The sequence below is a fragment of the Phaeacidiphilus oryzae TH49 genome, assembly GCF_000744815.1.
GTDB classification, from domain to species: Bacteria; Actinomycetota; Actinomycetes; order Streptomycetales; family Streptomycetaceae; genus Phaeacidiphilus; species Phaeacidiphilus oryzae.
This window is the reverse complement of the sequence record NZ_JQMQ01000004.1, coordinates 455380-681384: the sequence shown is the minus strand read 5'-3', so window position 1 is coordinate 681384 and position 226005 is coordinate 455380. Positions and strand designations below refer to the sequence as shown.

At 72.5% G+C, this 226005-nt stretch carries 197 protein-coding genes and 3 pseudogenes (2 of these 200 cut by a window edge); 81 read left to right on the top strand and 119 right to left on the bottom strand.

The genetic code is table 11. The features are described from left to right. Window positions 1–339: the final stretch of an amidohydrolase family protein gene (locus BS73_RS03220; RefSeq protein ID WP_051939230.1), read on the top strand. It extends 657 nt beyond the left edge of the window; 339 of the gene's 996 nt are visible here — the last part of the coding sequence; its start codon lies off the left edge, out of view; it ends in the stop codon at window positions 337–339. Here the strand turns inward: BS73_RS03220 and BS73_RS03215 are convergent. The 4 genes from BS73_RS03215 to BS73_RS03200 form a co-directional block, all read right to left on the bottom strand. Next, on the bottom strand, window positions 336–842 hold the full coding sequence (locus BS73_RS03215; protein ID WP_051939228.1) for a universal stress protein: 507 nt from the start codon (window positions 840–842) through the stop codon (window positions 336–338). The genes BS73_RS03220 and BS73_RS03215 overlap by 4 nt on opposite strands. Before the next feature lie 138 nt (window positions 843–980). Next, window positions 981–4331, bottom strand: coding sequence for a serine hydrolase (locus tag BS73_RS03210; RefSeq protein ID WP_037569001.1), 3351 nt, complete (start codon window positions 4329–4331; stop codon window positions 981–983). A gap of 324 nt (window positions 4332–4655) precedes the next feature. Beyond that, entirely contained in the window at window positions 4656–5678 is a 1023-nt protein-coding gene (locus BS73_RS03205; protein ID WP_037568999.1) for an LLM class flavin-dependent oxidoreductase, read from the bottom strand. Window positions 5679–5717: 39 nt separating this feature from the next. Then, the gene (locus BS73_RS03200; RefSeq protein WP_051939226.1) at window positions 5718–6917 is read right to left on the bottom strand and encodes an MFS transporter; all 1200 of its coding nucleotides are present in this window, start codon (window positions 6915–6917) and stop codon (window positions 5718–5720) included. Window positions 6918–7185: 268 nt separating this feature from the next. On the opposite strand from BS73_RS03200, the gene BS73_RS03195 reads away from it, so the two are divergent. Then, on the top strand, window positions 7186–7740 hold the full coding sequence (locus BS73_RS03195; protein WP_037568996.1) for a hypothetical protein: 555 nt from the start codon (window positions 7186–7188) through the stop codon (window positions 7738–7740). Between the two features lie 25 nt (window positions 7741–7765). Here BS73_RS03195 and BS73_RS03190 read toward each other — a convergent pair whose 3' ends face one another. Beyond that, window positions 7766–8485: a class I SAM-dependent methyltransferase gene (locus BS73_RS03190; protein WP_235215263.1), complete on the bottom strand. Its 720-nt coding sequence runs from the start codon at window positions 8483–8485 to the stop codon at window positions 7766–7768. 192 nt (window positions 8486–8677) lie between these two features. Between BS73_RS03190 and BS73_RS03185 the strand changes: the two genes are divergently transcribed. Further along, window positions 8678–11998, top strand: a complete 3321-nt coding sequence (locus BS73_RS03185; RefSeq protein ID WP_235215262.1) for an amidohydrolase family protein — start codon at window positions 8678–8680, stop codon at window positions 11996–11998. A gap of 62 nt (window positions 11999–12060) precedes the next feature. Here the strand turns inward: BS73_RS03185 and BS73_RS03180 are convergent, their stop codons facing one another. From BS73_RS03180 to BS73_RS03165, 4 genes are all read right to left on the bottom strand, one after another. Then, entirely contained in the window at window positions 12061–12984 is a 924-nt protein-coding gene (locus BS73_RS03180) for a patatin-like phospholipase family protein (protein ID WP_037568995.1), read from the bottom strand. Between the two features lie 218 nt (window positions 12985–13202). Further along, window positions 13203–13628 carry a VOC family protein gene (locus BS73_RS03175; RefSeq protein WP_037568993.1) on the bottom strand — a complete coding sequence of 142 codons (426 nt, stop codon included), beginning with the start codon at window positions 13626–13628 and terminating at the stop codon, window positions 13203–13205. An 11-nt stretch (window positions 13629–13639) separates the two neighbouring features. Then, on the bottom strand, window positions 13640–16384 hold the full coding sequence (locus tag BS73_RS03170; protein ID WP_037568983.1) for a cation-translocating P-type ATPase: 2745 nt from the start codon (window positions 16382–16384) through the stop codon (window positions 13640–13642). Then, window positions 16381–17481: a polyphosphate kinase 2 family protein gene (locus BS73_RS03165; protein WP_084703725.1), complete on the bottom strand. Its 1101-nt coding sequence runs from the start codon at window positions 17479–17481 to the stop codon at window positions 16381–16383. The genes BS73_RS03170 and BS73_RS03165 overlap by 4 nt, the downstream gene beginning before the upstream one ends. Window positions 17482–17708: 227 nt before the next feature. Here BS73_RS03165 and BS73_RS03160 point away from each other — a divergent pair, with 227 nt between their 5' ends. The 3 genes from BS73_RS03160 to BS73_RS03150 all read left to right on the top strand — a co-directional run bounded on the left by BS73_RS03160 (window position 17709) and on the right by BS73_RS03150 (window position 19601). Continuing rightward, the gene (locus BS73_RS03160; RefSeq protein ID WP_037569667.1) at window positions 17709–18062 is read left to right on the top strand and encodes a PRC-barrel domain-containing protein; all 354 of its coding nucleotides are present in this window, start codon (window positions 17709–17711) and stop codon (window positions 18060–18062) included. Between the two features lie 107 nt (window positions 18063–18169). Further along, the gene (locus tag BS73_RS03155) at window positions 18170–18994 is read left to right on the top strand and encodes a universal stress protein (protein WP_037568981.1); all 825 of its coding nucleotides are present in this window, start codon (window positions 18170–18172) and stop codon (window positions 18992–18994) included. Window positions 18995–19133: 139 nt separating this feature from the next. Next, the gene (locus BS73_RS03150) at window positions 19134–19601 is read left to right on the top strand and encodes a DUF7144 family membrane protein (RefSeq protein ID WP_037568980.1); all 468 of its coding nucleotides are present in this window, start codon (window positions 19134–19136) and stop codon (window positions 19599–19601) included. A 26-nt stretch (window positions 19602–19627) separates the two neighbouring features. Here the strand turns inward: BS73_RS03150 and BS73_RS03145 are convergent, their stop codons facing one another. Beyond that, window positions 19628–20596 (bottom strand): amidohydrolase family protein, encoded by a 969-nt coding sequence (locus BS73_RS03145; RefSeq protein WP_037568978.1) that lies wholly within the window; start codon window positions 20594–20596, stop codon window positions 19628–19630. Window positions 20597–20818: 222 nt separating this feature from the next. On the opposite strand from BS73_RS03145, the gene BS73_RS03140 reads away from it, so the two are divergent. Then, window positions 20819–21964 carry a PP2C family protein-serine/threonine phosphatase gene (locus BS73_RS03140; RefSeq protein WP_037569664.1) on the top strand — a complete coding sequence of 382 codons (1146 nt, stop codon included), beginning with the start codon at window positions 20819–20821 and terminating at the stop codon, window positions 21962–21964. Between the two features lie 22 nt (window positions 21965–21986). Here the strand turns inward: BS73_RS03140 and BS73_RS03135 are convergent, their stop codons facing one another. Beyond that, the gene (locus BS73_RS03135; protein WP_037568976.1) at window positions 21987–23150 is read right to left on the bottom strand and encodes an acyl-CoA dehydrogenase family protein; all 1164 of its coding nucleotides are present in this window, start codon (window positions 23148–23150) and stop codon (window positions 21987–21989) included. Between the two features lie 79 nt (window positions 23151–23229). Between BS73_RS03135 and BS73_RS03130 the strand changes: the two genes are divergently transcribed. Beyond that, a complete protein-coding gene (locus tag BS73_RS03130) occupies window positions 23230–23835 on the top strand; it encodes a TetR/AcrR family transcriptional regulator (protein WP_037568975.1) in 606 nt (201 codons plus the stop codon). 61 nt (window positions 23836–23896) lie between these two features. On the opposite strand, the gene BS73_RS03125 is transcribed toward BS73_RS03130, so the two are convergent. Next, entirely contained in the window at window positions 23897–24304 is a 408-nt protein-coding gene (locus BS73_RS03125; RefSeq protein WP_235215261.1) for a PPOX class F420-dependent oxidoreductase, read from the bottom strand. Next, window positions 24301–24708, bottom strand: coding sequence for a VOC family protein (locus BS73_RS03120; protein WP_051939220.1), 408 nt, complete (start codon window positions 24706–24708; stop codon window positions 24301–24303). The genes BS73_RS03125 and BS73_RS03120 overlap by 4 nt, the downstream gene beginning before the upstream one ends. Before the next feature lie 250 nt (window positions 24709–24958). Between BS73_RS03120 and BS73_RS03115 the strand changes: the two genes are divergently transcribed. Next, window positions 24959–26407, top strand: a complete 1449-nt coding sequence (locus tag BS73_RS03115) for an amidase (RefSeq protein WP_037568973.1) — start codon at window positions 24959–24961, stop codon at window positions 26405–26407. A gap of 57 nt (window positions 26408–26464) precedes the next feature. On the opposite strand, the gene BS73_RS03110 is transcribed toward BS73_RS03115, so the two are convergent. Further along, window positions 26465–26944 carry a MarR family winged helix-turn-helix transcriptional regulator gene (locus BS73_RS03110; RefSeq protein WP_037568971.1) on the bottom strand — a complete coding sequence of 160 codons (480 nt, stop codon included), beginning with the start codon at window positions 26942–26944 and terminating at the stop codon, window positions 26465–26467. Between the two features lie 45 nt (window positions 26945–26989). On the opposite strand from BS73_RS03110, the gene BS73_RS03105 reads away from it, so the two are divergent. After that, a complete protein-coding gene (locus tag BS73_RS03105) occupies window positions 26990–27961 on the top strand; it encodes an alpha/beta hydrolase (protein WP_084703723.1) in 972 nt (323 codons plus the stop codon). A gap of 29 nt (window positions 27962–27990) precedes the next feature. On the opposite strand, the gene BS73_RS03100 is transcribed toward BS73_RS03105, so the two are convergent. Continuing rightward, window positions 27991–28539 carry a GNAT family N-acetyltransferase gene (locus tag BS73_RS03100; RefSeq protein ID WP_322987240.1) on the bottom strand — a complete coding sequence of 183 codons (549 nt, stop codon included), beginning with the start codon at window positions 28537–28539 and terminating at the stop codon, window positions 27991–27993. 64 nt (window positions 28540–28603) lie between these two features. Next, entirely contained in the window at window positions 28604–30829 is a 2226-nt protein-coding gene (locus tag BS73_RS39115) for a WD40 repeat domain-containing serine/threonine protein kinase (protein ID WP_037568969.1), read from the bottom strand. 216 nt (window positions 30830–31045) lie between these two features. Here BS73_RS39115 and BS73_RS03090 point away from each other — a divergent pair, with 216 nt between their 5' ends. Next, window positions 31046–31333, top strand: a complete 288-nt coding sequence (locus BS73_RS03090) for a DUF5133 domain-containing protein (protein ID WP_407674953.1) — start codon at window positions 31046–31048, stop codon at window positions 31331–31333. Between the two features lie 79 nt (window positions 31334–31412). Here the strand turns inward: BS73_RS03090 and BS73_RS03085 are convergent, their stop codons facing one another. From BS73_RS03085 to BS73_RS03070, 4 genes are all read right to left on the bottom strand, one after another. Further along, complete coding sequence (locus BS73_RS03085) at window positions 31413–31721, bottom strand: hypothetical protein (RefSeq protein ID WP_152617487.1); 309 nt, start codon at window positions 31719–31721, stop codon at window positions 31413–31415. Window positions 31722–31973: 252 nt separating this feature from the next. Continuing rightward, a complete protein-coding gene (locus BS73_RS03080; protein WP_037568965.1) occupies window positions 31974–32837 on the bottom strand; it encodes an SMP-30/gluconolactonase/LRE family protein in 864 nt (287 codons plus the stop codon). Window positions 32838–32932: 95 nt separating this feature from the next. After that, window positions 32933–33358: a DUF2267 domain-containing protein gene (locus BS73_RS03075; protein WP_037568964.1), complete on the bottom strand. Its 426-nt coding sequence runs from the start codon at window positions 33356–33358 to the stop codon at window positions 32933–32935. Between the two features lie 313 nt (window positions 33359–33671). Next, the gene (locus tag BS73_RS03070; RefSeq protein WP_037568963.1) at window positions 33672–34112 is read right to left on the bottom strand and encodes an Hsp20/alpha crystallin family protein; all 441 of its coding nucleotides are present in this window, start codon (window positions 34110–34112) and stop codon (window positions 33672–33674) included. 167 nt (window positions 34113–34279) lie between these two features. Here BS73_RS03070 and BS73_RS03065 point away from each other — a divergent pair, with 167 nt between their 5' ends. After that, window positions 34280–34852 carry a type III effector protein gene (locus BS73_RS03065; protein WP_407674958.1) on the top strand — a complete coding sequence of 191 codons (573 nt, stop codon included), beginning with the start codon at window positions 34280–34282 and terminating at the stop codon, window positions 34850–34852. Here the strand turns inward: BS73_RS03065 and BS73_RS03060 are convergent. Continuing rightward, complete coding sequence (locus BS73_RS03060) at window positions 34849–35688, bottom strand: adenosylcobinamide amidohydrolase (protein ID WP_407674952.1); 840 nt, start codon at window positions 35686–35688, stop codon at window positions 34849–34851. The two genes, BS73_RS03065 and BS73_RS03060, sit on opposite strands and share 4 nt — an antisense overlap. A gap of 120 nt (window positions 35689–35808) precedes the next feature. Here BS73_RS03060 and BS73_RS03050 point away from each other — a divergent pair, with 120 nt between their 5' ends. Beyond that, window positions 35809–37857, top strand: coding sequence for a S53 family peptidase (locus tag BS73_RS03050; protein ID WP_235215259.1), 2049 nt, complete (start codon window positions 35809–35811; stop codon window positions 37855–37857). Window positions 37858–37932: 75 nt separating this feature from the next. Here BS73_RS03050 and BS73_RS03045 read toward each other — a convergent pair whose 3' ends face one another. The 4 genes from BS73_RS03045 to BS73_RS03030 all read right to left on the bottom strand — a co-directional run bounded on the left by BS73_RS03045 (window position 37933) and on the right by BS73_RS03030 (window position 41332). Beyond that, the gene (locus BS73_RS03045; protein WP_152617486.1) at window positions 37933–38586 is read right to left on the bottom strand and encodes a hypothetical protein; all 654 of its coding nucleotides are present in this window, start codon (window positions 38584–38586) and stop codon (window positions 37933–37935) included. Window positions 38587–38686: 100 nt separating this feature from the next. Beyond that, window positions 38687–40414, bottom strand: coding sequence for a hypothetical protein (locus BS73_RS03040; RefSeq protein WP_200886618.1), 1728 nt, complete (start codon window positions 40412–40414; stop codon window positions 38687–38689). A gap of 358 nt (window positions 40415–40772) precedes the next feature. Then, window positions 40773–40991 (bottom strand): hypothetical protein, encoded by a 219-nt coding sequence (locus BS73_RS03035; protein ID WP_037568960.1) that lies wholly within the window; start codon window positions 40989–40991, stop codon window positions 40773–40775. Window positions 40992–41116: 125 nt separating this feature from the next. Next, window positions 41117–41332 (bottom strand): hypothetical protein, encoded by a 216-nt coding sequence (locus BS73_RS03030; RefSeq protein WP_037568959.1) that lies wholly within the window; start codon window positions 41330–41332, stop codon window positions 41117–41119. Between the two features lie 263 nt (window positions 41333–41595). On the opposite strand from BS73_RS03030, the gene BS73_RS03025 reads away from it, so the two are divergent. Then, window positions 41596–41988 carry a helix-turn-helix domain-containing protein gene (locus tag BS73_RS03025; RefSeq protein ID WP_051939203.1) on the top strand — a complete coding sequence of 131 codons (393 nt, stop codon included), beginning with the start codon at window positions 41596–41598 and terminating at the stop codon, window positions 41986–41988. A 208-nt stretch (window positions 41989–42196) separates the two neighbouring features. Next, entirely contained in the window at window positions 42197–42451 is a 255-nt protein-coding gene (locus tag BS73_RS03020; protein WP_235215258.1) for a hypothetical protein, read from the top strand. 46 nt (window positions 42452–42497) lie between these two features. Here the strand turns inward: BS73_RS03020 and BS73_RS03015 are convergent, their stop codons facing one another. Continuing rightward, window positions 42498–43421 (bottom strand): LysR family transcriptional regulator, encoded by a 924-nt coding sequence (locus BS73_RS03015; RefSeq protein WP_037568958.1) that lies wholly within the window; start codon window positions 43419–43421, stop codon window positions 42498–42500. 125 nt (window positions 43422–43546) lie between these two features. Here BS73_RS03015 and BS73_RS03010 point away from each other — a divergent pair, with 125 nt between their 5' ends. From BS73_RS03010 to BS73_RS02995, 4 genes are all read left to right on the top strand, one after another. Then, the gene (locus BS73_RS03010) at window positions 43547–44488 is read left to right on the top strand and encodes an SDR family NAD(P)-dependent oxidoreductase (RefSeq protein WP_037568957.1); all 942 of its coding nucleotides are present in this window, start codon (window positions 43547–43549) and stop codon (window positions 44486–44488) included. 73 nt (window positions 44489–44561) lie between these two features. After that, window positions 44562–45431 carry an SDR family NAD(P)-dependent oxidoreductase gene (locus BS73_RS03005; RefSeq protein ID WP_037568955.1) on the top strand — a complete coding sequence of 290 codons (870 nt, stop codon included), beginning with the start codon at window positions 44562–44564 and terminating at the stop codon, window positions 45429–45431. An 80-nt stretch (window positions 45432–45511) separates the two neighbouring features. Next, a complete protein-coding gene (locus tag BS73_RS03000) occupies window positions 45512–46525 on the top strand; it encodes a hypothetical protein (RefSeq protein ID WP_051939200.1) in 1014 nt (337 codons plus the stop codon). Then, window positions 46513–47142 carry a TetR/AcrR family transcriptional regulator gene (locus BS73_RS02995; protein ID WP_037568953.1) on the top strand — a complete coding sequence of 210 codons (630 nt, stop codon included), beginning with the start codon at window positions 46513–46515 and terminating at the stop codon, window positions 47140–47142. The genes BS73_RS03000 and BS73_RS02995 overlap by 13 nt, the downstream gene beginning before the upstream one ends. A gap of 13 nt (window positions 47143–47155) precedes the next feature. On the opposite strand, the gene BS73_RS02990 is transcribed toward BS73_RS02995, so the two are convergent. Next, the gene (locus BS73_RS02990) at window positions 47156–47449 is read right to left on the bottom strand and encodes a hypothetical protein (RefSeq protein ID WP_037568951.1); all 294 of its coding nucleotides are present in this window, start codon (window positions 47447–47449) and stop codon (window positions 47156–47158) included. A gap of 109 nt (window positions 47450–47558) precedes the next feature. Then, on the bottom strand, window positions 47559–48452 hold the full coding sequence (locus tag BS73_RS02985; RefSeq protein WP_037568945.1) for a LysR family transcriptional regulator: 894 nt from the start codon (window positions 48450–48452) through the stop codon (window positions 47559–47561). A 114-nt stretch (window positions 48453–48566) separates the two neighbouring features. On the opposite strand from BS73_RS02985, the gene BS73_RS02980 reads away from it, so the two are divergent. Beyond that, the gene (locus tag BS73_RS02980; protein WP_037568943.1) at window positions 48567–49658 is read left to right on the top strand and encodes an alcohol dehydrogenase catalytic domain-containing protein; all 1092 of its coding nucleotides are present in this window, start codon (window positions 48567–48569) and stop codon (window positions 49656–49658) included. 15 nt (window positions 49659–49673) lie between these two features. Here the strand turns inward: BS73_RS02980 and BS73_RS02975 are convergent. The 3 genes and pseudogenes from BS73_RS02975 to BS73_RS02965 form a co-directional block, all read right to left on the bottom strand. Next, window positions 49674–50050: pseudogene (locus BS73_RS02975) on the bottom strand (hypothetical protein). A gap of 195 nt (window positions 50051–50245) precedes the next feature. Beyond that, window positions 50246–51097 carry an SAM-dependent methyltransferase gene (locus tag BS73_RS02970; protein WP_051939198.1) on the bottom strand — a complete coding sequence of 284 codons (852 nt, stop codon included), beginning with the start codon at window positions 51095–51097 and terminating at the stop codon, window positions 50246–50248. 170 nt (window positions 51098–51267) lie between these two features. Then, window positions 51268–51894 carry an endonuclease gene (locus BS73_RS02965; RefSeq protein WP_037568941.1) on the bottom strand — a complete coding sequence of 209 codons (627 nt, stop codon included), beginning with the start codon at window positions 51892–51894 and terminating at the stop codon, window positions 51268–51270. A 129-nt stretch (window positions 51895–52023) separates the two neighbouring features. Between BS73_RS02965 and BS73_RS02960 the strand changes: the two genes are divergently transcribed. Continuing rightward, on the top strand, window positions 52024–53013 hold the full coding sequence (locus BS73_RS02960) for an arylamine N-acetyltransferase family protein (protein WP_161789627.1): 990 nt from the start codon (window positions 52024–52026) through the stop codon (window positions 53011–53013). A gap of 24 nt (window positions 53014–53037) precedes the next feature. After that, window positions 53038–53874 carry a pentapeptide repeat-containing protein gene (locus tag BS73_RS02955; RefSeq protein WP_037568939.1) on the top strand — a complete coding sequence of 279 codons (837 nt, stop codon included), beginning with the start codon at window positions 53038–53040 and terminating at the stop codon, window positions 53872–53874. A gap of 72 nt (window positions 53875–53946) precedes the next feature. On the opposite strand, the gene BS73_RS02950 is transcribed toward BS73_RS02955, so the two are convergent. Beyond that, the gene (locus BS73_RS02950) at window positions 53947–54258 is read right to left on the bottom strand and encodes a hypothetical protein (RefSeq protein ID WP_037568937.1); all 312 of its coding nucleotides are present in this window, start codon (window positions 54256–54258) and stop codon (window positions 53947–53949) included. Between the two features lie 187 nt (window positions 54259–54445). Next, entirely contained in the window at window positions 54446–55678 is a 1233-nt protein-coding gene (locus BS73_RS02945; protein WP_200886617.1) for a cytochrome P450, read from the bottom strand. 230 nt (window positions 55679–55908) lie between these two features. Between BS73_RS02945 and BS73_RS02940 the strand changes: the two genes are divergently transcribed. Continuing rightward, a complete protein-coding gene (locus BS73_RS02940) occupies window positions 55909–56361 on the top strand; it encodes an OsmC family protein (RefSeq protein WP_037568935.1) in 453 nt (150 codons plus the stop codon). Between the two features lie 220 nt (window positions 56362–56581). Next, on the top strand, window positions 56582–58366 hold the full coding sequence (locus BS73_RS02935) for an FAD-dependent oxidoreductase (RefSeq protein WP_235215257.1): 1785 nt from the start codon (window positions 56582–56584) through the stop codon (window positions 58364–58366). Between the two features lie 117 nt (window positions 58367–58483). On the opposite strand, the gene BS73_RS02930 is transcribed toward BS73_RS02935, so the two are convergent. The 4 genes from BS73_RS02930 to BS73_RS02915 all read right to left on the bottom strand — a co-directional run bounded on the left by BS73_RS02930 (window position 58484) and on the right by BS73_RS02915 (window position 61970). Next, entirely contained in the window at window positions 58484–59548 is a 1065-nt protein-coding gene (locus BS73_RS02930; RefSeq protein ID WP_037568933.1) for a fatty acid desaturase family protein, read from the bottom strand. Between the two features lie 174 nt (window positions 59549–59722). Further along, window positions 59723–60076, bottom strand: a complete 354-nt coding sequence (locus BS73_RS02925) for a DoxX family protein (RefSeq protein ID WP_037568931.1) — start codon at window positions 60074–60076, stop codon at window positions 59723–59725. Window positions 60077–60087: 11 nt separating this feature from the next. After that, the gene (locus BS73_RS02920) at window positions 60088–60921 is read right to left on the bottom strand and encodes an NAD(P)H-binding protein (protein WP_037568930.1); all 834 of its coding nucleotides are present in this window, start codon (window positions 60919–60921) and stop codon (window positions 60088–60090) included. Next, window positions 60918–61970, bottom strand: coding sequence for a sigma factor-like helix-turn-helix DNA-binding protein (locus tag BS73_RS02915; protein ID WP_037568928.1), 1053 nt, complete (start codon window positions 61968–61970; stop codon window positions 60918–60920). Before BS73_RS02915 ends, BS73_RS02920 begins: the two co-directional genes overlap by 4 nt. A 162-nt stretch (window positions 61971–62132) precedes the next feature. On the opposite strand from BS73_RS02915, the gene BS73_RS02910 reads away from it, so the two are divergent. Then, window positions 62133–62744: a GNAT family N-acetyltransferase gene (locus tag BS73_RS02910; protein WP_051939194.1), complete on the top strand. Its 612-nt coding sequence runs from the start codon at window positions 62133–62135 to the stop codon at window positions 62742–62744. Between the two features lie 99 nt (window positions 62745–62843). Here the strand turns inward: BS73_RS02910 and BS73_RS02905 are convergent, their stop codons facing one another. Beyond that, complete coding sequence (locus BS73_RS02905; RefSeq protein ID WP_051939192.1) at window positions 62844–64388, bottom strand: chitinase; 1545 nt, start codon at window positions 64386–64388, stop codon at window positions 62844–62846. Window positions 64389–64628: 240 nt separating this feature from the next. Between BS73_RS02905 and BS73_RS02900 the strand changes: the two genes are divergently transcribed. The 3 genes from BS73_RS02900 (at window position 64629) to BS73_RS02890 (ending at window position 68969) form a co-directional block, all read left to right on the top strand. Further along, entirely contained in the window at window positions 64629–65828 is a 1200-nt protein-coding gene (locus BS73_RS02900; protein WP_037568926.1) for a serine hydrolase domain-containing protein, read from the top strand. 223 nt (window positions 65829–66051) lie between these two features. Further along, window positions 66052–66564, top strand: coding sequence for a universal stress protein (locus BS73_RS02895; protein WP_084703721.1), 513 nt, complete (start codon window positions 66052–66054; stop codon window positions 66562–66564). A 311-nt stretch (window positions 66565–66875) separates the two neighbouring features. Further along, window positions 66876–68969, top strand: a complete 2094-nt coding sequence (locus BS73_RS02890) for a phosphocholine-specific phospholipase C (RefSeq protein WP_037568919.1) — start codon at window positions 66876–66878, stop codon at window positions 68967–68969. 241 nt (window positions 68970–69210) lie between these two features. On the opposite strand, the gene BS73_RS02885 is transcribed toward BS73_RS02890, so the two are convergent. Together BS73_RS02885 and BS73_RS02880 are read right to left on the bottom strand one after the other, a co-directional pair. After that, window positions 69211–70035: an SDR family NAD(P)-dependent oxidoreductase gene (locus BS73_RS02885; RefSeq protein ID WP_152617484.1), complete on the bottom strand. Its 825-nt coding sequence runs from the start codon at window positions 70033–70035 to the stop codon at window positions 69211–69213. Further along, on the bottom strand, window positions 70032–70442 hold the full coding sequence (locus BS73_RS02880; RefSeq protein ID WP_051939189.1) for a nuclear transport factor 2 family protein: 411 nt from the start codon (window positions 70440–70442) through the stop codon (window positions 70032–70034). The genes BS73_RS02885 and BS73_RS02880 overlap by 4 nt, the downstream gene beginning before the upstream one ends. Before the next feature lie 124 nt (window positions 70443–70566). Between BS73_RS02880 and BS73_RS02875 the strand changes: the two genes are divergently transcribed. Next, entirely contained in the window at window positions 70567–71067 is a 501-nt protein-coding gene (locus BS73_RS02875) for a MarR family winged helix-turn-helix transcriptional regulator (RefSeq protein ID WP_051939187.1), read from the top strand. Here BS73_RS02875 and BS73_RS02870 read toward each other — a convergent pair. The 3 genes from BS73_RS02870 to BS73_RS02860 form a co-directional block, all read right to left on the bottom strand. Further along, a complete protein-coding gene (locus tag BS73_RS02870) occupies window positions 71056–71730 on the bottom strand; it encodes a GNAT family N-acetyltransferase (RefSeq protein WP_200886616.1) in 675 nt (224 codons plus the stop codon). The two genes, BS73_RS02875 and BS73_RS02870, sit on opposite strands and share 12 nt — an antisense overlap. Before the next feature lie 87 nt (window positions 71731–71817). Then, complete coding sequence (locus BS73_RS02865) at window positions 71818–72171, bottom strand: hypothetical protein (RefSeq protein WP_037568917.1); 354 nt, start codon at window positions 72169–72171, stop codon at window positions 71818–71820. A 121-nt stretch (window positions 72172–72292) separates the two neighbouring features. Then, complete coding sequence (locus BS73_RS02860) at window positions 72293–73330, bottom strand: GNAT family N-acetyltransferase (RefSeq protein ID WP_051939183.1); 1038 nt, start codon at window positions 73328–73330, stop codon at window positions 72293–72295. Between the two features lie 411 nt (window positions 73331–73741). Here BS73_RS02860 and BS73_RS02855 point away from each other — a divergent pair, with 411 nt between their 5' ends. Continuing rightward, the gene (locus tag BS73_RS02855; protein ID WP_037568915.1) at window positions 73742–74542 is read left to right on the top strand and encodes a 3-hydroxybutyrate dehydrogenase; all 801 of its coding nucleotides are present in this window, start codon (window positions 73742–73744) and stop codon (window positions 74540–74542) included. 436 nt (window positions 74543–74978) lie between these two features. On the opposite strand, the gene BS73_RS02850 is transcribed toward BS73_RS02855, so the two are convergent. From BS73_RS02850 to BS73_RS02830, 5 genes are all read right to left on the bottom strand, one after another. Next, on the bottom strand, window positions 74979–77645 hold the full coding sequence (locus BS73_RS02850; RefSeq protein WP_235215256.1) for a beta-glucosidase family protein: 2667 nt from the start codon (window positions 77643–77645) through the stop codon (window positions 74979–74981). A gap of 299 nt (window positions 77646–77944) precedes the next feature. Next, entirely contained in the window at window positions 77945–80374 is a 2430-nt protein-coding gene (locus BS73_RS02845) for a phosphoketolase family protein (protein ID WP_037568912.1), read from the bottom strand. Window positions 80375–80499: 125 nt separating this feature from the next. Next, window positions 80500–82026, bottom strand: coding sequence for an MFS transporter (locus tag BS73_RS02840; RefSeq protein WP_037568910.1), 1527 nt, complete (start codon window positions 82024–82026; stop codon window positions 80500–80502). Window positions 82027–82218: 192 nt separating this feature from the next. Then, window positions 82219–83085 (bottom strand): LLM class F420-dependent oxidoreductase, encoded by an 867-nt coding sequence (locus BS73_RS02835; RefSeq protein ID WP_037568909.1) that lies wholly within the window; start codon window positions 83083–83085, stop codon window positions 82219–82221. Between the two features lie 84 nt (window positions 83086–83169). Then, window positions 83170–83391, bottom strand: coding sequence for a DUF2277 domain-containing protein (locus BS73_RS02830; protein WP_037569613.1), 222 nt, complete (start codon window positions 83389–83391; stop codon window positions 83170–83172). A 138-nt stretch (window positions 83392–83529) separates the two neighbouring features. Between BS73_RS02830 and BS73_RS02825 the strand changes: the two genes are divergently transcribed. Next, entirely contained in the window at window positions 83530–84933 is a 1404-nt protein-coding gene (locus BS73_RS02825; RefSeq protein ID WP_037568908.1) for an MFS transporter, read from the top strand. A 132-nt stretch (window positions 84934–85065) separates the two neighbouring features. Here the strand turns inward: BS73_RS02825 and BS73_RS02820 are convergent, their stop codons facing one another. Together BS73_RS02820 and BS73_RS02815 are read right to left on the bottom strand one after the other, a co-directional pair. Beyond that, the gene (locus BS73_RS02820; protein ID WP_037568906.1) at window positions 85066–85980 is read right to left on the bottom strand and encodes a hypothetical protein; all 915 of its coding nucleotides are present in this window, start codon (window positions 85978–85980) and stop codon (window positions 85066–85068) included. Window positions 85981–85983: 3 nt separating this feature from the next. Further along, a complete protein-coding gene (locus tag BS73_RS02815; RefSeq protein WP_152617483.1) occupies window positions 85984–86415 on the bottom strand; it encodes a hypothetical protein in 432 nt (143 codons plus the stop codon). 164 nt (window positions 86416–86579) lie between these two features. Between BS73_RS02815 and BS73_RS02810 the strand changes: the two genes are divergently transcribed. Beyond that, window positions 86580–87509, top strand: a complete 930-nt coding sequence (locus BS73_RS02810) for a LysR family transcriptional regulator (RefSeq protein ID WP_037568903.1) — start codon at window positions 86580–86582, stop codon at window positions 87507–87509. A 71-nt stretch (window positions 87510–87580) separates the two neighbouring features. On the opposite strand, the gene BS73_RS02805 is transcribed toward BS73_RS02810, so the two are convergent. Continuing rightward, the gene (locus BS73_RS02805; RefSeq protein ID WP_037568901.1) at window positions 87581–88480 is read right to left on the bottom strand and encodes a trypsin-like serine peptidase; all 900 of its coding nucleotides are present in this window, start codon (window positions 88478–88480) and stop codon (window positions 87581–87583) included. 94 nt (window positions 88481–88574) lie between these two features. Between BS73_RS02805 and BS73_RS02800 the strand changes: the two genes are divergently transcribed. After that, window positions 88575–88781: a hypothetical protein gene (locus BS73_RS02800; protein WP_037568900.1), complete on the top strand. Its 207-nt coding sequence runs from the start codon at window positions 88575–88577 to the stop codon at window positions 88779–88781. 57 nt (window positions 88782–88838) lie between these two features. Then, window positions 88839–90038: an MFS transporter gene (locus BS73_RS02795; protein ID WP_051939182.1), complete on the top strand. Its 1200-nt coding sequence runs from the start codon at window positions 88839–88841 to the stop codon at window positions 90036–90038. 49 nt (window positions 90039–90087) lie between these two features. Here the strand turns inward: BS73_RS02795 and BS73_RS02790 are convergent, their stop codons facing one another. After that, entirely contained in the window at window positions 90088–91209 is a 1122-nt protein-coding gene (locus tag BS73_RS02790; RefSeq protein WP_037568898.1) for a hypothetical protein, read from the bottom strand. 577 nt (window positions 91210–91786) lie between these two features. Here BS73_RS02790 and BS73_RS35770 point away from each other — a divergent pair. Beyond that, a complete protein-coding gene (locus tag BS73_RS35770) occupies window positions 91787–92239 on the top strand; it encodes a cell division protein SepF (protein WP_161789624.1) in 453 nt (150 codons plus the stop codon). A 172-nt stretch (window positions 92240–92411) separates the two neighbouring features. Here the strand turns inward: BS73_RS35770 and BS73_RS02780 are convergent, their stop codons facing one another. Next, window positions 92412–93392: a transketolase family protein gene (locus BS73_RS02780; protein ID WP_084703718.1), complete on the bottom strand. Its 981-nt coding sequence runs from the start codon at window positions 93390–93392 to the stop codon at window positions 92412–92414. A gap of 78 nt (window positions 93393–93470) precedes the next feature. Next, window positions 93471–94202: a thiamine pyrophosphate-dependent enzyme gene (locus tag BS73_RS02775; protein ID WP_037568896.1), complete on the bottom strand. Its 732-nt coding sequence runs from the start codon at window positions 94200–94202 to the stop codon at window positions 93471–93473. A gap of 55 nt (window positions 94203–94257) precedes the next feature. Here BS73_RS02775 and soxR point away from each other — a divergent pair, with 55 nt between their 5' ends. Together soxR and BS73_RS02765 are read left to right on the top strand one after the other, a co-directional pair. Further along, entirely contained in the window at window positions 94258–94779 is a 522-nt protein-coding gene (soxR, locus tag BS73_RS02770) for a redox-sensitive transcriptional activator SoxR (protein WP_051939178.1), read from the top strand. 243 nt (window positions 94780–95022) lie between these two features. Further along, the gene (locus tag BS73_RS02765) at window positions 95023–97422 is read left to right on the top strand and encodes an alpha-L-fucosidase (protein ID WP_084703717.1); all 2400 of its coding nucleotides are present in this window, start codon (window positions 95023–95025) and stop codon (window positions 97420–97422) included. On the opposite strand, the gene BS73_RS02760 is transcribed toward BS73_RS02765, so the two are convergent. Further along, window positions 97400–98041: a DinB family protein gene (locus BS73_RS02760; RefSeq protein ID WP_037568893.1), complete on the bottom strand. Its 642-nt coding sequence runs from the start codon at window positions 98039–98041 to the stop codon at window positions 97400–97402. The genes BS73_RS02765 and BS73_RS02760 overlap by 23 nt on opposite strands. 140 nt (window positions 98042–98181) lie before the next feature. Here BS73_RS02760 and BS73_RS02755 point away from each other — a divergent pair, with 140 nt between their 5' ends. The 7 genes from BS73_RS02755 (at window position 98182) to BS73_RS02725 (ending at window position 106757) form a co-directional block, all read left to right on the top strand. Beyond that, a complete protein-coding gene (locus tag BS73_RS02755) occupies window positions 98182–98550 on the top strand; it encodes a hypothetical protein (RefSeq protein WP_152617482.1) in 369 nt (122 codons plus the stop codon). A gap of 393 nt (window positions 98551–98943) precedes the next feature. Beyond that, window positions 98944–100122: a LacI family DNA-binding transcriptional regulator gene (locus BS73_RS02750; protein ID WP_037568890.1), complete on the top strand. Its 1179-nt coding sequence runs from the start codon at window positions 98944–98946 to the stop codon at window positions 100120–100122. A 189-nt stretch (window positions 100123–100311) separates the two neighbouring features. After that, window positions 100312–101601 carry an ABC transporter substrate-binding protein gene (locus BS73_RS02745; protein WP_407674957.1) on the top strand — a complete coding sequence of 430 codons (1290 nt, stop codon included), beginning with the start codon at window positions 100312–100314 and terminating at the stop codon, window positions 101599–101601. A gap of 186 nt (window positions 101602–101787) precedes the next feature. Beyond that, entirely contained in the window at window positions 101788–102783 is a 996-nt protein-coding gene (locus tag BS73_RS02740; RefSeq protein WP_037568886.1) for a carbohydrate ABC transporter permease, read from the top strand. 77 nt (window positions 102784–102860) lie between these two features. Next, on the top strand, window positions 102861–103688 hold the full coding sequence (locus tag BS73_RS02735) for a carbohydrate ABC transporter permease (protein ID WP_037569605.1): 828 nt from the start codon (window positions 102861–102863) through the stop codon (window positions 103686–103688). Between the two features lie 34 nt (window positions 103689–103722). Beyond that, complete coding sequence (locus tag BS73_RS02730; RefSeq protein WP_051939384.1) at window positions 103723–104700, top strand: hydroxyacid dehydrogenase; 978 nt, start codon at window positions 103723–103725, stop codon at window positions 104698–104700. A 122-nt stretch (window positions 104701–104822) separates the two neighbouring features. Continuing rightward, window positions 104823–106757, top strand: a complete 1935-nt coding sequence (locus BS73_RS02725; protein ID WP_037569603.1) for a DUF2264 domain-containing protein — start codon at window positions 104823–104825, stop codon at window positions 106755–106757. On the opposite strand, the gene BS73_RS02720 is transcribed toward BS73_RS02725, so the two are convergent. From BS73_RS02720 to BS73_RS02695, 6 genes are all read right to left on the bottom strand, one after another. Next, window positions 106741–107133 (bottom strand): ketopantoate reductase C-terminal domain-containing protein, encoded by a 393-nt coding sequence (locus BS73_RS02720; RefSeq protein WP_084703714.1) that lies wholly within the window; start codon window positions 107131–107133, stop codon window positions 106741–106743. The genes BS73_RS02725 and BS73_RS02720 overlap by 17 nt on opposite strands. 168 nt (window positions 107134–107301) lie before the next feature. Further along, window positions 107302–109308: a glycoside hydrolase family 31 protein gene (locus BS73_RS02715; RefSeq protein WP_235215254.1), complete on the bottom strand. Its 2007-nt coding sequence runs from the start codon at window positions 109306–109308 to the stop codon at window positions 107302–107304. An 86-nt stretch (window positions 109309–109394) separates the two neighbouring features. Beyond that, on the bottom strand, window positions 109395–110399 hold the full coding sequence (locus BS73_RS02710) for a LacI family DNA-binding transcriptional regulator (RefSeq protein WP_037568880.1): 1005 nt from the start codon (window positions 110397–110399) through the stop codon (window positions 109395–109397). 73 nt (window positions 110400–110472) lie between these two features. Beyond that, the gene (locus BS73_RS02705) at window positions 110473–111414 is read right to left on the bottom strand and encodes a carbohydrate ABC transporter permease (RefSeq protein ID WP_037568879.1); all 942 of its coding nucleotides are present in this window, start codon (window positions 111412–111414) and stop codon (window positions 110473–110475) included. Continuing rightward, on the bottom strand, window positions 111411–112424 hold the full coding sequence (locus tag BS73_RS02700; protein WP_051939176.1) for an ABC transporter permease: 1014 nt from the start codon (window positions 112422–112424) through the stop codon (window positions 111411–111413). Before BS73_RS02700 ends, BS73_RS02705 begins: the two co-directional genes overlap by 4 nt. Continuing rightward, window positions 112421–114109 carry an ABC transporter substrate-binding protein gene (locus BS73_RS02695; RefSeq protein ID WP_037568877.1) on the bottom strand — a complete coding sequence of 563 codons (1689 nt, stop codon included), beginning with the start codon at window positions 114107–114109 and terminating at the stop codon, window positions 112421–112423. Before BS73_RS02695 ends, BS73_RS02700 begins: the two co-directional genes overlap by 4 nt. A 429-nt stretch (window positions 114110–114538) precedes the next feature. Between BS73_RS02695 and BS73_RS02690 the strand changes: the two genes are divergently transcribed. From BS73_RS02690 to BS73_RS02665, 6 genes and pseudogenes are all read left to right on the top strand, one after another. After that, a complete protein-coding gene (locus BS73_RS02690) occupies window positions 114539–117343 on the top strand; it encodes a glycoside hydrolase family 3 protein (RefSeq protein WP_235215253.1) in 2805 nt (934 codons plus the stop codon). Further along, window positions 117343–119340, top strand: a complete 1998-nt coding sequence (locus BS73_RS02685; RefSeq protein ID WP_037568874.1) for a beta-galactosidase — start codon at window positions 117343–117345, stop codon at window positions 119338–119340. Before BS73_RS02690 ends, BS73_RS02685 begins: the two co-directional genes overlap by 1 nt. Next, a pseudogene (locus BS73_RS02680) lies at window positions 119340–120806 on the top strand (alpha-L-fucosidase); the annotation flags it as partial. The gene BS73_RS02685 and the pseudogene BS73_RS02680, both read left to right, overlap by 1 nt. Window positions 120807–120950: 144 nt before the next feature. Continuing rightward, window positions 120951–123977: a glycoside hydrolase family 2 TIM barrel-domain containing protein gene (locus tag BS73_RS02675; RefSeq protein WP_037568872.1), complete on the top strand. Its 3027-nt coding sequence runs from the start codon at window positions 120951–120953 to the stop codon at window positions 123975–123977. 207 nt (window positions 123978–124184) lie between these two features. Further along, entirely contained in the window at window positions 124185–125423 is a 1239-nt protein-coding gene (fdhA, locus tag BS73_RS02670) for a formaldehyde dehydrogenase, glutathione-independent (RefSeq protein ID WP_037568870.1), read from the top strand. Window positions 125424–125607: 184 nt separating this feature from the next. Next, window positions 125608–126636 (top strand): aspartate-semialdehyde dehydrogenase, encoded by a 1029-nt coding sequence (locus tag BS73_RS02665; protein ID WP_037568868.1) that lies wholly within the window; start codon window positions 125608–125610, stop codon window positions 126634–126636. 366 nt (window positions 126637–127002) lie between these two features. Here BS73_RS02665 and BS73_RS02660 read toward each other — a convergent pair whose 3' ends face one another. From BS73_RS02660 to BS73_RS02640, 5 genes are all read right to left on the bottom strand, one after another. Continuing rightward, entirely contained in the window at window positions 127003–127665 is a 663-nt protein-coding gene (locus tag BS73_RS02660; protein WP_037568865.1) for a pyridoxamine 5'-phosphate oxidase family protein, read from the bottom strand. A 17-nt stretch (window positions 127666–127682) separates the two neighbouring features. After that, entirely contained in the window at window positions 127683–128678 is a 996-nt protein-coding gene (locus BS73_RS40260; RefSeq protein WP_037568864.1) for a hypothetical protein, read from the bottom strand. Between the two features lie 166 nt (window positions 128679–128844). Beyond that, entirely contained in the window at window positions 128845–130152 is a 1308-nt protein-coding gene (gene paaK / locus BS73_RS02650; protein ID WP_037568862.1) for a phenylacetate--CoA ligase PaaK, read from the bottom strand. Further along, complete coding sequence (gene paaI, locus BS73_RS02645; protein ID WP_051939382.1) at window positions 130149–130562, bottom strand: hydroxyphenylacetyl-CoA thioesterase PaaI; 414 nt, start codon at window positions 130560–130562, stop codon at window positions 130149–130151. Before paaI ends, paaK begins: the two co-directional genes overlap by 4 nt. 160 nt (window positions 130563–130722) lie before the next feature. Continuing rightward, on the bottom strand, window positions 130723–131439 hold the full coding sequence (locus BS73_RS02640) for a Pr6Pr family membrane protein (RefSeq protein WP_152617481.1): 717 nt from the start codon (window positions 131437–131439) through the stop codon (window positions 130723–130725). A gap of 157 nt (window positions 131440–131596) precedes the next feature. On the opposite strand from BS73_RS02640, the pseudogene BS73_RS02635 reads away from it, so the two are divergent. The 6 genes and pseudogenes from BS73_RS02635 to BS73_RS02615 form a co-directional block, all read left to right on the top strand. Further along, window positions 131597–132334, top strand: a pseudogene (locus tag BS73_RS02635) (PP2C family protein-serine/threonine phosphatase); the annotation flags it as partial. A 140-nt stretch (window positions 132335–132474) separates the two neighbouring features. Beyond that, on the top strand, window positions 132475–132933 hold the full coding sequence (locus BS73_RS40870; RefSeq protein WP_407674951.1) for a PP2C family protein-serine/threonine phosphatase: 459 nt from the start codon (window positions 132475–132477) through the stop codon (window positions 132931–132933). Between the two features lie 218 nt (window positions 132934–133151). Then, window positions 133152–133793 (top strand): DUF4232 domain-containing protein, encoded by a 642-nt coding sequence (locus BS73_RS40255; RefSeq protein WP_265736849.1) that lies wholly within the window; start codon window positions 133152–133154, stop codon window positions 133791–133793. Window positions 133794–133995: 202 nt separating this feature from the next. Further along, window positions 133996–134508, top strand: a complete 513-nt coding sequence (locus BS73_RS02625) for a sigma factor-like helix-turn-helix DNA-binding protein (protein ID WP_037568860.1) — start codon at window positions 133996–133998, stop codon at window positions 134506–134508. Window positions 134509–134668: 160 nt separating this feature from the next. Continuing rightward, window positions 134669–135499 (top strand): oxygenase MpaB family protein, encoded by an 831-nt coding sequence (locus tag BS73_RS02620; protein WP_037568859.1) that lies wholly within the window; start codon window positions 134669–134671, stop codon window positions 135497–135499. A 50-nt stretch (window positions 135500–135549) separates the two neighbouring features. Further along, window positions 135550–136212, top strand: a complete 663-nt coding sequence (locus BS73_RS02615) for a TetR/AcrR family transcriptional regulator (RefSeq protein WP_063836894.1) — start codon at window positions 135550–135552, stop codon at window positions 136210–136212. A 131-nt stretch (window positions 136213–136343) separates the two neighbouring features. Here BS73_RS02615 and BS73_RS02610 read toward each other — a convergent pair whose 3' ends face one another. The 5 genes from BS73_RS02610 to BS73_RS02590 form a co-directional block, all read right to left on the bottom strand. Continuing rightward, the gene (locus BS73_RS02610; RefSeq protein ID WP_084703773.1) at window positions 136344–139427 is read right to left on the bottom strand and encodes a TIM-barrel domain-containing protein; all 3084 of its coding nucleotides are present in this window, start codon (window positions 139425–139427) and stop codon (window positions 136344–136346) included. 251 nt (window positions 139428–139678) lie between these two features. Continuing rightward, complete coding sequence (locus tag BS73_RS02605; RefSeq protein WP_037568858.1) at window positions 139679–140311, bottom strand: flavin reductase family protein; 633 nt, start codon at window positions 140309–140311, stop codon at window positions 139679–139681. 173 nt (window positions 140312–140484) lie between these two features. Next, window positions 140485–140745, bottom strand: a complete 261-nt coding sequence (locus tag BS73_RS02600) for a non-oxidative hydroxyarylic acid decarboxylases subunit D (RefSeq protein ID WP_051939152.1) — start codon at window positions 140743–140745, stop codon at window positions 140485–140487. Between the two features lie 14 nt (window positions 140746–140759). Further along, window positions 140760–142178: a non-oxidative hydroxyarylic acid decarboxylases subunit C gene (locus tag BS73_RS02595; RefSeq protein ID WP_037568857.1), complete on the bottom strand. Its 1419-nt coding sequence runs from the start codon at window positions 142176–142178 to the stop codon at window positions 140760–140762. Window positions 142179–142203: 25 nt separating this feature from the next. Continuing rightward, window positions 142204–142779 (bottom strand): non-oxidative hydroxyarylic acid decarboxylases subunit B, encoded by a 576-nt coding sequence (locus tag BS73_RS02590; protein ID WP_037568856.1) that lies wholly within the window; start codon window positions 142777–142779, stop codon window positions 142204–142206. A 157-nt stretch (window positions 142780–142936) separates the two neighbouring features. Between BS73_RS02590 and BS73_RS02585 the strand changes: the two genes are divergently transcribed. Continuing rightward, a complete protein-coding gene (locus tag BS73_RS02585; protein WP_037568855.1) occupies window positions 142937–143824 on the top strand; it encodes a helix-turn-helix transcriptional regulator in 888 nt (295 codons plus the stop codon). A gap of 61 nt (window positions 143825–143885) precedes the next feature. Here the strand turns inward: BS73_RS02585 and BS73_RS02580 are convergent, their stop codons facing one another. From BS73_RS02580 to BS73_RS02565, 4 genes are all read right to left on the bottom strand, one after another. Further along, complete coding sequence (locus BS73_RS02580) at window positions 143886–145544, bottom strand: carboxylesterase/lipase family protein (protein WP_051939149.1); 1659 nt, start codon at window positions 145542–145544, stop codon at window positions 143886–143888. A gap of 514 nt (window positions 145545–146058) precedes the next feature. Then, the gene (locus BS73_RS02575) at window positions 146059–146721 is read right to left on the bottom strand and encodes a class I SAM-dependent methyltransferase (RefSeq protein ID WP_037568854.1); all 663 of its coding nucleotides are present in this window, start codon (window positions 146719–146721) and stop codon (window positions 146059–146061) included. 62 nt (window positions 146722–146783) lie between these two features. Continuing rightward, window positions 146784–147074 (bottom strand): hypothetical protein, encoded by a 291-nt coding sequence (locus BS73_RS02570; RefSeq protein WP_037568853.1) that lies wholly within the window; start codon window positions 147072–147074, stop codon window positions 146784–146786. A 315-nt stretch (window positions 147075–147389) separates the two neighbouring features. Then, window positions 147390–148583: an MFS transporter gene (locus BS73_RS02565; protein ID WP_037568852.1), complete on the bottom strand. Its 1194-nt coding sequence runs from the start codon at window positions 148581–148583 to the stop codon at window positions 147390–147392. A 168-nt stretch (window positions 148584–148751) separates the two neighbouring features. Between BS73_RS02565 and BS73_RS02560 the strand changes: the two genes are divergently transcribed. Beyond that, complete coding sequence (locus tag BS73_RS02560) at window positions 148752–149351, top strand: TetR/AcrR family transcriptional regulator (RefSeq protein ID WP_037568851.1); 600 nt, start codon at window positions 148752–148754, stop codon at window positions 149349–149351. Between the two features lie 55 nt (window positions 149352–149406). Here BS73_RS02560 and BS73_RS40865 read toward each other — a convergent pair whose 3' ends face one another. From BS73_RS40865 to BS73_RS02520, 8 genes are all read right to left on the bottom strand, one after another. Then, window positions 149407–149730, bottom strand: a complete 324-nt coding sequence (locus BS73_RS40865) for a type 1 glutamine amidotransferase family protein (protein ID WP_407674949.1) — start codon at window positions 149728–149730, stop codon at window positions 149407–149409. Window positions 149731–149902: 172 nt separating this feature from the next. Then, a complete protein-coding gene (locus tag BS73_RS02550) occupies window positions 149903–151177 on the bottom strand; it encodes a COG4705 family protein (RefSeq protein ID WP_037568848.1) in 1275 nt (424 codons plus the stop codon). A gap of 38 nt (window positions 151178–151215) precedes the next feature. Next, entirely contained in the window at window positions 151216–152454 is a 1239-nt protein-coding gene (locus BS73_RS02545) for a sensor histidine kinase (protein ID WP_037568846.1), read from the bottom strand. A gap of 32 nt (window positions 152455–152486) precedes the next feature. Beyond that, a complete protein-coding gene (locus BS73_RS02540; protein ID WP_037568844.1) occupies window positions 152487–153140 on the bottom strand; it encodes a response regulator transcription factor in 654 nt (217 codons plus the stop codon). A gap of 291 nt (window positions 153141–153431) precedes the next feature. Next, window positions 153432–154643 carry a M20 family metallopeptidase gene (locus BS73_RS02535; protein WP_051939141.1) on the bottom strand — a complete coding sequence of 404 codons (1212 nt, stop codon included), beginning with the start codon at window positions 154641–154643 and terminating at the stop codon, window positions 153432–153434. 14 nt (window positions 154644–154657) lie between these two features. Beyond that, window positions 154658–156070, bottom strand: a complete 1413-nt coding sequence (locus BS73_RS02530; RefSeq protein ID WP_051939139.1) for an MFS transporter — start codon at window positions 156068–156070, stop codon at window positions 154658–154660. 61 nt (window positions 156071–156131) lie between these two features. Further along, a complete protein-coding gene (locus BS73_RS02525) occupies window positions 156132–156704 on the bottom strand; it encodes a TetR/AcrR family transcriptional regulator (RefSeq protein WP_051939133.1) in 573 nt (190 codons plus the stop codon). Window positions 156705–156971: 267 nt separating this feature from the next. Continuing rightward, window positions 156972–157328, bottom strand: a complete 357-nt coding sequence (locus BS73_RS02520; RefSeq protein ID WP_037568842.1) for a hypothetical protein — start codon at window positions 157326–157328, stop codon at window positions 156972–156974. 215 nt (window positions 157329–157543) lie between these two features. Here BS73_RS02520 and BS73_RS35430 point away from each other — a divergent pair, with 215 nt between their 5' ends. Beyond that, the gene (locus tag BS73_RS35430; RefSeq protein WP_200886615.1) at window positions 157544–157960 is read left to right on the top strand and encodes a hypothetical protein; all 417 of its coding nucleotides are present in this window, start codon (window positions 157544–157546) and stop codon (window positions 157958–157960) included. Between the two features lie 103 nt (window positions 157961–158063). Here the strand turns inward: BS73_RS35430 and BS73_RS02510 are convergent, their stop codons facing one another. The 3 genes from BS73_RS02510 to BS73_RS02500 all read right to left on the bottom strand — a co-directional run bounded on the left by BS73_RS02510 (window position 158064) and on the right by BS73_RS02500 (window position 162568). Next, on the bottom strand, window positions 158064–158666 hold the full coding sequence (locus BS73_RS02510) for a hypothetical protein (protein ID WP_037568841.1): 603 nt from the start codon (window positions 158664–158666) through the stop codon (window positions 158064–158066). A gap of 246 nt (window positions 158667–158912) precedes the next feature. After that, the gene (locus BS73_RS02505; RefSeq protein ID WP_235215252.1) at window positions 158913–161195 is read right to left on the bottom strand and encodes a ricin-type beta-trefoil lectin domain protein; all 2283 of its coding nucleotides are present in this window, start codon (window positions 161193–161195) and stop codon (window positions 158913–158915) included. Beyond that, window positions 161192–162568, bottom strand: coding sequence for a ricin-type beta-trefoil lectin domain protein (locus BS73_RS02500; RefSeq protein ID WP_037568839.1), 1377 nt, complete (start codon window positions 162566–162568; stop codon window positions 161192–161194). The genes BS73_RS02505 and BS73_RS02500 overlap by 4 nt, the downstream gene beginning before the upstream one ends. A 139-nt stretch (window positions 162569–162707) precedes the next feature. Between BS73_RS02500 and BS73_RS02495 the strand changes: the two genes are divergently transcribed. Continuing rightward, window positions 162708–163766: a LacI family DNA-binding transcriptional regulator gene (locus BS73_RS02495; RefSeq protein WP_051939126.1), complete on the top strand. Its 1059-nt coding sequence runs from the start codon at window positions 162708–162710 to the stop codon at window positions 163764–163766. Here the strand turns inward: BS73_RS02495 and BS73_RS02490 are convergent. Beyond that, a complete protein-coding gene (locus BS73_RS02490; RefSeq protein WP_063836893.1) occupies window positions 163763–164482 on the bottom strand; it encodes a snapalysin family zinc-dependent metalloprotease in 720 nt (239 codons plus the stop codon). The genes BS73_RS02495 and BS73_RS02490 overlap by 4 nt on opposite strands. A 190-nt stretch (window positions 164483–164672) precedes the next feature. Here BS73_RS02490 and BS73_RS02485 point away from each other — a divergent pair, with 190 nt between their 5' ends. Together BS73_RS02485 and BS73_RS02480 are read left to right on the top strand one after the other, a co-directional pair. Beyond that, window positions 164673–166208 carry a glycoside hydrolase family 43 protein gene (locus BS73_RS02485; RefSeq protein ID WP_037568835.1) on the top strand — a complete coding sequence of 512 codons (1536 nt, stop codon included), beginning with the start codon at window positions 164673–164675 and terminating at the stop codon, window positions 166206–166208. Between the two features lie 29 nt (window positions 166209–166237). Next, the gene (locus BS73_RS02480; RefSeq protein WP_051939123.1) at window positions 166238–167296 is read left to right on the top strand and encodes a LacI family DNA-binding transcriptional regulator; all 1059 of its coding nucleotides are present in this window, start codon (window positions 166238–166240) and stop codon (window positions 167294–167296) included. A gap of 105 nt (window positions 167297–167401) precedes the next feature. On the opposite strand, the gene arfA is transcribed toward BS73_RS02480, so the two are convergent. From arfA to BS73_RS02460, 4 genes are all read right to left on the bottom strand, one after another. Next, a complete protein-coding gene (arfA, locus tag BS73_RS02475) occupies window positions 167402–168901 on the bottom strand; it encodes an arabinosylfuranosidase ArfA (RefSeq protein WP_037568833.1) in 1500 nt (499 codons plus the stop codon). A 27-nt stretch (window positions 168902–168928) separates the two neighbouring features. Beyond that, entirely contained in the window at window positions 168929–169831 is a 903-nt protein-coding gene (locus BS73_RS02470; RefSeq protein WP_037568831.1) for a carbohydrate ABC transporter permease, read from the bottom strand. Next, window positions 169828–170721 carry a carbohydrate ABC transporter permease gene (locus tag BS73_RS02465; RefSeq protein ID WP_235215251.1) on the bottom strand — a complete coding sequence of 298 codons (894 nt, stop codon included), beginning with the start codon at window positions 170719–170721 and terminating at the stop codon, window positions 169828–169830. The genes BS73_RS02470 and BS73_RS02465 overlap by 4 nt, the downstream gene beginning before the upstream one ends. A 143-nt stretch (window positions 170722–170864) precedes the next feature. Beyond that, window positions 170865–172166 carry an extracellular solute-binding protein gene (locus BS73_RS02460; RefSeq protein WP_037568827.1) on the bottom strand — a complete coding sequence of 434 codons (1302 nt, stop codon included), beginning with the start codon at window positions 172164–172166 and terminating at the stop codon, window positions 170865–170867. Between the two features lie 378 nt (window positions 172167–172544). Between BS73_RS02460 and BS73_RS02455 the strand changes: the two genes are divergently transcribed. Beyond that, window positions 172545–174065, top strand: coding sequence for a GH39 family glycosyl hydrolase (locus tag BS73_RS02455; RefSeq protein ID WP_037568825.1), 1521 nt, complete (start codon window positions 172545–172547; stop codon window positions 174063–174065). Window positions 174066–174150: 85 nt separating this feature from the next. Here BS73_RS02455 and BS73_RS02450 read toward each other — a convergent pair whose 3' ends face one another. Beyond that, a complete protein-coding gene (locus BS73_RS02450) occupies window positions 174151–175179 on the bottom strand; it encodes a glycoside hydrolase family 11 protein (RefSeq protein WP_037568823.1) in 1029 nt (342 codons plus the stop codon). 516 nt (window positions 175180–175695) lie between these two features. On the opposite strand from BS73_RS02450, the gene BS73_RS02445 reads away from it, so the two are divergent. Further along, window positions 175696–176883, top strand: a complete 1188-nt coding sequence (locus tag BS73_RS02445; protein ID WP_037568821.1) for a cytochrome P450 family protein — start codon at window positions 175696–175698, stop codon at window positions 176881–176883. Between the two features lie 19 nt (window positions 176884–176902). Here BS73_RS02445 and BS73_RS02440 read toward each other — a convergent pair whose 3' ends face one another. Next, window positions 176903–177790, bottom strand: coding sequence for a short-chain dehydrogenase/reductase (locus tag BS73_RS02440; RefSeq protein WP_037568819.1), 888 nt, complete (start codon window positions 177788–177790; stop codon window positions 176903–176905). After that, entirely contained in the window at window positions 177787–177921 is a 135-nt protein-coding gene (locus BS73_RS40250) for a hypothetical protein (protein WP_265736846.1), read from the bottom strand. Before BS73_RS40250 ends, BS73_RS02440 begins: the two co-directional genes overlap by 4 nt. A 244-nt stretch (window positions 177922–178165) precedes the next feature. On the opposite strand from BS73_RS40250, the gene BS73_RS39100 reads away from it, so the two are divergent. Both BS73_RS39100 and BS73_RS39095 read left to right on the top strand, forming a co-directional pair. Continuing rightward, window positions 178166–178390: a hypervirulence associated TUDOR domain-containing protein gene (locus tag BS73_RS39100; protein ID WP_037568818.1), complete on the top strand. Its 225-nt coding sequence runs from the start codon at window positions 178166–178168 to the stop codon at window positions 178388–178390. Then, window positions 178387–178725, top strand: coding sequence for a DUF3140 domain-containing protein (locus BS73_RS39095; RefSeq protein ID WP_037568816.1), 339 nt, complete (start codon window positions 178387–178389; stop codon window positions 178723–178725). The genes BS73_RS39100 and BS73_RS39095 overlap by 4 nt, the downstream gene beginning before the upstream one ends. Before the next feature lie 141 nt (window positions 178726–178866). Here the strand turns inward: BS73_RS39095 and BS73_RS02425 are convergent, their stop codons facing one another. Next, window positions 178867–180363: an arabinofuranosidase catalytic domain-containing protein gene (locus tag BS73_RS02425; protein WP_084703706.1), complete on the bottom strand. Its 1497-nt coding sequence runs from the start codon at window positions 180361–180363 to the stop codon at window positions 178867–178869. A gap of 505 nt (window positions 180364–180868) precedes the next feature. On the opposite strand from BS73_RS02425, the gene BS73_RS02420 reads away from it, so the two are divergent. Next, a complete protein-coding gene (locus BS73_RS02420; protein ID WP_037568814.1) occupies window positions 180869–182344 on the top strand; it encodes an endo-1,4-beta-xylanase in 1476 nt (491 codons plus the stop codon). Window positions 182345–182375: 31 nt separating this feature from the next. Then, a complete protein-coding gene (locus BS73_RS02415) occupies window positions 182376–184004 on the top strand; it encodes a glycoside hydrolase family 27 protein (RefSeq protein WP_037568812.1) in 1629 nt (542 codons plus the stop codon). Between the two features lie 102 nt (window positions 184005–184106). Here BS73_RS02415 and BS73_RS02410 read toward each other — a convergent pair whose 3' ends face one another. Beyond that, window positions 184107–185258, bottom strand: a complete 1152-nt coding sequence (locus BS73_RS02410) for a glycoside hydrolase family 3 N-terminal domain-containing protein (protein WP_235215249.1) — start codon at window positions 185256–185258, stop codon at window positions 184107–184109. Between the two features lie 248 nt (window positions 185259–185506). Between BS73_RS02410 and BS73_RS02405 the strand changes: the two genes are divergently transcribed. Beyond that, window positions 185507–185896: a helix-turn-helix domain-containing protein gene (locus tag BS73_RS02405; RefSeq protein ID WP_037568811.1), complete on the top strand. Its 390-nt coding sequence runs from the start codon at window positions 185507–185509 to the stop codon at window positions 185894–185896. Between the two features lie 12 nt (window positions 185897–185908). Here BS73_RS02405 and BS73_RS02400 read toward each other — a convergent pair whose 3' ends face one another. The 5 genes from BS73_RS02400 to BS73_RS02380 form a co-directional block, all read right to left on the bottom strand. Beyond that, window positions 185909–187021: an aminotransferase class V-fold PLP-dependent enzyme gene (locus BS73_RS02400; RefSeq protein ID WP_037568809.1), complete on the bottom strand. Its 1113-nt coding sequence runs from the start codon at window positions 187019–187021 to the stop codon at window positions 185909–185911. A 111-nt stretch (window positions 187022–187132) separates the two neighbouring features. Further along, complete coding sequence (locus tag BS73_RS02395) at window positions 187133–187528, bottom strand: SH3 domain-containing protein (RefSeq protein WP_051939120.1); 396 nt, start codon at window positions 187526–187528, stop codon at window positions 187133–187135. Window positions 187529–187683: 155 nt separating this feature from the next. Further along, complete coding sequence (locus BS73_RS02390; protein ID WP_152617480.1) at window positions 187684–189042, bottom strand: APC family permease; 1359 nt, start codon at window positions 189040–189042, stop codon at window positions 187684–187686. 212 nt (window positions 189043–189254) lie between these two features. Next, the gene (locus BS73_RS02385; protein ID WP_235215296.1) at window positions 189255–190922 is read right to left on the bottom strand and encodes an MFS transporter; all 1668 of its coding nucleotides are present in this window, start codon (window positions 190920–190922) and stop codon (window positions 189255–189257) included. A gap of 155 nt (window positions 190923–191077) precedes the next feature. After that, complete coding sequence (locus BS73_RS02380; RefSeq protein WP_235215248.1) at window positions 191078–191560, bottom strand: MarR family winged helix-turn-helix transcriptional regulator; 483 nt, start codon at window positions 191558–191560, stop codon at window positions 191078–191080. Between the two features lie 37 nt (window positions 191561–191597). Between BS73_RS02380 and BS73_RS40860 the strand changes: the two genes are divergently transcribed. Beyond that, window positions 191598–191861 carry an SDR family oxidoreductase gene (locus BS73_RS40860; RefSeq protein ID WP_037568808.1) on the top strand — a complete coding sequence of 88 codons (264 nt, stop codon included), beginning with the start codon at window positions 191598–191600 and terminating at the stop codon, window positions 191859–191861. A gap of 22 nt (window positions 191862–191883) precedes the next feature. Here the strand turns inward: BS73_RS40860 and BS73_RS02370 are convergent, their stop codons facing one another. The 3 genes from BS73_RS02370 to BS73_RS02360 form a co-directional block, all read right to left on the bottom strand. Then, window positions 191884–193506 carry a long-chain fatty acid--CoA ligase gene (locus BS73_RS02370; protein WP_235215247.1) on the bottom strand — a complete coding sequence of 541 codons (1623 nt, stop codon included), beginning with the start codon at window positions 193504–193506 and terminating at the stop codon, window positions 191884–191886. 97 nt (window positions 193507–193603) lie between these two features. After that, entirely contained in the window at window positions 193604–195307 is a 1704-nt protein-coding gene (locus BS73_RS02365; RefSeq protein ID WP_084703705.1) for a tannase/feruloyl esterase family alpha/beta hydrolase, read from the bottom strand. Between the two features lie 37 nt (window positions 195308–195344). Next, on the bottom strand, window positions 195345–196733 hold the full coding sequence (locus BS73_RS02360) for an MFS transporter (RefSeq protein WP_037568805.1): 1389 nt from the start codon (window positions 196731–196733) through the stop codon (window positions 195345–195347). Window positions 196734–196877: 144 nt separating this feature from the next. Here BS73_RS02360 and BS73_RS02355 point away from each other — a divergent pair, with 144 nt between their 5' ends. After that, the gene (locus BS73_RS02355) at window positions 196878–198710 is read left to right on the top strand and encodes a helix-turn-helix domain-containing protein (protein ID WP_037568803.1); all 1833 of its coding nucleotides are present in this window, start codon (window positions 196878–196880) and stop codon (window positions 198708–198710) included. Between the two features lie 33 nt (window positions 198711–198743). On the opposite strand, the gene BS73_RS02350 is transcribed toward BS73_RS02355, so the two are convergent. Then, on the bottom strand, window positions 198744–199697 hold the full coding sequence (locus BS73_RS02350) for a quinone oxidoreductase family protein (RefSeq protein WP_037568801.1): 954 nt from the start codon (window positions 199695–199697) through the stop codon (window positions 198744–198746). Window positions 199698–199804: 107 nt separating this feature from the next. Beyond that, window positions 199805–200056, bottom strand: coding sequence for a hypothetical protein (locus BS73_RS36985; RefSeq protein ID WP_152617479.1), 252 nt, complete (start codon window positions 200054–200056; stop codon window positions 199805–199807). Between the two features lie 319 nt (window positions 200057–200375). Between BS73_RS36985 and BS73_RS02340 the strand changes: the two genes are divergently transcribed. Further along, entirely contained in the window at window positions 200376–201872 is a 1497-nt protein-coding gene (locus BS73_RS02340; RefSeq protein WP_037568799.1) for a glycosyltransferase family 39 protein, read from the top strand. Window positions 201873–202005: 133 nt separating this feature from the next. Beyond that, a complete protein-coding gene (locus BS73_RS02335; RefSeq protein ID WP_235215246.1) occupies window positions 202006–202740 on the top strand; it encodes a TMEM175 family protein in 735 nt (244 codons plus the stop codon). 26 nt (window positions 202741–202766) lie between these two features. On the opposite strand, the gene BS73_RS02330 is transcribed toward BS73_RS02335, so the two are convergent. Next, the gene (locus BS73_RS02330) at window positions 202767–204128 is read right to left on the bottom strand and encodes a geranylgeranyl reductase family protein (protein WP_152617510.1); all 1362 of its coding nucleotides are present in this window, start codon (window positions 204126–204128) and stop codon (window positions 202767–202769) included. A 197-nt stretch (window positions 204129–204325) separates the two neighbouring features. On the opposite strand from BS73_RS02330, the gene BS73_RS02325 reads away from it, so the two are divergent. After that, window positions 204326–204811: a peroxiredoxin gene (locus BS73_RS02325; protein ID WP_037568798.1), complete on the top strand. Its 486-nt coding sequence runs from the start codon at window positions 204326–204328 to the stop codon at window positions 204809–204811. Here BS73_RS02325 and BS73_RS02320 read toward each other — a convergent pair. Beyond that, complete coding sequence (locus tag BS73_RS02320) at window positions 204808–205494, bottom strand: GNAT family N-acetyltransferase (RefSeq protein ID WP_084703701.1); 687 nt, start codon at window positions 205492–205494, stop codon at window positions 204808–204810. The genes BS73_RS02325 and BS73_RS02320 overlap by 4 nt on opposite strands. A gap of 275 nt (window positions 205495–205769) precedes the next feature. Between BS73_RS02320 and BS73_RS02315 the strand changes: the two genes are divergently transcribed. Continuing rightward, window positions 205770–206843: an NAD(+)/NADH kinase gene (locus BS73_RS02315; RefSeq protein ID WP_037569554.1), complete on the top strand. Its 1074-nt coding sequence runs from the start codon at window positions 205770–205772 to the stop codon at window positions 206841–206843. A gap of 90 nt (window positions 206844–206933) precedes the next feature. Here BS73_RS02315 and BS73_RS02310 read toward each other — a convergent pair whose 3' ends face one another. Beyond that, window positions 206934–207737 carry an enoyl-CoA hydratase/isomerase family protein gene (locus tag BS73_RS02310; protein ID WP_037568796.1) on the bottom strand — a complete coding sequence of 268 codons (804 nt, stop codon included), beginning with the start codon at window positions 207735–207737 and terminating at the stop codon, window positions 206934–206936. Window positions 207738–207856: 119 nt separating this feature from the next. Here BS73_RS02310 and BS73_RS39085 point away from each other — a divergent pair, with 119 nt between their 5' ends. From BS73_RS39085 to BS73_RS02300, 3 genes are read left to right on the top strand one after another with little or no spacing between them, the layout of a single operon-like run. Continuing rightward, entirely contained in the window at window positions 207857–208069 is a 213-nt protein-coding gene (locus BS73_RS39085) for an FAD:protein FMN transferase (RefSeq protein ID WP_235215301.1), read from the top strand. Next, window positions 208003–208836, top strand: a complete 834-nt coding sequence (locus tag BS73_RS02305; protein ID WP_235215295.1) for an FAD:protein FMN transferase — start codon at window positions 208003–208005, stop codon at window positions 208834–208836. Before BS73_RS39085 ends, BS73_RS02305 begins: the two co-directional genes overlap by 67 nt. Further along, complete coding sequence (locus tag BS73_RS02300) at window positions 208833–209135, top strand: hypothetical protein (protein WP_037568795.1); 303 nt, start codon at window positions 208833–208835, stop codon at window positions 209133–209135. The genes BS73_RS02305 and BS73_RS02300 overlap by 4 nt, the downstream gene beginning before the upstream one ends. A 115-nt stretch (window positions 209136–209250) precedes the next feature. On the opposite strand, the gene BS73_RS38055 is transcribed toward BS73_RS02300, so the two are convergent. Further along, window positions 209251–210006, bottom strand: a complete 756-nt coding sequence (locus BS73_RS38055) for a hypothetical protein (protein ID WP_051939113.1) — start codon at window positions 210004–210006, stop codon at window positions 209251–209253. Window positions 210007–210162: 156 nt separating this feature from the next. Next, window positions 210163–212343, bottom strand: coding sequence for an FUSC family protein (locus BS73_RS02290; protein ID WP_037568793.1), 2181 nt, complete (start codon window positions 212341–212343; stop codon window positions 210163–210165). Between the two features lie 194 nt (window positions 212344–212537). Between BS73_RS02290 and BS73_RS02285 the strand changes: the two genes are divergently transcribed. Next, the gene (locus BS73_RS02285; protein WP_037569551.1) at window positions 212538–212987 is read left to right on the top strand and encodes a DUF1931 family protein; all 450 of its coding nucleotides are present in this window, start codon (window positions 212538–212540) and stop codon (window positions 212985–212987) included. A 53-nt stretch (window positions 212988–213040) separates the two neighbouring features. Here BS73_RS02285 and BS73_RS02280 read toward each other — a convergent pair whose 3' ends face one another. From BS73_RS02280 to dnaK, 8 genes are read right to left on the bottom strand one after another with little or no spacing between them, the layout of a single operon-like run. Continuing rightward, complete coding sequence (locus BS73_RS02280; RefSeq protein ID WP_037568792.1) at window positions 213041–214822, bottom strand: FAD-dependent oxidoreductase; 1782 nt, start codon at window positions 214820–214822, stop codon at window positions 213041–213043. Next, complete coding sequence (locus BS73_RS02275; protein WP_037568790.1) at window positions 214822–215085, bottom strand: UBP-type zinc finger domain-containing protein; 264 nt, start codon at window positions 215083–215085, stop codon at window positions 214822–214824. The genes BS73_RS02280 and BS73_RS02275 overlap by 1 nt, the downstream gene beginning before the upstream one ends. A 5-nt stretch (window positions 215086–215090) precedes the next feature. Then, window positions 215091–215537: a thioredoxin gene (gene trxA / locus BS73_RS02270; RefSeq protein ID WP_037568789.1), complete on the bottom strand. Its 447-nt coding sequence runs from the start codon at window positions 215535–215537 to the stop codon at window positions 215091–215093. Beyond that, on the bottom strand, window positions 215534–218173 hold the full coding sequence (clpB, locus tag BS73_RS02265) for an ATP-dependent chaperone ClpB (protein ID WP_037568787.1): 2640 nt from the start codon (window positions 218171–218173) through the stop codon (window positions 215534–215536). Before clpB ends, trxA begins: the two co-directional genes overlap by 4 nt. Continuing rightward, on the bottom strand, window positions 218164–218532 hold the full coding sequence (locus tag BS73_RS02260) for a chaperone modulator CbpM (protein WP_200886614.1): 369 nt from the start codon (window positions 218530–218532) through the stop codon (window positions 218164–218166). Before BS73_RS02260 ends, clpB begins: the two co-directional genes overlap by 10 nt. Beyond that, a complete protein-coding gene (locus tag BS73_RS02255) occupies window positions 218532–219467 on the bottom strand; it encodes a DnaJ C-terminal domain-containing protein (RefSeq protein ID WP_037568781.1) in 936 nt (311 codons plus the stop codon). Before BS73_RS02255 ends, BS73_RS02260 begins: the two co-directional genes overlap by 1 nt. A gap of 6 nt (window positions 219468–219473) precedes the next feature. Beyond that, the gene (locus tag BS73_RS02250) at window positions 219474–220058 is read right to left on the bottom strand and encodes a nucleotide exchange factor GrpE (protein WP_037568780.1); all 585 of its coding nucleotides are present in this window, start codon (window positions 220056–220058) and stop codon (window positions 219474–219476) included. 10 nt (window positions 220059–220068) lie between these two features. After that, window positions 220069–221985, bottom strand: a complete 1917-nt coding sequence (gene dnaK / locus BS73_RS02245) for a molecular chaperone DnaK (protein WP_037568778.1) — start codon at window positions 221983–221985, stop codon at window positions 220069–220071. Window positions 221986–222331: 346 nt separating this feature from the next. Between dnaK and BS73_RS02240 the strand changes: the two genes are divergently transcribed. Both BS73_RS02240 and BS73_RS02235 read left to right on the top strand, forming a co-directional pair. Then, a complete protein-coding gene (locus tag BS73_RS02240; protein ID WP_084703700.1) occupies window positions 222332–224089 on the top strand; it encodes a PucR family transcriptional regulator in 1758 nt (585 codons plus the stop codon). 235 nt (window positions 224090–224324) lie between these two features. Continuing rightward, window positions 224325–226005, top strand: the beginning of a protein-coding gene (locus tag BS73_RS02235) for a glycoside hydrolase family 2 TIM barrel-domain containing protein (RefSeq protein ID WP_161789621.1). 1883 nt of this gene lie beyond the right edge of the window; 1681 of the gene's 3564 nt are visible here — the first part of the coding sequence; it begins with the start codon at window positions 224325–224327; the stop codon falls past the right edge of the window.

Here is a 226005-nt window from a genome sequence, read left to right as displayed (position 1 = left end):
CTCGGCGAGGGCATCCCGTACTGGCTGCGGCGGATCGACAACCGGCACGCGTTCGCGGCCAGGACGGCCGGGGCGGCCACACCGATGCCGAGGCTCTCGCTCACCCCGAGCGAGTACTTCCGCCGCAACTTCGTCATCACCACGAGCGGCATCGACGATCCCGACGTCCTCGCCCTCGCCCTGCGCGCCGTCGGCGAGGACAACATCATGTTCGCGATCGACTACCCGTACGAGGACCCGGCGGGAGCGCTGGCCTTCCTGCGGGACCTGCCCCTCACGGAGGCCCAGCGGACGGCCATCGGCCACCGCACCGCCGAACGGGTCTTCGGCATCGCCTAGGAGGCCGGGCGGGTCCGCGCCTCCGCGTCTGCGGGCTGTTCGCCGTGGCGGACGATCACCACGGGGCAGCCGGCGTGCTGGACGCAGTGCTGGCCCACCGAACCGAGCAGGGCGCCGGCGAAGCCGCCGTGGCCCCTGCTGCCCAGGACGAGGAGATCAGCGCCCTGGGCGGCCTTGAGGAGGACGTCCGCCGGGTGGCCCTGGACCACCCGGCGGACGATCTCCACGTCCTTCTCCGCCTCCGGCCCCAGTGCCGCGATGCTGGAATCGAGCGCGTCCCGCGCCGGGCCAGCGAAGTCGACGTCCATCAGCGCCACGCCGTAGCCGCCGTAGTCCAGTGGCCGCTCCCAGGCCGCGAGTGCCTCCACCACCGCCCCCGCCAGCCGGCCCTGCCCGACGGCCCACCGCAGTGCCTCCTGGGAGGACGCCGAGCCGTCCACTCCGACCACGATCCGCCCCGGCCGCTGCCTCCGGGACCCCTGCCGCTCCGCCGTGCCGGCCATCAGCCCACTCCTGTCCGATCGGCAACCGTCTGTCCCCCCGCTCACGGCACCAGCCTGCGATCACCGCCTCCCGGCGACCAGGGCCGACCGGCCACACCTCCTGGGACCTTCGGGGCCGGAACGGCCGAGTCTCCGTCCTCAGGACACCTTCGGGGTGGCGCGGAGGCCGAAGTGGAGGTACGGCTCGCCGCTCGGCAGCGGGTAGAAGGTGACCGGGGTCCAGGACCGGCTGCCCGGCAGGCGCACCACCCACAGGCCGTCCGCGACCGGCACCAGGTCCACCTCCTGCACCGTCTCGGGCACCATGGCGGCGAGCGGGCCGGTGACCGTGTGCCGCAGGCGCGGCCCCGCCTCGCCCCGCAGGATCTCGATCCGCGCCCCGGCCCGCTCGTAGCGGCCGAGGTGCCGCTCCAGGCCCACCGCCGGCGGCTCGGCCGGCGGTTCCAGCGGCTGCGGCATGTCGACCCCGGCCAGCTCCGCGAAGACCTCCCGGAAGAGGTCCAGGTAGAGGTCCTGGGCGCTGCCGCCGTTGCAGAGGAGGGTGACCGCGAGATCCTCTTCGGGCAGCAGGCGGAGGAAGGCGGACTGGCCGATGGTGCTGCCGTCGTGGCCGATCACCCGGTGGCCGTCCCAGCCGAAGCGGATCCAGCCCAGGCCCCAGGAGTCCCCGAGGGTGTGGGTGTCGGGCAGGTCGACCTCCTTGGCGGTCATCGCCTCCGCCGACCGCCGCGACAGTACCCGGCCCCCGTCCGCGGCCAGCCCCCCGGCCAGGTGCACCCGCGCGAAGGCCAGGACGTCCGCGGCGCTCGCGGTGATCAGCCCGGCCGGCCCGGACGAGCGCGGCAGCCCCCAGGCCGGGACCGGTCGGGGTTCCCCGTCGCCGCCGGCGTCGTGGCCGATCGCGGTGCGGAAGCGCAGCGCCTCCTCGGGCAGGGTGGTGGTGTGCCGCAGCCCGAGCGGGCCGCACAGCCGCTCCCGGACGGCCGCGTCCCAGGTCGTGCCGGTGAGCTTCTCGACGATCCGGCCGGCCAGCACGAAGCCGGAGTTGCAGTAGGAGAACGTGGCGCCCAGCGGGTGGTTCTGGGCCGCCGAGGCGAGCTGCTCCACGTAGCGTTCCAGGCAGTCGTCGCCGCGCCCGGTGTCGGTGAAGACGTCGCCGTCGATGCCGCTGGTGTGGGTGAGCAGATGACGGACCGTCACCTGCTTCCGCGCCTGCGGGTCGGACAGCCGCAGCTCGGGCAGGACGTCGGCGACGGGGGCGTCCAGGTCGAGCCTGCCCTCCTCGACCAGCTGCATGAGGAGGGTGGTGGTCCAGATCTTGGTGACGGACCCGATCTGGAAGAGCGAGTCCTCACCCACCTGGACGCCGGTCTCGGTGTTCAGCACGCCCCAGGCGGCCAGGGCGAGTTCGCCGCCCCGGGAGATCCCCAGCACCGCGCCGGGCACCCGGTGCCGGGCCGCCAGCGCCGCCAGCCGCCGGTTCCAGTGTGCGGCGTCCAGCGGCGCGCGGGCCGGGGCCTCGGCGGTGGCGCGGGCGTGGCGCTCCACCCAGTCGACGATCCGGCGGGCGTAGTCCACCCGGTGGGAGGGCGGCCCTTCGAGGAGGAACAGATGCGAGCCGCCGGGGTAGAGGACGAGCCGGCTGGGGACGCCCCGCTCGCGCAGCGCGGTGAACCACTGCTCGGCCTGCCCGACCGGGCAGCGCTCGTCGGCGGCCCCGTGGAGGAGCAGCGTCGGCGTGCGGACCTCCGCCACCCGGGAGTACGGGGAGAGTTCGGCGTAGCGCTCGCGCAGTTCCCACGGGCGGCCGCCGAGTTCGGCCACGGCCAGCAGGTGGGCCTCGTCGCTGGTGCCGCACATGCTGGCCAGGTCGCTGACCACGCCGCCGCCGACGGCCGCGGCGAAGCGCCGGTCGCGGCCGGTGAGATAGCAGGTCATGAAGCCGCCGTAGCTGTAGCCGGCCACGGCCAGCCGGCGGGCGTCCGCGATCCCCTCGGCGACCAGGGCGTCCAGGGGCTCCAGGAGGTCGGCCGCGTCGCCCGCGCCCCAGACGCCGCGGGAGGCGGTGAAGAAGGACTCGCCGTAGCCGTCGCTGCCGCGCGGGTTGAGCAGCAGCACCGACCAGCCGCGGGCCACCAGCGCCTGGTGGTAGAGGTGGAAGGGGTCGGCCGATCCGTTCCAGGCGTTGTGCGGGCCGCCGTGGATGTCCAGCAGCAGCGGGCCGGGGCCGGTGGCGGCCGGGTCGCGCAGCAGCCAGCCCTCCACGGTGCGGCCGTCGGAGACGGTGAACTCCCGCTCCCGGGCGGCGAACAGCTCCACCTCCTGGTGTCCGGCGCCGTGCCGGGTGAGCACCTCCTCGCGGCCGGTGGACAGCTGGACGGTGGCGATCTCGCCGTAGGAGGTGGGCGTGGCCAGGACGAGGGCGGCCGTGTCGCCGACGGTGGAGAGCCCGGAGACCACCCGGCCCGCGCCGGCGACCAGCGGCCGGGGCGCGCCCCCGTCGGCGTCCCGCGCGTACAGGTGGGTGCAGCCCCGGTCGCGGACGCAGAACAGCGTCCGCCCGTCCGCCGCCTCCCGGGGGGCGGCGCCCGGGTAGCCGGTGCCGCCCGGCATGACGTTGCGGTCGAGAACGGCGGTGAGGTCGGCGGGGGCGCCGCCGTCCAGCGGGACGCGCAGAACGCTCGCGTGCCCGAGCTCGGTGTCCGTACGGCCGGTGACCAGGAGCGCCTCGCCGTCGGCGGTCCAGTCGACGGCGTACGCCGTCCCCTCGCCGGTGCCGATCCGGCGCGGCCGGGCGGCCGGGTCGGCGGGGTCGAGGACATACGCGGCCGAACGCATCGTCAGGTCGGCGTCGGGGTCGGATGCCGCGCAGAAGGCGAGGCTGCGGCCGTCGGGCGACCAGGCCGGGCGGCCGGCGTGCCAGTCGCCGTCGGTGACCTGGCGGACCGCACGGCTCTCCAGGTCCAGCACGTGGAGGTGGACGCGGACGGTGCCGAACACGCCGTGCCCGTCCGCCTTATAGGAGAGCCGGTCGGCCACCACGGGCGGGGCCGGCCTCCCGGAGCCGGCCGCCGGCTCCCGGTCGCCGGTCTCCACCGGGGCGGTGAACGCGATCTCCCTCCCGTCCGGGCTCCACACCGGCTCACCGGCGCCCGCCGGGAGGCCGGTCAGCGCCTGGGGCTCACCGCCCGCCGAGGGCAGCAGCCACAGCTGAGGGGGGCACAGCGCCGGGGGGCCGTCGCCGCCGCGCAGGAAGGCAAGCGACCGGCCGTCCGGCGACCAGGCCGGCGCGGTGTCGGCGGGACCGCGGGTGAGCCGGCGCGCCGCTCCCCCACCGGTCGGCACGGTCCACAACGCCCGTTCGTCGCGGTCCTGTTCGCGCTCGGCGGTGCGCAGGACGTAGGCGATCCGCGCACCGTCCGGGGAGAGCGCCGGCTGCTCGGGCAGCGCGATGGCGTAGAGGTCGTCGATGGCCAGGCGTCGCGTCACGGTGTGCGGTCTCCTCGCGGACGGGGTGGACGGATCCGCAGGGGGGTACCCCCGGCGGAAGGGCCGGACGGGACGGCGACGTGGCAGGCCGCCCGGTGCGGCCGGCTCACGGCGAGCCTCGGCGGGAGCACCGATGCGGCGCACCTCGTGGACAGCCGGCACCCCCGGATCCCCAACTCCGAGCCGTCGAACGGATGATGCCGTAAGAAGCTAGGCCACCCGCCCTCCCGATGGCTTCGTCGCCGGCCACAAGCCGGGCCACCCCGCTTCGTCGTCCGCGACGAAACGGGGTGGCGGGGGTGTTCGGAGACGCCGGGCCGGGGGTCAGCGCCAGCCGAGCTCCGGGGCGACGTGGGTGAGGACGCCCTCGATCAGATGGGCGTTGTACTCGACGCCCAGTTGGTTGGGGACGGTGAGCAGCAGGGTGTCGGCCGCCGCGACCGCCTCGTCCGCGGCGAGCTGCTTGACCAGGACGTCGGGCTCGGCGGCGTAGGAGCGGCCGAAGACGCTGCGGGTGCGGGCGTCGATGTAGCCGATCTGGTCCTCCGAGCCGCCCCCCCGGCCGAAGTAGGCACGGTCGCGGTCGTCGAGCAGGGGGAAGACGCTGCGGCTGACCGAGACCCTCGGCTCCCGCGCGTGCCCCTCGGCGCGCCAGGCCTCCCGGTAGGCCTCGATCTGCTTGCGCTGCTGGACGTGCAGCGGTTCGCCGCTCTCGTCGTCCTTCAGCGTCGAGCTCTGCAGGTTCATCCCCAGCCTTGCGGCCCAGGCCGCGGTGGCGTTCGAGCCGGAGCCCCACCAGATGCGGTCCCGCAGCCCCTCGGAGTGCGGTTCGACGCGCAGCAGCCCGGGCGGGTTGGCGAACATCGGCCGGGGGTCGGGCTCCGCGAAGCCCTCTCCCTTGAGCACGTCGAGCAGCCGCTCGGTGTGGGCGCGGGCCATGTCGGCGTCGCTGCCGTTCTCCTCGGGGCGGTACCCGAAGTGCCGCCAGCCCTCGATCACCTGCTCCGGGGATCCCCGGCTGAGGCCGAGCTGGAGCCGGCCGCCGGAGATCAGGTCCGCCGCGCCGGCGTCCTCGGCCATGTAGAGGGGGTTCTCGTAGCGCATGTCGATGACGGCGGTGCCGATCTCGATCCGGCTGGTGCGGGCGCCGATCGCGGAGAGCAGCGGGAACGGCGAGGCGAGCTGCCGCGCGAAGTGGTGCACCCGGAAGTAGGCGCCGTCGGCGCCCAGCTCCTCGGCGGCGACCGCGAGGTCGATCGACTGGAGGAGGGCGTCTGCCCCGGACCGCGTCTGCGAGTGCGGCGCGGGCGACCAGTGCCCGAAGGACAGGAACCCGATCTTTTTCATATCGCTTTCAACAATCGGCGGCCCACTTCATTCCACCCGCTACGCGGCCCGCGCCAGTGGATGCCGCAGCAGGTAGCCGCAGACCAGAGCGGAGACGGCGGCCACGCAGGCCACGAAGATCACGCCGGCGTCGCGCAGCCCCGCGGCCAGGGCGAGGGCGCCGATCCCGACCACGGGCAGCGAGATGCCGACGTAGGCGGTGACGAAGAGGGCGGAGATGGTCGCGCCGCGCTGCTCGCCGGGTGCGGCCCGGCCGACGGCGGCGACCGAGGCGCGGAAGGCCAGACCCTGGCCGAGGCCGCTGATCACGGCTCCGACCACCAGCAGCGCCACCGACTCCGCGAGGAGGGAGCAGCCGATCCCGATCAGCCCGAGCACCAGCACCGCGGCCCCCATCGGCAGCGCCCGGGCCGCGCCCACCCGGCCGGTCAGCGACTGGCCGGCCGTGGAGGCGAGGAAGACGGACAGGACGATCGCGCCCTCGGCGGCGAGATTGTCGACCCCCAGGTACTGGGCGGCGAAGCTCGGGGCCACGGCGGTGAAGAGCCCGAGCACCGCGAAGCCGGCGAAGCAGGCCAGCGCAGCCGGCACGAAGATCCCGCGGACCTCGGGCAGCACCACCATCCCCTGCGGCCGGGGCAGCCCGCGGGCGTCGGTCCTGGGCACGGACTCCGGAAGCACCCGGACCAACCCGGCCGCGACCACCAGCAGTCCGAGGTGGACGAGGTAGGGCAGGCGCAGCGGCGCGGGGGCGTACTGGGCCAGCAGACCGGAGAGCAGCGGGCCGCAGCCCAGGCCGCCCATGTTGGCCGCGGTGGCGGTGAACGCGGCCCGTCCGCGCGATCGCTCCGGCGCCAGCTCGGTGACGGCGGCGGTGGCGGCGCCGCTGAAGAGACCGGCCGCGAAACCGGAGAGGAGGCGGCCGAGGAAGAGCAGCGGCAACCCGCCCTCGAACACGAAGCAGCAGCCACTGAGCACCGAGAGGAGGAGAGCGGCCCACAGCACCGGCCTGCGGCCCAGCACGTCCGAGAAGTTGCCGGCCACCAGCAGCGCGGTGATGACCCCGACCGCGTAGACCGCGAAGATGACCGTCACCATGAACTCCGAGAAGCCGAGCTGCTGGCGGTAGAGCCCGTACAGCGGTGTGGGCAGCGTGGTTCCGGCCATGCCGATGGCGAAGACGACGGCTGCCAGGACGTACCAGGGATGCGCCGGGCGTTCGGCTTCGACGGTGCTCATGGTCGCCAGCGTAGTGTCGGCCGCCGGGAGGACCCCGGAGGCACTCCCCGCCAGCGCCGCATCCGGTCGTATTCGGGTTCGATCACCGGACGCGGGAACGCGGACGCGGTTGGGAATTGGCGGATATCCCGAGGTGCCTTCCAGCGCCTAAGCGAGCGAGGATCTGGGTATGCCGTCTCTGCCCTGAGCGCTTCACAGGAATATGCCCGAAGCGCATTGCGCAGAATGGCCGCACCCGCTTCCCGCATCCACTTCGGGGGTCTCTTCCATGAACCGTCTTCGCACCTTACGCGGGGCCACCGCACTGTCCCTCTTCACCGCGCTCTCCGGGGTGGGCCTGCTGGCCGCCCCGGCTTCGCACGCGGCGGGGCTCGCCGACCTCACCTGCTCACTGCCGAGCAACCGGGTCACCGGCTTCGACCCGCCGCTCACCCTCGCCGCGCAGCCCACCCACGTCACCCTGGCCACGACCTACGGCCCCTGCGTCTCACTCAGCCACCCCGACATCACCTCGGGCAGCACCCGGGAGACGGTGGACACGACGATGTCCTGTCTCGACCTCCTCGCCACCGGGCCGGTGGGCTCGACGATCACCTGGAACACCGGGCAGACCACCACCTGGAGCGGCACCCGGGTGACCAGTGTGGAGGGCGCGGACATCATCACCGACCTCACCGGCACCGTGACCTCCGGCGTCTTCGAGGGCGACGTCTTCGAGCAGGTCCAGGTCGCCCCCGCGACGGCGATCCTGGCCTGCGAGGCGGGCGCCGGCACGGTCTCCAGTGTGAACGCCACGGTCACCACGGAGATCACCGCCGCCTGACCGCCCACCCGCGCGGGCGAAGCGGTCAGCGGGCGAAGCGGGCGGACAGTGCGAAGAACAGGAATTGGGCGTTGCGGGTCAGATGCCGATGGAATTCCGGGGCGCTCTCCGCCATTTCCGGCAGCGGATTCGGCTCGCGGATCTCATCGACCACGAATCCCGCTTCGGCGAACGCCGCCAGCATGTCCCGCAGCGGGCGGTGCCAGAAGCGCATGTGCATCGTCCGGCCCTCCCGCTGCCAGTCCTCCGTGAAGGCGTACCTGCCGAAGTAGTCGTCGCTTCCGCTGACGCGCATGTCCATCAACGGGTGGTGGGTGGAGAGCACCACCCGGCCGCCGGGGACCAGGAGACGGCGGAACTCGCTCAGTGTCGGCCCCCACTCCTCCAGGTAGTGGAGGACGAGCGAGCACAGCACCAACTCGAAGGCGCCGTCCGGGAACGGCAGCGGGCGGCGCAGGTCGAGCCGGTGCAACGGCACGTCGGGCCCGAGTCGCTCACGTGCGACGGCCAGCAGGTCCGCGCTCAGGTCCAGTCCGGTCACCTCGGCCCCGCCGTCGATCAACTCCGCGCTGTGGGCCCCGGGACCGCATCCCGCGTCCAGCACCCGCCGCCCGCGCACGTCGCCGGCCAGCGCCAGAATCGCCGGCCGCTCGTAGAGGGCGTTGATCGGATTCGACTCGCTGTTGCGGGCGTAGACGCGCGCGAACGCCTCGTAGTCGTTGTAGTCGATCTCCCCCGTGGTCACGGCGTCCAGCGTACCGATTACCGCGCGCGGGGGCATAGGTCGGACGGGTGATTGCGCCGGAGGCGCGAGTGGGGCGGCATTGACCGGAGGGTCGGGCGGTGCCATCGTGCACAGCTCGGAGGACATTCTCCGTTTCCGTCAGTTGCCAGACAGGCACGCCCGGTTCGATCCGGTTCGAGAAAGGCGGAGAACGTGTCGGACACCTCTATCCCGCAGGGCTCTGCCCAGAGCTCCTCCCAGCCGCCCGGCCGCCCCGGCGTCGCCCGGCGGACGGTGCTGGCCGCGTTCGGGGCGGCGCCGCTGGTCGCCGCCGGGCTCAATGGCCTCCGCACTCCGGTCGCGGAAGCCGCCGATGTCGGCACAGCCGGCACAGCCGCCACAGCCGCCGTCCGGCGCGGCCCCACCGCGGCACTCGGCTACCGGCAGGGCACCAACCTCTCGGTCACCGCCGCTCCGGGCGACGGCCCGCTGGTGGTCGAGGTGCAGGGCCTGCTGTGGTCCGTTCCGCGCGGTGGCGGCACCGCGACAGCGCTGACCCGGTGGCAGCTGGAGCCGACCCGGCCGGCCTTCTCCCCCGACGGCCGGACCCTCGCGGTCTGCGGCTACCAGGACGGCGGCTTCCACCTGTGGCTGCTGGACGCCGACGGCTCCCGCCCGCGCCGGCTGACCAGCGGCCCCTGGGACGACCGGGGCGCGGCCTGGTCCCCGGACGGCAGCCTTCTCGCCTTCTCCTCGGAGCGCGGCGGAGACCCGGCCGCCGGCAGCTCGTACACCATCTGGACGGTGGACGTGCGCAACGGCGCATTGCGGCAGATCACCGCGCCCGGCGGATACGAGGACTACGACCCGGCGTTCACGCCCGACGGCGCGCGGATCGTCTTCGTCCGGGCGGCCCACCTCGCCGCCGGCGGCAACGACGGCGGACTGACGCTGGCCTCCGTCCCCCTCGCCGCGGGGACCGGCGGCACGGTCCGCGTCGAGCGGACCGTGGCCGCCGGCAGCTCGGTGCTGTGCCCGTCCGTCTCGCCGGACGGCGGGTCCGTCGCCTGGGTGCACTACAGCGCCGCCACGGCGGCCGACCCCCTGCCGCGGTCCCGCCTGATGGTCGACGGGACACAGGTCAGCGACCCGGACGAGGACGTCTTCCCGGCGACCCCGCGCTGGCTCGACCCCTCGACCCTCCTCTACACCGCCTCGGGGGAGGTCCGGACCCGGGTCGTACCGGGTGGGAGCGGCGCCGGGACCCCCGGCGCGGCGCGAAGCATCCCGTTCGACGCGCGGCTGGAAGTGGAGCGGCCCCGGTACCGGGACAAGACCTACGACCTGGACTCCACCGCCGACCGCCCGGTGCGCGGCATCCACCTGCCGGCGCTCTCCCCCGACGGCCGCCAGGTCGCCTTCGTCGCCCTCAACGCGCTGTGGGTGATGCGGATCGGCTCCGCCCCGCGCCGCCTGGTGCAGTCCCCGCCCACGGCCTACCTCCACATGCCCTCCTGGGCGCCGGACGGCCGGTCGCTGCTGTACGTCTCCGACCGGGAGGGCCTGGCCGCCGTCTACCGCCACCGGCTCTCCGACGGCGCGGAGACCACCCTCGCCACCGGCGGCCGGCTCAACCCCGCCCTCTCCCCCGACGGCACCAGGCTGGCCTGCGAGGACAGCACCGGGAAGATCCTCGTCAAGGACCTCGCCACCGGGGCGGAGACCGTGGCGGCCACCCCGATCGGCGCCAACGGCCTGCCCGGCCGCCCGAGTTGGTCGCCCGACGGCCGCTACCTGGCCATCTGCGACCGCAACCGGCTGAACCAGAAGTACCGCGAGGGCTACAACCTCATCCGGGTGATCGACACCGCCGGCCCGGCCGGGGGCTCCGGCGGCTACCCGTCGACCTACCACCTGCCCGCCGAACACCAGTCGATCGCCGACCGCTGCGACAGCGGACCCACCTGGTCCCCCGACGGACGGCACTTCGCCCTGATCGCCGAGTCCGCCCTGTGGCTGCTGCCGGTCGGCCCCGACGGCACCCCCAACGGCCCGGCCCGCAGGCTCACCGGGGACGACGAGCCCGCCGACCACCCCTCCTGGTCGGCCGACTCGGGCACCCTCCTCTACCTCTCCAACGGCACCCTCAAGCTGATCAGCGCCGACGGCAGCGCCCGACGGTCCGTCAGCACCCCTCTCACCTACCGCCGTTCGCTCCCTGACCGGACCGGCACCACCCGCATCCACGCCGGCCGGATGTGGGACGGCCTGGGCGATGCGGCCCGCGACGACGTGGACGTGGTGCTGCGCGGCAACCGCATCCAGAGCGTCTCCGCCCACCGCGGTGACGGCGCACGCGCCGGCGAGACCTATCTCGACTGCTCGGACGGCACCCTCCTGCCGGGGCTGTGGGACTCCCACACCCACCCCTGGCAGTACACCTACGGCGGCCGGCAGACCCTGACCATGCTCGCCTACGGCATCACCACCAACGTCTCCCTGGGCAGCTTCGCCTACGAGGCGGTCCGGCTGCGCGAGTCCCTCGCCTCCGGCGCCACCCTCGGCCCGCGGCTGCTCGCCACCGGCGAGCTGATCGACGGCTCCCGGGTCGCCTACAGCATGGGCCGGGCCCACCGCACGCCCGAGGGCGTCGCCCGCACCCTGTCCCGGGCGGTGGCCCTGGACTACGACTTCGTCAAGACCTACGTCCGCGCCCCCGGATCGACGATGGCCGCGGCGGCCGCCACCGCCCACCACCGCCTCGGCGTCCGCTCCGGCAGCCACCTGTGCTTCCCCGGCCGCAACGCCGGCCAGGACCTGACGACCCATCTGCAGGCCACCCAGCGCCTGGAGTACGGCCACGCCACCTCGCCGACCGGCCACTCCTACCAGGACCTGCTGGAGGAGTACCGGGACGGCGCCTTCGCCATCGTCATCACCCCCTTCACCGCCCTGCCGCTGCTCGGCGCCGATCCCGGCCTCGCGCAGGATCCGCGGGTGACGGTGCTGATGCCGCCCTGGGACACCGCCGCCGTCCAGACCTACGCCAAGACCCCGCCCACCACCGCCCAACTGGACGCCCTGGCCACCGAGGTGGGCGTGTACCGGCGGATCGTCGCCGAGGGCGGGGTGCTGGCGCTGGGCACGGACGCCCCGCTGGTGCCGGTGGGCCTCCATGTCCACCTGGGCCTGCGCGGACTGCACCGCAACGGGTTCAGCCCGGCCCAGGCGCTGCGCACGGCGACCGTGGTGCCCGCCCGCCTCTACGGTTTGGGCGACCGGCTCGGCACGGTCGAGGCGGGCAAGGTCGCCGATCTGACGGTGGTCCACGGAGACCCGTTCACCGACTTCGACGCGCTGACGGACACCGCGTACGCCATCCGGGACGGCTTTCTCCACCGCCCCTCCGACCTGGTCGGCGCGTACGCCGGGCAGGCCGCCCCCGCCGACCGCGCCTCGGACGCGGACTGGCTGAGGGTGGCCAGGGAACTGCGCCGGGAGGGCTGCTGCGCGGACCAGCTGCCGCCGCTCTGAGGCCGCAGGCCGCAGGCCCCCGCCGGGCCCGTCGATGCCGACGGCCCGGCGGGAGGCGGGCGTCAGCTCCAGAAGGCGCCGAGCTCCTCGGCCAGCGCCCTGCCCTGCTCGCGGCCGGCCCGCGCGGCCGGCCGGCGGGCCGACAGGTCCATCAGGTTGTCGCCGAACGCCCTCCGGGCCGCCTCGTCGGGGAGGACGGTCTCCACCCGGCTGCCGCCCGCCCTCAACTCCTCGACCTGGGCGGCGAGTTGCATCCCCCACTCCAGGGGGTGCCGGGTCCTGCCGCCCAGCGGCGACAGCACCAGCACCCGCCGGTGGCCGGCCGCCAGGTCGGCGTTCTCGTTGCGCCGGTAGCCGCCGTCGATGTACCGCTCTCCGCCGATGGCGTACGGTCCGACACCGAAGCCGTTGGCGCAGCTGGCGGCGACGGCATCGGCCAGGTCGACCCCGCTGTCGCGGCCGAACACGACCGGTTCGCCGGTACGGGCGTTGACCGCCGTGATCCGCAGCGGCCGCGCCGGCCAGTCCTGGCGGGGCAGTCGGGCGGCGACCGTGGCGCGCCACCGGGCCTGTGCCGAGCCGTCGGAGCCGGCGTCCGCCTGCAGCGCCGCCGCGCCCATCCTGCGGCGCATGTCGGCCGCGTCCTCGGCGCCGGCGATGATCGCGGCGGTCACCTCCATATGGTCGGCCGCCGGCCGTACGCCGCCACCGTCGGGTCCGCCCGCGCGGGGCCGCTGCGGGGGCGTGGCGGAGAGGATGCCGGCCAGCAGTTCGGCCGGCTTTCCTCCGGTGATCTGGGCCGCCGCCGTCGATCCGGCCGAGGTGCCGACGATCAGGTCGGCCTCGGTCACGTCCAGTCCGGCCTCGGACAGCCCGGCGACGATGCCGATCGTCCAGGCGTTGCCGGCCGATCCCCCGCCGCCGAGTACCAGCGCGCGGTCGCCGAGGGGGGAGGTGGGTGCAGAAGAAGTGGGTGTCGCGTCCATGGGAGTCGCCTTTCGCGAAGTGCGGGTCGGGCGCTCCCGGCGGCGACTACCTCAGCCGCGTGATCGTGGACTGCGGGGGAGCACCCACTGCGGATACCGCGTTCATGGGGCTCACCTCCTGAAGTCGACGCACGATCGCCGGAACGCTAGCAGTCCGGCCACCCGGCGGGCAACCGGCGGGCAACCGGCGGGAAGCGCCGGCCCACCCGGCCTCCGGCTCAGCCGCGCCCCTCCTCGTGGAGGGCGGGGGCGTAGGAGATGCCGATGATCAGGCCGTCCGCGGTGAGCAGCCTGGCCACCGTCTGGCCCCACGGTTCGGTGCGGGCCTGGTGGAGGAGTTCATGGCCCGCCTCCTCCAGCTCGGCGCCGGCGGCGGCCACCGCCTCCGGGCTCGCCACCTCGAACTCGATGGAGGCCTGCGGCAGCACCTGGTCGGCGGGCCAGCGGGCGGTGCCGAAGCAGGCCTGCGCCGCCTCGGTGAGCGGCCAGAGGCCGAAGTGCCTGCTCCCGGGGATGCTGCCGCTGGAGTAGTAGCCGTCGCCCTCGCCCTCCAGGGGCAGGCCGAGCGCGTCGATGAAGAGCTCGCGGCTGCGCGGCGGGTCGGCGACGACCGCCGCCACGCTCGTGATGAAGAGAACATCCATGACCGGCCAAGCTATCCGCTCTCCCCCGGCGAGGCGGGTAGCGCGCGTCGGTGGCGGGCGAGGAGTTTGCCCAGTTCCCAGAGGGCGAGGAGGGCGACCGGCGGGATCAGGGCCCAGGAGAACTGGGTCAGGTCGAGCCGGGTCGTGCCCAGGAGGTGCCGGAAGGCGTCCATCTGGGTCGTCAGCACCGCGAGGACGAACTCGGCCAGGAGGGCCCGGTTCATCTGCTTGCCGTCGAAGGTGACGGTGGTGAGGACGGTCCCGGTCTCGCTCCGGCACTCCAGCGCGGCGACGATCAGACAGAGGGCGAACGCGGTGAACGCGATCGACCGGCCGATCGCCACCTCCCCGAAGTGCGACTCGCCGAGCTTGATCAGCAGGAGCAGACCCACCGTGATCGCCAGACCGGAGAGGCCGACGGTGAGCGCCACCGAGCCGGTCAGCACCGGCTGACCGCGCGGCCGCGGCCGCCGGGCCATCAGGCCGGGGCTCTGCCGGTCGAAGCCGAGGGCGAAGCCGAACGCGGCGTTCACCACGAAGTGGATCCACAGCACCTGGGCCGGGGTGAACGGCTCGCCGGCCGCGATGTCGAACAGGGTCGCGCCAAGGAACGTCAGCACGAAGACGACGAGGAGCACCAGCACGAAGCGGATGTACTTGGTGAGGTTGTCGTAGATCTTCCGGCCCTGCTCGACGGCGTAGACGAGGGTCGCGAAGTTGTCGTCGGTCAGCACCATCCGGCCGGCGTTCTTGGCCACCTCAGTGCCCGAGCCCATCGCCACCCCGATGTCGGCCGCCTTGATCGCCGGCGCGTCGTTGACGCCGTCGCCGGTCATCGCCACCACGTCGCCGCGCTTCTTCAGGGTGTCGGCGAGGAGCACCTTGTGCTCGGGCGCCACCCGGGCCACCACCCCGATCCGGTCGATCCGCGCCAGCCGCTCCTCCACCGGCAGCGCGGCGAAGTCCGCGCCGAGGACCGCCTCTCCCCCGATGCCGAGACGGCCGGCGATGGCGGCGCCGGTGACCACGTCGTCCCCGGTCACCATCCGCACCCGGATGTGGGCGGCCTGCGCGGCGGCCACCGCGGCCCGCGACTCGGCCCGGGGCGGGTCCACCATCCCCACCAGCGCGGTCATCTGAAGGCCCATCAGATAACCGAGGAGGTCGCCCTCGGGGTCGAACTCCGCCGGGTCGAGATCGCGCCGGGCCGCAGCCATCACCCGCAGCCCCTCGCCGCCCATCCGCTCGACGTGCTGCTGCGCGCGGGCCCGCAGCCCCTCGTCCCAGGGCAGGGACGCTCCCCTGGCCAGCGCGGTGCCGGCGCGCTCCATCACCGCGGGCACCGCCCCCTTCACGAAGCACCGCACCACCGGGCGGCCCGCCGCGTCGGTCGCCCGGCTGAAGACGGCCATCAGCTTGTAGGCGGGGTCGAAGGGCAGGGTGGCGCTGCGCGGCAGCCGCTCACGAGCGCCCTCGATGTCCAGCCCGGCCTTGTGGGCGAGGACCAGCAGAGCCCCCTCGGTGGGGTCGCCGACCACCTGGCCGTCCAGCAGCACGGCGTCGTTGGCGATGACGAAGGGCAGGATCGCCTCCGTCATGTCCGGCGCCTCGCCGACGGCGTGGTGGATCCGGCCCTCCAGCGAGTAGCCGGTGCCGGAGACGGTGTAGCGGTCGCCCGGGTCGATCACCTCCACGGCCGTCATCTGGTTCATCGTCAGGGTGCCGGTCTTGTCGGAGTTGATCGCGGAGGTGAAGCCCAGCGCCTCCACCGAGGGCAGGTCCTTGACGATGGCCTCCCGACGGGCGAGCTCCACACCGCCGATGGAGAGGATCGTCTGCGAGACCGTCGGCAGTGCCTCCGGGATGGCGGCGATGGCCAGCGACACGGCGCTGACGAAGAGGGCGTCCCACGCCGTCCCGCGGCCGCGGCCCAGTACGAACATCACGATCATCGTCAGCCCGGCCGTGCCGGTGATCCACAGCGTGAGCCGGTCCAGCTCGCGGGAGAGCGGCGAGGCCTCCCGGTGCGTCGCCGTCAGCATCGCGGAGATCCGGCCCAGTTCGGTGCCGGCGCCGGTGGCGGTGACCACCACCGTGCCACTGCCATGGGTGACCGGGGTGTTCATGAAGGCCATATTGGTGCGCTCGCCCGGCGGCAGATCCTCGCCCGCGATCAGAGTGCCGGCGTCCTTGGCCGCCGGCACGCTCTCCCCGGTCAGCGCGGACTCGTCGATCTGCAGCGCGCTCGCGGAGACGATCCGGCCGTCGGCCGGCACCTCGCCGCCCGCGGTGCAGAGCACCACGTCGCCGACGACGACCTCCTCGGCCGGGATCTCCGACTCCGTCCCGTCCCGGCGCACCCGGGCCGTCGCCTTCAGCATCGAGCGCAAGGCGTTCATGGCGCTCTCCGCCTTGCCCTCCTGGCGCATCCCGACCACCGCGTTGACGACGGTCAGCACCAGCAGCAGCACCCCGGTGCTCCACTCCTTGATCACCAGGGAGACCACGGCCGCGCTCACCAGCACCAGCTGCATATAGCTGCGGTACTGCTGAAGGTAGCGGCGCCAGCCCGGCACCGGCTTCTCCTCGGGCAGGGTGTTGGGGCCGTCGGCGGCGAGGAGCTCGGCGGCCCGCGCCCCGCTCAGGCCCTGGGCCGGGTCCACCCCGACCGCCGCGGCCACCTGCGCCGGAGACAGGGCGTGCCAGGCGCGGTCCGCTGCCGCCGGCTGGCCGGGCACGCCCGTCCGCGTGGTCATGCGGACGCCTTCTTCTCAGCGCTCCTCGCGCTCCTCGCGCCTTTCTCTGCGCTCTTCTTGGCGCCCTTCGTGCTCTTCTTGGCGCCCATCTTGCTCTTCTTCGCGCCCTTCGTGCCCTCCGCTCCCTTCCCCTTCCGCCCATCCCCGGCGCCCTGCTCCGAGGCCGACTCCAGATAGGGGTCGGCGGCCGCCCCCTTCGGAGCCTCGTGTCGCAACTCCGTCCTCACCTGCGCGAGTTCGCGCCGCGCCGCGGCGTCGATCCGCGGGTAGTGGGGGTCGATGTCGGTCAGCACATGGGCCAGCACCGCGCCCGCGCACACCCGCGCGAACCACTTGCGGTCGGCGGGGACCACGTACCACGGCGCCCACTCCGTGCTGGTCGCCGACAGCATCTGGGAGAACGCCCGCTGGTAGTCGTCCCACCGGGCCCGCTCGCGGACGTCCGAGGAGGAGAACTTCCAGTTCCGCTCGGGGACGTCGATCCGCTTGAGGAATCGGATGCGCTGCTCCTCCTTGGAGAGGTTGAGGAACAGCTTGACGATCCGGAAGCCGTTGTCGGTCAGATAGTGCTCCCAGTCGTTGATCTCCCGATAGCGCCGCTCCCAGATGTCCGGACCGCGCGCCGCGAGCGGCAGCTTCTGCCGCTCCAGGTTGACCGGGTGCACCCGCACCGCGAGGACCTCCTCGTAGTGCGAGCGGTTGAAGATCCCGATCTCCCCGCGCCGGGGGAGATGGCAGGCGTAACGCCACAGATAGTCGTGGTCCAGCTCCTCCTGCGAGGGCACCTTGAAGCCCACCACCCGCACGCCCTGCGGGTTGATGCCGCTCATCACATGCCGGATCGTGCCGTCCTTGCCGCCGGCGTCCAGCGCCTGCAGGCAGACCAGCACCCCGTAGGTGTCCTGCGCCGCCAGCCGCCGCTGGAGGTCGGCGAGCAGCTGGATCCCGCTGGTGAGGAGCTCGACGCCGTCCTTCTTCCGGCGGATGCCCGCCCGGTGGCCGGGATCGAAATCCCTGGGCAGGTCCACCTTGGTGCCGGGCACGACCCGCAGCGGCCGGACGAACTCCGCTATCCGCGCGCTTCTCTCGTCAGCCATCGCCCTCGGTCCTCTCACTCGCCCGCGCGGCGTGCCCGTGCCGGTACTCGCGCCCGACCCCGCAGGATCGGACGGCGCGAGGGCGGCGGCATCACCCTCCGGGGGTGGTTCGGCCGCTGGGGGGTCGCCCTGCGAGGAATTCACCTGTGCGGCGGCGCTCGGCCGGGGCGCACGCCGGGAAGAAGCTCAAGGCGATAACTTGGATCAACTTCGAGCTGGGAGCGTTCATGGAAAGTGCCGACATCCGCGAATGGCGTGATCACGACGTGGTCGACGAGAAAGACAAGAAGATCGGCACCCTGGAGTCGGTGTATGTGGACACAGCCACCGACCAGCCGTTCTTCATCACGGTGACGGTGGGACTGCCCGGAAAGCGCCGGCTGGTCTTCGTGCCGCTGATCGGCGCCGTGGTGGGCCCCGGCTACGTCCGGGTGCCCTACGCCAAGGGCCTGGTCAAGGACGCCCCCTCGATCGAGACCGACGGCGTGCTGAAGGCCGAGCAGGAGCCGGCGCTCTTCGCCCACTACGAACTCGCGTACACCCAGGGTGCGGGCGGCGAGCGCCGCCTGGCCCGACGCTGAGCCTCCACAGCGCCCGCAGCGAGGGACCTGAAGCCCATACCCCGCGCGGGTGACGCGGACCAGACTGGGAGGAGAAGGGATCGGCGCCGCTTGCCGGAGGTGCTGCCATGGTCCTACCCGTCGTCGCCTGCCCGGACGGCACCCCGAGCGATGCCGTCACCGCTCGCTGGGCAGCACGTGAGGCCCTGCTGCGCCGGGCGCCCCTCGTCCTCCTCGGCGTCGCCCCGGCCGGTTCCACCAGCGGCCGCGAGGACGGTCTCCCGGCCCGGCTCCGGCTGCTCGCGACGGACCTCCCCCGGTCCTTCCCCGGGGTGTCCGTCACCGTACGGACGGCGGCCGGGCCGCCGGGTCCCGTTCTGGTCGCCGCCAGCGCCGAGACGGACCTGCTTGTCCTGGCGGCCGGGCCGCCGGAGCAGCCGGCCGGCGCGGCGCCTGGGGCGGTGACGGCCGCCGCGGCCACTGTGGCGGCCCGGGCCCACTGCCCCGTCGCCTTGCTGAGAGTGCATCTGCCACAGGGCGTCGTGCCTCCGTTCGACATCGTGCTGGGTTCGGTGGACGGCCGCATCGACGCCGTCACGGCCGAGTTCGCCTTCCGGCTCGCGGACGAGCGCGGAGCGCGGCTGGCCGTCGAGAGCCCGGGCACCGCCGGCAGCGACGGCGCAGGCCCGGCGAACGGGGACGAGGACGACCTGGACGGCCTGGACGGTCTCCTCAACGGGATGCAGGAGAAGTTCCCCTCGGTGCGCGTGGCCCGCCGTCCCGGTACCGGCGACCCCGAGGAGCAGCTGCTCCGGGCCGCCCAGCAGGCATCCGTCCTGGTCCTCGGGGTGGAGCGCGGGCGGCGAGGAGCAGCCGCTCCGGCGGCGCCCGGGCTGCAGCGGATCCTGGACCTGGCCCCGGGTCCGGTGGCACTGGTCCCGCACGACGCCTGAAGTCCTCCCCGCCGGGCACCGGCACTCACCCGAATGGCCCCGCCGGATAGTCGCCCTCGCCCTCATCGCGCAGCGTCGGTGCTGATGACGCGACCCATCCCGGAGCGGGGGGAACGGTCGCAGGAGAGGAGATCCCCTCATGAGCCATTCCACAAGCCGTTCCGACGGAGCACGCAGCTCGGCCTCCTCGGCCTCGGTCCCCCCGGGCCCGGCGGATGACGGGCGGCACCGGCCGTGGGCCGAGGCCGGCGCGCTGCTGGCCGCCGTGCTCCTGCTGGTCCAGGGAGTCCTCGGCGTCCTGCAGGGCGTCGCCGCGGTGGCGAAGGACGACGTCTACGCCGTGGTGGGGCACTACGCGTTCAGGTTCGACCTCACCGCCTGGGGCTGGATCCACATCGCACTCGGCGTCCTGCTGTTCCTGACCGGCCTGGGCGTGCTGCGCGGCACGACCTGGGCGCGGGTGACCGCCATGGTGCTGGCCGGCCTCGCGGTGATCGCCAACTTCATGTGGCTGCCCTACACCCCGGTGTGGGCCGTGATCGGCGTCGGCCTCGGGCTCATGGTGATCTGGTCGCTGAGCAGGAGCACGCTGAGCTCCGCCCGCTGACCCGGAGGCCCGGACGTGCCCGGGCGTCACCCGCCGAAGAGCCGCCGGGCGTTGCGGCTGGTGAGACTGCGCCAGGTGTCGTCGGCGGACGGCGGCTCGGCCACGTCCACCGCTGCGACCTGGTCGAGCGCCATGCCGATCGGCGTCCAGCAGTAGTCGCTGCCGTAGAGCAGGCGGTCGGTGCCGAAGGCGGCGTCCAGCGCCGCGATCTGGCGCGGGAACGGCGTGCCTGCCATGTCGTACCAGAGCCGGCCGAGCTGCTCCAGGACCGTCGGGCCGCCGCCCTCCTCGGTGCCGCTCAGCGCCCGGTCGCCGACCAGGCCGCGGACCAGCTCCATCCGGTCGGCCAGCAGCGGAAGCGCCCCGCCGCCGTGGGTGAGAATCCAGCGGATGCCGCCGTACCGTGCCAGCACACCGCGGAAGAGCAGGTCCGCCGCGGTGCGGGCGGTGTCGAAGATGAACTCGATCATCGGTCGCGGCCGGCCCAGGGCCAGGTCCTCGGCGTGCGGCGGAGAGGTGGGGTGGACGAAGACCACGGCGGCCCGCCGGTCCAGGTCCGCCCAGAGCGGCTCCAGCCGCGGGTCGCCGAGGTAGACGCCGTGGTGGTTGCTCTCGACGATGACGCCGTCCGCGCCGAGGACGTCCAGCGCGTACCCGGCCTCGGCGCGCGCCCCCTCGACGTCGGGCAGCGGCAGGGAGGCGAACTGGCCGAAGCGCTCGGGCCGTTCGGCGCGCACCCCGGCGCCGAACTCGTTGACCTCGCGGGCGAGCGCGCGGGCCGCCGTGTCGTCCCCGAAGTGGACGCCCGGGGAGGAGACCGAGAGATACGACTTGCCGATGCCGCCCCGGTCCATCAGGTCGAGGTGCTGCTCCACGCTCCACTCCGGCCAGCCGGGCATCCCGTCCGGGTGCTGGACGCCGGCCGCCCGGGCGGCGGCGACGTAGCCGGCGGTGACGAAGTGGGCGTGGACGTCGGTCAGTCGGTCCGTTGTCATGCGGCCCTCCCAGGCGCAGCGGCTTACCTTGGTCACCGTAGGAGTACCAGTGCGGAGCCACCCCGCGCAGCAGCGCGCCGCGGGCCGCCGCTGCGGGCGGTCTCCCGGCGGCTGTCCGAGGACCGCGCCCGCTGGCCGCCCGCGGCTGGGGCCGATGGGGCTCGGCGGGCGCCTGGGCCGGACGGGGTGTATCCCAGAGGTATGCCGCAGGGCTCCCGGTGGATGCGTGGCAGGCGACGCGTGGTCGCGCTGCTGGGCCCGGCGCTGGCATGGATGGTGCTGATCACCCTGGTCGACGTGCTGGCGCCGCCCGACGTCCATCTGGGCCCGCTCCTGGCGGCGGCGCCGGCCTTCGTCGCCGGCTTCGCGGGGGTGCGGGCCACCGCGGTGATCGCCGCACTGGCCGTGACGGCGCTGGTCGTCATCGGGTTCGTGCGGGGGGCGCTCGGCACCGAGAACCTGATCGTCCAGCTCGCCTCGCTGGTGCTGCTGGGCGTCCTCCTCACCGCCCTCGCCATGCTGCGCGAGCGGCTCAGACAGCGCAACGAGCGGGTCAGCCGGGCCTACGCCACCACCCGGCAGACGCTCCTCCCACCGGTGCCGGACCGGGCCGGCCCACTTCGGCTCGCCTCCTGCTACCACGCCGCGGCCGGCGAGGCCGACCTCGGCGGCGACCTGTTCAGCCTGGTGCGCACGGAGACCAGCACCCGGATCATGATCGGCGACGTCCGGGGCAAGGGCATGGCGGCGCTGGACGCGCTGATCCTGCTGGTCGGCTCCTTCCGCGCGGCGGCGCATCGGAAGATGCCGCTGCCCGAGCTGGTGGCGGAGCTGGAGGAGTCCGTGCGCTGGGGCCTCAACCAGCAGAACGCCCTGTACCGCGGCGCGACGGGGATGGGCAAGCCCCTCCAGGCCGAGGAGCACTTCGTGACCGCCGCCGTCCTGGACATCCCCGACGAGCGCGACGAGATCGAGCTGATCAGCTGCGGACATCCGGCTCCGCTGCTCATCGGCGACCGGGGCGCGAGCTGGCTCCGGGTCGAACGCCCGGCCGTCCCGCTGGGGCTGGGCGAACTGGCGCGGTGCGCCTACGCGTCCACGGTCTTCCCGTTCCCCCGTGATTCCGTCCTCCTCCTCTACACCGACGGCGCGAGCGAGGCCCGCGACCGCGAGGGCCGCTTCTTTCCCCTCGCCGAATGCGCGGCCCGGTGTGCCCGCGACAGCACCTCACCCCGCCCGGAGGGCTCCGCCCGGCGGGAGCCGGAGGTTCTGCTGCGGCGCCTGTGGGCGGAACTGGTCCGGCACGGCGGCGGGGTGCCGGCCGACGACACCGTTCTCATCTGCGCCGACCGGTACCCGACCGGCTGAGCGGGCGCGCAGCAGTGCGGGCTCAGTGCCCCCGGGAGAGCTGGCGGCTGATCACCAGGCGCTGGATCTGGTTGGTCCCTTCGAAGATCTGCATGATCTTCGCCTCGCGCATATAGCGCTCGACCGGGAAGTCGCGGGTGTAGCCGTAACCGCCGAGCACCTGGACCGCGTCGGTGGTGACCTTCATCGCGGCGTCCGTCGCGATCAGCTTGGCGACGCTGGCCTGGCGGCCGAACGGGCGGCCCAGATCGCGGCGGCGGGCCGCGTCGAGGTAGGTCGCGCGGGCGGAGTCGACGGCGGCGGCCATGTCCGCCAGGAGGAAGCCGAGGCCCTGATGGTCGACGATCTTCCGGCCGAAGGTGGTGCGCTCGTTGGCGTAGTCGACCGCCACGTCCAGCGCGGCCTGGGCGAGACCGGTGGCGCAGGCCGCGATGCCGAGCCGGCCGCCGTCGAGGGCGCTGAACGCGATCTGCAGGCCCTGCCCCTCGGTGCCGATCAGGCGGTCCGCGTCGATGACCGCGCCGTCCCACATGGCCGAGGTGGTCGGCACGGCCTGCAGGCCGAGCTTCTCCTCCGGCTTGCCGAAGCTCAGCCCCTCCGCGGCACCGGGCGCCAGGAAGCAGGAGATGCCGTGGCTGCCCGGCGCGGTGCGGGCGAAGAGGGCGTAGAAGTCGGCTCGGCCGCCGTGGGTGATCCAGGCCTTGGTGCCGGTGACGCGGTACCCGGTGAGCGCGCCGTCCGCGCCCGCGACCGGCTCCGCCTTGCAGCGCAGTGCGGCCGCGTCGGAGCCGGCCTGCGGCTCGGAGAGGCTGTAGCCGCCGATCACCTCGCCGCCGAGCATGGCCGGCAGCCAGCGCTGCTTCTGCGCCTCGGTGCCGAAGGCACTGAGCGGATGGCAGGCGAGGGTGTGGACGCTGGTCGCCACCGCGACGGCGGCCCAGCGGGCGGCCAGCTCCTCCAGCACCTGCAGGTAGACCTCGTAAGGCTGGCCTCCGCCGCCGTACTCCTCCGGGTACGGGAGTCCCAGCAGGCCGGCCCGGCCCAGGGTGGCGAAGAGTCCCTCCGGATAGAGCTCGCGCCGCTCGTGCTCGGCCGCCTTGGGGGCCAGCTCCTTGTCGGCGATCTCCCTGGTCAGTGCGATGAGATCGGCTGCCTCCGGGGTGGGCAGCAGGCGGTCGACAGACATCGCGACTCCAACCGGTACTTTGAGGGGTACGTCAGTACCGGAAATCGTAGCGCTAATCGGGCCTGGGCATAATGCCCAGGTGATCGAAACTGCCGACGAGGTCGGGCCGAAGCAGACGGGACGCGGTGCCGCGCGCCGGACCGAGCTGTTCGAGGCCCTGGTCGACCTCCTCACCCAGGAGGGGTTCGCCCACCTCACCCTCGACGACCTGGCCGCGCGCCTGCGCTGCTCCAAGCGCACCCTCTACGGGCTCGCCGACAGCAAGGAGCAGCTGGTCCGTGCGGTGGTGGTGTACTTCTTCCGCAAGGCCACCGTGCGGGTGGAGTCCGACCTCGCGGCCGAGTCGGGCCCGGCCGCGGCCCGGCTGGCCGCCTACCTCCGGGCCGTCGCCTCGGAGCTCGCCCCGCTCTCGCCGCGGTTCTTCGAGGACGTGGCGGGCTTCGAACCGGCCTCCGAGGTCTACGAGCAGAACACCCGGGCCGCCGCCCGCCGGGTGGAGCAGCTGATCGAGGAGGGCGTGGCGGCCGGCGAGTTCCACGACGTCCACGTCGCCTTCGCGGCGGACGTCATCTCCTCGGTGATGGTCCGCATCCAGCAGCGCCAGGTGGCCGCGGCCACCGGCCTCGCCGACGCCGAGGCCTACGCCTGCCTGGCCGAGCTGCTGCTGCACGGGCTCCGCCGGTAGGCCCCGGGAACGCGGGCGCCATCCACCCACGTTCCGAGTGCGCGGGCGCCGGGTACGCGGGTTACTTCGCCGGGAAGGCGATCTCGAGGGCGACGACCGGATGGCGGTTCCACCGGCCCGTCAATCGCGACCAGCCATTGCCCAGCCGGGCCAGGACGTACTTGCGGGCGAGGAGGGACTGCACCCGCGCGGTGCCCTCGGCGTCCAGAATCCTGCCGCTGCCCACGGCTTCCGTCGCCCCGGGGGCGACCCGGCCGCGGACGTCGCAGACCGCCACCTTCACCGCGGGGTCGCGGCGCAGCCGCCGCACCTTCCAGGCCGCGGCTGCGGTGGTGAGGTACAGCCTTCCGTCCGCCATCACATGCCAGACCGGCGTGGCGACGGGGGTACCGTCGCGGCGGTAGGTGGTGAGGCTGACGTAGCGGGCGCGGGTGAAGGCGTCGAGGGTCGCCGAATCCAGTCCGGTCACACCGGTGAGGCTATCTCCCACACGTTGCCGTCGGGGTCGGCGAAGGCCGCTGTGCGCATCCCCCACGGGTGGTCCACCGGACCGTTGAGGAGCTCGACGCCGCGGGTCCTGAGCTCGGCGCAGGCCGCGTCGACGTCGGGGACGGTCATCGCCAGGGCGAAGCGCGAACCACCGCCCGGCGCGGCCACCACGGCCGGGGCGATGACCCCCGGGGCCGCGGACTCGTCCAGCAGGTTCACCAGGACCTCTCCGAAGCGGAAGGCCGTCGAGCGGTCGTCCTCGAACTCGACGGGCCGGCCGAAGACCCGCCGGTAGAAGGCCCGTGCGGCATCGAGGTCGGCGACGAAGAGATTGATCAGCGCCACCCCGCCGGCCCACGACGGGGCCTCGTCCTCAGCTGGCATCGCGTGCTCCCCTCCCGGTTGATACGGCGCCGGCGCGCCGCCGGCGCGCGACCGCACCATGCGGCTTCCGACTGCCCACAACCTAGCCCCCGCCACTGACAACGGGGGCGAGGCGGAAGCGACAGGGCGCCGGACCCTGGACTCCGGGCGACGGATGAGGGCAAGATCGACGCCGGGACGATTCGAGCAGCGGCGTCTCCGGGTCCGCCCGGCCCGCCTGCGTCCGCAACCAGGCCAGGAGGCACCCGACATGACGCAGTTGCACGATCTGACCGCGCTGGAGCAGGCCCGGATGATCCGGGAGGGCGACCTCTCCCCGGTCGAGCTGGCCGACCACTACCTCGCCCGGATCGAGCGGCACAGCGCCGAGCTGGGCGCGTACACCACCCCGACCCCCGAGCTCGCCCGCAAGCAGGCCGCGGACGCCGAGTCCGAGGCCACCGCGGCCCGGCGCGAGGGCCGTGCGCTCCCCCCGCTGCACGGGGTGCCCTGCCCGATCAAGGACCTCAACAACGTCGCCGGGGTGCGCACCACCTTCGGCTCGGCCGCGTTCGCCGAGTACACCGCCGAGGCCGACGACCACGTCGTCACCCGGCTCCGGGCCGCCGGCACGGTCATTCTCGGCAAGACCAACACCCCCGAGTTCGGCCTGCCCTGCCACACCGAGAACGACGTCGCTCCCCCGGCGCGCACCCCGTGGGACCTGGAGCGGTCGGCGGGCGGCTCCAGCGGTGGCGCGGGCGCCGCCGTCGCGTCCGGACTCGCGCCGCTCGCCCACGGCAGCGACGGCGGCGGGTCGGTACGCATCCCGGCCGCGGTGTGCGGGCTGTTCGGCATCAAGCCGAGCCGCGGACGGATCAGCGCCGGGCCGGTGCAGCACGACGTCACGGGCCTCTCCACCAGCGGCCCGCTGGCCCGGACGGTCGCCGACGCGGCGGCGCTGCTCGACGCGATGGCCGGCGCGATGCCGGGCGACCCCTACGCGGCCCCCTCCCCCGCCCCCGGCGACTCGTTCCTGGCCGCGGCCGACCGCGAGCCCGGACCGCTGCGGATCGCGCTCCTCACCGCACCGCTGGTACCCGGGCTGACGGTGCATCAGGACTGCCTGGCCGCCGCCCAGGAGACCGCCGAACTGCTGGGCCAGCTGGGCCACCAGGTCGAACCGCTCGAACTCCCGGCCGGGGACGACTACTTCGCCCGGATGTTCACCACGGTGTGGGAGGTCAGCGCGGCGGCGCGGCCGGTTCCCGAAGGCGGCGAGGAGTTGCTGCTCCCGCTCACCCGCAGCCTGCGCGAGCGCGGGCGCGCGGTCCCGGCGGCCCGCTACCACGAGGCGCTGTACTCCTTCCGCGCGATGGGCCAGCTGGTGGCCGGACTCCTCGCCCCCGAGGGGCCCTACGACGTCATCCTCAGCCCGACGCTGGCCCAGCCGCCCGCGCCGGTCGGCGGGCTGCGCAACGACGCCGACCCCGTCGAGGAGTTCCGCCGGATCAGCGCCTTCACCCCGTTCACCCCGGTGTACAACGCCACCGGCCTGCCCGCGGTCAACGTCCCCGTCCACTGGAACCCCGACGGCCTCCCGATCGGCACCATGCTCGGCGCCCGCTACGGCGCCGAAGCCCTCCTGATCTCCCTCTCCGCCCAACTGGAGCGCGCCCGCCCGTGGTCCGACCGCAGGCCGGAGATCTGGGCGGGCTGAGCCCCGCGGTGCCGGGTCGGCGGTTCGGCGGCCGGAATCGGGCCGCCCCGCCGCGCCTCATCCGTTCGGGAGACCCAGGCGGCGGTCCTCGAGATCGGAACGCAGGGCGCCGAGCGTTCGGCCGAGGGCGGCCAGCTCCGCGGCGGTGACCGGGGACGCGCCCAGGATCTCCTCGATCGCCGCCCGCCAGACCGACTCGGCCCGGGAGACCACCGCCTGGCCGGCCGGCGTCAGCGCCAGCAGGGAGGAGCGCCGGTTCGCCGGATTCGGCCGGCGCTCCAGCCAGCCCTCCTCCTCCACCCGGTCAACGATCTTGCTGGTCGTCCCGACCCCGATCGCGAAGACCGCGGCCAGATCCGCGACGCGGGCGTCCGGTTGCGCGTGGACGTGCCGCAGCAGCTCGAAGTGCCCGGCCGAGATGCCGGCCTCGCTCTTCAGCCGATCGGCCACCGCGTTGTAGAGGCGGGTCTCGACGCGGACGAGGTCGTCGAAGACCGTGCCGAGATCGATGTAATCTTCCCTTGCAGTATCTGCCATGGCATGTACTGTAGTAGCAACAACTCCCGGAGGGAAGGACCGACCATGTCCAGGATTCAGCGAGAGCAGCTCGACGCGCAGCTTCGGAGCGCCGGCGACGGCAGCAGTGGCGGTGGCGGCGGCAGTGCCAACGGGGCCGGAGGCGATGGTGTCGGAGGCTCCACCGGGGCAGCCGTGCAGCCGACCGTCGAGGACCTGCGTGCGGGCTTTGTGCAGCTGATGAGCACACTGCCGGTGCCCGGAGGCGTCCGGGTCGACGCGAGGCCACTGGGCGGGCGCCCCGCACTGCACATCAGTCCCGAGAGCCGGGAAGCCGCCACTGGCACCCTTCTCTACTTCCACGGCGGCTCCCATGTGGTCGGATCCCCCCACACAGCGCTGGGACTCACCGCAGAGCTGGTGCTCAGGACCGGGATTCCCGCGTATTCGCTGGACTACCGGCTGGCGCCGGAGCACCCCTTCCCCGCCGATGTGGAGGACGTGGTCGCCGCCTACCGGGAACTGCTGGACGCGGCGCATCCGCCCCAGTCGATCGCCTTCGCCGGCGACTCCGCCGGCGGCGGACTGAGCGTCACGGGCGCACTGGCGGCGCGCGATGCCGGGCTCCCGATGCCCGCCGCCCTCGTCGCCTTCTCACCGGGCCTGGACGCCACCCGAGAAGGCCGGAGCATGGTGACCAAGGCGGCCGCCGACCCACTCCTGGACCGCGCGGACATCGATCGCATGAGCCACTACTACGTCGCCGACGCGGACGGCCGCGACCCGCTGCTCAGCCCCGCCGTGAGCGGCGACCTGGCCGGCCTCCCGCCGATGCTGCTCCAGGTCGGCACCAACGAGCTGCTCCTCGACGACGCCCGCCGTCTCGCCCTCCGCGCCTCGGACGCCGAGGTGGACGTGGTCCTCGACATCACGGCGAAGGTGCCGCACGTCTTCCAGGCATTCACGGACAGCCTCGACGAGGCCGGCGAGGCCCTCGACCGAGCCGCCCTCTTCCTCCGGCAGCGCATCCGCGGCTGAGGCTTCCGCGTCGCCCCGCCACTCCCCGGTCAGAGGCGCGGGCTCCCGCCCACGGGGACCTCGAAGACGAGCTCAAGGCCGTCCTCGTCGTCCCATTGCTCCCCCACCTGGACGAAGCCGAACCCGCGGATGGTCGCCAGCGACGCCGCGTTGTCCGGGCTGATCGCCGCCCGCACGGTCGTCACCCCGCGCTCCGCAGCGGCCCTGCGCAGCAGTTCGATCAGTGCCGCCCGGCCGTAGCCCCGGCGGCGGAAGGCGGGAGCGATCGCGTAGCCGATCTCGACCATGCCGGCCTGATCGGGAGGTCCGTGGAACCCGGCATGGCCGACGACCAGTCCGTCGGCGGCGACCACGGCCTGCCGCACCATCCACCGCGCATGGCCGGGGTCCGCCGCGATCTGTTCGAGCCGCAGCCGCCAGAGCCACCGCGCCCGATCCGTCACGAAGAACTCGGTCAGCTCAACGCCGGCCCGCGCACCGGCCCGGCGGAGGTCGCCGTCGCGCAGCGCGGACATGGTGCCGGCGGACAGCTCCACCAACCGCACCCGGCACGACCGCCGGTCGTTTTCGTCTGTCACCGTGCGCATGCTTGCCCAGGGGGTGCACGCTGTCCAGCGGAGTTCGCAGTCGGCGGCCAAGGCACTAGCTTCTGAGGGTCCAGACGCTCAACCTGCTTGTGGTGGCGGCCAGGTAGCGGGCGTCCGGGCTGAAGGCGACGCTGTGCACCTTGCTGTCGCTCCGGGTGGTGAGGGTCGCCAGGGCCTTTCCGGACCGCGCGGACCACACCGTGACCGTGCCGTCGGTGAAGCCGGTCGCCAGCAGGCCGCCCGGCCCGAAGGCCACGCAGCTCGCCCCGGAGCCGGCCGGGGTCAGGACGGTCCGGGCGCTCTGGGCGGCCACGTCCCAGAGGGTGGTCTGACCGTCGCTGCGGACGTTCGCCAGGGTCTTCCCGTCCGGGCTGAACGCCAGCAGCTGCCCCTCCGGCGAATTGGTGTCGGCGAGGGTGGTGATCTTGGAGCCGGAGGTGGGGTCCCACAACTCCAGCAGGCCGTCGCCGACGCCGTTGCCCGGATTGCCGTTACCGCTCGCACTGGCCAGGAGGCCCCCGGCCGGGTGGTACGCCACCTGCGCGATCCAGTAACCGGCTCCGGTCGCCAGGTTGGCCACGGTGGTCTGGTCGCCGGTCCGCCAGATCCGCACGGCGGCCGAGTCGTAGACGGCCGCGAGGGTGCCGCCGTTCGGCGCGAAGGCGACGGAGGCGACCACGCCGTTCCACTCGGTGGGGTCGATGAAGGGCAGTACGACCTCGGTACCCTGGGCGAGATTCCACAGGCTGACCGTGCCGTCGCCGTTGGCGACCGCCAGGTCGCGCCCGTCCGGGCGGAAGTTCACGCACATCGCCGCGTTGAAGAGCGCGTTGAAGGCCGTGATCTTGGCGAGCGACAGATTCCAGGGGTTGGCGACCTTGTGGGTGAAGGTCCTCGCGGCCTGCCAGGTCGCCGTCTCGAACAGCCGCACCACGCCGTCCTCCCCCGCGCTGGCCAGATGGCCGCCGCCAGGATGGAACGCGGCCGAGCGCACGAGACCGGCACCGCCGTCGAAGACGGTCACCGGGCCCTGCGGACGGAGGTTCCCGCTCGCGGTGTCCGAGGCGGTCCTCGCCCGGCCCTGATCGCCGTTCGCGCTTCCTCGACGCGAACCGGAGCTCAGGACGAGTCCGAGGGGGACGCCGACGGCGGCGGCGACCCCCAGGCCGGCCGCCGCGAGGGCGTTGCGGCGGCTGACGGGGGGCCGCCGGGGTGCTGGGCCGCCCTCCTGGCCCGTCTGGGCCGACGGCGCGTCGACGGCGGCGTCCTGGGCGAGGGTGTCGCGGGGGCCGGCGGGGGTTCGCGGGCCGCTGGAGCCGCCGCCGTCGAGGGTGGTGCCCAGAGCCCTGATCTGGGCCGAGAGTTCGCGCTCACGCTCGTCGATCATCGTCGTCACGGCGGCCGGTACCCAGGTCTCCCCCGCCGCCGACGCGGTCGCGGTCGCGGAGGAGGACGCGGAAGTGGCCGTGGAGGAGGCCCCGGAGGGGGCCGCCAGGCGGTCCAGCACCTCTGCCACGGCGGGGCGTTCGGCAGGTTCCTTGGCCAGGCAAGCGCGCGCCAGATCCGCGATGTCCCCCGGTACGCCCTCCAGGTCCGGTTCCGCGTGGACGATCCGGTAGATGATCGCCTCGACCTGGCCCGTCCCGAACGGCCCGCGCCCGGACGCGGCGAAGGCCAGCACCGCGCCCAGCGCGAAGACGTCCCCGGCCGGGCCCGCCTCCAGGCCGCGGGCCTGCTCGGGAGACATGAAGCCGGGCGTGCCGATGACGGTCGTGGAGGCATGGCTGGCGTCCAGCGCCCGGGAGATGCCGAAGTCGATGACCCGCGGGCCGTCCCCGGCCAGGATGATATTGGCCGGTTTGAGGTCCCGGTGGACCAGGCCCGCCTGGTGGACGGCCATCAGGGCCTCGGCCAGGCCGGCCCCCAGGGCACGGACCGCCGGGCCGGCGAGGGGGCCGTGCGCCTCGACCGCCTCGTAGAGCGAGGGACCCGGCACGTACGCCGTCGCCAGCCAGGGCGTCTCGGCCTGCGGGTCCGCGTCGACCACCTGTGCGGTGTAGAACCCGCCGACCTTCCGCGCGGCGGCCACCTCCTGGGCGAACCGCCGCCGGAACTGCGGATCACCGGCGAACTCCGGGTGCACCACCTTCACCGCGACCGCCCGCCCACCACGCGAGCGACCGACGTACACCCGTCCCATCCCGCCCCGCCCGAGGCGCCAGAGGAGGCGGTAGGGGCCCACCGTCCGGGGATCGCCGGCCTGGAGCGCCTCCGTGGGCATCCCCCCACCACCTACCATCCGCCTGCTCGGAGTTCTGCTGGGACAGCCGTCGCCTGCTGCGACGATTCTTGCAGCCGCCCGGTTCCCTCCGAGGGGACATCGGCGATCTCGCCGCCCGGGCAGGTTCGCGCCGCCGGCGGAATGCCGCTGCGGTGAGTGAATGCCGGCGGCATGCGCCATTCGGATTAATACCGGAGGCGGAAGGATAGGGCCGCGGTGAACGGGCAGATGGCCGGAATCGGATTCCACCGCAACCGAATGCCGGAGGTTCTGATGGTGAGCGCGCGCAGCCTGTTCGGCCTGGCTGCCCAGTACGAGGAACTGCGACTGCAGAATGCGGTGCACGGTGGAGGCGAGGCCCGGCGCCGACTCGACGAGGCCGCCTGCAGCCTGTGCGAGGCCGCCGGCACCACCGACATCGACGTGGCCCTCGCCGCGGCGCGGCATCAGCGCGGGGCGGTGCTCCCTTGGGAGCGCAGGCGCGGGGAGGGAATCGGCCGGTAGGGGCGAACGGCTCCGGCCCCGGCCCCCGTTGTCCACGGGGGCCGGGGCCGGAGCCGCTGTCGGCGTCCTCAGCAGGCCGTCAGCGCCGGTAGCCCTCGTGCTCGCCGTATCCGAAGTGCTCGCCGTACCCGTGCTCGGAGTGGTCGGAGTGCTCGGAGTGCTCCGAGAAGGCGGGGCGCCAGCGGTCGTCGTCGTCGCGGCGGCCCTGGTACCAGCGGTGGTCGCGGAAGCCCTCGTGGTGGCGGCAGTGGTGGTGGTAGAAGCCGACCGGCCCGCCCTCGTGGGCGGGGGCGGCGGCGGAGGCGGTGCCCGCCAGGCCGAGGAGCGCGCCACCGGCCACGGCGGCGACGGCGGCAGCCCGGGCGATCCGGACCATCGAATGAGCCATGGGAATCTGGCCTTTCTGCGTGGGAGATCGGAGATCTCTTGACGTCCCGGACGTTGTCGTCCGGAACGACCACGAGCATGGATCCGCGCATGCCGCAGAAGAGGCGGAGACGCCTCTCGTTACCTAATCAGGAACAATTTCCTACCGATCAAAAATAGTCATCTTTTACCAGCGGCTCGTTCTGCACGGGGGCCGGAAGGCGCGGGAGTGGGACGGGCGGGCGTTCCGTGGCCCGCCCACGCCCAAGGCGTGTCAGGCCGCCGGCACCGCGACCTCGATGGACAGGATGGTGGCCTCGCGGGCGGCCCGGCGGGCCTCTTCGAAGAAGTCGGGGGCCGCGCAGGCGAAGAGGGTCCGGCCGTCGCTGCCGCCCAGGGCGCAGGCGTAGACGTTGGTGCCCGGGCGGATCTCCTCGGTGATCGTCCCGCCCTCGGCGATCCGGAGGAGACGCCCGCCGGTGGCGTCGGCGATCCACAGGGCGCCCTCGGCGTCCAGGCAGCAGCCGTCGGGGCTCACCACGAGTTCCGGCACCATCTTCAGGAACTCCCGCTCGACCGGGAGGTCGCCGAACCGCGCCCAGACGCGGCGGTCGCCCAACTCGCCGGCCGCGTCCACGGCGAAGGCACTGATCCGGTTGCCGAAGGTCTCGTTGACCAGAAGGGTTCCGTCCGGGGTGAGCACCATGCCGTTGGGGAACCAGAGGTCGTCGGCGACCTCGCGGACGCTCCCGTCCGGGTCGACCCGGAGGAGGCCCGAGGGGGCGAGGGGGGCTCCGCCCATCAGGTCGTAGCCGAAGCCGCCCACCCAGGCCCGGCCGGCGGCGTCGACCACCATGTCGTTGGCATAGCCGAGCATCCGGCCGGCGAGGTCGGCGTGGACGGCCAGGGTTCCGTCCGCCTCCCGGCGCAGGATCCGCTGGTCGCGCATCGACACGATGAGCAGCCGGCCGTCCGGCAGCCAGCCCAGGCCGCCGGGCTGCTCCTCGACCACCGCCTCCACCCGCAGGTCGGAGCCGTCCTCGGCGGCCGAGAAGACCCGGCCCTGGTAGAAGTCGGAGAACCAGAGGCGCCCGTCCCTCCAGCGCGGCGCCTCGGTGAAGGCGAATCCGGAGAGCAGGACGGTGGGCTGGGGCCTGGCCGCTCCTCTTCGTCGACGGCGTCCTTGTCGGCCGCTGCCCGCATGGTCACGTCACCGACGGCCCGCGTCAACCGTCACGCGGCCTGGGTGAGTTCGGCCTGGCCGAAGAGGAGGGCGTAGCCGTTGGGGAGGCGGGAGAGGACGCGGCCGAGCAGGGCGGGTCCGACGATGCGGGCGACGACGCCGAGCACCGAGCCGACCTCCCAGCGGGTGGGGGCCAGGTCGCCGCCGGTGCGCTCGGCGAGGTCCTTGACGAACTCCCAACCGGTCAGTGCCTCCGGCTCCGGGATCTGGGCGGCGAGGACGCGGGCTGCCTCGCGCGGCAGGCAGGCGGCGAGGTCGACGCGCTCCTCGCCGGAGAGGCGGCGTCCGAGGGCGCCGAGGACGTTCTCGACCGCCTGCTGGGCACGCTCCCGGGTCGGGAAGGCGCCGCGGTAGCGGATCATCTCCAGCATCTGGACGTAGTCGGTGCTGAGCGTGGGGGCAGGGGTGGCACGCATCGGTAGGGGGATGCCCTTTCTGGGGTGTCTGGCGGTAGGGGACGGTAAGGGGTCGGTGGTCCGGGTGCCGAGGGCACGGAGGGCACGGGGCGCTGCGCCGGAGGCGATCGGCCGGCAGCGGCCGATGGCGGCGGGCAGTGGCCGCCAGTGGCGGGCTCGCACGCGGTGCTCGCACGCGGTCCTCGCCCGCAGTGGCGCGAAGGCGGCATGCGGCAGGCGCGGCGGCGGATCGAGCCGGGGCGGGCCGGGCGGAGCGGACAGGGGGTCGTCTCCACCCTGCCCGGCCAGCCCCGTGACCAGGCGGCCGCGGCCCCTAGCCGGTGATCTCCCGGCGGCCGGTCTCCCCGGCGTTGATGGAGATCTTGCGCGGCTTGGCCCGCTCGGCGATGGGGATCCGCAGCGTGAGGACGCCGGCGTGGTAGTCGGCACTGATGCGCTCGGTGTCGAGGGTGTCGGCCAGCATGATCTGGCGGGAGAAGACGCCCAGTGGCCGCTCGGAGAGTTCCGGCTGCGCCTCGTCGCTCCTGGCGGTCGGCCGGCGCTCGGCCTTGACGGTGAGCATGTTGCGTTCGACGTCGATGTCGATCGCCTCGGGGTCCACCCCCGGGATGTCGCAGGCGATGACGTACTCGTCCTTCTCGCGCCACGCGTCCAGCGGCATCGCCGTCGGCCGGGACCAGGTGCCGGAGGGGCCGCCCAGCAACTGCTGGGTCAGGCGGTCGAACTCGCGGAAGGGGTCGGTGCGCATCAGCATGGTCGAACACCTCCTCTTGTTCAGGTGGCTGCTCATGCGCTGCTGTCTGCTGCTGTTGTAGCATGTCGTCGAACCGATGACAAATCTCCGGGTCATCAACCGGACGACGAGGATGCGAGGTGTGGCCTGTGACCGCGCAGCCGGAGTTCCCCACCGCCCGGGAGTCCCTGGCGGCGATCGAGGCGGCGCTCCCCGCCGGCGACTCCGCCCGGGCGCTGGACGCGCTGCAGAGCCTGCGCCGGCTGCGCGAACAGCTCACCGGGTGGGAGGCGGAGCTGATCGAGGCCGCCCGGTCGGCAGGTGCCAGTTGGGCCGACCTCGCTCCCCCACTCGGCGTCGCCAGCCGGCAGGCCGCCGAACGCCGCTACCTGCGGCTCCGGCCCGGCTCCCCCGGGACCACCCGGGAGGAGCGGGTCCGCGAGACCCGCGACCGCCGCGCCGCCGACCGCGCCGTCACCGCCTGGGCCCGGGACAACGCCGCCGATCTGCGTCAGCTCGCCGGCCAGATCACCGCGGTCTCCGAGCTCCCGCCGGCCACCCGGGACGCCCTCGCCGGGGCGCTCGGCGGCGACGACGCCGCCGACCTGATCGGCCCGATCAACAGCGCCCAGGAGCATCTGACCGCGGACGAGTCCGACCTCTCCGACCGGATCGACCGCCTCACCCGCCAGACCGACCGGCTGCGGCAGGACAGCAACGACCGGCGCCGAGGCCAGCCGGGGGTTCAGCCAGGCTCCTAGCCGGCGGGCCGGTACGCCGACAGCCGAGCGCCCACGTCGTCAAGCGCGCAGGAGGGGCCGGGCTCGGCATGGACCATGGGCGGGCCCTGGGCGCGCCGGGCGCGGTCGCGCTCGGCGCCGAGCCGGACGGCGGCGTGCACCGCCCGCGCCAGACGGGTCCCCCAGGTCGAGCGGGGGCCGCCGAAGGCGTCGGCCGGAGTACCGGGGCCGGGTTCGCGCACCGCCACGCAGACGGCGTCCGAGGGGGTCCCGGAACAGTCGTAGCCGGCGTCGAGGAGCGCCTGCACCTTGGCCTCGGTCGCCGTGGCCAGCAGGTTGACCAGGCCCGCGTCCGGGATCGCCGCCGGGACAGCGACCAGGATGTTGATCGTGCCGGGCCGGTAGGCGGGGACGGCGGCGGCGGCTTCGCGCGGGGGCGCGACCGGGCCCGCCTCCCCACCCGCGACGGCCTCCGCCGCCCAGGCCGGCACGCCGATGCCGGCCGTCACCACCGCGGTGACGCCGTGGTCCTCCGCCCAGGCCACGTCGTCCACCTGGGCCGCGGTCATCAGGCCGACGCCGGGACCGGTCAACTCCTGTGCGTCGGCGAGCTCCTGGAGATGGCGGTCCGGGTCCATCCGCGCATAGCCGGGGCGGACCTGGGCGTTCAGCACCCATCGGCGGGAGCCGATGCCGCCGCCCAGGATCGCGCTGCTGACCATCCGCCAGCCCGGCCCCGCCCGCCACACCAGCAGATGCCGGCACCCACCGTCCTCGGGCCGGGCCGCCCGGGCCACCACCAACCGATCCACGCGTTCCTCCGCCGCACGCGCCCCACCGGCGCTTTCGGCCATCATTCCAGCCGGGGAGAAAACCCTCGTGTCGCCCCCGGCGACGCGGGGACCGGACGGCATGATGGCGCTCGGCCGATGTGGGGGAAGTGTCGGCGGACGCCTTACCGGACGGGGAGTGGTCGCGTGATCGCGTCGAGGAAGTCGAGAAAGTCGGGGAAGTCGGCGAAGAGGGATCGGGGTCGCGCTCGCGACACCGTGCTGGCCTGCTGCGGGGTCTTCGCGCTGGCGCTGGGTCTGACGGGGGTCTCCGGGGCCGCTGGGAAAACGGCGACCGCCCCGGGGACGACTCCGCTGCCCGGCAGCGTCTCCCCCGCCGTGCGGTCCGCCGCCGCGACGGTCACCGGCGCCGCCCCGGCCGACCGGCCGATGACCTTCCAGGTGTGGCTGCGGCCGGACCTGGCCGGCGCGGAGGCCTTCGCCACCGCCGCGGCCACCCCGGGGACCCCGGCCTTCCACCGCTACCTCAGCCCCGCCGCCTACACCGCGCGGTTCGGCCCCTCCCTGGCCCGGGCCGCGGCGGTCGCCGACTGGCTGCGGCACAGCGGTCTCACCCAGGTGCGCACCGACCCGGGCCGTGACTACGTGTCGGCGACCGGCCCGGTGGCGACGGTGGAGGCCGCCCTGCGGGTGCGGATCGACCGGTACCGGATCAGCGGCGCCGACGGCGGGTCCCGGACGGTGTCCGCCAACGACCGCGAGGTCTCGCTGCCGACGGGGCTGCTGCCGGACGTGATCGGCGTGACCGGCCTCGGCAGCGTCCCGGCGGGCGTCCCGAAAGCGGCGATGCCCCGCGCGGCGGTCTCTCGCGCGGCGGCCCCGCACGCCCCGGCCCCGGCCGTCCGCGCCGCGCACACCGCCAAGTCGCCCGCCTGCTCCCCCTATTGGGGCCGGTACCGGCATGCCGTCCGTCCGCGCTACCGGGGGCTGGCCGAGGCCTCCCTGCCGATCTGCGGGTACTCCGCCGCACAGATCCGCGCCGCCTACGGTGCCACCCGGACGGACACCGGCCGGGGCCAGACCGTCGCGCTGATCGAGGACGAGACCCCCACCGCGATGTTCCGGACCCTGACCGAGTACGCCGCCCGCAACCACCTGCCCAGGCCGAACCCCGCCCAGCTGAGGATCGTCCAGGCCGGGGCGTGCGCCACCCCCTCCGCGCGCTCGGCCCGGACCGCCGCCTACGAGGACGAGGCGGAGATGGACTCCGAGGCCGTGTACGCGATGGCCCCGGGCGCCACGCAGCTGATGGTGGTCGGAGGCGGCTGCGACGAGAACCAGGCGCTGCTCAACGCGGCGATGCACGTCCTCACCGCGGACGGCCGCCGCCCGCTGGCCTCGATCGAGTCGAACTCCTGGCAGATCCCCGAGGGTTCGGTGCCGGCACAGACCGTCCACGCACTCGACGTGCGGGGGGCCGCGGAGGGCGTGGGGATGTACTTCGCCTCGGGCGACACCCCCGGCATCACCGCGACCTCCGCCGACCCCTACGCGGTGACCGTCGGCGGCACCAGCCTCGGCCTCGCCAGGACGGGCGGGCGGGTCTTCGAGACCGGCTGGTCCAGCGATGCGGCCACCCTCGACGCCGGCCGGTGGTCCGACCTGGGGGTCAGCGGGAGCGGCGGCGGAGCCGCGTCCGGCTATCCGCAGCCCGTCTACCAGAAGGGCGTCGTCCCCGCCTCCATGGCCCGCGCCCGGGTGGGCGGACGGACGGTGCTCCGCCGGACGGTGCCCGATCTGGCCGCCGACGCCGATCTGGACACCGGCCTGCTGACCGGCTACATCGCCACCGAGAGCCACGGCAGGCCGGGGCCGTACGCGACCATGCCGAACGCCGGCACCAGCCTGGCCTGCCCGCTGGTCGCCGGGCTGGTCGCGGACGCGCAGCAGGGCCGGCGGACGCCGTTCGGCTTCCTCGACCCGGTGCTGTACCGGCTGGCCGGAACACGGGCGCTGCACGACATCCTGCCGCTCGGTCCGCACACCCCCGCGGCGGACCGGGCCGCCTACCTCCCCGCCGACGGCTCGGGGAGCAGCCCCGGCGTGGACGTCTTCGACGTCCAGAACCGGGCGGACACCCAGCAGGTGACGGTCCGGGGCTACGACACCACGACCGGGGTCGGCACCCCGAACGGCGCGGCCTTCCTCGCCGGCCTCCGCCGCGAGGCGGGCTGAGCGCACACCGCCTCGCCGGGCCCGGCGGCGCTCCGGGCCCGGCGAAGATCAGAGGCCTGACGAGCAGGCGCGGGGTCAGCCGGCGAAGTGGTGCTGGACCGTGACGGTGGGACGGAAGGAGCCGAGCGGGTCGGTGCCCGGGCCCTGCGGGGCGTGGGCGGCGGCGGTCTGCAGCAGCGTGGTGACCTCGCCCGCCAGCACGTCGGCCTGCGCCCGCACCTCGGAGGTGGGCAGTTTCGAGTGGGTGAGGGCGTCCAACTGCCGGTGGATGGTGCCCAGTCGGGCCTGCTCGGCGGGGGTGAGCCGGAAGGCCTGCGGGGTGGAGACCACGAACTGCCAGGCCCCGGCGAAGGTCTCGCAGCCCGCACAGTGGATGTTCTCGGCCGAGCTGGTGTTGTCGGCCTGGAGGTGGATCCGGGTGCCGGCCATGGTGTCGATCTGGAAGGACAGCGCCACCGAGCGGCAGGGCCGGTCCGGGTGGCAGGCCACCGAGGCGGCCACCGCCTCGTTGTGCAGATGGGCGGCGACCAGCGGGCCGAACTGGTGGACGGTGAAGGAGTCGGTGGCGTCCACCGTGTGGGCCGCGTCGGCGCGGCTGAACACGTCGTCGGTGGCCACCCCGACGTCGTGGCCGATGCCCTCGGCGGCCTCGGCGGCCGGCGCGGCGCTGGCGAGCGCGGCCAGCCCGGCCGTGGCCAGCAGCCCGAAGCGGACGGTTCGGCGGCTCACGGTCAGCTGGTACCGGCGGTGTTTGTGTGGATTCATCGTGCGCAGCTCCTCTGCTGGGCCGCCGGCGGACACTCGTCGGCGGACGACGGAAAGTCGGGGTTCACGGCGTCGGTTTGACCGTGGGCAAGGCGGTGGCGGTACCGCTGGCGCTCACCGAGGGGGGCGGCGGCGACGGAGTCGGGGAGGACATCGGCGTCGGGGAGGCCGACGGGGTGGGCCCGCTCGCCGGCTGGGCGGCCGGCCCGCTCGGCTTCGGGGTGGCCGAGGCCGTGCCCGAGGCCGCCGAGGTGGCGCGACCGGACGCCTTGGAGGTGTGCGTGGCCGAGGGGTTGGGGCGCGGGGTGGAGCTGGGCCCGGCGTGGGCGGTGGCGCTCGGGTGCGGCCGCCGGGTGTGCGGACGGGTGGGCACCGCCGTCGGGGAGCTGCTCGGCGCTGTGGTCGGCACCCCTGGCTGGAGCACCGGGACGATCGGCGGCTGCTCCGGCAGCGGCCGCGGGGTGACGCCGACCGCCCAGGCCAGGCTGAGCGCGGCCGCGCCCCCCAGCGCGACCCCGCCGAGCGTCAGCCGCAGTCCCGGCTTGCCGCGGGTGCCGGCGACCGCCGCCCGGATCAGCCGGCCTCCCAGCCGCACGGAGAGGTAGCCCATCCCCAGCAGTGGGCAGATCAGCATCACACTGCCGACCACTCCGAGCAGCCCCTCGGCGATCCGCCCGGAGCCGAAGGCGTCGGCGGTGCCCACCAGTTGCACGGTGAGCGAGCGCACGCCGGTGGTGACGATCCTCGGCAGGTTCCACAGCGCGTAGCCGAGATCGCCGAGGAGGAGGGGGATCATCGTCAGCACCCAGACCGTGACCACGGTCCGCGCCGACCGCTTGAGGCCGGCCACCTCGGGGTGGGTGGGTCGGCCGGGCAGCGCGCTGAGGAGGATGGGGCGGATCTTCCCGTAAAGGTCGGGAACCCCGGCGAGGTCGCCGAGGATGTAGTAGCCGTCCAGCCGGACGGCCGGCATCAGCTGTTCGAGCACTTCGAAGTGGCCCAGGTAGACGGCTCCGAGCAGGAACTGCTGGCCGGTCAGGAAGAACAGCCCGGCCAGGCCGAGCATGAAGACCAGGTTGAAGTAGACCCCCCCGAGGTCGGTTCGGAGCCGGCCGCTGCGGCCGATCCGGTAGACGTCGGTGACGTCGGTGTAGAGCGAGGGCCAGACCAGGAAGATCCCGCAGCCGATGCATCCGGGGCTGGCGCCGCCGTAGCGGCAGGCCGAGGCGTGGCCGAACTCGTGGAAGACGAGCGAGGCCACGGTCAGCGCGAAGACGGCGAGGAGCAGCACCGGCTGGTCGAGGGTGTGAAGCACCGGCGTGATGGCCCCGAAGCTGCCGAACAGCCAGGCGTCCAGGCCGCCCATGCCCAGCAGGACGAGGGCGACCAGCAGCGGCCGGTGGAGCCAGCTGAGCGCGCCGGCGATCCGGGCCACCGCGGACTCGCGGAAGAGGACCTTGTGGAAGCGGAGGGCGAGCAGCAGGTCCGAGCGCGGGGCGTCGACCTGGTCGTTCTCCTGCCCGGGCGGCACCGTGACGCCGAGCGGCTCCAGCTTGCGGTCGATGAGGTAGGCGATGTTCTCGGTGCTCAGCTCGCGGCCGTACTCGGCGCTGACCCGGTGGGAGACGCCCTCCAGGTCGCGCCGGCCGTCGATGGCCCGGGTGACCAGGTACAGCAGGCGGGACAGCTGGAGCACCTGGCCGTCGCCGCGCCGGGCGATGTACCGGGGCTCGGTGAAGCCCGAGCCCCGGTACTCGCCGTGCAGCCGCAGCCCTGCCGTGAGCCGCGGCACCCCCCACGGGCGCGGTTCCTGGTACGGAGCACCCGTCTCGGACCCTGGGTCCGTGTGGACGTCGGTTCGGGTGGCGCCGTCCCAACGGCCGGCGCCAGGGGCGGGAGCGGGGACGAGGCCGGGAGGCGCGTCCCATGGCGGCTCCGGAGGCGGTGGAGTCGGTGCCGACGTCACGGGTGGAGTCGCGACCAGCCCGGAGGTCGCGTGCGCGGTGCCCTGGCCGCGCCTGCGCCCCCGCCGATGGCGGCTGTTCTCGCGATCCCCGATCGCAGTCATCTCCGGCCCTTCCCTCGTCGCCCCCGCCCCCGCGGGACCCGTGCGGCCTACGACCGACAAGCCGGCCGCACGGGTGCTCGGATCACTGGCTGATGCTGATGCCCTGCGAGGCCTCGGACTGGGCGACCGCCTCCGGCGACCACTGGTTGACCGCGGCCGACTCGTTGTGGGCGTGGACGTTGGCCACGTGCTTGGTGACGTTGGTGGTCCGGGTGAAGGTGAAGGTCAGCTTCCCCAGCGCCTCGCGGCCCGGCAGCAGGTCGGCGGACTCGGCATCCAACTCGCGGGGGTCCATGCTCATGATGGTGGCCTTTCTGTGCTTGCTGATCTGTGGTCTCTGGGACTCTGATGGGTGGAACTGCGGGGTCCAGCGCGGAGCGGCCCGCGGTCAGTGGGGAGGAGCGATGCGACCGCAGTGCCTCGCCGCTACTGGTGGATCGAGATGCTCTGGGAGGCCTCGGACTGGGCGACCGCCTCGGGCGACCACTGGTTGACCGCGGCCGACTCGTTGTGCGCGTGGACGTTGGCCACGTGCTTGGTCACGTTGGTGGTCCGGGTGAAGGTGAAGGTCAGCTTCCCCAGCGCCTCGCGGCCCGGCAGCAGGTCGGCGGACTCGGCATCCAGCTCACGGAAGTCGATCACGGTGGTTCCCCCTTCAGGGAAGAGTGGTTGCGTCCAACGGAGTGGGACGCTCTGTCCAACGAGATTGGACACTAGCCGGACGGCGAGCGGCTCCGCAAGGGGAATCCCGGCAACGCTTGGTAACGGATGGGTAACCGCCGGTGCGGGGCAGGTGGACGGCCTTGCCTTCGGCGGAGCGGGCTGATCCTCTTAGACTGAGCGGCGGCCGAGCACAGATGTCCGGCGCCGGCCGACGCCGACCGAGGCAGGGAGCGATCCGTCACGTGTCCAACGCCATGCAGCAGTTGATCAGGGAGCAGCTGGAGCTGCACGGCTGGTCGTACGGCGACGTGGCCCGCCGGGGCGGGATCCCGCGCTCGACGGTCCACCATCTGGCGACCACCGACCGGATGGTCCGGATGCCCCAGCCCGCGACGCTGGAAGGGCTGGCCAAAGGGCTGGGCCTGACTCCAGAAACGGTTCGCCGCGCCGCCGCGGAGGCCTGCGGCATCCAGGTCTACGCCGACGCGGGGCCGCCCGCGGACCCCGAGGTGAACACCCTGATCGCCAGCCTCCAGCGGCTCTCCCCCGAGGACCGCCGGCACGTCACCGCCCTGGTGGACTCGCTGCTGCGACGCGGCGACTCCGCGGGCGGCGGAGAGCCCGCGGCCGACTGACGCCCGGGCGGGGCGGGCGAGCGGATTCGAGGAACCGGGGACGCAGCCGAGCGGACGATGGTTGCGGCTTCGGCCGGTTTCCACTCGCACGGGGGATTCCGCGCGGGATGTACTCGCGGCCTGTCACTCGCACGAGGGACACCGGGCTATCGTCACCCGCAGTCCGAGGTACGTGAGGGACACGGTTCCTCTGGGCCGAGGGGGAACTGTGCTGATCGTCCAGGGAAGTCCCACCACCGCCGTGGTGCGCTCCCACTCCGGCGAGTCCGTGCTGCTGCTGTCCGGCGAGATGCCGGCGGTGCTCACCGACGAGGCGGTCCAGGAACTGCTGGACCTCGCCGCGGCCGTGCTGGACGGCGACGAATGCGCCCTCTTCCAGCGGTGCCTTGAGGCGCTGCGCAGCAACACCGCCCCCGGGCGCGCGGTGGAGATCGAGGGCGCGGTACTGACCGTCTTCGAGTGAGCCCGCCCCTCCCCCCGCAGGCAGACGTCCCCCCGGGGCACCGCTCTCACTGCAGTGCGTCCACCTCCAGGGCGGCCGCGCGCAGCGCCTCGGCCACCCGGACCACCGCCTCCTGCGGCGGCTCGGGCAGCCGGGCCAGGACGAGCCGCCGCTGCTCCTGGGGGCCGCCGCGCACCGGGCGGATCCGGACCCCCTCGGGCACGGCGTGGGTGAGCGGGGCCGGCACCGTCGTCAGGCCGCAGCCGGCGGCGACCAGTTGCAGCTTGGCCAGCCAGTCGCGGGCGGTGTGGGCGATCTCGGGCCGCTCGTCCAGGCCGGGCCAGACGCCCATCAGGCGCTCGCCGCCCGAGGGCGGGGCGGCGATCCAGCGCTGCCCGTGGAGGTCGGCGATGTCCACGTAGTCCTGGCGGGCCAGCGGATGGCTCGCGGGCAGCGCCACCCGGAGGCTGCGCTCGGCCAGCGTCTGGGTGACCAGCGGGGGCGACTCCGAGTCCGGCGGCCGGAACGGCGGGGCGGAGCCGAGCAGCGCCAGGTCGACGCTGCCCGTCCGCAGCGCCCGGACCAGTGCCGGGGTTCCGCCCTCACGGGTGGTGACGGTGATCGCGGGATGGCTGGCGCGCAGCGCGACGATGGCCCGCGGCACCACCACCGACCCGAGGCTGGGCGGCCAGCCGACCCGTACGGTGCCGCCCTGGTCCTCGATCCCGGACAGCTCGCGGGCGGTCTGCTCGATCTCGTCCAGCACCGCCGAGGCACGGCGGAGGACCAGCTGGCCCGCGGCGGTGAGCTGGACGCCGTCCCGGCGCCGGTCCAGCAGTCTGGCGTCGGCGGCCCGTTCCACGGCGGCGATCTGCCGGGACACCGCGGACTGGGTGTAGCCCAGCGCGATCGCCGCCGCGGTGAAGGTGCCCTGTTCGGCCACCGCGCGGAAGACCCGCAGGCCGGTGAGGGAGACGTCCCGGAAGTCCATGACGTCTACGCATACCACATGTGTCCAACTTTCGTTGGCGTCATGGACGCCGCCGCTCCTACGGTGGGGTGCGGAGCCGTCGCACGGCGGCTCCGCGACGAGCACCCCCGAGCGAGGAGTCCGGCATGACCCTTCTGACCACCCCCTTCGGCTTCGCCACCACCGCCGAGGAGGTGGCCGCCGAGATCGACCTGAGCGGGCGGCGCGCGGTGGTCACCGGCGCCTCCTCCGGACTGGGCGCGGAGACCGCCCGGGTGCTGGCCGCCCGCGGCGCCGAGGTCGTCCTCGCCGTCCGGGACCCGGCGGCCGGCGAGCGGACGGCCGCCGGGATCACCGCCTCCACCGGCAGCGAGGCCCTGCGGGTGGCGCCGCTGGACCTGACCGACCCCGCCTCGGTGTCCGCCTTCGCGGCCGCCTGGAACGGGCCGCTGGACATCCTGGTGAACAACGCCGGGATCATGGCCTGCGCCGAGCAGTACACCCCGCAGGGCTGGGAGCTCCAGTTCGCCACCAACCATCTGGGGCACTTCGCCCTCGCCAACGCCCTCCACAGCGCGCTCGCGGCGGCCGGCGGCGCCCGGGTGGTCGTCCTGAGCTCCACCGGCCACCAGCGTTCACCGGTGGTCTTCGACGACCCGCACTTCGCCTTCCGCAGTTACGACCCATGGGCCGCGTACGCCCAGTCCAAGACCGCGAACGTGCTCTTCGCCGTGGCCGCCGCCCGCCGCTGGGCCCGGGACGGGATCACCGCCAACGCGCTGATGCCGGGGGCCGTCAGGACCAACCTCCAGCGGCACGTCGGCGGCAGCAGCGGACGGGTCTCCCCCGACCAGATCAAGACCCTGGAGCAGGGCGCCGCCACCACCGTCCTGCTGGCGGCCTCCCCGCTGGTGGAGGGCGTCAGCGGGCGCTACTTCGAGGACTGCAACGAAGCCGAGACCGTCGACCGCCGCACCGGCACACTGCACGGCGTCGCCCGCTACGCCGTCGACCCCGACAACGCCGAGCGGCTGTGGACCCTCTCCGAGCGGCTGCTCGCCGACGGGGCCGGCACAGCCCGCCGTTGAGCCGGGGACGGCGGCCCCGGTGGCATCGGGAGAACCGCTTCCAGGAGAGAACGAGGAGAGAAGAGGAGACGGCATGACGACGAACGGACAGCGGATCGCCCTGGTCACCGGGGCCACCCAGGGCCTCGGTCTGGCCCTGGTCAAGGGACTGGCCCGGCGCCTGGGCGCCGGCGACATCGTCTACGCGACCGGCAGGGACGCCCGCAGGCTCAAGGAGATCGCCTCGGAACAGGTGGGCTCCGGCGCCGAGATTCGCGCCGAGCTCTTCGACGTGGCGGACCCCACCCGCGCGCAGGAGCTGGCGGACGCCCTGACCGAGCGGCACGGCGGAGTCGACATCGTCTTCGGCAACGCGGTGATGCGGGTGACGCCACAGGACGACCCGCGCGCGGTCGTGACCCCCTTCACCGAGGTCAACAATCTGGGCACCACCCGGCTGCTGCGGGCGTTCGCCCCGGCCCTGCGCGACCACGGGCGGCTGATCGTGGTGGCCAGCGCGCTGGGCACGCTGGCCTCCCTCGCGCCCTCGCTGCACAGCCGCTTCGACGGGCTGCCCACCCTCGACGCGGTGGACGCGGCCGTCATCGACTGGCGGGAGGCCGTCCGCGACGGCAGCGCCTTCAGCGGTCCCTGGCCGGCCTTCGTCAACATCCCCTCGAAGATCGGCCAGGTGGCGGCCGTCCGCACCCTCGCCGCCCAGCGGCGGGAGCGGGACCTGGCCCGCGGCATCCTGATCGCCTCGGTCTGCCCCGGAATGATGAACACCCCGACCTCCCAGGCGTGGTGGGACGTCAGCGCCGCGCCCACCCCGGAGCAGGCGTCCTCGGCCCTGCTGGATCTCGCACTGGGCCCGCTCGACCCGGGCCAGTACGGCGAGCTGGTGCGGGAGGGTCGGGTGGTCCCCTGGCGTCCGGCCGCCGCGGGGCCGGGGGGCAGGGCGTAGGGGGTAGGGCGTAGGGGGTGGGCCGTAGGGCGTAGGGTGGGAGCGATAGCGAACGAACGCTCTCTTTTTTTGGAGGCGAGATGGCCCTCGCTCCCCTGCCCGCGGTCACCCTCACGCCGGTGGCCCACTTCCCGGAGGGGTTCTTCCTGGAGAACCTCCTGGTACGCGCCGACGGGTCGGTGCTGATCACCGCCTTGCTGCAGAAGCAGCTGTGGTGCGTCCCCGGCCCGGCTCCGCGCGCCATGACCGAGCCGGTACTGGTGCACACCTTCGAGCATCCGGTCACCGGACTCGTGGAGCCGGAACCCGGCGTGCTGGTGCTCAGCCTCACCGAGGGCTACACCACCCACGAGTCCCAGCTGGTGCGCCTCGATCTGACGGGCTGGGCCCCGGGTCTGCCCGTCTCGCCCGAGGTGATCCTCAGCTTCGACGAGCGGGCCCGGGCCCTCAACGGCAGCTGCCTTCTCGGACCCGGGGTGCTGGCCGTCGCCGACTGCTTCGCGGGCCTGGTCTGGCGCGTCGACCTCGGCCCCGGTGCGCGCTCCGCGACCGCCCGGGTCTGGGCCGAGCACGACACCATGGCCGACGACCCGGACGGCGGGGTCCCCTGGCCGCCCCAGCCGGGCGTGAACGGCGTCCGCTACGGCCCGCGGACCGGCTACCTCTACTTCACCTCCACCGCGCAGCAGGTGTTCATGCGGGTCCCCGTCGACCCGGACACCCTCGACCCCTCCGGGCCACCGGAGTTCGTCGCGGCCATCGACAACGCCGACGACTTCTGCCTCGACGAGGCGGCCGGTTTCGCCTACGTCACCCGGCACCGGGCCAACACCCTCGACCGCGTCCCCCTCGCCCCGCGGCACGGCAGCGAGGTCCGGCACATCGCCGGCGACCCACTGGACCGGGCGCTCGTCGGGCCGTCCAGCGCCCACTGGGGCAGCGAGCCCGGCGACCACGGCCGGGTGATGTACGTGACCACGGACGGCGGGACCACCTCGGCCCCGGACGGCATCGTCCGCCACGCCGCCCTGCTGCGCGCCGAGCTCCGCCCCCGGCCGGAGCTCCGCGCCGAGGAGGACCCGTGCCGAAGGTGAGCCAGGAGTACAAGGACCGGCAGCGGGCCGAGATCCTGGACGCGGCCAGGCGCTGCTTCGTCCGCAACGGCTTCCACCGCACCTCGATGCAGGACGTCATCGCCGAGGCGGGCCGGTCGACCGGGGCCGTCTACCGCTACTTCGCCGGCAAGGACGACATGATCCTCGCCGTCGCGACGGAGAACCTGGCCGAGGTGGCCGGCGCGCTGCGAGCGGCCGTGCGCAGCAGCGGCCAGAGCGGCGGCGGTGGCGAGGGGGGCGGCGGCTCCGATCCCGCGCGGGTGATGACCGCTCTGCTGGAGGACGTCGCCTCCCGGCACGCCGACCAGCGGCTCGCCACGGTGGCGCTGATGGTCTGGGCCGAGGCACTGCGTGATCCGGCACTGGCCGAGCGGCTGCGTTCGGCCAGTGCGCAGATGGCGGGGGACCTCGCGGACGTGGTCCGCGAGGTCCAGGCGGCGGGCGGGCTGGAGGGCGCGTCCGCCGAGGCGGTGGCCCTGGCACTGCTGGCCATGCTGCCGGGGTTCCTCCTCGACCTGGCACTGCTCGAACAGGACGGCACCGGCTCCTTCCCGGACGCCCTTCGGGTGCTGCTGCCGGGGCAGCCCCGCTCCTGAGGCCCCGAGCCGGTCAGCGCGGCTGGGGCCAGGACTCCGGGGGCGGCGGGGCGTCGTCCGGCTCGCGGACCTGGGGGTGCTGCTCGTCGAACTCGCGCAGGGCGGTGCGGGCCTCGACGACATGGGCGAGCAGGCGGTCGGCCTCCTCGCTCTCGCCCCAGTCGGGGACGCCGGTGATCAGGGCCTGGCTGCAGGTGAGGGTGTAGACCTGGTTCGCGCGCTGCAGCGCCTCCAGGAGTTGCCGGCGTTCCTGCTCCAGCTTGCGCCGGGCAGGGCTGTCAGGAAGGTGGAAAGTGCGCGGGTCCACGATGTCGTCCCTGGTCGTTGCGATTCCTTCGTGACCGTAGGGCCTCTCGGGGCCGGATGACCAGCGGGTCGCCCGCAATGGCCTATGCCGATCTCCGGCGCCTCGGCGATCAGAGCGCCGCCGCCACGGTCTCGGCCACCGCGGTGACCGCGGGGGCTGCCCGGCCGGGCAGCCGGGCCACCAGGATCCGGCGGATCTCCGGAGGGGCCCCCTCGACCCGGACCAGTGCGACGCCCGGGGGGAGCACGGGCGCGAGGCGGGCGGGGACCGTGGTGACGCCGAAGCCGGCGGCGACCAGGTGGAGTTTGGTCAGCCAGTCGCGGGCCCGGTGGGCGACGGTCGGCCGGCCGGGCAGACCCGGCCAGACACCGAGGAGGGGTTCCGCGCCGGTCGAGGGGGTGTCGATCCAGTCCGCCGTGGCGAGCTCGTCGGCGTCCACGGCGGTGCGCCCCGCGAACCGGCCGGTGGCGGCCACCGCCACCTGGAGTTCCACCTCCCCCGCGACCCGCAGGTGGAGCCGCGGGGACTCCGTGTCCGGCGGGCGGTGCGGCGGCCGGGAGGAGAGGACGGCGAGATCGATCGAGCCGGCGCGGAGGGCGCGGGCGAGAGACGGCGTGGTGCCCTCCCGCGTCCGGACGGTGATCTGCGGCTGCTCCGCCGCCAACCGGGCCAGCACGGTGGGCAGGATGGCGGCCCCCGCGCTGAGGAAGACCCCGAGGCGTACCACCTGGGCGGGTGCGGCCGCGCCGGAGAGCTCACGCTCGGCTGCCGCCGCCGCGTCGAGGATGGTGCGGCCGTGCCGCAGCAGGGTCAGGCCAGCGTCGGTGAGCCGGACCCCGTCCGGACGGCGTTCGAAGAGAGCGGCGCCGGCGGCCTGCTCCAGGGCGGCGGCCTGCCGGGAGATCGCCGACTGGGTGTAGCCGAGCTGCCCCGCGGCGGCGGTGAAGCTCCCGGACTCGGCGATCTGGCGGAGCACCCGAAGGCTCCCGGTGGAGATGTCCATGCGCAGTACGCATACCAGAGATGCGAGACCTTCGCTTCCCGCATGCCCTGGCCGGTGGTTAGCGTCGAACCGCCGGCACGACGGGCCGGTGGACGCCGAACGAGGAGAAGAGCCATGCGAGCAGCGGTACTGACGGCCTTCGGAAGCCCCCTCACGGTGGGCGAGCTGGCGGACCCGGTGGCGGGCGGGGGCGAGGTGCTGGTGGGAGTGCTGGCCGCGGCCGTGCTGCCGTACACCCAGGAGGTCTTCTCGGGGGCGCGGAACTACCCCTTGGAGCCGCCGGTGGTGCCCGGGGTGGGCGCGGTGGGCCGGATCGCCGCGGTGGGTCCGGACGCGACCCGGCTGCGGGTCGGGGACCTGGTCTGGTGCGACGCCACGCTGCGCTCCCGGGACGACGCCCTGACCCCGGACATCGCGCTCCAGGGCTGGAGCTCCCGGGGGGCGGGCGGCGCCCGGCTCGCCCGCCATCTGCCCGACGGGTCCTACGCGGAGCTGATGCGCACCCTCACCGAGAACGTGTATCCGCTGCCGCCGGCGGCCGACGAGGACCCCGCCCGCTGGGCGGCAGCGCTCACCGTGTACGCCGTCCCCTACAGCGGCCTGGCGGCCGGCGGCCTGGCGGCCGGGGAGACCCTGCTGGTGAGTGGCGCCACGGGGAACTTCGGCAGCAGTGCGGTGGCGGTCGGCCTGGCGATGGGCGCGGGCCTGGTCGTCGCCCCGGGCCGGAACCGGAAGGTGCTCGCCCGGCTCGCCGAGCGGTTCGGGCCGCGGGTGCGGACCGTCCCGCTGAGCGGGGACCCGGAGACCGACACCGCGACGATGGTGGAGGCCGCGGAGGGCCCGGTCGACGTGGTGCTCGACCTGCTGCCGCCGCAGGCGCCGAGCGCGGCCGTCCGCGCCGCGGCGATGACCGTCCGCGAGTACGGGCGGGTGGTGCTGATGGGCGGGGTCGGCATGCTCGGGGGCGAGGACCTCGCGCTGCCGTACCCCTGGCTGATGCGGAACTCGGTGACCGTGCGCGGGCAGTGGATGCTTCCGCGCGCGGCGAACGCCGGGCTGATCCGGCTGGTCGGCTCGGGGCTGCTGGACCTCGGTGGCGAGCAGGTCCGGGGCTTCGCCCTGGAGGAGGTCAACGAGGCGGTGGCCTACGCGGCCGAGCACTCGGGGCCGTTCGACCGCACGGCGCTCATGCCGTCCCCGCGGTGAGCCCCGCCTCGGCTCTCAGGCGCCGGCGGTGAGGACCGAGATGCCGAGCGCCAGCAGGGCCAGCACCTTCAGGCACTCCAGGGCGACGTAGTAGAGGTGGGCCCGGGAGCGCGGAAGCTCCTCGCCGGCCAGGACGCGGTCCGAGCGGCGGTTGAGGCCGGGACGGACCAGGGCGAGCTGCGCGGCCAGCAGGACGGCCGCGACGACCGCCGGGACGACGGACGCGCTGTGGCCCCAGATCCCGCAGGCGGCCAGCGCCACCACGGCGAGGACCGCCTCGGCGGTGTTCAGCGCGCGGAAGACCATCCGGCCGATGCCCAGGCCGATCGGGATGGTGACCCCAGGGCGCGGAACTTCAGCGGCGCCTCCAGGAAGGAGATGGCCAGCACCATCCCCAGCCAGACGAAGGCGACCGCCACGGCGGTGGCGGGCGCGGCGGTGACGTGGATGATGGTCGGCTCCCCTCGGCTGGTCTCTCTCCCAGACCAGTTTCGCCGGTGCCGGGGGGTGGCGTGGACCCGGGGTGGGGTGGAGGGGGCGCGGGGGTGGAGCGGGAGCCGGGTCGGGTGGGGCCGCGCCCGGCCGGGTCAGGGTTTGCGGGCGACGGCGGCGTAGAACGGGACGCGCTCGCGGGAGAGGGCGAGGTCTTCCGGGGCGGTGGACCGCCACTCGTGGACCGGGCAGAGGCCCGGCTCGACGGGGTCCAGCCCGGACAGGAACCGCATGATCTCCTCGCCGGAGCGCAGCGCGAGGCTGGTGCCGCCGGTCGCGTACGCGTCCTCGGTGTCCTTGCGGTGGGTCAGCATCTCCGGGGCGACGAAGTCCGCGGTGCTGTGGGAGAGGACCAGCATGCTGCCCGACGGCAGCATCTCCTTCAGCCGCTGGACGGTCTGGTGGGGGCGGTCGGAGTCCGGGACGAAGTGGAGGACGGCCATCAGGAACAGCGCGATCGGCCGCTTCGGGTCGATCGTGCGGGTCAGCTGCGGGGAGGAGAGGATCGTCTCCGGATCGCGGAGGTCCGCGTCGATATAGGTGGTGCGGCCCTGCGGGGTGCTGGTGAGGAGGGCGCGGGCGTGGGCGAGGACGATCGGGTCGTTGTCCACGTAGACGATCCGGGCGGCGGGGTGGATCCCCTGCGCCACCTCGTGGAGGTTGGGACTGGTGGGGATGCCGGTGCCGATGTCCAGGAACTGCGTGATGCCCTCCTCGGCGGCGTAGCGGGCGGCGCGGACCATGAACCGGCGGTTGGCCCGGGCGGCGGTGAAGGTGTCCGGGAAGAGCGCGCGGATCTTCTCCGCGGCCGCCCGGTCGGCGGGGAAGTTGTCCTTGCCGCCCAGGTAGTAGTCGTACATCCGGGCGGTGTGCGGCAGGTCGGTGCGCAGGTCCCGGCCGACCGGGGCCCACTCCTCGGCGCCGTCGGCCCCTCGCGTGCTCGCCATGCCCAAAGCGGTTCCCCTCCGGCATAGTTGACGCCCGGTCATCAACTGTGGCGAACCACTCTAGAAGACTCCGCCCCCACGGCTGAAGCCCTTAATCGGCCGCCTCGCCGGCCTCGTTGCGCCAGGCACGCACCGCAGCTCCGCACTCCCGTACCGCCCCGGCCCGTCCGTCAGGAGTGGCGGGCGTCCAGGGCCGCCTGGACCAGGCCCGCGGCGAATCGGGGCAGGTCACGGCCGTCCACCAGACCGGCCAGCTTCCCGGGGTCCCGGCCCAGGCCGAGGGCGTCGGCGCCCTCCCGGGCGCGGCGGTCGAAGGTCGGGCGCAGTTCCGGCCACAGGCCCTGGGCCTCGCGGCAGAAGATGTCCGCGCCGGTCGGGCCGATCCGCGGCACCTCGCGCAGCAGCTCCCGCACCCGCTTGGGGTCGCCGTCCGCCTCCGCGCGGAGGCGGCGCAGATCGCCGTGCCAGCGGTCGAGGACGAGCTCCGCCCCCTCCCCCAGCGCGGTCGCGGTGCTCTCGTCGTAGCGGCGGTAGTGGGCGCGCCCCAGCGCGTCCACCCGCTGCTGCCAGGTCGCGTCGGCCATCGCGCGGGGGGTGCGCATCCCCGCGCGGAACAGCTCCCGGGCGGCATGCGCGGCCATCTCGGCGCGGATCGGCGCCGACGCCAGCACGCAGACCACCAGCAGCTGGTAGAGCGGGGCGGGCTTGTCGGCCAATGTGATGCCGGCGTCCTCCGCGTACGCGCCCGGGTGCTCGCGCAGCAGGCGGGCGACGGTCTCCTTCCGGCTCGGGCTCACGGCTGCTCCTTTCACTGGCTGCGACCTCTTTCGGGGGCCTCTTTCGTGGGGCCTCTTTCGTGGGGCCTCTTTCACGGGTCGCGTACCCGGGGAAGGGCGGGGCGAAAGATCCGTTTTGTTCTCCCGGGCGTGGACGGCCCGGCGGCCCCGGCGGCGGGGAGGACTAGGCTTCGGGGGTCGATTCCGCGGAGCCTCTCCGCGGCAGCCGAACGGCCTGGGAGGCCCCGAATAGACCCCACTCACCTCGCCGGCTACCTCGACAGGCTCGGCTTCGCGGAGCGATCGCTTCCGCCCACGTCGGAGACCCTGACCGCGCTCCATCGGGCGCATGTCGAGCGCATCGCCTACGAGTGCATCGACCACCACGTCCCGCGTCGCACCCCGCTGGCCGCCGCCGACTCGGTGGGCCGGCTCGCCGGCGGCCGCGGCGGGTACTGCTTCCACCTCAACGGCGCGTTCGGCGCACTCCTGCGCCACCTCGGCTTCGGCGTCACCCTCCACCGCGCCGATGTGCAGCACACCGCCGGCGGCCCGGTCGAGGAGGGACACCACCTCGCCCTCACCGTGACGGCCGGGGGCCGGGCTTACCTGGCCGACGTGGGGCTGGGCGACGGGCTCCACGATCCCCTGCCGCTGCGGCCCGGCCGGTACACCCAGGGCTCCTTCACCTTCGTGCTGGAGCGGACGCCAGGCGGGTGGCGGTTCACCAACCACGAGCGCGGCTCCTTCCGGTTCTTCGAGTTCGACGAGGCCCCGGCACGCCTGCCGGAGGACTTCGCCGAGATCCACGAGTGGTTCGCCACCTCGCCGGAGTCCGGTTTCGTCCGCACGCTGACTGCTCAGCGGCGCGACGCCGAGGGGTTCGACGTGCTGCGCGGCTGCGTGCTGCGCCGCCTGGACGCGTCCGGCCAGCGCGAGCGGGAGATCGTGAGCGCCGAGGAGTGGTACGCGATCCTCACCGGTCTCTTCGGCCTCGACCTCTCCGATCTGGACGCCGCCACCCGCCGCCGGCTGTGGGCGAGGACCTGGGCCGCGCATGAGCGCCGGCGCGCGGCGCGGGCGGCGGCGGGGCAGGCGGCTGGTGGTGGGATGATGGCGGATCCGTCCGGCGAGAGTTGAGAGTACGGCAGGAGACCTGGCGCCTTGTCCGAGCAGAACGACGACCGTCCGACCGAGGCCGCCCTGCGGCTGGCCCTGAAGGCCGACTGCACGGCCTGCTTCGGGCTGTGCTGCGTCGCCCTGGCCTTCGCCCGCTCCGCGGACTTCGCGGTGAACAAGGCCGCCGGGCAGCCCTGCGAGAACCTGCGGAAGGACTTCAGCTGCGGCATTCACGCCCGGCTGCGGGAGAGCGGCTTCCCCGGCTGCACCGTCTTCGACTGCTTCGGGGCCGGGCAGCAGGTCTCCCAGGTCACCTTCGGCGGCCGGGACTGGCGCGCGGAGCCCGGGCGGGCGGCGCTGATGTTCGAGGTCTTCCCGGTCATGCGGCAGCTCCACGAGCTGCTGTGGTACCTCACCGAGGCCCTGGCGCTGCCGGCCGCCGGGCCCGTCCACGAGGAGCTGCGGCGGGCGCGTGCGGACGTCGACCGGCATACCCGGCTGGGCGCGGAGGAACTGGCCGGGCTCGATGTGGCGGCGGTCCGGGACGGGGTCAACCCGCTGCTGCTGCGCGCCAGCGAACTGGTGCGCGCCGGGGTGCGGGGACGGAAGCGCGACCACCGAGGGGCCGATCTGGTCGGCGCACGGCTGGCCGGCGCGGACCTTCGGGGTGCGAGCCTGCGCGGGGCGCTGCTGATCGCGGCCGATCTGCGCGGGGCCGACCTGCGGACGGCGGACCTGATCGGCGCCGACCTGCGCGACGCCGATCTGCGGGGCGCCGACCTGACCGGGAGCATCTTCCTGACGCAGGCTCAGCTGAACTCGGCGAGGGGCGACGGGGCGACCCGGCTGCCCGCCGGCCTGGTGCGGCCGGGCCATTGGTGAGTCGGTGAGTCGGTCACGCGATGCCTCGATGAGCCGGTGACTCGACGACTGACCGGCCGCCCCCCGGCCGGTTCAGTCCCGGGCGCTCCACTCGTAGGTGCGGGGCACGGAGCTCTCGTCCTGCTCCGGCCGGGTGAGGGTGTAGTGCGGGGCGTCCGCGTCCGGATGACCGGCGAGGTCCTCGGCTCGGGCGATGGTGCGGACGGTGAACACCTCCAGCGGAAGGCGGTGGTCCTTCGGGAAGGGCAGTTCCTCGCCGTCGCGGGGGCCGCCGACGAAGCGGACGGTGAGATTCTCCGTCTCGGACGGCCGGGATATGGCTTCCAGCGGGCCGCCCTCGCGGTACTGGATCGCCCACTGCGCGGGCCTGGTGAAAGTCCCCACGATTCCTCCGCTGATGCTGGGGCCGGCGTGGAGGCCGGCGCTTTCCCGGACCGCCGGGGAGTGCGGGCCGGATGGGTGCTCCGCGCGCCTACCCCAGGACCGCGGGGGACACACGCTGCGCGGAGCGTCGCGGGGGCGGCACCGCGCGCTGCGGGCGGTGCGCTCGGTTCGGGCTTCATCCGGCGGGCTACAGCTTGGCGCCGACCGGCGCGGTCGGGGTGAACTCGACGGCGAGGTTCTCGTATCCGCTGACGAAGGCGGCGGGCCGCAGCGGTGGCTCCTCCGCGGAGGCGAGGCGGATGTCCGGCAGCCGATCGAGGAGCACGGTGAAGACGGTGTCCAGTTCGAGCCGGGCCAGCGAGCTGCCCAGGCAGAAGTGCGAGCCGAGGCCGAAGGCCAGATGGTCGTTGGGGCTGCGGGTGATGTCGAATCGGAACGGGTGGGGGAAGACCTCCTCGTCGCGGTTGGCGGAGGGGTAGAGCAGCAGCACCTTCTGGCCCTCCGCCAGCCGCCTGCCGCGGACGGTGGCATCCCGGGTGAGGGTGCGCGCCATGTTCTTGATCGGCGTGACCCAGCGCAGCATCTCCTCGATCGCCGAGGGCAGCAGGGCGCGCTCGGCGCCCAGCCGCGCCCAGTTCTCCCGGTCGGCCAGCAGTCGGTAGAGGCCGCCGCTGATGACGTGCCGGGTGGTCTCGTCCCCGCCGATCAGCAGGAGCAGCGTCTCGTGCAGCAGCGAGTCGTCGTCCAGCCGGTCCCCGTCGACCTCGGCCCGCAGGAGCACGCTGACCAGGTCGTCCCGGGCCGGGCCGGCCCGGCGGTCGGCGAGGACGGAGCCGAAGTACTCGCTGTAGCCGGCGAAGGCGCAGGCCGACCGCTCCATCACCCCCGGGTCGCCGAGCTGCCCCTGAGCCCGCATCAGGTCGTCCGACCAGCGGAGGAGATCCCCGTACCGGTCGGGTACGACGCCGATCAGGTCGCCGATGACGATGAGCGGCAGCCAGGCTGCGATCTCCGTGACGAAGTCGCAGGAGCCGCGTTCGCAGACCCGGTCCACCAGGGCGTGGCAGACGGTCTCTATGCGCGGGCGCAGTTCGCGTACCCGGCGCGGGGTGAAGCCCTTGTTGAGCAGGCGGCGACGGCGCAGGTGCTGCGGGTCGTCCATGTCGATCATCATCGGCAGGGCGCCGGTCTCCGGGCGGATGCCGCCGGCGTTGGAGAAGACCTCCGGGTGGAGCGAGGCCTCGCGGACGTCCTGGTACTTGGTGAAGGCCCAGACGCCGCCCTCGGCGTCCCAGTGCACGGGGTCGTTGGCACGCAGCCAGGTCAGGCCGGTGTGGGGATCGCCGCCCCAGAACTCACCGCTGGTCAGTGCGGTCCGAGGGGCGTCGGCCCGGGTCCCGCTCATGGTTGCCTCGGCCATCCGGAGTGCCTCCGACCGGTTGACGGTGCTCGGGTGGTTACACTCGGCGCCGGAAGTGTAAGGACGGGATCTTGGATCCTCAACCCTCGTGCGGGGTGGGCGGATCGGCCGTGCGGGCGGCGCCACCGCGAGCGCGCCGGTCCCGGGCCGACACCGCGCCGGTACCGTGCCGGTCCCGTGCCGGTCCGGCCTCGCGCGGGTGAAGTCGCTGGTGGCGGTAGGGTCGGGGGATGACAGACGACTCTCTGCGCTCGGTCGGTGTCGAGCGGACCGGTCCCGGAAGCTTCACCGCCACCAACGCCCGGGGCGGTACCGTACGCTTCGGCACCGGCTCCGGGCCGGACGGCGGCACCGAGTTCACTCCGGTCGAGCTCCTGCTGGCCGCGATCGGCGGCTGCACCGCGGCCGACGTCGACGTCGCCACCGGCCGCCATGCGGAGCCCACCGAGTTCACCCTCTCCGTCACCGGGAACAAGGTCAGCGACGAGCTGGGCAACCGGATGACGGACCTCCAGGTCACCTTCCACGTGTCCTTCCCGCCCGGGGACGGCGGCGACCGCGCCCGCACCATCCTGCCGCGGGCGGTCAAGACCTCCCACGAACGCCTGTGCACGGTCAGCCGCACCATCGAGACCGGCACGCCGGTGCAGACGGTGGTGGCGGACGGCGCCGCGTCCGACTGACGGCGCCCGATCGAGGGCGCAGCCGGGGCCGGCCACGGCCGGCCATGGCCGCCCAGGTTGAGGCCGAGGTTCCGCTTGTTCCGCGGAGCCTCTATCCTCGTCGATCATGCGCGGCCGGGCCGGTCGTCGTCGTCTCGATCAGCCTCCGGCGTACGGGAGTTGACGTCCCGTTCCGGTCAGGCGCGCGCGCCGCTCCCGACGCCCGCGGACAAGGACCTCAGTGACCGCCTCCCCCTCACCGTCCATACCCCTCCTCGAAACCGATGTGCTCGTCGTCGGCTCCGGCCCGGCCGGCGGCGCGGCCGCGCTGCTGCTGGCGACCTACGGCATCCGCGTCCAGCTGATCACCAAGTACGGCGCGCTCGCGGACACCCCCCGCGCCCACATCACCAACCAGCGCACCGTGGAGGTGCTGCGCGACCTCGGGCTCGAAGAGCGCCTGATGCGCGAGGCCACCCCGTGGGAGCTGATGAGCAACACCACCTTCTGCACCAGCCTGGTCGGCGAGGAGCTCGGCCGGATCCCCTCCTGGGGCACCGACCCCGTCAAGCACGCCGCCTACCAGCTGGCCAGCCCCTGCTCGATGGTGGACGCCCCGCAGACCATCACCGAGCCGATCCTGGTCGGCGAGGCGCAGAAGCGGGGTGCGAAGATCCGCTTCGACAGCGAGTACCTCGGTCACGAGCAGGACGCCGACGGCGTCACCTCCCTGGTCCGCGACCGGCTCACCGGCCAGGAGTACCAGGTCCGTTCGCGGTATCTGATCGGCGCGGACGGCGCCCGCAGCACGGTCGCCGAGCATGCCGGACTGCCCTATGAGGGCCCCGGTCCGGTCTCCGGCGCGATGAACATCATCATCGAGGCCGATCTGACCCGCTTCGTCGCCCACCGGCCGTCCGTCCTGTACTGGATGCTGCAGCCCGGCGCCGACAAGGACGGCATCGGCCTCGGCGTGCTGCGGATGATCAAGCCGTGGACCGAGTGGATGCTGATGTGGGGCTACGACCCCGCGGTCGGGCCCCCCGAGCTGACCGACGGGTTCATCCGCAAGCTCGCCGTCCAGCTGGTCGGCACCGAGGACTTCGAGATGCGGATCAAGTCCTCCGCCCCCTGGACGGTCAACCACCACTACGCCACCGCCCTCTCCCAGGGCCGGGTCTTCTGCGTCGGCGACGCCGTCCACCGGCACCCCCCGACCAACGGCCTCGGCTCCAACACCTCGGTCCAGGACTCCTACAACCTGTGCTGGAAGCTCGCCCACGTGCTGCGCGGCACGGCCTCGCCCGCGCTGCTGGACAGCTACGACGCCGAGCGGGCGCCGATCGCCCGGCAGATCGTGGAGCGCGCCAACCAGTCCATCGCGGACACCGGCCGGATCGTGCAGGCGCTCGAGCTCAGCGACACCTCGGACGCCGAGGCCCTGGCCGAGCATCTCGCCGCCCGCCGCGAGCCCGGTCCGCGCGGGGAGAAGATCCGGCAGGCGCTGCGCGAGGCGATCGCCTACAAGTCCTACGAGTTCAACGCGCACGGCGTCGAGCACAACCAGCGGTACTCCTCCCGGGCCGTGGTCCCCGACGGCTCCCCGCGCGAGGAGTTCCGCCGCGACCCCGAGCTGTACGCGCAGCCGACCAGCCGCCCCGGCGCCAAGCTGCCGCACGCCTGGGTCACCCGGGAGGGCCGCCGGCTCTCCACGCTGGACCTGGGCGGCAAGGGCGAGTTCAGCGTGCTGACCGGAATCGGCGGCGAGGCCTGGCTGCGGGCCGCGGCCGAGCTGGCCGACGAGCGCGGCCTGCTTCTCCGCCCGGTGTGCGTCGGCCCCGGCCAGGAGTACGAGGACCCCTACGGCACCTGGGCCGAGGCCCGCGAGATCGAGGACTCCGGGGTGCTGCTGGTCCGGCCCGACCTGTACGTGGCCTTCCGGCAGCGGGTGGCCCCGGCCGACCCGGCGGAGGCTCGGCGGCTGCTCGCGGGGGCGCTGGACGCGGTGCTCGGCACGGCGGGCTGACCGAACCGCCAGGGGCCGCCGGCCGCACGGACGCGGGCCCGTCGCCGACGGCGGCGGGCCCGTCGGGCGGCACGGCGGCCGCCGCCTCCGCGGAGGCGGCGGCCGGGAGCCGCAGGTTCAGCGCTCCCGCAGTGGAGCGCCCACAGCGTGCATATGGCGCAGCGCCTGGGCGTAGGAGTCGAGCAGCCCGGTCTCGGTGTAGGGCACGTCGAGTGCCTCGCAGTGCGCGCGCACCAGCGGCTGGATGCGGCGCAGGTGCGGGCGCGGGGCGCTGGGGAACAGATGGTGCTCGACCTGGTAGTTCAGCCCGCCGAGGAACCAGTCGACGAGCGCCGTCCCGCGGACGTTCCGCGAGGTCAGCACCTGTCGGCGGAGATGCCCCCAGCGCTCGCCGTCGCCCTCCTCCGGCATCTCCATGCCCTTGTGGTTCGGGGCGAAAGAGCAGCCGAGGTGCAGTCCGAAGAGCGCGTGGTGGAGCAGTGCGAAGACGACGGCGACCTGCGGCGGCAGGGCGATCAGCAGCAGTGCCGCGTACCCGGCCAGGTGGACGGCGAGCAGCGAGCCCTCCAGTGCCCGGGCCCGTGGGGTCTGGCGGCGGAGGTCCCGCACACTGGCGACCTTCAGGGCCAAGCCCTCCAGCAGCAGCATCGGGAAGAACAGCCAGGCCTGGTACTTCGTCAGGAAGCCGGCGAACCCGGCCCGCTCCACGGCCTGCGCCCGGGTCCAGACCAGTGCCCCGACCTCGACGTCCGGGTCCTTGCCGACGTGGTTGGGATTGGCGTGGTGCCGGTTGTGCTTGTCGTTCCACCAGCCGTAGCCCATACCGAGGAAGAGGTCGCCGTGGATCAGGCCGAGGGCGCGGTTCACCCGCCGGGTGCGGGCGATCTGCTGGTGACCGGCGTCGTGCCCGATGAAGGCCGAGCGCGCGCTGAAGACCGCCATCGGCAGGGCCAGTGCCAGCACCCACCACCCTCCCCCACTGAGGAGCACCCCCGCCCAGGTGGCGGCGAGGGCGAGGAGGTTCAGCGTGATGACGCGGGCGTAGTAGCCACGCCGGCGCCGCAGCAGCCCGGCCTCCTTGACCTGCCTGAGGAGGGGCGAGAAATCGCTCTCGGCGCGACCGCGCACGGGGGTGCCGGCGCGGCTGCGCACGGGTGTGGAGAGCGTGCTGATGGGCGGCATGCGGGCTCCTGCCTGGTCAGGGTGTGAAGCAACGAACGATCGTCTCCACGACCCTAGGAAACGGCCCGCCACCGGCCCATACGGCCGGCACCCGGATCTCGGCGGGGGCCACCACCCAAGCTCTGAGGGGGGCGCCCCGGTACGCCGGACCGGGGGAATACCCCCGGCTCGGCCTCAGCGTAGCAGTCCGAGTACCAGGACGGACGCGGCCAGAAGTAAGAACGGATACTGCAGTCCGAAGGAGTAGTCCCGGACCCTCAGGTGGACCCCGACGGCGGCGGTGAAGAACACGACCAGGCCGGCCGCGGCCGCCGTGCCGAGCACCGGCCACCAGAACCCGGCCACCAGGCCCAACGCCGCCGCGGCCTTGGGCACGCCGAGGGCCGGCATCCACGACCTGGGCACTCCCGCCTTGTCCATCCCCACCGCCACCTGCTCGAAGCGGACGAAGTCGCAGCCCGCGGAGAAGGCGCTGTAGGCGATCGTCAGCACGGTCACGACGACATACGCCGGTTGCACGGCATCCATCGCGCGCCCCCTCAGTCCGCGAACGCTTCGGCGCGGGCGGCGGCCCACTGCGCGAAGGTACGGGCGGGGCGGCCGAGGATGTCCGCCGTCTCGGTGGTGACCCGCGCCGGGCGGCCGACCGTGCGCGCCAGATAGCCGAGCATCGAGTCCACGGCGGCCTCCTGGGCCCACGGGGCCATCGCGAGCAACGCGCGCCTGGCCGACCGGGGATCCAGCTCCTCGTACCGGAGCGACCGGCCGAGGACGCGGCCCAGTATCTCCACCTGCCGGGCGGTGGTGAGGTCCTCCGGGCCGGTGAGCACCGGTGCCCGGCCCAGCAGGCCGTCCTCCAGCAGCGCCCGTACGGCCACGGCCGCCAGGTCCGACTCGTCCAGGGGGGCGGTGCGGGCCTCGGCGTAGGGGCCGCGCACCACGTCCCCGGAGCGGAGTTGCGGCCTCCACTGCAGGGCGTTGGAGGCGAAGGCGCCCGCACGCAGGTGCGTCCACTGCGGGACGGCCGCCTCCACCGCCCGCTCCAGGCCGCGGTGGAGTGCGGCCGTGCTCCCCGGCGCGGCGTCCGGCTCCTCCGCCACCAGCAGCGTGGAGAGGGTGACGATCCGCGGCACACCGGCCGCCCGGGCCGCGTCGAGGAACGCGTCCAGCGTCTCGGCGACCCCGGCGATGTTGAGGAGGACCGCGTCCACGCCGGCGAAGTCCGGCCGGGCGGTCGGGCAGGCCTCCACGCCCTCGGGGAGGGCCGCGCGCCCGGGGTCGCGGGTGAGGGCGCGCACCTTGGCTCCTTCGGCGGCGAGTCGGGCGATCAGGGGGCGGCCGAGGTTCCCGGTCGCTCCGGTGACCATGATCATGGGGTGCTCCTTCCCGGTGCTGTGTCCTTCTTCCCCGGCGGGTGGAGCTTGTCGGGGTTGGTGACCGTGTAGATCTCCGACACCTGCTGCTCGTCGGAGGTGAGTTCGAGGACCATGACGGCGAACGGGGCCCCGTCCGCGACGAGCATGGCGGCCGGGTCGCCGTTCACCACTGGGTAGCGCAGCTCGACCCCGCGCGGGGCGCGCTCGGTGACGCCGGCGATGAAGCGGGCCACCTTCTCCCGGCCGTTCAGCGGGCGCATGACGGTCTGCCGCACGCGGCCGCCGCCGTCGGTCCACATGGTGACGTCCGGGGCGAGGAGGTCCATCAGCGCGCCCAGGTCGCCGCCGAGGGCGGCGGCCAGGAAGCGCTCGGTGACCTCGCGGCGTACCCGCGGCGGCGTCCGGCGGTGCGCGGGGCGGCGCTCGCGCACCTGCTCCCGGGCGCGGCGGGCGAGCTGGCGGACCGCCGCGGGCGTGCGGTCGAGGTAGTCGGCGATCTCGGTGTGCCGGTAGCCGAAGACGTCGTGGAGGACGAACACCGCGCGTTGCAGCGGGGTGAGCGTCTCCAGGACGACCAGCAGGGCCATCGACACCGCCTCGGCCCGCTCGACCGCCTCGGCGCCGTCGCCCGCGGCCGGTCCCGTGACCGGGGCCGGCTCCAGGGCGCCCGGGGCAGCGCTGACCAGCGGCTCGGGCAGCCAGGGGCCGACGTAGCGCTCGCGGCGGCGGGCCGCGCTCGACTGCCGGGAGAGCGCCAGGTTGACCGCGATCCGGACCAGGTAGGCGCGCGGGTTGGCGATGCGCGCGCCGGGGGCGCGGGGGTCCCCGGCCGCCCGGGGCTCTCGGCGTTCTCCGGCCTCTCCGTCCTCCTGGGTGAAGGCTCCTCGGCGGGCCGACCAGGCCAGCCAGGCGTCCTGGAGGACGTCCTCGGTGTCCGCCACGCTGCCCAGCATGTTGTAGACGAGGGAGAAGAGGAGCTCCCGATGGGCGAGGAACACATCGGTCGCCTCGTCCAGGGCGTCGCCCGGCCGGGGGGTATCGGTCATGGCGGCTCCTTCCGGCTCTGCCGCTGCCCTTCTCCGCGCGGTCACCATCCAAGAGCTTCCGGGGCGCCAAAGCGTGACGTCCCGCCCGCTGATGTGACGGGGCTCACTCCGCGAACGGACCGGGCTCGACCGGGCGGCCGCGGGGCCGGTAGCTTCACGGGGATGGAGAAGATCACGAGCGATGCGGGGGCGGCCGGCGGCCGGCCGATCCTGCTGGACGCCGGCCGGCTCTCCGAGACACCGGGACAGTCGGCCGAGTTCGCCGCGTCGGCGCATCGGCTGCTGGCCGAACTGGTGCGCGGTGGCGCGGCCCTGGGCTGGGTGGATCCGCCCTCCCCCGCCGAGGTGGCCGAGCTGCTGACGGAGGTCGTGCGGGCCGCCGATGCGGGCGACGGCGCCCTCCGCGCGGCCTATCTGGACGGCAGGCTGGTCGGCCTCGGCTACTGGCTTCGCTATCAGCGCCCGACCCACCGGCCGCACGCGGACCTGGAGAAGCTGGCCGTGGACGCGGCCGCGCACGGCCGGGGCATCGGGCGCGCGCTGACCCGGGCGCTGATCGAGGACGCCCGCCGGGCGGGCGTCGAGGTGCTCACCCTGGACGCCCGCGGCGACAACCACAACGCGCTGGCGCTGTACCGCTCCCTCGGCTTCACCGAGTACGGCCGCCTGCCGGACTTCGTCGCCGTCGGCGAGCGCCGCTACGACAAGGTCTTCTGCATGATCGACCTGCGCCGGGAGATCGGTCCTGCGGACGGCGGCCCGGTCGGCGCATGACCGCTCGGAGCGCGTAAGAGGGAGGCCGGGAGGTCGGCCGCGAGGAATGGAGCCACCGCCCGAGCGCAGCGGCTCGGGCGGGGGCGAGGCCCGTAGGCGTCAGCTCATCGCGTGGACGTGGCCGCCGACCTGGGTGGCGAACTGGTTGCCGTTGCTGGCGTCCCAGTTGATCGACCAGGTCATCGCGCCGCCGATGGCCGGCCAGGTGGTGCTGGGCTTGAAGCTGCCGCAGCCGGTGCCCTTGGCCAGGCAGTCCAGGGCGTTGTCGACGACGGTCGGTGAGACATACCCGCTGCCGGCCGCGCTGCTGGAGGCCGGGACGCCGATGCCGACCTGACTGGGGCTCAGCCCGGCCTGGATCGCCGTGCAGGCGAGCGAGGTGATGAAGTCCACGGTGCCCTCGGAGTAGACGTTCCCGTCGCAGCCGTTCATCGAGCCGGAGTTGTAGTACTGCGTATTGACCATGGTCAGGTACGACTTGGTGTTGAGCGCCACGGCCAGGTAGTCCGAGGAGGCGCTCAGCATGTCGATCGTCTGCGGCGCCATGGTCAGCACGAAGCCGGAGCCGGCCAGGCTGTGCAGCTGGTTGAGGGCCTGCGTCATATAGGTGACGTTGAGGCCGTTCTCCAGGTCGATGTCCACCCCGTCGAACCCGTACTGCTTCATCAGCGCGTAGGCGCTGTTGGCGAAGTCGGTCGCGGCGGTGGAGTCGGCGACCGAGATCGTGCCGTTCTGGCCGCCGACCGAGAGGACCACCTTGCGGCCCTGGCTGTGCAGGGTGGCGATGTCCGCCTTGAACTGGGCGTCCGTGTAGCCGCCGAGCTTGGATGCCAGGGTGGGGTCGAGGGAGAAGGTGATGCCGCCGGGGTTGGCGGCGTCCGCGTTGGCGAAGGCGACCGCGACGATGTCGTACGCCGGGTCGACCTGGGAGAGCTTGAGGTCGGTGGCGCCGTTGTCGAAGTCCTGCCAGTAGCCGGTGACCAGGTGCGCGCCGGTGCCCGTGCCAGGGGTGGGGGTGGGGGTCGGCGTGGGCGTCGGGGTCGGGGTTGGGGTGGGGGTGGGGGTCGGCGTGGGCGTCGGGGTCGGGGTGGAGCCGGAGCCGGCCGGGCCGCTGAGGGAGAGGTCGTCGGCGCCGTAGGTGCCCTGGCCGTACCAGCCGTGGAGGTAGACGGTGACAGTGGTGGTGTTGGCGCCGGTGGTGAAGGACGTGGTCAGCTGGTTCCAGCCGGACTGGCTGGACCAGGTGGAGACGTCGGAGGTGCCGGTCCCGCTCGCCCCCAGGTACACGTAGGAGCCCTCCACCCACGAGCTCAGCGTGTAGCTGGAGTTCGGCTGCACGCTCACCTTCTGCGTACATTGCGCGTCGTCGGAGGAGGTCGGTGTGGCGGACAGCGCGTAGGAGCCGGAGTGCACCGGGCTGCCGACGATCTGGCCGGTGCCGGCGTCGCAGGTCCAGCCGCTCAGCGAGCCGGTCTCGAAGCCGTAGTTGGCGATCAGGTTGGTGGTGGTGTCCGCGCTGGCGCCGCCGGGGAGGAGGGCGAGCGCTCCGGCGCCGAGCGCCAGGGCGGTCACGCCCGCGCCCAGCGCCGTACGGGTCCGGCCGCCGAACCGGCCGCCGGGACCTCGGGTGGTGTGTCTGGCCATAGGGAACTCTCTCCGTTCATGGGGGAGTTGGGAGAGCTGTCCGGCCCTGGGGGTGAGGGGGACCGCCGGGCCTTGGCCGCCAAGATGGACTAGACCAATGGTGGTGTCAAGGGGAAGGCCGCAATCCGCACGCCGCCCCCGCTTTCCCGGCACGGCGGGACTTCGAGCCCGCTTCGGCCGGATTGTCAGTGGGTCGTGCCAGTCTGTCGGTGGAATCTTCCGCCGACGGAGGGAGTCGGGATGAGCGGCGGTGGGCTGTCCAAGACGGCACTGGACCGGATGCGCGGCGTCCTCGCGGGCTTCGTCGAGCGCGGCGAACTGCCCGGCCTGGTGGCCGCGGTGGAGCGGCGCGGCGAGACCGTCGTGGAGGCCTTCGGCGAGCTGCGCCGGGACTCGGTCTTCCGGATCAGCTCGATGAGCAAACCCGTGATCGCCGCGGCTGCCCTCACCCTCGTCGAGGACGGCACGGTACGGCTGGAGGAGCCGGTCGACCGGTTGCTGCCGGAGCTCGCGGCCCGCCGGGTGCTCCGCTCCCCCGACGCCGAGCTGGACGACACCGTTCCGGCCGAGCGGCCGATCCTGGTCCGCGATCTCCTCACCTTCACCGCCGGCTACGGCCTGGTGCTCGCCGCCCCGGGCAGTCTGCCGATCCAGCGGGCCATGGACGAGCGCGAGTTGGGCCAGGGCCCGCCGGCCCCCGCGGTGCCCCCGGAACCCGACGAATGGCTGCGCCGGCTCGGTGAGCTGCCGCTGCTCCACCAGCCCGGCGCCGAGTGGCGCTACAACACCGGCGCGGACATCCTCGGCGTGCTGATCTCCCGCGCCTGCGGCGGCCGCCCGCTGGAGGAGGTCCTGCGCGAACGGCTCTTCGGCCCGCTGGGGATGCGCGAGACCGCCTTCTCCGTCCCGCCCGCGCAGGCGCACCGGCTGCCGCCCCAGACCGGCACGGACTTCGCCACCGGGGCGGCCACCGCCTACGACCCGGGCGGCGCGGAGTCCCAGTGGGCGCGCCCGCCCGCGTTCCCCTCCGGCGCCGCCGGGCTGGTCTCCACCGTCGACGACTACCTGGCCTTCGCCCGGATGCTCCTCGGCCAGGGCCGGCTGCCGGGCTGGGGCCGGCTGCTCGCCCGGCCCACCGTGGCCGCGATGACCTCGGACCAGCTGACGGAGCGCCAGAAACGGGCGACCGTACCGTTCGACCCCGAGTTCTTCGAGGGGCAGAGCTGGGGCCTGGGCCTGTCGGTGACCACCCGCCGGACCGGACCGGCCACCACCCCCGGCTCCTTCGGCTGGGCCGGCGGCCTCGGCACGGCATGGGCGACCGATCCGGCGGAGCAGATGAACGTACTGATCTTCACCCAGCGGGCCTGGGCCAGTGCGACCCCGCCCGCGGTGTTCCAGACCTTCTGGAACCTGACGTACGCGGCGATCGACGACTGAACCGACACCGAGACGACTGAGACGCCTGAGACGACCGAGACGGCTGAGACGACTGAGGGGAGGATCTGGCGGCGGGTCGCCGGCCGCTCCACCTGCACCTGATCGGACCAACTTCTCCCGCGGCACAGCCATGCGACCCCGGTGCGGCGGGGTGCCTCCTCCGAGACTGGAGCCACGGATCGGCTTCGGCCGCACGCGGCCACGGCAGCAGGAGGACGAGAGCATGGCGGACGGGACTCAGGCGCAGGAGCAGGAGAAGGAGCAAGCGCGGACGCAAGCCCAGGCAGCCCAGGGGCACGGCCTGGCGGAACGGATCGTGGTCGGCGTGGACGGCTCGGGGGCATCCGAGCACGCCCTCGGCTGGGCGCTCCGGCTGGCGCGGCTGACCGGTGGGGAGATCGACGCCGTGACGGCCTGGGAGATCCCGCCCAGTCTCGGCTGGAACGCCATCATCGACTACGACCTCGAACCGGGCGCGGCCGAGACCCTCCATCGCAGCGTGGAGGCGGCACTGGCGGCGAACCCGGGCGCCGAGGTCCGGATCAGCGAGACGGTGGGGCGCGGGAACACCGCTCAGATCCTCATCGAGCGGGCCCGCGAGGCCGACCTCCTGGTGGTCGGCAACCGCGGAATGGGCGGCTTCACCGGCGCACTCCTGGGCTCGGTCAGCCAGCACGTCGTCCAGCGCGCCACCTGCCCGGTGGTGGTCGTCCGAACCGACGACCACAAGGACTGACGGATCCCGCTCGCTCGGGCCGCCCTGCCTCTCGGCCCGCCCTGCCCCTCCCGGCCTTCCCGGCCTTCCCGGCCTTCCGGGCCCGCCGGGCCCGACAACGGCCGGCGAGCCGCGGGCCCCTCGGCCGAAATGCGACCCCCGCCCCCAGAGGCGGGTGTTGTCGGCGGTTCAGTTGGGGAGCATGGGACGGCGTTCACCACACCGTTCACCGTGCACCACTCCGGATTCACGCGATGGCGGTCCCGCTCCGGCAGCGTCTGCTCGCAGACGACCGACGGGATCGTCCGGACACCTCGGAGGCTTCCTCACCCATGACCGACGTCAACCGCCGCCGCTTCCTCGGCATGGTCGGGGGCGGCGCGGCCGCCACCGCGCTGTCGTTCACCGCGCTGTCGAACAGCATCGCCCGCGCGGCCTCGATCCCCGCCGACCGCCGCACGGGCGGCCTGGACGACATCGACCACATCGTCGTCCTGATGCAGGAGAACCGGTCCTTCGACCACTACTTCGGCAGCCTGCGCGGTGTGCGCGGCTTCGGCGACCCGCGGGTGACCTCGCGGCCGGACGGCAAGCCGGTGTGGTACCAGTCCAACGGCTCCGCCGACGTCCTGCCGTTCCACCCGGACGCCTCCGACCTCGGCATGCGCTTCCTCCAGGACCTGCCGCACGGCTGGAGCGACACCCACGAGGCCTTCGACCAGGGCCGCTACGACAAGTGGGTGCCGGCCAAGTCCTCGACCAGCATGGCGTACATGACCAGGAAGGACATCCCCTTCCAGTACGCCCTGGCGGACGCCTTCACGGTCTGCGACGCCTACCACTGCTCGATCCTGAGTTCGACCGACCCGAACCGGTACTACATGTGGACCGGCTGGGTCGGCAACGACGGCAAGGGCGGCGGCCCGGTCATCGACAACGCCGAGAAGGGCTACTCCTGGACCACCTATCCGGAGCGGCTCCAGCAGGCCGGCGTCAGCTGGAAGGTCTACCAGGACGTGGGCACCGGCCTGGACGCGGCCGGCAGCTGGGGCTGGACCGGCGACGCCTACATCGGCAACTACGGCGACAACTCCCTCCTCTACTTCGAGAACTACCGCAACGCCGCCGCCGGCGACCCCCTCTACCAGGCCGCCCGCACCGGCACGGACACCGCCGCCGACAAGGACGACCTCAAGTTCTTCGACCAGCTGCGGCAGGACGTGGTCGGCGGCAAGCTGCCCCAGGTCTCCTACGTGGTCGCGCCGGAGGCGTTCTGCGAGCACCCCAACTGGCCGCCGAACTACGGCGCCTGGTACGTCGCCAAGGTGCTGGACGCGCTGACCGCCGACCCCAAGGTGTGGGCCCGTACCGCGCTCTTCCTCACCTACGACGAGAACGACGGCTTCTTCGACCACATGGTCCCGCCGAGCCCCGCCTCGGCCACCGCGGGCGGCGCCCTGCCGGGCGGCTCCACGGTGGACACCTCGAACGAGTTCTACTCCCCGCCCGCCGGCGGCGGCTACGCGGCCGGGCCGTACGGCCTCGGGGTGCGGGTCCCGATGGTGGTCATATCCCCCTGGAGCACCGGCGGTTACGTCTGCTCCGAGGTCTTCGACCACACCTCGATCATCCGCTTCATGGAGCGGCGCTTCGGCGTCGCCGAGCCGAACATCACCCCGTGGCGCCGGGCCGTCTGCGGCGACCTCACCTCGGCCTTCGACTTCTCCGGTACGGACACCGCGGTCCCCTCGCTGCCGTCCACCGACGCCTACCTGCCGCCGGACCGCAACCGCCACCCGGACTACGTCCCGGTCCCGCCGCTCAAGGGCTCGCTGCCGGCGCAGGAGCCCGGTACCCGCCCGGCCAGGGCGCTGCCGTACGACCCGGTGGTGGACGGCTCGGTGGCCGCCGACGGCACCCTCACCGCCACCCTCGGCAACACCGGCCAGGCCACCGTCGTCTACCGGGCGACCTCGGCCGCCGAACCGTCCGCCCCGCGCAGCTACACCGTCTCCCCCGGCCGCACCCTCACCGGCAGCTGGCCCGCCGCCGACGGCTCCTACCAGGCCACCGTCACCGGCCCCAACGGCTTCGCCCGCGGCTTCGCCGGGAAGGCCGGGGCCAAGGGCCCGGAGATCACCGCGCGCACGGTCCGCCACCAGGGCATAGTCCGCCTCAACCTGGTGAACCACGGCAGCAGGCCGGTCCGCCTCACCGTCACCGACGGCTACGGCAAGGCCGCCCCGGCCACCTACTCGCTGGCCCCCGGCGCCCGAGCCGTCCACACCGCCTCGACCGCCCCCACCCACGGCTGGTACGACCTCAAGGTCACCTCCTCCACCGACCCCGGCTACCTCCGCCACGCCGCCGGCCACCTGGAGAACGGCACCCCCAGCATCAGCGACCCCCACCTCGGCGGCGCCTGAGCCGCACTGCACGCCGGGAACCCCCGTCCTCTCGGCGGCCAGACCGCCGAGAGGACCCACATCTACGACCTCGGCACGCGGCCCTTCGGCGCAGGCCTTCGCCGGGGGAAGGGGCGCCCGCGCGCGGGATCGTTCGCTCACGGAGGCCTCGCAGCCTCAGGAGCGTCAGCCTCGCTGAGTTCGGCGTCAGGCTGCCCGTTCCGGCCTCCGAGAAGCGGCGCCCCCGCGGCTCGGTCGGGTCTCAGACCAGGACCGAGCCGCCGGCCACGTCCAGGACTATTCCGCTCACCCACGAGGAGGTGTCGGCGGCCAGGTAGAGGGCGGCCTGGGCGACGTCCTCCGGTGTGCCCAGCCGGCGCAGCGGATGCTCGGCGATCAGCCGCTGCCGCACCTCCGCCGGGATCATCCGCGTGTTGCGCTCGGTCAGGATGGTCTCCGGTGCCAGGCAGTTCACCCGCACGCCGAACGGCCCGGCCTGGGCGGCGAGATCCTTGGTCAGCATCTCGATCCCGGCCTTGGCCGCCGCGTACCCCGCCGGCGAGTGGGCGTCCACGCGGCGGGCCGCTGCCGAGGACATGGTGACGAGGCAGCCCCGACCCCTCTGCTTCATCCCCGGCAGGAAGGCCTTGACGGTGAGGAAGGTGGTGGTGAGGTTGGCGTCCACACCGGCCCGCCACTCCTCCTCGGTCATCTCCTCCACCGGGCGCGGCGGCACCGGGTTGCCGCCGACGTTGGCGACCACCGTGTCGACCGGGCCGAACTCCGCTTCCGCGCGTGCGCGCAGCGCCTCCACCTCGGCGTGGCGGGTGAGATCGGCGGTGACGGCCACCGCCGTGCCACCGGCCGCCTCGATCCTGGCCCGCACGGATTCCGCGGCGTCCGCGTCCCGCCCGTGGACGACGACCCGGGCGCCGGCCAGGGCGAAGAGCTCCGCGATCGCGGCTCCGATCCCGCGCGAGCTGCCGGTGACCAGCGCGGTCCGGTCCTCCAGAACGCTCAGGCCGTTCAGGCCGCTCCGGCCGCTCCGGCCGCTCCGGCCGCTCCGGCCGTCCAGGGCGCGGCTCATCGGTCCTGCTCCGGCGGCGTGCGCAGACTCAGGTGGACCCCCGCCAGGCGCGGAGGCGTACCCGGCACTGCGGGCTCGGCCGGGCCGCCGTCCCCGGCCCCCGCGATCACCAGAGTGACGCGGAACGAACCGTCGATCGGCCGTCCCTGGTGGCTTCCCCGCTGCGTCTGCGTGCCCACCACCAGTGCGGTGTCGCCGAAGCGCCGCACTGCTCCGTCCGGCACGAAACCGAACTCGCCGTACTCCAGCCCGTTCTCGAAGCGACCGGCCCACTGCCCGCGGTCGAGCAGGAAGCCGAAGGGGCCGACCGCGAGGAACTCCTCGTGCAGCAGCTCGGCCAGGGCCTTCCCGTCGCCGGCCAGTTCCGCGCGGCTCCAGTCGGTCAGCAGATTCTCTATCGCGCTCACGGCATCCTCCTCGGCCCGGTGGACGGGCTGGTTCGGGCCACCTCCCGCCCGCTCCTCCCAACGTAGGCATCTAATCCTTAGACGTCAAATGCTTCGACATCATTGTGACTGCTAGTCTTGGCCCATGCCGTCGTTTCCCGTTCCCACCGGCCTCCTTCTGAGCCAGGCGGCCCGGACCGTCGGCCGGGCCTTCGACGAGGCGCTGGAGGAGGCCGGGGGGTCACTGCCGGTCTGGCTGATCCTCCTCAACCTCAAGACCCGCCGACCCGGCAACCAGCGGGAACTCGCCGAGGCGGTCGGCATCCGCCAGGCCACCCTGACCCACCACCTCAACGCGATGGACAAGCGGGGACTGGTCACCCGCGTCCGCGACCCCGAGAACCGCCGCATCCACGTCGTGGAACTCACCGAGGAGGGCGAGGCCGCCTTCCGCCGGCTCCGCACGGCCGCGACGGCCTTCGACCGGCGGCTCAACGCGGGCCTCACCGCGGAGGACCGCGCCACCCTGGCCGACCTCCTCCACCGCCTCGCGACCAATGCGGCCGATAGTGCCGCCGATGCGGACGCGGACTCGGCGGACCCTTCCGCCCCGCCCTGGACCGGCCTCGCCGAGTCAGACTTGTAGCGGCGGGATCCCCAGCACCGGAAGGCACTCCGCCACCCCGCCGAGCCGGATGTCCTCCCGCCGCCGCGCCGCCCACCGCTCCCGGGTGAGCTTCCAGCGGACCAGCTCGCAGGGCTCCCCGCGCCGGGTCGCCCAGGCGGTCCCGTTGCGCTCGTAGCCGACGGCCTCCGAGACCCGGTTCGAGGCGAGGTTGTCGACGAACGCGTCGCTCCCGGCCTCCCGGGCGCCGAAGCCCTCGAAGGCCAGCTGGAGTACGGCCGCCCGCATCTCTCTGCCCAGCCCCCGCCCGCGAGCGCCGGGCGCGAGCCAGGAGAAGGTGTGCACCGTCCCCAGCTCGGCGAAGTCCTCCCCGATCAGGTCCTGCATCCCGACCGGCTCACCGTCCACGACCACCACGAAGTACAGCCGCCAGAAGGCGTCCGAGACGCGCCCGCGCCCGGACCAGATCGCGCGCAGCCAGGCCCACTCCCGCTCCGGTCCCTCCCGGTAGAACGAGATCGGATCGTCGAACGGCCACGGCGGCCCGTCGGCCACCCCCGCCCGCACCACGGGCACCAGCCGCTCCAGCCACCGGTCCGTGGCCCCCACCAACGCCAGCCGCTCGGTCTCCACCCGCAGGTTCAGCGGCGGATACGCGGACTCCCCCACCCGGCTCGTCTCCACGCCGAGCACCCTACCCACCGGGCGTTCCGGCCCACCGGGAGTTCCACCCGAACGGCCATCACCCGCCGTCGAGTCCGGCCGAAACCGTCAGCACGCCTCGACCTGGTAGCCGAGGCGGGGGTCGGCGGCGGGCGCCGCCGCGGCGCGCGGGCGGCCGATCGGCGCGTGGACGTGGAGGGGCGCCGCCTCCTCCGGGGCGGGCGCCGGGGCGCCAAGGCCGCGCGCCTCCAGCCAGCGGACCACCGCGGAGACGACCCCCGGGTCGGACCGGGAGAGGAGGTCGAGAGCGCGCGAGTCGGCGTCCGCCGGTGGGATCCCGGCCCGCAGCAGAGCGCCGTTCAGCAGCAGCCAGTTGGCGTCCCGCCGGATGCGCAGCTCGCGCTCCTGGCGGTAGCCGAGCTGCAGGGTGGCGTCCCCCCGGCCATCGGTCTTCTGGATCATCACAGGCTCACCTCACAGCTGTACGGGCAACCATTCCGTCTCAAGAGAGGCCCGCCGAGCCACGAATGGTTGCCCCGTCTCCGCCCCACCACCCGATCGGCGCAGCCGGTGCCGGCCGCGGTCAGCCCCGCCCGTGCCACCGCTCCCGGGCGGCTCCGTAGCGGGCCAGCCCGGCGCGCACCGCGGCCCGCGCCCGCGGGTGGGCCAGCACCGCCCGCTTGGCCCGCGCGACCGGACCGTGCCGCATCGCGTACATCCCGGCGACCGGCCCCGCCCGGCGGGCGCGCCCCTCCAGCACGAACAGGTCGTCGTTCTTCAGATAGCGCTTGTAGCCCTCGTCGTTGCGGCCGAGGGCTACGTGGCCGACGCCGAGCCGGGCGGCCGCGCGGAGGGTCTCGACGGTACGGATCATCCCGGGCGAGTAGCGCCCGAACTCGGGGTCGTGCGCCTGCACCCAGCCGGCGAAGACGGTGCCGGAGGTGAGGCTGAGGTCGACCGCGATCAGCCGCCCGCGGGCCCGCACGGTGGTGAACACCGCGCGCACGGCCGCGCAGTCCAGTGCGGCCACCCGCTCCACCGCCTCCCGGACGGCCGGATCGGCGAACGGGTCGGGCCACCCACTGAGCCGGTACTGGCGGGACTTCCAGGCCAGCAGTGTCGCCAACGCGCCCTGGCCGCCGCCCCCTGGACCGCTCACCGCGCGCACCTCCACCGGCCCGACCTCGCGCTCCAGCTTGCGGCGCTTGTAGTCGATCGTGCGGAAGTACTTGCGGTGGAGGTCGTGCCGGCCCTTCAGGTACTCGTCCCAACCACAGGAGAAGTCGACCACCGGCAGGTCGATCCGCCGCGCCCCGCGCAGCGCGACAGCGGTGGAGTCCGGCACCCAGTTGTCGTATTCGAGGACGGACAACCCGCAGGCCTTCAGCAGCGTCCGCTCCGGCAGTCGCAGCTCCGGATGGTGGACCAGCCCCTGGCCGATGTTCAGCCCCCGGGCCAGCGGGCGGCCGACCCCGAGCCCCGTCCGCTCGTAGGCCAGGAAGCCGACGTGCTCGGTCCCCTCGCTGAGCACCGCGACCCGCGCCCCCGGCCGGTCGGCCAGCGCCACGGCGAACTCTGGCGCCAGGAAGGGGTGCCCGAGCCACTCGCTCGCCCCACCCAACGCATGCCAGGCAGCGATCTCCCTCGCCCCCAGCTCTCCTGGAGTACAGACCTCAACACCCACCACCACATTGCACCAGCAATCTCGGGCTTTTGTGCCGGAGTGGTCCGGAATCCCGGGGTATGTGCGGGGAGTTGCGTTCTGTTTCAGCCAAATCCTGCAGAACCACACTTCCCCGGCGACACCCGACTCCCGTCCGGCACCGTCGGTCCGCCTCAGTCGTCCAGTCTGGCCCGGTCCCTGCGTAAGCCGGCCTGCCTCTCCAGTCTGGCCACTGCCGGGGCCCGCGTCATCCCCGGCGGGCCGGTGATCGGTACACGGAGCAACGGTCGGTATCCTCGGACCGCCGGGGCCTCCGGGGGGCCGGCGGAACCGGCGCCGCACGATCCGCACCAAGCCCTGGAGCCACCGATGACCGGCGCGCAAGCCCCCGAGCCCTCCCCCGCAACCCCTTCCGCCCTCTCCGGTCTCGACCTCTCCGGACGGACCGCCCTGGTCACCGGCGCGGGCAGCGGCATCGGCCGGGCCTGCGCGCTGCGCCTGGCCCAGGCGGGCGCGCGGGTCCGCGCCCTGGACCTGAACGCCGGCGCGGCCCGGGAGGTCGCCGAGCTCACCGGTGGCGAGGCGCTGGTGGCCGACCTCTCCGACGCCGCCGCCGTCTCGGCCCTGGACCTCCGCGCGGACATCGTGGTGAACAACGCGGGCCTGCAACACGTCCGCCCCGTCGAGGAGTTCGATCCGGACCGGTTCGCGCTGATGCTCCGCGTCATGCTGGAGGCCCCCTTCCGCATCATCCACGCCGCACTGCCCGGCATGTACGAGCAGGGCTGGGGGCGCATCGTCAACGTCTCCTCCATCCACGGCCTGCGCGCCTCCGCCTACAAGAGCGCCTACGTCGCCGCCAAGCACGGACTGGAGGGGCTCTCCAAGACCGTCGCCCTGGAGGGCGGCCCGCACGGCGTCACCTCCAACTGCGTCAACCCCGGCTACGTCCGCACTCCCCTGGTCGAAGGCCAGATCGCCGACCAGGCGGCCGCCCACGGCATCCCCGAGGACCGCGTGGTCGCCGAGGTCATGCTGGCGGGTACGGCCGTCAAGCGGCTGGTCGAGCCCGAGGAGGTGGCCGAGGCCGTCGCCTTCCTGTGCAGCCCCGCCGCCTCCGCCATCACCGGTTCCGACCTGGTGATCGACGGCGGTCACACCGCTGCCTGAGCGCCGTACGGAGCCCGCCGTGACGGGCGAGCGCCCATGGGTCTGCCCGGACTGGGGCCGATCGGCCCTCATCGCGGGGCCGGAGTGGCCCTGGTCCGCATTCGGCGTCCCCGGGCAGTCTGTTCTGCGGGGGAGGGACCGGGACACCCCGGAGGGCGGTCCTGCCGGAGCGGCCGCAGGGCGCCACCCTTAGGGGAGGAGGGGGGCCCTGCCCAGACCGGCGGCGCCGGGAGCGCGGCTCACCTGCCTGCCGCAAGGCGGCGGCACGGTGACCCGGCGCCACCGCCCTCCTGTGGGGCGCACCGGCGTGAAGGCGGCGCGCCGGTCCCCGAGTGGGGCGCGCGACCCGGACGGCACACCGGGCCGCGCGCCCCACTCCTTGGTTGCCGGCAGTTGTCGGCGCTGTTCGGCGTCCGACCCGGATCAGTCGGTCCGGTCAGCCGCGCACGTTCACCGTGCCGGTGAGCCCCGCCGCGTTCGCGTCCGGGGCGACGGAGACCGCTCGCGGCCCGGAGGCGGTCGCCCACCGGCCGGCCTCCGTGGACCAGTACTGCAGCTGACGCGCCGGCACCGTGATCGTGACCGTCCGGCTCTCTCCCGGCGCCAGCGCCACCCTCGCGTACCCGGCCAGCGTCCGCGGGGCGAACCGCACCCCCGCCGGCGGCCGCTGCGGTGCGCCCAGGTAGATCTGCGGTACGGCGTCCCCGGCCCGCCCGCCGGTGTTCGTCACCCGGAAGCTCACCGCCAGGCCGCGGCCGCCGGGCGCCTGAGCCGTCGTCAGTCCGGAGTAGCGGAAGGAGGTGTAGCTCAGCCCGGCGCCGAACGGGAGGAGCGGGGTCTCCCCCGTCGCCTGGAAGAAGCGGTAGCCGATGTCCACACCCTCGGAGTAGGTGGTCACCGGGCAGTCCAGAGCGGTGTTGGGCGGGAAGAAGCTGCAGTTCGGGTTCCCGCCGACGCCGGCCGAGGAGCGCTCCGGGTGACCGCTCTGATGGGCGAGCTCCTGGTCGAGGGAGGCCGGCCAGGTGAACGGTAGGTGCCCGCCGGGGTCCACCGCACCGCGCAGCACATCGGCGGTGGCCCAGCCGCCCTCGTCACCTGGGTAGTACATCTCCAGCACCGACTTGACCCTGCTCCACCAGGGCATGGCCACCGGCTGCCCGGTGTTCAGCACCACCACGGTGTTCGGATTGACCGCGGCGACGTCCTGGATCAGCTGGTCCTGGCCCTCCGGCAGCGGCTTGGAGAGGTCGCCGTCCTCGGAGTCCCAGGCGAAGACCACCGCGGTCCGCGCGTGCCGGGCCGCGTCCACCGCCGCGTCGTGGTTCGCCCGCTGCTGCGCCGGCGTGACCCAGTTCAGCCGCATCTCCACCGGCCGGCCGGAGGCGTCCGGGGAGGCCTTGACCGCCAGCTGGTGGGCGCCGGCCGCGAGGTGGACGAAGCTGCGGCCGTTGGCCAGGCCGTCGGTGGTCGGCAGCGGCCCGTTGCCGTCGGTGGCGTGGACGACACCGTAGCGCGGGGCCGAGGTGAAGCCCGCGCCGACGGTGGTGAGGGTCCTGCCGTCGACCGTGAGCGCCCCGGTGGCGCCCAGCGCCTGGATGTTCAGCCAGTAGTCCCCGGCCTGCGGCACGGTCAGAGTGCCGGACCAGGACTCCGGCTGCCCGGCCGGAAGGGCGTGCGGCCCGGTGAAGTCGAGGGTGGCGTCCGTCTGTCCGGTGCCGCGGGTGAGGGCGAGGGCGGAGGCCGGCACGGTGCTACCGGTCATGTCGTCGGCCACCGCGTACCGGATACCGCCCGAACCCGCCTGTCCGAGCTCGGATTTGAGGGCCTGAAAGGTGCCGGTCTGCTCGGAGACGATCCCGCCGGACTTCTCGCCGCCGCCCTCGGTGGCGATGGTCTGCCCGGCGCCGGGGCCGATCAGGGCCAGTGAGCCGAGCGCGGAGCGGCTGAGCGGAAGGGTCCCGGAGTCGTTCTTCAGCAGGGTGGCGGCGTCCGCGCCGGTCTGCCGGACGACCGCCTCGTCGGCGGCCCGCGGTTCGGGGGTGACGGTGTGCTTGCTCGCCCCGTCGAGCAGCCCGAAGCGGTCGTACTCGTACAGGATCCGGCCGACGGCCTGGGTGATCCGGGACTCCTTGACCTGCCCGCCGGCGATGGCCTGCTTCATCGCGGTGGGGCTGAAGTAGTTGGGGATGCCCTCGCTGTTGCCCGGCATCTCCATGTCCAGGCCGGCGTTGATGTAGTCGGTGGCGTGGTCGGCACCCCAGTCGGAGGTGACGAAGCCCTTGAAGCCCAGCTCGTCCCGGAGGATGGAGGTGAGGGTCTCCCGGTTCCCGCAGGACTGGGCCGGGGTACCGACGTCGACGACGTTGTAGGAGCACATCACCCCGGCCGCGCCGGCGCGCACCGCGTCCTCGAACGGCTGGAGGTAGACCTCGTGGAGGGTCTGCTGGTCGACGGTGACGTTGTTGGCGCCGTCGTAGGCGATGTAGTGCTTGACCTCGGCCATGGTGCCCTGGCTCTGGATCCCGGTGATCTCGGCGGCCCCGGTGCGGCCGGTGAGCAGGGGGTCCTCGCCGAAGGTGTTGAAGCCGCGGGCGAAGGAGGTGTCCCGGTCCATGTTCACGAACGGCTCCAGCACCATGTCCTGGCCGAGCGCCCTGGCGTCCCGGCCGATGACGGTGCCGTTGGCCCGGGCGTCGGCGTCGCTGAAGGTGGCGGCCACCCCCATGGTGTCGGTCATCCCGGTGGAGTCCTGCCGGGTGATCACCCCGGGCGGACCGTCGCTCAGCCGCAGTGACGGAATGCCCAACCTGGCTATGCCCGGCAGGTAGCCGGCCTGGTACTGGTTGGTGTCCGGGGAGAGCACCGCCTCGGACTGGCCCTCGATCAGGGTGAGCTTCTCGTCCAGTGTCATCCGGGCCAGGAGCCGGTCCACCCGGGCGTCACCGGTGACGGCCGGCGGCGCGGCGCCGCCCGCCCGGGTCGCGCCGCCAGAGGCGGCGGCACTGCCCATGCCGGTGGCGGACAGCGCGGCCAGCGCGCTCAGCAGTGCGACGGCGCGACGGGTCCTGCGACGGGTTCCGCGGCTGCGTGAAGACGGAGTCATGGTCAAGCGATCCTGCCTCTCCTCGACTCGACGCCGTCCCAAGGCGTCTGGGAACGGAGGGATCTCGCTCTCCCGGCCGGGGCGCACAAGCGCTCACCGCGACCGAGCCCGTTGAGTCTTCAACCGCCACCTCGACACGTCAAGAGTCACGGCGACGGCCCACAGCACCTACCCGAACGCCTTCACCACCCGAACCCGGCGGCCGGACCGTCGCCATGCGGCCCCTCCCGGCACACGCCGATCCGCGCCCGGCCGCCGCGGAGGACGCGGCGGCCGGGCGCGGATCGGGGGTACGTCCCTCAGAGGGACCAGGACCACTCGGCGATCTCCGGGAGATCGGTGCCGTGCTCCCGGATCCAGGCGTGGTGGCGGGTCCTGGCGTCGGCCATCGCCTGCCGGACCCCGGCCGCCCGCACGGCCAGCCCCGGCACCCGGTCGATGACGTCCATCACCAGCCGGAACCGGTCCAGGTCGTTCCGCACCACCATGTCGAACGGTGTGGTGGTGGTGCCGGACTCCTTGTAGCCACGGACGTGGATGTGCGGGTGGGCGCTGCGGCGGTAGGTCAGCCGGTGCACCAGCCACGGGTAGCCGTGGTAGCCGAAGATGATCGGGGTGTCCGGCGGGAGCACCGCGTCGAACTCCGCCTCGGTCATCCCGTGCGGGTGCTCCTCGGCGGGCAGCAGCCGCGCCATGTCCACCACGTTGACCACCCGCAGCGCCAGCTCCGACAGGTGACGGCGGATCAGTTCGGCCGCGGCCAGCACCTCCTGAGTGGGCACGTCGCCGGCGCAGGCCAGCACCGCGTCGGGGGCCCGGTCCCGGCGCTCGCTGCCGGCCCACTCCCAGACGCCGAGCCCGCGGGCGCAGTGCGCCCGGGCCTCGTCCAGGGAGAGCCAGTCGAAGCACGGCTGCTTCCCCGCGACCACCACGTTGACCAGGTCGCGGGAGCGCAGCACGTGCTCGGCGACGCAGAGCAGGGTGTTGCTGTCCGGCGGCAGGTAGACCCGGACCACCTCGGGGCTCTTGTTCAGCACGTGGTCGACGAAGCCGGGGTCCTGGTGCGAGAAGCCGTTGTGGTCCTGCCGCCAGACATGCGAGGTGAGAAGGTAGTTGAGGGAGGCGACCGGGGCCCGCCAGGGCAGCGACCGCGAGGTGCGCAGCCACTTGATGTGCTGGTTGACCATCGAGTCGACGATGTGGACGAAGGCCTCGTAGCAGGAGAAGAGGCCGTGCCGCCCGGTCAGCAGGTAGCCCTCCAGCCAGCCCTGGCAGAGGTGCTCGGAGAGGACCTCCATCACCCGCCCGTCCCGGGACAGGTGCTCGTCGGTGTCGAGTACCGGCAGCTGCCAGGCCTTGCCGGACGCCCGGTAGACGGCGTCGATCCGGTTGGAGGCGGTCTCGTCCGGCCCCACGATCCGGAAGTCCCGGCGATCCGGCCCGGAGGTCTCCTCCATCACGGCGGCCAGCAGCCCGCCGAGCACCCGGGTGGGCTCGTGGATCGACCCGCCGGGCTTGTCCACCGGGACGGCGAACTCCTCCAGCGGGCGCAGCGGCAGCTCGCGCACCAGCAGTCCGCCGTTGGCTCGCGGATTGCTGCCCAGCCGGCGCTCGTCCTGGGGCGTGGCGGCGAGCACCTCGGGCCGCGGCCGGCCCGCCTCGTCGAACAGCTCCTCGGGCCGGTACGAACGCAGCCAGGCCTCCAGTTCGGCGAGGTGCGCCGGGTTCTCCCGGACGCCGTCCAGCGGGACCTGGTGCGCCCGCCAGGTGCCCTCCACCGGAACTCCGTCCACCTCGCGCGGCCCCGTCCAGCCCTTGGGCGTGCGCAGCACGATCACCGGCCAGCGCGGCGGCACCGAGTCGGCCGAGGCACCGTCACCCGAGGCCCGGCCACCCGTAGCTCCCGCCCCGGACCGGGCGGTGCGCTGGATCTCCGCGATCCGGTCGAGGGCGGTGTCCATCGCGGCCGCCATCTTCCGGTGGACGTCGGCCGGTTCGTCGCCGGTCACCGCGAGGGGTTCGAGGCCGTAGCCGGAGAGCATCGCGTCCAGTTGCTCCTCGGGGACCCGGGCCAGCACGGTCGGGTTGGAGATCTTGTAGCCGTTGAGGTGGAGGATCGGCAGCACGGCCCCGTCGTGCACCGGGTCGAGGAAGCGGAAGGCGTTCCAGGAGCCGGCCAGCGGCCCGGTCTCCGCCTCGCCGTCCCCGATCACGCAGGCCACCAGCAGGTCCGGGTGGTCCAGCGCGGCGCCGTGGGCGTGCGCCAGCGAGTAGCCGAGCTCCCCGCCCTCGTGGATGGAGCCGGGGGTCTCCGGGGCGACGTGGCTGGGCACCCCGCCCGGGAAGGAGAACTGCCGGAAGAGCCGGGCCATCCCCTCGGCGTCCCGGGTGACGTCCGGGTAGATGTCGGTGTAGCTGCCGTCCAGCCAGCTGTTGGCGAGGATGGCCGGGCCGCCGTGGCCGGGCCCCCAGACGCAGATCGCGTCCAGGTCGCGGTCCCGGATGACCCGGTCCAGGTGGACGTGGACCAGGTTGAGGCCGGGCGAGGTGCCCCAGTGGCCGAGCAGCCGGGGCTTGATGTGCTCGGGCCGCAGCGGCTCCCGCAGCAGCGGGTTGTCCAGCAGGTAGAGCTGACCTGCGGTCAGGTAGTCGGCGGCGCGCCAGTAGGCGTCGATGCGGGCGAGTTCGTCGTCGTCCAGCGGTCGGACGGAGTCCTGGCGTTTCCTCATGCGATGGTCCCCTCATGGGCGTCGTGGGCCTCGCGCGGCTGCCGGGCCGTGCCAGAGTCTCGCCGGGTTCCCGCCCGCACCGGATGGGCCGAAGGGCCCGCAGGGCGCGCCCGATCGGCCCGCGCTCAGCGTTCCTCCAGCGGCGCGTGCCCGGCCTGGGACTCGACAAGCTCCCGGGCCTCCTCCGGAGTGGAGACCGACGGCGGCGAGCCGGCCAGCGGCTTTCCGGCGGTCTCCCGCATGACGGCCACCGAGACCACGCCGATCAGCGCGAAGAAGACGGTGTAGTACGCCGGCGTCATGTCGTTGCGGGTGCCCTTCACCAGGGCGTCCATCACCAGCGGGGTGGTGCCGCCGAAGACCGAGGCGGAGATGTTGTAGCCGATGGCCAGCCCGCCGTAGCGCACCTTGGTGGGGAAGAGGGCGGGCAGCGCCGCCGACATCGTGCCGAGGAGGCAGACCAGGGAGAGCCCGAGCATCACCATGCCCAGGCAGACCTGCCACAGCGCCCCGGCCTTCAGCAGCAGGAAGGCGGGGACGGTCAGCACCAGGAAGCCGAGCATGCCGGTCATCAGCAGCGGTTTGCGCCCGTAGTGGTCGTTGAGCCGCCCGACCTGGTTGATCACGCAGACCATCAGCGCCATCGTGCCGATCAGCACCAGGGTGCCGTGGGTGGCGGGGTAGTCCAGGGTGTCCGTCAGATAGGTCGGCATATAGGAGAGGAGCATGTAGTCGGTGACGTTGTAGGCGCCGACCAACGCGATGCAGAGCAGCAGCGCCCGCCACTCGTCCCGGAACAGCCGGCGCAGCTCGACCTTCTCCGAGATCTCGATCCGCTCCACCGCCCCGTCCTCCACGGTCGCCGCCGAGGCCTCGGCGGCCTTGGCGAAGGCGGGGGTCTCGTCGAGCTTCATCCGCAGATAGAGGCCGATGGCCCCGACCGGCCCGCCGACCAGGAAGGGGATCCGCCAGCCCCAGCTGAGCATGGCGGAGTCGGAGAGGTTGGTCTGCAGCACGACCACCAGGCCGGCCGCCGCGATGTAGCCGCAGAGGGTGCCGAACTCCAGGTAGCTGCCGTAGTAGCCGCGCTTGCGGTCCGGCGCGTACTCGGCGATGAAGGTGGAGGCGCCGCCGTACTCGCCGCCGGTCGAGAAGCCCTGCACCAGCCGGCAGAGGATGAGGAGCAGCGGCGCGCCGAAGCCGAAGGTCGCATAGGTCGGCAGCAGGCCGACGCAGAAGGTGCCGGCCGCCATCATCAGCATCGTGGTGGCGAGCACCCGCTTGCGTCCGATCCGGTCGCCGAGGGGCCCGAAGAACGCCCCGCCGATCGGGCGGACCAGGAACGAGATCGCGAAGGTGGCCAGCGAGCTCAGCGTCTGCACGGAGGGGCCGGCGCCGGAGTAGAAGACCTTGCCGATGGTGACCGCGAGGTAGGAGTAGATGCCGAAGTCGAACCACTCCATCGCGTTGCCCAGGGCCGCCGCCTTGGTCGCCCGCTTGACGACCCGTTCGTCGGTGACGGTGATGTCGCTGCGGCGCAGCGCCGGGTTGAGCCGGCGGGCGATGGCCCGGAAGAGGAAGCGGTGCCGGGCCAACGCTGCGGGGTCGCCCGGCGGGCGGCCTGGCTCCGGGTGCTCGGGCGCTTCGGGCATCTGGGCGGTCCCTCCTGCAAGGCTCGGATCAACCCACCGTCCGTTGCCCCGGCGGCGGGTGCCAGCCGGGGCCCCCGTTCGGCCGCCGCCGATCGGGTCAGGACCATCCGTTCGGCGGTGTGGACGCCGCCGACGGGGGTGTGCCCCTAACCCTGCCGTGGCCCTGCTCGCACCCGGCCTCGCGCGCCGGGGTCAGTGCAGGGCCGCGGCCAGTCGGCGCCACTCCTCGCGCGGGAAGGACTTCTGCGCGGGGTCTGCGGTGAGCACCTGGAGGCAGACGTGGTCGGCGCCGGCCGCCCGGTGCGCCTCCACCCGGGTGCGCACCGCCTCCTCGTCCCCCCAGACGATCAGCGCGTCGAAGAGCCGGTCGCTGACCTGCCGGAGGTCCTCCTCGGTGAAGCCGAGCCGGACGATGTTCCGGGCGTAGTTCGGCAGTGCCAGGTAGCCGCGCAGCCACTCGGTGCCGATCGACCGCGCCTCCTCGCGGTCCCGGGCGAGGATCGCGGTCTGCTCGGGCAGCACCAGCGCCTCGGGCCCGACGATGTCCCGGGCCCGCCGGGTGTGCTCCGGGGTGACCAGGTAGGGGTGGACCCCGCGGGCCCGCTCGGCGGCCAGGGTCAGCATCCTGGGGCCCAGCGCGGCCAGCACCCGCTCGGTGGCGGGGACCGGCGGCTCGGCCGCGTCCAGTCCGTCCAGGAACTCCCGCATGGCGGAGAGCGGGCGCCGGTAGCGGCCGGGCTCGTCCGCGTCGATCAGCGGTGCGTGGCTGACCCCGATGCCCATCAGGAAGCGCGGCCCGTGGGCGGCGGCCAGTGCGGCATACGCGGAGGCGGCCTGCTGCGGGGTGTGCTTCCACAGGTTCAGGATCCCGGTGGCGACGGTGATCTCCCGAGTGGCGCCGAGCAGCCGGTCGAGCGACTCGGCGACCGGGCCCCCGACATCCGGGATCCACAGCGCGCGGTAGCCGAGTTCCTCGAGCTCGGCGGCGGCCTCGACGACCTCCGCCGGGTCGCCGTACCGCAGCTGGGAGCTCCATACGCCCACGCCGGTGAGATCCATCGGTCCTCCGCCTCTCGGTAGCCGTGCGTCCTGTGCGGGATCTCCCAGCACTCTAGGGCGTGCGCCGAAAGGGGCCCACGGGGCCTATGAGGCCTGGCCCTGCCCGCGGACCTCCAGGTGGTCCAGCAGTTCCGCGGTGGCGGCGGTGATCTGCTCCACCGCTCGCTCGAAGGCCGCGGCGTTGTGGGCGGCGGGCTGCCGGAAACCGGACACCTTGCGCACGTACTGCAGCGCCGCCGCCCGCATGTCGGCCTCGGTGACGGCTTCCGCGTAGGGCGGGCGCAGGGTCTTGATGCTTCGACACATGGTCCGACCGTACCCGGAGAGGCCGGGGCCGCCGGTGGGAAAGCCGGCCTCGGCACGCATGACCGGCCCGGACGGCGGTGACACGCAGGGAGGATCGGGATCCGACAACCACGGGGGAAGATTTGGGACTATCCGGACATGGCTGAGGAAGCTCCCGCGGAGCGTTCGACGGATGTGATCGTCACCGACGAGGCGCTGGTCCGCAGAGCGGTGGGGGCCGCGGCGATCGGGAACGTGACGGAGTGGTACGACTTCGGCGTCTACTCCTATCTGGCGACCACCATCTCCAAGGTGTTCTTCTCCGGCCTCCCGGACGGAATGGCGCAGGTCGCCACGCTGGGCACGTTCGCCGCCTCGTTCCTGGTCCGCCCGATCGGCGGACTGGTCTTCGGGCCGCTCGGCGACCGCCTCGGCCGGACCCAGGTGCTCGCCGTCACCGTCATCACGATGGCCTGTGGCACCTTCGCCCTCGGCCTGATCCCCAGCTATGCGTCGATCGGCATCGCCGCGCCGCTGCTGGTCCTCCTCGCCCGCCTGATCCAGGGCTTCTCCACCGGCGGGGAGTACGGCGGCGCGATGACCTTCATCGCCGAGTACGCCCCGGACCGGCGGCGGGGATTCCTCGGCAGCTGGCTGGAGTTCGGCACGCTGACCGGCTACGCCTTCGGCGCCACCTTCGCCACCGTCCTCACCAGCGCCCTCAGCACCTCCCAACTGGACGGCTGGGGCTGGCGGATCCCCTTCCTGCTGGCGCTGCCGATCGGCGTGATCGGCCTCTTCCTGCGGCTGCGGCTGGAGGAGACGCCGGCCTTCACGGCGAAACTGGAGGCGGCCGAGTCGCACCAGGGGATGCCCGTCGGCAGCGAGTTCAAGATGATCTTCGCCGACCACTGGCGCACCATGCTGGCGGCCGGCGGTCTGGTGATCGCCTGGAACGTCACCAACTACACGCTGACCAGCTATATGCCGACCTATCTCACCTCGACGCTGCCCGACCACGGAAAGAACGGCACCAGCGAGACCACCTCAGAGGTGCTGCAGATCATCGTGCTGCTGGTGCTGATGGTCCTGGTCACCCTGCTCGGCAGGCTGAGCGACCGGGTGGGCCGCCGGCCCGTGCTGATGACCGGCAGTCTCGCTCTGGTCATCCTCGCCCTGCCGTCCGTGCTGCTGGTGCAGCTGGGCGGGCTGCCGGCGACCATGGGCGGTCTGCTGATCATGGGCCTCACCCTGGTCTGCTTCTCCTCGACCTGCCCGTCCACGCTGCCCGCGATGTTCCCCACGGAGATCCGCAACGGCGGACTGACCATCACCTTCAACATCTTCGTCTCCGCCTTCGGCGGGACCACCGCCACCGTGCTGAGCGCGCTGGTGCTGGCCACCGGCGACCTCAACTGGCCGGGGTACTACCTGATCGGCGCGGGGGTGGTGGGCGCGGTGTCGGTCTACTGGCTGCGGGAGACCGCCCGCCGGCCGCTGAAGGGCTCCAAGCCCTCGCTGAGCAGCACCGAGGCGGCCGCCGCCGCGGCGCCGGCCGGCTAGCGGGCGCGCCTCGCTCCGAGTTCCGAACGCCCGGTCGAGCGACCCGGAGAGCGGGCACCCCGCCACCCGGGTCCTGCCGGGCGGCGGGGCCGCCGCCCGGGTCCAGGTCACGGGGGCGGGAGGCGGCTCGGGTCAGGGTGCGGAGAAGAGCGCGGCCGGCCTCTGCCGGCCCGAGCCCTCCTCCTCGGCCCGCTCGTGGCGCTCGTCGGGCTCCCTCGCCTCGGCGCCTTCGGCCTCGGGCCCCTCCTCGGAATCCTCCTCGGACCCCGCATCGTGCCGGGGCTGCGGCTCGCTCGCGGCTTCGGTTCCGGAGTCGGTCCCGGGATCCGGGTCGGAATCGGCATCGGGGCCGGTCGGCTCCGAGCCGTCGCCCGGCCCCGCCGACCGCTCCGCCCCGTCGCCCTCGTCCGCCCCGTCGAGGGTCGGGAGGTTGCTGGTGGCGATGTGGTTGGTGAGCCCGCGGCGGCTGGTGAACGAGATCTCGTTGTCCAGGCAGCGCTGGTGCATCCGGCAGGGCACGGTGAGGATGTGGTCCGGGTCCTGCCAGTGGATCTGCGTGTAGTGGAGGCCGTGGACCATGTCCGCGTGGCTGGACCGGCCGGCGTAGTTGATCCGCATCGAGCCGGTCCCGCTGTGCGGGTGCTCCAGCGGGCAGATCAGGCTCGGCTGGTCGGGATCGCGGACGCGGCCGCCCCGGCGGGTCAGTACCTCCGGGTTGCTGCGCGGCTTGCTGGGCGCTGCCTCGGTGGCGAGCCGGTGCTCTGCCAGGCCCGGGGGCAGGGCGCCCGGGGCGCTGCCCGGGTCGACGGACCTGCGCGCGCCGGCGGACTTTCGGCGGCCTCGGCCGTCCGACTCCTCGATGCGCTGGCCGCGCTCGCGGTAGAGCTCCTCCAGGGGCTCCAGAGCGAGGTGGCAGCGCTCGCAGAGGTCGACGCGGCGGGGCTGCCCGTCGAGGGCGAGGGTGTGCGAGTGGCTTGCTGCGACGTGCTCCAGTCCGAGCAGATCGCACCAGTCGCACCAGAGGGTGATGGTGACGTCTTGTGCCATGGGTCAGCGGGTCCTGCGGGAACGCGTACGGGTATTGCTCTGGCCACCGCGGGCAGCGCCGCGGCCGGTCTTGCGGGGCGTGGTGGCCTCCAGGTTCTGCTCGATACTGGCCAGCCGGAGGACGCCCTTGTCGTCGCTGCTGATCCGGCCGGACCCCTTGGGCATCTGGTAACCCTCCGGGTATTCGTAGTGGGTGTTGACGATACGCCCATACGAGTCCAGGACCTGGATCCGCCTGGCCTTGCAACGGCAGACCAGGGTGCGGTCGTAGCCGCCGTCGCCGCGCCGGGTGGCGGTGTGCGGGCGCCAGTTGTGGCCGAAGTCACGGCACTGCAACTGCTGGTGGGAGAGTCCGGAGGCGTAATCCCGTACGGAATCGGTGTCCGCGAAGTGTGTCGCGGACAGCATCGTCCTGCCGGACCGTGTGGAGCTCACAGGTGTCATAGACAGTGACCCTACGAGCAGTGGGGGCGCGCCGCTCGGCAGGCATGCCCGAAAAGGGGTGGTGCGCGGTGCTCCGGGCGCTCCGGAGCCAGGGGCCGAATGCATGAGAACCTGTCCATCGATAGAGTGATGCTATCGCACGGTAGGGTGTCCGTATGCAGCTGCAGCAGCTCTCCTACTTCCTCGCGGTGGCGGAGACCAGGCACTTCACCCGGGCCGCGCAGGCGATGCACGTGGCCCAGCCCTCGCTGTCGCAGCAGATCCGGGCGCTGGAGAAGGAGCTGGGCGCAGAGCTGTTCCACCGTGCCCGCGGCAACATCACCCTCACCGACGCCGGCAACGCACTGCTGCCGCTGGCCCGCCGGATGACCGCGGACGCCGAGCGGGCCCGGGCCGAGGTCCAGGAGGTCGCCGGGGTCCGCAGCGGGCGGGTCAGGCTGGGGGCCACTCCCAGCCTCTGCACCGGACTCCTGCCCCAGGTGCTGCGGGCCTACCACCGGCGCCACCCCGGGATCGCCCTCCACATCCAGGAGGGCGGCTCCCGCGACCTGGTCGGCGAGCTGGCCTCCGGCGGCCTCGACCTGGCGCTGCTGATCCTCCCCCTGCAGAGCCACGACCCGGCACTGGACACCACCGAACTGCTCACCGAGGAGCTGGTGGTGGCCTCCGCCCCGCACACCCCGCCGCCGGTGGAGAAGCCGTACCTGGACATCCAGGACCTCCGCCGGCATCCGCTGGTGATGTTCCGGCACGGCTACGACCTGCGGGAGTTCACCATGGCGGCCTGCCGCGCGGAGGGCTTCGAGCCGAGCTTCGCGGTCGAGGGCGGCGAGATGGACGCGGTGCTGGGGATGGTCGAGGCGGGGCTCGGCCTCGCGGTGCTGCCCAGCATGGTCGTGCCCACCCACCGGCCGCTGCGGACCACCCGCTTCCGGCCGCCGGGCCTGCGGCGGACCATCGGGCTGGCGCACCGCAAGGACGTCGCCCCGCCGGCCGCCGCACGGGAGCTGCGCTCGGTGCTGATGGAGTACCTGGAGAACGCGGACCGGGCGGGCACCCTGCCACCGGGGACCAGCCGGGCCTGACGGGCGCCCGCCGGCCTCGGCCACCCCGCCGCCTGGGCGATCCCGCCGTCTCGGAGGCCGGCCGGAAGCGGTCAGCCGCCGGCGGCCTCGGCGCGCCGGTACAGGGCCTGGACGTCCGAGCCGAAGTACGCGCTGTACGAGACGCTGTCGGTGTCGCCGCCCTCCTGGTAGCCGCCGATCACGCCGATCACCGTGCCGGTGTGGGTGGCCGGGTCCACCGCGGTCACCCACGGGCTGCCGCTGGTCCCGCCGGGGAAGCCGGTGCAGGCGATCCGGGTCTGCGTACTGCTCTGCCGACTCGTCCGGTTCACACAGGTCACCGGGGCGTCGGCGGAGGAGGGGTAGCCGGTGATCCGCACCCGGTGGTCGAAACCGGTGTCGATGCCGAGCCTGTTGCCGCCCAGCACGTCCTCGATGTTCCGGCCGTCGTTCTTCCGCAGCACCAGGAAGGCGACGTCCAGGTCCGGATCGGAGGAGTCGGCCCAGCGCGGGTCCACGATCAGCGAGGCGACCTGCCACTGGCCGTTGGGCTCCTGCCCGGAGCGGTAGCCGGGGACGAAGACGACATCGCTCTTGAACCCCTGGCCCTTCCCGCCGTGGATGCAGTGCGCCGCGGTGATCACCAGGTTCCGCCCCGCGCTGTCCACCACGCTCCCGCTGCAGAAGTGGTCGCCGGAGGAGTCGTGGTCGAAGATCGCGCCGATCCGCAGATTGCCCTGGGTCGGGCGGGCGTTGTGCCCGACGCCGGGCCTGTGGGCGGCCCGGGCCCGCTCCAGCCGGCCCGGGGACCAGGTCTGCGCCTGGGAGGGGGACGCGGCGACGGCCGTCCCCGAGATCCCTGAGGAGGCACCGCTGCTGGAAGGGGTGGAGGAGCAGGCGGCAGGGGCGAGCAGCGCGGCGGTCCAGACGAGGACGGCCGGCAGGCCCCGTACCGCTCGGGACCGCCGTCGTACGCGGGCTTCCGGAGACATCAGGCGTCGGCCTTCCGCAGGGCTGGGACCTACTGAGTGATGGTGGCTCCGGCGCGCCGGGCCCGCTAGCCGACCGCGTCCGGGCGGGACCTTCGTGCCGGCATCCGGCCCCGGCGGCCCGGGCAGGTTCGCCGAGGTCGGGGTCCACCAGGGCGGCGGCTGGGACGTGGCACCGCCGCCGAGGCCGCAGCGGACCCCGCGTGAGAAGATCGCCGGAGCGCTCTACGCGCTGCTGGTGCTCGTGGGGTTGACCGCCTCGGTGGTCCTCGGCAGTGGCGCGCTGAGTTCGGGGAAGGCATAGCGGCGGGCCGTCGGCGGACCGGCCGCCGGGGGACGCGAGCCGGGGAGGGCGGACAGCATGGGGGCGGCGGTTGCCGGGGACTCCGAGGAGAGGGCGCCGGCGCGGGATCTCCGGCTTCAGCGGGCCCGGCGCTCGGTCGCGGTGGTGTTCGCCGTCCACGGCGCGGTCACCGGAAGCTTCGCCACCCGGATTCCCTGGATCCAGGGCCATCTCGGGCTGAGCACCGGGCAGTTGGGGCTGGCCCTGGCCGCCCCCGCGGTCGGCGCCTCCCTGGCGATGCCCCTGGCCAGCCGGATCGTCCACCGCTACGGGGAGCGCACCGCCGTCGGCGGGCTGCTCGTCCTGTGGTGCCTGGCCCTGGCGCTGCCCTCCCTCTCCCCCGACCTGCCGGTGCTCTGCGCCGCGCTGCTGGTCTACGGCGCGACGGCGGGGATGGCGGACGTGGCGATGAACGCCCAGGGGGTGGGCGTCGAGCAGCGGCTCGGGCGCTCGATCATGTCCGGGCTGCACGGGATGTGGAGCGTGGGCGGCCTGGTCGCCTCCCTGATCGGCGCGCTGGCCGCCCATTACGGAGTGGACGCGCGGGTGCACCACGCCGTGATGGCACTGCTGCTGGCCGGGATAGGCCTGTTCGCCGCCCGGGGCCTGCTGGACGTCCGACCGGAGCCGGGCGAGGCGGCGCCGCCGAGGTTCGCGCTGCCGCCGCGCTCGGCGCTGGCGATCGGCCTGGTGGGCTTCTGCGCGGTCTTCGCCGAGGGGGCGGGCTCGGACTGGAGCGGGGTGTACCTCCGAGACGTGGCCGGGGCGTCGGCGGGCGTGGCCGCGTCCGCGTACACGGCGTTCGCCTGCACGATGGCCGCCAGCCGGCTCGCCGGGGACCTGCTGGTCCGGCGGCTGGGAGCGGTGCGGACGGTGCGCTGGATGGGCGTCGCCTCGGTACTCGGCGGACTGCTGGTGGCACTGGGGCGGGGGCAGATTCCGGCCATCGCCGGCTTCGCCCTGATCGGCGTGGGGATCGCGGTCGTGGTGCCGCTGGCCTTCGCGGCGGCGGGCAAGAGCGGCCCCAATCCGAGCCAGGCCATCGCCGGCATCGCCACCATCAGCTACACCTCGGGGCTGGTCGCCCCCGCCGTGATCGGCGCCATCGCGCAGGCCACCTCCCTTCCCGTCTCCTTCGGCCTGGTGACCCTCCTCCTGCTGATCGGCCTCGTCGGCTGTGCGGGCGCGCTGCGAGCGGCCGACGCCCGCCGCGACTGAAACCGGCCAGGGGGCAGGGCGCAGGAGGTCGGGGCTCCGGCCTCGGGGATCAGGAGTCGGGAGTCAACAGGAACCGGTGGAGGGGGTCGGACTCGGTGAGGAGCATGGTGACCCGGTGGGCGAAGCGCTGGAAGCTGCGTTCCTGATCGTGGGTCAGCACCACGTCCGGTGAGTCCGCCGGGCGGGACTCCGGGTCGAGGGCGCGGGAGAGCTGCCGGGTGTCGTGGTCGGGCGGGAGGTCCAGCACGGCGAGGAGGCGGGCCAGCGCGCCCATCCGCGCCCGCGGCCGGGACAGCCGCGTCACCGGATGCCGCGGCGGGCCCTCGTCGAGGAGACCTGCGGAGAGCGAGAGCAGCAGACCGCGGAGGGCCTCCAGGTCCGCGGCGGCCAGCGCGGCCAGGCGCAGGCCGGCGTGCTCCCAGCGGCCGTTGGGGGCGAAGACCCGGGGATGGCCGGAGGTCGCGGCGGCGACCGGCGGGGCGGACCTGCCGCCCGCCGCGGCGGCCGTCGATGCCTCGCGGGCGTCGATCGGAACGTCCAGGGCGGCGCGCAGCCTGCGCAGCGCGGCGTCGGCCGATCGCACCTCCGCGTCGGCCGAGGTCTCGGTGAGCGGTGCGAGGAGCTCGGCCGTCACCGCCTCGAAGAGCTCGTCGACCTCGTCGTCGACCAGGACCACGGCCCGGAGGTGTGCCGGGGACTCGACGCCGGGCGCGGCGGCGGGCACGACCTCGCGCCCGGGCCCGGGCCCGGAGGCGGTCGTGCTCCCGGCCCCGTCCTCGCCGGCGGGCCGCGCGGCCGGCGCGGGGACGTCCGGACGCGGCGGCGGGCCGGTGGGCAGTTCGAGGGGGTCGATGGGCAGGCCGCGCGCACCGGCGAAGGTGCGGAGCGCCGCCCAGGTGTCCCTGTCGTACCGGGAGACGTCGAACCGCGCGTCGTGGAAGAGCACCAGCAGGCGGGAGCCCTGCCAGAAGTGGGCGCAGCAGGGCCCGGGTTTGAGATGCCGGCCGATCAGGTCGACCTGCTCCGGATCGGCGCTCACCCAGTACCGGTGACGCAGCCCCTCCGGCGCCGTCTCGATCCGGGCGTCGGTGACCCGCAGCCGGTTGACGAGGGTGGGGTCGCTGAGCGCCTCGCTGACGACGATTCCGTTCCACTGGCCTGTCCATCGCACGATCCCACGCTAGCCGGGACCTCTGACAACGGGCTCCCGGCGGGTCCCTCACACCGCCTCCACCCTCACCCTAAAGTTCAGCTTTAGGCGCCCTGCCCGGATGCGCATATTCGGTCGCTCATCGGGGAATGCGGCTGCTGCCGGTCCACTCGTTCGAGCGGCGATCGGAGCGACGGCCTTCCCTGCCCCCAGGGAGTGAAGTCACACACCGTCGAGTGAAGTGGCCGGAAAGGAGTGGTGCCGGAGAAACCTGACAGGCCATCATGTCCGGCATGGTGGCGGCGGTCGGCGAACCCCGCGCGAGCGAGGTGGGGAAGCCGGCCCCTTTCGGGCTCGAAACGACTTGGGACCAGGGCCACTTGCTGAATAGCCATCAGAATTCGTACACGGTTTCGAACTTGCGCTCGATTGGCTGGCTTAACGCATCCTCAAATGTCACACCCGAGGAACAATCGGCGCGGCGGGCGTCCCCTGACAGGCGCCGGACGGGTGATCAATGCGATACTCGGACAGTTCCCGGAACGGTCTCGACCAGGCCCACCCCGCGGAACGTCCGGCAATCACGGGGAGGCAGGACATGGGAGCAGCACTGCGCGACGAGTACCGCGGATGGCTTGCGCCTACGGGCGGCTATGCGGCAGCCGAGTACACCTCGGGCGGATACGCATATGCCGAGGAGGGCGAGGAGTTCCAGGACGCCTGGACAACTCAGCCGGTATTGCGTGCGGCCCCCGAGCCGCCGGCCGAGGCCCAGCCCACCCGGATCGCCTCGGTGCGGCCGACCGGCTTCGAATCGGCCCGGCAGGTGGGCGAATTCGTCCGCAGCGGCACCCCGGTGCTGATGGACGTCTCGGAGATGGCCGACGCGGACGCCAAGCGGCTCGTCGACTTCGCCTCCGGTCTGATCTTCGGCACCCGGGGCAGCATCGAGCGGGTCGCCCGGCGGGTCTTCCTGCTGGCCCCCCGTGACGTCGAGGTCGTGGTGATCGACGGCCCGACGGACGACACCGGGTTCTACAACCAGAGCTGATCGGCCCGCGCCCGCATCGCCGGATCGCCGGAGCAGCGGCGGCGGCGGTTGTGCGGGGCGCGCCGACGCCCGCGGCCGACGAGGAGACGGTCGCGGGCTTTCGTGCGTTCGGGCCCGGGGGGACGCACGGACAGAGCCGGCCGGTCAGAGCCGGCGGGTCGGAGCCGGCGGGTCAGAGCCACCCGGAGATGCGGGCCCGCAAGGAGGCCGGATCCAGGCCGTGGGCCTCGATGTGCTCCTCCATCGTTCCGTAGCGGCGCAGTTCCGCCCTCGGCACGCCCAGTCCGAGCAGCCGGTGCGGCCGGTCGGCGAGCGCCTCGGCGGCGAACGGCACCGAGGTGCCGGCCAGATACGGCTCGACCAGGACCACGTCGGCCACGCCCGCGCCGGCCGTCCCCGCCCGCAGCGCGGCGCCGTCGAACGGGCGGACGGTGGCCGCGTAGAGGACCGTCACGTCCAGGTTGTCAGTGGCGGCGAGTACGTTGTCCAGCATCGGGCCCACGGCGAGGACCACCGTGCCGCTCTCGGCGGTGCCCTGCCGGACGGTCAGGAAACGACCGGGGGCGACCGGCTGGGCGGTGGAGTTGGTCTGGGCCGAGAGCCGGAGGTAGACCAGCCCCTCCCCCGCCGCCGCATGCCGCAGCAGCAGCTCGGCCTCGTCGGGGTGGCCGGGGACGTGGACGGTCCAGTCGGGCAGGGTGTCCAGCAGGGCCACGTCGCCGGGTGACATGTGGGTGCGGCCGCCCGCCGGCCAGTCGTACGAGCCGAGGGCGCTGACCAGTACGGCGCCGAGGCCCTGGTGGTTGAGGTCGAGCTTGATCTGCTCGAAGGGGCGCTCGACGAGAAAGGAGCCGAAGGTGTGGGCGAGGGGCCGCATGCCGGCCAGGGCGAGTCCCGAGGTGACGCCGACCAGCAGTTGCTCCCTGATGCCGACGTTGACGACGCGGTCGGGGTGGGCGCGGGCGGACCGGGCGAAGCGATCGGCGCCGATGTCCGCCAGCACGACCGCGATCCGCGGGTCCTCGTCCAGGAGTTCGGCGGCTACGCGGTAGAAGCGGGACCGGGCGTCCTCATCCGCGGCCGCGGGGCGGGCGGCTGTGGGGCGGGCGGCTGTGGGGCGGACGGTGGCGGGCTGAACGGTGCTCGTGGTCATGGCGAGGGGCTCCTTGCGCTTCCGGTCTGCGGTGGGTTCGGGCTCTTCGACTCGTGAGGTCTTGAGGTCTTGAGGTCTTCAGTCCTTGGGTTCGACGACCGCGATGACGGCGTGCGGGCTGCCAGGGCGGCCTCCCCGGTACGCGCGCAGCAGCGCCCCGTGGTCGCGGCCGTAGACCGTCTCGGCGGTCCAGCCGGCCGCGCGGAAGCGGGACTCGATGCCGCCGGGCCAGCCGTGGGTGGCCGACTGGTTGTCGATCACCACGGCGCGGAGCTCCTCGACGCCCGCCGCTCCGGCGAAGGCGATGGCCTCGTGGTTGCTGCCCTCGTCGAGCTCGGCGTCGCCGATCAGTACCCAGACCGCCGGCCGGCTGCCGTCCGGGCGGATCCGCTGCCGGGCGCGGAGACCGAGCGCGGTGCCGACGGCGATCGGCAGTCCGTGCCCGAGCGAGCCGCTGCCGATCTCCACTCCCGGCACCAGGAGCCGGTCGGGGTGGTGGCCGAGCGGTGAGTCGTAGCCGCCGAAGCCGGGCAGCACCGCGGGGTCAAGGAAGCCCTTGGCGGCGAGGACCGCGTAGTAGGCCATCGGGCCGTGTCCCTTGGAGAGGAGGAAGCGGTCCCGGTCGGGGTGGTCCGCGGTCTGGGGTGAGACCCGCAGCACCCGGTCGTAGAGCACCCAGAGGGCGTCGAGGGTGGAGGTGGCGGCGGCGGTGTGCTTCTCGTCGCCGGTCATCAGGGACATCAGTCGGGTGAGGTCGGCGTAGCCGAGGGCGTCCGACTGAGCCTGGTCGCTTGCCTCTGCAACAGTCATAGGATGAGCCTGCAACCTCAAGCCCACTTGAAGTCAAGAAGCCCGGGGAGACGCGGTGACCGCACTTCAGGACTGGTTGAGCATCGGCGAGCTCTCCGCCCGCAGCGGGCTGGCGCCGTCCGCGCTGCGCTACTACGAGGAGCTCGGACTGATCCATCCCGAGCGCACGGCCGGTGGTCAACGCCGCTATCAGCGGGCCGAGTTGAGGCGAGTGGCGTTCGTCCGGGCGGCGCAGCGGGTGGGGCTCTCGCTGGAGGAGGCGCGCGAGGCGCTGGAGCGGCTGCCGGAGCGCCGGCCGCCGACGGCCGGCGAGTGGGACCGGGTGGCCCGGGCCTGGCAGTCGAGGATCGACCAGCAGATCGGTGAACTCCGGCGACTGCGGGACCAGTTGAGCAGCTGCATCGGCTGCGGATGCCTGTCGCTGCGGAAATGCCGGATCTACAACCCGGGCGACGCGGCCGCCGAGCACGGGGCGGGCGCCCGCTATCTCCTGGGCGACACGCCGTCGGCACCGTCGGAGCGGCCGTCGGTAGGGCCGTCGGAAGGCCGGAAGACCAGATTGGGCGATCTGGAGTAGACGCTCCGCAGGTGGTGGATTAAGGGCGTTTCACGTGAATCGTCCGTATCCGCCGCTACCGGTGCCGGACAGCCAACCTCTCTCCGTGCCCGGACTCTTGACACTCCGTCACCAAATAACGACGATAACCCATCGGATGATTCTCGTCTCGGATTGACCCCTCACTGCCTCAGTAGAGCTTCGCTATGCCGAAAGACCCACCCCGTCGGCATAGACATCCGATGATAGCCGGAGGTTCGTACGATGACGTCGTCCCTGCCCAGACGGCATGTGCTGGGCCTGGCGGCCGGAGCCGCCCTCGCACCGCTGGCCCTCTCCGCCACCGTCTCCCCTCGCCCCTCGGGGGCGTACGCCGCGACGGGCGCCGCCGCGGGCGCCGACTCGACCGCCACGGCGACGACCGTCCCCGACCCCGTCCCGGTCGCCCTGGACGCGTACTTCGACAACAACGGCATCGAGACCGCCACCGTGGGCGGGGCGGACTTCGACGGCTCGGGCTACTCCTTCCCCGGCGAGTACCTGCCCGCCGGGGCCACCACCGTCGACGGCGTGCCGTATGTCCTCGGCGCGCCGGGCGGGGACAACAACGTGGTGGCGCTCGGCCAGCAGCTGTCCCTCCCCCAGGGCCGTTACCTCAGCGGCCTCTTCCTGGTCGCCGGCAGCTACGGCGACGCCTCCGGCACCGTCACCGTCCACTACGCGGACGGCGGCACCAGCCAGGCCCCGCTCACCGCCCCGGACTGGTACTCCTCCGGCTCGGGCGCGCTCACCGCCCCCTTCCGCTACAAGCCGGACGGCAGCCAGGACCAGCACCCGGTGGCCGTCTCCGCGGTGGAGGTGTACTTCGACTCCGGGCGGGAGGCCGTCGCCCTCACCCTGCCCAGCACCGCGGCCCCGGCGGCCGGGGTGACCAGCCTTCACGTCTTCGCGCTGAGCCTGCAGCCGGTGGCGCAGGGCCGCGCCGTGCTGATCAGGTCCGCCGCCTCCACCACCAGCCTCCTCGGGGACGGCTGGAACGCCACCGCTCCGCAGACCGTGGAGGCGACCGTGGTGAACGCGGGCACGGTCTGGCTCACCCCGGCCGACCAGGTGCTGGTCACGGTCGAGACCGACGGGGCGCGCACCACCGTGCCGGCGCGGATATCCACCCTCGCGCCCGGCGAGGAGGCCCGGGTCCGGATCGGCATCGCCAACCGGGCCGGCACCGCGGCCGGCACCCAGGCGACCGGCACCGTGGAGGTCGACTCGGGCCGCGCCGGCCGGCTCGCCTCGCGCTCGACCGGCCTGATCCTCGGCGTGCCGGAGTACCAGCCCACCGACGCCTCGCTCACCACCCACCAGGCGCCGTACTGGTTCGACGACGCCAAGTTCGGCATCTTCATCCACTGGGGCGTCTACTCGGTGCCCGCCTGGGGCCCGGTCGGCAAGGAGTACGCCGAGTGGTACTGGGACCACATGCAGGACCCGAACGACCCGACCTACGCCTACCACGCGAAGACCTACGGCCAGGACTTCGCCTATGACGACTTCATTCCGCGCTTCACCGCGGCGAAGTTCGACCCGCGCGCCTGGGTACGGCTGATCGCCGAATCCGGCGCCGGATACTACGTGCTGACCTCCAAGCACCACGAGGGATTCGCGCTCTGGGATTCCAAGGTGACGGGGCGGAACGCGGTACAGCTCGGACCCAAGCGCGACCTGATCCGGGCGCTCTTCGACGCCTCCCGGGAGTACACCCCGCAACTGCGCAACGGGCTGTACTACTCGCTGCCGGAGTGGTTCAACCCCGACAATCCGTGGATGGGCCACGCGCCGCGCAATCCCTACACCCTGGATCCGGTCCCGTACACCGGATACACCGCCGGCAAGGACTACGTCGCGGACTACCAGACCAAGCAGGTCGAGGAACTCGTCGAGGGATACGACCCGGACGTCATCTGGTTCGACATCGGCGGCGTGAACGACAGCCGGAACACCATGGCCGAGTTCCTCAACCGGGCCAGGAACAGGGCCCGCCCGAAAGACGTCACCTACAACAACCGCGGCGGCATTCCCGACCACGACTTCACCACCCCCGAGTACACCACCTACGGAAACACGGTGGTGGCCAAGTGGGAGGCGAGCCGGGGTCTGGACCCGTTCTCCTACGGGTACAACTCGGCCACCCCGGACGCCTCCTACATGACGGCCGAGGCGGTGGTGCAGACGCTGGTCGACATCGTCAGCAAGAACGGCAACTTCCTGCTGGACATCGGCCCGCGGGCGGACGGCACCATCGCGGACGTGATGCAGCAGCGGCTGCGCGAGACCGGCGCCTGGCTGGCGGTCAACGGGGAGGCGATCCACGGCACCACGTACTGGACGCGGATGGCGCAGCTGGGCGACGCCCTGCGGTTCACCGTCCGGCAGACCGCCGAGGACCCGGCCTTCTACATTCACTCCTTCGAGCGGCCGGGCAGCACGCTGGTGGTGGAGGCACCGGTGCCGATCCGGTCCGGCGACCGGGTCACCCTCCTCGGCTACGGTGACCGGCCGCTGGACTGGTCGGTGGACTCGGCGGGATCGCTCACCGTCCAGGTGCCCAAGGCGGCGCGGGCCACCGGCCGGTACGCCTGGGTGTTCAAGATCGCCTGGCAGCGCTGAGCGCCCGGTAGAGGTCCCTGAGCAGGGCGATCTCGGCGGCATGGTGGAGGAGTTCCTGATTGACCCACCAGACGATGGTCAGGAAGGGGTCCTCAGGATCGCTGCCGTAGGGGTAGCTGCTCACCCCGATGGTGTCCAGGCTCTTCTCGTCCACGGCGAGCAGGGCCCGGCGCCAGGCGGCCGAGGCGGCGTCGAAGGCGGCCAGCCCGCCGGCCGCGTCACCGTGGAAGGTGTAGTCGTCGCGGGTGGCCGTCCGGCTGCCGGCGGTGTGGTCGGCGCGGACGGCGAGCATCTCGGAGAGATGGGCGAGCCGCCAGGCGATGGTGGTGAACGGGGGCGCGCCGGCCGGGTCCGGGGGCGCGGTGTCCCGGCCCCACACCCCGGCGCCGACCAGGCCGGTGGCCGCGGCACCCGGTCCGCTCGCCCTGCGGCGGAGGCTGAGGCAGTCGGGGACGGGCTCCCAGAGGTACTCCTCGTCGGTGATCGGCGGGACGGCCACCGGGACGCCGTTCCCGCTGTCCACGGTGGGTCCGGCGAGCCGGCGAACCAGGCGCTCGCGGGCGAAGTCGTACTGTTCGAGCAGCGGGACCAGGCGGGGCGGAAGCTCGGGGTCGGCCATGGGGAGCCCTCTTTTCACCGGGTGGGGCGGCTCCGAGGTGCCGAAGCCGGTGCCGGAGTCTGGGAGGCTACTGCGTCGGGGGGGGCGCGGGCCACAGGGTTTCCGAAGAGGCTGTCAGTGCCGGTGTCTATCCTTTGACCATGGAGAATCCCCCGCCCCGAACCGCCGTGACCGAGCGGGCGCAGCGGCTGGGCAGCCGACTGGACGCCTGGGTGGTCTACGCGCTGCCGCTGCTCTGGCTCGCCCTGCTGGTCGATGCGGTGCTGCGCGGGCGGCACGGCGGTGCGGCCTGGCCCGCGCTGGTGGCCGGGGCGCTGCTGCTGCTCAGCCTGGGGCTCTCCGCCCGGCGGATCCGGGCCCGGCGGCGGCGTGTCCGGCTGCGGGAGGACTGGCGCCTGATGTCGGACGCCCAGCGGTCGGAGGGTGGCGCGGCCGGCGCCGAGGAGATACCCAGCGGAGCGGTGGTCGGCGAGGGCTCCGAGGCCGGACGGTTCCACCCGGGACGGTAGGCGGTCGTGGTCGTTCCGGCGAGCGGCTGGCGGTGGTGAGCGGGTGCGCTGGTGAGGGGTAGCACCGCTTGGTACGCGCGCCGCCGTGCGCTCGCATGAGCCGTCGCACGCGCCTCCTCGGGCTCGCACGCCCCGACACACCCCACCAGCCCCACGCGCCCGACGGGGCGTCAATTACCGCACTGAGTAAGGAGATTGGCGCGTTTCCGGCCTCCGGCGAAGGCGCCTTGGGCTAGCATCGGCGGCGAAGGCCCGTCGATTCCCCGTGCGACGGGCCTTCGCTGTGTTCGAATACCCCGGGATGCCGTTCGCTCTGTGGCGTTCAAACGAGCAAACGATCCGACTATCCTTTCGCTTCGTCGTCGCTCGCACACGAAGGGATGGTCGGCGCGGATGAGAGAGCCCGTGGCCAAGCGGCAGGAGCGGGTGCTGGCCGCGGTGCGGTCCCGCGGTACGGCCCGGATCGCGGACCTGGCCGAGGAGTTGGGCGTCTCCGTGGTCACCGTCCGCCGGGACGCCGAGGAACTGGCCACCTCCGGCCGGCTGCGCCGGGGCCACGGCGTCGTCCACTCGCTGGAGTGCGTGCCGGAACCGGAGCCGGAGCCGAGGCCGGTCCCGGGACGACGGACGGGCCCCGGCTCCGCCTCGGCGCCCGACGCCCACGCCGAGGGGGTCCTGGCGATGGTGATCCCGGAGAACCACCGCTACCTCACCGCCACCGTGCAGGGTGCCCGCCGGACCGCCGCCGAGGCCGGGCTGCGCCTGCGACTTCACCTGGTGTCCGACGAGGCCGGTGCCGAGCAGGCGGCGGAGCAGGCCGCGGTCCGCCAGGCCCTGGCCGCGGGCCCGCGCGGGCTGCTGCTGACGCCGCACTGGCGCACCCCGGCCGAGGCCGTCTCGGACAAGGCCCCCGCCTGGCACGCCGAGCTGGACGTCCCGACCGTGCTGGTGGAACGCCGACCGGAGCGCTGGAGCCCGCTCTACGCCCTGGACTCGGTGCGCTCGGACCACGGCTACGGCGTCCAACTCGCCCTGGACCACCTGCTGATGCTCGGCCATCGGCGGATCGTGCTGGCCGCCCGGGACGACTCCCCTTCGGCCCGCTACATCCGCTCGGCCTTCACCGAGTCGACGATCCGCCTGGGCCTCGCCGACGGCTGCCAGGTGATCTCCAGCGTCCCCGGACCGTCAGGACCGGAAGCCCCAACCGCCCCGGCCGGCGGGCGCCGGGTCGATCTGGCGCGGGTGGTGCGCGAGTCGGGCGCCACCGCCGTACTGATCCACAACGACTCGGACGCCCTGATGCTGCTGCCGCAGCTCCAGGAGGCCGGGATCGACGTCCCCCGGGACTGCTCGGTGGTGACCTACGACGACGTCGTCGCCGACCTGGGCCCTCTCCCGCTCACCGCGGTCGCCCCGCCCAAGGCCGAACTCGGCCGGGTGGCGGCGGAGTTGCTGATCCGCCGGGCCGCCGCGGCCGCCGCGGGGGCGCGCCCCGAGCCGGCCCGGCACACCGAACTGCTGCCCTCCCTGGTGCTCCGGGAGTCGACCGCGCCCGCTCCGACTCGCTGATCGTTTGACCGTTTGATTTTTCTCCGTTCGCAATATTGACCCGCAATCGCTCACCCGAACAGGATGCTCCCGAGCCCGAGCGAAAACGCTTACTGGGGAGGATCCATGCCGCGGTGGTCGGCGAGACAGGCACCGGCCGGAAGCCGGCCGACGAGGCGTCGCCGGCGCCCGGGGCCGGGCGTGTTGGGCGTGCTGGGCGTGCTGGGCGCCGCCCTGGCCCTGCTGCTCACCGCCTGCGGCGGCGCCGCCGACAGCGTGCGCGCCCACGGCCCGGTCCACATCACCTTCTGGTCCGCACTGCGGGGCAGCCAGCAGGTGGTGGACGAGTTCAACCGCACCCACAGCGACGTCAAGGTCGACTTCGAGCAGATCCCCTCCGGCGCCAGCGGCGGCTACACCAAGCTCAGCAACGCCGCCCGGGCCGGCAACGCCCCCGACGTCGCCACCATCGAGTACCCCGAACTGCCCGGCTACGTCATCGACGGCGTGGCCCGCGATCTGGACCCGCTGATCCCCGCCGGGACCAAGGAGAAGTTCCAGCCGGCCGCCCTCGACCTGACCAGCTTCGGCGGGCACACCTACTCCCTGCCGCTGGACATCGAGCCGATGGTCTTCTACTACCGCAAGGACCTCTTCGCGAAGTACCACCTCACGGTGCCCACCACCTGGGCCGGGTTCAGGGCGACCGCCGAGCAGTTGCGGAAAGCCGCTCCGAAGGCCCGGCTGGCCAGCTTCTTCCCCAACCAGATGGGCGAGATCGCCGGACTCTCCTGGCAGGCCGGCGCCCAGTGGTTCGGCACCGCCCACGACACCTGGCAGCTCTCCATGGACGACGCCCCCACCCGCCGGGTCGCCGGCTACTGGCAGCGCCTCCTCGATCGGGACCTGGTCCGGGTCGAGGGCCAGTCCAGCCAGCAGTGGACGGCGGGCATCCAGTCCGGGGACACCGTCGGCTACATCGACGGCGCCTGGGCCGCCGGGGCACTGATGAAGTCCGACCCGCCCGGGAAGGGCCGGTGGGCGGTCGCCCCCCTCCCCCAGTGGGACCCGGCGCACCCCGCCGACGGCACCGAGGGCGGCTCCACCTTCACCGTCACCAAGGACAGCAGGCACCCCCGGCAGGCCATGGAGTTCATCCTCTGGCAGACCACCGACCCGGACGCGCTCAAGGCGCGCCTCTCCAGTGGCACGTCCAGCGCCTTCCCGGCCGTCCCGGCCCTGGTGCCGGTCGCCCAGCACGCCATGGACGACTCCTACTTCGGCGGCCAGGACATCTACGCCCAGTTCCAGAGGTCCGCGGCGACCGTCCGGCCGCAGTGGATGTGGGGCCCGCGGATGCTCGCCACCCTCAGCCAGGTGCAGACCGGCCTGGCCAGGGCCGCGGCCGGCAGCGGCACCATCGAGTCCGCGCTGAGAGCCGGCCAGGCGGCCACCCTGCCCGACCTCACCAGCGTCGGCCTCTCCGTCGACAGCCACTAGCCCGGCCGCCGGCCACGCCCGCCCCCTCCGTGGCCTGCCCCGGTCCCTCCACCCCGAGCCCGCTCCACTCCCCCCGGTCCGCTCCACTCCACCCCAGTCCGCTCCACTCCCCCCAGTCCGCTCCAGTCCGCCCGACATCCGACACCCGACTCCCGATACCCAGCCACTCACGAGATGAGGTGACCCGTGAGCACAGCGGTCTCCAGCGACGCGGCCGCCGCCCGGCCCCCCGACAGAACCGGCACGGCCGCGGCCGGTGCCCACGGCGGCCGGCGCAGCCGCCGCGCCCGCACCACCAGGCGCCAGCAGCGCACCGCCGCCGCCCTGCTGATCGGCCCCTTCGGGATCCTGATGGCGCTGGTCTTCCTGGTGCCGCTGGTCTACGCGATCGTGCTCAGCCTGTTCACCGTCGACCACCACGGCCTCGGCTTCGGCAACGGGCACACCGTCTTCACCGGGCTGCGCAGTTACGCGGCCGTTCTGACCGACCCCACCTTCGCCTCCGGCTTCGGCGTCATCGGGCTCTTCCTGGTGATCGAGGTACCGGTGCTGGTGATCGTCTCGCTGGGGCTCGCCCTGCTGCTGGACTCCGGCATGGTGCGGCTCCGCCGCACCGCCCAGCTCTTCCTCTTCCTGCCGCACGCGGTCCCCGGCATCATCGCCGCCCTGATCTGGTTCTACCTCTACACCCCAGGGGTCAGCCCGGTGGTCCGGGCACTCAGCGGGACCGGCCTGAGCGTCGACTTCCTCGGCATCCACCTGGTGCTGCCGTCCCTCGTCAACGTCGTGCTGTGGAACGGGCTCGGCTACAACATGGTGATCTTCTACGCCGCGCTGCAGGCCATCCCCCGCGAGGTGATCGAGGCCTCGGTGCTGGACGGCGCGAGCGCCTGGCGGACCGCGCTCCGGGTCAAGATCCCGATGGTGCGGGCCACGGTGGTCCTGGTGGTGATGTTCGCCGTGATCGCCGCCCTGCAGCTGTACACCGAGCCGACCCTCTTCAACCAGACCGACGCGCTGGTCTCCTCCCGCTACACCCCCAACATGTACATCTACGACGCCGCCTTCGACCGGCAGAACTACGGGCTCTCCTCGGCCGCGGCGGTCATCCTGCTGGTCGTCAGCTGCGTCCTGTCGTACGCGGTGACACGCTGGAGCAACCGAGGGGAGGACCGGAAGTGACGACCCTTCAGGCGCCCACCGCGACCAGACGCCCCACCGAGGGGCGCGGCGGCGGTCAGCGCGGCCACGGCCGCGGACTGGTCGGCCGCCCCGCCGCCAACGTGATCGTCCTGATCGCCGCGCTCTACACCCTTCTCCCCGTGCTGTGGCTGCTGCTCGCCGCGACCAAGAACACCACCGCGCTCTTCGGCAGCAAGCTCTTCTCCTTCGGCCAGTTCTCGCTCTGGCACAATCTCGCCGCGCTCTTCTCCCAGGACGGCGGGGTCTACGGCCACTGGTACCTCAACAGCCTCCTCTACGCGGTGCTGGGGGCCGGCCTCGGCTCGCTGATCAGCGTCAGCGCCGGCTACGCCTTCGACAAGTACGCCTTCCGCGGCAAGGAGAAGGCCTTCGGCCTGGTGCTGGTCGGGGTGATGGTGCCGCAGACCGTGCTGGCCCTGCCGCTCTACCTGGTGGCCTCCTCGGTGCACCTGGTCAACACGTTCTGGGCGGTCTTCGTCCCGGTGCTGTTCAACCCGTTCGGGGTCTACCTCGGCCGCGTCTTCGCCGCCGGCTACGTCCCCGGCGAGGTGCTGGAGGCCTCCCGGATGGACGGTGCCGGGGAGATCAGGACCTTCCTCCGGGTCGCCCTGCCGATGCTCGGCCCGGGGTTCGTCACCGTCTTCCTCTTCCAGCTGACCGCGATCTGGAACAACTTCTTCCTGCCGATGGTCATGCTCTCGAACCAGAACCTCTACCCCCTCAGCCTCGGCCTCTTCACCTGGAACAGCCAGGCCACGGTCACCCCCGACGACTACCCCCTGGTCGTCACCGGTTCGCTGCTCGCGGTGGTCCCCCTGATCGCCGCCTTCGTCCTCCTCCAGCGCTTCTGGAGGTCCGGCATCACCGCAGGGAGTGTGAAGTAATTTGAACCCCGGCAGGATCCGCGCCGTCGCCGCGATGCGCGGCGAGGTCTTCGGTCAGCTCTTCCCGCCCACCGAACTGGCGCGGCTGAGAGAGCTGGTGGAGTTGACCTCGGAGGAGGCGCTGAGCGGGTTCGGGACTCCGGAGGCCCGGAAGGCCCTGGGCGAGGCCGAGTTGCTGATCACCGGGTGGGGTTGCCCCCCGGTGGACGCCGAGGCGCTGGCCGCGGCGCCGCGGCTGCGGGCGGTGGTGCATGTGGCCGGTACGGTGCGCAACCACATCACCGAGGCCTGCTGGGAGCGGGGGCTGCGGGTGAGCACGGCGGCGGCGGCGAACGGGGTGCCGGTCGCCGAGTACACCCTGGCGATGATCCTCCTCAGCCAGAAGCGGGTGCTCGAATCGGCCCGCGCACTGCGTACCGAGCATCGCCGCCCCGCCTGGACGGCGGATCCCCGGCTCGGCAACTTCCGCCGTACGGTGGGGATTCTGAGCGCCTCGGGGATCGGCCGGCGGGTGATCGGGCTGCTGCGCCCGCACGATCTGGAGGTGCTGCTCCACGACCCCTTCGTGTCGCCGGAGGAGGCCGAGCGGCTGGGCGCCCGCGCGGTGGGGATCGAGGAGCTGTTCGCGGTCTCCGACACGGTGAGCGTCCACACTCCGCTGCTGCCGCAGACGGTGGGGCTGGTCAGCCGGGAGCTGCTGGCGCTGATGCCGGACGGGGCCACGCTGATCAACACCGCCCGGGGCGCGGTGGTCGACCAGGAGGCGCTCACCGCCGAGTTGCTCTCCGGCCGGCTCCGCGCGGTCCTGGACGTCACCGTCCCGGATCCGCTGCCGCCCGGGTCGCCGCTGTACGGTTGCCCGAACGTGCTGCTCACCCCGCATGTCGCCGGCTCCCTGGGCGGGGAGTTGCTGCGGATGACCGAGCTGGCGCTGGGCGAGATCGAGCGTCTCGCCCGGGGCGAGGAGTTCGCCCACCGGATTCGCCGCGAGGACCTGGGGAGGACCGCGTGAACCAGCCGATGGACCAGGCGACGGGTCAGCCGATGGATCAGCAGAAGGGACGGCCGGGCCGGCCGCAGGGCCGGCCGACGGAGCGTCACGCCCTCGGCCCCGCCCGGCCGCTGCCCTTCCCGATGCCGGCCGAGGACCGCGAGTCGAGCCCGTACACCGGATGGACGCTGGGGCACTGGAAGGCGCTGGCGGACGGCCTGCTGGGCGCGGCCTGGCGGTACGCCTCCCCCGGCTGCGCCCTGCTGGACCTGCCGGGCCGCCCGTCCCGCTCGGGCCCCCGCTCGGACGGCCTGGAGGGCTACGCCCGGACCTTCCTGATGGCGGCCTTCCGGGCGGCCGGCGACCCGGCGTACGCGGCCGCCGATCCCGACCGCCTGCTGGAGCGGTACACCGCGGGTGTGGTGGCCGGCACCCGCGCCCCCGGCCGGGACGACGCCGAATCCTGGCCGCTGATCCGCGATCACATGGTCTTCGGTCAGCCGATGGTGGAGTCCGCCTCGGTCGCCCTGGGCCTGCGGCTGACCGCGCCCTGGACCTGGGAGCGGATGTCCGGCGACGAGCAGGACCGCGCCGAGGCCTGGCTGCGGGACGCCCTGCGGCACCAGCCGCCGCCCAACAACTGGTATCTCTTCCCCTATACGGTGGCCGGCTTCCTGGAGTCGGTGGGCCGCGGCGACGCCCGGACCGCGCACGCCATCGAGCGCGGCCACGGCCTGCTGGACGACTGGTACCGCGGCGGGGGCTGGTACACGGACGGCGACGGCGCCGCCTTCGACCACTACAACGGCTGGGCCCTCCACCTCTATCCGCTGCTCCACGCCCACCTGTCCAAGGACCAGGAACTGCTGGAGCGGTACGGCTCCCGGCTCGCCGAGTTCCTGGAGGGCTTCGGGCTGCTCTTCGACGCCGACGGCGCGCCCGTCCACCAGGGCCGTTCGCTCACCTACCGGTTCGCCGCGGGCGCGGCGATCGCGGTCGGCGCGCTGGTCGGGCATACCCCGCTGGCGCCGGGGGCCTCCCGCCGGATCCTCAGCGCGGCGGCCCGCTACTTCCTGGACCGGGGCGCGCTCAGCCCGCACGGCCTGCTGACCCTTGGCTGGCACGGCCCCCACGAGTCCACCCTCCAGCCGTACTCCGGGCCGGCCTCGCCGTACTGGGCGTCGAAGGCGTTCGCGGCCCTGCTGGTGCCGGCGGACGATCCGCTGTGGACGGCGGTCGAGGAGCCCCCCGAGGAGGGCGACCGGACGGCGGTGCTGGCCGCCCCCAACTGGCTGGTGCAGCGCACCGGTTCGGACGGCCTGGTGCGGCTGCACAACCACGGTGCGCACAAGTACCGTCCGGGGGACGGCGAGCGGCATCCGGGCGATCCGCTGTACGCGCGGCTGGCGTACTCCACCCGGTCCGGGCCGACCAGCGCGGCGAACGTGCCGGACAACCACATCGGGGTGGAGTGGCGGGGCCGGATGCTCAGCGCCCGGCCGCGGGTCCATCCGCTCGGCAACGGCCCGCACTGGGCGGCCTCCTGGCACCGGCCGCGCTTCCCGGAGGGCGGGCCGGTGCTGCCCTCCGCGCGGATCGAGTCGCTGGTGCTGGTGCGGGGCGCGGTGGAGCTGCGGGTGCACCGGCTGCTCGGCTTCGAGCCGGAGACGGTGGTGCGGGCCACCGGCTGGGCGGTGGACTGCGTCCCCGAGCGGCAGGCCGGCCCGTCCGAGGCGGGTGAACTCACCGTGCGCGGCGCCGAGGTGACGGGCCGTCTGCTGGGGCTGCTGGGCTGGTCGGGGGCGGACCTGGTGCGCGCCCCGCAGGGAACGGCCTATGGCGACTGGGCGCTCGTCCCGCGCCTGACCGGGTCGACCGCCGCCGAGCCGGCGGGCGAGGGCGGGACGGTGCTGGCCGAACTGGCCTGTCTGAGCTCCGACCCCGCGCAGCCGCCGCTGGCCGGGTCGGCGAGCGCGGAGGCGATACCGGGCGGCCTGCGGGTCCGGTGGGCGGAGGACGGCTCGGCCACCGAGATCCGCTTCTCCGCGGAGGGGCCGTCGGTCACCGCGATCCACTAGGGCCTGTCTCCCGGCCGCCTCGCGCGATGACTCCGTTGCGGATGTCCCGTTCGAGCGGCCGGCCGGCCTCCCGGTCGGCGAGGATGGAGGCGCCCACGTCGGCCGGGTAGGCGCGGAAGTCGTCGAGGATCTCCTGCGGAACCTCCTCGCCCAGCTCCGCTCCTTCGGCTCGGGCGACCGCGAGGCACTCCCGCAGGTAGTCCAGGGACAACCGGCCGATGTCGGCGCGGCCGAACATCCCGGATCGACGGCCGCTGAGGACCATCAACCCGGCCACCGCGTTCCGCAGCAGCTTCCGCCACGCCAGGGACGTGAAGTCGGCGGCCAGGTCGACCGAGCTCCGAGCTCCGAGCTCCGAGCTCCGAGCTCCGAGCACCGAGCACCGTGCACCGGGTGCCGCGCAGCGCCCCGAGCAGGCTGCCCGGGCCGGACCACGCCGCCGACCATCGTTTTCGGGTGGCGCCCCGCCCCGGCTTCTCCCGAGGCACCGTTCACGGAGAGCGCGCGGAAGGCGGGTCGCGCGGAACCGCGGCGGGTGCCGGGCTCATCCCGCGATGGGCACCCTCGCTCCCTCCCGAAGGAACACGGGGATGCGGTGGGCCGGGGCGTCGGCGGTGACAGTGGTGCCGCCGGCGTGCTGGGCGCCGGTCCAGGCATCCGTCCACTCGCAGCCCTGCGGCAGGTAGACGTCGCGGGCGGTCGTGCCGGGAGAGAGCACTGGTGCGACGAGGACGTCGGGGCCGAGCAGGAACTGGTCCTCGACGGTCCACGCGTGTGCGTCGGTGGGGAAGTCCAGGAACAGTGGGCGCATCGGCGGGATGCCCTGCTCGTGTGCCACCCGCAGCTGCTCGTTCAGGTAAGGGCGGATGCGTTCGCGCAGCCGCAGGCTGTCCACGATCGCGGGGTAGGCCTCCTCGCCGTAGGACCACACCTCGTTGGGCCCGCCCGTCATCTCCGGGCCGAACGGGGTGCGCGGGTCGCGGTGCCCATGCAGCCGGAACAGCGGGCAGAACACGCCGTACTGGAACCATCGCACCATCAGCTCGCGGTATTCGGGCGAGTCCGGGTCGCCGCCGTGGAAACCGCCGATGTCGGTGGTCCACCACGGGACACCGGAGAGCGCGACGTTGAGCCCGGCGCGCACCTGGGTGCGCAGGGACTCCCAGGTCGCCCCGATGTCACCGGACCAGAGCGCCACACCGTAGCGCTGGCTGCCCGCCCACGCGGATCGGCACAGGAGCACGACCTCGTCATCGCCCTGCGCGGCCATCCCCTCGTGGAAGGCGCGCGCGTGCGCCATGGGGTACAGATTGGCGACCTCCCCACCGGTCCCGGCATGGAAGCGCAGGTTCTGGGGGTGCCCCGGCTGGATCTCGGGTTCGCAGGCGTCGAGCCACCACACCCGTACGCCGTGGTCGTAGTAGTTGCGCTTGACGGTGTCCCAGAGGAACTCGCGGGCCGAGGGATTGGTGGGGTCGTAGAAGGCGACCGGCATCTCGGTGCCGAAACCCTTGTCCTTCCACGGTGCGTGGAACGGCACTCCCTGCTCGGTAGCGGTCAACAGGCCTTCGTCGAGCATGTGCCGGTAATTCTCGGACAGCGGGCTGACCGAGGGCCAGACGGACACCATCAGCCGCACGCCCAGTCGGTCCAGTTCGGCGATCATGCCGTCGGGATCGGGCCATTCGGTCTCGTCGAAGCGCCAGTCACCGAGGTGGGTCCAGTGGAAGAAATCGGTGACGACCACCGACAAGGGCAGTCCGCGTCGTTTGTGCTCGCGGACCACGGACATCAGCTCATCCTGCGTGCGGTAGCGCAGTTTCGACTGCCAGAACCCGCCGGCCCAGTCCGGCAGCATCGGCGGGTGTCCGGTCGCGTCGGCGTAGTTCGCGAGTATCCCGGTGGGGGCGGCCGCGGTGGTGATCCAGTAGTCCACCTGGCGCGCGCTGTCGGCGACCCAGCGCGTGCCGTTGTCCGCCAGTTCGACCCGGCCGACCGCAGGCAGGTTCCACAGGAATCCGTAGCCACGGCTGGAGAGCAGGAACGGGATCGAGACCTCGGCGTTGCGCTGCACGAGATCCAGGACCATGCCCTTCTGGTCGAGCCGGCCATGCGCGTGCTGCCCGAGCCCGTACAGCTTCTCGTCGTCGTAGGCGGCGAACCGCTGTTCCAGCCGCGCGTATCCGTTGCCGTTGGAGGAGAACAACCGCGCACCGGGCCACCAGAAATGCGCCCGCTGTTCTGCCAGCAGCTCCTCGCCGGTCTCAGTGCGCACATACCGGACCAGCGCGCTCGGACCGGTGTCGGACTCGGCTACCTCGACGACCGCGGTGAGTGCCCCGTTGACGACACGGGCGACATCGCCCTCCACCGTCGCCTTGGCCTCGACGGGGTTCGCCGGCAGCAAGGCACCCGGGATCTCGTCGAGGATCGTGTGCTGCGCCGCCCGGACCCGGAAGCTGTCTGCACCCCATGGTTCGATGCGCAGGATCTCGTGCTGCACGGTCACTTCGAGGGCACGGCCGCCCTCAACTATGCTGATCAAAGTCACTACCTCTGAGTCGAAGCGCTTCAATTCCGCTGGGGTTGAACGATGGAGCCACGCGATAGGTAACCGCGCGCCGGTATCAGAGCCGGTCAGCCGGCAGAGAGCGAGGACTCCCTGACGGCGAGCTCCGGCGCGATCAGGGTGGTGCCCGCGGTCGGCCGGCCGGACAGATGCGCCATGACGAGTTCGAGGGCGCCGCGCCCCATCCTCTCCGCGGGGATCGAGACGCTGGTGAGTTGTGGGGAGGACTGCAGCGCGACGGACTCGGGGCAGATCGCGACCACCGAGGCGTCCTCCGGCACGACCCGGCCGAACTGCCGCAGCAGCGTCAGCAGCGGTCGGATGGCGGCCTCGTTCTGCACGACGAAACCACTGGTCTCCGGCCGTTCCTCGAGAATGCGCGTCAACACGCCGGCGGTTGACTCGAAAGTGCCCTCGCAGGGCCGGTGCACGGCGCGCACACCGCGAGCGCGTGCCCGCTGACGGAAGCCCTCCAGGGTGCGGGCCGCGAAGCCGGTGCGCCTCTGGTAGACGCTCCTGCTCTCACCGATCAGCGCGATGTCACGATGTCCGAGATCGGCGAGATGGTCGGCGCATGCCGCGCCGGTCGCCTCGAAATCCAGGTCGATGCACGTCAGATCCGCCGTGTCGGAGGGGAGTCCGATCAGGACGGCCGGCATCGAGGCCTCGCGAAGCACCGGGATGCGCTTGTCGTCGAGCTCGACGTCCATCAGGATGATCGCGTCGGCGAGCCCTGTCCCCGCCACCCGGCGCACCCCGTCCGGCCCCTCCCCTCCGGTCAGCAGCAGGATGTCCTGGCCGTGTGCGCGCGCGGTGGCGGCGATGGCCATCACGATCTCCATGATCACCGGCACGTACATGTCGCTGCGCAGCGGCACCATGAGCGCGATGACGTTGGACCGGCTCGACGCCAGCGCCCTCGCACTGGCGTTGGGGTGGTAGCCCAGCTCGGTGACCGCCCGCAGCACGCGGTCCTGCGTCGCCTGCGAGATCGAGCGTTTGCCGCTGATCACATACGACACGGTGCTCGCCGATACGCCGGCACGGGCGGCCACTTCGGCCAGGGTCACCATCGCTCCTCCTCGGGGCGGCTTGGGATCGGCCCCTGAGGGCGCACGCAGATGAAGCGCTTCGATTCTACAGACATCAGCCTTTGATCGCTCCGGTGAGGGCGCCTTTGGCGAAATGCTTCTGAACGAACGGGTAGCAGATCAGAATGGGGACGAGCGTCAGGACGACCACGGCCATCTGCAGTGACAACGGTGCCGGCTGCGCATGACCCGCGAGGGCCGATGCGCCGGCCCCGGGCATGCTCGCGCCCTGGTTGACGTATTCGTAGAGGACATACTGGATAGGCCATTTACTGTTGTCCGCGGGCATGTACAGCAGCACGTTGAACCAGTTGTTCCAGTAGGTGACCCCGTAGAACAGGGCCATCACCACGTTCACGGCCTTCGACGTGGGCAGTACCACCGACCACAGGATCCGCCAGTCACCGGCACCGTCGATCTTCGCAGCGTCGATCAGGTCGCGGGCGGTGTTCATGTAGAAGCCCCTGATGATCAGGATGTTGAACACCGACACCGCGGTGGGCAGGATCAGTGCCCAGTACTGGTCGTAGCCGTGGAAGAGGTTGGCCACGACGATGAAGGTGGGGATCAGGCCACCGCTGAAGAACATGGTGGCGATGAAGGTCATCAGGATCGCGCGATGCCCGAAGGAGTGCTGCCGGGACAGGCCGTACGCGCACAGGACGGACACCGCCATGGAGATCAGCGTGCCGACGGCGGTGAGCAGCAGAGCGATGACGACGGCGCGGGTCACCACGCCTCCGTCGAGCATCTGCCGGTAGGCCTCGTCGGTGAGGCCGTGCGGCACGACGACGATGCCGCCGGCGATGTTGATCGAGGCCTCGGTGGAGAAGCTGGTGATCACCACGCAGTAGAGCGGGAACAGGACGAGGCCCAGCACGACAGAGAGGCTCAGACCCTTCCCGAACTGCCCGAGGATGCTGGGCTTCTCCTCCCAGGCGGGGCGTTCGGCGGTTCGGGGCCTCGTGCGGAGCCGGACCAGGAGGGGCGCTGTCACCTGCTCCTCCTGTACAGCCCGTCCTCGCCGAAGTAGTGCGCGAGCTTGTTCGCCGCGAGGATGAGGATCAACGAGACCACCCCCTTGAAGAGACCGGCCGCAGTGCCGAGCCCGTAGTTGTTGGCGATGACGCCGTAGTAGTACGCATAGGTGTCGAGCACTTCGGACGCACCGGAGCCGACCGCGTTGCGCTGGATCAAAAACTGTTCGAACCCGACGGTCAGTGCGTTGCCCAGGCGCAGCACCAGCATCAGCACGATGACCCCGCGCATGCCGGGCAGCGTGATGTGCCACATCCGACGCCAGCGTCCGGCACCGTCGGCCGCGGCGGCCTCGTACAGGTTCGGGTCGATCGCGGCGATGGCGGCCAGGAAGACGATGATCCCCCAGCCGGCCTCCTTCCACACGGCCTGCGCGGTGACCAGGTACTTGAAAGCACCTGGGTCGGTCATGATGTTCCAGACCCCCATGTCGTTGAGCCGCAGTACGTGGTTCAACAGGCCCGCGCCGCCGAGCATCTCCTGGAAGAGGGTGACCACGAGGACCCAGGAGAAGAAGTGCGGCAGGTACACCACCGCCTGGAAGAAGGAGCGGAGTTTGGTGCTCAGCACAGAATTGAGCATGATCGCGAGAGCGATCGGAACCGGGAAGAACAGCACCAGCTGGACAAGACTGAGGACCAGTGTGTTCTCGAACGCGTGCCAGAAATTGGAGTCGCTGAACAGCTGCTGGAAGTTCGCCAGGCCCGCCCACGGGCTGTGGAAGAAACCGGAGAGGTAGTCGTAGAACTGAAACGCCGTCACCGCACCGAACATCGGCAGATAGTTGAAGGCGATGATCAGCGCCAGCGCCGGCACCGTCATAATGATCAGAGTCCGGTCGCGGCGCAGCCGCAGGCGCCAGTTCAGCCTCTGGTCCGTCGCTCGATCGCGCCGACGGCCCTTCCGCTTCTTCTCCGGGCTCGGGGTGCCGGCGGACCCCGTCTCACGGTCCGTGGTGAATGCGCTCATTGCCCGGTACCGTACTTGTCGAGGACGTTCTTCTGATACCAGTCCACCATCGCGCCGCCGCCGCTGGACTTCCACGTCCGCACGGCGCTCTTGAAGTCGGCTACCGTCTTGGTGCCGCAGGTCACCTGGGTGATGATGTCGTTCACCTGCTGAGCGGTGGAAGCACTGGAGAAGCGCGTGGGCGGGGTCGCGTTGATGTCCCAGAACACCGGCTTGCGGGCGTACTTGACGGCGTGCGCCACCCATGCGCAGTAACCCCTGGTCACGGAGTCGTAGCCAGGACTGTTGACATGGCTCTCCGGTGCGGACAGGAACTGGTAGGTCGGCTGGGAGCAGTCCCGCTGGCCGGTCGCCGTGTATGCCGGGCCGTTAGCGGACTTGGTCCAGTGCACGCCCTCGACTCCGAAGTTGATCAACTGGTATTCGATGGATCCGAACGGGGCCGCGAGATAGTCCGCTATTCGCAGGCACTCCTCGATCTGCGCAGAGGAGAGGCGCCTGTTGAGGTAACTGACGATGCCCGTGGAGGGACCCAGCTCGATCGTCGGGGTCGAGCCGTCGGAGGAGAAGAGCTTGAACGCACCACGCTGATAGCGCGGATTCGCGGCCTGGCCCTGCCGGGCGTCCGACACGTTCCACTGACCCGGCCCGTCCGCTGTCACCAGCACGTTGCCGCTGTAGAAGCGCTGGGTCTTGTTGCTGGTGTCGTTCGCCAGCGCACTGGGATGCATGTAGCCGGACTTCGCGAGCCTGTACGCGAATTCGAGCGCGGCCTCCGTCCTGGGTGATTCGAAGGCATGGACCAACTTGCCGCTGTCGACGTAGAAGCCGGTGGGCGCACCGAACATCTGCTGGATCATCAGCCAGAGCTGGTCGAAGGCCCATACGTTGGACGCGGGCGCGCTCAGCTCCGCACCCAGATGCAGCAGGTCGTCGGTGGACCTGACGTCGTCGGGGTTGACGCCCCGGGCGTCGAAGACGTCCTTGCGGTAGAAGAGCGCACTGTGGAACGCGTCCCCCTGGGCGAAGCACGGCAAGCCGTACAGCTTCCCCTCCCAGGCCCCGGCCTTCCAGCCGCCTGTCGAGATCGCCGCGAGGTTCGGATACTTCCTGATGTTGCTGCCCGACAGGTACGGGGTCAGGTCGGCGAACCTCGTCGCGGCCAGCGCACCTACGTTGAAGTTGGTGTTCCACTGGCTCGGCAGCTGGATCCAGTCCGGCAGCTTGTCCCCGGCGACCAGCGTCGGAATGGTGGTGTCATAGGTGTTTCCGTTGGCCGGCTGCAGGTCGATGGTCGCGCCGAGCGCCTTGTTGACGGCCCGGTAGTACGCATTGCCGGCCGGAGGTATGGCACCCCACAGCGGCGTGATCGCACTGTAGGAGCCGCCCGCGCCGGGCGTCTTGCTCACCGCCCTGACGAGGTGGGCGGGGTAGTTCAGGTATCCCGGCTCGGTGACGGCGCCGTTCGCACCGGTCACGCTCGGGATGTCGGGCTTCACTCCACCGGTGAGCGGTACGTGGTCGGGGAGCACCGCGGCGAGCCCGGAGGTGCTCACACCGCCGCCGGCGCCACCCCCGTCACCGCAGGCGGCGAGCAGTGGCGTGGTGAGCGCCGTGAGGCCCACCCCGAGCGCGGAGGCGCGTAGGAAACCCCGGCGGCTTAGTCCTGTGCGGTCTGTTCCCATGGTTCTGAACCCTTCTCCTCGTTGAGAGGTTCGATGACCTGGTGCTGCGGGATGCCGATCTCCGGAGGACCCCAGCAGAATCGGCGAAGACTGTGGTGGCGCGCTGTCGAAGCGCTTAAATTTGGCCGTACGCTACACGCCGGGAAGGCGCCACACAAGGGCCTGGTGAAAGACGCGGCGTACCGGGATATCCCGACATAACGGCCCCACGCTGCGTCCCTTGACAGGGTGGGGCGAGCGTGACAGCGTCGAAGCGCTTCACAGAATCGGCGCGGCATCGCGGCCGCCACCGCCATCCGCGAGCTCGCGCCGCCAGCCGCGCGATCGGACCATGTCATGTCCCAACCCCCTTTCCGAGATCCCGCACTGCCTGTCGAGCGGCGTGCCGAGGATCTTCTTTCGCGTCTGACGACATCTGAGAAGATCGCGATGTTGCACCAGTACGCACCCGCCATCCCCAGACTCGGCCTTCCCGCGTTCCGCACGGGGACCGAGGCGTTGCACGGGGCGGCCTGGCTCGGCGAGGCCACGGTCTTCGCACAGGCCGTCGGACTCGGTGCGACGTGGAACCCGGAGCTCGTGGAGGCGGTGGGCGAGGCCGCAGCCGTGGAGGTACGTGCGCTGCACGCCAAGGACCCCGCGGTGAGCCTCAATGTATGGGCCCCCACGGTGAACCTCCTCCGCGATCCGCGCTGGGGGCGCAACGAGGAGGGCTACAGCGAGGACGTGCTGCTCACCGCACAGCTTGCGACCGCCTATTGCCGGGGGCTGCGCGGCGACCATCCCTACTACGTGCGCACCGCTCCGACGTTGAAGCACTTCCTGGCCTACAACAACGAGACCGACCGGAGCGAGACATCGTCCACGCTGCGCCCGCGGGTGCTGCACGAATACGATCTGCCGGTGTTCACCGAGCCGATCGCAGCCGGCGTCGTGGATGCCGTCATGCCCTCGTACAACCTGGTCAACGGGCGCCCCAACCACCTGAGCCCTCATCTCAACGGCCGGCTGCGCGGGCCGAGCGATCACGAGTTGGTGGTGGTCAGCGACGCAGAGGCACCGTCCAACCTGGTGGAGACCGAGCGCTACTTCGACGACCATGTACAGGCCGTCGCCGCGGCGCTTCGGGCCGGCGTCGACAGCTTCACCGACCACGGGCCGGACCCGTCGGTCACCGTGGCACGGCTGACGCTGGCCCTCGAACGCGGCCTGATCGGCCAGGAGGACATCGATCGCGCGGTGCGGCGCCTGCTGGAACTCAGGGTCCGCACCGGCGAGCTCGACCTCGACGGCGGCCCCTACTCCTCGATCCCCGAGCACGCCGGCGACACGCCGGAGCACCGGGCGCTGGCCCGCCGTGCGGCACGCGAGCAGTTCGTGCTGCTCAAGAACAGCGGCGAGTTGTTGCCGCTGGTCAGCCGGACCGGGTTTCGCGTCGCGGTGGTCGGGCCGTTCGCCCATGACCTGCGCACCGACCACTACAGCGGCACGATGCCCTACCGGGTCACCGTCGCCCAGGGACTGCGAGACGCCCTCGCACCCGTCGGCGGGGAGGTGGTCAGCGCGGATGCGATGGACCGCGTGACGCTGCGGGCCACCAGTGTCGACCGGCTCGTCCGAGTCGACCTCGGCGCACCGCATCCGGTGCTCACCTGCGCGGCGGGCTCCGACGGCGAGGACAGTGAGCTGTTCGACATCCTCGACTGGGGCAACGAGGTCAGCACCGTGCGCAGTGCTGCCACCGGCCGCTATGTCAGCGTCCAGGCCGATCCGCCCGAGAGCGCGGGCAGTCCCGCCTCGGCGCCGCGCCGAGACGTGCGGGTGGGGACCCTTGTCGCGGACCGGATGCAGCCGGACGCGTGGGAGACCCTTGAGGCGTTCACCTTCGTCGCCCAACCGGACGGCACCCGGCTCCTGCGCAACCTGTCCACAGGCAGGTATGTGGCCGTCGACGGGAAGACCGGGGAGCTCACCGCCTCCGCCCGCGGGACCGAGGAGGCCGAGCGGTTCGTGACCCACCTGGTCCGCAGCGGCATCGACCACTCCCTCGAGCTCCTGCGCGACGCGGATGCCGCCGTCGTGGTGGTGGGCAACGACCCCCACATCAACGGCCGCGAGACACAGGACCGCACCACCCTGGCGCTGCCCCCCGCGCAGGAGGAGCTGGTCCGCGCGGTCGCCGGCGCGCACCCGCGTACCGTGCTCGTCGTCATGAGCAGCTACCCGTACGCGATCACCTGGGCCGACGCCAACGTCCCGGCGATCCTGTGGAGCAGCCACGCCGGCCAGGAGACCGGAAACGCGCTCGCGGACGTGCTGCTCGGCGAGCACGCGCCCGTCGGCCGCCTCCCGCAGACGTGGTACCGGGCCGACGATGACCTGCCGGACCTGCTCGAGTACGACATCATCAAGGCGCGGCGCACCTACCTGTACTTCGACGGGCAGCCGCTGTACCCGTTCGGGCACGGGCTGACCTACACCACATTCGACTACGGCCGAGCACGCTCCGCGGTGGACGCCGGGAACGTCGTGGTGCGGCTCGACGTCACCAACTCCGGGCGGCGGGACGGGGTCGAGGTGGTGCAGCTCTACAGCCGGCAGTTGCGGCCACGCGTCGAGCGCCCCGCGCGGCGGCTTCAGGCCTTCGTGCGAGTGGCACTGGCGGCCGGCGAGACCCGTTCCGTCGAACTCGGGTTCCCCGTGTCCGAGCTCGCGTACTGGGACGTCGCGGCAGGCGGCCCTCGAGTGGACACCGGAGAGTACGAGCTCTCGGTCGGACGATCCAGCGCGGATCTCCGGGCGAGCACCCGCGTGTTCGTGTCCGGCGCGGATCCGCGACCCCGCCAGATACTGGAGCACGAGGTGCGGGCCGTCGACTTCGACGACTACGAGCGGGTCACGCTGGTGGACACGACCCGCGAGTCAGGTGACGCGGTCGCTCCCGCCCGCACCGGCCCGGGGTGGATCCTCTTCCGGGAGGCCCGTCTCGGCAGAGCCGCACGCCGGCTCACCGCGCGGGTCTCCCGCACCGGGCCGGGCGACGCGCTCCTCACCTTCCGGCGCGATGATCCCGCCGACGGCCCCCTGCTCGGCAGGCTGTCCGTGCCGTCCACGGGTGATCGTTACGCGTGGACGACGATCGGTACGGCGATCGACGCACCGCCCGGGACCCACGATCTGTACGTGGTACTCGACGGGGAGCAGCGGCTCGACTCGTTCAGGTTCGAGGCGTGATGCCCGGGTTCTGGTACGGCGGCGACTACAGCCCCGAACAGTGGCCTCCCGCGGTGTGGGAGGAAGACGACGCTCTGATGCGGCAGGCCGGCGTCAACACCGCGACCGTCGGCGTCTTCGCTTGGTCCACCCTCGAACCGGCGGAGGGCACGTACGACTTCACCTGGCTCGACCGGACGCTCGACCGCCTGCACGCCAACGGTGTCCGCGTCATCCTGGCGACCCCCACGGCCTCGCCGCCGCCGTGGTTCTCCCTCGCCCACCCCGACGCGCTGCCCGTCACCCCAGAGGGCACCCAGCGCTGGCACGGCAGCCGGGACACCTACTGCGCGGCGGCTCCGGCCTACCGGGAAGCCGCCAAGCGGGTCACAGCGGCGCTCGGCGAGCGTTACGCGGAGCACCCGGCGGTGGCGATGTGGCACGTGCACAACGAGTACGGCACGCCGTGCTACTGCGAGCACGTCGCCGCGGCGTTCCGGTGCTGGCTGCGCGCGAGGTACGACGGAGACCTCGCCGCGCTCAACGACGCCTGGTACACGAGGTTCTGGAGCCAGGGCTACCGCACGTGGGACGAGATCCTGCCGCCCCGTGACACCCAGTATCTGCCGAACCCCGCCCACGCTGTCGATTTCGCCCGGTTCTGGTCCGATGAGCTGCTGGCCGCCTATCGCGAGCAGCGCGACATCCTTCGCGGCCACACACCGGACACACCGATCACGACCAACTTCATGCTGCCCGACGGCTACCAGATGCTGGACTTCTGGCGGTGGAGCGCGGAGGTCGACGTGGTCGCGATCGACCACTACCTCAATGCGACCGGCGTCGCCGGCACGATCGACGTGGCATTCGGCGCGGACCGCGCGCGCTCCTTCAACCGCAACCGCCCGTGGCTGCTCATGGAGCAGGCCGTGAGCACGATGTGGCCCGGGCACGGCGAGATGGTGACGGCGAAGGAACCGGGACGGCTGCTGCGTGACAGCCTCGCGTACGTCGCGCGCGGCTCCGACTCGGTGCTCGCGTTCCAGTGGCGCGCCAGCCGTGGCGGGTCGGAGCTGCACCACGCGGCGATGGTCCCGCACGCGGGCGCGGATACCCGCGTGTTCAGGGAGGTGGCGGCGCTGGGCCGCACGCTGTCCGGATTGGACGAGATCGTCGGCAGCACGGTCCGGGCGAGCGTGGCCATCCTGTGGGACGCCGACACCCGCTGGGCCCTGGAGCTCCCTGTCACCCCCTCGCGCCACCTGCGCTACGTCCCGGCCCTGCGCGACACCCACGCCGCGCTCTGGCGGGCCGGCGCGGTCGCCGATTTCGCGCGGTACGAGGACGACCTGTCGCGGTACGCGGTGGTGTTCGCACCGAGCGCCTACCTCCTCTCCCCCGCGGCAGCCAAGTCGCTCGCCTCCTATGTCGAGGGCGGCGGGCATCTCGTCCTCGGCTGCTTCTCCGGGGTGGTCGACGAGCGCTACCAGGCGTGGCTCGGAGGTTTCCCAGGGGGCCTGCTGGAAGCGCTCGGGGTGCGGGTGGAGGAGTTCCACCCGCTCGCCCCCGGGCAGACCGTCGCGCTCACCGACGGAGCGACCGGGCAGTTGTGGAGCGAGGACCTCGCCACCCACGGCGCCGAGGTACTCGCCGGCTACCGCGGGGGCGTACTCGACGGCAAGCCGGCGATCACGCGCCACACCCACGGCGAGGGCACCGGGTGGTACGTCTCCACGTTCCTGAACGAAGGCTCGACCGACCGGCTCGTCCGGCGGGTACTGGACGCCGCCGGTGTCCGGCCGGAACTGCCCGGCGCGCCCGAGGGAGTCGAGGCCGTGCGGCGGCACGGCTCGGACGGCCGGTCCTGGCTCTTCCTGTTCAACCACACCGACAACACGGCGACCGTGCCCGCCCACGGGCGAGAACTGCTGACCGGAGCGCACATCGAGGGCGCGCTGCGGCTCGCACCTCTGGAAGTCGCCGTGATCCGTGAAACCCGACCCCCCGAGGTGAACTGATGTCGCTCTCCCCCGAGCAGCAGGGCAACGAGCCCTACACGGCCGAGTGGTCCTCGGTGGACCAGCACACCGCGGCGCCGGAATGGTTCCAGGACGCCAAGTTCGGGATCTACCACCACTGGGGTGCCTTCAGCGTCCCCGCGTTCAACAACGAGTGGTATCCGCGTCAGATGTACATCGAAGGAGACGCCGTCAGGCAGCACCACGTCGACAACTACGGCGAACCGTCGGAATGGCCCTACCATCTCTTCATCGACGGCGGGTACGACAAGGCCGGCCGGTTCGTGCAGTTCGCCCCAAGGCTGAAGAGCGAAGGCGGCAGCTTCGACCCGCGCGAGTGGGCGCAGTTGATCGCCGACTCCGGCGCACGTTTCGCCGGTCCGATCGCCGAGCACCATGACGGCTTCTCGATGTGGGACAGCAGGGTCAACGAATGGAACTCGGTCGCCCGAGGACCGAAGCTGGACCTGCTGGAACTGTTCACCGAGGCCTACCGGGAGCAGGGACTGAAGCTCCTGGTGGCGATGCATCACGCGTTCCATTTCACCGGGTTCTACGACCACGTGCCGCCACAGCCCACCAGGTCGTTGCGCAAGCTGTACGGCCAGCTGGACCCGGCGGCGGAGAACCGGCTGTGGCTGGACAAGATCAAGGAGGTCGTGGACCGCGCCCAGCCCGACATCCTCTACCAGGACGTCAACCTGGACAAGATCGACGAGTCGGCGGGACTGGAGTTCCTCGCGTACTACTACAACCGGGCCGCCGAATGGGGCAAGGATGTGGTCGCCACCTTCAAGGACGGGTTCAACGACAAGGGCGAGGTCTTCGACTTCGAACGCGGCGGGCCGGCCGATCTCACCTACCCGTACTGGCTCACCGACGACATCCTCGGCACCGAGTCGTGGTCGTACACCACGGGCATGACCTACTTCCCGCTCGAGAAGATCCTCCACTCGCTGATCGACCGGGTCAGCAAGAACGGCAACATGCTGCTCAACTTCTCCCCGACGGTCGAGGGGGCCATCCCCGACGAACAGCGGACCCTCCTGCTGGGCATCGGGGACTACCTGCGCCGATCCGGCGAATCGATCTACGCGACCCGGGCCTGGAGTGTCTACGGTGAAGGGCCGACCGCGATGGGCGGCGGTTCGTTCACCCCGCCGGTCGCCGGTACCAGCGAGGACATCCGGTTCACCCGCGACAAGGAGGGCACCGTGCTGTATGCGACGGTGCTGGGCTGGCCGGCCGGCCCCCTCACGATCAGGACGCTCGCGAGCGGCCGGATCGACCTGTCGTCGCTGCGCGCCGTGGAGCTGCTCGGGTCTCCCGTGGACGGCGCCATTCCGTTGCGCGACCACCACCAGGACGACCGCGGCCTCCACATCACCACCCCCGTGGCGGCACCCTTCGCCGCACCGGCCTATGCGCTGAAGCTGACCTTCGCCGGGCCGATTCCGACTTTGCGATCATGAGGACTTGATCGCGGGACTCCGGCCCGGACCGACGGCCTGCCGGGACGGTGAGGACCACCGCCCTGCCCGCACCGGCTGGCCACGCGACCCGATATGAGCTCGACAGACCAGGCCCTTTGCACCCGATGGAGGAGAGCTGTGTCCGCCCGCTACTTCGAGGACTTCTCGCCCGGCTACGGAGGCGCCGCAGCCCGTGCCGCCCTGCGTTCGGACGCCCCGCGGCTCGACCTGACCGGTTCCTGGGCGTTCCGGTTCTCGCCGACGGTGCAGGTGGAGCCGGACGGCTTCGAACTGCCGGACTTCGACGACACCGGCTGGGACCGCCTGGTGGTGCCCTCGCACTGGCAGCTGCACGGCTACGGCCGTCCGGCGTATCTGAACATCTCCTACCCCATTCCGGTGGATCCGCCCTTCGTGCCGGACGACAACCCGACCGGTGACTACCGCCGGGTGTTCGAGGTGCCCGCGTCCTGGCCGGATGCCCCGTCGGTGCTGCGCTTCGAAGGCGTCGACTCCTGCGCGCGGGTCTGGCTCAACGGCATCGAGCTGGGCGTAAGCCGCGGCAGCCGGCTACCCGTCGAGTTCGACGCCGCCGCGGCGCTCCGGCCGGGGCGCAATGTGCTCGCGGTCCGGGTGCACCAGTACAGCTCGGGCACCTATCTGGAGGACCAGGACACCTGGCGGCTGTCGGGGATCTTCCGCGAGGTGACCCTGACGGCGTGCCCGTCCGGCGGGATCCGGGACGTGTTCGTCCGCGCCGCCTACGACGCCGGCACCGGCGCGGGGCGCGTGAGTCTCGACGTCGATGCGGGGGCGCCGGTCCGGGTGAGCATCCCCGAGCTGGGCGTCGTCGACGTGCCGGCCGAGGAGGAGCTGACGTTCGGCGCCGTGCGGCCGTGGAGCGCGGAGGATCCGTTCCTGTACGAGGCGGTGCTCGCCACCGCCAGCGAGCGGGTATCGCTGCGCATCGGGTTCCGCACGGTCGAGATCACCGAAGCCGGCGTGCTCACGGTCAACGGGCGGCGGGTGGTGCTGCGCGGTGTGAACCGGCACGAGTTCGATCCGGACCGGGGCCGCGCGGTGACCCGCGAGACGATGCGCCGCGATGTCGAAATGATGAAACGGCACAACATCAATGCGGTCCGCACCTCGCACTATCCTCCCCACCCGTGGTTCCTCGACCTCTGCGACGAGTTCGGTCTGTGGGTCGTGCTCGAATGCGATCTGGAGACCCACGGATTCGAAACGGCCGGCGCCGGGCGATGGGAGGGCAACCCTTCGGACGATCCGCGCTGGCGCACGGCATACCTCGACCGCATCGAGCGGACCGTCGAGCGCGACAAGAACCACCCCAGCGTCATCATGTGGTCGCTGGGCAACGAGGCGGGAGACGGGGGGAACCTCGCCGCGATGGCCGCATGGGTGCGGGAACGCGACCCCTCCCGCCCGATCCACTACGAGGGCGACCGGTTCGGCCGGTACACCGACGTCTACGCGGAGATGTACCGGACGCAGGCCAACGTCAAGCGCATCGGGCAGGGACGGCTGAGGCCGGGAGAGTGCTTCTACCCCGCCACGGACGGCGAGGGGGACCCCGCCGACGAACCACGCAACCGCATGCCCTTCCTCCTCAGCGAGTTCGCCCACGCGATGGGCAACGGCCCCGGCGGGCTCGCCGAGTACCTGCGCTTGTGCGAGGAGTACCCACGCGTCCAGGGCGGGTTCGTCTGGGAGTGGATCGACCAGGGCCTGCGCACGACGGACGCGGAAGGCCGGGAGTTCTTCGGCTACGGCGGGGACTTCGGCGAGGAACTGCACGACGGGAACTTCGTCTGCGACGGCCTGGTCCTGCCCGACCGCACCCCGTCGCCGGGGCTGCTGGAGTACCAGAAGGTCATCGAACCGGTCCGGATCAGCCCCGGCAGCAGCTCCGGCACGATCGCGGTCGAGAACCGCTACGACTTCCGGGACCTGTCGCACCTGCAGTGGACGTGGTCGCTCAGCGAAGACGGGACACCGGTCGACGCAGGCACACTGACCGTTCCCCCGCTGGCCGCGGGCGAACGGGTGGAAGTACCCGTGCCGGTCGCCCCCGGCCGGGGCGGCGAACTCCGGCTCACCGTCCAGGCCGAGCTGGCAGAGCCGGAACCATGGGCCTCCAAGGGGCATCCGGTGGCTTGGGGACAGATGCCCCTCGCCCCCTCCGAGGTTCCGGTCCGTACCCGACTCACCGGCGATCGGGCGACCGCCGCGACCACGGACGGAGACATCACCCTCGGCCCGGGCCGTTTCGACCGGCACACCGGGACGCTGATCGGTCTCGGCGAGCAGTCCCTGCGCGGCCCCTGGCTGACACTGTGGCGCGCACCCACCGACAACGATCTCGGCGGTGCCCAACGCGACGCCGCCTACTGGCGGGAACGGGGCCTCGACCGGCTGCACCACCGGACGGTCTCGCTCGACCTGGGCGAGGACGCGCTGACGGTGGTGGTGCGCAGCGCGGCGGCCGCGTCCAGCAGCGGCTACCTCACCACCTACCGCTGGGACGCCGATCAGTACCGGGTACGCCTGCAGGTGCGCGCCGAGCCGGTGGGACATTGGCCTGAGCGCGGCGACAGATTCGGCGAGGCCATGGTCGACCACGATCTGCCGCCCGAGCAGTACGCGGAGTTGGTCCGGCGGGACAAGGCCCCGTCGGTCGCGCGCATCGGACTGCACTGGATACTGCCCGAGAGCTGGTCACGTGTCGGCTGGCTCGGCGCCGGTCCCGGGGAGGCCTATCCGGACTCCCGGTGTGCGAGCAGGATCGGCCGCTTCGAATCGACCGTGGACGATCTGCAGACCCCGTACGTTCGCCCGCAGGACAACGGCAACCGCGCGGACGTCCGCTGGGCCGAGCTGGGTGAACCGGCCGGCGGGGGGATCCGCGTCGACGGTGACCCCTTGTTCCACCTGGCCGCCCGTCGCTGGGGCGACCGGCAGTTGGCCGCGGCACGGCACCAGACCGATCTGACCCCGGAGCCGGTGATCCACCTGTATACGGACCATGCGGTCCAGGGAATCGGCACAGCCGCCGTCGGACCGGGTGTGCTCCCCCAGCATCGCCTTGAGGTCGGCCCCGCCGAATTCACCCTCACGCTCCAGCCCCTGCCAGGTCGTGAGTGATCCCGTTGCAGCGGGAGCGCCACACGGCCGCACCGGAGTCCGCTGACCGCCCGCGCTGCTCTCCGGCGGCACCCCTGGGCACACCCAAGCGGACCGGGATGGTCCGGATCCTCCGTGCGACGGCCGCCGCGCGGAGGATGGCCAGTCCCCCGTATCAGTAGCAGACTCCGAACCGCCCAACCCGTACGCGAAAGGACGGTTACGGTCATGAGCGGTCAGGGTCAAGGCAATCGCGCGGTCTGCTACCTGAAGCCGGGGGCGGTCGAGGTCAGGTCCATCGACTACCCGGCGCTGGAGCTGCGCGACGGCCCGGGCGTGGCGAAGGAGAACGTCGGGCGGAAGGTGCCGCACGGCGTCATCCTCAAAGTCCTCGCCAGCAACATCTGCGGCAGCGACCAGCACATGGTGCGCGGCCGCACCACCGCCCCGGAGGGCCTCGTCCTCGGCCACGAGATCACCGGCGAGGTGCTGGAACGCGGCCCGGACGTGGAGTTCGTCAAGGTCGGCGACATCGTCTCGGTGCCCTTCAACATCGCCTGCGGCCGCTGCCGCAACTGCAAGGAGGGGCAGACCGGGATCTGCCTCAACGTCAACCCGGCCCGCCCGGGCGCCGCCTACGGCTATGTGGACATGGGCGGCTGGGTCGGCGGCCAGGCCGAGTACGTCCTCGTCCCCTACGCCGACTTCAACCTGCTGCGGTTCCCGGACAAGCAGGCCGCCCGGGAGAGGCTGATCGACCTGGCGATGCTCGCGGACATCTTCCCGACCGGCTTCCACGGCGCGGTCACCGCCGGGGTCGGCGTCGGCTCCACGGTGTACGTGGCGGGGGCCGGTCCGGTGGGTCTGGCCGCGGCGGCCTCGGCCCAGCTGCTGGGCGCGGCCGTGGTCTTCGTCGGCGACCTCAACCGGCAGCGGCTGGAGCAGGCCCGCAGCTTCGGCTGCGAGACGGTCGACCTGACCAGGGGCGAGCCCGGCGAGCAGATCGCGGACGTCCTCGGCGTGCCCGAGGTGGACGCGGCGGTGGACGCGGTCGGCTTCGAGGCGCGCGGCCACGGCCGGTCCGCGCCGGAGGCGCCGGCGACCGTCCTCAACTCGCTGATGTCGACGGTCCGGGCGGGCGGCGCCCTCGGCATCCCCGGCCTCTACGTCACCGACGACCCCGGCGGAGTGGACACCGACGCCCGCACCGGGACCCTCAAGGTCCGGCTCGGCCTCGGCTGGGCCAAGTCGCACCGCTTCGCTACCGGCCAGTGCCCGGTGATGCGCTACCACCGGCAGCTCTCGATGGCCATCCTCCACGACCGGGTGCACATCGCCCGGGCGGTGAACGCCACGGTGATCGGGCTTGAGGACGCCCCACGTGGGTACGCGGAGTTCGACCAGGGCGCGAGCCGCAAGTACGTCCTGGACCCGCACGGTTCGCTCAAGGGCGTCCGCGCGGCCTGACCGCGGCTCGCGCCGGACGGCGGCCCCACCGCCGTCCCCCGCACCTCCGGGCCCCGTCCCACCAGGCAATATTCCTTGCCGGTGGTGCGGGGCCCTCCGGTAGGGTGCTGGTCAGTGAGCCAGGATTGAGCCAGTTGTCCCAGGTGCGCCAGCAGGGCCCCCGAGCACGAGCGGAGCGAGTCGGATGAAGGTCGGAATCGTCGGAGCCACCGGGCAGGTCGGCGGCGTGATGCGCCGCGTGCTCGAGGAGCGCGACTTCCCGGTCGAGCAGCTGCGGCTGTTCGCCTCGGCACGATCGGCCGGGCGCACGCTCCCCTGGAAGGGCAGCGAGATCACGGTCGAGGACGCGGCGGCGGCCGACTACTCCGGGCTCGACATCGTCCTCTTCTCCGCGGGCGGCGCGACCTCCAAGGCGCTGGCCGAGAAGGTCGCCCGGGACGGCGCCGTGGTGATCGACAACTCCTCGGCCTGGCGGATGGACCCGCAGGTGCCGCTGGTGGTCGCGGAGGTCAACCCGCACGCCGTCGTGGACCGGCCGAAGGGCATCATCGCCAACCCCAACTGCACCACGATGGCCGCGATGCCGGTGCTGAAGCCGCTGCACCAGGAGGCGGGGCTGAAGGCCCTGGTCGCCACCACCTATCAGGCGGTCTCCGGCAGCGGTCTGGCCGGCGTGGCCGAGCTGGAGGCGCAGATCCAGAAGGGCGCGGACCGGGCCGCCGCGCTCACCCACGACGGCTCCGCGATCGACCTGCCGGCGCCCTCGGTCTACGCCCGCCCCATCGCCTTCAACGTGCTGCCGCTGGCCGGCAAGATCGTCGACGACGGGCTCAACGAGACCGACGAGGAGAAGAAGCTCCGCAACGAGAGCCGGAAGATCCTGGAGATCCCGGAGCTGAAGGTCTCCGGCACCTGCGTCCGGGTGCCGGTCTTCACCGGGCACTCGCTGCAGGTCAACGCGCGCTTCGAGCGGCCGATCACCCCGGACCGGGCCGCCGAGCTGCTGGCCGGCGCGCCGGGCGTCGCGCTGAGCGAGATCCCCACCCCGCTGCAGGCCGCCGGCCAGGACCCGTCCTACGTCGGCCGGATCCGCGTCGACGAGACGGTCGACAACGGCCTCGCCCTCTTCCTCTCCAACGACAACCTCCGCAAGGGCGCCGCCCTCAACGCCATCCAGATCGCCGAACTGGTGGCCGCCGACCTGACCGCGTAACCCACGACCCCACCCCGCGCCCCGCCCAAGCCCAAAGGCCGAAGCCCGAAGGGCGAGAAAAGGGGCGCGGGGAACTGCGCGCCCAGCCAGCCACCTCGCCGCACCCCGCAACGGCGCCCACGCAGCAACCCAGGCCCGCATGAGCCCGAAGGGCGAAAAAGGGGGCGCGGGGAACTGCGCGCCCAGCCGCCCACCTCGCCACACCCCGCAACGGCGCCCACGCAGCAACCCACGCCCCGCATGAGCCCGAAGGGCGAAAAGGGGCGCGGGGAACTGCGCGCCCAACCAGCCACGGCGCCGCACCCGGCAACGCCGCCCACGCTTGCAACCCAAGCGCCGTCGCCGGCCCGCGCGCCCGGCGCGCGCTCAGCCGCCCAGATACGTCGGCAGCGCGATCCCCGAGCTCAGATCCGCCGACGCCTGCGCCGGCAGATACCCCCGCCGCAGCGGCAGAACCCCTGCCCAGTACGGCAGTTCGAGGTCCTCCGGCTCGTCCTTCGGATCCCCGGTGCGCACCTTCGCGGACGCCTCCCGCAGGTCCAGCCGGATCACCGCGGTCGCGGCCAGCTCCTTCGCGTCCGGCGGCCGGCAGTCCGCCGCGCGCCCCGCCACCACCTGGTCGACGATCGCGTCCAGCGCGGTCGCCCGCTCCTCCGCGTCCGTGACCTGGTACGCCGTGCCGTGCACCACCACCGAGCGGTAGTTGATGGAGTGGTGGAAGGCCGAGCGCGCCAGCACGATGCCGTCGACATGAGTGACCGTCAGGCACACCGCGAGGCCGGCGTCCCCGTCCGCCGCGCGCAGCGGACGGGAGCCGGTGGAGCCGTGGACGTAGAGCCGGTGGCCGATCCGCCCGTACAGCGTCGGCAGCACCACCGGCGCTCCGTCGCGGATGAATCCGAGGTGCGCGAGGTAGCCCTCGTCGAGGATCCCGTGGATCGTCTCCGCGTCCCAGTCCGCCCGCTCCCGCGCCCTGGTGGGCACGGTCCGCTCGCCGGGTCCGTACGCCTCCGCCTGACCGGCCGCCATACCGGACTCCTTATGCACTAGTTCAATTCATCGATTGCCTTAGTGACACTATCCGTTCGTCGGCCGCCCGTCGAGCGCCTTCTTGCCGCACCCGCACCCGCACCCGCGCCCGCGCCCGCGCCCGCCGCCGCCAGCCCGAGCCCCGGCAGCACGCACACGGCGAGCAGCAGCACCGCCGCCTCCGCCCCGATCGCCGTCCACCCGGCCCACCCGCCCGGCGCGCGGACCACGCCGAGCAGCCGACCGGCCAGCGGCACCGCGCAGACCACCGCGGCCGCCAGCCAACCGCCCATCGAGCCGCCACGGCGGACCAGCAGCCAGGCGACCACCACCGCCCCCGCGCCCAGCGGCACCGACCACACCGGAACCGTCCGCCCGGCCTCCGGCGACCACCGTCCGGCGAACTCCGCCGCAGCGGCGACCAGTACCGCCAAGGCCGCCGTCCACGCCGGCCACGCTGCAGCGCGCACCCGCCGAGCGCCGCCCAGCGCCCGAGCGCCGACCGCCTCTTCCGCCCGCGCCCCGGGTTCCCGATCGCGCTCGCGCTCGCCCCCGAGCCCGGATCGAGGCCGGTCCTCTGTCGCGGGGCCTCGCCCTCCGGCGAGCCGAAGCCGCTCGCCGTCGGCTCCGCCGAGCGCGCCGCTCAGTTCGGCGACCTCCTCGATCGGCCGCACCAGCGCGGCCACCCGCAGCGCCTGCTGCAGCTCGTCGCCGAGCACCGGCACCAGCAGCCGCACGAGCCGCACCACCTCCCGGACCGGCCGGGCCGCCACGGCCGCGCAGAGCATCACCGCCGCGGGGTCCTCGCCCGCTCCCCCGACCAGCGCCGTGATGCCGTCGCCGACCGGGACGGGGGCAAGCGGATCGAGCGCGGGCAGATCAGAGCCCGACAGATCAGAGACCGGCGGTGGTTCGGACTCGGGCGGGACCGCGGCCCGCGCGTCGGCCTGGACGCCGGGCTCGGCAGTGGACTCCGCGTCCTGGACGAGAGGGGGATCGACGTGAGTCGTCATTCAGGGCTCCTCAGGGAGTGGGGACCGCACCAGACCAGCGTCAGCCGCCCATCGCAGCCCCGACCAGCCGAGTCGCGCCGCCCGAGGGACCCAAGTCCGTTATGTCCGTTTTGTTCAGCCCGTTAGGGTGTCCCCTTTCCCGTGCCCCCTCAACGCCCGCGCCCCCTCAGCGCTCGTCGACGATCCGCCGGATCTTGCCGACCGAGCGCTCCAGCGTCTCCGGGTCGACCACCTCGACGCCCACTCCCACGCCGATGCCGTCCCGCACCGCGCGGACCAGCGCCTCGGCCGCCGCCTCGCGCTGCTCGCGGCCCGCGTCGGGGCGTGCCTCGACCCGGACGGTGAGCCGGTCCAGCCGGCCCTCCCGGGTCAGCCGCAGCTGGAAGTGCGGGGCCAGAACGGGGATCCGCAGCAGCAGCTCCTCGATCTGGGTGGGGTAGAGGTTGACCCCGCGCAGAATGATCAGGTCGTCCGTGCGCCCGGTGATCCGCCCCATCCGCCGGAACGCCGGACGGGCGGTCCCGGGCAGCAACCGGGTCAGGTCGCGGGTGCGGTACCGGATCACCGGCATCGCCTCGCGCACCAGCGAGGTGAGGACCAGCTCGCCCTCCTCGCCGTCCGGCAGCACCTCTCCGGTGAGCGGGTCGACGATCTCGGGCAGGAAGAGGTCCTCCCACAGGTGGAGCCCGTCCTTGGTCTCCACGCACTCCTGGCCGACGCCGGGCCCCATCAGCTCGGAGAGGCCGTAGATGTCCACCGCGTGGATGCCGAGCCGCTCCTCGATCTCCTCGCGCATCTCGGCGGTCCACGGCTCGGCGCCCAGGATGCCGATCCGCAGCGAGGAGGCCCGCGGGTCGAGCCCCTGCTTCTCGAACTCGTCGATGAGGGTGAGGAGATAGGACGGCGTGGCGGTGATGACGTCCGGCCGGAAGTCCTGGATCAGCCGCACCTGCCGGGAGGTCATCCCGCCCGAGGCCGGCACCACCGTGCAGCCCAGCCGCTCGGCACCGTAGTGGAGCCCGAGCCCGCCGGTGAACAGCCCGTAGCCGTAGGCGTTGTGCAGCAGGTCGCCCGGCCGTCCGCCGGCCGCGCGGATGCACCGGGCCACCGCCCCGGACCAGGTGTCCAGATCTCCGTCGGTGTAGCCGACCACGGTCGGGGCGCCGGTGGACCCGCTGGAGGCGTGCAGTCGGCGCAGCCGCTCGCGCGGAACGGCGAGCATCCCGAAGGGGTACTGGGCCCGCAGGTCGTCCTTGCCGGTGAGCGGGAAGCGGGCCAGGTCCGAGAGCTCGCGGCAGTCCTCGGGCCGGACCCCGGCCTGGTCGAACCTCTCCCGGTAGGCGGGGACGTTCGTATAGGTGTAGGCCAGCATCTCCCGCAGTCGCCGCAGTTGCAGCTCGCGCAGCTGACCGCGGCTCAACCGCTCGGCCGGGTCGAGGAGTTCGGGGGTGGGCGGGGTGCCGAGCCGGGTCATTCGGACCGCCTCCCGTCTCCGGAAACCGCATCGGCCGCGCCGCCCCGGCGCAGCTCCCGGCTGCGTCCGCGGAACTCCGCGACCACCTCGGAACCGCGCAGCAGCCGGACGTCGTACAGCCCGCCGCGCCCGGCCCGGTGCCGCTCCTCGGCCTGGGCGAGCAGTACGTCACCCTCTCGCACCGGGGCGAGGAAGTCGATGCCCGCGCCGGCCGCGACCGTCACCGGTCCGCGGCCGTTGCAGGCGCAGGCGAAGGCGGTGTCGGCGAAGAGGAAGAGGTAGCCGCCGTGGGCGATGCCGTGGCCGTTGACCATCTGCCGGGTGACGGTCATCTTCAGCAGCGCGCTGCCCGCCTCCGCCTCCAGCAGCTCGATGCCCAGCGCCTGGGAGGCCGCGTCCTCCGCGAACATCCGGCGTACGGACTCCGGCGGGCGCGCGGCGCCGCCGGGCTCCGGCTCCTCGCCGGGCTCCGGCTCCTCGCCGGGCGTCGGCTCTTCGGACACGGGCACCCCTCCCAGCGGTCCAGCAGGCTGTCACCGACCGAATATTCGGTTCAGTCGGCCGGGGCTGTCAAGGGTTCACGCTCTGCGCGGCGAGCCGCGTCCACCTCCGGGTCAGCCCGGCCTCGATCCCCACCAGCGCCGTCCCCAGCAGCCAGAAGAAGACCGCCAGGCAGACGCAGTTGATCGTGACCGCCACCCCGCTGTGCTCGGTGAGATCCAGGAAGGGGTACGGGTAGCGGGTGCCGCCGCCCACCACCGCGCCCCGGACCAGCGCGAACGCCAGGTAGGCCAGCGGATAGCCGAGCCAGTGGAGGGCGTCCCGCAGCCGCAGCCGGGCGCGCGGGCCGATGAACACCCAGTCGCCCAGCGCCATCAGCGGGCACAGGACGTGGAGCAGCACGCTGTGCCAGACGTAGTGCGACTCCTGCTGGACGGTGTAGAAGGGGCTGGCCGGGTTGGCCAGCAGCAGGTTGAAGACCAGCCCGGTGATCAGGATGTACAGCGTCGCGGCGCCCTTCACCGCGGGCGGGACGCCGGGCCCCGCCCCGCCGCGCAGGCCCTGCACGGTGAGGATGCCGAAGCAGACCGCCAGGATCAGGTTCGACTGGAAGGTGAAGTAGATCCAGAAGTCCGCCGGCCCCGGATCGGCGATGCCCGAGTAGACGGCCTGGACGAGCCCGACCGCCCCGACCAGGAAGAGCACCGCGCGGTACGCCGTCACCCGGCGCCGCCGCCGGACCTCCGGGTCGGGCCCCGTTGTGGACGCGGATGACGTTGCTGCCATGACTGATGGATCCCCCTCCGTGGACGTCCGCATATCGCGGAGCGTCATGTTACTGGCGAGGAACCCTCCGCACCGGTATCCGGACCAAGGTCCCTGGCCCGCACTCTCCTTCGGCACGTAGGTTCGGAACCACCGCCGAGCAACGGAGGGACGGACGATGCCGCAGGACCCCGGCGCCACCACCCGCCGCCCCCGCCTGACCACCGCCGCCCTCGTCCTCCTCCTTACCGGCGTCTCCGCGCTGATCGCCGTGGTGGACCTGGCCTTCGGCCTCGGCATCCGGCTCTCCCTGGTCCTGCTCTTCCTGCCCGCCTTCGTCTCCGGCTACGGCACCGCCCGGCAGACCCTGGTCGCGGGCGCCTGGAGCGTCGCCGGGCTGATCGTCTCCTTCCACTTCCAGCCGTCCCCGCCGCGCACGGTGGCCACGCTGATCGGCGTCGCGGTGGTGCTGAGCGCGCTCTCGCTGGAGGCCGGGCGCCGCCGGCTCCGCCAGGAGGAGCGGGTGGACCGGCTGCGCACCACCGCGGGTGCCCTCCAGCGCCAGCTGCTGCGCTCCCTCCCCGCCCGGGCGCCGGCCCGGGAGCCCAGCGTCCTCGTCCACGGGCTGTACCGGCCGATGGAGGAGGAGCGGCTGGTCGGCGGCGACATCTACGACGTGGCCGACGGGCCCGGCGGGCGCAGCCGGATCCTGATCGCCGACGTCCAGGGCAAGGGACTTCCGGCGATCGGCACCGGCTTCGCCGTGCTCGGCGCCTTCCGCGAGTCGGCGCCGCGCGAGGAGAGCCTCCAGCGGGTGGCCGCCGCCCTGGAGGACGCCGTCGTCCGGCACAACGAGCAGGCCGTGCGCGCGGGCGAGCCGGAGCGCTTCGTCACCGCCCTGCTGCTGGAGACCGACGGCGGGCGCACCGTCCGCGCCGTCAACTGCGGCCATATCGCCCCGCTGCTGATCCCCGGCGGCGGCCCCGCGGGGGCGCGAGGGCGGAGCTGCCCCCGGGCGCCCAGCCGCCGGTCGGGCCGCTGCCGGAGGCGCCGTCCGTGCCGCTCGGGCTGCAGGCGCTCTCCCCGGAGCCGCGCTCCGCGCACAGCTTCGCCCTGCCGGCCGGGTCGGTGCTGCTGCTCTTCACCGACGGGGTCACCGAGGCGCGCGCCCCCGGCGGCGCCTTCTACCCGCTGGAGGAGCGGCTCTCTGCCTGGTCCGCGGAGCGGCTGCGGACGGACGAACTGCTCGCCCGGATGGAGAGCGACGTGGAGGCGTACACCCACGGGCGGCAGCGCGACGACATAACCGTGCTGGCGATCGAACGCGCCCCCGCGCAGTCCCCGCGCCCGGGCTCGCTCCGGCTCCCGCCGGGCCGGCCGCGCCGTCCTCCGCGGCGCTCCAGCGCAGCATCATGGCGGCCGGCTTCCGGTGAGCTGACGCGCCCGTCGTGCCCGCCGTGCCCGAGCGGACCCCGGGCCGCGAGTTGCGGGCGTCCCGGCCCCGTTCGAACCTGAGACGGTGGACCCCCTCTCGTGCTCGCGTGACGCTCGCCGACACGTGTCCGAATAGCCGCGCTTGGCATGGGAACTGACGATGCGTCGGCTGCGTCTTCGTCCGTGCACGACCGCTTCCGACCGTTTCGAAGGAGCACGCGCATGCGCCGCAACCTCGTCACCCCCCGCACAGCGCTGATGGCCGGAGCGGCGATCGCAGCGGCCGCCGCGCTCTCCGGCTGCGGCTCCTCCGGCGGGAGCGCCCAGCAGACGGCGCCGAGCGGCTCCGCGACCTCCGCGGCGGCCTCGGCCCCCTCCGCTCCCGCCACCGGCGCGCAGGGAACGGCCCGTTCCGCGACCGTGACGACGGGCACCGGCGCCGGCACGGGCTCCCCCGGCCCGGCCGCCGGCTCCGCGGGCGGCACGGGCGGCGGCACGGCCGGCGCCGGTGCCCCGGCCTCCGCCGGCGCGGCCCCGCGGGCGGGGTCGCCACCTGCGCCGCCGGGCAGCTCCGGCTCTCCCTCGGCCCCGGAGACGTGGGCGCGGGCCAGCTCTACACCCCCCTCGTCTTCACCAACACCGGTTCGGCCGCCTGCGCGCTGCGCGGCTACCCGGGCGTGAGCGTGCTGGACGCGCAGGGGCGGCAGATCGGAGCGCCCGCGACCCACGAGTCGGGCCAATCGGTGAACACCGTCGTGCTGCGTCCCGGGAAGTCCGCCCGCGCCCCGCTGCACACCACCAACGGTCCGCTCGGCGGCTCCTGCCGGGCGACGGGTTCCTCGCTCCGGGTGTACCCGCCGGCCTCCCGCGCTTCGCTCCAGGTCCAGGCGCGGTACCAGGTCTGCTCGGGGGTCTTCACGGTCCAGCCGGTGCAGCCCTGAGCCGGGGGACGGCGGGCCGGCGGGGCGGCGGGGCGACCGGCCGGTCCGCTGACGGTTCGCCAGATAGGCGTGGGCGACTGGGGTCGATAGTCGGCCTCTATCGGGACGATCCCGAGGAAGTGTTGGACATCACACGGGATCTCAGGGCATGATGCTGATCGATCGGTGATCGATCGACGTCCGTCCCGAGGAGATGTGGCCGATGAGCACCGTGGTCCTGCCCTCCCCAGCCGCCGACGACTGCGGAGACCCGCGTTTCGAGCACGAGACCCTCCCCTACCTCGACCGCCTCTACGCGGCCGCGCACCGGATGACCGGCGCGGCGGCCCGCGCCGAGGAGCTGGTGGAGCGCGCCTTCACCCGCGCCTACCGCACCTACCGCAAGTCCGCGCCGCCCGCCGGCGACGCCCGCACCTGGCTCTTCCGCAACCTCTACAGCGCCTGGCTGGACGCGGCCGAGGAGGAGGTCCCGGCGCAGGGCGGTGGCCCCGGCTCGCCGACCACGGACGCGGCCGACGCCGTCCGCAACGCGATGGACTCGCTCACCCCCAAGGTCAGGTTCACCGTCTACCTCGCCGACGTCGAGGGCTTCTCCGAGGCGGAGATCGCCGAGATCACCGGGGTCCCCAAGGGGATAGCGGCGACCCGGCTGCACCGCGCCCACGGGCAGCTGGAGGCACGGCTGGAGGACTGGGCCCGGCACAGCGCGCCGTGACGGCGCCGCCCCCGTCCCCCACCTCCTGAAAGCCCCCTGAAAGCCTCCCGAAAGCCCCGGCGGCCTGCGGCGGAGCGCCGATCCGGCAAGGCACGTTGCCAGATCCCACGATCTGGTGGACACTCTTGCCAGATACCGGATCGCCCGCTGAGAGGTTGCGATGCCTGTCGCCGGCAAGCCCGTCCCCCGGACCTTCCAGGAGTTCGTCCTCGGCCCGCTGGTCTTCACCGCGGGACCGGCCAACGTCCTGATGCAGCTGAGCAGGCTGCCCGTCGCCTACGGGGTGATGAAGAGCAGGGTCCACAGCGGCCGCCTGGACCGGCACCCGGTCAAGCGCACCCGGACCACCCTCACCTACCTCGTCGTCGCCGACCTCGGCACCGAGGAGGAACGCGCCTGGCTGCGCGAGGAGATCAACCGCCAGCACCGGGGTGTCCGCTCGGCCCCCGGCGACTCCGTCGCCTACAACGCCTTCGACCGAGGGCTCCAGCTGTGGGTGGCCGCCTGTATCTACCTCGGCTATGAGGAGCTCTACCGGGCGCGGTTCGGCGAGCCCGAGGGCGAGGCGCTGGAGGCGCTGTACCGGCACGGCGCGCGGCTGGCCGACACCCTCCAGGTGCCGACGGAGATGTGGCCGGCCGACCGGCGGGCCTTCGAGGAGTATTGGCAGGAGGGGCTGCGGCGGATCGGGTCCGACGAGGCCTCCCGCGCCTTCCTCCACCAGCTCATCGACCTGCGCTACCTGCCTCGCCCGCTCTCCCTGCTGCTGGGCCCGGGCATGCGGTTCATGTCGATCGGCTGGCTGCCCCAGGAGTTCCGGGAAGAGCTCCGCCTCGACTGGGGGCCGCGCCGCGAGCGGCTGTTCCGGGGAGTGGTGCGCGGTCTGGCCGGGGCCCTGGGCGCGCTCCCCCGCCCGCTGCGGGAGTTCCCCTTCAACGTCTACTACCGGGACTTCCAACGGCGGATGCGAGCCGGACGCGCCTTCACATGACCGGCGGAACAACGCCGCGGACGGCTCCCGCGCGGGCAGAATGAGCTGCCATGGGCACCAGGACCTACGGCGGCCAGACCGCCGAGCGGCGGCGCGAGCAGCGGCGCATCGAACTGCTCGACGCCGCGCTGGAGATCATCGGTGAGCGCGGCTTCCCGGCACTCACGGTGGCCGGGCTGTGCGCCCGGGCGGGGCTGAACGAGCGGTACTACTACGAGAGCTTCAAGGACCGGGAGGCCGTGCTGGCCGCGGTGGCCGGCCGGGTCACCGACGAGGTGGTGGCCGCGATGGGCGCGGCGGCGAGCGCGGTCGCTCCCCCGCGCACACCGCGGGCCATCGCGGGGGCGGCACTGCGGGCCGCCGTCGAGCTGGTCACGGACGATCCCCGGAAGGCCAGAGTGCTCTTCCTGGAGGCGCCGCTCAGCCCCGAGCTGGCCGGGCGGCGCCGGGAGACGGTCCGGCCGTTCGTCCGGCTGATGCTCGAACAGACCGATGCCGGAAGGGAGTTGGGCACCGAGCGGGCGGAGTTCCTGGGCACCTTCCTGGTCGGCGGGGTCGCCGAGACCGTCACCGCCTGGCTGCGGGCCGACCGCCCGACCCCCAGGGACGCCTTGATAGAGCAGCTCACCGATCTGTTCACGCTGGTCGCCGATGGCGCCCGGCGGGACTCGGCCGCCGCGGCCCTCCCCCGGAGGGAGCGGGCCGGCGCCTGAGGCCCCCGCCCCTGGCAGCACGGTGACCCGCGCCCCCGAAAGGCGGCGCGGGTCACCTGGTAGCGGCGGACCGGGGTCACGGGTCCGCGTCATCGGACCGCGGTCAGCGGTCCGGGCTCAGCGGACCGGGGTCAGCGGTAGGACACCGTCTGGCTCTGGTCGGTCGGGCGGGTCGGGGTGGTGACGGTGAGGGTGTGACCGGCCGCGTCCCAGCTCCAGGCGGAGGACGGCAGCGGGCGGCCGTTCAGGGAGACCACGCTGGGCGCGGTGGCGTCGGTGAAGGCGACCGTCCACTGACGCTGGGTCACCGGGCCGGTGGCCGCCGCGATCCGGAGGGTGTGGACCGCGCCGGTGCGGGAGTAGTCCAGGCGGGTCTGGCGGACCTGCGCGGGGCTCTTGGAGACGCCGTCGTCCTCGTAGAGCGAGCTGCTGCCGGACGCCCCCTCCGCGACCGTGGCCGTGACCGCGGTCAGCTTGCTCTGCACGTCGTTGGCGACGTCGTGGGTGCGGGTGGTGACGATGCCGCCGGACTTGACGAAGACCGGCATGGTGGACAGGTCGGTGGTGATCTGCGCGGTGGTGCCGCCGGCGTAGGTCTTGCCCGTGAAGTAGTCGGTCCAGCTGCTCCCCGGCGGGAACCAGACCGAGGTGGTCGCCGACTCGCCCGGCGTGGTCACCGGAGCGACCAGCATGTCCGGACCGTAGAGGTACTCGGCACCGTCCTGGGCGTACGCCTCCTGCGAGTCCGGGTACTGCAGGTAGAGCGGCCGGGTGACCGGGACACCGGTCCGGGAGGCCTGCTGGGCCAGGGTGTAGGTGTAGGGCACCAGGTTCTCGCGGAGGTTGAGGAACTTCTCCGCGGAGTCCTTGGCCGCCGTGCCGTACTGCCAGGGCAGCCGGTCGCTGTGGTTGCCGTGGAGGCGGTCGATCGGCTGGAAGGTGCCGAGCTGCACCCAGCGGGCGTAGAGGTCGTCGGCGTCCTTGGTGCTGCCCGGCTCGGCGCCCTTGGCCTGGGTGCCGTCGTTGTTGAAGCCGCCGATGTCGTGGCTGACCGCGGAGAGGCCGGTGGAGGCGGACTCCCCGGGCGTGTAGCCGACCTCGAACTTCAGCGTCGCCCAGGTGGAGGTGGTGTCCCCGGTGAAGTGGACGGTGGTGCGCTTGTCCGCCCAGGGGCCGCCGGCCACCGGCTGCGGGCCGCTGTACCCGCCGGCCTGCAGCGAGCCGAAGGCGCGGGAGAGGACGAAGCCGCGGCCGACGGTCTTGTTCGCGTCGCTCGCGTACTGCTGGTTGATCCAGGCGTCAGGGGTGACCCCGCCCAGCGAGGAGTAGGAGTTGTCGCAGCACCAGTCGAGCCACCAGAAGTCGGCGCCGGCCTGCTCCATGCTCTGGTGGAGGTCCATATAGGCCTTGAGCTGGGCCGGCTGGCCCCAGTCGAAGACGTACTGGCTGCCGTCCTTGGTCAGGGTGTTGCCCGCGGTGGCCTGGGCCTGGGCGTACTGCGAGTCGTTCGGGACGATGCTGGGGTGGATGTTGAGGGTGTTGTGGAGACCCATCGAGGCCGCCCAGTCGAAGAACGCCTTGGGGTCGGGGTACTTGGCCGGGTCCATCTCCCAGCCGTCCCAGGTGCTGGGCGACTTGAAGTCGGTGTCGGTCACCAGGACGTCCAGCGGGACGCCGTCGGCGCGGAACTTGGGCAGGATGGTGTTCTCGTAGTCGGCGGCGCTCCGGTCGTAGTACTCGGAGTACCAGACGCCGTAGGCCCAGCGGGGCAGCAGCTCGGAGGGGCCGGTGAGGGTGGCCAGTTCGGAGAGCGCCCGCTGGTAGTCGTGGCCGTAGGCGAAGAGGTAGCCGTCCTGGTACGGCTTGCCGTGGTGGTCGCCGCGCTGGGTGACCTGCTTGGTGGCGTCGTCGAAGACCGCCGATCCGCTGTCGTCCAGCAGGCTCCAGCCGTCCTGGTAGAGGAGCCCGGGGGTGGTCGGGGCGGAGCCGTTGACGCCGTCCAGACCGCGGCGGTAGCCGCCGAGCGGGGCGTGCGGGGCGAGCAGCGGCGCGTTGGCCGCGGTGAGCGCCGCGGTGTCCAGGTTGAGGTGGCAGCTGTCCGCGTCGGCCGTGCAGCCGAGGGTCACGTCCTGGTCGCCGGCCGCGAGGTCGACCGGGACGGCGACCGTCCGCCAGGAGTCCCAGCTGCTGGTGGTGTCGAGGGACGCGGTGGTGGCCGCCTCCGAGCCCACCTGGACGGTGATCTTGCGAGCCGCCGACTGGGCGTTGGAGTAACGGAGTTGGAGGGCGTAGTGGCCCGCCTTGGGCACCCCGGTGACGTGGAGGACGTCCGAGGCGCCGGCCGACTCCAGACCGGCGACGAAGCCGCCGCCGGAGTAGTCGCTGTGGTCGCCGGCCAGCACGGCGGAGCCGTTGAGGGTGCCGGCCTCGGCCTCGCAGACCGTGCCGAACGGGCAGGGCCGCACGTTGGACGGCGCCGGCGGGTAGGCGGCGCCCGGGGTGAGCACGGCCAGGCTGTCGATGTTGACGTTGCCCGAGTCGCTCGCACTCCGATGGACGGTCACCGTGTTGGTGCCCGCGGCGAGGGTCACCTGGGTCTTGGCGAGCCCCCAGGTGTTCCAGTCCGCCGTGGTCGGGAGGGTGAGGCCGTGGTCGGTGCCGTTGGCGGAGACGGTGAGGGTGCGGGTGACGTCCTGGCCGTCGCCGCCGACCGCGTTGGCGTACCGGGCGTCGAGCTCGTAGGTGCCGGCGGTGGGCGCGGTCACCTGGAAGGAGATCGAGGAACCGCTGCTCTGGAAGCCGGCGGCGAAGCCGGTGCCGGTGTACCCGGTGTGGTCGGTGGCCACCCCCACGCCGTTCAACTGGAGGCTCTCGGCCTCGCAGAGCTTGCCGAAGTCGCAGGAGTGCGCGCCCCAGGGGGCGGCGGTGACCTGCTGGCGCCCGGCCTTCAGCCGGAGTTGGAGGTTGTCCGGGCCGAAGGGGCCGGAGCCGGTCTTGTACCGGAGGACCACCGTGCCGGTGTCGATGCTCAGCCAGCCGTTGGAGGTGCTGGTGGTGAAGGGCGCCCCGGAGAAGCCGTCCCGGCCGATGGCGTTGTAGGTCGGCGCGTCCAGGAACTGCGTGTCGCCGGCGTACTCGGTGCGGATCAGGGTGGGCGACAGCACCTCGAAACGGGCGTCGCCGGAGACCACCGCTTTGGCCCGGGGACTTGACATCGTTGTCGAAGTGCGGGCGGGGGCGGCGCTCGAGGACTGCTGGAGGGCGGTCAGCCCCAGCAGTGCGGCGACCAGTATGACGACGGGTTTGGCTCTGCGGCGCAGCACCAGGACTCCTTCAGAACCGCGGACGGGACGCCGTTTCACATGGATCGGGCACAGGGCAGTCACATGATGTGCTGCGGCAACCGCTTGCGCAAGACCCGCGTCCCGTTCCGGCCGTCACCCCCGTCCCTTGTCTCCGCCCGGCCTCAACTCCGGTCGCCCTTCGGGGTCCTGACGCCCTCTCGCCACTCGGCGTGCCGGATCCGGCCCTGGTCGAGGAGGTCCCCCACAGTCCCCCACTCATTGCGGCCGAGCCGGGCCAGCGGTCGCAGCCGGGTGATCTCCGGGTGCCCGTCCACCAGCACCGCCTCGTCGATCGCGATCCGCAGCACCCTGCCGAAGACCACCGTCGAGACGCCGAAGCCGACGGTGCTGTGCAGCCGGCACTCGATCGCCACGGGCGAGCCCGCCACCCGCGGCGGCTTCACCAGCGCCGAGGGCTCCTGAGCGATCCCGACCGCCGCGAACTCGCCCTCCTCCGGCGGGAAGTCGGTCGCCGAGTCGTTGATCTCCGCGAACTGCGACTCCGAGGCGAAGTTCACCACGAACTCCCCGGTCTCCACCGCGTTCCGCAGGCTGTCCTTGGTGCCCACCGAGGTGAACTGCACGATCGGCGGGGCGGCACTGGACACCGTGTAGAAGGAGTGCGGTGCGACGTTGGCGACGCCGTCCGCGGAGAGGGTGGACACCCACGCGATCGGCCGCGGCACGACCGTCGCGGTGAGCAGCCGGTAGAAGTCGGGGGAACTCGTGGTCTCGGGATCGAAGTCGATGCGCATGATCCCCAGTATCGCGGTCCAGCGGCGCGCATCCCAACGCCCCCCGCCAGCGTCACCCTGCCGGCGGCTCAGCGGCGGCTCAGCGACAACGTACTGGTCAGCGGAACGACGAGCCGGTGCCCGGCGATTGGGACCTCCGGGCACCGGCATGCGGGGGGGCGAAGCCCGCTAGATCAGATGCCGCGCAGCGGCGGGATCGCCGGGACCTCCGGGGCGTTGCGGATGTCCTCGACGGTCATCCGGAAGCTCTCCGGGTAGGCCTCGCGCTGGGTGCGGCGGGCCGGTTCCGTGGTGCGCCAGCAGTACAGGCACTGCTGGCACTGGTAGACCTCCCAGGCGCCGGCGACCGGGGAGACGAAGAGGAGTTCCAGGGTGCGGTGGGCGCAGCGGGGGCACTCGGCAGGCGGCGTGGCGGGGGTGCGGGTCGTGGTCATGGCTTGGTTCTCCTTCACTTGCCGAGCTGCTGAAGCTTCGTCAGCCAGGCGCCCATTTCCGGCAGGTCGCGGACCTGGTTGCCGTAGTTGCCCCGGCGGTCCGGTTCGACCGGGGTGGTGGCGTCGATGATGAGCTTGTCGGTGATGCCGGGGGTCTCCGCCTGCGGGGCGAGTTCGAGTACCGGCAGGTTGGGGACGGTGATCAGGTCGCCGCGCGGGTTCATCTTGGTCGACAGAGCCCACATCACCTGCGGCAGGTTGAACGGGTCCACGTCCTCGTCGACCACGATCACGGTGGCCGCGTAGCCGAGTCCGTGCGGGGTGGTCAGCACCCGCATGCCGACCGCCTTGGCGAAGCCGCCGTAGCGCTTCCCGGTCGACACGATCACCACCAGGCCGTGGGTGTACATCGCGTTGACCGCCCGCACCTCGGGGAAGTCCCGCTTGAGCTGCTGGTAGAGGGGGACGCAGGTGTTGGCGGCCATCAGGTAGTCGATCTCGGTCCACGGCATGCCGAGGTAGAGGTGCTCGAAGACCGGGTTGCTGCGGTAGGAGATCCGGTCGATCCGGATCACCGTCATGTTCCGGCCGCCGGAGTAGTGGCCGGTGAACTCGCCGAAGGGGCCCTCGATCTCGCGCTTGCGGCCCTCGATCACGCCCTCGATGACCACCTCGGAGCCCCACGGCACCGGCAGCCCGGTGAGCGGGGCGGCGGCGATGGGGGCGGGAGCGCCGCGCAGCGCGCCGGCCAGCTCGTACTCGTTCTGGTCGTACTCCATGGGGGTGGACGCGACGATGGAGATGACCGGGTCGTTGCCGAGGGTGATGGCGATCGGCAGGTCCTCGCCCCTCTCCTCGGCCTTGCGCAGGTGCTGGGCGATGTCGTGCATCGGCACCGGCTGGAGGGCGAGCTTGCGCTTGCCCTTGACCTCGATGCGGTAGACGCCGACGTTCTGCTTCCCGCTGTTCTCCGGGTCGTCGGGGTCCTTGGAGACCACCGCCGCCTTGTCCAGGTAGAAGCCGCCGTCGCCGTCGTTGAGCCGGATCAGCGGGAGGACCTCGAAGATGTCGACCTCGTCGCCCTCCACGGAGTTCTCCGCCCACAGCGGGTTCTCCCGCCACTCCGGCTCGACGGGGAACTCGGCCCAGCGCCGGATGAACTCGTCCACCTGCTCCTTGGTCCCGGTCTCCTTGGGGAGGCCGAGGGCCAGCGCGTGGTTCGCCCATGAGCCGTGGACGTTGACGGCGATCCTCGCGTCCTGGAAGCCGTAGACGTTGTCGAAATACAGTGCGGGGGCGGCCTCCCCGAGGCGGGGAGCCGCGTTCGCGGCCGCCGCGATGTCCGGCTCCGGCATCACCTCCTCGGTGATGCGCCGAAGCTGGCCCTCCTTGTCGAGGGCGTCCAGAAAACTGCGCAGGTCGTCATAGGCCATGGGAACTCCAGGATCGTCGTAGGGCTCAGACGGCGGTGGGCCGCAGCTCTCGGGCTGCGCGCATGCCGTCCCACCGCCGGGCGGCGGGAGCGGGCAGGTCGAACTGGTCCAGCACGCGGGCGGTGACGTGGTCGACGATGTCGTCCACCGACCGGGGGTGGTTGTAGAAGGCGGGCATCGGCGGCACCAGCTGCACGCCCATCCGGGACAGCGCCAGCATGTTCTCCAGATGGATCTCGCTGAGCGGGGTCTCCCGCGGCACCAGCACCAGCTTCCGCCGCTCCTTGAGGACCACGTCCGCCGCCCGGCCCAGCAGGCCGTCCGCGTAACCGGCGCGGATGCCGGCCAGACTCTTCATCGAGCACGGCGCGATCACCATGCCGTCGGTCCGGAACGAGCCCGAGGAGATCACCGCGCCCTGGTCCTCGGGCGCGTGCGCCACGTCGGCGAGGGCGGTCACCTCGCGCACCGACATCCCCGTCTCCAGCTCGATGGTCGTCCGCGCCCAACGCGAGAGCACCAGATGGGTCTCCACCTCCGGCTGCTCCGCCAGGTTCTGCAGGAGCCGGACGCCGAAGACCGCACCGGTCGCTCCTGTCATGCCTACGATCAATCGACGCATGGGCGGCTCGCTCCTCAGGTACTCGTGTCACGCGGGCGCCCGGGTGGCCGAAGGAAGATTTCGGTCACCGGCAGCCCGGTCACCCACCACGCTAAGCAGGGGTTCAGGGCCCGCTCCGGTAACCTTGGGACAGCTCATGAACCAAAACGGACAGCATGCGATCGCGCGGATCCCCTTCCGGCCCTCCCCCGGCGGACCGCCGGGCCTGGACATCCGGGAGTTCGCCGAGCTTCGGGAGCGAGCCGAGGCCCACGGCGTCGATCTGGGCCGTCCGATGCGCGCCGAGTTCCATCACCTGATCACCGTGCGCACCGGGAGCCTGCGGCACTGGGTGGACGGGGCCGAACACCTCGTGCTGCCCGGCAGGTGGCTGTGGATCCACCCGGGGCAGGTGCACAGCTTCGACCAGTCCCCCGAGGCGGCGGACGGGACCATCCTGATGTTCATGCCGGGGTTCTTCGACGCCTCGACCGTCGATGCCGTCGGTCTGGACCCGTCCCCGCGGCGGGGCCTGATCATCCCGGACCGGACCGAGCAGGAGCTGGCGACCCGGCTCCTCGCCCTGCTGCGCGAGGTCTACTACGACACCGGTTCCGTGCCCCTCGCCACGCATATCGAGCTCGTCCGGCACCTGGCCTCCGCGCTCCTCCTGCGCCTGGCCCACCTCCGCGACCGGCAGCACGCCGAGGCGCCGAGCAGCGACACCTTCCGCCGGTTCCACGAGGCGCTGGAACGCGACTTCACCGTCAGCCACACCGTCGACGAGTACGCGCAGGCCCTCGGCTACAGCGTGCGCACCCTCACCCGGGCCTGCCTGGCGGCCGCCGGCCGCACCGCCAAGCAGTACCTGGACGACCGCGTGCTGCTGGAGGCCAAGCGCCTCCTGGTGCACACCGACTTGGCCCCCGCCCGCATCGCCGAGCAGCTGGGCTTCACCTCGGCCACGGTCTTCACCAAGTTCTTCCGCCGCTGCTCCGGCGAGACCCCCACGGCCTTCCGCCACCGCGCGCGCATCGGAGGGTGAGGGTCTGTGCGGCGGCCCGCGGGCGGCGCGGGAGGATGCCCCCGCGGGCCGGGAGCCGTCGTCAGGAGGTGGGGACGCCTGCCTCGGCGGCGAGTCGGCCGGGGTCGGTCGTCAGCCAGCCGTAGCGGATGGAGTTCCAGAACGCGCACTGGTGCCGGGCGGCGTAGACCCCGGCGTCCAGGGCCCGGCTGCCGCCACCGGGCAGCAGCGACATGTACCCGTCGCCGCCGTCGCCGCCGCTGCCGCTGCCGTACGCCGGCCAGGGGGCCTGACCCGGGGTGGCGGGGTTCGCGTGCTCCACGAAGGAGCCCCAGTACCGCACCATCTCACTGGACAGCTCCTGCTGCGGCGGGGAGAGGAGGGACGAGGTCTCCGAGGGCCACAGATAGCTCAGCTCGCCGGTGTGCGGGGCTCCGGCGTCGAAGTCGGCGGGAGCGCCGGGGGTCGGCGGATGCGGGTCGTCGAACTCGTAGAGGTAGGTCCGGGGTTGCCGGGCCGCGAACTCGGCCGTGAGGTTCTGGTACTGACAGCCCGCCAGGCCGTAGAAGACGCTGCTGTCGTCCCACAGCGAACTGATGGCGTAGGTCGCGGCATACGGGCCGCTGCGGGCGCGGTAGGGGTAGTGCGCGAGGACGGCGTCGGCCCGAGCGCCGAACTCCAGCCGAACGGCCCGCTCGTACTGCGCCTGGGTCGCGCCCGCGAACGGCAGCGCCCACTCGCGCACCTCGTCCCGGGTGGTGCCGATCAGCAGGGGGACGTGCGCGTACCGGCCGGACCGGACGGCGGTGCCCGGCGCGAGCGGGAGTTCGGGGACACCGGCCACCGGCAGGGGGCCGCTCAGGAGGCCCCCGAGGAAGCCGCCGTCCGACGCCAGCAGTTGGTCGGCCGGCTTGTTCCGCAGGCAGGACACACTGGCCGGGACGTCGCCGCAGCCCGCTGCCGCCGCGTAACTCCGGCCCCTGGCGGTGGCCTGGGCGACGGTGAGGCTGGGGCATCCGCCGCTCTGGATGATCGCGCCGGAGAACAGGCCGCGCGCCGGTGGCGAGGCGAGCAGGGCGCAGACGGAGTGCCCGCCGGCGGACTGGCCGGCGATGGTCACGCGATCCGGATCCCCGCCGAAGGCGCCGATGTCGCGGTGGGTCCAACGCAGCGCCGCCTCCTGGTCGAGCAGCCCGTAGTCGCCGGCGCCCTGGCTGCTCAGTCCGGGCAGGTCGAGGAAGCCGAACACGCCCAGCCGGTAGTTGATCGAGACGACCACGACGTTGTCGGCCTTCGCGATCCGCGAACCGTCGTAGATGTCTCCCGAGCCGCTGGAGAAGCCGCCACCGTGGATCCAGAACATCACCGGCAGCGGGCGGTTGCCGCGCTTCGCGGGGGTGTAGACGTTCAGGTAGAGGCAGTCCTCGCTCATCCCCGGACCGGCGCTCTGGCCGTTGGCCGCCTGGAGGCAGCGCGGGCCGTAGGCGGTGGCCGACCGCACACCCGCCCAGGCGGCGGCGGGAGCGGGGGGCTGCCACCGTCGGTGGCCGACCGGCGGTGCGGCGTAGGGAATGCCGAGGAAGCGGTCGACGCCGTCCGCGGTGCCTCCCGCGAGGGTGCCCTTGTCGGTGGTGACCGTCACGGGGCGGGTGTCGGCTGACGCGGGTACGGCCGTCGTCACGACCAGTAGGGCGAACAGGCTCAGCAGCAGGGCGAAGCTCCGCCGGCGAGTGAACCGCACTGGACCTCCCGAGAGGCAGAAGCGATGAGGAGTCCGGATTCTGCGCCGCGGGCCCCAACGCCCACAATAGTCGCGGCCCGCACAGCGGTCCGGGCCCCTTCTGCGGTCGGTGGGTGTCAGTGGGTCATCCGATCCCGGCTCACGGCTTCAGTGGCACGGTGGCCCAGGCAGGCCGGCCGGGCCGTATCGCAACGCAGCTGACCGAGCGGACGGGCGGACCGGCGTCCCTTCCGGCACCGCGCCCCGCCCGGCTTCCCGGCCTCAGGGCGGGGCGCCCCCGCCCCGGGCGGAACTCATGGCAAGTCGACAGACCACTATCGCGCGGCACGCCTGGACGACTCCGTCCGCGCTGCGGCACGCGAGCTCTACCCGGCAAGCCTGGTCGCCAGTCCGCATCTGTTCAGAGCACAGGCCGTGCCAGGAATCTGCGTCGCCTGACCACGGTCGATGCTCCGCGCGGACCAGGTCGCGCCGTCGCACTCCCTTTGTCGGCGGCCGGGGACGCGCGCGCCCGTCAGCGGGGCAAGGTCTGGGTGACGCGCCACAGGCGGCGGGGCAGGTCGCCTTCCTCGAAGGGGTGGACCTCGTTCAGTGTCCAGCCGTCGGCGAGGGCATCGACCAGGTCGCGGTCGAAGAAGTGGACGGCGAAGCCGCCGTGCTCGTAGATGTCGTCGCCGTGCGAGGTGCCGGCGCCGTAGTGGGCGTCTTCCGTGTGCCGGACGGTGTACACGAATGTGCCGCCAGGTCGCAGGACGCGGCGGATCTCACCGACGATCGTGTGGATCTCCTTGGTGGACAGGGCCATGCACAGCAGCATGTGCGCGAAGACGGCGTCCACGGAGGCGTCCGGCAGCGGCAGTGCCTCGCGCACGTCGTGGACCACGGTGGTGACCTGTCCCGTCACGCCCTGCGCCTGGGCCGCCCGGCGCAGTTGTTCCAGCCCGACGGGGCTGAAGTCGGCGGCTTGGACGGCGAAGCCCTCGCGGGCGAAGTACAGGGCATCGCGGCCGTGTCCGGCGCCGAGCTCCAGGACGTCCCGGGCCCCGGCAGCACGGAACACGCCGACGGCGTGGAGGGCCGGCGCGGAGGGCTCCTCGCCGTACATGCCGGGATGGGCGGTGTAGGTGTCCTGCCAGTGCCGCCGCTGGGCCTCGGCCAGCTCCCGCTCGTCCGCCACGGCCTTCTGCCTCCCGTTTCGTGCCCCGGGTGCAGCTTAGCCGTGCCCTGGTCGCGGCCGGTTCACCTGGGTCGTTGGCTGGTGGGGAGGTGGCCGGTGTTGACCAGCCAGGTCAGCAGTGTGTGGTGTTCGCGGTAGGCGCGGGCCACTTCCATCGCGGGGGCTGTGCTCACCCGCTCGTGGGCCCATGCGGTCAGAGCCCGTACGGTGGCCGGGGCGAGGTAGCTGTGCTGACGCCAGGTCAGCCGAGCCAGGCGCAGGCGCGTCTCGTTCTCGGCCTCCGCCCGCGGCCAGGCGTGGGTGTCGGTCAAGAACAGCTCGATGAGCTGAGCCGGCGTGCGCAGGTCTGTCATATCGGCTCCCGAGACGCCCTCCCACTCCCCACCCGGGTCGCCTACCCCGTCTCTGCGCCGAACGCCTCTCCCGGGCGAGATCGGCCACGCCTGCGCGTACCAACCGCCGCCACCCCGCGCCCATCTGCGGCGGAGGCCCAAGGGAGCGGGGAGCGGGCCGCGACCTGGGAGCAAATAGTGCATTTCGATGCCGCAGCGGTAGAGCCGGGACGGCAGGCGCCTGCGGCAGCAGCGGGAAAGCGGTTCCGGGGGTTCGACCCGCACCAGCTCCCGCTGCCACCGCCGACCTACTCCGAGCCGGCCAGCGGCCGTCAGTCAGCGGGGGGACCTGAATGCGGCGTGTCGACCGAAGCCGACAGCGACCAGCGCAACGGCCGCGAGGACGATCATCGCCACCGGCAGTGATCGCGCTCCGACGCCGTCGACCAGGATCCCTCCGACTGCACCCGCCGCGAAGATCGCCAGATTGAAGGCCGTGGTCACCAAGGCGATGGCGGCGTCCGCATTCTCCCCAGCCGCGTCCCCGGTGGCGGTTTGCAGCTGTGTCGCCGAGCCGCCGAAGGCGACACCCCACAGGACGATGGCGAGGATCGCCAGTGGAGTGGACCCCTGCGTGGCGAGGAGGAGGACACCGGCGACGATGAACAGGCTCACGCCGGCCAGAACGAGACGCCGCATCATCCGGTCCACCAGCGCCCCAGTGACCCAGATACCGCCGATCGCGGCGATGCCGAAGACGACGAGTGCCACGTCGGGCCGCAGGTGGAGGTGCGACTGCTGCAGGTACGGGGCGATGTAGGCGTACATGAGGTTGTGGGCGAGCATCCACACGAACACGACGGCGAGGATGGTCGCCACGCCCGGAAGCCGCAGGACGGCCGCGAAGGGCAGGCGGGTGTGCGCCTCCTGCCCCGGAACGTCCGGGACGATTGCCAGCGCCGCGACCGCGACGAGGGCGATGAGGACGGACATCGCGGCGAAGGTCCACCGCCAGCCGGCCACCGAACCGAGCCAGGTACCCAGCGGCGTTCCGGCGGCGAGCGCGACCGGGGTACCGCTCATCGCGATGGCCAGGGCGCGCCCGGCACGCTCCGGCGCCGCGATACGCATGGCGTACCCGGCAAGCATCCCCCACAGCAGCCCGGAGAACGCCCCCGCGATGAACCGGACGACGAGCGCGACGGCGAGGTCGGGCGCCAGGGCGGTGACGGTGTTCGCGACGAGGAAGCCGCTCAGCCCGATGACGAGCAGCGGCTTTCGCCGGACCCCGCGCGTCATGACGATCGCCGGGATCGCCGCCAGGACCGTTCCGATCGCGTAGGCGCTGACGAGTTGGCCGGCCGCGCCGACCGAGACCCCGATTCCGCCGGCGATCTGAGGAAGGAGTCCGGCCGGCATCGTCTCGGTCATGATGACGATGAAGATGGTGCTCGCCATCACGGCCAGGGCGGCGAGGGGAAGCCGCGTATCCGGCTGGGTCGAAGCGGATGTGACGCTCGTGGCAGTCATGAGATTGACTCCTGGTTTTATGGATCGATCGATCCGATACTGATCCCAGGCCGCATCCGCTGTCAAATTAGATCGATCGATCCACAAGGACCGGCAGCGCCGGCGGACGCCGACCCAAGTGCTAAAGTGGAGCGATCGATCCGAAACTATGACATGCGGGAGGCTCGTTTGTCCGCCGTCGGACGTCCCCGCGCCTTCGACATGGAGAAGGTGCTGGAAGCCGCAGCCCTGCTGTTCTGGGAACACGGCTACGAAGCCACCTCGCTGGCCCAGCTCCGCGAGGCCACTGGCCTGTCCTCGGCCAGCCTGTACGGCACCTTCGGCTCCAAGCACGGCCTGTTCGAGCGGGCCGTGGAGCACTACATGGCCGGACCCGGCAGCGTCACCGCGGTGGTGGACGACGAGACCCTGAGCCCGCGCGAGGCGATCGCCCAGATGCTGCACCGGTCGATCGACATGCAGACCGACCCCGCACATCCGCGCGGCTGCCTCGTCTCGCTGGCGGGCACCGTCGGGAACCACGGCAAGGACGAAGGCGCCGCGCACGACACGATGAAGAGGTGGCGCGCGACGGGCAGGGCGCGCATCCGGGCCTGCGTCGTCCGCAGCGTCGCCGCGGGAGAACTCCCCGAGGACACCGATGTGGACGCCATCGCGTCCGTGATCCATTCCTTCCTGCTGGGTGTGTCCACCCAGGCATGCGACGGGATGTCCGCCCAGGCACTGCACGCCGCCGCGGACGCCGTCCTCGCGATGTGGCGCGCGTAGGAAGCCCCACTCCGCCGCCCGAGCCCCACAGCGGCGCTGTCGCGCGCCCCGCGGCTCAGCAGCCGAACAGCACCGCGCCTACCGGCCGTCCGGGCTCGCGGCCACTGGCCCGCGGCTCCGACAAGCGTTCCCAAGCAGGCCGAAGCCCGGCGCCGTTGCAGGTTGAGGCGCGGGGCTTGGTGAGGGCCTGCTTCCAGGTGAGCCGGTCGACGTCGAGGAGGTCCCAGGGGCCGTCGACGGGCACGGTGCGGTTCTTCCTTCCGGGACGGTCGGCGTGGGCTCCGGCGGCGAAGAGGAGGTCGATGTCCAGGTGGCGGGTGGTGGCGGGGCGGCCCTCCAGCAGGCCGGCCACGGCCAGCACCAGGGTTCCGCCACGCACGGCGGCGACCGTGACCTCGGCGCAGGGCGAGGCACCTCGACCGCCGGGCGCGGAGACCTGAGCCGCCTTCCGAGCCGGGTCTGAGCGAAGGTGAGGTGTCGCGGCATCGGCGGACTGCACCTGTGGGCCGGTCGGCCCCGGGAGCGGCTAGTGCAGGTCCGTGAGCCGTTCGTCAGCCCAGGGCGGCCAGGAGGGTTTTGAGTTCGATCTGTTGCTGCGCCGGTGCCATCGGCGGGTTCGGGTGGTCGATGCCGAAGGTCTTGAGGACCTTGTCCATCTGGGCGTCGATGGAGGTCCAGCCGGTGCCGTCCAGGGGCTGGAGGGAGGACTGGTCGGCGTCCCACAGGTCGCGTAGTGACTGGGCCGCCTTGTGGGCGCCGGACGTGTCTCCTGCGCGGGTGTCCTTGAGGGAGGTGGTGGCGAGGGAGCGCAGCGCCTGGACCTTGGCGATGGGGAATTTCTTCACGGCCTGGCCGGGCGCGAGCTGCACGGTGGAGGTGGTGTCGGTCTCGGGTGCCGGCCCCACGTGCGGCTGGGCGTGGGCCCAGGCGAGCAGGACCGTGGTGGCGACGGCGAGAAGCCCGAAACCGGCAAGCGCGACGCGCTCTCTGCGCGGATCGGTGGCCGCCTGGGAAGCGTGGGTCGCCTCATAGGTCTCGGTCACGTCCGAGCGTGTCACCGTGAGGTAGACGACGGTCGCCAGGATCAGCCCGAGGAAGATCAGACTGGTGGTGAAGGTACCCAAGGCAAGGCCGGTGGGATCGCCCGGGTTCTGGGCGACCTTCGGCGATGCGAGCCAGTCGCCGATGTTGGCGCCCAGGGGGCGGGTGAGGATGTAGGCGAGCCAGAAGGACAGCACCGGGTTCGCGCCGAAGCGCCACAGCGCTGTGATCGCCGCGATCAGGGCGAGCGGCAGCAGCACGGAGACGCCCGGGCTCCAGCCGGACAGCTCCAGGGTCCAATCGCCGGTCGCGGTCCCGAGCGCGAAGGTGACGAGGACGGAGAGCCAGTAGAAGGACTCCCGCGAGGGTGTGGTGACCGAGTGGATCGACAGGGTGCGCTCTCGCAGCCACCACACGCCGAACACCACCGCGAGCAGCACCGAGAAGACCGCGGAACTGATCCACAGCGGAACGTTCAGCTGATCCGTCAGGATGTCGGTGTACAGGGTGCCAGTGACGCTCACGACGACAACGGTCAGCCAGTACGGGAACGGTACGTACCGCTTCAGGCGCAACTGGACGGCGAGGGCCACCGCGAAGACCGCAGTGAAGAGCCAGGCCGTGTTCACCAAGCCGACGCCCAGCTGCATGTTGATCCAGTCGGCGAAGCTCTCACCGACCGTGGTGCACAGGATCTTGATCACCCAGAACCAGACGGTGACCTCAGGGACCTTGTTGAGCATGAGCCGCCCGCGGCGCGTGCGGGCTTCGGTCGTCGTTGTCATGAAGTGAGGTTTGCGCTCGGAACCTGCACGCAACCTGACTACGTGGCCGGGGCAGTCGCCTGAGCGGCCGGAAGCGTCACCTGAACGTGGCCGTGGCCATCCGCCCACGCGCGGACCTCCGCACCGGCCGAGGCGGCGATTCGCCGGACCACCGGCAGCCCGAGCCCGTATCCCGCGCCGCCGGTCACGCCCGCCTCGAAGACCCGGTCGACCTCACCGGGATCGAACCCGGGACCGTCGTCGCGGACATCGACCACGACGTCCCCGCCCTGGGGTCGGGCGGTGATCCACACGCGCGACCGCGCATGCCGGAGGCCGTTCTCCAGGAGAGGCGACAGAAGCGACACGGCGACGTCACCCGCAACGGCGACCTCGACTCCCGCGGGGCAGTCGACCTCGACCGCGCGGCCGGCGATCGCCTTCAACGCGACGGCGCGCAGATCGCACCGGTTCCCGGCGTCTATCCGCGCCCGAGCGGCGCCCAGAAGCGTCGTGATCGCCGAGTTGAGGCGGTCGACCTCGGCCAGCACCACTGCCGGCGCCACGGGCTCGCCGTACAGCTGCGCCATCTGCGCCTCGGCCCGCAGGACCGTGAGCGGTGTCCGCAGCTCGTGGGCGATCTCGTCGGTGAGCCGGCGCTCGTCCGCCAGCGCGCTGTCGACGCGTGCCAGCAAGTGGTCCAGGGTCTGTGCCAGTTCCCCGAACTCGTCACGGGGGACGCCGAGATCGAAGCGGCGTCCGGGTTCGCGATGACCCCAGTCATCAGCGAGAGCGGCCATCTCGTGCACGATCCGCAGCGCGCGGCGCACCACGAGGTGGGCGACGGCGCCGGCGAAGAGGATCGCCAGACCGCCCAGGATCAGGGACAAGGTCAGACTGTGCTGCTCGGAGGTCTCGTAGGGCGTGAGGTCCACGCGGACGATCGCCATGACGTGGTGGCCATCGATCGGGATCTGCTGCGCATAGAGGAGATACCGGTCGACTGTGGCCGTCTGTGCTCGTTCTGAGCCGGCCAGCGCCTCGACCGGCCCGATCATGCGCGTGGGTACGTTGCCGTCGACCAGGCGGCCGTCGGCGTACACCCAGACAACCTCGTCCAGCGCCTCGCTGCCGTTCTCCGTCAGCACGACTCGGCCGCCCGCGGTGGCGGTGACGTTCGCCGCGACGGCCTCGGCGCGGGTGCGCGCCAGTTTGTGCGCGTCCGCGTCCGTCACCCGGCTCAGGAGCACGTGCGAAACCACGACCAGTATCGCCACCACGGCGGTCGCGATCAGCACGGTGAGCGCGACAATCCTCGAGCGGAATCCCGTCACTGCCATCGGTAGCCCACGCCGCGAACCGTCGCCAGACGCTCGGCCACACCCAGAAGACCGAGCTTGGTACGCAGCCGTCGCACAAAGGAGTCGAGGGTGTTGTCGCTGACCTGGGCCCCGAGCGGCCAGCCGGCGGCGACAAGGGCGTGACGGCGCACCGCCTCGCCCTGCCCGGCGATGAGGCGGCCCAGGAGCCGGAACTCAGTCGGGGTCAGGCCTTCGCTCACCGAGTTGTAGGTCACCACGTGCTTGGCCGGGTCAAGGATGACCTCACCCGCTGCGGGCGGCGCGGCGGCCCGCCGCAGTAGCGCGCGGATACGGACCAGGAGTTCCGGGATGTCGAAGGGTTTGGTCAGGTAGTCATCGGCACCCGCTTCGAAGCCGCCTACTTTGTGATGCAGACCGTCCATGGCGGTGAGCATCAATACCGGCGCGTCGACGCCGCGTGCCCGAAGCGCCAGGCAGACGTCCCTGCCATCGGCGTCCGGGAGTCCTAGATCCAGGACGACGAGCTGGGGTGCGGGTTCGAGCTGCCGCAGCAGGCTGCCGGCCGTGGCGGCGACGCAGACTCTGTGGCCGTCGCGCTCCAGGGCGCGCTTGAGAAGACCGCGGACGGTCGCGTCGTCTTCGCACACCATGAGGAGAGCCACGCCATGACCCTAGACACTCCCGCTCCCGATCTCCATTCTCCCCGATCAGTCGCACGACAGTCGCTGGTAGCACACCACCCCCAGGCAAGCTGCGCGTGAAGCTGCGACGACCGACGGGAACGCCTCCAGCACCCTTCGACGTCGATGACGCCCCACGTCTCCACCTCGCGCAGGCCCGGCTACGGCTGCTCCGTGATCGAACTCGCGGAGTGTTGCGCAAAGCACCTTCCGCAGGTCCCAACGGGCTGTGGCGGCACGGCGCGCGGCGGCGCGCCTGAGTTCGGCCCGCTACTACTGCGGAGGGCGCCCCTGGTCCGGGGGCGCGGGCCGGGCGTCGCGTTCCTGAGCGCCGGTCAGCAGACGCTTGCGCAGGGCCGGCTGGGCCGCGCATTCGACGCCGGTCCAGGCCATCGCGATCGCACCGTCCAAGACCGCGCGGTCGGCGCCGGGCGTGGCGCTGGCGGCAGCGAACTCTGCCGTGTGCTGGCGGGCGCCGGCCGTGTCGAAGCCGATCGTGGGATGGATGGCCGGGACGAGTTGGGAGACGTTGCCCATATCGGTGGAGCCGGTGCGGTGGGGCGTGCGGTCGACGTTGCGGCCCAGCTCCTCCGCGGCCGCGGCGTAGAGCTCGCTCAGCTCCCCGTTCTGGCGGAGCTCGGCGAAGTCCCGTCCGTTGGGGGCGATCTCCAGCTCGGCACCGGTGGCCACCGCACCGGCCTCGAAGCAGGCCCGGACGCGCGTTTGGATGTCGCGGAGCCGGGCCAGGGAGTCGGCACGGACCTCGTAGAGCGCGGCGGTGTGCGCGGGGATGACGTTCGCTGCCTGACCGCCGTCGGTGACGATCCCGTGGACCACCGCGTCCCTGGGCAGCTGCTGGCGCAGGAGGCCGAGCGAGGTCTGGGCCACGGTGAGGGCGTCCAGGGCGTTCACCCCCTCCCAGGGGGCCGCCGCGGCATGCGCCGGCCGTCCGGTGTAGGAGATGTTCCAGGAACCGATGGCCAGCGACTGTCCATGCACCTGGTCCTCGGCGTCGGCGTGCGCCATCATCGCCGCGCCGACCCCGTCGAAGACACCCGCCTCGATCAGGTACGCCTTGCCGCCGCCGTCCTCCTCGGCCGGGGTGCCTATCAGCCGGACGGTGATATCGAGTGCGTCGACCACGGCGCTCAGCGCCAGCGCCGCGCCGGTGGCCGCAGCTGCGTTGACGTTGTGGCCGCAGGCGTGGCCGAGCCCGGGCAGCGCGTCGTACTCAGCGCAGAAGGCGATCACCAGATCGCCGGCTCCGAAGCGCGCGTCGAAGGCGGTCGGCAGTCCCCCGGCCCCGCGCTGCACCGTGAAACCGGCCTTCTGCGCCAGGGACGCGATCGCCGCGGCCGATCGGTGCTCCTGGAAGGCGAGCTCCGGCTCGGCGTGCAGGCGGTGACTCAACGCGATGAGGGAGCCGTTGAGCTCGCGAGCGCGCTCTTCAACCTGGCGGCGCAGCTCGGCCGTACTGGACTTCATAGGGTGACTCCTCGTCAGTTCGTCTTTCGGGGCAGCCAGCCGGCCGCCACCGCGGCGGCCGCGCCGACCAGGCCGCAGATCACCCAGGCCGTGCTGTAGCCGCCGAGCTCCACCCTGTCGGCGGCATCGGCGTGTGCGCTCAATGTGGCGCTCACCAGTGCGGCACCGACCGCCCCGCCGAGGGAGAGCACCAGTTCGTTCACCCCTGCCGCGGTCGCCGTCTCAGACGTGGGCACGGCCTCCACCGAAAGGGCCCGGGTCGCCGATTCGAAGACGCCCATGGCGATCCCGACCAGCGCTGATGTCACTACCCAGCCCGTCAGTGTCCTGTACAGCAGTGCCAGTCCGCCGAAGCCCACCAGCGCCGCCAACCCGCCGATCGCCACCGTCACGCGGTCGCCCAGCAGCCGCAGAGCCCGCGGCGTGAGCAGCGAGGCGGCCATCCCGGTCGCCGACAAGGGCAACAAGGCGAAGCCGGTCGCCAGCGAGCCCAGTCCAAAGCCGTATCCGGCGGTGTGCGGGGAGGCGCCCAGAAAGGTGGAGTTCGCGCCCAGGGTGCCGAGGGTGCCGAAGGACAGGCAGAAGGTCACCACCGACAGCAGCGCCACCCGGCGGTTGCGGAACATCCGGACGTCCACCATCGGCCGCTCGGCTCTCAGCTCTGCGAATGGCCAGGCGGCAGCCGCCAGTACACCGATCGCGGCACTGATCAGTGTGGCGGAGGACGCCCAGCCCCAAGCGGGGCCCTGGGACAGCGCCAAGGTGATCCCGATCAGTCCCACCGAGAGGAGGGCACACGGCAGCAGGGGGAATCCCTGACCGACCGGTTCCGAGCGTTCGGCGGGGATCAGCAGACAGGCCGTGAAACCCAGTACCCCGACGACGGCCCCGGCCCACAGCCCGAGCACCGGGCTGACCGCGGCCACCGCACCGGCCGCCACCCCGGCCACCCCGACTGCCGCCAGCAGCACCCCCGCCAGGGCGCCGATCCCGCGCCGGACCCCCGCGTCGCCCGCGCGGTCCCGCAGGATTCCGATCATCAGCGGCATGAAGCCCACCACGCCGCCCTGCAGCAGCGCCCCCAGCGCGATGCCGCCCAGCGACGGCCACACCGCCATCAAAAGCGAGCCGAAGGCCACCATCGCCACTGACAGCCTCAGCACCTTCCGGTAGCCGTGGTTGTCGCCCAGCCTGGACAGCACGGGGGTGAACACCGTCATCCCGACCTGTTGCACCACGTAGATCCAGGACAGCTGGACGACACTGATCCCGTGCTGGGAACCGACGGTCGGCAGCACCGGATACAGATACTGCTGGGTGAAGCCGCTGACGACCTCGACGACGGCCATCGAGCCGAGCATCGGACCTACGCCGAGCCCCCTCTGGCCGGAGGAGACGTCTCTGGGCGGGTCGATGGTTTCGGGCATGGCAGCTCTCCTCGGAGATCTCTGGGGCGGGGGCCGGGGCAGGCATGAAAACGCAGACCACTCAGGAGCGCAGCCGGGGGACCCCGCCGCGCAGCGCCAGGTCCACCAGCTCATCGGCCTGGGACGCCAGGAAGACGTCCCGGCGGACCTCGCTGCGGAACTGGACGACTCCCGACCATGTGTCGATCAGCAGATCCACGTCGGTGTCGGAGGGGAGGTCACCGCGTGCGATCGCCCGCTGGACGACGGCCCGGGCATCCAGCCGGCGCGGCGCGATCACCTCGCGGCGGAAGCGCTCCATCACCGCGGGATCACCCATGTTCGCCCACAGGGCGGGCAGGACGCGGCTGCCCTCCTCCTGCACATCGCGGAGGATCAGCTCGAACAGGCGGCGCAGTTCGGCCCGGCTGTCGCCGAGCTCGGGCACGGTGTCCATCCGGGCGTCCCGGATGAGGAGCTCCCCCACCAAGGCGGCCTTGTGCGGCCACCGGCGGTAGATGGTCTTGCGCGTCACCCCGGCCCGCTTGGCGACCTTGTCGACGGTCAGCTCCAGATAGCCGAGCTCCGTAAGCAATTCGGCGACGGCGTCCAGCACCTTGCGCTGCGCGTCGCCCGACGCGCTCTCCCTGCCCATGGCCGTTCAACCTAGAGGGCGCCCACGGGCCCCGTCAACGCTTTCAGGTAAACATGGTGTTCCCCCATCAGGGCCTGCCATACAGTCATCGGAGCCGATGGGGGAACACTCTGTTTACCCGATCCTTCCGCCCGCAGGGCTGTGCGGGCGGTCAGCGCTCACCCCAAGCGGCCGAGGGCCGGCACGCGGACGTTCTCGCTCGGGAGCGGCGCTTTTCGCTTAGTGATCACCTGCTGGACTCGGCTGCCCGGACGACCATGCCCGAGACTAGAAGGTGACCACGGTGGCGTGTTCGAGTGTGAAGCGCAGGAACTCGTCTCGGGCAACCCGCAGATTGAGCCCGCGCCGTGCGAGTTCGGCTTCGACTCCCTCGGCACGGGCTGCGTTGACGCAGGCCCCGACAAGGACACCGTCGGCGATCAACTCGTCGATCTGACGGTTGTAGGTGGCGCTTGCCACGGAGGCATCCCCGTCCGTGAGACGGCGCTGGGCCGGCCCGAAGCAGAAGACCTCGACGCTGCTGCCCTGGTCCGGCGCGACCTCATGAATGCGCTGGGCTACGCGGGTTCCTGTGGCGATCGAGTCATCGTCGTCGTGGAACACATGGATGACGGTCTTGAGCATCTAGCACGCCCTCCGGTCGTTCGGACTGGTCGGGCGACCGTATCAATCATCTCGAATAACAGGACACAACATCTTGCATGTTGATACAACCTGCGTGACACCCCCATCACCTCGGGAGTGCAGCACTCCTGATGAGGCCAAGGCGCCGGACCGGCTTTTCGAGACGCCGTTCCAGCAGCCCGTCGGGTGTGCCAACTCAGTCGTTGCAGAGTCCCATGGACACCGACGCCGCACCCCGCGTCCTCGTCATCGGGCTCGATCCGTATCGGGTGCCCGGGCCGTGGGATCCCGAGCCGGCAGCCCAGGCGATCGAGGAGGGGCTGAACAAGTTCGCCGAACACGGCGTGGGCGCGGAGACCTGCCTGTTCGGCCTCGATGGAAGTGACGACGTGGAAGCGGTCGTCGGGAAAGCACTGCGAGCCCACCGGTGGGAGTGTGTCACCGTCGGCGGTGGCCTGCGGCACTCAGACGATCAGGTCGCTCCTCGAGCTAGTGATCAACCTGATTCGGCGCCACGCACCCGATGCGGCCATCGCCTTCAACAGCAGCCCAGCCACCACCTACGAGGCCGCCGCCCGTTGGATCGAGTGACGGCGACAAACCACGCGGACCGGAGCCACGCCACGTCCTGACTCGTCGTCGGGACACTCGACGAAGTGGCCGCGCTCGAAGTCGACGGCGATCTTCGGGTGACGATGTCGCAGACCGGACCGGTCCGCCAGGAGTCAGCCACTGCTATCCGGAGCCGAGGGGGTAGTTATCCCGGATGAGCCGGCCGATCTCCTCGCGGACGGACAGAAGGTCTCGCAACGATTCGTCCAATTCGTCCAGCGTGCGCTGCAGTTCCTCAGCCGAGATGCCGGGGTCGCGCAGGCTCTCGACGAATTCGTCTCGATGTTGCAGCACCCAGGCCGCACGGCCCGCGACCGCCGTCTCGTACGCCTCGAGGACCTCCGGGCAGTAGATCCGCATCATGCTGCGCAGGGTGCGGCGCGCTTCGGCGCGACTCCGCGATCCACGCCACCGCCGCAGCCACGGAACGGCCGGCTGGAGGAGCCGGTCCGCATCCGCCGTGATCCGTTCGATGAACCCCCGATGCAGGCGCATCCGGTGGTCTGGCGCCATTTGAGGAGGGCCGCCACGATAGAACCATGGCGAACCGGTCAAGCGGGCATCGAGGGCGTACTCGACGGCGTGATTGCTCTCCTCAGCGGCGGCACACCATTCGTCCAGCACGGTGAAGAGCTCCATCAGCGCCTCGCGGGCGCCAGGCCATCCTTGCGCGGGCGGCGTGGCCTTCCTGATCACCTCGGCGATGCTCGCTCCGAGCTTCGCCACACTCGCCGCCTCGGCACCTGTGACCACGCTTCCCCCTTATGAGACCGACCCGCTGGCAGCTTGGACCCGCGCCAGGCCGGCTGTCCACGGTCGCTCGGAACTCGGCTCCCAGGAGGGGTCGCGGAGTAGTACGCGGCGGGTCCGCCCCCGGCACGGCCTTCTGACGTCGAGGCGGTCCACGGCCGGGGCCCCGGAACTGTGCTCCGGGGCCCCGGCCGCCGTGTCCCGCGCTCCGCGCTCCGCCGGTCAGTTGTAGCTGGTCAGATAGCCGACGGTGCTGCCTGAGCGGACCGTGGGGCCGGTGCCGTCGATGACGTGGTCGATGGTGCCGACGCCGCCCAGGGAGACGGTGACCATGTCGTGCCACTGCACCCCGGAAACGGTGGGCGAGGTGAACGCGTTGGCTGCGGCCACGCCGGAGTTCGCGCTGAAGTAGCAGTAGACGCCGAGCCCGTAGCCCTGGAAGCCGGTCACCGAGCCGGCGAGGGCGATCGAGGGGTAGCCGTCGGACGAGCCGTCCATCCAGCTGGCCTGGTCCGGCGGGTCGTAGGGCATCTCGCTCTGGTAGAAGTAGTCGGCTCCGCCGTCGCCGTTCCACTGGGTCTGGACGGCCTGGTAGTGCTCGACGGCAAGGCCGTACATGGTCACGCGGGCGCCGTTGACCACCAGTCCGTTGGCGGCGGTGTTGGTGTTCCAGCCGACCGTGCCGCTGTTGCCGTGGTCGGCGCGCCACAGCCACAGGTCGTCGCCGATCACGTCGGAGCTGTTCACCTCCAGGGTCTCGGTGGCCCTGCCGACCGTCGCTCCCCCGATCCGGGCGAAGACGTCGGAGAGCACGGTCGGGTCGCCGGCGTGCGAGGCGCTGGAGCCGTTCGGGCCGATCTCCACCAGCACCGGGGAGTTGGTGGTGCCCGCGTCGAAGAGCAGGCCGCCGATGCGGACGCCGTTCACGTCCGCCGTCTTCAGGACGGTGTCGCCGTTGTCGGAGACCAGCGTGGCCAGGCCCAGGCCGAGGACGACGGTGTCCGGGTCGGTGGCGTCGAGGGTGCCGTCGATCTGGTAGACGCCCGGGGTGAACAGCAGGTCCTTGCCCGCGGCGAGCGCCGAGTTGAGCTGGTCGGCCGTGTCGCCGGGGGTGGCGATGTAGAAGTCGCCGATCGGCAGCGAGGTGCCTGGGGTGTCGCCGTTCGCCCAGGACACCCCCTGCGAGCCGGTCCGGGTACCGGGGACGAAGACGTTCCAGTTCCCTGAGCCGTCGACGTAGGGGTAGGGCTTCTCGTCCACGGTCGGGGTCTGGCCGACCGTGGTGTCGGGCGGGCTGGGGAAGCTCTGCGCGGGCGCGCCGCCGGTGCCGACGAAGACCATGTTCCAGTTGGATCCGGTGTAGCCGCCGAACCGGTCGTTGCGGTAGAGGAACTGCTGCTGGGTGCCGGAGTCGACCTGCCCGGTGACCACCGAGTCGCCGAGGAAGCCGCCGGAGGACCAGTTGCTGGTGGTGTTCCCCGAGGTGTCGTCGTCCAGCACCAGGTTGCCGTCGATGTTCACCCGGCGCATCGGCGAGGCCTGGGAGACCGCCCACTCGGTGGAACCGGAGGACGGGTCGATGGTGATGTTCTCCACCCCGCGCCAGAAGTTCTGGGTGGCGTTGCCGTTGCTCCAGGCCGCGTCGGCGTGGATGCCGCCCCCGGTGATCACGGTCTGCGAGGGGTTCTGGCCGAGGCCCACCACCTCGGTGTAGAAGCCGACCGGGACCGACACGTCGTACGTCCCCGGCTCGAACATCAACTCGTAGCGCTGGTTACCGAACTGGTTCGACTCCTGGGTCGCGTAGACGGCGTCGATGTCGTTCTGGATCGTGGTGGTCGACATGGAGGTGTCGAAGACGTAGACGTTCGGGCCGAGGGCCGGGGTGTTGCCGGGCGCGGTGGCGGTGGGCAGGGTCCAGGTCTGGTTGGCGGTGCCGGCGCAGCTCCAGATCTGCGCCTGGGTGCCGGAGCCGCCGTACCCGGTGTCGTCCAGGCACTTACCGGAGTCGGGGTTGACCAGCTCGCCGTCCGACCGCGGCTGCCAGACCTGGGCGACCGTCCCGTTGCAGGTGTAGAGGTCCACCGCGGTGCCGTCGGCGGTGCCGGCCCCGGCGACGTCCAGGCACTTGCCGAGGGTGCGGAGGGTGCCGTCCGAGGCCACGGTCCACTGCTGCGCCGCGGTCCCGTTGCAGGTGTAGACCTGCACAGGGTTGCCGTCGGCCGTGGAGGCGGAGCGGTCGTCCAGGCACAGGCCCTGGTAGCCGACGATCGCGCCGGCGGGAGTGGCGTTGGGCGTGGTGCCGGGCTTGGCGTTGGGCGTTGCGGCGGGTCTGGCGGCGGCCTGCGCGTGCTGCGGGGTCAGGGCGTTGAACGCGGCGAGGAGCAGGGCCGCCACGGCGAGGACGGCAGCCAGGCGCGCCCGCGCTCCCGCCCGGCTGCCGGCGCGGGCGCCGGCGCGCGCGCCGATACGCACGCCGCCGCGCGCGCCGATACGGCCGCTCACGGCAGGGTCCAGATCTGGTTGGCGGTGTCGGCGCAGCTCCAGATCTGCACCTGGGTCCCGGAGCCGCCGTACCCGGTGTCGTCCAGGCACTTGCCGGAGTTGGGGTTGACCAGCTCGCCGTTGGACTGGTGCTGCCAGACCTGGGCGGCGGTGCCGTTGCAGCCGTACAGGTCGACCTTGGTGCCGTTCGCGGTGCCCGCCGCGTCCACGTCCAGGCACTTGCCGAGGACCCTCAGCGTGCCGTCCGAGCCGGCGGTCCACTGCTGGGCGCCGGTCCCGTTGCAGGTGTAGACCTGGATCGGGTTGTAGTCGGCGGTGCTCGCCGACTGGTCGTCCAGGCACAGGCCCTGGTAGCCGGTGATCTGCCCGGTGCCCGTCCCGGTGCCGCCGCCACCGCCGCTGCTGCTGCTGCCGGTGATCGCGTTGAAGAGGGACGAGTACTGGTAGCCGGTCGGCTTGTCGTAGCCGTCCACCTCCCAGAAGGACAGCTCGCCGACGCCCTTGGCGGCGGCGAAGCTCTCCAGCGTGGCGGCGTCCGAGGTGGAGAAGTACTCGTTGTCGTCGTTCTGCCCGGCGATCGGGGTCAGGCCCATCATCCCGTAGGCGGCGGAGGTCGAGATCCCGTACAGGCCGGCCAGCTGCGAGGCAGAGGCCTGGGCGGCCGACTCGGCGTCCGCGAGGGCGTTCTGGCCGTCGCCGAAGTCCATGGTCATCAGGTTGACGGTGGTGACCTTCACCCCCTGCGAGCGCGCGTCCTGCAGCAGCGCGTACTCGGAGCCACTGCCGGTGGGCAGTCCGTCCGGGGCCACTGCCAGGGTGAAGTCCACCTGTACGGACGGGTCCTCGGCCTGCAGAGCGGCCAGTGCCTGGTCGCGCCGGGTGGTGGCGGCGGTGTCGGAGAGGACGCCGCCCTCGATGTCGAAGTCGAGCCGCGTCACGCCGTAGGTGTCGACCACGTTCTTGTACGCGGCGGTGAGCGAGGAGACGCTGGTGCAGGTCTGCGCGAGCTCTCCGCCGGAGGCGCCGCCGAAGGAGACGATGACGTTGCCGCCGGACGACTGGAGCGAGCTGATCTGCGACGAGAACGCGCCGACTCCGGAGCCGTCGTCCTCCCACTCCGGCGTGCAGCCGGACTTGGGGATGAGGAAGGCCAGGGTGTAGTCCTTCAAGCCGGTCGCGGACTGGTCCGCGGCCATGTCGCCGGCGTCGGAGGAGGAGATCTGCAGGTACGGCGCGGCGTAGTGGGCGGGGAAGGCGCCGCCCGCCGCGGCGGCCGGCGTCGAGCCGGTGAAACCGAGGCCGAGGCCGGCCAGGACGGCGGCCAGCGCGGCGCCGGGTACTCGGACCCGGCGCGCCGACTTCGTGGGACGCATGTGGGGGATCCCTTCGGTCGCATCGTTTCTGAAACAACTTCAGAAACAGGGGTGCCAGCGATTGCAGCAGTGCGCTCGAATGGCGTCAACGGGCTGCGGATGACTGGTACAGACCAAAATGCATCGTTACGGGGAAGTGATGAAACAGAGCTCTGTTTCGAAGGGCGACGAGGCGGGCGGCCGGGTCACGGTGCGCGCGATCGCCGCGCAGACCGGGCTGTCCATCGCGACCGTCTCCCGGGTGCTGAACGGCGCGGACGGCGTCGCGCCCGCCACCCGCGAGCGGGTACGGCAGGTGGTGGACCGGCTCGGCGGGCGCGCGCCGGAGCCGCGGCCGCGGGCCCGCGGGCCGGAGTCGCGGCTGCCGGTCTTCGTCCGCTGCCCCTACCTGCTGACCGACTACTTCGGGCACATCGTGACCTCGGTCGCCGAGACGCTGGCCCTGCGCGGCCGGGCCATGCTGCTCGACGCGGGGGACGCGGTGGTCGGCTCGACGGCGCTCCGCGAGCTGCCCGGCCGGCGGGACGTCCGCGGCGCGGTGCTGATCCTGCCGCCCGAGCCGCGCGCCGATCTGGAGGCGCTGGCCGCGCGCGGCTACCCGTTCGTGGTGATCGATCCGCGGGTCACCGTGCCGCGCGGCACGATGTCGGTCTCGGCGGCGCACTTCTCCGGCGCCCGCGCCGTCACCCGCCTCCTGGTGGAGCTCGGCCATCGCCGGATCGGCCTGATCACCGGGCCGGCCGCCTGGCACTCCCGGGACGACCGGGTGGGCGGCCACCTCGCGGCGCTCTCGGAGGCCGGTCTGCTCGGCGATCCCGGGCTGCTGCGCCATGGCGAGCCCGCGACGGAGACCGGGCTGCGGGCGGGTGGCGAACTGCTCGACCTCGGTCCGCGGCCGACGGCGGTGGTCTGCTACAACGACAAGGTCGCCGTCGGCGTGCTGGAGGCGGCCAGGGAGCGCGGGCTGCGGGTCCCCGAGGACCTGTCGGTGACCGGCTTCGACGACATCGACGTCAGCCGGGCCGCCTCCCCCCGCCTGACGACGGTCCGCCAGCCCCTGCTGGAGATGGGCAGGACCGCCGTCACGATGCTGATGCGCCAACTCGACGGCCATGCCCACGAGGCGGTCAGCATGGAGCTGGCCACCCGGCTGATCGTCCGGGAGAGCACCGGCCCCGCGCCCGCCGACGGGGCTTAGCGGGACATCGACCACCGCGCGTCAGGCGGCGCCGCGGGTGGTCTACCGGGCAGCGGACCCGGCAGCGGCCCGGTCAGCGGACCCGGCAGCGGCCCGGTCAGCGGACCCGGCAGCGGTCCCGGCAGTGGCCGGGGAGGCGGCCCAGACGTCGGTGACGACGGGGTGGGGCCGGCCCGGAGGGCGCCGGCGCCGCCCGCGTAGTTCTCGTCCACCTGGGCGGCCTCCGCGGCCGAGGGGACGGCGTTCGTACAGGAGGGGCCCGGACCGTGACCGGACATCAGCTCGGAGCAGGGCCCGCTGTAGTCGTCCGGGAGGCCGAAGATGTGCCCGGTCTCGTGGGCGGTGACGCGGGTGGCGTCGTAGCCCTGGTCCAGGGCCTGGCTTCCGAGGTCGACCTCGCCCTTGGCGCCGCCGGGGACGATCGGCCCGAGGGTGGTCTGCGGCCAGCCGTCGGTGGCCACATAGGTGTAGTCGGCCGAACCGGGCGAAGCGGCCTTCTGCAGGTGGACGTTGTGGACCGCGGCGTTCCAGTTGGCCACGGCCTGGTCGATCGCGCTCTCCCAGGTGGCTCCGGCCTGACTGTCGTCGTAGGTCAGGGTGACCACGGCGGCCCCCGGCCGCGCGGCGGCCTGCGCGGAGTCCGCCGAGGCGACTCCGAGAGTGGCCGCCAGCACGACCGGAACCAGTGCCGCGGCGGCGGCTAGGCGATTGCTCATAAGGCTGATGCGCCTCCTTGGTTGTCTGCGCTCGAACCGTCCCTTCTTACCACGGACATGACAACTTGTGAGGAGAGCGTCCCCTCCGCCGCGCGGGCTGGAACGATGTCCCCGGGCGCCGTCCGGCTCCGGAGAACCGCCCGTCACCTCGTCCGTTCGTCCGTCCGCGACCAGCAGAGGAAGTGCATCCGTGTACAGGTACCAGAACCCGGTGATCGGCGGGTTCCACCCCGACCCGAGCGTGTGCCGGGTGGGGGACGACTACTACCTCGTGTGCTCCAGCTTCGAGTACTTCCCCGGTCTGCCGATCTTCCACAGCAAGGACCTCGTCCACTGGGAGCAGATCGGCAACGTGCTCGACCGGCAGGAGCAGCTGCCGCTGCCCTTCCCCGGCGCCAAGGCGTCCGGGGGGCTCTACGCGCCCACGATCCGCCACCACGACGGCCGTTACTGGGTGATCAACACCAACATCGACGGCGGCGGCAACTTCGTGGTCACGGCCGAGCGGCCCGAGGGGCCGTGGAGCGACCCGGTCTGGATCGACCTGGAGGGCATCGACCCGGATCTGGCCTGGGAGGAGGACGGCACCTGCTGGTGCGCCTTCTCCGGGCCCGCGGGCGGTATCAACCTGGCCAGGATCGACCCGGTCGAGGGCGAGGTGCTGGAGGGACCCTTCGCCACCTGGTCCGGCAGCGGGCTGAAGTACCCCGAGGCCCCGCACCTCTACCGGATAGGCGACTGGTGGTACCTGCTGATCGCCGAGGGCGGCACCGAGCGCGGGCACAGCGTCTCCATCGCCCGCAGCCGCTCGCCGCGCGGCCCCTGGGAGGGGGCGCCGGCCAACCCCCTGCTGTCGCACAGCGGTACCGCCCGGTCCATCCAGAACACCGGCCACGGCGACCTGGTGGAGGCGCCGGACGGCGGCTGGTGGATGGTGCTGCTCGGCGTCCGTCCCCGCGGATTCACCCCGGACGTCCACGTCCTCGGCCGCGAGACCTTCCTGACCCCCGTCGAGTGGGACCCGGACGGCTGGCCCGTCGTCGCGCCCGTGCCCGAGACCCATCCGGCACCGGGCGGAGCCTGGCACCCCGTCGAACAGCCGGCGCCCCGGGACGACTTCGACGCGCCGGAGCTCGCGCCGCACTGGATCTCGCCGTTCGCCCGGCCCGCCGGCTCCTGGTCGCTCGGCGAGCGCCCCGGCTGGTTGACCCTCACCGCCACCGGGCCCACCCTCGACCGTCCCGGTTACACCTTCGTCGGCCGCCGCCAGCAGCACCACGACTGCCGGGCCGCGGTGCTGATCGACCCCGGCACCGGACGCGGCGGCCTGGCCGTCCGCCTGGACGAGGCCCACCACTACGCACTGGAGGCGGGGAACGGCGCGGTCGCCGTGGTGGCGCGGATCGGCCCGCTGCGGCAGACCGTGGCCACCCTCCCGGTCCCGTCCGGCCCGCTGACCCTGACCGTGGCGATCCGGACCTCCGACCTCGTCCCCGCCTCCCCCGAACTGACCGACGGCGGGACCACAGGACCGGACACCCTCGCCTTCTGGCTGGGCGATCCGGACGCCCCGGAGGCCCGGCTGCTGGCCGAGCTCGACGGCCGGTACCTCTCCACCGAGGTCGCCTGCGGCTTCACCGGACGCGTCATCGGCATGTACGCCACCGAGGGCACGGTGGCATTCGACCGCTTCGATTACCGGCCGGCTCCGGCCCCGGCCCCCTGAACAGCCCCCTTGCTGGTTAACCTTTCCCCATGTCTCCCCGACCCGCCGGATCGCGCCCGACTCTGTCACTGGTCGCCGAGACCGCCGGTACCAGCGTGCCCACCGTGTCCAAGGTGCTGCGCGGCGGAACCGACGTCTCGGCCGAGACCCGCGCCAAGGTCATGGAGGCGGTGCGGGAGGTCGGCTACACCCGCCGCGGCGGGGCCAAGATCGAGGCGCCGGGGGACGAAGGCGGGCTGCGCAACCTCCTCGACCTGGTGGTCACCCACTTCGAGGGCTCGTGGGCCAATCTGGTGATCGCGGGGGTCGGCCGCGAGGCGGCGGCAGCGGGGCTGGACGTCGTGCTGACGCTCGCCGATCCGGACAGCGACTGGGTGTCCCGCCTCCTGCGGAGGCGCGCCCTCGGCGCCATCGGGGTGCTGGTCGATCCCACCTCGCGGCAGTTCAACGCGCTCTCCGCGGCGGGCGTGCCGATGGTGCTGATCGACCCCATGAGCACGCCGCCGTCCGGCGCGGCGAGCATCGGCGTGGCGAACTGGAACGGCGGCCGGATCGCCGCCGAGCATCTGCTGTCCCTCGGCCACCAGCGCCTGGGGGTCGTCGCCGGCCACGCCCGGCACCTCTACAGCCGGGCGCGCGTCGACGGGTTCCGCGCGGCGGCCGAAACCGCGTCGGCCGGCGGCGCGACGGTGTCCGTTGCCTACGGCGACTGGAACCGGGGCCGAGCGGCGGCGGCCACCCAGACGCTGCTGGAGAAGGACCCGGGGATCACCGCGGTCTTCGCCTGCGCGGACTCCATGGCGGTGGGCGTCTACGACACGCTGCGCGCCCGAGGGCTGCGGGTGCCCGAGGACGTCAGCGTGATCGGCTTCGACGACCTGCCGGAGGCGGACTGGGTCAGCCCCCGGCTGACCACCGTCCGGCAGCCGAGCACCGAGTTGGGCGCCGAGGCGGTCAAGCTCCTGCGGGAGCTCACCCGCGGCGAGGACGAGGGCGTTCGGCGGCCCGCCCGCATGGAGCTGGCCACCGAACTGGTCGTCCGCTCCTCCACCGGGCCCGCCGCGAAGGGCGCGGCCCGGCGCCGGTGAGACGGGCCGCCACCGATGAGGCGCGCCGACGCCGATGAGACGGCCCGCCGCCGACGAGACGGCCCGCCGCCGATGAAGCGGCCCCGGCAGCTGTCGGGCCGCCGCTCACCGCAGGGCGATCGCCGTCCAGGAGACCGGCGGCAGCTCGATGCTCAGCAGGCCGTCGGCGAGAGTCGCGCTCTTGTTCGCGGTCGGGGTCACCCGGTGCTGCTCAGCGAGGGTGTTCCTGGCGTACACGTCGGCGTCGGCGAGGGTGACCGCCTCGGCGACGCGCGAGGAGCCGAGGCCGCGCACGTCGACCGTGACCCGGGCGACCTCGCCCAGGTCGCGGTTGACGAGGAAGACCGCGGCCCGGTCCTCGTCCACCGTGGCGACGGCGTCCACCACGGGCGCCTCGCCGTGCCGCGCCGTCCGGTAGACCGGCGCCTCGATCACCGGGCGGATCACCTCGCCGGCCGCGAGCCGGCTGGTGATCGAGAACGGGTAGAAGGTCGTCTGGCGCCAGGCCGGCCCGCCGGGCTCGGTCATGATCGGCGCGATCACGTTGACGAGTTGGGCGAGCGATGCCGAGGTGAGGCGGTCGCTGTGCTTGAGGAGCGTCATCAGCAGGTTGCCGACGACCACGGCGTCCGCCACCGAGTAGACGTCCTCCAGCTGACGGGGGGCGTGCCGCCACTCGTCGTTGACCTCGGCGGATTTCTGATGCTCCGTCAGATACCAGACGTTCCACTCGTCGAAGGAGACGTTGATCCTCTTCCGGGAGTGCTTCTTGTGCCCGACGTGGTCGGCGGTGGTGACGACGGCGTCGATGAAGTGGTCCATGTCGAGCGCCGAGGCGAGGAACGAGCCGAGGTCGCCGTCGTGCTCCTGGTAGTACGCGTGGCAGGAGACGTAGTCCACGTGCTCGTAGGCGTGCTCGAGCACCGTCCGCTCCCAGTCGCCGAAGGTCGGCATGCCGGACCCGGAGGAGCCGCAGACGACCAGTTCGAGGTCCTTGTCGGCCGCCTTCATCGCCGCGGCGGTGCGGGCGGCCGTCTTGCCGTAGTCGTCCGCGGCCATGTATCCGGTCTGCCAGGGGCCGTCCATCTCGTTGCCCAGGCACCACATCCGCACGTTGTGCGGGTCGGGGGTGCCGTTGGCGATCCGCAGGTCCGACAGGGCCGTCCCCGAGGGGTGGTTGGCGTACTCGAGGAGGTCCAGGGCCGGCAGGATCCCCCGGGTGGCGACGTTGACCGCCAGCATCAGTTCCGAGTCGGTGAGCTTGAGCCACCGGGCGAACTCGTCGAGGCCGACCTGGTTGGACTCCAGCGAGTGCCAGGCGAGGTCGCGGCGCACCGGGCGCTTCTCGCGTGGGCCGACCGAGTCCTCCCAGCGGAAGCCGGAGACGAAGTTGCCGCCCGGGTAGCGGACGGTGGTGCTGCCGAGCTCCCTGACGAGTTCCACGACGTCCATGCGGAACCCCTCCTCGTTCGCGCTCGGGTGCTCCGGCTCGTAGAGGCCGGTGTACACGCAGCGGCCGAGGTGCTCGACGAAGGAGCCGAAGGTACGGCGTCGGACGGGGGCGATGACGGCCTGCCGGTCGAGCTCGATATGGGCGCGGGGCAATTCGGTGGTCCTTCTCTGTGGGTCGGTTCAGCCCTTGACGGCGCCGGTCAGCCCGCCGACGATCCGCTTTTGGAAGATCGAGAAGAAGAGCAGCGCGGGCAGCATGGCGAGGGAGGTGAAGGCGAGGACCTTCGCGGTGTCCGAGGAGTACTGCGAGGAGAACGCCTGGACGCCGAGCGGCAGCGTGTAGTTCGCCTGCGAGTTGAGCATGTACAGGGGCAGCACGTAGTTGTTCCAGCTGCCGATGAACGACAGGATGCCGACGGTCGCCACACCGGGCAGCGACAGCGGCACCCCCATGCGGAAGAAGAAGCCGAGCCGGCTCGCCCCGTCGATGGCGGCGGCCTCCTCGATCTCGTTCGGGATGGCCCTGAGGAACGGCACCAGGATGATCACGGTCGTCGGCAGCCCGAAGGCGATCTGCGGGATGATCACGCCGAGGAGGTTGTCGACCAGGCCGAGGTCCTTGACCACGATGTACAGCGGGGTGATCGCGATGACCATGGGGAACATCAGACCGGCCGCGAACAGCGAGTACATCGCCCCCTTGAGCCTGAAGTCGTAGCGCGCGATGACGAAGCTCACCATCAGGCCGAGGACGACGATACCGAGCGTGCTCGCCAGGGCGACGATGACGGAGTTGGCGAATTCGCCCCAGAACGTCGTCGACCTGAGGACGCCGGCGTAGTTGCCGAGGACCCAGGGGTGCGGGAGGGCGGCCGGCCGGGTGGTGATCTGGGAGTTGGTGCGGAAGCCGCCCAGCACGATGTAGAGCACCGGTGCGACGCAGACCGCGATGAAGAGGAGGGCCACGAAGTAGGTGAGGGGGCTCCCCCACCGCTCCGGCCTGCCGCGGCCCGCGCGGCCCCCGCTAGGCGCCCCCGCCTCGGCGGAGGGGGAGAACCAGGAATCGGCACTCGTCGCGCTCATCGGGCGGCTCCTTCGGTGACGGCGCCCCGGAGGTCGCGGCGCAGGACGAAGCGCTGGTAGAGGAGCGCGACGACGAGCGAGATCAGGAACATCACCACGGCGACCGCGCTGCCGTAGCCGTAGTTCCCGGCGTCGCGGCCCTGGGAGACCATGTAGATCGCCATCGTCGAGGTGCCCGCGGTGCCCGAGACGTACTGGCCCCAGATGATGTAGACGAGGTCGAACAGCTGCAGCGAGCCGATGATCGACAGGAACGCCCAGATCCGGATGGTCGGGCCCAGCAGCGGCAGGGTGATCCGCCGCTGGATCTGCCAGTAGGAGGCACCGTCGAGCTGGGCGGCCTCGAAGAGCTCGTCGGGGATCGACTGGAGCCCGGCGAGCATCAGGATCACCGCGAAGCCGATGTACTTCCACGAGATGAGGGCCATCAGGGTCCAGAGGGCCAGCTTCGAGTCGGCCAGCCAGTCGGCCTGCAGGGAGCCCAGGCCGATGTGCTGGAGGAGGTCGTTGAACGCGCCGCCGCGCTGCAGGATCAGACTCCAGCCGGTGCCGACGATGACCTCGGAGATGATGTAGGGCACGAAGATCAGGACGCGGATCAGCGAGCGGCCGCGGATCTTCTGGTTGAGCAGCAGCGCGAGGACGATCGCCACCGGCCCCTGGATGACCAGCGAGAGCACCAGGATCAGCGCGTTGTGCTCCAGCACCTGCTGGAACGCGGGGTCGGTGAGGATCAGCCGGTAGTTGTTGAGGCCGGTCCAGTCGGTGGGCGGGCCGTAGCCGTGCCACCGGTAGAAGCCGTAGTAGGCGGCGAGCGCGACCGGGAAGATCACGAACGCCAGGAACATCAGGATCGCGGGTCCGGACATGACCGCGATCTCGAGTCGCATCCTGGCACGGCCACGGCGGCGTCCGGCCGCTCGCGGCGGGGTCGGGGGCGCGGACTCGGCCGCGCCCCCGACCCGGTGCGTGCCCTGCGACCGGCGGCCGGTGGCCGCCTGGGTACCCAGGGTGTCGCTCATCGTCTGCGCACTCAGCCCTTCGCGGCAGCGGCGTTGGTGTCCTTGACGATGTCGGCAGCGGTGCCCTTGCCGGCCATCAGGTTGACGACGGCGGTGTTCATGGCGTTGCCGGCGTTCTGCCCGTACTCGGTGTCAAGGAACTGCATGGTGTACGCGGCCTTGTTGAAGGCCTGCAGTGCCGAGATGTTGTAGGAGTCGGTGACGACCGCCTGCGCGTCCTTGTTCACCGGGATCGTGTAGAAGTCCTTGGCGTACGCCTCCTGCTGACCCTTGGTCACCAGGAACTCGAGGAAGCCGAAGGCCTCCTTCGGCGCGTTCTTGGACAGCGAGTATCCGCCGCCGCCGCCCATGATGGCGGTCGGGTCGCCCTGGCCGCCGGGCACCGCGGGGAAGGGGAACCAGCCCAGGTCGGGAAGCGGCTTCTGGTTCGGGGTGAGGCTGGCGATCACCCCGGGGTCCCAGTTGCCCATGAGCTCCATCGCCGCCCGGTGGTTCGCGAGCATGCCCGCCGACGACCCGGCGCCCTGCTGCGAGGAGGTGGTCAGGAAGCCCTTCTGGAAGGGGCTGGTCTTCAGGAAGGATGCCAGGTCCTCGCCGGCCTTGGTCCAGCACGGATCGGTGAACTTGAGCGACTTGGCGGTCTGCTGCATGGTGTCCCGGCTGCACTCGCGCAGGGCGAGGTTGAAGTACCAGTGGGCGGCCGGCCAGGCGTCCTTTGCCCCGACCGCGATCGGCGCCACATTGATCGCCTTCAGCTTGGCGACATCCGCCTCCAGCGCGTCCATGGACGTCGGTGTCGAGGCGATGCCGGCCTTCTTGAAGAGGTCCTTGCTGTAGTAGACGCCCTCGGGCTGGGTGTCGGTCGGCATCGCGTAGACCTTGCCGTCGATCGAGTTGCCCGCGAGGGCTGCCGCACCCGCGTTGGCCCGGTCGGTGGCGGTGAGGTCCAGCGGCTGGATCTGGCCGGCGTCGACCATGGCCTGCATCTTGCCGCCGCCGCGCTGCATGAAGATGTCCGGCGCGGAGTTCGAGTTGAGTGCGGTCTGCAGCTTGCCGTCGAAGTCCTCGTTCTGGACCAACTGGATCTTGATCGTGACGTTCGGGTGGAGGGCGTGGTACTCCTTCGCGGCCTGCCGCCAGTACTCCGCCCCGGGCCCGGGCGTGGCGTTCTCCCAGACGGTCAGCGTGACCTTCCCGCCGGAGGCACCGCCGCCGCTGCCGCCGGCGCTGCCGCCTCCGGCACAGCCGGTGGCGGCCAGTGCGATGCCCAGGCCGATCGCGACGGCCGTCGCGGTGTGGGTTTTCCTCGCCATCGTGGAACTCCCTGCTCTGTCGTCACGACATGATGATGCGAATACTTTGCGCAAATTAATCGGCCATTCGCGAAGCCGCAGCCATGTGTACCGCCTCAGTTGGGAGGGCGGCAACACTCAAGTTTTCGCAAGTTGCGCAATCGTTATCGAAGGTTGCGGGGCGAAGCGGGACGGCGGGGAGCCGGGGGTCAGGGCCGTGCGGACCCCCGGCTCCCGTACTCGGAGCACGCCACCGGGGCGCAGACCTGGTGGTATCGATGCTTGACGCCGTTTTCCCGGTCTCCCTATGGTGCGGCAGCGCGTCGAGCGGAAACCCGGCCGGCCGGCCACGACCGCCGCCCACCTCCACCCCACCCCTCCCGCAGCAAAGGGATCACCATGCGGATCGTCGTCCCACGTCAGTCGACAGCCCAACTGCCCGACGCCTGGCGCCATTGCGTGGGCACAGGCCGGCTCGACCTCGCGCTGCGGCGCGACTATCAGGAGTCGCTCAGGCTGGTGCAGCAGGAGATCGGCTTCCGGCACATCCGCGGGCACGGGCTGCTGAGCGACGGGATGGGCATCCACCGGCCCTACGACCACGCCGGGCGGCGGCGGGTGCGGCACGCCTTCACCTACCTCGACCAGGTGGTGGACTCCTATCTGGAGTCGGGGATCGCGCCCTTCCTCGAACTCGGCTTCATGCCCTCGGGGCTGGCCTCCGGCGAGGACACCGTCTTCTGGTGGAACGGCAACGTCACTCCCCCACACGACGAGCGGGAGTGGGCGGAGCTGGTCCGCGCGGTCCTCGGCCACCTGGTCGACCGCTACGGCCTGGAGCAGGTCCGAAGCTGGCCCGTGGAGGTCTGGAACGAGCCGAATCTGCGCGGGTTCTGGGCCGCGGACCAGGACGCCTACCACCGCCTCTACGAGGTGACCGCACTTGCGGTCAAGGAGGTGGACGCCGGACTCCAGGTGGGCGGCCCCTCGCTGGCCCCGGGCTACGAGGAGGGTTGGATTCAGCGGTTCGCGGAGTTCGTCGACTCCCGCGACCTGCCGATCGACTTCGTCAGCCGGCACGCCTACAGCTCCGGCCCCGAGCAGATCGTGCCGTTCGGGACGCACCAGACGCTGATGCCGGCCAGTGCCCTCCTGGAGCAGTTCGCGGCCCCGCGCCGGCAGCTCGCCGGCACCGGGCTGGCGGATCTGCCGCTGCACATCACGGAGTTCAACTCCTCGTACCGGCCCGACAACCCGATCCACGACACGGCCTTCCACGCGGCCTACCTGGCGCCGGTGCTGGCGAACGGCGGCGACCTGGCGGACTCCTTCTCGTACTGGACGTTCAGCGACGTGTTCGAGGAGGTGGGCATCCCCACCGCGCTGTTCCACGGCGGCTTCGGCCTGCTGACCCACCGTCAGATCAAGAAGCCCACCTACCACCTGTACGCCTTCATGGCCCGGATGGGCGACCAGCTGCTGGCCCGCGGCGAGGACCACCTGGTCACCCGGCACGGCGACGGCCGGGTCACGGTGCTCGCCTGGGCCCCGGCCGACCCGGCCGGCGGCGAGCCCCTCGACGGCCACACCGTCCGGCTGTCCCTGCCCGTGGGCGCCCCCGAGTCGCACGGTTCCGCCTTCGCTCTGCGGCGCTCCGTGAGCGAGGAGGCCGGCAACTCCTGGGCGGCCTGGTCCGAGATGGGACGGCCGCCGGCGCCGAACGACCGCCAGCTCGACGCCCTGCGCGAGGCCGCCGAGCCCGCACGCTCGCACGACGGCGTTCCGGTCTCCGGCGGGCGCGCCGAGGTGGACCTCGTCCTCGGCCGCAACGAGGTGACGCTGCTCGAACTCACCCCGGTGGTCGACGAGACGCCGGAGTGGTGGGACGGCGGCCGGCTCTTCGGCCTCGGCCCGGAGTGAGCTGACGGAGGCGCTGCGGCGCCGCGGCCCGGGGGCCGCCGCGCCGCAGCGTGCTGCTGGGCGGGTGGTGCTCAGGGGACGCGGATCACGAGGTGACCGCGCACGACACCGTGGGCCAGGTCCAGGTGCCGTTCGTCATGATCGTCATCCCCCAGTTGTTGCCGCTTCCGTTGGGGGTGGCCACCAGGACTTGGCTGCTCGGATAGCTGGCGTTGACGTTCCAGGTGGCGCTGATCTGCTCCGGCGACGGCACGTTGACCGTCACCTTCCAGTTGTTGGAGCCGGTGACCGAGACGTTGAGGTTGTAGCGGTCGCTCCACTGCTGGCCGGCCGACAGCGTCGCGGTGCAGCTGCCGCTGCCGCCGCCACTGGGCGGCGGAGTGCTGCCGCCGCCGCCACCGCTGCTGGTGCCTCCGGAGGTGACGGTGATGTTGGAGCTGCCACTGCTCTGGTAGCCCTCGGTGGCCAGGATCTCGTAGTTCGGGGTGCCGAGGTTCAGGCCGAGGTTCTTCCAGGCGTTGAAGATGTTCGAGACGGTGATGGTCCCGCCGGTGCGCTTCGCCTCGCGGACCGCCCAGTACTGGTGGAAGGTCGCGGTGCCCTGGATGGAGGGCGCGTTGGTGCGGGTCGTCTCGTACAGGTCGTACGTGCTGCCGTCGCTGTTGACAGAGCCCAGCTTGGTGGCGCCGGTGCTCGGGTTGTAGCTGCCGTAGTTGTCGACGATGTACCACTCGATCAGCGGGTTGGTGGTCCAGCCGTACAGCGACAGGTAGCAGTTGCCGTTGCAGTTCCACGAGCCGGAGTAGGACACCGTGTTGCTGTTGCCCGGGTTCCAGCCGGTGCCGGCGACGACGTTCTGCGAGCCGGTGTTCCAGTTCAGGCTGTAGTTGCTGCCCGACCCCAGGGTCATGGTGGCGCCGCTGGACTGCTCCCAGAACGAGTAGAAGTACCCGTTGTTGGTGCCGGTGCTGTTGGAGGTGATGGTGGTGTCGGCATGCGCCGAGCCGGGCAGCGCGAGGGCGACCACGGCCGCCGCCAGTGCCATGGCGAGAAGCCATCGGACGGCAGCCACGAGACCGCGTCTGCGGTGGACCTCGTGGGTCAGCGTACTCATGGGGTTTTTCCCTCCCTGTGCGGTGGTGACGGACTGCTCTGCGCCGGACGCCGGGCCGTTCCCGGTCGAGGAGCGATGAACTGACAGGGGCATGACAGACCTGACCGCAGGGAGCCGAGCCCAGAGGCGGGATCGGCATGCGGCCTGAACTGCCCTCGGCAGGCATCGGCGATGACGAACAGTTTGGACGGCGGCCGACGGGTGTCAATACCTTCGGTAAGAGTTTCGAAAGCTTTCTGTTCTTCGAATCAACCAAACCAGAGGAGAAATCCCAGTTCAAAGACGTGTTGCCGCTCTCCTTCAGATGCGGTCCGCCGGGACTGCCTGGAGAGCCGCGCACTCGTGGGGCCGGGGAGCAGGGACTTCATCGAAAATTTCGGACCTACTCGCCGCTTTCTCCGATCCGGGTTCTGGAGCGGCATCCGACGGGCTACCCTCGGTCTTCCGGACCTCCCCGCCCACCCGCCTCCTCGTCCGAAGAACCGTCGACCCCTCGACCCGTCAGCGCCGGCAGGTATGAGCCACCCACCGCAGGACCCCGCCGAGGACCCGTACCCCTACTTCGCCCGACTGCGGGCGAGCGACCCGGTCCACCCGCTGCCCGACACCCGCCACCCCGAGCGGCCACCGGGTTACCTCGTCACCGGCTACCAGGCCGCCCGCGAAGCGCTGACCTGCCCTCAGGTCTCCAAGGACACCGCGCGCTTCTTCGCCGGCAAGCCCTCCACCCGCGACCTCCATCCCGCCGTCTCGCAGAGCATGTCGGCCACCGACCCACCGCGGCACACCCGGCTGCGGAAGCTGGTGACCACGGCGTTCACCACGGGAGCGGTGGCAGCGCTCCGGCCCTTCATCGCCAAGACCACCCAGGCGCTGCTGGACCGGTGCCCCGGCGAGCCCGGGGTCGCCTTCGACCTCGTGGCCGCCCTGGCCATGCCGCTTCCGGTCATCGTCATCTGCGAACTCCTCGGGGTGCCGAAGGACGACCGCCCCAGCGTCCGCCACTGGTCCGCCGAGCTCTTCGCGGCAGGGGCGCCGGAGCGCGTCGACGCGGCCTCCCACTCCCTGGCCTCGTACCTGGCACAGCTCATCGCCGCCCGGCGGGCCTCCCCTTCGGCGTCGCTGCTGGACCGGCTCATCGCGGCCCGGGACGGAGAAGACCGGCTGACCGAGGAGGAACTCCTCTCCCTGGCCGTCCTGCTGCTCGTCGCCGGGCACGAGACCACGACCGCCTTCCTCGGCAACGCCGTCCTCGCCCTCCTCCAGCACCCGGCCGAGCTCGACCGCCTCCGCGCCGACCCCGACTCCCTGCCGGCCGCGCTGGAGGAACTGCTGCGGTACTGCTCCCCGTTCACCACCGCGACCTTCCGATACGCCGAGGAGCCGGTCACTCTGGCCGGCCGGCAGGTCCCGGCCGGCTCCCCGGTGCTCCTCGCCCTCGGCGCCGCCAACCGCGACCCGGACCGCTACCCCTCACCCGATCGGCTGGACCTGGACCGGGCTGCCGCCGGCCATCTGACCTTCGGATACGGCATCCACCGCTGCGTCGGAGCGCCACTCGCCAGGGCCGAGGCCGCCATCGCCCTGCGGGCGGTGCTCGCCCGCTTCCCCCGCCTCCGCCTCGCCGTGCCCGCCGACCGACTCGTCTGGCGTTCGACCAGGCTCATCCGCGGCCTGCGGACGCTGCCGGTCCTCGACGGCTGAGCCGCGCGGCGACCGGTGATCAGCCCCCCGCTTCCCGCCTGCCGGCGGAGCCTCCGCCGGCGCCCAGCCGACCCGTGCCGGGCAGCGGCTCTCCGGCGTCCAGGCGGGGCAGCAGCCGGCGGGAGACCCGCAGTACGACCGGGGGCACGGCCGGCCGGGTGATCTGGAGCAGCCGCAGCGACCCCGGCACGCAGACCGCGGGGCGGCGGCGCTCGACCGCGCGCGCCAGGCGGTCGGCGACCGCCTCCACCGGGTGGACGGCACGCAGCGGAGGAGGCATCCGGGCCCGCAGGCCGTGGACGGCCGCATACCGTTCCGCGTCGCGGATCATGTCGGTGTCCGTCCAGGTGGGATAGGCGATGCCGACCGCGACCCGCTGGTGCGCCACCTCCGCTCGCAGGGAGTGGGCGAACGCCTCCACGCCCGCCTTGGAGGCGCAGTAGGCGCTCAACATGGGCGTGGCGCCGAGCGCGGCCAGCGAGGCGACCTGCAGGAAGTAGCCCCTGGTGGCGATGAGGTCGGGCAGGAACGCCCGGGCCGTGTGGGCGCTCCCGGTCAGGTTCACCTCGACCACCTGGCGCCATGCGGCGGGGTCCGAGGTGGCGAACGTTCCGCCCTCCGCGATTCCCGCGTTCGCCACGACCGCGGACGGCCGGCCGAGCCGGCCGCGGACCTCCCGGGCGGCGTCCTCCAGCGCCTGGGCATCGGTGACGTCCACCTCGACGGCCAGCGCCGGGGTGGGGAGGGCGGCCGCGACCGCCTCCAGGCCGGGCCGGTCGTGGCCGAGGAGCGCCGGCCGGGCACCGCGCCGGGCCAACTCGCCCGCCAGGGCGGCGCCCAGCCCGCGCGCGGCTCCGGTCACCACGACGACCCGGTCCTCGAGAGGGCGGCGGCCGCGCCTTCTCACGGCTCCCCTTCGCCCGGCACCTCCAGCCGGCGGGTGGAGATGTGCACCCCGTCCACCAGCCGTCCGCCCGAGGTCGCGACGGCGGCCAGGCAGAACCGGACCCACATGTTGAGCTGGATCTCCTTGGCCACCGACTTCGTCGGAGCCGTGCCGGGCGGTGAGCGGCCGCGGCCGGGCCGCGCGCCGCGGGTGGATCACCTGGTGTGCGCGCCGTCCGATGCCGAGGTGCGCCGATGGGACGCGCTGGCGCTGCACCGGATCGGCCCCGGCTGGGCGCGTCAGTCGGCCTCGGGTGGCGGCATAACGCCCCAGAGCGGGTGAACACGACAGAACGGGTAGCCGCGTGCCAAGGGCTTCCTCGGGAAGGAGAGCGCCATGTCCAGGCAGAAGCCGCGGAAGGGCGACCGGGTGTCCTGGCGCAGCCACGGCAGCAGTGCCGTGGGCCGCGTGACACGCAGGATCACCGGCCGCACCCGGGCGGCCGGCCGAACCGTCGACGCCTCGCCGCAGGAGCCGCAGTACGAGGTGCGCAGCGAGAAGTCCGGCCGTCGGGCCGTCCACAAGCCGGAGGCGCTGCACAGAGAGGACGGTCACTCGTGACGGGCGGCGATGAGGACCAGGAGGAGGTGCTGCGGGCCTTCCACGAGGCGGTGAACATGACGCCGGGCGAACTGGAGGACTGGCTCGGCACCGACCGCTCGCGTGGCGCGGGCCGGCACGGCGACGGAGGCGAGAGTGTCGGGCACGCCTCCGGGCGGCGCATCGTCGCACTGCTGCGCACCCGCAAGGGCGACCTGGACCAGGACGACCTCGCCCATATGCGCAAGGTCACCGGCTATGTCCACCGCCACCTGGCCCAGCGGCCGAAGGGCGACGTCACCGACACGACATGGCGGTACTCCCTGATGAACTGGGGCCACGACCCGAAGAGATGACCCGGGCGCGGATTGCCCCTCGCCGCGGGAGCGCTCGGGGCTGCCGCACCGAGATCGTCTCCACGGCGAGGGGCGCCTCGCCCGGTACCCGGGGGCCGGGGCCGTCAGCCGGGGCCCTCAGCCGAGGCCGTCAGCCGCGTCCTAGCCGAGGGTCCATTGCTGGTTGGACTGGCCGCTGCAGGTCCACAGCTGGACCAGGGCCGCGTTGGCGGTGGAGGCCCCGGACACATCCAGGCACAGCCCGGACTGCACCCCGGTCACCGTCCCGTTGGAATTGAGCTTCCACTGCTGGTTGGCCTGCCCGTTGCACGGCCACACCACCACCTTGGTCCCCGCCGTCGTGCCCTGACCGTTGGCGTCCAGACACATCTGCGAACTGCCGCTGTAGACCGTCAGCGCACCACCCGAGGTATGCGTCCAGGTCTGGTTCGACCCACCCCAGCAGTCATAGATCTGCACCTGGGTCCCCGCCGTCGTTGACCCGTTCGGCACATCCAGACACTTCCCCGCCCCCACCGCATGCAACTCACCCGTGGTCCCGCCACTGGTGGCGCCGGCTCCGTAACCGGCCGCGGTGATGTTGGACTGGACGGCGTTCTCGGTGGAGTCGGAGGGGTAGCCGGAGGTCATCACGCCCTCGTAGAAGGTGCCCGCGGCGCCCTTGCTGTTGTCGCCGCCGATGCCGAGGATGATGGCGCCCTCCTTGTGCATCGGGTTGTAGCCGGAGACGTTCGGGCGCGGACCGCTGTAGAAGGTCGACAGTCCGCCGGACTGCGCGTCGCCTCCCCGGATCGACCACTGGTTCGGTTCGCCCTTGAGCATTGCGGTGAGGAACCGGTGGTTGACGCTGGGGTCGTTGGCGTTGTAGCCCGCGTTCACCCCGGAGTACAGGCCGTTCTCCATATCGGCCATCACCCAGGGGCCACTGCCCGCGCCATAGCCCCAGACCTTGATGTTGCCGAAGTAGATGGCCTCCATGTGGCCGTTGCCGGTGTCGTTGTTGCTGGTCTCGGCGTTGCCGTAGTCGAAGCAGCAGCCGCCGTTGTAGTGGGTGCCGTCGAGGATGGCGTACTCCCCCTCCGGCTGGTCGCCGGTGGCGATGCCCGAGGTGTTGTCGTCGCGGTAGCCGGTGCCGGGGGCGACATAGACCCCGTAGGCCTCGTGGCCGCCCAGGGTGATCGGCGCCGCGGTGGCGTTGGCGAGGTTGTCCGGACCGGAGGCGGCCCCTCCGCCAGGGGCCTGGGTGAGGTTGTTGCCGCGGCCGGACTGGTCGTAGATGACGGTGATGACGCAGGTCGTGCCGGCGCAGAAGGAGTCCTGGGACGCGGCGTCGGCGTAGCCGCCCGCGCTCAGCACGCCGATGTTCTTGGTGGCGCCGTCGGAGGAGCGGCGCACCTGGTACAGCGAGCCGCTGTAGGACCCGTACAGCGCCCGGGTGGTGGAGTGCGCCGCCACACACGGCGTGCCGCCGGAGGCGTAGATGTCGCACGGGCCCTGCGAGGCGGCCTGGGCCGAGCCGGTCGTGATCCCCGCGGCGGCCAGTCCCCCGATGACGAGCAGCGCTGCGGCGCTCCCGCGGGCGAGAGCCTTGGCTCCCACTGACCGCCGGAGTCTGCGCCATGGTCGTAGATGTCTCATCTGAACTCCTTTCGTTGCGCAACCTGGATGGATTGTTAGCGCTAACACTCATGTCCCTGAGGATGCCGGTCCGTCGGGGATGGGGATGCGCTAGGTGAAGACGGTGCAGCGGGACTGAGGACATGTCAAGTGTTAGCGCTCGCATGCGGGTTGGCCCATCGGAGGCGGAGTCATGGCGATCCTGTGCCTCCCCAGCTCACAGGTGCGCGGCCGCCGCAGCCTGTCCGAAACAACGACGAAACTTTTCTAGCGTATTGACGCTTCCTTCCGTTCCGAGTTCTCTAGCCCCGGGAGCACATCCCGCCGCGAGCCGTTGCCGGACGGCCGCCGCGAGGCGCTCCGAACCCCTGAACCGATGGCGGCTGCCCGTGATCCCGGCCTGCGTCTGTGTGCCTGTGCGCCTGTGCGCCTGCAGACGGCCACGCACCGCGCAAGACAACCCAGGCGCTGCCCTGGTGCTGCCGGGCGTGCGCGCTCCCCGCCGCGACGACCCCTGGAGGTCGACATGCCCCTCGGAAGAACCCTGCTCGGATTACGCCGCTCCTGGATCGTGGGGGTGGTCGCGGTGCTGGCCCTCGCGGTCGGCGCACTGCTCCCGGCCTCGCGGGCCGCCGCGGCCGGCAGCACGCTGAAGGCCGCGGCCGAGGCGGACGGCCGGTACTTCGGCACCGCCCTGACCGACGGCGACCTCAGCGTGAGCGGCGAGACCTCGGTCGCGGAGGCGCAGTTCGACATGGTGACCCCCGGCAATGAGATGAAGTGGGACACCACCGAGCCCTCCAACGGCTCGTACAACTTCGGCCCCGGCGACCAGATCGTGCAGTTCGCCCAGGCGCACGGCATGCGGGTGCGCGGCCACAACCTGGTCTGGCAGAACCAGCTGCCCTCCTGGGTCTCCAACCTGCCGCTGAGCCAGGTCCAGTCCGCCATGGAGTCGCACATCACCACCGAGGCGACCCACTACAAGGGGAAGGTGTACTCCTGGGACGTGGTGAACGAGCCGATGAACGGCGACGGCTCCCTCGTCCAGGACCCGTTCTACCGGGCCATGGGCTCCGGCTACATCGCCGACGCGCTGCGCACCGCGCACGCCGCCGACCCGAACGCCAAGCTCTACATCAACGACTACGGCATCGAGGGTGAGAACGCCAAGAGCAACGCCCTCTACAGCCTGGCCCAGTCCCTCCTCTCCCAGGGCGTGCCGCTGAACGGCATCGGCTTCGAGAGCCACTTCGTCCTCGGCCAGGTCCCCTCCGACATGCAGGCGAACCTCCAGCGGTTCGCCAACCTGGGCCTGGACGTCGCGGTGACCGAGCTCGACGACCGCATCCAGCTCCCCGCCAGCAGCGCCAACCTCCAGCAGCAGGCCACCGACTACGGCAACGTGGTCCGGGACTGCCTGGCCGTCTCCCGCTGCGTCGGCGTGAGCCAGTGGGGCGTGGACGACGCCCACTCCTGGATCCCCGGCACCTTCTCCGGCTACGGGTCGGCCACCATGTACGACGACAACGACCAGCCCAAGCCCTCCTACTACGCGGCCCTTTCCGCCCTCGGCGGCTCCACCTCCGGCGGCGGGGGCACCGCCACCACGGGTGAGTTGCATGCGGTGGGGGCGGGGAAGTGTCTGGATGTGCCGAACGGGTCGACGACGGCGGGGACCCAGGTGCAGATCTATGACTGCTGGGGTGGGTCGAACCAGACCTGGACGCATACCTCGGGTGGTGCGCTGACGGTCTACAGCGGCAGTTCGCAGATGTGTCTGGACGCCAACGGTCAGGGCACCACGGCGGGGACCAAGGTGGTGGTGTGGCCGTGCAACGGTCAGGCCAACCAGCAGTGGAAGCTCAATTCCAACGGGACGGTGACCGGGGTGCAGTCCGGGCTGTGCCTGGATGTGTCCGGGGCCTCCACCGCGAACGCGGCCCTGGTCCAGTTGTGGACCTGCAGCGGCCAGTCCAACCAGCAATGGACCCTCGGCTGATGGCCCCCCACCGGCGGAGCGGAGTCCGAGGATGACTCCACTCGTCCGTTCCCTCCGAGGCCGGCGCGTCCGCGCCGGCGGCCTCCTCCTCTCGGTCCTGGCGTTCCTCGCCTGCCTGGTGGTGCTGCCGTTCGCCCAGCTGACGGCCGCCACCCCCGCCCAGGCCCTCGGCAACGGCCTGGCCCGCACCCCGCAGATGGGGTTCAACGACTGGAACGCCTACGGCTGCAACGTCTCCGAATCCCTGATCAAGGCGACTGCGCTGGCCATCCACACCGACGGCATGCAGGCCGCCGGGTACCAGTACGTCAACATCGACGACTGCTGGATGACCAAGAGCCGCAACGCCTCCGGCCAACTCGTCCCCGATCCGGCCAAGTTCCCCGACGGCATCGCCGGCACCGCCGCCTACGTCCACTCGCTGGGCCTGAAGCTCGGCATCTACGAGGACGCGGGCACCGCGACCTGCGCCGGCTACCCGGGCAGTCTCGGCCACGAGACGACCGACGCGGCCAGCTTCGCCTCCTGGGGGGTCGACTACCTCAAGTACGACAACTGCAACAACCAGGGCATCAGCGCCCAGACCCGCTACACCACGATGCGGGACGCGATCGCCGCCACCGGCCGGCCGATCCTGTTCAGCCTGTGCGACTGGGGCCAGGAGAACGTGTGGACCTGGGGCGCCGGCGTCGGCAACAGCTGGCGCACCACGGGGGACATCAACGCGAGCTACGCCAGCATGCTGTCCAACTTCCACAGCAACGTCGCCCTGGCCGCCTATGCCGGGCCCGGCGGCTGGAACGACCCCGACATGCTGGAGGTCGGCAACGGCATGTCCGCGACCGAGGACCAGAGCGAGTTCAGCCTCTGGGCCGAGATGGCGGCGCCGCTGATCTCCGGCACCGACCTCGCCAACGCGAGCTCCACCACCCTCGGCATCCTGACCAACTCCCGGGTGATCGCGGTCGACCAGGACCCCCTGGGGAAGCAGGGCACCGAGGTCTCCTCCTCCGGTGGACTCGACGTCCTGGCCAAGCCGCTGGCCAACGGGGACGTGTCGGTGGCGCTGTTCAACGAGAACGGCTCCCCCGCCACCATCTCCACCACCGCCGCCGCCGTCGGGAAGAGCGGCGCCGCCGACTACTCGCTGACCAACCTGTGGACGGGAGCGGTGAGCACCACCACCGGGACCATCAGCGCGTCCGTCCCGGCCCACGGGACGGTCATGTTCCGGGTCTCCGGAGGCAGCGGCGGCACCACGGCCGGCAGCGGTGAACTCCACGCGGTCGGGGCGGGCAAGTGCCTGGACGTGCCGGGAGGCTCCGCCACGCCCGGCACCCAGGTGGACGTCTGGGACTGCAACGGCGGCTCGAACCAGATCTGGACACGCACCTCCTCGGGACAGCTGACGGTCGACCTCGCCGGCAGCCGGCTGTGCCTGGACGCCTACGACAACCAGACGGCCCCGGGCACCAAGGTCGAGACCTGGACGTGCAACGGCCAGACCAACCAGCAGTGGTCGGTGAACGCCGACGGCACGGTGACCGGCGTCCAGTCCGGCCTGTGCCTCGACGTCACCGGTGCCTCCACGGCCGACGGCGCCGGCGTCGAGCTGTGGACCTGCAACGGGCAGACCAACCAGCAGTGGTCCCTGGGCTGACCGCTCAGCGCCATGTACGCCCCCCCCGGCCGGGGCGGGCGGCCTCCGGCCGACCCGCTCCGGCCGGGGACGCCCACGGGCCGCGGGCCGCTCGCCCCGCGCTCAACCCGCCAGGGTCGCCCGCAGCGCCAGGATCCGGTCCGCCGAGGCGCGGAACGCCGCGGGGTCGAGCCGGTGGTCCCGCAGGGCGGCGCCGAGCGCCTGGGCGGCGGCGTCCCCCTGCCCCACGGCGCGGGCCGAGCAGAGGAGGAGGTCCATCCCCGCGCCCGCCGCGGCGACCGCCCGGGTGCCGGTGGGCCCCACCGGGTCCAGGGCCTTGGCCTCCAGTGCGTCGGTGATGGTGACCCCGGTGAAGCCGAGCCGACCGCGCAGCTCGGTGCGGACCACGGTGGGCGACAGGCCGGCCGGGTGCGCCGCGTCCAGCGCCGGATAGCGTGCCCAGCTCAGCATCACCAGCTTCACACCGGCCGTGATCGCCTGCCGGTAGGGGGCCTCGTCCCGCTCCCGCAGCTGCGCCAGGGGCAGGTCGAGGGTGACCGGCCGCAGATCGGTGTTCTCCGCCGCGGCGGCCGCGCCCAGGCCCGGGAAGTGCTTGGCGGTCGAGGCGACCCCGGCGGCCTGCTGAGCGACGGCGAACGCGGTGCCCATGGCGCCGACCGCCGCGGGGTCCTGGCTGAACGAGCGCTGCGCCTGGTCCGTGAGGTCGCCGGGACTGCGGTAGACGTCGAGCACCGGAGCGAGGTTGACGGTGAGCCCGAGGGAGCGCAGATTCCGTCCGGCGTCCCGGCCCGCCGCCGCGGCGGCGGCCGTGCTGCCGGTGGCCCCGATCATCCTGGCGGAGGACGCGGGCGCCCCGGGCACCCGGCGGACCTGGCCGCCTTCCTGATCCGTCATCAGCAGCAGCGGCCGGTGGACCGGACTCGCCTGCTGGGCCCGGCGCAGCTGGTCCACCGCCGAGCGCAGTCCGGCGGCGCTGGCCACGTTCTCCTTGAAGAAGATCACTCCGGCGACCTCGCCGGCGCGGATCCGCTGCAGCAGCGCCTGCGGGGGCGTGTCGCCGGGATAGGAGTACACCAGATGCTGGCCCACCAGCTGCGCCGGCGTCAGCCCGCGGCTGGCGCTCGGGGGCGAGGGTGACGGCGTAGGCGAGGGCGGCCGCGAGCGGGGCGAGGCCGCCGGACGGGACGGCCCGGCGGTCGAGGAGCAGGACGCGGCCAGCGGCCCGGCCAGCAGCACCGCCAACGCCACGGCCACCGCCCGACCGGCGGCCGGCCCCGACCGGCGGCCACCGCCCGACCGCCGGCTCGCCGTCCCTCTCCGCACCACGGCTTTCGCATCCCTCGCCGCTCCTCCTCCGTCACGGGCGTCCCCCCAGCCTGCTGCCCGCGCACCGGGGCGGCCATGAGCCACGCCGCCGGACCCCCGGATACCCGTCCGGCATCACGGCCCGCGCCGCCGCCCCGTCCCGGGTGGGCCGAGCCGGCCCGCGATAGTCTCCGGGCATGGCAGACGAGCTGACCGACTTCGCCACCTGGCTGCGGGAGACGGCCGCCGCGGCCGGCCGCGACCCCGAGCGGCGCGGTGCCACCGCGGAACTCGCCCGGATCTCCGGCGTGGACGCCGGCCAACTCAGCCGCTTCTACAACGGCCAGGCCGCCCCCAGCTACAAGAGCATGCTGAAGCTGGCGCCCTACCTGGGGGTGACCGCCGACGAGATGGCCCGCCGGGCGGGCGGCGGCGAGGACGGACTGCCCGCCGGGGGCACCGCCTCGGAGATCACCCCCGGTCAGGCGCTCCTCGCCCTCGGGATCACCCGACCCGAGGACCAGGCGGTCGTGCTGGCGGTGGTGGAGCGCCTGCGGACCTACGCAAGCAGCAGCCCGGACGCCTGAGGTCCCGGGCGGTCAGCCCGCGATCAGCAGCGCCAGCCGGGCGAGGACCAGCTCCACCTCGGCGTCCGTCAGGGGCACGAGCTCAAGCAGCAGGCGGCCGCGGTCCGCGTCCTGGTCGATCACCCAGATCTGCGGGGATCCGCTCCTCAGCGCGGCCGCCAGGGCCTTCGCGTCCATCCCGGCCCGGGAGGCGTCGACCCGCAGGCCGACGCGCGGAAACGGCAGGCCGGTGGGGTCGGGGGCGGCGGCCGCCTCGATCCCCGGCAGCTCGGCGGCCCGCTGGGCGAACCGGGCCACCCGCTCGGCCTGCTTCCGCCAGGCTCCCGGATCGTCGGCGCTGCCCTCCCGGCTGAGCCGAAGCGCGGCGAGGACGCCCAGAATCGCCTCCTTGGTCGCCTTCATCCCCCGGCCGATGCCCTTCTCCTGGGCCCGCACCGCGGCGATCAGCCCGGCCCGGCCGAGGACCAGGCCCGCGGTCGGAGCGCCCAGGTACTTCTGTCCGCTGACCAGTACCAGATCGGCCCCGGTAGCCAGGAGTTCGCGGACCCGCAGCACCTGGGCCGCGCCGTCCACCACCACCGGGACGCCGAGGCGATGTGCCGCCGCCACCGCGTCCGCGAAGGGGACGGCGCCGCGGGTCAGCCGGGAGGAGACCAGCAGCAGACACGCGGTTCCGGGGTGGTCGAGGGCCCGCGCGAGGTCCTCCGCGGTGCACTCCGTACCGCTGCCGGCGAGGACGGCCGTGGCGCCGGAGAGGCGGACGGCCTGCACGATGGGCTGGCCGTAGTCCACCGCGTGCCCGGCCGGCAGCACCGCCCGGGCGGGCATCCCGGCGGTGTCCGGCAGGGCGGCCACCCGCTCCGGGGACTCGCCGGCCATGCTCGCGGCGACCGCCAGGGTGATCGCCGAGGCCGTGCAGTGGACGACGGTGCCGGCCTCCGCTCCGGTGGCGGCGGCCAGCTCGCGGCTCGCCAGCGCCTGCAGCTCGTCCATGACGAAGAACCCGCCGAGCGCCTCCGCCGTGGCGGCGGCGACCTCCGGGTCGGTGCGCGAGACCCCGAGCGGTGTGAACGGCCCCCTGGCGTTGACGACCCGGGTCAGCCCGTACTGATCGTGGAGATCCATGACGGCATCATCCCCCTGGGCCCGCCACTGATCGAGGTCGGTGCCGGGGCGGAACTCCCCGGGGGGTTCCGCCCCGGCACCGGCACTCATCTCACGGTGTCCCGGCCGGCGTCACTTGCAGTACGGCACCGTGGAGAGGTTCTGCACGTACCGGGCGCTGACGTACCCGGCCTTTCCGGCGCCCAGGCGGTACCAGAGCCGGTTGCCGTCCACGTTCTGCCCGACCACCTTGCACTGCAGGGCGATGACCGCCCCGGGCGCGACGGTGCCCAGCCGCTTGGTGCTGGTGGAGGCCCCGGACCTGACCGACAGTGCCACCTTGGACACCACCTTGCCCTTCGGCTGGGCGGCCGCCTTCGGCGTGGCGGCGGGCGCGGAGTGCGCCGCCACAGGCGCCGCCGCCGGGGTCGCCGCACCGGCCGGAACCGCCGCCAGCAGCGCCCCCGACCCCGCGACAGCGAGGACCGCCCCGGTGGCCAGCAGCCGACGGGCAGACAGTGCACGCATGTTGTTTCCCACTCTCTGTCTCTCTTCTCTCTCGCTCGGCACTTCCGAGCTCACACCCCCCACAGGGAGCTCACAGTTGCCAGGACATCGAGAGGAATGGTTCGGTTCCGAACTCTCGCCGATCACCAGAAGTCGTAGACGACGTTCCGCTCGGCTCAGGCGCTCTCGTCCACCCCGGCCAGCACCTCGCCCGCCCGGCGGAGCAGTTCGGGGCGCCGCCGGCCGAGTCCCGCGGCGACGGCGGCCAGCAGCGCGATGCAGCCCAGCACCGCGTACGGGAACCAGTCGTACGGGGCGGCCGGCACCGGCCAGACGCTGCCGTAGACGGGGATCACCATCAGCACGATCGCCAGCACCGGCAGGACGACGTGCCGCAGCGGCCTGAACTGCTCGGGGTGCTGCTTGCGGAAGAACCGCATGCAGGCGACGTTGGTCAGCCAGTAGACCGGGATGATGGCGAAGGTCAGCACGGCGCCGAGGTAGGCGTAGGTGGTGAAGGGCCCCACCCAGAAGCCCATGGCCACGGTCACCAGCACGGCGAAGGCGGCCTGCACGTACACCGCGAACGCGGGGGTGCCCAACCGGGGGCTGACCACGGCGAGTCGGCGGGGCAGCATCCCCTCCCGGCCCATCGCGTAGAGGATCCGGACGATGCCGTTGTTGGAGTTGACGGTGACGGCGAAGATGCTGGAGACCCCGGCCAGGCCGATGAGGAGGTCCATCCAGGGCGCGTAGGCGTGGCCGAGGGTGGTGAAGGGGGCCGCGTCCGCCGCCAGCTGCGCCATGGCGCCGTCGGAGGTCCCGAAGCCGACGGTCTCGGCGTAGGTGCAGAACAGGTAGATGGCGCCGACCAGGACGACCGCGTAGACCAGCCCGCGCGGGATGTTCCGCCGCGGGTTGCGGGTCTCCTCCCCCAGGGTGGCCGCCGCCTCGAAGCCGACGAAGGACAGGACGCCGTAGACCATGCCGAGGGCGATGCCGCTCAGGCCCTTGGTGGAGCTGGTGGGCAGCAGCGGGGTCGCGGACAGCCCGTGGGCTCCGCCCTTGGCCACGATGATCACGCTGAGCAGCAGGATCACCGCCACCTCGCAGGAGAACATGACCAGCGCGACCTTGATCGACCCGCCGATCCCCCGGGCCGAGAGCAGCGTCATCAGCGCCGCCGCGACCAGGGATATCACCACCCAGGGGACCCGGATCCCGTGCTGTGCCAGCAGGTCGTGGGTGTAACTCCCGATCAGTGCCAGCTCGGCGGGGACCAGGAGCGCGTAGGCGAGGAACATCAGCCCGCCGGTGACGAACCCGGTCCTGGCGCCCACCCCGCGCGTGACATAGGTGTAGAACGCGCCGGCGCTGGGCAGTTCACGGGCCATCTCCATGATCCCGTTGGCCACGATCAGCGCGGCCGCCATGGAGAGGACGAAGACGAACGGCGTGGCCGATCCCGCCTGGGCGGCGACCAGTTGGGGATTGAAGTAGACCGAGACCGCCGGCCCCATCAGCGCGGCCGACATCACCACCGCGCCCCGAGGCCGAGGGTGCCGCGCTTGAGTCCGCGGCCGGGCGCGGGCGGCTCGGTGGTCGTGGCGGGCAGGGGGTCGGCCGTCATGGGCGGGTCCACCTCTCTCGTGATCCGCGCGGCGGTGTTCCGCGTTCGAGGCGCAAGCCTCGCGCGGATGCCGCCGCCGGACCAGAGGACGAGGTGTCAGCGGCACCGGGCGGAGCCTTACACTCCGTCGCCGCGCCGGGTCGCCTCCCTCTGCTCGGCGACCGGCCGCGGACGGTTCGGGGGGCTGGGTGACGGCTCGGCGGGCCGGTGGGTACCACGCAGCGCCGAGGCGACGGCGGAGACCAGCGCCATCCCGGCGGCCACCGAGAAGACGATGGTCAGGCCGTGGTGGAAGGGCCCGGAGACCAGCTCGGGGAAGAACCGGTGCCCGGTCAGCGCCGAGCGCTGGGCCTGCGTCAGCCGGTCCAGCGTCCCGCCGGAGGAGAGGAGGTGCTCGATCGGGTTGTTGCCGAGGAAGGTGGCGAACAGGGTGCTCACCGGCGGCAGCGAGGCGGCGTGGGCGGCGGCCGCGGGCGGGACGCCGTGCGCGGTGAGCCCGCTGCTCAGCGCCTTCGGCAGGGAGGACGCGAGTCCGGAGACCATCAGCGAGAAGAAGACCCCGATGGACAGCGCGGTACCGGAGTTCTGGAACGTCGAGCGCATGCCGGAGGCGACGCCCCGGTACTCGGCCGGCACGCTGCCCATGATCGAGGAGGTGTTGGGCGAGGAGAACATCCCCTGCCCGATGCCGTTGAGCAGCAGCAGAAGCGCGAAGACCCCGTAGGAGAAGTCGACCGGCAGCGTGAGGAGTCCGAGGAAGGAGGCGGCCACCACGATCAGTCCGGTGGTGGAGAACAGCCGGGCGCCGAACCGGTCGGAGAGGTAGCCGGAGACCGGGCCGGCGACCAGGAAGCCCGCGGTGAGCGGCAGCATGAAGATCCCCGCCCACAGCGGGGTGTCCTCGAACGCGTAGCCGTGCAGCGGCAGCCAGATCCCCTGCAGCCAGATGATCAGCATGAACTGCAGCCCGCCCCGGGCGATCGCGGTGAGGAGCGCGGCGAGGTTGCCCGCGGCGAAGGCCCGGATCCTGAAGAGGCCGAGGTGGAACATGGGCTCGGCCCGCCGGGTCTCGATGAAGCAGAACAGCAGCAGCAGCGCGATGCCGCCGAACAGCCCGGTCAGCACCTTGGGGTTGCCCCAGCCGGTGGCGCTGCCGCCGTACGGCTGGATGCCGTAGGTGATGCCGGCCAGCAGGATGCCGGCGCCGGCGGCGAAGGTGAGGTTGCCCATCCAGTCGATCCGGCCGCGGCGGCCCGCGGCCGTCTCCCGCAGGCTGAGATAGGACCAGACGGTGCCGGTGACGCTGACCGGAACGCTCACCCAGAAGACCGCACGCCAGTCCACCGCGGCCAGCAGCCCGCCGGCCAGCAGGCCGAGGAACTGCCCGGCCAGCGCGGTGATCTGGTTGATACCGAGGGCCATTCCGCGCTGCCGGGCCGGGAAGGCGTCGGTGAGGATGGCGGCCGAGTTGGCGGTCAGCATGGAGCCGCCGAAGGCCTGCACGATCCGCCAGAGGATCAGCCACAGCGCCCCCGCGCCGGCCTTCAGCGGGTCCAGGGAGAGGGCCACCGAGGCGCAGGCGAAGATGAAGAAGCCCAGGTTGTAGATCCTGACCCGGCCGAACATGTCGCCGAGCCGGCCGAGGACCACCACCAGCACGGCCGAGACCAGCAGATAGCCCAAAATCATCCACAGCAGATAGCCGATGTTGCCGGGGGCCAGCGGGTCGAGCCCGATCCCGCGGAAGATCGCCGGCAGCGAGATGATCACGATGGAGGCGTCCATCGTGGCGATCAGGACACCCAGGGTGGTGTTGGACAGTGCCACCCACTTGTAGTTCGGGCCGGGGGGCGTGCCCCGGTGGCGGGCCGAGCGCAGCGCGAGGCGCGCGCCCAGGCCGCCGCCGTGCGCGGACCCTCCGGATCCGGTGATGCCGGTGCTCACAGCCGGGCCGCCAATCGGTCGAGCAGTGGCAGCGCCGCGCCCAGGGCGGCGCGCTCCTGCGGGCTGAACTCCTGGAGGACGGCCGCCAGCCGGTCCTCCGACTCCGAGCGGCGTTCGGCGAGGATCGCCCGCCCCTCCGCGGTGATCGCCACGATGCTGCGGCGGCCGTCGGCGGCGTCCGGACCTCGGCTGACGAGGCCGCGCTGTTCCAGTCCGCCCAGGGTGCCGGTCATCGCCTGCGGCCGGACCCGCTCCCGCTCGGCGAGGGTGCTGGGGGAATCCGGGCCGTCGGCGGCCAGCCGGGCCAGCACCGAGACCTCGGAGAGCGAGAGGTCGCCGACCGCGTGCCTCTGACGCAACCGCCGGGTCACCCGGCCGACCGCCAGCCGCAGGTCGGCGGCGAGCCGCCGGGTCCCCCCGCCGTCCTGCCCGTCCACGCCGCCGAGGCGGCCGCTGCTTGCCGTGTTCTCTACCACCACGGCTACTAATAATAGGTTTATTAGCCTGGACTGTTCAATGGCCCGCCGAGACGCCGCTCAGCCGACCGCGGACGGGACGGAGGCGGCCACCGCCCGCTCCAGCGCCGAGGAGGGCCAGACGGCAGCGACCGTGCTCGGGGAGAGGTCGGAGACCTCCCGGTACACGGGGGCGTGGGCTCCCCCGAGAAGTCGGAGAGTCGGCCGGCCGCAGGACGTCGCCGACGCGGTCTCCTTCCTGGCCGGCCCGCGCGGCAGCTGGATCACCGGCCAGGTGATCCACTCCACGGGCGGACAGCACTAAGGCGGGCCCGGGAAGCCTGCCGTCAGCTGCCGGCAGGACCGTCGGCCGCGTACCGGGACCGGAGCCGCTGCTTGGAGAACTTCCCGGTGGCGGTCTTGGGGATCTCGTCCAGGAAGTCCACCCGGTCCGGCAGCCACCAGGAGGCCACCCGGGAGCGGAGGTGACCGCGGACCGCCTCGGCGGTGAGCTCCGCCCCCGGGCGGAGGACGACGCAGGCCACCGGCCGCTCGCCCCATCGGGCGTCGGCGACCCCGATCACGGCGGCCTCGGCGACATCGGGGTGGTCCATGATGGCGTTCTCCAACTCGACCGAGGAGATCCATTCGCCCCCCGACTTCACCAGGTCCTTGGAGCGGTCCACGATGCGCAGGTAGCCGTACCGGTCGATCGTCGCCACATCGCCGGTGCGCAGCCATCCGTCCGCGGTGAAGGCCTCCGCCGCGGGACGCCCGCCGAAGTACCGGGCGGCGATGGTCGGGCCGCTGACCTCCAGCTCCCCGCGGGCCCTGCCGTCCCAGGGGGCCTCGCGCCCGTCCTCCCCGACGATCCGGACCTCGGTGAGCGGCACCGCCGGGCCCGGCGTGCCGAGGAGGGCCCGCTGCTCCTCGCGGGTGCGGCCGTCCTGCGCCGTGCCGATCCGCGAGGTGGTGACCACCGGGCTGGTCTCGGTCATCCCCCACGCGTTGGTCAGCGGCACCCCGATGGCGTCCTGGTAGGCACGGGTGAGCGCCTCGTCGACCGCGCCTCCGCCGGACACGATCTGCCGTACGGCGGACAGGTCGTGCCGGTCGAGGTGGGGCAGCAGCGCACGCCAGACGGTGGCCACCGCGGCCCCGAAGGTGACCCGGTGGCGGGAGAGCAGAGCGGCCAGCCGGGCCGGCGCCGTCCCCGGCCCGGGGAGCACCAGGTCGGCCCCGCAGAGCATGGCGGCATAGGGCAGGCCCCAGGCGTTGACGTGGAACATGGGCACGATCGGCATGATCACATCGCGTTCGCCGATGCCGAAGGTGTCGACCATCAGCAGCAGGGCGGCGTGCAGCACCACGGCCCGGTGGCTGTAGAGGACGCCCTTCGGGTCCCCCGTGGTGCCGGAGGTGTAGCAGAGGGCCGCCGCGGTGTTCTCGTCGTCGACCGCGAACTCCCGCCCGGTGTCCCCGGCCTCCCCGGCCCGGGCGATGAGGTCCTCGTAGTCGACGATCCGGTCGTCCTCGGGGACTTCGGCCTCGCCCCCGTCGTCCATCACCACCACGGCGCGCACGGTGGCGAAGGTGCCGATCAGGGGCCAGACCACGGGCAGGATGGTGCGGTCGACGAACAGGACGTCGTCCTCGGCGTCGTTGACGATATAGCTGATCTGCTCGCCGAAGAGCCGGTGGTTGACGGTGTGGAGCACCCGCCCGGTGCAGGGCACCGCCAGATACAGCTCGACATGGCGGTGGCTGTTCCACGCGAAGGTCCCCACCCGGGCCCCGGCCGGTACGCCCAGCTCGTCGAGGGCGGCGGCCAGCCGCCGTACCCGCGCGCACACCTCGGCCCAGGTCATCGTCACCTCCCCGTCGAGGCGGCCGGACACCACGGACTTGTGCCCGAAGTAGCGTTCGGCCCGGCGGAAGACGTGCGGCAGGGACAGCGGACGGTCTTGCATCAAGCCCAGCACCCGGGGGGCACCTACTCTCTCGGATGTGCCGGCGGGCCCGCCGGCGGGAACAGCGTGGACAAGGAGGTCGGACGGGTCCCGTAGGTCAGCGGGCGCACCGGAAGCTGGCGGCGCTGTCCGGGTCGCCGGCCCGGTACCGGGGCCAGTCCGGGTAGGCGCAGAGCGGACGGGTGCGGTGGTGGGCGGAGTCGGCCACCACCGGGTCGGCGGGCGGCTGCCCCTGCTCCACCCAGCGCTCGAGCGCCGAGAGCGAGTCCCAGCTCGCCGCGAACGCGGGCGTGCCGTAGTCCGCGTGGTTCGCCCCGGGCACCAGGTAGTACCGCAGGAACCCGCGGGTCGCCGAGGGACCCAGGAGGCCGCGCACCCGGTTGTAGTAGTCGCTCGTGGAGTACGGCGAGACCAGTTCGTCGGCGGCGCCGTGCAGCAGGATCAGCTTGCCCCCCGCGCGGGCGAAGGGGGCGAGATCGGCCTCGTTGCGGTCCTCGATGGTGGACAGGCGGCTGATCCGGTCGAGCCACTTCCCGGGGTGGGCGGGGTCCACCAGCAGCGAGTCCTGGCCGGGGTCGCGGGTGAGGAAGTACTTCACCCACTGGTCCCAGTACTGCATCCCGTAGCCGCTGGTCACGGGCATCGGATCGGCCGGCGCGGTGGTGCCGAAGCCGAGGAACGGGGTCCGCATGTCGGCGCCCGAGAGGAAAGGGAAGCCCGGGTACCCGGTCTCACCGCTGGCGATCCGGTAGGGCCAGCGGAACGGGGTGGACATCGCGGTGACCGCCGCGATCTGAGGGTCCGACAGGCAGGTCGGCCCGGCGTCGGTGCCGCCCGGGCAGCGAAGGGTGCGGGGGTCGAAACGGCAGCCGCCCGGGTTCGAGACCACCCCGTCCCGGATGCCGTCGAGGCCGTCGCAGGCCTTGATGACGCTGTCGTAGAGGAGCGTCTGCTTCTGCGGTCCGGGGAAGGCGTCCGGGCGGGACAGGACCTGCGCCAGATGCCCCAGGTCCAGCACCTCGCTGAGGTTGTTCCAGGCCGGGTAGGCGGCGATCACGCCGTTGAAGGCGGTGGGCCACCGCTGGGCGACCACGAGGGCCTCCCGCCCGCCCGTCGAGCCGCCCGCGAAGTAGACCTCGGTGGGCTGCCTGCCGTAGGCGCGCCGGATGAGGAAGAGGCTCGCGTCGCGGGTCTTCTTGAGCGCGTCCCCGGCCGCGAAGTTCATCAGCGCCTCGTCGTTCGCCCCGAACGACCCGTCCAGGGACGGGGGCGCGGTCGGGCTCTGCTGATGGCCGGAGTCGCTCGCGAAGGTGGCGTACCCCCGGGCCAGCGGCGCCGGCTCGTCGGTGGGGCCGAACGGCACGTTCTCCGTCAGGTCGGGGACGGTTCCGTCGAAGCCACCGCCGCCGAACATCAGCGCCTTGCCGTTCCAGGCGTCGGGCACGTCGACTCGCATCCTGATGTCGGGCGCGGACCGGTCGACGGGGAGGAGGGCGGCGTCGATCTGGCAGTACCGGATCGTCCTGCCGCTGACGACGCCGGTCACGGCCGAGGCCGACTCGACGCGGCCGCCGCTGGTCGGCAGGCTCATCACCGAGGCCGGGATCTCCAGGCCGTTCAGGTCGCCGCAGTCCGCGGCCGGTGCCGCGGCGCCGGCGGCGGGCGCGGTCGCCGCGGTCGCCGCGGACGCCGCGGACGCCCGGGTGCCGCCCAGCGCGCCCGGTGCCCCCGCCAGCAGCAGCACGGTCGCCAGCACGGCGAGCCGACGCGTCCCGGCGTATCGGGCCGATGTTCTGTCCATGCTGGCCTCTTCTCCGAATCTCGTGGGTGCGGACCGCTCAGCCGTAGAGCTGCGTACCAGGGATCATCTGCGGGTCGCTGCGGACCTCTGCCGGGTTGGTCTCGGGCAGGAACCAGGCGCTGGCGAAGGTGATCAGCCCCATCAGCAGGATGTAGGCCGCCACCGGCATGGTGCTGCCGGTCCCCGCGATGAGCGCGGTCATCAGGAACGGTGTGCCGCCACTGACCACCACGGCGGAGAGCTGGTAGGCCATCGAGGCGCCCGAGTACCGGATGCCGGGGGCGAAGAGCTCCCCGAGGAAGCTGGCGATGGGCCCGTAGGTCAGGCACTGGAACACGAAGCCCACCACCACGGCCACGAAGATCAGCGGCAGTGACGCGGTGCCGACGAGCCAGAAGTAGGGGAAGGCCCAGACGGCGACGCCCAGTCCGCCGATCAGGATCAGCGGCCTGCGCCCCACCCGGTCCGAGATGTGCCCCGACCACGGGATGGTCACCAGCATCGCCACCGAGCTGAGGAGGACGATCGCGAGGAGGGGGTCGCGCTTCACCCCGAGGGAGTCGGTGGCGTAGCTGAGGAGGCCCGAGATGCTGACGTAGAAGAGGCTGTTGGTGGCCGAGAGGAGACCGCAGCCGAGCAGGACGGTCCCCCACCTGCTGCGGATGACCTGCGCCAGCGGAGCCCGCACCACCGCGCGTTCCGGCCGGCCCGCGGTGCGCCGCAGCTCGCGGAACTCGGGGGTGTCCTCCACCCTGGCCTGGATGTAGAGGACCACCGAGAAGATCACGGCACTGAACAGGAAGGGGATGCGCCAGCCCCAGGCGAGGAACGAGTGGTCGGACATCAGACCGCTGGCGGCCATGAAGACCAGGTTGGAGATGATCACTGCCACCGGGACGCTGGTCTGACCGAAGGTCCCGGCGAATCCCCGGCGTTTGGGGCCGGCGGACTCGGTGAGGAGGAGGACGATGCCGCCCCACTGGCCGCCGGTGGCGAGCCCCTGCACGAAGCGCAGCACCACCAGCAGTGTCGGGGCCAGCGCGCCGACGGCGCCCGCGCTGGGCAGGCAGCCGATCAGGAAGGTGGCGGCCCCCATCAGGGCCAGGCAGCCGACGACCACGGGCTTGCGCCCGTATCTGTCCCCGAGGTGGCCGGCGAGCACCCCGCCGATCGGACGTGCCACGAAGCCGGCCCAGAACGTGCTTAAGGCGAGGAGGGTGCCCGTCAGTGCCGAGGAGTGGGGGAAGAACACATGCGGGAAGACCAGTGCGGCCGCGGTGCCGTAGAGGAAGAAGTCGTACCACTCGATCGAGCTTCCGATCAGCCCCGCGGCCAGGAGTCTGCGGAAGCCCCGGGAACGGGGCGCGGGCAGACCGGCGGCGAGGCGGCCGGACTGTCCTTCGGGTTGGGTGAGGGGGGTTGCCATGAATGCCGCCTTCGTCGATAGCGCAGGCAGGTGATGGCGGTTATATTAAGGCGCCGTTACTCCGTGATTGAGGTGTACATCATCCACACCTCGCACCGATTCGGTGGGCCATTCACCCACCCGAAGCCGAGGAGGGATGGCAGCGTGGCCGGCGACCCCGACGACGAGGCGGAGCCGTATGCGCTCGCGCGCCGGCAGCGGGAACTCTCCTCCTTGTACGCGACCGCCAAGTCGCTCACCGCGCTGGGCGAACTCGACGAGGTGCTGCGGTCGATCGTCCGCCACGCCCACGACCTGATCGGCACCGACTTCACCTATCTCTCCCTGGTCGGCGAGGACGGCCGGCTGACGGCCAGGGCCTCGGAGGGCACCATCTCCGCCACCTTCCTGGCGGCCGGCATCCCGGCGCAGGCGGGGCTCGGCGGCCGGGTGCTGGCCTCCCGGAGCCCGCACTGGGTGAGCGACTACGCCGCCAGCACCCTCTTCGACCACGATGCGGACTTCGACCGGCTGGTCGACACCGAGGCCCTCGTCGCCCTCCTCGGCGTGCCACTGATCATCCGGGGCGAGGCGGTGGGCGCCCTGTTCGCGGCGGACCGCTCCGAGCGCTCCTTCCGGGCCGACGAGATCGCCCTGCTGACCGCGTTCGCCGATCACGCCGCGGTCGCCCTCGACAATGCCCGGCTCTACGAGGCGAGCCGGAACGCCCTGGGGGAGCTGCGGATCGCCTACCGCAGGATCGAGGACCATATGGAGGTGCTGGAGCGGGCGCAGGCCATCCACGAGGCGCTGACCGACGCGGTGCTGGAGGGCGGCGCACCCGACGAGGTGGCGCAGCTCCTCGCCGACCAGCTGGGCGGGAACGTCGCGCTCCTGGACAGATCCAACGCCACGCTGGTCCGCCGGGGTTCGGCGACACGGCCCTGCCGGCCGCCGACCGACGCGGAGCTGGCCGAGGCCGTCGGGCGGGCGCCCCGGTCGGGCCGCTGCACGACCTCGGTGGACGCCACCGGAACCGCCCGGAGCGTGGCCTCGATCCGGGCGGGCGACAGCCGGCTGGGCGCGCTGGTGTGGAGCCGGGAGGCGGGCTCCGGGGACGGTGCCGCGGGCGAGATGGATCTGCGGACCCTGGAGCGGGCCAGCCACATCATGGGGCTGCTCATCCTCAAGGAGCGGGCCGTCGCCGAGGCCAGCGAGCGGATGAGCGGAGAGCTCCTCACCGAGCTGATGGTCGGCAGCCCCGGGATCAGCCCGGCGCAGCGGGCCCGCACCCGGGCCCGCGGCATCGACGCCGACCGGCTGGACCTGGTCCTCGTCGCCGACTCCGACGCGGTGTCGGCCACCGAGATCACCCGCCATCTCCACGACATCGCGCGGGACCACGCCGGCCTGGCCGGGGAGCATCTGGGCAGGGCCACGATGGTCCTCCCCTGCGCCCAGGACCACGAGCACGACCAGCAGGACCAGGACCACGACCACGACCGAATCGTGGTCGAGGTGCACCGGCGGCTGCGTCGCGCCCTCGGCGAACCGGTCCACGTCGTGGGCGAGCGGGTGGCCAACCACGACTGGTCACGCGCCTACACCACAGCCAGCCGCTGCGGGGCCGTGATGCGGGCGATCGGCCACACCGACCTGGGGGCCACCACCGGGCGATACGCCCTCTACGCCCTGGTCTTCGACCCCGAACGGGTCCACGAGCTCGACCGCTTCATCGCCGACTCCCTCGGCCCCCTCCTCGACTACGACCGCCGACGCGGCACCGAACTCGTGGAGACCCTCAACGCCTACTACGTCCACCACGCCAATGTGGCGGCCACCGCCCGGGCACTCCACCTCCACGTCAACACCCTGCTCAAGCGGCTGGACCGGGCGAGCAAGGTGCTCGGCCTCGACTGGCGCCACGAGAACGACCTGCAACTCCAGATCGGGCTCCGGCTGCACCAGCTCAGAGCGATCGCCGCCCGCTCCACCTGAGGCCGGCCGCGCCGTCCGCGCCCGTCGGTCAGGTCAGCAGGTCACCGCCACCGTGCCGCCCGTGCCCGGCGCCTGGAGGACGCGGAGGGCCTCGGAGATCTCCGACAGGGGGCGCACAGCGGTGCCGAGAGTCAGCCGGCCCTCGATCAGGTCGCCGAGGAGACCGTCGAAGACCTCGTCGGGCACCTCGCGGCGGATCATGTTCACCGGCAGCAGGCTGACGTCGGCCGCGAGGAGGTTGGGCAGGTCCACGCTGAGCGCCTTACCCCGGACATAGCCGACCAGGACCACCCGGGCGCCGGGGCGCAGCGCGGGCAGCAGCAGGGGCAGGGTGTCCCCGCCGACCGGGTCGATCAGCACGTCGGCGCCGCCCGCGGCGGCGATCCGGCGCACCGCCTCCTCGTCCCAGCCGGCCAGCACCTCCTCGGCGCCCGCCGGCACCAGCCCTGTCCGCTCCGGCCCGCTCACCATCGCGAGCACCCTGGCGCCGGCGCGGTGGGCGAGTTGGACGCACATCGAACCGACCGCTCCGGAGGCGCCGGTGACCACCACCACCTCCCCCGCCTGGACCCGCCCGACCGCGTCCACCGAGGCCCAGCCGGTGGACAGCGGCGAGTAGCAGGTGGCCGCCAGCCCGGCGTCGGCCGACTCCGGTATCTCGCGCAGCACCGCGCCGCTGACCACGGTCCGCTCGGCCCAGGTGCCGGGCCGCTCGAGGCCGAGGCCGCCGCCGCGGAGCAGCACCCGGCGGCCCTTCCACCGCTCCTCCCCCTCGGCGGTGCCGATCACCCGGCCCACTCCGGAGGTGCCCGGGGTGAAGGGCAGTTCCGGGCGGTGGGCGAAGGTCCCGGACATCACCGTCAGGTCCAGGTGGCCGACGTTGGCCGCCTCCATCCCCACCCGCACCTCGCCGGCGCCGGGCACCGGCTCCGGGCGCTCGACGAGACGGACCTCGGTACCCCAACTGCTCAGCTCGGCAGCCCGCATGCGGCCCCACCCCCATCGATCGTCCCGGCGAAGAACAACGACCACGGTAGCCTCCCCCACCGACAACCGGGCCAACCCGCACGCCCGCGGCCCGGCGGCGGCGCCGGTCAGCGGGCGGCCAACAGCCGGGTGACGAGTTCCGGGTCGTGGTGCGCGGCCTCCCGGTAGCGCGCGAGGTACGCGGCGGCCCGCTCGATCTCGGGCGTGCGCTCGCCCTCGGCCTCCGGGAAGCGGAGGTCGCCGCTCACCACCGTCCCCCACGGGTTGTCCAGCAGCCGTCCCGCCGCGGCGAAGAACCGGCGCCGCCTGCCGCACCTGCCGGTAGGCGAGGGGGACCGGGAACTCCGCGACGATCGCATGGTGGATCAGATTCCGGTCGCCGTAGCGGTACAGCAGCCTCTCGATCGCCCCGAGGGGGCGCACCGGCTCCCCCTGTGCCCTGGGCTCTTCGATACCTGCCGGATTACTGGCGGTCAACACTGGCATGTCCTCACGTCAAAACTCCCACTGTGCCGCTCACGACGCTATGTGCCGGGGGCCGCCCGCCCCATGCCGTTCGTCGACAGTTCCCGGGGACGGACCTGTGAGGGGGCGACATCCGGCCCTCTCCGCGTGGCCGGGCCGTGCCCGGTGCTCATCCGGCGCCCCCGGGGCGGGCCCGTCTGGTAGACCAGGGGCGTGACCTCCATACGCACGGCCGCGGCCGTCGGGTCGGCGCCGGCCTCCCGCGATCGGGTTCCGTGGCCGGCGTGGGTGATCGGCGCCGTCTTCGTCGCCGTGGAGCTGGCGTTCAGCGGGCGGTACGGGTTCCAGCAGGACGAGTTGTACTTCGTGGTGGCCGGCCGCCATCCGGCGTTCGGCTACGTGGACCAGCCGCCGCTCGCCCCGCTGCTGACCCGCACCACAGGACTCCTCGGCGTCGATCCGGCGGCGATCCGCATCCTCCCGGCGCTGGCCGGCGGGGCGGTCGTGGTCATCGCGGCCCGGACGGCGGCGCTGTTCGGGGCGGGCCGGACCGGGCGGACGCTCGCGGCGCTGGCCACCGCCACCGCGCCGGTACTGGTCGGCGCCTGCCACATCGGGAACACCACCCCCTACGACCTCCTCGCCTGGGCCGTGGTGGTCTGGTGCGTGGCCACGGCGCAGCTCCGTGAGCGGCCGCGGTGGTGGCTCGGGGCGGGGGCGGCGGCCGGCCTCGGGCTGCAGAACGAGTATCTGGTGGTGCTGGCCGTCGGCGCGCTGGTGGTCGGCCTCCTCACCGACCCCGCCCAGCGTGCCGTGCCGGCCACCCGGTGGCCCTGGGCCGGCGGCGCCCTCGCGCTGGCGCTCTGGGCGCCCAACCTGGTCTGGCAGGCGAGGCACGGCTGGCCCCAACTGGCCATGGCGGGCGCCCTCCACGCGCAGAACACCAGCACCGGCGACTACCTCGTCGGCCTGCCCGGGCAGCTGCTCTACGCCGGGGTGCTGGGCGTGCCGCTGGCCGTGGCCGGAGTGGGCCGGCTCTGGCGGACCGCCGAGCTGCGGTTCCTCGCGGTCGCGGTCACCCTGGTGGTGCTCTATGTGCTGGCCTGGGTGCCGGGGAAGGTCTACTACACGGACGGGCTGCTGCCGCTGGTCCTCGGCGCGGGGGCCGCCTCGGCCGAGCACTGGGTCCAGCGGTCGCGCGGGGAGCGGGTGGTGGTCGCCGTCTGCGCCACCCTCGGGGTGCTGGTGAACGTCCTCACCCTGCCGCTGGTACCGGTCGCGAGCCTCCACCGGAGCGTGCAGGAGCACACCGTCACCGACACGGTGGGCTGGCCGCAGCTCACCGCCCAGGTGGTGAGGCTCGACGCGGAGCTGCGCCGCTCGGGCGAGGCGCCCACCGCCGTCTTCACCGGCAGCTACGCCGAGGCCGGCGCGCTCCAGCTGTTCGGCGGGCGGGACCGGCTGCCGCCGGTGCTCTCCGCCCACAACAACTACTGGCTGTGGGGCCCCGGCACCGCCTCGGACCGCACCGTGCTGACCGTGGACGCGGCCGCCCGGCTGAGGCCGTACTTCGCCGACTGCCGCCGGCTGGCCGTCTTCAACCCGCCCGACCAGGTCCAGAACGACTGGAACGACCTGCCGATCGACGTCTGCACCGGTCCGAAGGCGCCCTGGACGGCGCTCTGGCCGCGACTGCGGCACTACGACTGACGCGCGGGGCCCCGGCTCTGCTGTCCCTGCCCCCGCTGCCTCGCCGTTCCCGGCACTGTTCGCCGGTCAGGCCGCCGACGCACCGCGGGTAGGATCCCCCCGCTGCCAGTGATCACTGCGGAGGAGTACGAGGATGAGCCCCAGCGGCTTCGGCGCGGAGGCCGGCCCGGCCGGATCCGACGCGAGCAGACCGGCCGGCGTCGCCGAGCCCGGGGGCGCCGACCCCGGGAACGCCGAGCCCGGCGAAGCGGAGGCCGGGCTGCCGGCCGAGCGGCTGCTGCTGTTCACCGACGCGGTGACCGCGATCTCCCTCACCCTGCTGATCCTGCCGCTGGTGGACCTGGTCCCCGAGGTGGCCGGCGCCCACGAGCACGCCGTCGACGTCATCACCGGTCACGTCGACAAGATCTGGAGCTTCCTGCTGAGCTTCGCCGTGGTGGCCCGGTTCTGGCTCTCCCACCACCGGGTCTTCTCCGCGGTCGGCTCGCTCGACCGGGCGCTGGTGGTGGGGAACATGGGCTGGCTCCTCGCCATCGTGGTGCTCCCCCTGCCGACCGAGATCGTCGGCACGTTCGGCACCGAGCGGTTCGCGGCGGCGCTCTACTACGCCAACCTGCTGGCCGCGATGGTCTGCCAGTGGGCGATGCTGCGGGTGCTCAGGAGCCACCCCGAGCACCTGGCCGGCGAGCGCTCCACGGCTCGCCGCAGGATCGCCGACGCGTACGTCGACGCCTGCGGCAACCTGGTGGCGCTGATCCTGGCCTTCGCGCTGGCGCTGGCCGTACCCGCCCTGCAGTACTACAGCCTCCTGCTGCTGGCGCTGGTCCCCTGGGCGGAGTCCCGCCTGCGGCGCCGCAACGGCCGCTAGACCGCCGGGTCGCCGGGCCGCCCCGGCTACACGCTCGGCGACTGCTCGGGTACCAGGTGGAGGAGGGTGTGGAGGACGCGGTCCGCGGTGTCCGCCGGCGGGTCGTCGGTCAGGCCGATCAGCAGGCGGGCGAGGGTGTCGAGGAGGGTCGGGGAGCCCATCACCCAGCGGTTGAGCAGGGGTTGGAAGCCGCCGCGGCTGAACAGGTGGCGGGAGAGGGCGACGCCGAGTCGGTAGTGCCGGCCCCAGCGGCGGGCCATCTCGGCCGGGTACCGGGCGAGGGCCTCCTCGTGGCCCGCTCCCTCGGGGCGGGCCAGGGCGGCGGCGACGGCCTCGGCGGCCACCTCGCCGGCCTCCAGGGCCTGGGCGATGCCCTCCCCGTTCCAGGGGCTGACCATCCCGCCGCTGTCGCCGACCAGCAGCAGCCCGCGGCCATACTGGGGATGGCGGTTGAAGCCCAGCGGCAGGGCCGCGCTCTGCACCCTGCCCTCCGCGTTCTCGGAGTGCCCGTCGGCGTCCGGCCGCAGGCCCCACTCCTCCGGGGTGCGGGCCAGCCAGCGGTCCATCGTGGCCCGCAGGTCGACCTGTCCGGACTTCCGGCCGCGAAGGGCGCCCAGGCCGACGTTGACCCTGCCGTCGCCCATCGGGAAGATCCAGCCGTATCCGGGCAGCAGGCGGTCGCCGTCCGGGCCGCGGAGGTCCGCCCAGAGCTCCAGGTACTCCTCCTGGGAGCGCTGCGGGCTGCGGTAGTAGCGGCGGGCCGCGGTGGCGATCAGCGCCCGCTCGTCGCGCTGCCGTCCCAGGGCCAGGGCGAGTCGCGCGGAGGCGCCGTCGGCGGCGATCACCAGCCGGGAGCGGAACTCCACCGGCCGCTTCTCCGGGCCGAGTTCGGCGGTCACCCCGACCACCCGCCCGGCCCGGTCGGTGAGCGGGCCGGTCACCTTGGCGCCGGTGCGCAGCCGGGCGCCGGCCCCGGTGGCGTGGCCGGCCAGGATGTCGTCGAAGTCGTAACGGCTGCGGGAGAGGCCGAAGTCGGGGTACTTCCCCACCTTGGGCCACTCGATCAGGGCCTGGCGCTCGCCGGCCACCCAGCGCATGCCGCGCGAGCGGGCCCAGCCGGGGCCGTCGATGTCGACGCCCATCCGGATCAGCTGGTGGACGGCCCGCGGGGTGAGCCCGTCGCCGCAGACCTTCTCCCGGGGGAACTCGGACTTCTCCAGCACCAGGACGTCCACCCCGGCCTTGGCGAGGTGGTAGGCCGCGGCTGATCCGGCGGGACCGGCGCCGACCACGATCACCGCGGCGTCCTCGCCGCCGCTCCCGTCCTGCGGGGCGGGCGGGTCGCCGGCGGACGGACTCGGCGTCGGCTGCGGCGGCGTCGGCGGCATGGCGGGCCTTTCACGGTACGGGGCGGGGGTCGAGCGGAAGTCGATCACCCATGGTCGGTGAGCGAAGCATGCCATGCCACCCTCCGCCCGCGACCAGGGGAGGTACCCCGCCGGGCGCGGTGAGCGCGCTGGTGGACAATGGCGCGACCAGCAGAGCGCCGACCCGCCGCACCACCGCACCCAAGGAGCGCCACGCCATGGCCAAGACCCCCGAAGTCGGCGCCGTCGCGCCCGACTTCACCCTCCCCTCGGTACTGCTCAGCGGCCCGGACGGAAGCCCGCAGCGCGGAGAGCTGACCCTCTCCGAGCACCGCGGGCGGCCGCTGGTACTGGTCTTCTATCCGGGGGACGACACCCCCGTCTGCACCCGGCAGCTGTGCTCGTACACCAGCGAGCTGGCCGGCTTCGCCGAGGTCGGGGCCGAGGTCTGGGCGATCAGCCCGCAGGGGCTGGACAGCCACGAGGCCTTCGCCCGCAAGCACGGCCTGGCCTTCCCGCTGCTCGCGGACACCGGCCGGGAGACCGCCCGCCGCTACGGGATCGCCGTGCCGGGCCTCGGCCTGCGCCGCTCGGTCTTCGTTCTGGACGCGGCGGGGACGGTGGTCTGGAAGCAGGTGGGCGTGCTGGGCGTCACCTTCCCCTCGGCGGCCGAGATCACCGCGCATGTGCCGCACGGCGGCTAGGCCGGCTGCTGCGCCTGCTGCTGCTCCGGGTTCGGCTGCTGCTCCGGCGCCCGCCCGGGCCCCTGCTGCGCGGTCTCGCGGCCGAGGTAGGTGAGGGGGCCGGGGTCCGGCACCGGGAGGACGCGGAAGCCGAGGCGGTCGTAGAAGGCCCGGGCCGGGGTGTTGGCGGTGACCATCCCGAGGTGGACCCGCTCTACGCCCCGGCGGGCCAGCGCGGCCAGGAAGGTGTTCATCAACTCCCGCCCGTGGCCCGCCCGCTGATGGCTCGGCAGCAGGTCGATGTGGAGATGGGCGGGGTATCCGGCGAGCTCCGGCACGATCATCCGCTCGGGGGTGTGGAGGAGGTGGACCATGGTCTCGGTCGGCGTCGCCGGGGCGGTTCGCAGCGGCGGGAAGCGGTCGGAGACCTTCGGCAGCCACTCCTCGCGGAACCGGCGGACGAAGGCCGGCGTGTCCGCCGTCCCGAGGACGTAGCCGACCGCTCTGCCCCCGTCCTCCAGGACGAAGGCGAGTTCCGGCTCCAGTTCGGCGTAGGGCGCGGCGAAGATGCTGGGCACCAGTTCCGGGTCCGGGTAGAGCGCGCGGGAGTCGCCCCCGTTCTCGGCGGTGCGGACACAGACGTCGAAGAGGGCGTCGCGGTCGGTCGGGCGATAGGGCCGGATGTGGGCATCCGAGATCGTCATGGCCGCATGCTGCCGGAGTGGGAGCGCTCCCACAAGTCCTTTCCCACAGCTCCCCGTGGCTGGTGTCCCCGTATCCGTTCCTGGACCTGGCGGCCGGCGTCGACCGCGCGCTGCCGCGACCGGCACCGGGCCGGCGGCGCCCCGCCGGGCGCCAGGGCGACACGACTCGTCCCGCCGGGCGACCGTACCGCCGCTTCCCGTACACCTGCGCGTACCGTGGCCGGGCGGACCGGCGTGCTGGGAGCCCGCCGGCCTAGGCGGTGCCGGAGGCGGAGATGACGGTGGAGAACCTCGGACTTGTGGTGCACGGCGGGCGCCCGGAGGCGGTGCGGGCGGCCGCGGAGGTCCGGGCCTGGTGCGCCGAGCACGGCGTGCGGAGCAGCGACATCGACGTCTGGCGGGACGGCGTGCGGCGCAGCGCCCGCGAGGAGGTGGACGCCGCCGGCCGCCCTGATCTGGTCGTCACACTGGGCGGGGACGGCACCTTTCTGCGCGGTGCGCGGCTGGCCGCCAAGAACGACGCCCTGGTGCTCGGGGTCGACCTGGGCCGGGTGGGATTCCTGACCGAGGTCTCGGCCGACGAGGTGCGCTCGGCGCTGGAGGCCGTCCGCACCGGGCGGTTCGAGATCGACCAGCGCCTGCTGCTGGCCCTGCGGGCCTCCCGCCGGCTGGAGGTCCCGTCCGGGCTGGAGGCGCTGATGGCCTACGGCCGGCGGCCGCAGCTCCCGCCGCCGCCGGTGCGCCCGGACTGCGAGGTGGACCGCGACTGGGGGATGCCGCTGGACGTCACCGCCCTCAACGACGTGGTGCTGGAGAAGCTGGCCCGCGACCGTCAGGTGTCGGTCGGGGTGTACATCGGCGGGCGGCTGCTGGCGTCGTACTCGGCCGACGCGCTGCTGGTGGCGACACCCACCGGTTCCACCGCCTACAGCTTCGCCTCCGGCGGGCCGGTGGTCTCCCCGCGGGCGGAAGCCCTGGTCTTCACGCCGGTCGCGCCGCACATGACCTTCGACCGCTCGGTGGTGACGGCTCCCGACGAGCCGGTCGGACTGCGCGTCCTGGAGCGCTCCGGGCAGGCCGCGGTGACCATCGACGGCCAGCTGCGCGGCGTCCTCGACCCCGGCGACTGGATCGCCGTCTACGCGGCCCCGCGCCGGCTGCGGACCGTGCGCCTGGAGCCGATGGACTTCTACGGCCGGCTGCGCAAGCGGATGAACCTGACCGACGCGCCGGCGGCGGTCGCCGACGGCTCACCGGCACCGCTCTGGTCGGTGACCACTCCCCCGCCCGGGGACCTCGCCCATCTCTCCCTGCTGACCGCACCGGAGACGCCTGCGCCCGGGCGCTGAGCCGCCTTGGGGGCGGTCGGCGGCAGCGGCGGTCTGCGGCGGCGGCGGTCTGCGGCGGCGGCGGTCGGCGGCTCAGCACCCGGCAGCCGGTCAGCGTCGCCGGTAGTGGGGCGGGCGCTTCTCCAGGAAGGCGGCCGTCGCCTCGGCGCGGTCCTCGGTGAGCGCCGTGAAGAGCTGCTGGCGGTTCTCGAACTCGACGGCCGCGTCGAAGGACGGCGTCTCCAGCGCCAGCCACATCCCCTGCTTGGTCAGCTCCACCGAGACCGGCGGGTTCAGCATGATCTCCTCGGCCTTCCGCACCGCCTCCGCCAGCAGCTCGTCGGGCTCGGACACGTCCGTCACCAGACCGATGGCCCGCGCCTCGGCCGCGTCGAACCGCCGCCCGGTGAGCATCAGTTCGTGCGCACGGCCGGCTCCGACGATCCGCGGCAGCAGCCAGGAGACGCCGATGTCGCAGGCGGAGAAGCCGGCCCGGATGAAGGAGACGGCGAAGACCGCCGGGGTGGCGGCGATCCGGATGTCCGAGGCGCAGACCAGGGCCAGCCCGCCGCCCGCGGCCGGGCCGTTCACCGCGGAGATCACCGGTTGCCGCAGCTCGTGCAGCCGCTGGGCGAGCGCGGCGATCTCGCGCTGCCGGCCCAGGCCACGGATCACCGGCCCCTCCTCCTCGGCGAGTCGGGCGTCGCCGTAGCCGTTGAGGTCGAGGCCGGCGCAGAAGGCGCGGCCCGCGCCGGTGAGCACCAGGACGCGGCAGTCCCGGTCCCGGTGGACGTCGTCGAGGGCCTCCGCCAGCTCGCCGACCAGGGTGTGGGTGAGGGCGTTCAGCGCCTGGGGCCGGTTGAGGGTGAGGACGGTGACGCCGGGCAGCGGACGGCTGGTCAGCACGGTGGGCATGGCGGTTGGTCCTCCCGGAGCCGGATCTCGTCGGTTCCCGAGGATCCTCCCACTCGCCTTTACCGCTTCCGAAGGAGTTCTGTACCGGTCCTGGACGTCCTCGGTCGGAGACTGGTGGGGTGGGTACCAACGCCGCCGCTCCCGCGAGCGCTCGCTTCCCGGCCCTCGGCACCACCGCCGTGCTGCTGGTCGCCGGGCCGGAGCCGGCTGCGCTCGACACCGCCCGGCGGGTGCTGGACGGCGAGTTGGCGGCGATCGATCTGGCCTGCAGCCGGTTCCGCGAGGACTCCGAGCTGTCCCGGGCCAACGCCGCGGCGGGCGGCCCCCGCTGACCGCGGGACCGCTCTTCGCCGAGGCCCTGGACACCGCCTTCCGGGCGGCGGAGGCCACGGCGGGCGCCGTCGACCCCACCGTCGGGGCCTCGGTCTCCGCCCTCGGTTACGACCGGACCTTCGCCTCCGTCCGCCCGGAGGACGTCCGTCCGGCGGTCGTCCTCCGGCCCGCCGGCCTGCGCGGCGTGCGGTGGGATCCCGCGACCCGGCGGCTGCGGCTGGCCGCCGGAGTCGCCCTCGACCTGGGCGCGACGGCCAAGGCGCTGTGCGCGGACCGCGCCGCCCGGCGCGCGGCCGAGGCCTGCGGCCGCGGGGTGCTCGTCGGCCTCGGCGGCGACCTGTCGGCGGCCGGCGAACCGCCCGAGGGCGGCTGGCAGATCGAGGTCGCCGACGTCCACTCGGCGCCCTCGAGCCCGGACCGGCCGGTGGTCTCGATCCGCGCCGGCGGACTGGCCACCTCCGGTACGGCCGCCCGCAGTTGGCGGCGCGGCGGGCGCGTACTCCACCACATCGTCGACCCGGCCACCGGCGACGTTCCGCCGCCGGTCTGGCGCACCGTCAGCGTCGCGGCGGCGGACTGCGTCGAGGCCAACACCGAGGCCACCGCGGCCGTCGTCCTCGGCTCCGCCGCACCCGAGCGGCTGCGCCGCCGGGGCCTGCCGGCCCGGCTGGTCCGGGTCGACGGATCCGTCCTCACCCTGGGCGGCTGGCCGCCGGACCGGCCAGGCCGCCGCGAGAACAGCAGAGGAGACGACCAGGAACCATGAACAGGGACGTCGTTCGCATCCGCCGCCGGGACGAGGGGCTTCGGCGGGTCGGGACGTGGACCCGCCGGGTCTCGCTGGCCGCGGCGGCCGCGGCCGCCGCGCTGACGGCCGGCTACGCCCACGCGCTGCCGGACCTCACCGCCCATCTGCCCGGGCTCCACGCCGAGCGCGACTCCGGCGACCAGGGGGGCACCGGGAACCAGACCGGCGGCTCAGGCACCGGCTCCAACACCGGCACCTCGGCCCAGCCGCCGGGCGCCGGGACGGGCACCGGGCACACCACCACGGGCGCCTCCTGAGGGCCCGCGCGCGAAGACGGCGGCCGGCCTCCGCGAAGGCACGGCACACCGCCGGTCACACAGTCACACGGTTACGCGGTCGAGGGGCAGGCGGTCGTCCTCCTGCCGCCGGGGATCAGCCGGCGGAGGTGCCGGCCACCGCCGGCAGGGCGGCGAACAGGTCGGTGTACATCGCGATCGCGATCAGCAGACCGACCACCCCGAGCACCCCGGCGCCCCAGGAGACCGCCCGCACCCAGCCGGGGTGCTGGAAGGTCGCCGCCCGCTTGCCGGTGAGCACCAGCACCAGCCCGGCGAGCACCAGGGCGACCAGCGCGAAGATCCCGTTGACGGCGGCCACGGTGTGCCAGGGGGTGCCGTAGAGCTTGGAGATCTGCTCGGCGGAGGTCATCTTGCCGGAGTTGGCCTGGGCATAGATCTGTCCGACGAGCTGGGCCCGATCGGAGAGCATGGTGCCCAGCCAGGTACCGCCCAGCGAGGCCACGCCGAGCCCGGCGGCGACCACCGCCCCGGCGCCCGGCAGCACCCCGCTGCCGGCGGCGAGCGGCGGCTGCCCGGCCTCGGCCTCAGCCCCTGCCTCTGCGTCGGTCTCCGCCTCGGCGCCGGTCTCCGCCTCGGCTTCCGCCCCCGCGCCGTCCTCGTTGCCCTCCACCGGGGCTTCCACCGGGGCCTCGGCCGGCTCAGTCTCCTGCTGCGACCCCGCCTGCTGCTCGGGCACCGATGCAGGCTCCGCAGCGGCCTCGGCCGGCTCTTGCGCGTTCGCGTCCACGGTCTTCTCGGCGCCTTCCTGGGTGCCCGCCTCTTCGCTCTCCGCGCGCTCCTTGAGTGCGACGGTCTCGCGGGTGCTCTTGTCGTCCTTGTTCGTGTCCATGGGCGGCCACGCTAGGGGTGGATTCTGAGAGATGGATAAGCCTTCGCACAGCCCGCTCGTAACGATCCGGTACACACGGCGGCACGCCGCCCGTACGACCGGCTCGGCCGGCCACCTCCCGGCCAGGCCCGCGCATCGCCGCGTGCACGATCGCGTTCACCCACCCCGGGGCAGGGCTCCCGATCCGTCATCCTCCGCCGCCGCAGCCGCCTGGACCCGCTGCTCCTCGCGAGCGGAGTCGACGTCCCGTTCCAGGGGTGTGCGGTTCACGGCCGTCGCGAGGTCCTCCAAGGCCCGTTTCTGCAGTTCCGCCCCGCGCCGCAGCGCCGGGCTCCGGTCCCTGGCGGCGGAGCCCTCCCAGGCGTGGAGCGCGTCCTCCACACGCCCCCAGTCCGGGTTCCTGTGCTCGCGGATGTCGGCGGCCGCCTGCGCGGTGTCCGCCTCCAGGGCCTCGGCGTACCGCTCCGCCTCTGGCGTGACAGGGCTGTCGGCTCGCGGGACATGGCTCTCCATCAGCATCGCCGCCCGGCCGAAGCGCTTGACCGCCTCCTGCGCCTCCTGCGCCTCGCGCGACGTCAGCCCTCGGGGGCGGACCGGTTCCTGTCTTGCGCGGTGGTAGGCCTCCTGCCAGGCAGCGCCCGCCTCCCTGCTCGCCAGCAGGGCCCTGCGCATGTCGGCGCGATGCTCCGGAGACGGCTCGGCGTGGCTGCGGAGCACCGCGGCCGCATAGCGGCCGTCGGCGGCGAGCCAGTCTGCGAGCCGGCCCCGCAGCCGCGGCGTCTCCCATGCCGGAAACACCACGTATGCCAGCATGGCCAAGGCCCCGCCGAGGAGGGTGAGCACCACCCGCTCCGGGACCGTCTGCTCCCAGCCCTGGCCGCCCATGCCGAGCAGGAAGACGACGTACGCGGCAGTGAAGCACTGGGAGTAGGCGTAGCCGGTCCGGATCAGCGTGTAGGACAGGCCCGCCGAGACCACCGCCAGTGCGTCGAACACATGGGCGTCCGGGCCCAACGCCCGCACCATCCCGGTGGCGAGCGCGACTCCTGCGAGGGTCCCGGCGAAACGGGCCACCGCGCGCGCGTACGTCCGGTGGAAGTCCGGCCGCATCACCATCACCGAGGTGAGGGGCGCCCAGTAGCCGTGGGCGACGGGTAGCCGGGCGGCGATCAGATAGCCGAGCGGGGCCACCGCCGCCAGGCGAACCGCGTGCCGGAACACGGGCGAGTCCCGGCGGAGCTCACGGCGGATCGCCCGGACGACGATCGGGAGAAGCCGGAACATTGTCGGGCGCACCAGGAGCGGGGCGTCGCTTGAGGGACCGGGCGGCGGGGGCGTCTTCCTGGAGGCGCCGCCGCTCCCGGCGATCTCCCATGCCTCGCCGAGCAGTTCCACGAGCCGCTCGGCGGCCTGCCGGGCCGGTCCCTCCAGCACCTCGTGCTCCGCGTCGACGCGGAGGACGTCCGCGCTCCCGGGCGGTACACCGACGGGGGTGCCCCGGCGGACCGAACGGGCGGCCGCGTCCAGGACGTCGGCGGTCGCGTTGAGCAACTCCCGTGCCCGGTCCCTCCCGGGCCCCTCCGGCGGGGCGCCGACCTCCGGGTCGGCGAGCGCGGTGACGACCGGCCGGATGCGCTCGGCGAGGCCTCGGGGGCCGTGGAGGACGGGGGGACGGCTTCGGGCCTGTGATGGCGTCACGGCGGCCGCGTCCCGGGCCGTCATCAACGGCTCCGGGTCGAACGGGGCGGTCGGGTCCTGCCGCAGCCTGCGGGCGTAGTCCGCCACGGCGGCGAGCGCGTCAGCGAGGGCGTCACGATGCGCCCCCCAACGGCGGATCGGGAACAGCAAGATCAGCAGGGCCTGTGCCAGGCCTCCGAGCGCGATGACCCCCGCGTGTTCCAGGGCTTGCCCGATGCTCGTCGGCAGGGTGACGGTCACCAGCATGCTGCCGACCGTCGTCGCTGCGACGATCCCAGCGGTCGATCCGACGGCCCACGCCATCCCTGCGGCGAAGGCCCATACGGCCAGCAGTGGGAGGAAGGTCACGAGTCGCCCCGCCGCCAGGTAGCCCACGAAGGTGCTGAGCGCCAGGCCCGCGCCCGCGCCGAGCGCGATCACCTTGCGTGGACGCCAGGTGCGCTGAAAAGTGGCCCCGCCCGCGGAGTAGGCACCGAGGGCGGCGGACGCGGCGTGTGCAGGAGAGAACAGCCACAGCGCCGGTCCGACGACGATCGCCACCCCGGCAGCCGTGCGCAGCGCGAGCAGGGGCTCCAGCCGCGTCTCCTCGATCGTGAGTCCGGATCGCACGACCTCCCGGAAGCCCCGCAGCCACGTCACGGAGGTGAGCCTAGCCGGAACGTCCTGCTGGTCGCCTTCGCCGCGCGACGCAGGTCACCCCGGCCTGGCAGGGCAACACGGGGAGGCTAATTGGGCTCGGCATGCGCATGCATTCGCGCGCCCCCGTCGGCCAGGCTGAACTCGAAACCCAGGGCCGGGAGCCACCGAGGCGCCCGCAGTCGGAGGTTGCCGTCATGACTGTGATGTCCATCGCCAGGTTCGAAAGGTTCTTCCGCGCCGCCGCGGGGCTGAACGTCGACAAGAACGATCTCAAGCGCTACAGCGACTTCGTGGACGCCAAGCTCTACGATCTGCTGGTCGTCGCCCAGGCCGCTGCCAAGGCCAACGAGCGCGACATCATCCGGACCCGCGACCTGCCGATCACGAAAGGCCTGCAGGAGAGCATCCACCGTTTCCAGCGGCTCGACCACGAAGTAGAGCTCAAGCCGATCCTGGAACAGCTCGCCACCCACCCCGCGCTGGACCGCACACCCGACGAGGAGACCGAGGCGGCCTACCCGGACATCATCGGCGGACTCAGCCTGGCCCTTGCTCAGAGCTTCAAAATCCTCCACCCCGAGCTGAAGAATCCCCAGCCCCAGCATTGGGACGAGGCCCGAGCCGTCTTCGACCTCCTCCTCTGAGTGGCGAAGCCGGCCTCGACAATTCGCCGCCCGCGCGCGGCTGGGCCCACGGCTCAGGCAAGCCAAGCGGACTCCTTCGGTCGGGTGTGCGGAGAGCTGTCGGTGCCGCCGGGCGCGGCCGTGTGGCCCAGGTAGCGGTGGACGAAGTGGATGCTCATCGCGCCTTCGCCGACCGCGGAGGCCACGCGCTTCACCGAGCCGCTGCGGACATCGCCGGCGGCGAAGACGCCGGGCATGCTGGTCTCCAGCGTCAGGCAGTCGCGGCCCTGACTCTGCCACACATCGGGGGCGGAACAGGCCTGCGCCTCAGTGCCGGTGAGCACATAGCCGCGCGCGTCCAGCGCGAGCGCGCCGGCCAGCCAGTCGGTGTGGGGGTCGGCGCCGGTGAAGACGAACAGGGCCTGCACCGCGAGATGGCGCTGCTCGCCCGTACGGTGGTCGACCACGGTGAGCGCCTCAAGTGCCTTGTCGCCGAGTGCCTCGGTCACCTCGGTGTGCAGCAGTACCTGCACTCGGGGGTGGCGCTCGATCTGATCGATCAGGTAGCGGGACATGTGCTCCTCCAGGCTTGGCCCACGGACGAGCAAATACGCCCGCGGTGCGTACCCGGCCAGGAAGAGCACGGCCTGGCCTGCGGAGTTGCCGCCGCCGACCACCGCCACCGGATCGGTACGGCACTGCTGGGCCTCGTAGACCGTCGCCGAGTAGTGGACACTCGCGCCCTCCAACGGCTCGATGCCGGGTACCTGGAGGCGGCGATAGCGGGCGCCGGTGGCCAGGACGACGGTACGGGCGGTGATCTCACTGCCGTCGGTGAACCCGACGGCGTAGTGGCCATCGCGCCGTTCGAGCCGGGCCGCCTCCGCAGGGACGCTGATCCGGGCGCCGAACTTGTCCGCCTGGAGCACAGCGCGCTCGGTGAGTTCGGCGCCGGAGATGCCGGAAGGGAAGCCGAAGCAGTTCTCGATACGGGAGGACGTCCCGGCCTGGCCGCCGGTGGCCAGCGTCTCGACCACGGTCGTGCCGAGTCCCTCCGAGGCGGCGTTCACCGCGGCGGCGAGACCTGCCGGACCGGAGCCGACGATCAGGAGATCGCCGCGGTGACCGCCTGCCTCCAGGGGCGGCAAGCCGATGAACCGGGCGAGTTCGGCGTTGCTCGGATTGCGCAGCAGCGTCGTGTCCCGCCAGATCACCAGCGGCGTCTCCTCCGGATCGACCGCGAAGCGCCGCAGCAGCGCTTCGGCCTCCTCATCCGTCTCCAGGTCGATCCAGCGGTGCGGCAGCCGGTTGCGGGCGGCGAACTCGCGCAGCCGCCGGGTGTCGGGCGAGTACCGCGAGCCGATGATGCGGAAACCGGCGCCCTGTCCGACGAGCAGAGCACGGCGGCCCAGGCAGGCACGCAACACCACGTCACCAAGGGCGGAGTCCCGGGTCACCAGCTCACGCAGCTGGTCGATGGACAGGGCGAGGATCTCGCCGGGGTCCCTGACCACGGCGGTGTAGAAGGCCACCTGTCCGTTCAGGAGGCCGAGTTCGCCGACGAAGCGGCCAGGGCCGTGCACGCGCAGCAGGTGTTCATCGGGCGTGCCGTGGCCCTCGACGATGGCGATCGAGCCGCTCAGGACGACGTAGAACGTCTCGCAGCGCTCCCCCTCCCGGATCAGCACGTCACCGGCGTCGACCGCGCGCCGCCGGCCATGCTGCCCGAGGCGGGCCATCTGGTCGTCCGACAGGCGGGGATAGGCGCCGTAGACGTCGGGGGTCTCGAAGGGGACGCTCTCCTCGGCCTCGGCCGGCACAGGCGCTGCGCCCGGCCGTGTCTCCTCGCCGGGCATCACACGAACGCCTCATGGACGTAGCACCAGCGCCAGTCCTCGCCGGGCTCCAGGGACGCCACGATCGGATGACCGTCGGCGGCGGCGTGCCGGCGGGCGTGCCGGTTGGGTGAGGAATCGCAGCAGCCGACATGGCCGCAGGTCAGGCAGAGCCGGAGGTGGACCCATGGGGAGCCCAGCAGCAGACACTCCTGACACCCTTCCGGGGTCAGCGGCTGGACCGGTCGGACAAGGGCGAGGTGCGGGTCTGCGTGGAGGGTCATCGGAATCATCCTTCCCGGGCTGTGATCGACTGCTCCACCCACCGCCGCAGGGCAGCGGCAGGTGCGGCGCCTGATTGCCGGGCGAGGGTCTGTCCTTTGTCGAGGACCAGCAGCGTCGGTACCGCCTGGACCTCGAACCGCCGCGCCAGGCGCGGGTTCTTGTCGATGTCGACCTTGGCCAGTTTGATCGTTCCCGCGAGCTCGGTGGCGACCTTCTCCAGCGCGGGGCTCACCATGCGGCAGGGGCCGCACCAGGTGGCCCACAGGTCGACTACGACGGGCACAGTGGCCTGCTCGACGACCTCGGTGAAGTCGTCGTCGCCCGCGTCGGCTATCCAGGGCAGCGGCTGCTTGCAGTTGCCGCAGGTGGGGCGGCCCTCGGCGGCCGCCGGCACCCGGTTGGTGCGCCCGCAGTGCGGACAGGTGACCTTGGTGGCCTCCACGGTGCTCATGCCTCCCTCGCCCCCTTCGCGTCCTCGGGCTGCTCGTAGGTGACCACCAGTTCCCCGTGCTCGGCGTCGACCCGCACCTTCGCGCCGTCCTGCACGTCGCCGCGCAGCAGGGCGCGCCCGACGAGTGTCTCGACCTCGTGGGAGATGTAACGCCGCAGCGGCCGGGCCCCGTACACCGGGTCGTACCCTTGATGGGCGATCAGCCGACGTGCGGCATCGGTGAGTTCAACGGCGATCCGCCGTTCGGCGAGGCGGCGGCGCAGCTCGTCGAACTGCAGCTCCACGATCCGCTCGATCTGCCGCTCGCCGAGCGGCTTGAACAGCACGATGTCGTCGACGCGGTTGAGGAACTCCGGGCGGAAGTGCCCGCGCAGCTCGCCCATGACCAGGGCGCGGGCGTCCGGCTTGATCTCGCCCTCGGCGGTGGCGCCGTCGAGGAGGTGCTCGGAGCCGATGTTGGAGGTCATGATGACCACGGTGTTGCGGAAGTCGACGGTTCGGCCCTGGGCATCGGTGATGCGGCCGTCGTCGAGGATCTGCAGCAGGGTGTTGAAGACGTCGGTGTGCGCCTTCTCGATCTCGTCGAACAGCACGACCGAGTAGGGCTTGCGGCGTACGGCCTCGGTGAGCTGGCCGCCTTCCTCGTAGCCGACGTATCCGGGCGGGGCCCCCATGAGGCGGCTGACGGTGTGCCGCTCCTGGTACTCGCTCATGTCCAGGCGGACCATGTTCTCCTCGGAGTCGAACAGGGCCCGGGCGAGGGTCTTGGCCAGCTCTGTCTTCCCGACGCCGGTGGGGCCGAGGAAGATGAACGAGCCGATGGGCCGGCGCGGGTCGCGGATCCCGGAGCGGGCGCGGATGACGGCGTCGGCGACGAGCTTGACGGCCTCGTCCTGGCCGATGACGCGCTCGCGCAGGATCTCGTCCAGACGCAGCAGCTTCTCGCGTTCGCCCTCCTGGAGGCGGGCGACGGGGATGCCGGTCCAGGCGGCGACGATCTCGGCGATCTCCTCCTCGGTGACGACCTCGCGCAGCAGCCGGTTCTGCCCTTGTTTGGCGGCCAGTTGCTCCTCCTCGGCGGCGAGTCGGCGCTCCAGGTCCTGGAGGCGGCCGTAGCGGAGTTCCGCGGCGCGGTTGAGGTCGTAGGCTCGCTCCGCCTCCTCGGCTTCGTGGCGGACCTGCTCCAGCTCCTGGCGCAGCTCCTGCACCCTGCGGATCGCCTGCCGTTCGGCCTCCCACTGGGCGTGTTTGGCGTCGGCCTCGCTGCGCAGGTCGGCCAGTTCCCTGCGCAGTTCCTCCAGGCGGGCCTTGCTGGCGGGGTCGGTCTCCTTCGACAGCGCCGCCTCCTCGATCTCCAGGCGGGTGACGCGGCGGGTGATCTCGTCGAGTTCGGCGGGCATGGAGTCGATCTCGGTACGCAGCCGGGCACACGCCTCGTCGACGAGGTCGATGGCCTTGTCGGGCAGGAAGCGGTCGGTGATGTAGCGGTGGGAGAGTGTCGCCGCCGCGACCAGCGAGGTGTCCTGGATCTTCACGCCGTGGAAGACCTCGAGACGTTCGCGCAGACCGCGCAGGATGGAGATGGTGTCCTCCACGCTGGGTTCGTCGACCAGGACCTGCTGGAAGCGGCGCTCGAGCGCGGCGTCCTTCTCGATGTGCTTGCGGTACTCGTCGAGAGTGGTGGCGCCGATCATGTGGAGTTCGCCGCGGGCGAGCATGGGCTTGAGCATGTTGCCCGCGTCCATCGCCCCTTCGGCCGCGCCGGCGCCGACGACGGTGTGCAGTTCGTCGACGAAGAGCAGGATGCCCCCCTGGGCGGCCTTGACCTCGCTCAGTACCGCCTTGAGCCGTTCTTCGAACTCACCGCGGTACTTGGCGCCGGCGACCAGGGAGCCCATGTCCAGGGCGAACACGATCTTGTCGCGGAGTCCTTCGGGCACGTCGCCGCGGACGACGCGCTGGGCGAGGCCCTCGACGATGGCGGTCTTGCCGACGCCGGGATCGCCGATCAGGACGGGGTTGTTCTTGCTCTTGCGGCTGAGGATCTGGGTGACACGGCGGATCTCGGCGTCCCGCCCGATCACGGGGTCCAGCCGCCCGGCCCTGGCCTCGGCGACGAGATCGCGGCCGTACTTCTCCAGGGCCTCGTAGGCCACCTCGGGGTTGGCGGAGGTCACCCGCTGGTTGCCCCGGACCTGGGTGAGCGCGCCGAGGAAGGAATCCCGGGTCACGCCGTGCTCCTTCAGCAGCCGCCCGGCGGCGGTCGCCGAGCCCTCCTCGGCCAGCGCCAGCAGCAGGTGTTCCACGGACACGTACTCGTCCTTGAGGCGCTTGGCCTCCTGCTCGGCCGCGTCCAGCAGCCGGGCCAGGCGCTGGGTGACGAAGACCTGACCCGGCGCCGCTCCCGGGCCGCTCACCTTGGGCCGGCGGGAGAGGTCCTCGCGTACGGCCGCGCGCAACTCCTCGGGCTCGGTGCCCGCCTGCTGCAGCAGCCGCGGGATCAGGCCCTCCTCCTGATCGAGGAGGGCGAGCAGCAGATGTTCGCCGTCGACCTCGGTGTGGCCCAGGCGGCCTGCGGCGCTCTGGGCCTCCTGCAGGGCTTCCTGTGACTTCTGGGTCAGGCGGTTCATGTCCATGGTGGTAGATCACTCCTCATGCCTCCACGCCGCAGCGCGGCTTCGAGCAGGCTGATGCGGTCGAGCAGGTCGAGTACCAGACCGAGGGACGCGTAGTTCAGGCACAGCCCGGTACGCAGCCGCTGGACCCGGGCCAGGACGGCCGGGGCCGTCGGCGCGAACTCCAGCCGTCCGGAGGCGTCACGGCCGGCGTCCACCAGTCCGAGGGCGACGAACCGACGGATCAGGTCGGGATGGAGGCCTGAGTGGCGGGCCACGGTCTCCAGGGAGAGTCCGGGCATGGGCACGATCGCGTACCGCACGCCCATCTCGGTCGTGCGTGCGTGCGGCGGGCGGGGCCCGGCCGGTCGGTCGCTCATCAGCTTCTCCTGGGGTCGAACGAGGAGACGGCGGCAAGTTCCTCCAGCAGCTCGCGCTCCCGGTCGCTCAACCGGGGCGGCACCATGATCCGCAGCTCCGCGTACAGGTCTCCGTTCGCGCCGCGCGGGTTCGGCATGCCCTCGCCGCGCAGCCGAAGGCGCCGTCCGCTGGAGGATCCGGCGGGCACGGTCACCTTCGCCGTGCCGCCGCCAGGTGTGGGCACCGGCACCGTCGCGCCCAGCGCCGCCTCCCAGGGGGTGACCGGGAGCCTCACGTGGACGTCCCGGCCGTCGAGGCGGAACTCGGGGTGCGGCTGGATCCGCACCCTCAGGTACAGGTCCCCGGCGGGAGCCTCGCTGCCGCTCCCGCGGCCGCCCTCGCCGGCCAGCCGGATGCGCTGCCCGTCGATGGTGCCGGGCGGCACGTCGACCTGGTAGCGCCGCTGCCCGGCCGGCCCGGCGAGGGTGACCGACCGGCGGCCGCCCCGGTACGCCTCCTCGACGGTGAGCGGCAGTTCGGCCTCCTGGTCGGCGCCGGGCACGCGCCCGGCACCGCCGAACAGCGAGCCGAACAGATCGTCGATGTCGACCCGCTCGCCCCCGAAGCCTGCCGTGGCGTAGCGCGCCCGGGGTCCGCCGGCGGCGTTCCACCGGAAGCCGCTGCCGGCTCCGGCTCCGGCTCCGGCGGCGACCCGCTCGTCCCAGTCCTCCGGGATCTTGCGGAAGTCCTCGCCGAAGCGGTCGTACCGGGCTCGCTGCTCTGGGTCGGACAGGACGCTGAAGGCCTCGTTGATCTCCTTGAACCGCTCCTCCGCCTGGGGGTCCTTGTTGACGTCGGGGTGGTACCTGCGGGCCAGGGTGCGGTAGGCCCGCTGAATCTCGTCCCGGTCGGCGGTCCGTGGAACGCCCAGCACCTCGTAGAAGTCGCGTGCCATGGAGGGTCACTCCCGCTTGGCCACGGTCACGGCGGCAGGCCGCAGTTGCCGCTCGGCCTCCCCGTAACCGGGTCGCAGCACCTCGACCACGGTGTTCGGATCGGCGTCGGGATCCTGGACCACGCCGACGACCTCGTGCCGTGCCGGGTCGAACGGCACTCCCCTCTCCGCGTGGCGCGGGTACCCCAGCCGCTCCAGCACGTTCACGGCCTGGTCGCGCACGGCTCGGACACCTTCGACGATCGCACCTGGGTCGGCGGCCGCGTGGCTGAGGGCGAGTTCCAGGTTGTCGATGACGGGCAGGAAGGACGCAGCTGTACGGGCGCGTTCGGCCGCGCCCTCCCGCTGCAGCTCCTTGGCATGGCGTTTGCGCAGGTTGTCGAGGTCGGCAAGGGCGCGACGCCAGCGGTCCTCGGCTTCTCGCAGCGCGACCGCGTACTCGTCCTCGGGTGTGGCGGTGCCGGCTGCGGCGTCGGGCCCCGGCTCGGCCTCCTCGGTCGGCGGGGAAGGCTGCGTCAGGTCCCCGCGCGGCGGCTGTACGGCGCCTTCTGGCGGAGGCTCGGGCTCTCGGCCCCGGGGTGGGATGGGCATGGCGGGCACCTCAGCCCTTGTCGAACTCGGCGTCGATCACGTCGTCGTCGCCCCCGGCACCGCCCGGCTCGGGCGCGCCGGGACCGGATCCGTCCGGGGCGCCCGGGCCCGCCGGACCGCCTCCGGCGGCACTCGCCTGGTGGGCCGCGAGCCCCGCGAAGATCTGCTGGAGTTCGGAGGTCAGCGGCCGGACCTTGTCCACCGCTGCCTCGTTCTTGACCGCCTCGCGGGCCTCGGCCACCAGCATCTCGGCGCGGGCCTTCTCGTGAGCGGGGGCGGCGTCGCCGAGCTCTCCCAGGCGTTTCTCGACCTGGTAGGCGATGGCATCCAGTTCGTTGCGGGCGTCGACCGCCTCGCGCAGGGCCTGGTCCTCGCCCTGGTTGCGTTCGGCCTCCTGGACCATCCGCTCGACCTCGCCGCGGTCGAGGTTGGAGCTCTCGCTGATGGTGATGCCCTGCTCCTTCCCGGTGTCCTTGTCACGCGCGGTGACGTTGAGGATGCCGTTGGCGTCGATGTCGAAGACGACCTCGATCTGCGGCTCACCGCGCGGTGCGGGGCGGATGTCCGTGAGCTGGAAGCGACCCAGGACCCGGTTGTCGGCGGCCCTCTCCCGCTCGCCCTGCAGGACGACGACGTCGACGGCGGGCTGGTTGTCCTCGGCGGTGGAGAAGGTCTCGGAGCGGCGCACCGGGATCGTGGTGTTCCGCTCGATGATCTTCGTCATCACGCCGCCGCGTGTCTCCACGCCCAGCGACAGCGGGGTGACGTCGAGCAGCAGGACATCCTTGACCTCGCCCTTGAGGACCCCGGCCTGGATCGCGGCGCCCATCGCCACGACCTCGTCGGGGTTGACGCTCATGTTGGGTTCCTTGCCGCCCGTCAGCCTCCGCACCAGAGCCTGGACGGCGGGGATGCGGGTGGAGCCGCCGACGAGGATGACCTCGTCGATGTCGTTGTCACTGACCTTGGCGTCGTCCATGGCCTGCCGCACCGGGCCCAGGCAGCGCTCCACCAGGTCTCCGGTGATCTGCTCGAACGTGGACCGCATGATCGTCGTGGTCAGATGCTTGGGGCCGGAGGCGTCGGCCGTGATGAACGGCAGGCTGACCTGGGTCTGGGTCACCGAGCTGAGCTCGGTCTTGGCCTTCTCGGCGGCCTCGAAGAGTCGTTGGAGGGCCTGTGGATCCTTGCGCAGGTCGATCCCGTTCTCCTTCTGGAAGCTGTCGGCGAGCTGGTCGACCAGCCGTCGGTCGAAGTCGTCGCCGCCCAGATGGCTGTCGCCCGCTGTGGACCGCACCTCCACCACGCCGTCTCCCACGTCGAGGATGCTGACGTCGAAGGTGCCACCGCCCAGGTCGAAGACGAGAACGGTCTCGTGCTCCTTCTTGTCCATGCCGTAGGCGAGGGCGGCCGCGGTCGGCTCGTTGATGATCCGCAGCACTTCCAGGCCGGCGATCCGTCCCGCGTCCTTGGTCGCGGTGCGCTGGGCGTCGTTGAAGTAGGCGGGCACCGTGATGACCGCCTCCGTGACCCGCTCCCCCAGCTGCTTGGAGGCGTCGTCGGCGAGCTTGCGCAGCACCTGCGCGCTGATCTCCTCGGGCGCGTAGAGCTTGTCGCGCACCTTGAAGCGGGCGGCGCCGCCGTCTCCCTCGACCACGTCGTACGCGACGGCCTTGGCCTCTTCGGAGATCTCGTCGAAGTGCCGGCCGATGAACCGCTTGGCCGAGTAGATGGTGCCCTTGGGGTTGAGGATCGCCTGGCGGCGGGCCAGCTGGCCCACCAGGCGCTCGCCGGCGTCGGTGAAGGCCACCACGGACGGTGTCGTGCGGTTGCCCTCGCTGTTGGGGACAACCGTCGGCTCGCCGCCCTCCCATACGGCGATCACCGAGTTCGTGGTGCCCAGGTCGATGCCTACTGCCTTGGCCATGAGGAACTCCTTCCGCGAGGGGCGGCCCCGTTCGCCCTTGGAGTCGCGCGCGGTTCAGCAGCCCGAGGTCGCACCACGCCCGATGCCGGCCGTCCGCACTACGAGGCCCCTGATCGGGACGGTCCTCCAGCGGCCGCCGGCGCGCCCGACCATCGCTGACGAACTCAGACTGGCACGAGAGCGGCGCCCTCCGCCTACACCCGTCAGGTCAGAAAGCACCACGGTCGATCGGCCCGCGAGAGCAAGCCGCAGAATCGGACAAGCCGGATGATTTTCCCTAAACTGGGTCGGCATGGAGCGCGATCCCTCGGTCGCCTCCGTTTACCGGAGGAGAACGGAGTGATCTATGGCCTCCCGCCCGTCGCGAGGGCGGCCCGCTCACGGTTCCGGTCAGGAAGCGGCTCGCGAGGCGGGCAACACTGCGGGCGCCGAGCGGCACGACCCCCGTCCACTCGCGGCGCTGGACCCCCACGGGCTGCTGGCGCTGTGCCACGCACTGTTCACCTGCGCGGAGCAGAGTGAGATCGTGCGGCTGGCCATGCGTCACGTCAGCGCCCTCGGCCCCTACCGCGCAGAGGCCGGATACCTCGGGACGGGCGACGGTTTGTCCCGCGTCCCCGTCCACGACGCGGGAGCGCCCACGGTCGACGACCCACGGATGGACCAGGCGGGTGAGACCGACGGCCCCACGTCTCTTCCCGGGCGGTCCTGGAACTGGGCGTTCGGTCTGCACGGGGTCGGCGGCCGGCTCGGCTGCATCGTGGTCTCCTCCCACTCCGACCCCGATGAACAGGGGTGCTTCCTCCTCTCCGCCCTGGTGGAGCTCACCGCGGCGGCCATGTCGCTGGCGGCCTCCCACGCCCACCGCGATTCGGTCGGCGAACTGAGCCGGCTGCGCACCGAACGGGACACCGCACTGCGGCAGTTGGACACAGTGCGCTCCGAGCTGCACCTGCAGATGACCGTGGACGAGTCCCTCGCCCACGTCGCTGCCCTGGGCGGTGGCGAGGACGCCATCACCCAAGCGCTGTACGAACTCACCGGGCTGCCGTCGCTCATCGAGGACCGGTTCGGCAACCTGAGGTCCTGGGCCGGTCCCGGCCGGCCCGACCCCTATCCGGTACGCTCCCCGCGCGAGCAGGAGGAGATGCTCCGGCGGGTCGTGCGCGGAGCGGGTCCGGTCAGAGTCAAGGACCGGGTGGTCGTCCTGGCCCAGCCGCGAGGCGACCTCCTCGGTGTACTCGCCCTCGAGGACCCGGAAGCGACTGCCGACAAGCACATGATGTTCGCCTTGGATCACGCCCAGCGGTTGCTCGCCCTGGAACTCCTGCATGTGCGTGAACTCACCGAGGTCGAGATGCGGCTGCGCCGTCAGCTGATGGACGACCTGCTGGAAGGCGCTGACGATACGGGCGTCTACACCCGGGCCGAAGCCCTCGGCCATGACCTGCGGCGCCCCCATTACGTGGCCGTGGTGCACTGGCCGAGCAACGCCGTAGACGACTCTTTCACCCGCGCCGTCGAGCGAGTGATGGCCACCGCAGCGGTCCGTCCGCTGATCACCCGTCGCCGCGACCGCGTGGTCGTGCTGACCGAGGAGAGGCCGCACCACGCTGCCGTGCATGCGGCGCTGGCCCATGAACTGGGGACGCCCGACGGAGCGATCGGGGTGAGCACCCGATACGTCTCACCGAGCGACATTCCCCGCTGCTATCTGGAAGCACTGCGGGCCCTGGAGGTCCGTCAGAACTCCCGCCGGCGCAGCGGGACGACCTTCTTCGACGATCTGGGGCTCTACCGGATCCTGGGGCCCGGCAACGATCTCCAGGAGCTCGAAGGCTTCGTGCGAGAATGGCTCGGCCAGCTGATCGACTACGACGCAAGGCACAGCACAGAGTTGGTGGAGACGCTCGCGCGCTACTTCGACTGCGGGGGCAACTACGACGACGCGGCCGCCGCGCTGACGGTCCACCGCAGCACCCTGCGCTACCGACTGCAGCGCATTCGTGAGATCAGCGACCGCGACCTGGCGGATGTGGACACCCGACTCAATCTGCAGGTGGCCACGCGGGTCTGGAAGATCATCCTGGGTGGGCAACGCTGAGCGCGGCCGCCGGTGCGGGCAGCCGCTGTGCGCCACGAAGTCGATCGGGGGCAACGTCACCGACTGGCGGGCAGGGGCGGGGCCGCCCGAACACGGTTGGCCGAGACCGGACTTGGGCGTATCTGTTGGCGCCCTTCCGCTTCTGTTGGAGGTCGTATACGTTCTCACTCCATCACGCACCCCATGCATGCGCACAGGCCCCACTCATTCAGCCAACTCCCGCTGCGAGGCCGTGATGGAGATCAGTCGCAGGACGTTCGTGGCCGGCACCGGTGCCGTCGCCGTCGGATCCGCTCTCACCTGGGGACTCGGCCAGCCCAGCGCGTCCGCCGCGACCGGCGCCGAGGGGCCGCTCGGCGCCGGCCCGGCCGACGGGGTACTCAACCAGGGGGACCGGACCGTGGAGTTCAACCACGGCTGGCGGTTCCATCTGGTGAACCTCAAGGACACCACCGATCCGTCCGGCGTGTACGGGAACTCCGACGACCCCAAGGCCGCCGCCCCCGGCTTCGACGACTCGGGCTGGCGGCAGCTCGCGCTGCCGCACGACTGGAGCATCGAGCAGCAGCCGGATCCCACCGAGAAGAACGGGACGGGCTACTTCCCCGGCGGCCTCGGCTGGTACCGCAAGACGTTCACCCTGCCGGCCTCGATGGCCGGCAAGCACATCACCGTCGACTTCGACGGGGTGTACATGAACTCGTACGTGTACCTCAACGGGGAACTGCTCGGAAACCACCCGTACGGATACATCGGGTTCTCCTTCGACATCAGCGGCAGGGCGCACACCGACGGCAGCACTCCCAACGTGCTGGCAGTGGTGGTGCAGAACCGGACGCCCAGCAGCCGCTGGTACTCCGGCACCGGGATCACCCGCAACGTCCATCTGACCGTGACGGACCAGGTGCGGATCGCCCGCTGGGGCACCTTCGTGACCACGCCGGACCTGGCCGCCACGGTGAAGAGGGGCTATGCCGCCGTCCATGTGGAGACCGCGGTGGAGGGCCCCGGGAGCAGCGCCGCCGACGTGGTCTCCACCGTGCTGGACGCCTCCGGCCGGACGGTGGCCGACGGCCACGGGACCAGTGTGGACCTGCGGGTCGCCGACCCGCGTCTGTGGTCGACCGACGACCCCTACCTCTACACCCTGCGCAGTGAGGTGGTGGTCGGCGGACAGGTGGTCGACAGCTACCGGACGGTCTTCGGCATCCGCTGGCTGGACTTCGACGCGAACGCCGGGTTCGCCCTCAACGGCTCCCGGCTGAAGCTCCAGGGTGTCTGCCTCCACAACGACCAGGGCGCCCTGGGCTCGGTGAACAACTACGACGCGCTGTGGCGGCAGATGAGCACCCTCCGGGCCGCCGGCGTCAACGCGCTGCGCACCTCGCACAACCCGCCCTCGCCGGAGATGATCGACGTCTGCCAGCGGCTCGGCATCGTGATGATGGTCGAGGCCTTCGACTGCTGGCGGATCGGCAAGAACCCGTACGACTACCACCTGTACTTCGACGAGTGGTCGGACTCCGACATCGCCGAGATGGTGCACTCCGCGAAGAACTCCCCCGCGGTCGTCATGTGGTCGATCGGCAACGAGATCCCGTACTTCACCGACGCCTCCAGCCTGCCGATCGAGAAGCGGCTGATGGACGACATCAGGCGGATCGACACCACCCGGCCGATCACCGCCAACTGCGACCAGTACCGGACCCCGCCCGCGGCCGGCTCGGCGGCCGAGCAGATGATGCTCAACCTGGACCTGATGGGCTTCAGCTACGAGCCGGCGACCGTGATGGACACCTTCCACCAGCGGTATCCCTCGATGGTCTTCTACCAGTCGGAGTCCTCCTCCTGCACCTCCGCCCGCGGGGTCTACCAGGACCCGACGTATGTCAACACCGGCGAGAACTACACCCCGG

Excerpts from the sequence above, each read along its gene's own strand:
- BS73_RS03215 (WP_051939228.1), bottom strand. The coding sequence starts at position 842 with ATGGCCGGCACGGCGGAGCGGCAGGGGTCCCGGAGGCAGCGGCCGGGG.
- BS73_RS03205 (WP_037568999.1), bottom strand. The coding sequence starts at position 5,678 with ATGAAAAAGATCGGGTTCCTGTCCTTCGGGCACTGGTCGCCCGCGCCG.
- BS73_RS03200 (WP_051939226.1), bottom strand. The coding sequence starts at position 6,917 with ATGAGCACCGTCGAAGCCGAACGCCCGGCGCATCCCTGGTACGTCCTG.
- BS73_RS03195 (WP_037568996.1), top strand. The coding sequence starts at position 7,186 with ATGAACCGTCTTCGCACCTTACGCGGGGCCACCGCACTGTCCCTCTTC.
- BS73_RS03180 (WP_037568995.1), bottom strand. The coding sequence starts at position 12,984 with ATGGACGCGACACCCACTTCTTCTGCACCCACCTCCCCCCTCGGCGAC.
- BS73_RS03175 (WP_037568993.1), bottom strand. The coding sequence starts at position 13,628 with ATGGATGTTCTCTTCATCACGAGCGTGGCGGCGGTCGTCGCCGACCCG.
- BS73_RS03170 (WP_037568983.1), bottom strand. The coding sequence starts at position 16,384 with ATGACCACGCGGACGGGCGTGCCCGGCCAGCCGGCGGCAGCGGACCGC.
- BS73_RS03165 (WP_084703725.1), bottom strand. The coding sequence starts at position 17,481 with ATGGCTGACGAGAGAAGCGCGCGGATAGCGGAGTTCGTCCGGCCGCTG.
- BS73_RS03160 (WP_037569667.1), top strand. The coding sequence starts at position 17,709 with ATGGAAAGTGCCGACATCCGCGAATGGCGTGATCACGACGTGGTCGAC.
- BS73_RS03155 (WP_037568981.1), top strand. The coding sequence starts at position 18,170 with ATGGTCCTACCCGTCGTCGCCTGCCCGGACGGCACCCCGAGCGATGCC.
- BS73_RS03150 (WP_037568980.1), top strand. The coding sequence starts at position 19,134 with ATGAGCCATTCCACAAGCCGTTCCGACGGAGCACGCAGCTCGGCCTCC.
- BS73_RS03145 (WP_037568978.1), bottom strand. The coding sequence starts at position 20,596 with ATGACAACGGACCGACTGACCGACGTCCACGCCCACTTCGTCACCGCC.
- BS73_RS03140 (WP_037569664.1), top strand. The coding sequence starts at position 20,819 with ATGCGTGGCAGGCGACGCGTGGTCGCGCTGCTGGGCCCGGCGCTGGCA.
- BS73_RS03135 (WP_037568976.1), bottom strand. The coding sequence starts at position 23,150 with ATGTCTGTCGACCGCCTGCTGCCCACCCCGGAGGCAGCCGATCTCATC.
- BS73_RS03120 (WP_051939220.1), bottom strand. The coding sequence starts at position 24,708 with ATGCCAGCTGAGGACGAGGCCCCGTCGTGGGCCGGCGGGGTGGCGCTG.
- BS73_RS03115 (WP_037568973.1), top strand. The coding sequence starts at position 24,959 with ATGACGCAGTTGCACGATCTGACCGCGCTGGAGCAGGCCCGGATGATC.
- BS73_RS03110 (WP_037568971.1), bottom strand. The coding sequence starts at position 26,944 with ATGGCAGATACTGCAAGGGAAGATTACATCGATCTCGGCACGGTCTTC.
- BS73_RS03105 (WP_084703723.1), top strand. The coding sequence starts at position 26,990 with ATGTCCAGGATTCAGCGAGAGCAGCTCGACGCGCAGCTTCGGAGCGCC.
- BS73_RS39115 (WP_037568969.1), bottom strand. The coding sequence starts at position 30,829 with ATGCCCACGGAGGCGCTCCAGGCCGGCGATCCCCGGACGGTGGGCCCC.
- BS73_RS03085 (WP_152617487.1), bottom strand. The coding sequence starts at position 31,721 with ATGGCTCATTCGATGGTCCGGATCGCCCGGGCTGCCGCCGTCGCCGCC.
- BS73_RS03075 (WP_037568964.1), bottom strand. The coding sequence starts at position 33,358 with ATGCGTGCCACCCCTGCCCCCACGCTCAGCACCGACTACGTCCAGATG.
- BS73_RS03070 (WP_037568963.1), bottom strand. The coding sequence starts at position 34,112 with ATGCTGATGCGCACCGACCCCTTCCGCGAGTTCGACCGCCTGACCCAG.
- BS73_RS03060 (WP_407674952.1), bottom strand. The coding sequence starts at position 35,688 with ATGATGGCCGAAAGCGCCGGTGGGGCGCGTGCGGCGGAGGAACGCGTG.
- BS73_RS03035 (WP_037568960.1), bottom strand. The coding sequence starts at position 40,991 with ATGAGCATGGACCCCCGCGAGTTGGATGCCGAGTCCGCCGACCTGCTG.
- BS73_RS03015 (WP_037568958.1), bottom strand. The coding sequence starts at position 43,421 with ATGGACTTCCGGGACGTCTCCCTCACCGGCCTGCGGGTCTTCCGCGCG.
- BS73_RS03010 (WP_037568957.1), top strand. The coding sequence starts at position 43,547 with ATGACCCTTCTGACCACCCCCTTCGGCTTCGCCACCACCGCCGAGGAG.
- BS73_RS03005 (WP_037568955.1), top strand. The coding sequence starts at position 44,562 with ATGACGACGAACGGACAGCGGATCGCCCTGGTCACCGGGGCCACCCAG.
- BS73_RS03000 (WP_051939200.1), top strand. The coding sequence starts at position 45,512 with ATGGCCCTCGCTCCCCTGCCCGCGGTCACCCTCACGCCGGTGGCCCAC.
- BS73_RS02985 (WP_037568945.1), bottom strand. The coding sequence starts at position 48,452 with ATGGACATCTCCACCGGGAGCCTTCGGGTGCTCCGCCAGATCGCCGAG.
- BS73_RS02980 (WP_037568943.1), top strand. The coding sequence starts at position 48,567 with ATGCGAGCAGCGGTACTGACGGCCTTCGGAAGCCCCCTCACGGTGGGC.
- BS73_RS02970 (WP_051939198.1), bottom strand. The coding sequence starts at position 51,097 with ATGGCGAGCACGCGAGGGGCCGACGGCGCCGAGGAGTGGGCCCCGGTC.
- BS73_RS02945 (WP_200886617.1), bottom strand. The coding sequence starts at position 55,678 with ATGGCCGAGGCAACCATGAGCGGGACCCGGGCCGACGCCCCTCGGACC.
- BS73_RS02940 (WP_037568935.1), top strand. The coding sequence starts at position 55,909 with ATGACAGACGACTCTCTGCGCTCGGTCGGTGTCGAGCGGACCGGTCCC.
- BS73_RS02930 (WP_037568933.1), bottom strand. The coding sequence starts at position 59,548 with ATGCCGCCCATCAGCACGCTCTCCACACCCGTGCGCAGCCGCGCCGGC.
- BS73_RS02925 (WP_037568931.1), bottom strand. The coding sequence starts at position 60,076 with ATGGATGCCGTGCAACCGGCGTATGTCGTCGTGACCGTGCTGACGATC.
- BS73_RS02920 (WP_037568930.1), bottom strand. The coding sequence starts at position 60,921 with ATGATCATGGTCACCGGAGCGACCGGGAACCTCGGCCGCCCCCTGATC.
- BS73_RS02915 (WP_037568928.1), bottom strand. The coding sequence starts at position 61,970 with ATGACCGATACCCCCCGGCCGGGCGACGCCCTGGACGAGGCGACCGAT.
- BS73_RS02910 (WP_051939194.1), top strand. The coding sequence starts at position 62,133 with ATGGAGAAGATCACGAGCGATGCGGGGGCGGCCGGCGGCCGGCCGATC.
- BS73_RS02905 (WP_051939192.1), bottom strand. The coding sequence starts at position 64,388 with ATGGCCAGACACACCACCCGAGGTCCCGGCGGCCGGTTCGGCGGCCGG.
- BS73_RS02900 (WP_037568926.1), top strand. The coding sequence starts at position 64,629 with ATGAGCGGCGGTGGGCTGTCCAAGACGGCACTGGACCGGATGCGCGGC.
- BS73_RS02895 (WP_084703721.1), top strand. The coding sequence starts at position 66,052 with ATGGCGGACGGGACTCAGGCGCAGGAGCAGGAGAAGGAGCAAGCGCGG.
- BS73_RS02890 (WP_037568919.1), top strand. The coding sequence starts at position 66,876 with ATGACCGACGTCAACCGCCGCCGCTTCCTCGGCATGGTCGGGGGCGGC.
- BS73_RS02885 (WP_152617484.1), bottom strand. The coding sequence starts at position 70,035 with ATGAGCCGCGCCCTGGACGGCCGGAGCGGCCGGAGCGGCCGGAGCGGC.
- BS73_RS02875 (WP_051939187.1), top strand. The coding sequence starts at position 70,567 with ATGCCGTCGTTTCCCGTTCCCACCGGCCTCCTTCTGAGCCAGGCGGCC.
- BS73_RS02865 (WP_037568917.1), bottom strand. The coding sequence starts at position 72,171 with ATGATCCAGAAGACCGATGGCCGGGGGGACGCCACCCTGCAGCTCGGC.
- BS73_RS02855 (WP_037568915.1), top strand. The coding sequence starts at position 73,742 with ATGACCGGCGCGCAAGCCCCCGAGCCCTCCCCCGCAACCCCTTCCGCC.
- BS73_RS02850 (WP_235215256.1), bottom strand. The coding sequence starts at position 77,645 with ATGACTCCGTCTTCACGCAGCCGCGGAACCCGTCGCAGGACCCGTCGC.
- BS73_RS02845 (WP_037568912.1), bottom strand. The coding sequence starts at position 80,374 with ATGAGGAAACGCCAGGACTCCGTCCGACCGCTGGACGACGACGAACTC.
- BS73_RS02840 (WP_037568910.1), bottom strand. The coding sequence starts at position 82,026 with ATGCCCGAAGCGCCCGAGCACCCGGAGCCAGGCCGCCCGCCGGGCGAC.
- BS73_RS02835 (WP_037568909.1), bottom strand. The coding sequence starts at position 83,085 with ATGGATCTCACCGGCGTGGGCGTATGGAGCTCCCAGCTGCGGTACGGC.
- BS73_RS02830 (WP_037569613.1), bottom strand. The coding sequence starts at position 83,391 with ATGTGTCGAAGCATCAAGACCCTGCGCCCGCCCTACGCGGAAGCCGTC.
- BS73_RS02825 (WP_037568908.1), top strand. The coding sequence starts at position 83,530 with ATGGCTGAGGAAGCTCCCGCGGAGCGTTCGACGGATGTGATCGTCACC.
- BS73_RS02820 (WP_037568906.1), bottom strand. The coding sequence starts at position 85,980 with ATGGCACAAGACGTCACCATCACCCTCTGGTGCGACTGGTGCGATCTG.
- BS73_RS02810 (WP_037568903.1), top strand. The coding sequence starts at position 86,580 with ATGCAGCTGCAGCAGCTCTCCTACTTCCTCGCGGTGGCGGAGACCAGG.
- BS73_RS02805 (WP_037568901.1), bottom strand. The coding sequence starts at position 88,480 with ATGTCTCCGGAAGCCCGCGTACGACGGCGGTCCCGAGCGGTACGGGGC.
- BS73_RS02795 (WP_051939182.1), top strand. The coding sequence starts at position 88,839 with ATGGGGGCGGCGGTTGCCGGGGACTCCGAGGAGAGGGCGCCGGCGCGG.
- BS73_RS35770 (WP_161789624.1), top strand. The coding sequence starts at position 91,787 with ATGGGAGCAGCACTGCGCGACGAGTACCGCGGATGGCTTGCGCCTACG.
- BS73_RS02780 (WP_084703718.1), bottom strand. The coding sequence starts at position 93,392 with ATGACCACGAGCACCGTTCAGCCCGCCACCGTCCGCCCCACAGCCGCC.
- BS73_RS02775 (WP_037568896.1), bottom strand. The coding sequence starts at position 94,202 with ATGACTGTTGCAGAGGCAAGCGACCAGGCTCAGTCGGACGCCCTCGGC.
- BS73_RS02765 (WP_084703717.1), top strand. The coding sequence starts at position 95,023 with ATGACGTCGTCCCTGCCCAGACGGCATGTGCTGGGCCTGGCGGCCGGA.
- BS73_RS02760 (WP_037568893.1), bottom strand. The coding sequence starts at position 98,041 with ATGGCCGACCCCGAGCTTCCGCCCCGCCTGGTCCCGCTGCTCGAACAG.
- BS73_RS02755 (WP_152617482.1), top strand. The coding sequence starts at position 98,182 with ATGGAGAATCCCCCGCCCCGAACCGCCGTGACCGAGCGGGCGCAGCGG.
- BS73_RS02750 (WP_037568890.1), top strand. The coding sequence starts at position 98,944 with ATGAGAGAGCCCGTGGCCAAGCGGCAGGAGCGGGTGCTGGCCGCGGTG.
- BS73_RS02730 (WP_051939384.1), top strand. The coding sequence starts at position 103,723 with ATGCGCGGCGAGGTCTTCGGTCAGCTCTTCCCGCCCACCGAACTGGCG.
- BS73_RS02725 (WP_037569603.1), top strand. The coding sequence starts at position 104,823 with ATGCCGGCCGAGGACCGCGAGTCGAGCCCGTACACCGGATGGACGCTG.
- BS73_RS02710 (WP_037568880.1), bottom strand. The coding sequence starts at position 110,399 with ATGGTGACCCTGGCCGAAGTGGCCGCCCGTGCCGGCGTATCGGCGAGC.
- BS73_RS02700 (WP_051939176.1), bottom strand. The coding sequence starts at position 112,424 with ATGAGCGCATTCACCACGGACCGTGAGACGGGGTCCGCCGGCACCCCG.
- BS73_RS02695 (WP_037568877.1), bottom strand. The coding sequence starts at position 114,109 with ATGGGAACAGACCGCACAGGACTAAGCCGCCGGGGTTTCCTACGCGCC.
- BS73_RS02690 (WP_235215253.1), top strand. The coding sequence starts at position 114,539 with ATGTTGCACCAGTACGCACCCGCCATCCCCAGACTCGGCCTTCCCGCG.
- BS73_RS02685 (WP_037568874.1), top strand. The coding sequence starts at position 117,343 with ATGCCCGGGTTCTGGTACGGCGGCGACTACAGCCCCGAACAGTGGCCT.
- fdhA (WP_037568870.1), top strand. The coding sequence starts at position 124,185 with ATGAGCGGTCAGGGTCAAGGCAATCGCGCGGTCTGCTACCTGAAGCCG.
- BS73_RS02665 (WP_037568868.1), top strand. The coding sequence starts at position 125,608 with ATGAAGGTCGGAATCGTCGGAGCCACCGGGCAGGTCGGCGGCGTGATG.
- BS73_RS02660 (WP_037568865.1), bottom strand. The coding sequence starts at position 127,665 with ATGGCGGCCGGTCAGGCGGAGGCGTACGGACCCGGCGAGCGGACCGTG.
- BS73_RS40260 (WP_037568864.1), bottom strand. The coding sequence starts at position 128,678 with ATGACGACTCACGTCGATCCCCCTCTCGTCCAGGACGCGGAGTCCACT.
- paaK (WP_037568862.1), bottom strand. The coding sequence starts at position 130,152 with ATGACCCGGCTCGGCACCCCGCCCACCCCCGAACTCCTCGACCCGGCC.
- paaI (WP_051939382.1), bottom strand. The coding sequence starts at position 130,562 with ATGTTCGCGGAGGACGCGGCCTCCCAGGCGCTGGGCATCGAGCTGCTG.
- BS73_RS02640 (WP_152617481.1), bottom strand. The coding sequence starts at position 131,439 with ATGGCAGCAACGTCATCCGCGTCCACAACGGGGCCCGACCCGGAGGTC.
- BS73_RS02625 (WP_037568860.1), top strand. The coding sequence starts at position 133,996 with ATGAGCACCGTGGTCCTGCCCTCCCCAGCCGCCGACGACTGCGGAGAC.
- BS73_RS02620 (WP_037568859.1), top strand. The coding sequence starts at position 134,669 with ATGCCTGTCGCCGGCAAGCCCGTCCCCCGGACCTTCCAGGAGTTCGTC.
- BS73_RS02615 (WP_063836894.1), top strand. The coding sequence starts at position 135,550 with ATGGGCACCAGGACCTACGGCGGCCAGACCGCCGAGCGGCGGCGCGAG.
- BS73_RS02610 (WP_084703773.1), bottom strand. The coding sequence starts at position 139,427 with ATGTCAAGTCCCCGGGCCAAAGCGGTGGTCTCCGGCGACGCCCGTTTC.
- BS73_RS02605 (WP_037568858.1), bottom strand. The coding sequence starts at position 140,311 with ATGCGCATCGACTTCGATCCCGAGACCACGAGTTCCCCCGACTTCTAC.
- BS73_RS02600 (WP_051939152.1), bottom strand. The coding sequence starts at position 140,745 with ATGACCACGACCCGCACCCCCGCCACGCCGCCTGCCGAGTGCCCCCGC.
- BS73_RS02595 (WP_037568857.1), bottom strand. The coding sequence starts at position 142,178 with ATGGCCTATGACGACCTGCGCAGTTTTCTGGACGCCCTCGACAAGGAG.
- BS73_RS02590 (WP_037568856.1), bottom strand. The coding sequence starts at position 142,779 with ATGACAGGAGCGACCGGTGCGGTCTTCGGCGTCCGGCTCCTGCAGAAC.
- BS73_RS02585 (WP_037568855.1), top strand. The coding sequence starts at position 142,937 with ATGAACCAAAACGGACAGCATGCGATCGCGCGGATCCCCTTCCGGCCC.
- BS73_RS02570 (WP_037568853.1), bottom strand. The coding sequence starts at position 147,074 with ATGACAGACCTGCGCACGCCGGCTCAGCTCATCGAGCTGTTCTTGACC.
- BS73_RS02565 (WP_037568852.1), bottom strand. The coding sequence starts at position 148,583 with ATGACTGCCACGAGCGTCACATCCGCTTCGACCCAGCCGGATACGCGG.
- BS73_RS02550 (WP_037568848.1), bottom strand. The coding sequence starts at position 151,177 with ATGACAACGACGACCGAAGCCCGCACGCGCCGCGGGCGGCTCATGCTC.
- BS73_RS02535 (WP_051939141.1), bottom strand. The coding sequence starts at position 154,643 with ATGAAGTCCAGTACGGCCGAGCTGCGCCGCCAGGTTGAAGAGCGCGCT.
- BS73_RS02530 (WP_051939139.1), bottom strand. The coding sequence starts at position 156,070 with ATGCCCGAAACCATCGACCCGCCCAGAGACGTCTCCTCCGGCCAGAGG.
- BS73_RS02525 (WP_051939133.1), bottom strand. The coding sequence starts at position 156,704 with ATGGGCAGGGAGAGCGCGTCGGGCGACGCGCAGCGCAAGGTGCTGGAC.
- BS73_RS02520 (WP_037568842.1), bottom strand. The coding sequence starts at position 157,328 with ATGCTCAAGACCGTCATCCATGTGTTCCACGACGACGATGACTCGATC.
- BS73_RS35430 (WP_200886615.1), top strand. The coding sequence starts at position 157,544 with ATGGACACCGACGCCGCACCCCGCGTCCTCGTCATCGGGCTCGATCCG.
- BS73_RS02500 (WP_037568839.1), bottom strand. The coding sequence starts at position 162,568 with ATGCGTCCCACGAAGTCGGCGCGCCGGGTCCGAGTACCCGGCGCCGCG.
- BS73_RS02495 (WP_051939126.1), top strand. The coding sequence starts at position 162,708 with ATGAAACAGAGCTCTGTTTCGAAGGGCGACGAGGCGGGCGGCCGGGTC.
- BS73_RS02490 (WP_063836893.1), bottom strand. The coding sequence starts at position 164,482 with ATGAGCAATCGCCTAGCCGCCGCCGCGGCACTGGTTCCGGTCGTGCTG.
- BS73_RS02480 (WP_051939123.1), top strand. The coding sequence starts at position 166,238 with ATGTCTCCCCGACCCGCCGGATCGCGCCCGACTCTGTCACTGGTCGCC.
- BS73_RS02470 (WP_037568831.1), bottom strand. The coding sequence starts at position 169,831 with ATGAGCGCGACGAGTGCCGATTCCTGGTTCTCCCCCTCCGCCGAGGCG.
- BS73_RS02465 (WP_235215251.1), bottom strand. The coding sequence starts at position 170,721 with ATGCGACTCGAGATCGCGGTCATGTCCGGACCCGCGATCCTGATGTTC.
- BS73_RS02460 (WP_037568827.1), bottom strand. The coding sequence starts at position 172,166 with ATGGCGAGGAAAACCCACACCGCGACGGCCGTCGCGATCGGCCTGGGC.
- BS73_RS02455 (WP_037568825.1), top strand. The coding sequence starts at position 172,545 with ATGCGGATCGTCGTCCCACGTCAGTCGACAGCCCAACTGCCCGACGCC.
- BS73_RS02450 (WP_037568823.1), bottom strand. The coding sequence starts at position 175,179 with ATGAGTACGCTGACCCACGAGGTCCACCGCAGACGCGGTCTCGTGGCT.
- BS73_RS02445 (WP_037568821.1), top strand. The coding sequence starts at position 175,696 with ATGAGCCACCCACCGCAGGACCCCGCCGAGGACCCGTACCCCTACTTC.
- BS73_RS39100 (WP_037568818.1), top strand. The coding sequence starts at position 178,166 with ATGTCCAGGCAGAAGCCGCGGAAGGGCGACCGGGTGTCCTGGCGCAGC.
- BS73_RS02425 (WP_084703706.1), bottom strand. The coding sequence starts at position 180,363 with ATGAGACATCTACGACCATGGCGCAGACTCCGGCGGTCAGTGGGAGCC.
- BS73_RS02420 (WP_037568814.1), top strand. The coding sequence starts at position 180,869 with ATGCCCCTCGGAAGAACCCTGCTCGGATTACGCCGCTCCTGGATCGTG.
- BS73_RS02415 (WP_037568812.1), top strand. The coding sequence starts at position 182,376 with ATGACTCCACTCGTCCGTTCCCTCCGAGGCCGGCGCGTCCGCGCCGGC.
- BS73_RS02405 (WP_037568811.1), top strand. The coding sequence starts at position 185,507 with ATGGCAGACGAGCTGACCGACTTCGCCACCTGGCTGCGGGAGACGGCC.
- BS73_RS02400 (WP_037568809.1), bottom strand. The coding sequence starts at position 187,021 with ATGGATCTCCACGATCAGTACGGGCTGACCCGGGTCGTCAACGCCAGG.
- BS73_RS02395 (WP_051939120.1), bottom strand. The coding sequence starts at position 187,528 with ATGCGTGCACTGTCTGCCCGTCGGCTGCTGGCCACCGGGGCGGTCCTC.
- BS73_RS02390 (WP_152617480.1), bottom strand. The coding sequence starts at position 189,042 with ATGTCGGCCGCGCTGATGGGGCCGGCGGTCTCGGTCTACTTCAATCCC.
- BS73_RS02385 (WP_235215296.1), bottom strand. The coding sequence starts at position 190,922 with ATGGACGCCTCCATCGTGATCATCTCGCTGCCGGCGATCTTCCGCGGG.
- BS73_RS40860 (WP_037568808.1), top strand. The coding sequence starts at position 191,598 with ATGGCCCGCCGAGACGCCGCTCAGCCGACCGCGGACGGGACGGAGGCG.
- BS73_RS02370 (WP_235215247.1), bottom strand. The coding sequence starts at position 193,506 with ATGCAAGACCGTCCGCTGTCCCTGCCGCACGTCTTCCGCCGGGCCGAA.
- BS73_RS02365 (WP_084703705.1), bottom strand. The coding sequence starts at position 195,307 with ATGGACAGAACATCGGCCCGATACGCCGGGACGCGTCGGCTCGCCGTG.
- BS73_RS02360 (WP_037568805.1), bottom strand. The coding sequence starts at position 196,733 with ATGGCAACCCCCCTCACCCAACCCGAAGGACAGTCCGGCCGCCTCGCC.
- BS73_RS02350 (WP_037568801.1), bottom strand. The coding sequence starts at position 199,697 with ATGCGGGCTGCCGAGCTGAGCAGTTGGGGTACCGAGGTCCGTCTCGTC.
- BS73_RS36985 (WP_152617479.1), bottom strand. The coding sequence starts at position 200,056 with ATGCGATCGTCGCGGAGTTCCCGGTCCCCCTCGCCTACCGGCAGGTGC.
- BS73_RS02335 (WP_235215246.1), top strand. The coding sequence starts at position 202,006 with ATGAGCCCCAGCGGCTTCGGCGCGGAGGCCGGCCCGGCCGGATCCGAC.
- BS73_RS02330 (WP_152617510.1), bottom strand. The coding sequence starts at position 204,128 with ATGCCGCCGACGCCGCCGCAGCCGACGCCGAGTCCGTCCGCCGGCGAC.
- BS73_RS02325 (WP_037568798.1), top strand. The coding sequence starts at position 204,326 with ATGGCCAAGACCCCCGAAGTCGGCGCCGTCGCGCCCGACTTCACCCTC.
- BS73_RS02320 (WP_084703701.1), bottom strand. The coding sequence starts at position 205,494 with ATGACGATCTCGGATGCCCACATCCGGCCCTATCGCCCGACCGACCGC.
- BS73_RS02315 (WP_037569554.1), top strand. The coding sequence starts at position 205,770 with ATGACGGTGGAGAACCTCGGACTTGTGGTGCACGGCGGGCGCCCGGAG.
- BS73_RS02310 (WP_037568796.1), bottom strand. The coding sequence starts at position 207,737 with ATGCCCACCGTGCTGACCAGCCGTCCGCTGCCCGGCGTCACCGTCCTC.
- BS73_RS02300 (WP_037568795.1), top strand. The coding sequence starts at position 208,833 with ATGAACAGGGACGTCGTTCGCATCCGCCGCCGGGACGAGGGGCTTCGG.
- BS73_RS38055 (WP_051939113.1), bottom strand. The coding sequence starts at position 210,006 with ATGGACACGAACAAGGACGACAAGAGCACCCGCGAGACCGTCGCACTC.
- BS73_RS02285 (WP_037569551.1), top strand. The coding sequence starts at position 212,538 with ATGACTGTGATGTCCATCGCCAGGTTCGAAAGGTTCTTCCGCGCCGCC.
- BS73_RS02280 (WP_037568792.1), bottom strand. The coding sequence starts at position 214,822 with ATGCCCGGCGAGGAGACACGGCCGGGCGCAGCGCCTGTGCCGGCCGAG.
- BS73_RS02275 (WP_037568790.1), bottom strand. The coding sequence starts at position 215,085 with ATGACCCTCCACGCAGACCCGCACCTCGCCCTTGTCCGACCGGTCCAG.
- trxA (WP_037568789.1), bottom strand. The coding sequence starts at position 215,537 with ATGAGCACCGTGGAGGCCACCAAGGTCACCTGTCCGCACTGCGGGCGC.
- clpB (WP_037568787.1), bottom strand. The coding sequence starts at position 218,173 with ATGGACATGAACCGCCTGACCCAGAAGTCACAGGAAGCCCTGCAGGAG.
- BS73_RS02260 (WP_200886614.1), bottom strand. The coding sequence starts at position 218,532 with ATGAGCGACCGACCGGCCGGGCCCCGCCCGCCGCACGCACGCACGACC.
- BS73_RS02255 (WP_037568781.1), bottom strand. The coding sequence starts at position 219,467 with ATGGCACGCGACTTCTACGAGGTGCTGGGCGTTCCACGGACCGCCGAC.
- BS73_RS02250 (WP_037568780.1), bottom strand. The coding sequence starts at position 220,058 with ATGCCCATCCCACCCCGGGGCCGAGAGCCCGAGCCTCCGCCAGAAGGC.
- dnaK (WP_037568778.1), bottom strand. The coding sequence starts at position 221,985 with ATGGCCAAGGCAGTAGGCATCGACCTGGGCACCACGAACTCGGTGATC.
- BS73_RS02240 (WP_084703700.1), top strand. The coding sequence starts at position 222,332 with ATGGCCTCCCGCCCGTCGCGAGGGCGGCCCGCTCACGGTTCCGGTCAG.